Origin of the sequence: Thiorhodovibrio litoralis, from assembly GCF_033954455.1 — a bacterium.
Classification (GTDB): Bacteria; Pseudomonadota; Gammaproteobacteria; order Chromatiales; family Chromatiaceae; genus Thiorhodovibrio; species Thiorhodovibrio litoralis.
In genome coordinates, this window is record NZ_CP121473.1 from 1,208,435 (window position 1) to 1,402,500 (window position 194,066).

Sequence of the window (194,066 nt, forward strand, 5' to 3'; positions counted from 1 at the left end):
CGGCAGTCTGGCCACGCTCGTCTGCGCCTGGCCGACCCGCTGCGCGACCGCGAACTGGTCAGCCGCGCGCGCGAGCTCGCCGCGCTGCTGCACCGGCAACACCCCGAACTGGTGCCGCGGTTGATTGACCGGTGGGTGCCCCAGTCGCCGGATTTTGCCTCTTAGAAAGATGCTGTGTGCGAAAGATAATGTGTGCAAAAATGCACTGCTTCACGCCCAATGCCACTCGTTTATGGCAACCTGGCTGACAGGATTCATTTCAAGGAGTTGCAACCAAGCCAATGCTTCGCGTTTATCATTCCAATCGGCTTGAGCGTCTGCTTGATGCGCTGGCCGCTCGGGGCAGCGCGACGGCGCTGGACCCGTTCGAGCAAGAAGTCATTGTGGTGCCGAACCAGGGCATGGCGCGCTGGGTGTCGCAGCAGCTGGCGCTGCGCAGCGGGATCTCTGCGAACATCGAGTATCCGCTCCCAGCGACCTTCTTCTGGCGGGTGTTGAAGGCCTGGCTGCCGGATGCGCCGGAGCAGGAGGCCTATCAGCACGGAGCCTTGGCCTGGCGTATTTTTCGGCTTCTGCCTGGATTGATCAGCTCCCCGGCCTTTGCGGATTTGCAGCGCTATTTGAACGCTGAGAAGCTTGAGGCAGAAAGGCTGGGAGAGGACAGGCTTGAGGCAGAAAGGCCAAAGCCAGAAAAGCAGGGGCTAGAAAAGCCAAAGTCGGAAAAGCCAGTAGCGGAAACCTCCGACCTGCGCCGCTTTGAGCTGGCTTCGCAACTGGCGAGTCTGTTCGATGAGTATCTGATTTATCGCCATGACCTCTGCCTCAAGTTCGAGGACGGGGCAGGTGAGGACGACTGGCAGGCCATTCTCTGGCGCGCGGTTGCCGAAGGTATTGGCAGTGCCCATCGCGCGCGGCTGATGGCCGAGCTCGCGCAGGCGATCACTGCCGGCGCGCCGGCGGCGGATGCCTTGCCGCGGCAGGTCAGTTTCTTTGGCGTGGGCTCCCTGGCGCCGGTGCAGGTGCAGATGCTGGATGCCCTGGCCAAGCACAGGGAGGTGGCGCTCTACTACCTCAATCCCTGTCGCGAATACTGGGCCGATGTCGAGGACGAAAGCCGACTGGCGCGACGGCGCGCGCGGGCGCGGCGTGCTGGTCTGCCCGATCCGACCGGCATGCTGGATATCGGTAACCCCTTGCTTGCTTCCCTGGGGCATGCCGGGCAGGTGTTTCTCGATCAGCTCCTAGAGCTCGGCGGCGAGGATGCCGAGGACTTCATCGAGCCAGACGCCGCCACCCTGCTTGGCTGCCTGCAGCGGGACATGCTCCATCTTGCTGATCGCCGCGCCTTGGATGCCGCGAATCGCACCGAGCTAGAAGCCGATGATCTGTCCTTTCGCGTGCATGGCGCCCATGGCCCGCTGCGCGAGGTCCAGGTGCTGCATGACCGGCTGCTGGATCTGATCGACACACTGCCGGATCTCGAGCCCCGCGACATCATCGTGATGGCGCCGGATATCGAGCTCTATGCGCCCTATGTCGATGCGGTGTTCAGCACGGCGGAAGTGCCACTGCGCATCCCCTGGACTCTGGCTGATCGCAAGCCCGGTTCCGGGCAGTCGCTGGCCGAGGCAATCAAGTTGCTGCTGGCGCTGCAGTATTCCCGGCTGACCGCGAGCGAAATCCTCACCTTGATGGCGGTGCCAGCGTTGCAACGCCGCTTTGGCATCACCGAGCCGAGCCGCGAGCGCCTGGCGCAGTGGATCAGCGAGGCCGGCATTCGCTGGGGGCTGGACCAAGGCAACCGCTGCGAGCTGGGACTGCCCGCTGAGCGGCTGAATACCTGGGCGTTCGGGCTCGAGCGTCTGTTTCTCGGTTACGCCATGCCCCCCGAGTGGGCGGACACGCCCTACCAAGGGGTGCTGCCCTATGCCGATATCGACCCCGGCGAGGTCGATGTCCTGGGCGCGCTCCAGTCATTGATCGACGCGCTGAGCGAGTGGCGCGCCCGGCTGACCAGGCCGCGCACCGCAGAGCTTTGGGTGGCGGAAATGAACGCGCTGCTCGAGGCGTTTTTCGATCCGGCTGAGGACGATGAATTCGCGCTGCTCGATGCCGTGCGCGCGAGCATGGAGCAGATACTGATCGCGCAGCGCATCGCCGGCGTCGATGAGCGCATCAGCATCGACCTGGTCGGCTCGCTAATCAAGCAATCGCTGGACGAGCCTGCGGGCGCGCAAGGATTCCTGACCGGGCGGGTCACCTTCACCAACATGGTCCCGATGCGCTCGATTCCGCATCGGGTGGTGGCCATTCTGGGCATGGACGCCAACGCCTTTCCGCGTTCTCAGCGCTCCCTGTCGTTCGATCGCATCGCCAGCGAGCCGCGCCGTGGCGACCGCTCGCGCCGGCGCGACGATCGCTATTTGTTTCTCGAATGCCTGCTCGCCGCGCGCGATGCGGTGCACATCAGCTGGACCGCGCGCGGCGCCCGGGACAACAGCCCGCGCGCGCGCAGTGTCGTGGTCGATGAGGTGCTCGACTACATCGACGCCGCTTTTCGCATCGACGGTGCCGACAAGCCGCGCGACCGCATCGTCGTGCATCACCCCTTGCAGCCGTTCAGCCAGACGCATTTCGACGGCTCCCAGCCGCCGGTCGCGAGTCATTCCACCCGTTGGTGCGAGGCAGCGCGTGCCCTGGTCGGCGGCAGTGTCGCGCCCTTCATCGGCGACTCCTTGCCCGCGCCCGACCCATCGCAACGGCAGGTCGCGCTCAGCGCGCTGCTGCGCTTCCTGCGCGATCCCTCCGGCCATTTTCTGCGCGAGCGCCTGGGGCTGCGCCTGCCGCGTCTGGAAGATGCTCAATCCGACGAAGAGCCCTTCAGCGTCGGCACCGGCCTCGCGCGCTATGCCATTCGCGCCGAGCTGCTGGGGGCGCGCGCAACCGGGCACGAGGAGGCGGCGATTGTGCAAAGACTGCGGGCTACCGGTGCTCTCCCGCACGGTGCCTTTGGTGAGCAAGACGCCCTAGAGCAACTGGAGACAGTCGATGCGCTGATCGCGCGCCAACAGGTATTTCGCGGTCAGCCAGTGGAGCCGGTGGAGATCGACCTGTCAATCGGCGACTTCCGCCTGCAAGGGGAATTGCGCGACCTGACCGATGCCGGGCTGCTGCTGTCGCGCCCCGCCAAAATCAAGCCAAAAGACCGGCTCGCGGCCTGGGTGTGGCATCTGGCACTGTGCGCCGCGTCGCCCCAGGGTGTCGCGCTCAAGACCGCCTATGTCGCCGAGGATTTCACCCTGGTGCTGGAGGCCGTCGAAGAGCCGGTCTCGGCGCTCGCCGACCTGCTCGAACTTTATTGGGAAGGCTTGACCCGCCCCGTTCCCTTCTTTCCCGACACCAGCTTTGCTTGGTTCAATAAACAAACTGACGAGGCCGTTGCGGACAGCTGGGACGTTAACCGTTACACCCAGGCCGAGGGCAGTGGCCTGTCGGTGCGCATGGCGTTTCGGGGGCTTGATCCGCTGGCCGATCCCTTCAAGGACTATGCGATGCGGGTTTACGGGCCGATTGATGCCGTGGCGCAGCAAATCAAAGCCGGCCAGGAGAGCTGATGACCATGAATCAAGCAGACCCGCTGACCTTGCCCTTGACCGGGACCGTCCTGGTGGAGGCGAGCGCCGGCACCGGCAAGACCTTCACCATCGCCACCCTATACCTGCGGCTGCTGATTGAATCTCAGCGCAGTGTCGATCAGATCCTGGTGGTCACCTTCACCGAGGCGGCCACTCAGGAGCTGAAAGAACGGGTGCGCGGGCGCATCCTCGAGGCCCTGTCCTGGCTAGAAAAAACCGATCTGGACCCGCTGCAAGACAAGGACCCGGCACTCTATGCACTCCTGAGCAAGGCGAGCGACTGCGCCGAGGTGTCGCGTTTTCTGGTCGATCAACTTGCACGCATGGATGAGGCCGCGATTCACACCATCCACGGCTTCTGCAAACGCACCCTTGAGGCCTTCGCCTTCGAGTCCGGCATTACCTTCTCAACCGAATTCATGAGCGACGACGCCGAGTTGCGCCGCCAGGGCGCGGCGGACTTCTGGCGCGCGCGGGTGGCTACGGCACCGGCAGAGGAGGTCGGCTGGATTCGTGAACACTGGCCGGAAGGCCCTGACAGCCTGCTGCAAGACCTCGGCGGAACACTGGCCAGCGAGGATCTGGAGCTCATCCCCGAGGCGACCGAGGGGGGAGTTACGGAGGCCGAGGACGAATTCGCCCGGCTGCTGGGGGAATTTGAGCAAGCCTGGTCCGCGGGAAAGGACGCGGTAGCCGCCATTCTGGCGGACGGGACTGTGATCAAACACGCTTCCTACAACAAGAACATCCGCCAGGCCGCCATGGACGCTGGCGACCAGGTCGCGCAGCTTGACGCCCTTCCGGATAGCTTGCCCAAGCATTTCGAGCGATTGACACCGGCCATGCTAACCAAGCAGACCAAGTCCGGTGCCAAGACCCCAGGGCATCCGATATTCGAGTTATGCGAGCGGATTCAAACCCTGCATGCCGAAATCACGCGCCTGCCGCGCGCGCTCTTTTTGCGCCAGGCGCGCGAGGCGATTCGCGCGGCCATGGAGCGGGAAAAATCCCGGCTGCGCGCCATGTTCTTCGATGACCTGCTCAGCCGCCTCGATCGCGCTCTCGCCAGTCCCGGCGGCGCGGCCTTCGCCGAGCGCATTCGCGCCCGTCTGCCGGTGGCCCTGGTGGATGAGTTTCAGGACACCGACCCGGCCCAGGCGCGCATCTTTCGGGCCATCTACCAGGGCCAGCCGGAGAACTGCTTGCTGCTCTGCGGCGACCCCAAGCAGGCCATCTACGGGTTTCGCGGTGCCGATATTTTTGCCTACATGCGCGCCAAGCGCGACACGCCGCAGGAGATGCGCTTTACGCTTGGGACCAACTGGCGCTCGAGCAGCCGCATGGTGCGCGCCTTCAATCGGCTGTTTCTGGCGGTGCAGAATCCCTTCCTGTTCGACCCCGAGATCACCTACCAGGAGATTACCGCCAGTCCACGGGCAGACAAGGAACCGTTGCAGATTGAGGGCGTGGAACCGGTGCCGCTTGAGATTCGCCATCTGCGCATCACCGAGGACAATGAGACCAGCCGACCCAAGGGCTTGATTCGCTCCGGTGTGGCCAAAGCGGAGCTGGCCGCCTACTGCGCTGGGCGCGTCGCTGAGCTGCTCATCCTGGCCGATGCCGGCAAAGCCACCCTTGGCGAGCGCGCGCTCACCTCGGCGGACATTGCCGTGCTGGTGCGCTCGCGAGCGGAAGGCGAGCTGGTGCAGGAGGCGCTGCGCGCCTGTGGCGTCGGCAGCGTGAGCTTGAGCGAGGATTCGGTCTACGACTCCGAGGATGCCGAGGATATGGACCTGGTGCTCGGCGCCATGGCCGCGCCAGGCGACGAGCCGCTGCTGCGCGCTGCCCTGGCAACCGGCCTGATCGGCGTCGATGCCCCAACCCTGGCCGCGCTCGCCGAGCAGGAGGCCGAGTGGGAAGCTGTCATGGCGCGTTTCATGCACTATCGCGATCTGTGGGAGACGCGCGGCTTCATGGCCGCTTTCCAGGAGCTGCTGGACCGGGAAGGGGTTCCGCAACGTCTGCTGGCGCGTCCCGATGGCGAGCGGCGCATGACCAACGTGCTGCAGCTGGCCGAATTGCTACAGGTGGCGGCGCGCGAGCATCGCGGCATGGCCGCGCTGCTGACCTGGTTCCGGGCGCAACGCGCCGGCACCGCTGTAACGCGCGGCAGCTCGGAGGAGGATCAGCTCAGGCTCGAAAGCGACCGCGGTCTGGTGACCGTGATGACGTTGCACAAATCCAAGGGCCTGGAATTCCCCGTGGTGCTGATGCCTTTCGCCTGGTCCTATTACCAGGGAAGCAACAAGCGCAAGCCGCCGCCGGTGTTTCATGACCGCGACAGCGGCGACCTGCGCCTGGATCTGGGCTCGGCGGATATTGAGCGCAATCACGCGCTGGCCGAAGTCGAGGCACTGGCTGAGCAGCTGCGCCTGTTCTATGTCGGTGTCACCCGGGCGGCCAAGCTGTGCATCCTTGGCTGGGGCAAGGTCAATGGCGCCGACGGGTCGGGGCTCGCCTATCTGCTCCATCAGGATTCGACTTCGACCGCGACCAAGCCAAAGAACCGCCTAAAGAGTCTGGACGACGACGGCATCCGCGCCGATCTCGACCAACTGGCCAGCGCCGCGCCGAACTGCATCCTGATCGGCGATGTTGCACAAGCCACCGGCCTGCGCTGGCTGGGTGGGGCGACTGAGGCCGTCACGCTGGCCCCATCCGCATTGAAGGTCGCGGTGGAACAACAACCCCGCTGGCGCGTGTCGAGCTACTCCAGGCTGGTCGCTGGGCGTGATGCCGAGAAGCCTGACCACGATGCTGTCGAGACGCCGGCTGGGGAGTTGGTGGGGGAATTGGCGGTATTGGCCGATGCGCGCGCTGATCAGGCGGCAACCCCGGACCCGGTGTTTGCACTGCCTGCCGGTACGCGCTTCGGCGAGTTTGTTCACAAGTTGCTCGAAATCCTGGATTTCACGAGCGCTGATGACAACACCCTTGCGCCGCTCATCGCCAACCTGGCGGCGCGCTATGGGCCCTTGGGCCATCATGACGGCACCCCTGGCAAGGACTGGACAAGAGATCTCGCAACCCTGGTCCAGCGCGTGCTGGATACCCCGCTCGGCGACGCGGGCGCGCCCAAGCTGCGCGCCATCGCTTGCAAAGACCGTCTCGACGAGCTCGAATTCCACCTGCCGGTGTCGCTGCTGAGCCCCGCCGTTTTATCCACGGCTCTGGCCAGGGATGCGGCCTACACGGGGATCGCCGATGGCCTGACCTTTGCCGAAATGCGCGGGCTGCTGCGCGGCTTCATCGATCTGATCTTCCGCCACAAGGATCGCTATTACATCGTCGACTACAAGTCCAATCGTCTTGGATGGACGTTCGATGCCTATCGCCACGCCGGCATGGCGCAGGCCATCCGCGCGCATCGCTACGATCTGCAATACCTGCTCTACACCCTGGCGTTGCATCGCTACCTCAGTCAGCGCCTGCCGGACTATGACTACGACACGCATTTCGGCGGCGTGCGCTACCTGTTCCTGCGCGGCATGCATCCCGACCATGGGGCTACTACCGGCGTCTGGTCCGATCGTCCCGCTCGCGCGACCATCGAGCGCCTTGACCGTCTGTTCGCAACCGGCCAGAAGGAGGCAGCATGAGCCTGCAAACTCTGCGCACAGCCGTCGCGCGCGGTTCGCTGCGCCCCTTCGACCTGCAATTCGCGCAGCAACTAACACGGATATGGGAAAACGACGAGCCCGATTCTGATCCCAATCCCAATCCCGCTTCCAATCCACTGGTGCTGCTTGCCGCAGCGCTGGCCAGTCATCGCGCCGGGCAGGGGGATGTTTGTCTCTCGCTGCCCGATCATGCTGGCCAGCCAATTGGCGGCGGCACCGTTGGGAGCGATGTCGGTGTGAACGGTATTCCTGCTGGCGACCATCATGATGAGCATCATGGTGGGTTGAATAGCGGCGCTGTGGGGCGTGCCAATGGAAGGGGTGGCGATGAAGGTTTGGCAGCACCACCGCTTGAGGAATGGCTCGCCTGCCTGCGCGCGGCGCCCCTGATTGGACGCCCCGGTGAGCGCAAGCCGCTGATTCTCGACGACGCCGGGCGCCTCTACCTGGCGCGCTTCTGGTATCTGGAAGAACAGCTGGCTGACGCCCTGCGCGCTCGCCTCGGGCAATGGCGCGAGGATGTCGACCACGGCCGGCTGCGCGCGGGGCTCGAGCGTTTGTTTCCGCCGCCGGCGGCCGGGCAGATCGACTGGCAGCGTGTGGCGGCGGCGCTGGCCGTGCTAAGGCCAGTGTGCGTGATCTCTGGCGGGCCTGGGACCGGCAAGACTCGCACCGTGGCATCGGTGCTGGCGCTGCTGCAGGAGCAAGCCGGCACGCTGCCGCTGCGCATCGGCCTGGCGGCGCCGACCGGCAAAGCCGCGGCCCGCCTGAGCGAGTCCATCGCTGCCCAGAAAGGCGAGCTGGACATCGCTCCCGAGATCCGCGCCGCCATCCCTGAGGACGCGTTGACGTTGCATCGCCTGCTCGGTTACCGGCCCGGCCGGGCTTCGCCTCAGCGCGGCCCGGACAATCCGCTGCACCTCGATGTGCTGGTGGTCGATGAGGCCTCCATGGTGGATCTGTCGCTGATGAGTCGCACGCTCGCGGCCCTGGCGCCGGACGCACGGCTGATTCTGCTCGGGGATCGCAATCAGCTGTCCTCGGTTGCCGCCGGCATGGTCCTTGGCGATATCTGCGGGCGCGGGGCGAGCCTGAGCTATTCGCCGGCGCAACTGGAGGTGCTCGCAGAACTGGGGTGCGCCATCCCCGAGAGCGATCCAATGCGGCAAGCCCCCGAGCGCCAGGGTGGCCTGGCCGACCACATTGTCGAGTTGCGCAAGAGTTGGCGCTTTGATGACGCCAGCGGCATCGGCGCCCTGGCCACGGCCGTCAATGCCGGCGATGGCGCGCGCGCTGCTGCAGTCTTGCAGGACCCGGCTTTCCCCGACGTGGTGCGTCTCGATCGCGGCAGCGAGCCCCTCAAGCGGATGATGCGTGAGCAGCTCGCGCCCATCTTTCGCGAGGCCATCGCCGCCGCCGACCCGACCAAGGCACTGCAGGAGCTTAACCGTTTCCGCATCCTCACCGCCGTGCGCGAAGGCCCGCATGGCGTTAATCGTCTCAACACCCTGGCCGCCGACGTGCTGGAGTCAGCCGGCGCCATCGCGCGCAGCGGGAGCTTCTACCCCGGTCTGCCGTTGATGATCACCGCCAACGATCACGCCCAGCGCCTCTACAACGGCGACGTCGGCATCATCCTCCCCGACGCGGACGCCGATGGCGCCCTGCGCTTCTGGCTGCAGACCTCCGAGGGCGTGCGCCGTCTACTGCCGGCGCGCCTGCCGGCGCACGAGACCGTCTTCGCCATGACCATCCACAAAAGCCAGGGCAGCGAATTCGACAACGTCCTGCTCGTGCTGCCCGAAACCGACAGCCCCCTGCTCACCCGCGAGCTGCTCTACACCGGAATCACCCGCGCCAAAAAGCAGGCCGCGATCATGGCCGAGCCGAGCGAAATCACCTCCGCCTGCACCCGCCGTGTCGAGCGTGCAACCGGGCTGTTCGATGCGCTGTGGCAGCAGTGAGCCGCACCCGTCCAAGATAAACTTACTTTTTAATACAAGCGCTGCTGAAACCCCACAAACACCTCCCGAATCCCGCCAGGCGGCCCCAGCTCCGCCACCGCATCCGCGACGCTGTGATACTTCAGCTCAATCAACTGCGGCAGGCGTTCGGCGTCGAGCACGTCCACCCCAGTGCTGACATAGTGATCCAGCACGAAGCTCAAGAACTGCTGCTGGGGATACTCATGGCCGGCAAAGATCGCGTCCCGATGGGAGACAACCCGCTCCGCGCGGGTGATCGGGGGCTGGGCGTAGGCAATGTAAGCCAGCACGTCGTATAAGTCGCTGTGTTCCGCCTCGACCAACTTGCCGATCTCGCGCAGTTGCTCCACCCCGTAGCCGCGTTCTTCCAGCCCCTGCAACAGCGCCTTGCGGGTGTCCGGTTGGCCCCAGAGTTGGCGTAATTCGTCCTCGTTCTTGAACAGCTCGGGCAGTTCGCCGTAGAGCCGCTCCACAAACTGCCGCGCCGAGATCGGCTTGCCGTCGGGGCTCCAAAAGCTGGTCGCGCTCATGGACTGGATCAGGCGTTCCTTGCCGTCCGCCAGTTTGATCTTGACCTTGCGGCGGGGTTGGGTCTCGCATTCGCATGGAGACATCCCGCACTTGGGGCAGGGTTCCGGTCCGGCCTTTTCGCAGATGCACGGCGTTTCGCCGCAGACCTCGCAAGGCTGCGGTTGCGGTCGCGCGCAGGTGCAGGGCTGATTGCCGCAGCGCCGGCAGGGCTCGGGCTCCAGCGGCTCGCCGTCCCACTCCGGGTCGTTAAAATGCTCGTAAGCCTTCACGAAGTCGTGAATGGTGAAGTAGTCCTTGCCGTCGAACAGCCGGGTGCCGCGCCCGATGATCTGCTTGAACTCGATGATGGAGTTGACCGGGCGCATCAGCACGATATGGCGGACGTTGCGCGCGTCCACCCCGGTGGAGAGCTTCTGCGAGGTGGTCAGCATGGTGGGGATGGTCTTTTCGTTGTCGCGAAAGGCCTTCAACCAGGCGTCGCCCTGGGCACCGTCATTGGCCGTTACCCGCTCGCAATAGTGCGGGTCCGGGTTGGTCTTGAGCTGATTGATCAGGTTGCGTATCGCCAGCGCATGCGCCTGGGTGGCGCAGAACACCAGGGTCTTCTCGCGCGGGTCGATGGCGTCGAGAAACTGCTTCACCCGGTAGCGCTCGCGCGCTTCGATCTCGATCACCCGGTTGAAGTCGTCCTCGGTATAACGGTGGCCGTCCTCGATCTCGCCCTCGATGATGTCATCATCCGGGGTATAGACATACTCATCCAGGGTGGTGGCGATTTGCCGCACCTTGAAGGGCGTCAGGTAGCCGTCGTTGATGCCCTCCTTCAGCGAGTAGACATAGACCGGCTCGCCAAAATAGACATAAGTATCGGCGTTGTGACGGCGCTTGGGCGTGGCGGTCAGGCCCAGCTGCACCGCCGGGCTGAAGTGCTCCATGATGCCGCGCCAGTTGCTCTCGTTGTTGGCGCCGCCCCGGTGGCACTCATCGATCACCACGAAGTCGAAGAAGTCCGGCGGGTAATCGCCAAAGCTCGGGGCCGGTTTGCCGCTGGCGTCCCGCCCACTCATAAAGGTCTGGAAGATGGTGAAAAACAGGCTGCCATTCTTCGGCACCCGGCCGCGCTTGCGGATAATCTGGGGGTCGATGCGCACCAGGGCATCGTCAGGAAAGGCCGAGAAGTCGTTGAACGCCTGATCGGCCAGGATGTTGCGATCCGCCAGGAACAGAATGCGCGGCAGCCGGCCAGGCTCTCCGGTCTCGCGTGCCAGCAGGCTCCAGCGGGCTTGGAACAGCTTCCAAGAGATTTGAAAGGAGATGGCGGTCTTGCCCGTCCCGGTGGCCAGGGTCAGCAGAATCCGATCCCGGCCAGCCGCGATGGCCTCCAGCGCCCGGTTGATGGCGTTGTGCTGGTAGTAGCGCGGCTGCCAGAAACCGCCCTTGTCCTCGAAAGGCACCTCACCGAAGCGCTCGCGCCAGGCATTGACCTCGGCAAAGGTCAGATCCCATAGGCTTTGCGGGCTTGGCCAAGCCTCCAGCGGGCCTTCCGCGCCGGTCTCCATGTCCACCTGATAGACCCCGAGGCCGTTGGTGGAAAGCGCAAAGCGGGCCTGCAAGCGTTCCGCGTAGCGCTTGGCCTGCGCCAGCCCTTCGGTCAAATCCAGGTCGCGGCGCTTAGCCTCCAGCACCGCGAGCTTTTGGCCCTGGTAGATCAGCACATAGTCGGCAATGTCCTGCCGCGCCCTTCGCCCGCCGCCGAGCAGCCGCCCCGGCGCGATCACCTCGCGGCGCACCCGACTGCCGTCCACCACACCCCAGCCGGCGTCTTTCAGCGCGGGGTCGATGAGCTCGGCGCGGGTTTCGGCTTCGTTCATCAGAGCGCAACCAAATAGATCCAGCCGCCCAGTTGCGGCAAGATTAAGAAGGGGTGAGCGATTGGAAACAACAACCTCAGTGTTCCAGGGAATCAAAACCCGATCAAGAAAGTTCAGATGGTTTTTGGCATCTTAAGTAATTGATTCAATTTACTTTAGTGAATTTCGCCCCGTCGTGGTTTCGCTCAGAATCAAAACCCCATCAAGAAACTCAAGCCCAGCTTGGAATGTACCCGCTGCGCGGATGCTCCGGATCTGCCGCCTTGATGAGCCCGGCGTCGAGAGTCTTGTTGATGACCATTGTCGCCTGCGATGCGTTCTTCGACTCGATTCCAAAGCGCTGACACAGGCTGGCATTTTTCATCCGCTCACCACTGAGGAATTTTAGCACTGTATGCTGATAACAAGCACGGATTCTCTCATCCGGCGTCATGTGCGCGTAGCGCCTTGGCCCATAGAGAATCACCTGCATCGAATGCTCGCCTTCCCGAAACAGCGGCGGCGGTAGCTGATGGCGCTCCACGGTGGCGATGACTTTATCCAGTCCGCTGCCTTGTTCCTCGCAAAACCCCATGCGGCGCATCAGGGCGGCCAATGCCTCGTTGCGGGACCGTGGCGGCAGGTCAATCATGCGATCAGCCTGGATCAAAGGCCGCCCGGGATTGGTGATCTCGATGCGATCATCAAACAGTTCGACCTGCGGTCCCGTGCCGGTCACCGTCATATCTTGATGGATCAGCGCGTTCACCACCAATTCGCGCACCGCCAGCTCTGGAAACAGGGGTTGTGCTTCGCGAATCGCGGCGCCGATCTGCTCTTGCGTTGGAATCATGCCATTGATATACCCAACCAGCCCCTCGAGACCGGCGGCATAGCCTTTTTGCCCGTCCAATCGATGGGTCACGGTCGCCGCGCGGTTCTTGCCAGCGTAAACCACCAGCCGCACCGCCTTGCGCGCCAACGATGGCTCGAACCGGTCGAGCTGGGTGGCGAACAATATCGCCCCAAGATGGGTGATGTTCCAACGCTGGCCAACATCACGCGCGATCAGTCGATCCGCCTCCAGCCGCTCGAAGATACCGGCGCGGTTATCCGGCAACGGATGGCGCGTGAGGCGGAAATACTGGGCATAGTCGAGCAGATCCAGCACCTCGTCGCCGCTCGCGTACGCTAGTGCGATGCCGTGCTCCCAGGCAAAGGGCCGCAGGCATTCGATCAGCTTGGTGTAACGCTCGGGATAATCCGTGAGCTTGGGCGTGGCGCTGCCAATGCGGATATAAGGGATGTTGTTGAAGGCCAACGGCGCCGAGGTCGCGGCCGGAATTTCCAGCAGCACCACCCGACCGTCGGGATGATTGACGGCGCGAAAGCCAAAGGCAGGGCTGGGTTGTAACCGCTGGGCGAGCCAGAGCTGAAACTCCTGATTGCCGGCCCGGAAGCTTGCCGGGTCAAAGCGGGTGCCGATCACGGCATGGGTGGCATCGTCGATACCCCAGAGCAGATAGCCGAAGTCCCGTCCTTCCAATCGCGCGGCATTGGACAGCGCCGAACAACGCTTGCCGATGTTTTCCGGATCGACGTTGTCCCGTTTGAATTCCAGCCAGGGCTGTTCCGCGCCGAGGGCTCGCAACTCGTCGATCAGATCGATGTCGCGCGCCTCGTTCACGCGGCCACCTGTTCGGCCTCACGCTCAAGCTTGTCGGTGGTGAGTTCGCCTGCGAAAGCTTTGTGGAGGAGGGATTGTTTGAGTTCGTTTAGTGCGGACTGCTTTTCAATATAGATGGCCAGCAATCTATCACTTTCAGCTTCCAGTTCATTCAATCGTCCTGCTATCTCCGCTTGTTTTGATTGTGTTGCCGGAAATCTGACAGCGATAGCTCCAAGTTTGGCAGGAGATGTATGCCTAACTTTTACGCCAGAAGCAGTGGATTGCACCGAGGCTCGGAATGCTCGAGTGTTGAACTGATGAAAGAAAAAATCGTTTTCCCACTGAATACCATCTAAAACTTCAACAAGTCCCAATCGCTGATTGTGCAAATACCTATCTGGCTCTGGTACGATCAAAGAGCTTCCGAGCACGCCAACAGCCTGTTCTGTCATAGCAATTAGGAAATCACCTCTGCTTAAGATAAAGCCTGAAGGTATTTCGCCAGAGTAAAACTTTGTCTTCTTGCCTTGGTCTCTAAATCCGCCGCGCTCCCAAAAGGAACCTGGAGTTAAAATAACGTACTTCCCTTTAGTTGCGAAATATTCACTCTTGAAAGCGAAGCCATGCTTGATCGAGCAAAGTTCGTTTAGATTCCTTTTTTCCCATGAATCAGGCGCAAACATAAATGTTGAGTCTCGGGCAGCCTCAAAGACTTCCCGCGCATTCGCCAGGTTCTTTTCGGTATTGGCGATGGCCATCTCAATCCCGGTGAATGCTTCGTCGAGAATGGAGACTATGCGCTTTTGAGTTGATATAGGCGCGAACTGAACTTGAGTGGTCTTTATCTTAATCTGAGAAATATTAGGCTGGGCGTTGCCCGTCGCCCTTGCGACAAGGTCTTTTTGTCTATAAAGCAAAGAGTAGTAGAGATACTCGGGTAGGAATTTCTCGTTTGGATAAATGCCGCAAACTGCCTGATTAGTAGCAGAGTTGAATCGAAGTATTCCTACTTGTCCCGCTGTTGCACCATACATTGCGATTAGTACAGTATTTTTTGGGAAAACTTTTGCTGAGGACCGCTCCAAGCCCAACTCAGTAATGAAATGCTTGGCAGAAGTAATGTCCCGTCTGCAGACTTCACCGCTTAAAAGCCAAGGGATCTCGCCACCTTCATAGAATTCTCGTCTTGATTTGAGCGGAGTACCACCTGCTCCAGTCTTACAAACTTTTCCAATCTCCACTGGAGTCCATTTTTCTTTCACAACATCCCCCGAATCCCTTCCAGAATCTCCTCACTCTCCTTATCCAGCGTCTCAATCTCGTTAATAATCACCTCCGGATCACGCAGCGGTGCTTCCTCCGCCTTGTTGGGGTTGCGCACCGACAGGTCCCAGGTTTCCTGATCGACATCGGAAATATCCACCGACCAGGACTGCTCCGAGTCAGCAAAGCTGGCTTGCAGCTCCGCAAACTCCTTCAGGTCATCATCATTCAGCGGGCTGGTCTTGCCGAGGCTGCGACCCGGATCAAGCTGGTAGTACCAAATCCGCCGCGTCGGGGCACCTTTCTCGAAGAAGAGCACCACGGTTTTGACGCCGGCGCCGAGGAAGGTGCCGCCAGGGCAATCGAGGATGCTGTGCAGGTTGCAGCCGTGCAGCAATTCCCGCCGCAGCGCGCGGGAGAGGCATTGTCCGAGTTCGACAGGAAGGTGTTCTTGATAACGATGGCGGCGCGGCCGCCAGCCTTGAGGTACTTGATGAAGTGCTGCAAGAACAGAAAGGCGGTCTCGCCGGTTTTGATGTCGAAATTCTGCTGAATCTCCTTGCGTTCCTTGCCGCCGAAGGGCGGATTGGCCAGAATGACCTCGAAGCGGTCTTTCTCCTGCACATCGGCCAGGTTCTCCGTCAGGCTGTTGGTGTGCAGGACATTGGGCGCCTCGATGCCGTGCAGGATCATGTTCATGATCCCGATCACATAGAGTAGGCTTTTCTTCTCCTTGGCGAAGAAGGTGCGGGTCTGCAAGATGTCGAGATCGTGCGTGGAGAGCTTGGGCGGATTGGGGCTGTCCGGTCCCTCGGGGCCGTAACGGAGATAATCATGCGCCTCGCACAAGAACCCGGCCGAGCCGGCGGCGGCATCGTAGATGCGCTCGCCGATCTGGGGCTTGACCACCCGGATCATGGCGCGGATCAGCGGGCGCGGGGTGTAGTACTCACCGCCATTGCGCCCGGCGTTGCCCATGTTGCGAATCTTGGCTTCGTACAGGTGCGATAGCTCGTACTTCTCCTTCTGCGAGCGGAAGCTCAGGCCGTCCACTAGCTCCAGGGCATCGCGCAGGCTGTAGCCGCTTTGGAACTTGTTGGGAATCTCGCCAAAGATTTCGCCGATCTTGTACTCGATGGTGTTGGTATCCGCCGCGCGCGTCTTAAAGCCTTTGAGGTAGGGAAACAGCTCGGCGTTGACGAACAGGATCAGGTCGGGGCCGGTCAGGGCGTTGTCATGGTCAAAGCGGCCATCGGCGGTCTTGGGCGCGGCCCAGCTCGACCAGCGGTACTTGGGCTCGATGAGGTGCCGATAGGGCTTGCCCATCAGCTCGGCCTCGATCGCGTGCTCGCGCTCCAGATCGTCGAGGTACTTCAGGAACAGCATCCAGGAGGTTTGCTCGGTGTAGTCGAGCTCGGTCGCGCAACCGGCCTCTTTCCAGAGCACATCGTCGATATTGCGGAAGCTTTGTTCAAACACGGGCAATCTTTCCCTGTACTTCGAAGGGGAATGCAATCCCAAGGTCGGTGCGGCTGGCTCGCTCGCCGTCTCACTCAGCACTCAAGCAACCAAGGCTGTGATAATCGCATCGGCCAGCATGGGCACGGCGCAGACGGCCGAATATACAATAAGCTCGTGTTTCGATGGTGGAGTGCCGTCGACAAAGCCGCCTCCGGTCACCTCCAAGCTCGTGTCGCACCTCGGGCAGAGCCGCGTGGTCAACCACGGTGCTGTGATGCGTTGGAGCACCTGGATCGCGAGCGGCAAGGAACTCAGTGCAACCGCCATGCCTGTCAGAATGGCGAGCCAGGTGATTGGAAGCAGGTGGTCGAAGAAGTCCACCCAAAAGGCGTTGGCGACGACCAGGACAACCAGCATCGGCAGAATCGACGTTGGCATGGAGTGCGAGTAGCTGCTTCCACAGGTCGGGCAGCGGTAGCACTGAGCAAGGCTACTGAACAGCATGACCACCTCCCGTTGAGCCCAGCGTATTAATGCAACCGACCTCTGTTCAAGCACAGACCGCCAAGACGGGGCGGAGACCTAATGAATCCGATCCCCGGTCCAACGGTCGCGACTCTTCCAGAAAGGACAGGTCGGGCAGTCTTCACCCTCAGGGTAGTCGATACCTTCCTCATGCGGGCAGCCGATGATCCGCTCAGGCATCGCCACTGAGCGGGCTCCATGCGTTGCGATAAAGTCCTTGATCTCCGTGAGAATGTCCTCGTCCTGCCGCACGTCCGCCTCGGAATACCATTTCTGCATTTCGCCCGCGCCCGCGTCTTCATTAGGCACGATGCTGGCAACCACCTTGGTCGCCACTTTGTCCGTCGGGCCATAGAAGGCGATGGTGGCGACTGGATAACCCCGAAAGCCCTTCTTGGTATTCTTGCTCAGTGACTTGCGGATCTTCTGCGCTTTGGAGTTCATCGGCATTTTCGGACTGCGTTTTCTTGGTCGGTCTTGTGCAGTAAGCGGGGGCGTGGTGTCAGTCGGTTGTCAGCTTCGCCTTGGCCTCAGTGAGCCGCGCCTTTTCTTTCTCCAAGCTGGTGATTTTGCGCTTGAGGCTGCTGATTTCCCGTGTCACCTTTTGCAGTTCAAAGTCCAGGGCTTGCGCTTCTATGGACTGCGAACCTCGCATCTCCAGGGCCAGCGCCTCGACTTCGGCTCGCAAAAGCTTGTAATACGGGTTGCCATGCGCGTAGTGGAGTTGGCACTGCAGCTTGCCCCCCTTGATCGCTTCAACGAGGTCGTGTTCCCTGAGCCCAAACTCCTTGCAGGCATTCTTGAGGCTCAGAGATTGTCCCTTTTGTGTCCAGCGTGCGTCTGACACACGGCCTCCCTTTCTTGCATACAAGGTTATTGTAGGTTGCGACTGGGTAGCCTTGAGCTAGGGAGTACTCTATGGAGACGGCATGACTAGGTGTTCACCTAGGCTAGCTGGCGCAACCGCGTTTGATGAAGGCAAAGAAGCTCCACCTGGGTGGAGGGATAAATGGCGGAGAGGGTGTCCGCTGGATACCTGTCCGCACCGTCTGCTACCGTCTGCTAAACCGCTGATATAAATGGGAGTCGCTGTCCTTATCGTCTGCTATTGTCTGGTGCGAGCCGATGCATGTTTGTATACTGGCTTGTATACCGACATCAGCGGAGGGTCCAGACATGGCGGCAATTCACAAGCTCACAGACAGGCAGGCGCAGACCGCGCGCAAGACCATCAGCGACGGCGGCAACCTGTATCTGGTTGTCGGCAAGAATGGTAGCAAGAAATGGGTCTTTCGCTACAGCTACAGCGGCAAGTCCCGCGCGAAAGGACTCGGCAGCTACCCGAGCACAACCCTGGCAGATGCGCGCGACCAGGCGGCTAAGGCGCGCGACCAGCTCAAGGCCGGCGTTGACCCGCTCGATGCTCCCGTCGACGATGCTGATGCAGAGCCGTCGGTCCCTTCCTTCACCCAGGTAGCAGCGCGCTTTATCCGTGGTCGCAAGCGGTCATGGTCTAACCCGAAGCATCGGCGTCAGTGGGTCTCGACCATGCGGACTTACGCGCGGCCAGTCATCGGCAGCAAGCCGGTCGACAGCATCACAACAGCGGATGTGCTGGCTATCCTCGAGCCGATATGGCACTCCCGCACAGAGACGGCAAAGCGGGTGCAAGGTCGGGTGGAGAATATCCTCGACTTCGCATCGGCGCATGGGTGGCGCGATCCGCTCAACCCGGCAAGGTGGCGCGGCCATCTGGACAAGCTCTTGCCAGCGGCGGCGAAGGTGAAGCGGCAAAAGACAGGCGGCGTCACCCGGCATCACCCGGCGCTTGACCACCGAGACCTCCCGCGCTTCTATGCAGAGCTTGTGGCCACCGAGGGTCTGTCCGCGCTGGCGCTTCGCTGGCTGATCCTCACGGCCACCAGGACATCAGAGACGCTCAAAGCGACGTGGTCGGAGATAGACCTCGAGTCAGGCGTCTGGTCGATACCTGGCGAGCGGATGAAGACCCGCGTTGACCACCGCGTCCCGCTCACAGATGAGATGCGCGCCATCCTCGACCAGCTCCCGCGCGTCGACGGCGAAGACTGGCTATTTCCAGGCGAGCGCAAAGGCAAGCCGCTGTCGAATATGGCGCTACTGATGCAGATGCGCCGCATGGGCTACGGCGTCAAAGGCACGCGCGGAGATGCGGTTCCGCATGGCATGCGCGCGACATTCAAGACATGGTCTGGCGAAGTCTCGACCGCACCGAGAGAGATAGTCGAAGCAGCTCTTGCGCATGCGCTCGAGAGCAAGGTGGAGCAGGCTTACCAGAGAGGCGACTTGCTCGCAAAGCGGCGGCGCTTGATGGAGCAGTGGAGCGACTGGTGCACCAGGCCATCGGCTGACGTGGTCGACCTGGCAGAGCGGCGCAAGGCCGGCTGAATTTTCAGCTCCCGAGGGTTTGCGACTGCGACTCTTGCGACTCTTGCGACACTTGGCGGCAAGTTTGGCGCGTCTGTCAGGGTATCAAGACATCCTGTGCTGTCAGTCAACACTGACGCGAATTGACGCCAGTCAAAAAGACTAGATGTTGCGCGTTAGCTCTAACGCGCGCACAAGATATAGTGGTTGACAACGGACGAAAGCAAGGTATTGTGGACAGCTTAGGACAAAAAAAGACCGGAGGTGCTGGTAACACCATCCGGTCCGGTTGTCCGATAGGCTCGGACGGGCGCTTGATGCACTTGTGACCGCTCCGAGCATCCTTGCCGGAGTGATAGGCGTCTGGTCTGTTCGTTTGCGAATAACGCAATATAAGCGACTATAACGGACAATAACGGACAATAGCAAGACCCTGTCCCGCCGGTATCTTCAGCTCCCGGAGATACTGAAAAATGCAGTCACAGCAACCCACCATCATTCGGCCGTCTGGCATCAAGGCAGCTACCGGCTACGCTCGCTCGACAGCTTACGAGAAGATGAAGCGCGGCGAATTCCCGCAGACCGTTAAGCTCGGAGCGCGCGCGGTCGGCTGGTTAAAGTCGGACGTTGACCAGTGGCTCGCGGAGCGCGTAGCAGCGTCCCGCACTGACCCGTCATCGGCAGCATGAGGGTCAGACAATGCTTACAGACAACAAAGCCGTGGCGGCTGGCACCGCTCACGGCTCAATAGGTTATTGCGCGCTCAATTCTACCACCACCACCGACCCGGAGCCGTTTTCCCTGGCAGCTCCCGAGGTATTCCAGCCACCCGAGCCGCAGCAGATACAGGCGCGGTTTGATGCACTCACAGCCGGCGGATGGACTCAGGCCGGTATCGTATCGGAGGTACGCAAGCGCGGCATCAAGCTCGACCCTGGCGACTTCTCAAACGCACGGCGCGGCAAGCATGGCAAGAAATTGTCGCGCGAGCAGTGGCATGCGCTCCAGGCGCTCCCGGTTGACCACCAGGATGATGTCGTTGTCGACAACCAGAACGACAGCGCTGTCGACCACCAGGATGATGAGCAAGCCGGCGTCGACCTGACCACCCGGCGCGCGGAGGCGGAGCGGTATCTGGCCATCCTCGACAGCGAGGCGGAGAGCTTCACGTTCCAGACCTTCGACGATACCGAGGCAAAGCGCGGCCATCTGGCGCAGACCATCGTCGGAGACCTCGAGTCCGTCTGGTCACAGCTCGAGCGGCTAAACCAGGCTGGCGCGGGTGTATTCGTCACGGTCAATGAGACCCGAGGCCAGACCCGGCGCGCGGGTGACGTGGTCAGGGTGCGCGCATGCTTCGCGGACTACGATCCACCGAAGACAGCGCCAGCACCCGCGCTTGCTGACTATCCGCTCGCACCGGTCATGCTGGTGGAGTCCAGTCCCGGCAAGACACATACCTACTGGACAGTCGACGGACTCGACCTCCTGCACTTCAAGCCGATGCAGCAGGCCATCAGCGGTCGACTCGGATCTGACCCGGCACCGAACGACCTCCCGCGCGTCATGCGACTCCCTGGCTTCTATCACTGCAAAAACCCTGACCATCGGCATCTGGTGCGCGTGGTCTGGACAGATGAGCGGCAACCCTACCAGGCGGAGCAGGTGCGCGCGGCATTCGGCCAGCAGCGCCAGCAGCAGCAGGTGCAGCACCAGGCCACCGAGCAGACCGACACCGCGCGGCCGGCTGACACCGACCCGGTTGTCCAGGCGCTCACGGACAAGGGTTTGCTCTTACAGCGTCGACGCGACGGCGGGTGGCACATTCGCTGTCCGTGGGAGTCGGAGCACACAACACCGTCGACACCGACCTCGAGCACCTATTTCCCGGCGCATACCGGCGGTTATGCAGGCGCGGCGTACAAGTGCCAGCACTCACACTGCGCAGAGCGCGGCATATTCGACCTGAAAGAGCATCTCGGCATTGACCCGTGGCCAGACCTCGAGTCGCTCCACAACATCACCGAGCCGGAGCCTTACCCGCTCGACGCGCTACCAGAGCGCGTGAGAGCCGCTGTCGCGGAGGTGCAGGGCTTCGTCAAGGCACCGCTCCCGCTGGTCGCCACCAGCGCGCTATCGGTGCTGTCAGTGGCAACACAAGGGCATGTCGATGTCGCGCGCGCGGAGAAGCTCAAGGGTCCGAGCAGCTTGTTCATGCTGGCCATTGCGGACTCAGGCGAGCGCAAGAGCACCGTCGACGGGTTTTTCACAGCGGCCATTCGCGAATATGAGGCGAAACAGCACGAGGCGATGAAGTCGGAGCTTGAAGACTACCGCGCGGCAATGAAGAAATGGCAGGCGGAGTGCGATGGACTCTTGACTGGTATTCGGCAGTCGCGAAAGGCCGGCAAGTCCGAAAAGGTGAAAGAGTATGGACTCGCACTGCAAGACCTCGAGCACAGCAAGCCGGCGGAGCCGCGCGTTCCGCGTCTGCTACGCGGAGACGATACACCCGAGGCGCTGGCGTGGTCGTTGGCGAAGCAATGGCCGTCGGCTGGCGTCCTGTCATCCGAGGCCGGCGTCATCTTCGGCGCGCATGGCATGGGCAAAGACAGCGTCATGCGCAACCTGGCGCTGTTGAATATCTTGTGGGACGGCGGCTGTCTCGACATCGGGCGGCGGACAACGGAGAGCTTCACCGTCAAGGGTGCGCGCTTCACCGTGGGTCTGATGGTACAAGAGCAGACCTTGCGCGAATACTTCGACCGAGCCGGCGCGCTGGCGCGTGGGTCAGGGTTTCTTGCGCGCTTTCTCGTTTGCTGGCCGAAGTCGACGCAAGGCATGCGGCCATTCACCGATCCGCCGGAGCACTGGCCGGCGCTGGCGCGGTTCAACTCCCGGCTGTCAGGCATCCTCGAGAGTCCCGTCGTACCGGATGAAGACGGCAGGCTATCACCGCATCTGCTCACGCTGGCACCCGATGCAAAGGCGTTGTGGGTGCAGTTCCATGATGCCATCGAGGCGGAGCTTGCACCCGCCGGAGAGCTTCACGAGGTGCGCGACGTGGCGGCGAAGGTGGCTGATAACGCGGCCAGACTTGCGGCGCTGTTTCACGTCTTCGAGCATAACCTGGCTGACCCTATCGGCGTCGACATCATGGAGCGCGCGGTCCGCATTGTGACCTGGCATTTGTCCGAGGCGCGGAGGTTTTTCGGAGAGCTTGCGGTTCCACCCGCAACCCTGGCAGCAGCGCAGCTCGAGCAGTGGCTTGTGGGTCACTGTCGTGCGCATGGAGTCGATACGGTCAAGCGCAAGGAAGTGCAGCAGCTTGTGACACCGGCGGCACTGAGACGCGGAGACAAGCTCACAGATGCGATCCTGACCCTGGCAGAGCATGGTCGGGTGCGCGAGCGCGTCGACGGCAAGAAAAAGCTCTTGCAGGTGAGGCCGGAGGTGCTCGCAGCATGAAGTTATCCGCTCTTATGCGACCCGGCGCACTCCGAGGTACAGCGCCAACATCAGCGCCAACGGTCGCAACAGTCGCAACAATAGCAGTCGCAAGACCACCAGAGCCGAAAATTGACCCGCCACCGCTCACGGCAGCAGAGCAGGCGGACATCACCGAGGCCGTGGTGGAACGCGCGGCCATCATGGAATTTGATGTTGGACTCCGGCGACCCGAGGCGGAGCAGCAGGCGCGGTCACTGATGAGGGTCTATCGGGTGCTGGTGGCAATGGATGATGAGCCGGCGCGCTGGTGCACGCTGCTTGCTCCCGGATGTGACATCACCCAGGCACAGCGCGCGGCGGTCGCTCAATTCGGCGCAGCGCGGGTGCTCGAGGTGCGGGAGGCTGACCATGTCTAATATCCGCGCGCTCAATAGCGACAACGACGTTATGCGGGAGGCTGAAAGACATGGCGTAGCGGATGCACTGCGCAAAGCTCGCGCAAGAGCAGATGGTCATGTCTCAGCTATCACCACCACAAGCGCGCTGTTCATTGTCTGTGCGACACCACCCGATGATGGATATATCGCTTTTGTGGGAGACGGTCCCGGCGACCTCCCGGAGATACTCGCGCGGCTGAATGGTGCGCGCATCAGCGGTTTAGATGGGAGGTGAAATGGCAGTCAGGCGCGACACACAAGGCCGGTTCACGGTCGGACATCCCGGCGGACCTGGCAGACCGAAGCGGCAGACCGAGGCCGGCTACCTATCAACCATGATGAGCGTGGTCGACCTCGACCAGTGGCGTCGCATCTGCGAGAAGGCGCGAGACGATGCGCTGGCTGGCGATGAAAAAGCGCGGTCCTGGCTGGCGCGGTATCTGGTCGGAGACCCGAGCGCGAAAGCTCCCGCCACCACCGAGGTAATTATTCAGCAGCTCCTACAGCTCGACCCCGCGCTCGACAAAGCGGCGATGCGACTCGCGGCACCCGAGCTAACCAGTGAAGAGTTTCCAGGACTCGCGGCAAAAGAGCGCCATGAGTCGGTTGTCAGAGCAGAAGCGGCGGCGGCCATCCTCCAGGCGGAGGCGGTCTAGCGGGGCTTACACTAACTGTGGGTCCCTCTGGAGCTTGATGCACCACGGGTTGTTCGAGGCGCGGTGTCTGGCTAGTGACAGGAAAAAAAAACTTGGTTGTTTCTTGAGGATGTTTGACATGGCAAAGAGCGACAGCACCGACCCGGTCGGTATTGAAGACGGACTCACAGACCAGCAACGACGCGGCGCAGAGCTTGCGGCGGCTGGCTGGTCAGGCGTGGATATTGCCGGAGAGCTTAACGTCAGGCCGGAGACGGTCAGCAGATGGAGAAAGCTCCCGGCGTGGCAGGCGGCTGTCGACGGCATCTTGTCCGAGGCGCGAGCGGTTATCGGGAGTCGCGTTCTAGACTTGTCCGAGCGCGCGCTTGACCAGCTCGAGCTACTGGTCGAATACCGGCACAACCCGACTATCCGACTCAGAGCTTGCATTGAGATGGTCAGGCTGGCCGGCGTCGGTCGCGCGGTATCGGGTGGCCAGCGGAGCAGCAACCTCCCGACCAGAGCAGCGAGCGGAGAATGAGCCGAAAACAGCTCGAGCCGATGCGCGCGGCAGCAGCAACCACCGACACCGCTGTCGACTTCGATCTGCCGACTGACTTCGACTTACCGGCTGACTTCGACTTGCCGACTGACTTCGACATGCCAGCACCACCGAAAAAGACCCGGTACTGATGCGCGTTTGTATACCCGTTTGTATACCGGCGGAGATAGTCAAAGAGAAAGGCGAGAAAAAACAGGATATTGAAAACATGAATGGCGGAGAGGGTGGGATTCGAACCCACGGACGGGATTAACCGTCGCCGGTTTTCAAGACCGGTGCATTCAACCGCTCTGCCACCTCTCCGAGGGTGCTGGTTGGCGCGGAACGCTGGGGCGGGGCATTAGGCTGGACTTTGCAGACGGATTGTCTGCTTTCAGACGGTCTGCAAGAGACGGGGTGTCTGGAATGTCCGCGCGGCCCGGATGTGCGTTGTGCTGGCTGTTGAACGGCGTGCAAGGATAACGCATCAGCACTGGTCATGACCATCCCTTTATGCGCTTTGCTCGGGGGATTGAGTGCTTGATCTCGTGGCTGCTTGAGTTATCCTTGGCGGAACCAAGGGCACGGCGGCAGGGTCGGAAGGCGTTGATGTCCGCCGATGTCGGACCCAAATTTCTACAAAGTCACTGTCAACTTTGGCTTTATCAACATTGGAGTGGTGAGACACCATGGCGAATGATTACACGATGACTCAAGGTGCTTCGAGCGCCGTCGCAGCGAACAAGGTACTGAAAAATACTTACTTGCTGCTTTCCGCTACCCTCGGCTTCAGCGCGGTCATGGCCATGATCTCCATGGCGCTGGCGATGCCGCCCTGGGTCTATATGGTGTCGGTGATCGGCGCCATGCTGCTAGGTATGTTTGTGCTGCCGCGCGCGGCGCAGTCTGCCAGCGGTATCGGCGTGATTTTCCTGATTACCGGCATGCTCGGGTTCGGCCTCGGGTCGATATTGAGCATGTACATGGCGCTGCCGAATGGTCCCAGCATCATCGCGACCGCTTTCGGCGGCACAGCGCTGATCTTCCTTGGCCTGTCTGGCTACGCGCTGACCAGCAAGCGGGATTTCAGCTTTCTAGGCGGCTTTGTCTTCGCTGGCATGATGGTGTTGTTGGTCGCCATCGTCGCGAATCTGTTCCTGAACATGCCGGCGCTGTCGCTGGCAATCTCAGGCGCGATCATCCTGCTGATGAGTGCCTTCATTCTGTTTGATACCAGTCGTATCGCGCGGGGTGAGGAGACCAACTACATCATGGCCACCTACGGCATTTACCTGTCGATCTTCAATATCTTTATCAGCCTGTTGCAGATTCTCGGCGTAATGGGCGATGAGTGAGGTTGAACAGGCCTGACAGGACGGGCCGCCGCTGCGCGGCTTCCCCTGTTCATGGTCGCCGTCATCTGGAAGTGATGGCTGGTTTTTGATCTCGAAGGCCAAAACCCCGGACTCGTCCGGGGTTTTTTCTGGAGGCAGGCAGCATGGATCTTTTCCTGAAAATTGTTTTGGCAGTGGTCATGGTGCTGCTGCTGTTTCGGATGTGGCCCGCTTACAAGTCTTGGCAAGAAAATGGCCCCAAGGCGCAGAAGGGCGATTGGGCGGCGGTGGTGCTGCCCTTGGCCGGCGTGGCCGGGCTGGTAGTGGTGCTGGTGTTGATGGTGCGCTGATTGCTTGCGCGCAGCCGATGCAGTGCCGAACGGCTGAGGTCGCCGGCATGCACTTGTCCCATCGCTGATTTTCTTCGCTAAAACTTTTCGCGTATCAGGCGCTGGATTGTGGAACAGCCCTTCGTCCATCTGCATTTGCATTCGGAATTTTCCCTGGTCGATGGTTTGATCCGTCCTAAGGCGCTGGTGGCAGCCGCGGCCGGGGGTGGTATGCCGGCAGTGGCGGTGACGGATGTCACCAATTTGTTTTGCCTGGTGCGCTTTTACAAGGCGGCCATGGCGGCCGGGGTCAAGCCCATTGTCGGTGGCGAGTTTTTGCTCGAAGACCCGGCTGACCCCGCCAATCCGCATCGGCTGGTGTTGCTGGTGCAGGACCTGACCGGCTACCGCAATCTGACCCGACTGATTTCCCGCGCTTATGTCGAGCGTCAGGATGCGAATTTTCCCCGTATCAACAAAGACTGGCTGCGCGAAGGTGCCCAGGGGCTGATCGCGCTTTCCGCGGGGCGCGCAGGCGATATCGGCAAGGCGCTGGTGCGCGGTCATCGTGATGAGGCCGAGCGTCTGCTTGCGCACTGGCTCGAGCTGTTCGACGGGCGTTTCTATCTGGAGCTGATTCGCACCGGTCGCCAGGACGAGGATCTGTATATCGAGGCCGCGGTCGATCTGGCTGCCGCGCATTTGGTGCCCGTGGTGGCAACCAATGACGTGCGCTTTCTGGCGGCCGATGACTTCGATGCCCACGAGGTGCGCGTGTGCATCCATGAGGGCGTGACGCTCGAGGACCCACGCCGGTCGCGGCATTACAGCCCGGAGCAATATCTGCGCACGCCGGCGGAGATGGCTGAGCTGTTCGCCGATTTGCCGGAGGCGCTGGAGAATTCACTCGAGATCGCTAAGCGCTGCAATCTGGAACTGGAGCTGGGCAAGAGCTATTTGCCCGACTCACCGGTGCCCGAGGGGCGCACGGTCGATGAGTTCATCGCCGAGGCCTCCCGAGAAGGGCTCGACTGGCGTCTCGCGCGCACCTTTGATGTGAATGCGCCGGACTTCGCCGAGCGCCGTCGGGTCTATGACGAGCGTTTGCAGACTGAGCTCAAGGTCATCTGCGACATGGGCTTTCCTGGCTACTTCCTCATCGTCGCCGACTTTATCCAGTGGACCAAGGACCAAGGTATTCCGGTTGGGCCTGGGCGAGGCTCGGGCGCGGGCTCGCTGGTGGCCTACGCGCTCAAGATCACTGATCTTGACCCCATCGAGCATGATCTGCTGTTCGAGCGTTTTCTGAACCCGGAGCGCGTGTCCATGCCCGACTTCGATGTCGACTTCTGCATGGAGCGCCGCGACGAAGTCATCGACTATGTCGCCGACAAATATGGCCGTGAGGCGGTCTCGCAGATCATCACCTTTGGCACCATGGCCGCCAAGGCGGTGGTCCGCGATGTCGGGCGGGTGCTGGGGCAATCCTATGGTTTTGTCGACAAGATCGCCAAAATGGTGCCCTTCGAGCTGAAGATGACACTCGACAAGGCCCTGGTCGAGAGCGAGGAGCTAAAAGCGGCCTATGCCGAGGATGAGGCCGTGACCGCCATCATCGACATGGCGCGCAAGCTTGAGGGGCTGGCGCGCAATGCCGGCAAGCATGCCGGCGGGGTGGTCATCGCGCCGACCAAGCTGACCGATTTCGCACCGCTCTACTGCGAGCCGGGTGGTGTGAATCTGGTCACCCAGTTCGACAAGGATGATGTCGAGCAGGCTGGTCTGGTGAAGTTCGACTTCCTCGGCCTGCGCACCCTGACCATCATCGACTGGGCGCTTAAGACAGTGAATACCCAGCGCGCCGAGCAGGGCGAGGCACCACTCGAGATCGAGCGCATCGACCCGCAGGACGCAGATGCCTTCACGCTGCTCAAGCGCTGCGCTACCACCGCCGTGTTTCAGCTCGAGTCGCGCGGCATGAAGGAGCTGATAAAAAAGCTCCAGCCCGACAGCTTCGGCGACATTACCGCCCTGGTGGCCCTGTTCCGTCCCGGTCCGCTGCAGTCCGGCATGGTGGATGACTTCATCGACCGCAAGCACGGCCGCGCTGCGGTGGCCTATCCGCACCCGGACCTCGAGCCCATCCTCAAGCCCACCTATGGCGTCATCCTGTATCAGGAGCAGGTGATGCAGATCGCCCAGGTGCTCGCCGGCTATTCGCTCGGCGGCGCCGACCTGCTGCGCCGGGCCATGGGCAAGAAGAAAGTCGAGGAGATGGACAAGCAGCGCGCCATCTTCGAGCAGGGCGCCGCCGAGCGCGGTGTGGATGCCGGCGTCGCCACGCACATTTTCGACCTGATGGAGAAATTCGCCGGCTATGGCTTCAACAAGAGCCACTCCGCCGCCTATGCGCTGGTGTCCTATCAGACCCTGTGGCTCAAGGCGCATTATCCGGCGGCTTTCATGGCCGCGGTGCTCTCGGCGGACATGGACAACACCGACAAGGTGGTCACGCTCATCGACGAATGCCGCGCGATGAAGCTGGCCGTCGATCCGCCCTGCATCAATGGGTCGGACTGGCGCTTCACCACCGCAGGCGATGCGCGCGTCATCTACGGTCTTGGCGCCATCAAGGGCGTCGGTGAGTCCGCCATCGAGAACATTCTCGCGGTGCGCGGTGGCCGGTCCTTCAGTGATCTGTGGGACTTCTGTCGTCGCATTGACCTGCGTCGCGTCAATCGCCGGGTGATCGAGGCGCTGATTCGCGCTGGTGCGCTCGACCGCATCGGCAAGAACCGCGCGACTCTGTTAAATCAGCTGCCGGTTGCGCTCAAGCTGGCCGAGCAGTCGCACGCCAGCGCCAGCAGCGGCCAGAATGATCTGTTCGGGATGGGCGGAGGCGGCGACGAGGCCGACGCCGGTCCCGACCCGCAGATTGCCGCCGACGAGTGGCCGGAATGGGACGAAGACGAGCGCCTGCTTGGCGAGAAGGAAACCCTGGGCCTGTATCTGACCGGCCACCCGATCGACGCCTATGAGTCCGAGCTCAACGCCATGGTCTCGCGGCGCATTGCCGGCTTGGTCGAAAGCGGGCAGGGGCTTGGCTTTGGCGACGAGGGCGGCGGGCGCGGTGAGCCGCGCACCGTGGTTGGCCTGGTGGTGGCCGTGCGCACCAACAAGACTCAGCGCGGGCGCATGGCCAGTTTTACTCTCGATGACCGCACCGGGCGCATCGAGGCGACAGCGTTCTCGGAGCTCTACGAGCAGGTGCGCGAGTTGTTGGTCCCCGACAGCATCCTGGTGGTGTCAGGGCAGGTGGCGTTCGACCACTTCCGCGACAGCTGGTCGCTGCGGGCCAGTGCCGTGCGCCCACTGGCCGAAGCCCGCGCGGAGCTGGCCGACCACCTGCTGGTCAGTGTCGATCTGGCCGACCCGGAGCGGCATCGCCAGGGCAGCGCCCTGGTCAACAGCATGATCGACATCCTGCAGCAGTTTCGCGGCAGCGGACTCGGCGCGCGCATCCGCTATCACCGCCCTGGCGCCAGCGGCGAGCTGAATCTGGGCGAGGATTGGCGGGTGGCCCCCAGCGACAATCTCATCAAGCGCTTGCGACAGCTGCTTGGCAGCAAGGCAGTCGAGATCGTCTACCAACGCGAGCTGCGCCTCGCGCCGACGCTTAACCTGGTGGAAGCAGGACGGCTCGAGGACGAGCCTGAGCCATACATCGGGGCGGAATTCGCGCCGGAACTTGAACCAGAGCCAGCTAATCTGGCTTGACCTGGCTTGATTAGGCCCAGACCGAATCAGACCAGATCGATTTAGAAGGTCTTGGTGACTTCAAGGCCAATTATATGAGCTTGAGCTTCATACCTGCCAGCAATGGCGGTGGTGCCGTTGACATCGCCGGGGTCGGTGAGTGGATTGTAAGGACGTACCCCGTCGACATCGCGGTTTTCAAACATGACTAGCATGTAACCAGCATCGATACGCCAGCCGTCGCTGAGTTGGTGGCCGACACCAAGGCTAATCAACTGACGATTATTATCGGGCACCCGGGCACTGAAGTAATCGTCAGGCTGAGCATTTTCGTCGTAGGCATAGCCGAAGCGCAGCAGAGTCGCCGGCGTCAGTTGATAGGTCAGGCCAAGACGATAGGCATTCGAGTCTTCCCATTGGTTCTGGTCTTCAAGCAGCGTCTGACCGCTGGTGCGACTTTCAACTGTAATGCGATTGAACTCGCTCCAGCCCATGCGTGTCCAGTCGAATTCGATCGCTAGTTTTGGCGTCAGCTTGTAGCGCGCTCCAAGTTGCAGGCGCCAAGGTAGATTCAAATCGAGCTCGGCACTTTGCGCCGGCGGCAGTCCGCTGAGTCCGCCGGTTTGTGCGTAAAGAGCCGCCAATGTGTCATTCAGTGGGCGATAACTGCCGGTGACCTGCACGGTGGCGGCCGAATGGAAATTCGCCCCCAGGCTCCAGCGTTCCTGCTTATAGAGCGCGCTTAAGTTGAATCCCCAGCCGGTGCCGTCACCGCTGAGATCCGTGAGCGAGGAATTGAGCGTGGCCGACTTGAGCCAGTAAAGATCGGCGCCTGCTGAGAGGCTGAGCTGATCGCTGACTTTATAGGTGAGCGTGGGTGAAAAATCGATTGTCTCGAGTTTGCTTTGGGTGGGCTGGGGGCTGATGGGCACCTCGGCACCTGTTGGCAGGGTGGTCGTTCCGGTCAGGGCCGGAAAAGTGCCAGTGGGCCAGCGGGTCTCGAGACCAAAGGGAGCGGTGATGCCAAGACCAGCCCACCATTGATCATTCAGCTTAATCGCAGCCTGCATCATGGGTGCGGCCAGCCAGTCAGCACCCTGACTGTCGTGACTGCCGGTGGCTGTGCGCACCGAAAAATTCGGCCCGATGAACAGACTGCCGGCGGCAATGGAGCTTTGGTCATGAAAGCCCATGGCAGCCGGATTAAAAGCAAAAGCACCGGGATCTTCCGGATTAGCAACCATGGCGTTAGCGGAACCGAGGCCGGCCACGGAAATCTCCGGCACCGCGAATCCTGATGCCTGGACTGAATCTATCGTGGCCAGACTGAAGCCAACAGCCATAGTCAGACCGCAGGCGAGAACAAGGCGGTGTTTTCGGGTAATGGGTTTCAAGGCGGTGCCCCCTGGTAAAGTGAGAGAAAGGCCCGCGACTCAGTGCATCAAGGCCCGTCATGAACCTGTAAAATATAAGGGAATTTGTTGCGGGTGCCCAGAGGGTTTCACCAAGAGTGCTTAATCTGTTCTCTCCGCTAAAGGCGGGTTCGTGGGCGCTTCCTCATGGGACTCACGTGTCATGCGTTGCAGGAAGGCGGCGATCTGGGCGGGAGATTCTGTCTCTAAGTGAATGGCGGTGTGGTCTTCCTCGCGGCTTAGCGGATCATGTTTTTCCTGCTGGCGTGCGAGAATGACCGTATCGGCATCTGAGGCGTCGTCACCGCGGCTGAGTCGTGAGAGCACTCTTGCTTTAAGGACATCCGGCGGCGCCTTGAGCGCCAGAATGGTGAAGTCGCAGTGCTGCTCGCGAGCCAGTGCATGGAACCACTGGCGGTGCTCGGCGCACAGAAAGGCGGCATCGACCAGCACGCTGCAGCCGGCGAGCAATATCTGCTCGGCGAGCGCGAGCAGGCGCTGATAAGTTTGCCGCGAGGCTTGCTCGCCATAAAGTTGGGGCGCGCGCGCTTCGTTCTGCGTGGCCGCGAACAGGCGTTTGCGCTCGATGTCGGAGCGGATTTGAATCAGTGGCAGACGCTCGCGCAGCGCATGTCCGAGCCAGGTTTTGCCTGATCCCGACAGCCCATGGGTGATCAGAAGCCTGGGCTGATGGACTCTGGTGTAGTCCTCGGCCAGGCAAAGATAGTGGTCAAGCTGCGCGCGCGCCTGGGCTTCGTCTTCCGGGGAGTCGGGATGCCCTTGATGAAGTTGGCTCAGGCGGATGCCGCTGACCTTGGCACGCACCATGGCGCGATAGACCTGATAAAAGGCCAGCAGGCGCAGGCCGGCATAGTCGCCGGTGAGTTCCAGGTAGGTGTTGATCAGGCGTCGCTCGAGTGCGGTCTCGCCGATCTCGCGCAGGTCCATAGCGAGAAAAGCCAGGTCGCTGATGCAATCGATCCAGCGCAACTCGGGATTGAACTCCAGCGCATCGAAGATGGTCGGCTCGCCGTCGAGCAGGGCGATGTTGCCGCGATGCAGATCGCCATGGCATTCGCGAATCCAGCCCTCCATCTTGCGCGCGGCGAGCAGCGACTCGAACTCGCGAAAGCGCTGACGGGTCCAGTGCTCAATTCGGCTGACGCGCTCTGCGCTGTCGGGGCAGAGCGGTCCGTCGCGCAGAACCTGAACGTTGGCCAGCATGGGCTTGAGGATTTTTTCTGGAGTTCCGTAGGGGCTGTCGCTGCCGGCGGCGGGCTGGCTCTGATGAAATGCCGCGATCTGCTCCGCCAGACGATCAATAATGCCGCGGTCGACGGGGGTCTCGGTCAGCACCACCTGGCGCGGAAAGCGGCGCATGCGCACCGCATATTCCAGCGCCTCGCCATGGGTTTGCAGACGGATGCGACCGGCCTGTTCGCCGATCTGCACCACATCCAGATAGAGCCCGGGCGCCAGGCGGCGGTTGATGCGGACTTCCTCATGGCAGAAGTGCCGGCGCTGCTCCAGGGTGGAGAAATCGAGAAACCCAAGATTGACGGGCTTTTTCAGCTTATAGGCGTATGCACCGGCGAGCAGAACGAAGGAGATGTGAGTTTCAATGACCTCGATCGACCCGACGGGATGCGGGTAGGCGTCCGGCTGCTTGAGTGCCTCGATGATGGAAGCGAGTGTCTGACGGGGCGCGTCTGCTGAGTGACCCGGTGAGTGATCCATGGAAAGATCAGGTGAGCGATCCGGTGAGTCGTCCCCAGATTTGTCGGGAGAACGGTTCGGCGATCCGTCTGGGAGCCTGGCTGTCATGACAGCGCGCTGCTGATGCCAGTCAGAGGCCACAAGGCAAGCGACCAGAAGGCAAGCGACCAGAAGAGGGCTTCGGACCATGCTGCCGCTTGATGCAGCGCCGGAGCTTGACTATGATCGCGCGTCACTTGCTGGCCTGCCGAGCAGGTAGCCTGGCAGTGGTGTTTCGACCCAGTCTTATTGTTTTGAGTCTTGTTGTTTTTAAGAGAGTTGCCCATGAATATTGATCGTATCGTCTTTGCCTTTGCCGGATTCATGATTCTGCTGACCTTACTGCTGGGCTGGCAGTTCAGCGAGTACTGGTATCTGTTCACCGCCTTTATCGGGCTGAATTTGCTGCAGTCGGCCTTTACCGGCTTCTGCCCTCTGGCCTTGATTCTCAAGAAAATGAACAAGCCATCGGGCGCGGCGTTCTGAAACCCAGGGTGGGCTGGAGTCCGCCAGGCTACTCCGACCACAGGCGCAGTGCATTGCGAATATCGACGTCGCGCAGGGTGGTCACGGATTGACCGCGCTGGCGCAGCTCTTTGAGCATGCGATCGATTTCACGCTCAGCCAGCATCCAATCGCGCTCGGCTTGGCCCGGGGCAAAGCCGCGACGCTCGGAGAGAAAATAGGCGGCCACCGCGATCATGCGATGGCGGTCGGCTGCGGTGGGGCTGATGACAGAAGACGGTTGTGCGCTCATTTCGTGCTGTTGTGTGGCGGCCTAAGTCAATCTCGCCCCTTATTGGCGCCGGTCGCGGAGTATTTCACGCGATCTCCGAGTATCGGAGTAAAGATAGTGAAGCCAACGGGCGTGCGCGTTACTATAACCTGACATGTCAGCTAGCGTCCGAGACGCGGGCGGCGGGGTGCGCTATCGCGGCCGGTTCAATGGTAGCTCCAACGAGAGTGGTCGCTGCGATGAGGAAGACGGAATGAAAAAACTCAAGTCCTTGTCCGATCAGGAAGGCGCCCGCGCCTTGCTGGCAAAGGTTCAGCCCCTGCTGAGCCAGGTGCAGGCACTGGCGAAAAAATACGGCGCCATCGCCTACAAGTACGGGCGCATCGGCGCTCAGGCGGCCTGGGTCGTGTTGCAGCGACTGCCGATCGCGAGCCTGTCCTTTGCCCACGCGCTGGCGGATGCGGACTACGCAGAGGAGCTGCGTGCGCTCCATGCTGATCGGCTCTCTACGCCCGGTCTTGGGTCAGCCTCGGCATCCCGCTCGGCGGCGCAGGCTGCTTCCCCAACCGCTGCGCAACTGGCAGGTGCGGACCAGGCAAGCGCGCAAGCGGCCGCGGCCAAACCGGCGGAGCGCGCGCCGGTCAAGCTGGAGCCGGTGGAGCTTGAGAAAGCACCGCCTGACTCGGCCCTGCTGCTGCTCAGTCTGCTACAGAAAGAGGGCCGCTTCATTGATTTCATGCAGGAGGATGTCGGCAGCTATAGCGATCAGGAAGTCGGCGCGGCGGCGCGTGTGGTGCACCAGGGTTGCGGCAAGGTGCTGAATGAATATTTGCACATCGCGCCGGTGCGTTCCGAAACGGAAGGGGCGCAAGTCACCCTGGAGCCGGGATTCAATCCGTCCGAAGTCCGCCCGACCGGTCAGGTCGTCGGCGAGCCACCCTTTACCGGCGCGCTGGTGCATCGCGGCTGGAAGGCGACGGAGATTCAGCTGCCCAAAATTGCCAGCAGCCATGATTTGCGCATCCTGGCCGCGGCGGAGGTGGAGCTGTGAGCAAGCCGCGTTTTGCGATCGGCATTGATCTGGGCACGACTCATTGTGCCCTGGCCTATGTCGAGTCGGCGAAGTGCGACGGCGAGCAGGTCGAGCATCATCAGATGCTCATCCCCCAGTTGACGGGGCCGGGCTCGGTGGAGGAGTTGCCCGTTCTGCCGTCTTTCATTTATCTACCGCATCATGACGAGTTCAAGGCGGGGGACCTGAGTCTGCCCTGGCCCAGCGACCCGGCACGCATCGCCGGTGCTCTGGCGCGCAAGCAGGGTACCAACACGCCGCTGCGTCTGGTCTCCAGTGCCAAGAGCTGGCTGTGCCACCCGGATGTGGACCGCAAGGCGGCGATTCTGCCACCGCCGTTGTCGGCGCCCGACCCGGCCGACGATATTTCGCGCATGTCGCCTTTCGATGCCAGCATTCATTATCTGGCGCACCTGCGCGATGCCTGGAACGGCCAGCATCCGGATGACCCGCTGGAGCAACAGGAAGTCACGGTCACAGTGCCTGCTTCCTTCGATCCCGCCGCGCGCGAGCTGACCGCTGAGGCAGCAAGTGCGGTTGGTCTCAGTAACCTGGTGTTGCTGGAAGAGCCGCAAGCCGCGCTCTACAGCTGGGTGAACGACACGCGCGGCGACTGGCGCCAACAGGTTAAGGTCGGCGACATTCTGCTGGTGGTCGATGTCGGCGGTGGCACCACCGACCTGTCTCTAATCGCAGTCACCGAGGATGCTGGCGCGCTGGAGCTGACGCGGGTGGCCGTGGGCGAGCATATTCTGCTCGGCGGCGACAACATGGACCTCACCCTCGCCCATCTGGTCAAGCAGAAGCTTAAGGCTGATGGCATCGAGCTCAACCGCTGGCAGGTGCAGGCGCTGACCCATGGCTGCCGCCACGCCAAGGAGTCCCTGCTGGCTGACGCGGAGCTCGACAAGGTGCCGGTGGTGGTGCCAAGCCGCGGCACCAAGCTCATCGGCGGTAGCATCCGCACGGAGCTCACGCGCGAGGAGGTCGAGCAGACGCTGATTGAGGGTTTTTTTCCTGATTGCGAGATTTCCGCCCGTCCCTCGGTACGCGAGCGCGGCGCCCTGACCAAGGTCGGGCTGCCTTTTGCCCAGGACCCGGGCATCACCCGCCATCTCGCGGCCTTCCTGAGTCGCCAGGCCGGCGCGACCGGCGATCTCGAAGGCTTTGTCGAGCAAGCGCACTGGGCTAGCTTTCTGCATCCTACTGCCGTGTTGTTCAATGGCGGCGTGTTCAATGCGGCGGTGCTGCGCGAAAGGGTCATGTCGGTGGTGAATCAATGGCTCGCGGGCGAGGATGCGCCACCCGCGCGCCTGCTTGAGTCGCACGATCTTGACCTGGCCGTCGCCCGTGGCGCCGCCTTTTTCGCCCATGTGCGCGGCCATGGCGGGGTGCGCATTCGTGGCGGTACCTCGCATTCCTACTATGTGGGTATTGAATGCTCGGGGCCGGCTATTCCAGGCATGGAGCCCGAGTTGCAGGCACTGTGCCTGGTACCCTTCGGCCTGGAGGAAGGATCAGACCCGGTGCAGCCGCCGCAGGAGTTCGGCCTTATCGTTGGCGAGCCGGTGCGCTTCCGCTTCTTCGGCTCCACCGTGCGGCGCGAGGACCAACCCGGCGATTTGCTGGAGGAGTGGAGTCCTGATGAGATTGATGAGCTTGAGGACATTCAGACCAATCTGCCGGCGGATAATCGCGAGCAGGGCGAGGTAGTGCCCGTGCGGCTGCAGGCATCGGTGTCCGATGTCGGCAACCTGGAGTTGATTGCGATTCCGCTGACCGGCAAGGCGGCTGAGTGGAAGGTATCCTTCAATACCCGCGGCGGTGCGGAGCGCTGACCGCCATCCCTGCTTGGTGTTAACGCTCGGCTTTCACCAGAGAAGCGAGCGATTTCGGCAGGGTGTCGATCTCCTTGACCAGACGCGGCAGGGAGCGCTCAAAAATTAGCTTGTTTTCGCTCAGATCGCGCAGACCGATCACTTCAAGATAGTCGCTGACGAAAATTCCCGGTTCGGTGTACGGAGCTCTTTTGAGCACCTGGTACATGCGCCGTGACAGATACAACAACGCCACGCGCAGTCGAACGTCCTCCGGCACGCGCTCTGGCCGCGCGAACTCAGGGTAGTACTGATACTGCAGGGTTTTGCACAAGGTTTCCGGTAGCTTCCAGGTGCGCAACAGTTCGGCGGCCATTTCCGCCGGGTCGACAAGATCGAACAGCGGGCCGAGTTGTGAGTTGTAGTTTTTCAGCAGCTCGACAATGACCATCCCGATTTCGCCAAGCAGGCCGATGGTTGAAATTTCGGCCGGCTTGACCCGCGGCTGGGCTTGAGCCACCACGAATGCGATGCGCGAAATATCCACTGAGCGCTTATGGATCTCGGCGAAAGCCGGGGTGTCGGGCAGGCTGTGGCGCATGCTCTCGGACATCACGATCTGATAAACCTGATCGTGCCCAAGCAGCAGCATGGCGTGATTGAGGTTGGTGATCTTGGTTTCAAAGCCATAGATCGGCGAGTTCACCGCCTTCAGCAGGCTGCTGGTCAGCGAATAGTCCATCGCCACCATATCGACGATCTCCTGGCGCGTGGTGCGATCGTCGAGCATCCTGCCGAGAAGCTCCATCGAGGAGATCGGTAGCTTCGGCACCTTGGCGAACAACTTTTGCGTCATCGGTGACTTGCTAAAGCCCGCACCACGCTCGGTACGCAGGTGATACATGGCTCCGAGCAGTTGCGCGCGTGTGTCGTAGAGCCTTTGCGCGTTCTTTCTCTGCTGCTGCAGTCGGTCCTGCGTGATGCGCTTCATGCGCAACAGCAGATAGGATTGCAGGTCCTCATTGAGGCTGGCAAAGGTCTTTTGGTTAATCACCAAAGCGGTGCCAGAGGTGCGCGCCAGGGCTGCGAAGTGCTCTTCATCCGCGGGGGCGTCAAAATCCCCGTCGCAAATCCAGTCACCGGCCTCGAAAGTCTCCGACGGCAGGCTCTGATCTTCGTTCGCGCGCAGCTCAAGGTGTCCGGAGAGGATAATGATCAAGTCCCTGCCGAGCTGGTCGGCGGTGAAAGGCCAGCCTTCAGCGTCAAACTTAACCAGTTCAGCGGCATTAAAGAGCGCGACGAGCTCGGATTCAGCAAGCTCAGGAAAGGCGCCGGACTTGTCAGCGGCTTTTAGGACCGGCGATAGGCCGTCGTTTTTGGTTGGCGAGCTTTTTTTCCAGAATCCGGGCATCACAGGACCTCAGGCAGGGTAATGGGGTATGAGTATAGAACGCACACCAACAAAATGCGTAGATTCGTTACCGGTTGCCGCAGTGCCAGCTTGCGCACGTATTGCACGGCGCGGGGTTAGGTTAGGCCACGCTGGTCAAGCAAATGGCGAATCGCGCAGCCAGCCAGGGTGAGTCCGAACAATGCGGGCATGTAACTGATGGTGCCGTTGACAGCTCGCGCCCACTTGTCGCCGCTCGGACCGGGTGGCAGCGGTGGGCGCGACGGCTCCAATGACCAGACCGCCTGCACTCCCTCGCCAAAGCCGCGCTTGCGCACCCCTTGGCGCACCGCCCGGGCGAGCGGACATTGCCGAGTGTTCATGAGATCGGAGATCTGCATCGCGCTCGGGTCCATCCGCCCGCCAGCGCCCATGCTGCTGAACACGGGCACCCCGGCTTCCAGACAGGCGGCCAGCAAGGCAATCTTGCTGCTTAGGGTATCAATGGCATCGAGTACGACATCAAACCCATTGATATCAAACTCAGGCAGGTGCTCAGCGTCAAAAAATCTCGCCACCGTCCTGAACCGCCCATTCGGGTTGATGTCCTGCAGTCGGGCGGCAAGCACCTCCACCTTGGGCTGACCGATCGTCGAATGCAGCGCAGCCAATTGGCGATTGAGGTTGGACGCATCCACCCGGTCATGATCCACCAAGGTCAACTGACCAATCCCAGCCCGCGCAAGCGCCTCCGCCGCATGCCCCCCAACGCCGCCAAGACCGACGACTAGCACCCGCGCATCAGCAAGCCGATCGCAGCCTTCGGCGCCGATTAAAATTTCGGTGCGTTGGCGCATTGGCAGTGGCTGATGCTTCTCGAGGCGCAGCACCGCGTTCGCGTTGGCTGTGGTGGCCTCGGCAATTTCCTTGGGGTCTTGATGACGGATGTCGGCCAGGGTGGTGAGGATCTCAGGCAGATACTCGGGGCTGTTGCGCTGATACTGGTGGGAGACGGCGGTCATGTCGGGGGCGTCTGTTTCTAGCACCAGGGCATCAATTGGCAGCTCTTGTGCCAGCGCCCGCAGTTTGCGTGAGCGCTCGAAGGTGAGCATGCCGCCAAAGCCGAGTTTGAAGCCAAGCTCCAGGTAGGCTTGTGCCTGCTGCAGGCTGCCGTTGAATGCGTGGGCGATGCCGCCGGGCACTTCGGCGGCGCGCAGCATTTGGATGACTTCATCATGGGCCTTGCGCACATGCAGCAGCACGGGCAGTCTGAGTTCGGAGGCCAGCGCGAGCTGTTGCTCGAAATACCAGCGTTGTTCAGTCTGGTCGGTGTCGGCGAGCGCGAAGTCCAGGCCGATTTCGCCGATGGCGGTGACATGTGTCTGCTGCAACTGGGCGCGCAGGCAGTCAATGTCCGTGGCCTGGTGGTCTGCGAGAAAACAAGGATGCAGGCCCAGCGCGGGATGCAGGGTGGGGAGCTGGTCGGATGAAGGCGCCGGGCAGCGCTCGCAGGAATTCTTGTGCAGTGGCGGGTGATCGCCGCGGCCGCAGAGCTCGAGCACGCGCGGCCAGCTGGCAGCTGTTACGCCGGGAATGACGATGGCGCTGACGCCGAGGGCCCAGGCGCGTTGCAGGACGTCGGACCGATCTTGGTCGAATTCGGGAAAATCCAGGTGGCAGTGGGTGTCGATTAGCCGCATGAGTGCTTACGGGATCAGGCTGACCAGACCAGGCTTGCCGCATCGGGGCTTACCACATCAGGTCATCCGGTATCTGATACTCGGCGTATTCGTCATCCTCTGTCGTTGCGTCCTTGGTCTTATTCCAGACCAGAATCCGGTCGGGGTCGCGTTCGCTCACGCGCGCGGCGGTGTCGGAGGGGATGAGTTCGTAAAAGTTGTCCTGGCGCACGATGGCAAGCTGCCCGGCGACGATGGCTGCGTGCTGCTGGGCGTTGACGTAGAGCCTTTTCAGCGCAGAGCCGTCGGCAAAATTGTAGGCCAAATCGCCGTCGGCGCGCGCCACGCGTTGCTGGTGAATCATCTCCCGCAGCGCGCTCTGCTCGGCTTTTTGGCGGGCTTCTTCTTCGCGCTGGCGATTGAGTTTGCGGTCGCGCTCGGCTTTCTCGGCCTCGGCACGGGCGACGGCCTCGCGGCGTTCGGCGGTTTCTGTGTCGCCGCCCTGGCGGCGCTGTTTGCGCTTTTTGGATTTGGTCTGCTTGGCCTGCTGGGTGCTGGCCAGACCAGCTCTAACGAGCTGATCCTGCAAGGAATTGCCCATGTTCGCCTCACGGTCAGGGTGCGGGACCCTGCGATCAGGTTTCAGGAAGAGATTTTGTTAAGGATACACGGCAACAGAAAAGTCTGCGCCTGTTTGCGGCACGATGCGCCGTGCTGGCTCATCCAGCGATGGCGGAAAGCAAAAAAATCCTGCTCAAATTGGTATAAACTCGCCATTTTTTGCCCCGGATCGACGCTGCTTCGGTTTCGGTGGCCCATGCCTTATCGGGAGAGAACGAATGACACGACAGAAAGCCGCATTTTACCTTGGATGCCTGCTATGCCTGCCCTTGCTTGGCTTGGGGGCCGCTCAGGCAGCGGATACGGGCTATGTGAACATGCAACGGGTGCTGAAGGAAAGCCAGCTTGGCGTTGATGCAGAGAAGCGGCTGCAGGAGCGTTTTGGTCCGAAGACGGAGCCTTTCGCCGAGGAGGAAATGGCGATCCGTCAACTGCAGCAGGGATTGGAACGCGACAAGGCGCTGATGAGCGAAGCTCAGGTTGAAAAGAAGGAGACCGAGGTGCGCGAGCGTATCCAAGCGTTCGAGAAGGACTTCACGGCCGTCCAGCGTGAACTGATGGAGGCGCAGCAGGAGGAGGCCAAAAAGATTCTTGAGCCCGCCGGGGAAGCCTTGAAGTCCATCGCCGAAAAGAAAAAGCTCTCTGCGGTGTTCGAGGCCAGCCAGCAGGGGATTCTGTATCTGGACCCGAAGACTGACCTCACCGACGAGGTCATCGAGTTGATGGACAAGAAAAAATGACCCATGGTCGCATCGGGCGGGCGCCGCGCTCGATGGCGTTGCGGCCGGATGCATCCAACCCTGACCTGAGACCTGACATGCGCCTGACCGCGCACCGCTGGGCTATACTGCTAGCGGTATTCAAACCTTAAAGAGCGCCGGCGCGAGCCGTCGCCGACCACGTGGAGAAAACACGCTGATGCTTGGAGAAGTGCACGACCTGATCCACGAGTTTCCAGATCTCGTTGGTAAAATCGATGCGATGCGCGCATCCGACACGGACTTTGCCGAGGACATGGACAGATACGACGCGCTGGACGCGCGAGTTCGCAGGCTTGAGGAGCTGGGCACGCCTGTGGCCGATGAAACCATCGAGGATCTGAAAAAAGAACGTTTGCTGCTCAAAGACCGCCTCTATGGGCGGCTGCGGAGCGAGGCCAACGCGGCGGCTCAATCCTGAAGTGCGAAGATGAAATAGATCGAATCCAACAGCGGCGTCGGCTGTGCATCGGCGCCGAACCAGAGCGCAAAAATGCGGTCGATTTCCTCTGACGCGTAGATCTGCGCCAGCCCGCGATTTACCGCTAGGCGAAAATCTGCATCGTCGCGCGCCAAGGCAAAGGCGTAGGGGTCAACGGAGAAGTCGGTGTCGATTACCTGGAAGGCATTGGTTTTGCCACTCGCGGCCACTTGGCCGATGAGTACCAGCCGGTCATCGGCAAAGGCATCGATCGCGCCTGCCTGAAGTTGCTCGCGCCCGTCCTTGGCATCCTTGACCGGTTTGAGCTCGGCGTTGATCAGGCGCTCGGCCAGCACCGGGCGCAGGCGATACTCGGTGGTGGTCTGCGGCACCACACCAATGGCTTTGCCGCCCAGGTCGGCAAGGCTGCTGATGCCCGAGTCCTTCAGCACCAGGATGCCGCCGGACTCGACAAACACCGGATAGGAAAAATCCACTTGGCGCTGGCGCGAGAGGGTCATGGTGGTGGTGCCGCAGTCCAGCTCCGCCTCGCCATTGGCAACGGCGGCGAGGCGCCTCGGGGTGTTCCCTTCGATCCAGGAAATAGCAATGCCGTCGAGCCCGAGGTCGCGCTGAATGCTGGCGACAATGCGCCGGCAAAGGTCGACTGAGTAACCGCGCGGCAGGCCGTCTTCGTCCTTGAAGGCGATGGGGTAAGCGTTTGCCGGATAGGCCACACGGATTTTCTGGCTCAGTGCGATGCGCGCAAGTACGCCGGTTTCGCTTAGCGCCACGGGCGGAGAGAGCAGTGTGCTCAGACCCAGCGCAACCTGACAGATGAGTGCGGCTGCTTGATGGCGCCGACGAGTGAGAAGCATCGCGCGGGCTCAATCCTGCGGTGAGGCGGCGCTTTGGCGGATGTGATCGCGAATCTCGTTGGGGCGCGGCAGCCCGCGCACGGCAAGCTCGGGCTCGTCGCCGGTGGTGAAGATAACCAGATCGCCGGCGCCGAGAAGGCGCTGAAGGAGCGACTGGTTAACCCGCACGGTGCGAATCGAGCCCATGTTGATTTCGGTGTAGTTCTTGGCAAGCAGGCCGTGGGTCCAGAGGATCTCGTTGCGGCGGATTTCCAGCCGGTCAGTCAGGCAGGCAAGCCAGGAGCGCAGCAGGTTGAATGCACCGATCAGGGCGAGACCATAGCCGGTAAAGGTCGCGATGGTTCGGGGCCCGATGTGAATGTTATCCCCAATCTTGATGTCCTTGAGTACCGGCAGGCTTTCGGTTAGCTGTGCCAGGTAAGGCAAGTTGCCGGTGATGGCGACGTAGAGGCCAAACACGACCACGAGCCAGGCGATCAGGGTGCCCAGGGGACGCATCCGCCACACCGACGGATTGGCTTGGTAGAGAATTTCGGACATCGAGACCTCCTGCGGGCGCCGACCCGGCGCGAATCTCCGGCATTATACCCAAACCAGAGGGGAGCCCTGCCTGTTCTGGGCCAGCATTTCCCACAACGAGATTGGGATTTTGGCTCAGCCTGATCAGGGCGATGCTGGTCAGGACGATGCTGATCAGGACGATGCTGATCAGGACGATGTTGGCGCTGGCATTAACCGGTCGCGAGATAACGCGGCACTTCCACGTCGATATCCGTGGGGGTGATGCCGAGCTCCTCCAGCCCGTTCGGTCCTGTGCAGACGCTCGCGATTTGCAGCGAGCGATAATTGTCCATGGTGAAGGGTTTTCCCGGCAGATGCTCGAACAGCCGTGCCTGACGCTGGGCGGCCTTGTCGCTTAACTCGATGACTTTGATCCTGCGCCGGCGCAGTCTGGCGGTGTAGTCCACTAGCTCGCGCAGGCTGAGCACGCGTGGGCCGCAGAGGTCGTAGGCCTTGCCTGCGCTCTCGGGGTGATCGAGTGCGCGTGCCATGGCCTCGGCGACATCGCCCACCCACACGGGCGCGAAGCGGGCGCCGGGACAGGCGAGCGGGAAAAAGCCGGGTGCGAAGTCGATCAGACCGGCGAAGCGGTTGAACAGGCTGTCCTGGCGCCCGAAGATGACCGAGGGCCGAAAGGCGGTGGTTGCGGGTGTCTCGGCGGCCAGCGCCAGGGCCTCGCCGGCGCCCTTGGATTTGAGATACTCGGAGGTCTGCGCCGTCTCCTCGCCGGGCGGGCAGGCATGCAGCGCACTCATGTGCAGCAGTCGCGGCACGCCAGCCTCGCGCGCGGCATTCAGCACCCTCTCAACCAGCGCGACATGCACCTGCTGGAAACTGGAGTTGGAGCTTTCGTTGAGGATGCCGATGAGATTGACGACCAGATCGCAGCCGGCGAATTGCTCGGCCAGGGTGGCCTCATCGAGGGATTTGACCGGCTGCAGGGTGATGCCGGGAAAGAGCTTGAGATCCCGATGGCGATGGGGTCGCCGTGTCGGCAGGTGGCAGTGGTAGCCGCGGGCGACCAGACGCCGGGCCAGTTCGCGACCGACAAAACCGGTCCCGCCGAGAATGCAAGCCTTGGAGTGTTTCTTCATAGGTGTTGCAGTGCCATGTGCCAGAGGGTTGCAGCGGCGCCGCCAGGTCAGGCGCGTGCCGCCGGATGCCCAAGTATGTCCCGATGATGGGGATGTGATGGACGGGCTATTATGCCGCCCTTTGGCGCGCACCGAAACTGACTAGGGCGCACTGATGCTGCGCCGTATTTCCGGCACTGTTGATAATCCTTATCGCGGCGCGTCTTCTGCTCGGCCCTGACTGAACGGCTCGGCCTGCTGCTCGTCCTCCAGCCACAGACGGCGGTACAAGAATAGCTCGCCCGCGGCATCGCGTAGCACCATCCGTCCGCGATCCAGCGCGAATTCATAAGGGCGGGCGGTGTCGTTGGCCGGGTTGTACATCGCGATGCGGTCGCCACGCTGCTGAATCAGCCCGTCGATAAAACCGGCGCTCGGCTGATACAGCCGAAAGCGGTAACCGCGCACGATCAACAGCCCGCCGGTGCGGCCCTCCCAAATGCCATCCAGACGGGTGGGCTGCCAGGGGCCGTCCTTGTCGCCAAACCAGCGACGGGCATCGGGCATGCCGAACTGCCGCACCGGGTCGCCAAAGCGCTCGCTCATTGGATTGTCCTGGCCCATCATGAAGGACCAGCCGGGCGAGTCCGGCGACATGGGGTTGCGCATGCCGTTTGAGAGGGCGTCGCCGGGTGAATCCTCGCCGTTAAATCCCATGGCATCCATCATGCGGGTCATGGCCTCGGCCATTGCCGCGCCGGTCGAGCGCTGCTGCTCCGCAACAGCTGGAAGGCTCAGGGCCAGGCAGACGCCGGCGATGGCGAGGGCGAGGGCAAGGACAGGCCAGCGTTCTGAGAACGCGAGTCTGCATCGATTGCGGTGGTTATAGGCTGTGGTTCGCTGTTGCATGCGTCAATGGGATGTTGGATAGAGCTTCGATTGGACCGAGCGCCCGGGTTTGATGGATTGCTGCGCACTTCGCTGTCGGTCAAGACTTGCGCACTGGCGTTAGCAGTTCGCTCAGCCGGGGCAGCGCGCGGCCAAGGCGATAATCGTAAAGCATCCGATAGGTCAGCACCCGGGCGACGTAATTGCGCGTCTCATAGTACGGGATGGTGGCAATCCATACATCCGCTTGCATCGGGCGTTCCGGCAGCCAGCGGCCGACGGCTGTTGGTCCCGCGTTATAGGCGGCGGTGGCGACCGCGTCCTGGTCGTCGAACCGTTCATTCAGGTAATCCAGGTAGGCGCTGCCTAAGCGCACATTGCTGGCCGGATCGGTCAGATCCCGCTCGTCGGGAATCGGCGCCTGGATGCGCTGGGCCACCTCGCGCGCGGTGCTTGGCAGCACTTGCATGAGTCCGATGGCATTGGCCGGGGAGGCGACATCCGGATTGAAAATGCTCTCCTGGCGGATGATGGCCAGCAGCCAGGACTGTGGTAGCCCGGTGGCTTGGGCGGCCTCTTCGGTGAGGTCGACATAGAGCAGCGGGAAGCGCAACTCGAGGTCGTCCCAGTAGCCGCTGCGGGCCAGTATCAAAATCGCCTGGGTCGGAAAGTCGAGTGCACGCGCCAGTGCTGCCGCCTCCATCAGGGCGCTGCGCTGGGCGTCGCCCTGATGGGCGCGTTCGAGCGCGCGGCCGTATTCGCGCCATTCGCGGCGGATTTCGACATCGCGGCCCAGCGCCTTGAGCTCGCGCAGGCGCGCCGCGCGCGGTGAGTCAAGCAGCTGCCCCATGCGCTCCAGACTGACGTGCGCGGGCTGATGCGCGATTTTGAGCGGCACCCCCAGACGTTCGGCGGCGAGAAATCCCCACAGGCTGCGATCCTTGGCGGCGCGGCGGTAAGCGGCCTGGGCCGGCGTCTCGCCATCGGCCATGTCCTTTTGTGCGATCTGCACCTGTGCGACCTGATCTTGCGCAGTTTGGCTTGGTGCGGATTCCTCCAGCGCGCGGCCGAGCCAGTATTGCCATTCGGCGCTGTTGCGCTCTTGCACTGGCAGGGCCTGAATCCAACGCGCCAGCGCCTCCCAGGCGCCGAGCTTGAGTCCGACGCGCAGGCGCTGTTGCTGCAGGCGCAGGCTGCCGGCGCCGGGCGGGAGCTGGTCGAGCTGCGCGAGCGCGCGCTCGCTGTCACCGCGCCCGGCCAAAGCCAGGCCCGCGGCGGCGTGCACCGGGCCGGCCGCTGCCGGTGGCAGCGCTGAGAAACGGGTCGTGAGCAGCTCCAGGGCTTCATCCGGCCGGCGTCGTGCATAATCGGCCAGCGCGGCGCCAAGGATGCGGTCCCGACGCGGATGCTGCCCCGCCGGTGGCGAAGGGAATTGACTCCCGCCCTCCGCGACCTGGAGCCGAAACGCGAGCCAGGGCTGATCGGCGGCTGGCAGATAATGGCGCTGATAGCGGGCCGTGCCATCATTACCACGCGCCAGCGCCAGCTCGATGCGTTTCCAGACCAGATCGGGGTCCAGCTGCCCGGAGTCCGACCAGGCGGAGAACAGCGGATCGCAGACATCGGGCAGGGAGCCGCCGGTCAGATAGAGGGCGTCGAGCCCAGCAAAGGCGGCATCGGCCTTGCCTGTGTGTCGCAGCGCGCGCCGATACAGGCATTCGCGGGTCTCCGAGCCGTTATCCACATAGTATTTGACGTATTCGCCCCAGCGCTTCTCCTCGGCGAGCCGCCCGAGCCACAGTCGCCGCAGGCGCTCGCCCGGGGCTGTGCCGGCATAGGCCTCGAGCAATGCCTCGACTTCCGCGCTCTGCGCTCGCCCGAGACGCCGTACAAGGGCGGCGACAGCGAGATCGGGCGCCAGCGGATAGTCCTGCAGGGAATCATTCAGGGTGGCAAAGCGGGCGAGATCGCCCTGCTTGAGTGCCCACTCGGCCTGTCCGAATCGCACCCGCGCAGCAGCGAGCGCGGCTTCTTCGTCGGTGCCCGAGCCCGCTGCGCCGTTGGTGACCGTCGGGCTGATTTCCGCGCCGGTCAAAACGCCCGCAGCGCTGGTGTCGCCAACCTTTGCAACGGTTTCGGCGACCGCTGCGGAAACGGGCGCCATTACCAGGTAAAGCGCCAGCAGAGCCCGAACGGGTAAAGCCCGCGCCATTAGAACCCGAATTTGACCTGTCTGTTGTTGCATAACAATCCTTCGAGCCATGCTCGCGCAACCGAGTCGTTCTTGTTCCCGCGTGCCTGATCCGTGAAGAATACCCGTCGAGGTTTGGATCATTGCCTCCGAGTGCCCATGTTGGTGCGAACGAAGAATTTTGGAGCCGGTTTAGGTGATTTCATCCACATCAAGCACAGAAGCCCCATCCTTGCAGCGCCTCTCGGGCCTGGTGCGCGAGGTCGGGCAGACCGAGATTCTGCCGACTTTCGGACGCACCCAAGCGAGCGCCAAAGCCGATGGCAGCCTGATCACCGAGGTCGACCTGGCCGTGCAGCGACGTCTGATCGCGGCACTTGGCAGCCTAGCGCCCGAGATTCCAGTCCTGGGCGAGGAAATGACCCATGCCGACCAGCTTAAGCTCCTGGGCGCTGGCGCCGGAAATGCCGGCTCGGCCGAAGGTTCTGCCGGCGCGGCGTCTGACATGCCGTCAGGCGCAGGGTCCGATCCACCACCTGACGCAGCCACCAGCGCCTTCTGGGCGCTGGACCCTCTCGATGGGACCAGCAATTTCGTCTGTGGTTTCCCGGCGTTCGCGATATCCCTGGCCTTGTTCCGAAACGGCCAGGTCGAGCTTGGCGTCATCTACGATCCGATCCGCGATGAATGCTTCGCCGCGCAGCGGGGGCAGGGCGCTTGGCTCAATGGCGCGCCCCTGGTGTGTCAGTCCTCCTGCGAGCGGCTGGCCGATGCCATGGCGCTGATGGACTTCAAACGGATTCCGCCCGAGCGCATGCCCGCGCTGCTCAGCAAGGGCGCCTTTCGCTCGCAGCGCAATCTCGGCTCAGTCGCGCTCGACTGGTGTTGGCTCGCTGCCGGGCGCGCCCAGGTTTACCTCCATGGCGGGCAGCGTCTGTGGGACTACGCCGCCGGCCAATTGATCGCCGCCGAGGCGGGCGTCAAAGTGCGCCTGCTCGAGCCTGGACTGGACAAGGAGGCCGGAAAACCCTCCCTTGAGCCGCGGCTGGCGATGGCGGCGGCCAATCAGAACCTGTTCGCTCAATGGTGGGCCTTCGTCGGCCTGCCTTGGCATGACTAGGCACGATGTTCGAGATGCGTTCAACACGTCAATACATTCACCCATCCAACCACGCGATTCAGCAACACGGGAGATTCTGATGACCGAAACGATCACCGACCAGGACATGGAACTGAGCAGTGGCATCGCGGCTTTCGAGAGCAAGCAGTTCTCGCGCGCGGTCGGGCTGCTCTCACCGCTGGCCGAGGCCGGCAACCCGGAAGCCCAGTACCGCATGGCGATCATGGCCCAGAACGGCCTCGGCATGATGCCCAACCCGCTGCAGGCGTTCAGCTACATGAAAGCCGCCGCCAAGGCCGGCCTTGGCACCGCGCAGCACGGTCTTGGCTTTATGTACATGGAAGGCGAGTGCGCCGACAAAAACCCGCAGCGCGCGGTGGAGTGGTTCACCAAGGCCGCCGAGCAGGGCCTGGCCGGCTCCCAGACCACGCTCGCGATGATGTACCAAGAAGGCCGCGGCGTTGAGAAAAACCCGGAAGAAGCCCGCAAGTGGTATCGCATGGCAGGCTTCGATGAGAAGGAGCTGACCTGAGCCCTCACAGCGCGCCCCCGACCGCTTAGTCGCCCGCTCAGCACCCGCTGCGTCGCCGCTCGACTGCTTCCGCCAGTTCGTGCAGCATCGGCAGGGTCTGATCCCAGGAGACGCAGCCGTCGGTAATGCTCTGGCCGTAGAGCAGATCCTGGGCTGCGGTGAGGTCCTGACGGCCGCCGACTAGGTGGCTTTCGATCATGGTGCCGATGATACGATGGTCACCACGGCCGATCTGCCGCGCCACGTCGTTGCAGACCAGGACTTGGTTTTCTGGCTTCTTGCGGCTGTTGGCGTGGCTGAAGTCGATCATGATTTTGGGCGTCAGGCCGGACTCAATAATGGTGTCGGTGGCGATCTTCACGCTCTCGGTGTCGTAGTTTGGCCGATTGCCGCCGCGCAGGATGATGTGGGTATCCTCATTGCCGGCGGTGCTGAAGATAGCCGAATGGCCTTCTTTGGTCACCGACATAAACACATGCGGTCGGGCGGCGGCATGGATGGCGTCGATGGCCACTTTCACGCTACCGTCGGTCGCGTTCTTGAAGCCCACCGGGCAGGACAGGCCCGAGGCCAGTTCGCGGTGGCCCTGGCTCTCGGTGGTGCGCGCGCCAATGGCGCCCCAGCTGACCAGGTCGGTGATGTATTGTGGGCTGATCAGGTCGAGGAATTCGGTCCCGCCGGGGATTCCCAGATTGTTGAGGTCCAGCAGCAGTTTGCGCGCCAGGCCCACGCCTTTGTTGATCGCGAAACTGTTGTCCAGGTTGGGGTCGTTGATCAGTCCCTTCCAGCCGACTGTGGTGCGCGGCTTTTCGAAATATACCCGCATGACCACCAGCAGCTGATCGGCCAGCTCGCGGCGCGCGGCTAGCAGATGCTCGCCGTATTCCATGGCCGCGTTGGGGTCGTGCACCGAACAGGGGCCGGCTACCACCAGCAGGCGGTCGTCTTCTGCGTGCAGAATGCGCTGAATCTCGGCACGGGTGCGATAGACGGTGTCCGCCACCTGATCGGTAATCGGGAATTGCTGGTGCAGATCCTTGGGCGCGATCACCTCAGTGATGTTGCGGATGCGCAAATCGTCGGTTGCGTGGCTCATGGTCGGGACATCGGGGGCGGCGGAAATCCGCTAGTATAGCGAAATTTGCACAGATGCTTAGAGAGGGATATGAAGTCTTCCGGGCAATCAAATGACGACTCGCCAAAAAGGCGCCGCGGAGTAAGGCGCGCCGCGCGCGCGGGCGAGCCGGTGCAAGAACGCGACATTTTCGCGGCGCCGAAGCGCCAGCGCGAGGCAGATGGGGCGGAGGTCATCGTCAGCGCCGAGCTGCGCAAGCCCAAGGTGTATCTGACCGCGCCGGCGACCGTGGAGCATGTGGATCTGCGCAGCTTCATGGGGCGTTGGTACGAGATGGCGCGCCTGCCGTATTTTACCGAGCGCCGCTGCACGGCCAATGTGATGGCCGATTACCGCATGAGCGAGGACGGGGTGATTCACGTCGACAACCGCTGCCGCTACAAAGACGGGCGCATTGGCCAGGCCAACGGCGTGGCGCGGGTGCTGGACGCCGGTCGCAACGCGCGTTTGCAGATCAGCTTTCGCATGCTCTACGGCGTTTACGTGTTCTGGGACGATTACTGGGTCATTGGTTTGGGTGCCAACTACGACTATGCGCTGATCGGCCAGCCCACCAAGACCCGCGCCTGGGTGCTGGCCCGCGACCCGCATGCCAGCGATGCGCAGGTCGATGCCTGGCTCAAGGAGTTTGCCGATAAGGGCTTTCCGGCAGGGAATTTTCTGCGTACCCGCCAGGATGATAGCCAGCCGGAGGAGATCGCTCAGCGCCTCGCTAACTGACCGACGCCCGCTAAGGCGGCGTTGATGATCTCCAACTGAACGGAGGGATCAGCATGGGTGCGCTCGGCAGGCATTTCGCAGACCGTTCGGCACAGCCAGTCGGTGGGGGACTCGAAGTCGCAATGGCTGGCTTTGGGAATCGGTGTCAGGCGCAGATTGTCGATTGCCTGGTAGAGCGCAGCAGCGTTGTTGTTCGCGTTGCAGTTGGTCGGTGCACCGGCTAAAGCAACCACCGGCAGCTTGAGTTCCGGAGCCACTCCCAGGCCGAGTTCCTGGCTGTCGACCAGATCGAGCGTCAAGACCCCGATCGCTCTCGGGTCGTCATGCGCGGCCAGCAGCGCTGCGAGCGCTCCGGCGGAGAATCCCGCATAAATCACCCGGTTCGCCTTGAGATGGCGGGCCAGTGCGATCATGTCTTGACTGTTTTGGACATGACCACCGCTGATCGGCGAGTCATGGCGCGAGTCCAGCGTCGCAACCGGGTAGCCAGCATTCGCCAGCGCCGTTGCAAGCCCGCTCATGTTGCGTTGGTTGCGCAGAAATCCATGTGCCAGCACGACCAACGGCATTGTTGTGTTGTGATCATTCCCCTCAGCCCCCGTCGAGAGGGCCTTGCCGGTCTGCCTGGCGGGTTCGTACAGGCGGTAGTCCAGCGCCGGGCCATCGGTCAGAGTGAGCCGATGCTCCGTGATTTCAGTGCCAGCAGCTGGGGAAACCGGCGTTTCTAAAGGCTTGTCCGCGCCCAGCCAAGCACAGCCGGCGGGAATTAGCGCAGCCAGCATGCCCAAGACAATGGAGTACCTGCTCATCTGGCTGAAATAGGCCCGACACTGCGCCAGCTCAAGGTGCCCGCAGCGCGCGCGCATGGTCATGTAGTCATGGCGGGCGATCGTGGTAGGCTTTGCCCATGCCAAGATCGACGACTTCTCGAACTTCCGCCACCTCTGCAACCGGCTTACCGGTGCGCATTCGCCGGCGCACCGCGGGCGATAGCATGCCGCGCGAGCTCAATGCGTTGCTGCACTCGCTGTATCGCAATCGCGGTGCCTGTCGCGAGCAGGGCCGGACGCTTGCCGATCTGCATCCGGCTGAGCAGTTGCGCGGCAGCCAGGCGGCGGCGGACCTGCTGGCGCGTGCTGTGCTCGAGCGCCAGCGCATCCTGATCATCGGTGACTACGACGCCGATGGCGCCACCGGCTCGGCCGTGGCCTTGCTCGGGCTGCGCGCGCTCGGCGCGGCGGAGGTCGATCACCTGACACCGAGCCGCTTCGCCGACGGCTACGGGCTGAGTCCGCCGGTGGTGGATGCCGCCGCGGCGCGCTCCCCGGACCTGATCGTCACCGTCGATAACGGCATCGCCAGCATCGCCGGGGTGGAGCGCGCTAATGCGCTGGGGATACCGGTACTGATCACCGACCATCACCTGCCGGGTGATTCTCTGCCCGAGGCGGCCGCCATTGTGAACCCCAATCAGCCCGACTGTGGGTTTCCGAGCAAATCCCTGGCGGGGGTTGGAGTGATGTTCTATCTGCTGGCCGCGACCCGCGCCTGCCTGCGCACCCGGGGCTGGTTCGGGACCGGGCGCCCGGAGCCCAATCTGGCCGAGCTGCTCGATCTGGTCGCGCTCGGCACCGTGGCCGACGTGGTGCAGCTGGATCACAATAATCGCATTCTGGTCGAGCAGGGGCTCGCGCGGATTCGCCACGGGCGCTGCCGTCCCGGTCTGCGTGCGCTGCTCGAGATCGGCGGGCGGCGCATCGAGGAGGTCACCGCGCGCGATCTGGGCTTTGTCGCCGGGCCGCGGCTGAACGCTGCCGGGCGCCTGGAAGACATGTCCATCGGCGTCGAATGCCTGGCGACCGCCGATCCGGTGCGTGCCATGCAGCTTGCGCGCGAGCTCGACGCGCTCAACCGTCAGCGCCGCGAGCTGGAATTCGACATGCGCGAGCAGGCTGAGATGCTCGTCGCCGACTTGAGCCAGCAGCAGGACGCGCTGCCGCCCGGGCTCTGCCTGTTCGGCGAGGACTGGCATCAAGGTGTCATCGGCATCGTCGCCTCGCGCCTCAAGGAGCATTATCACCGACCGGTTATCGTCTTCGCTCGCGCCGATGCCAACGCTGATACAGGCGCCGGTGCTCACTCCGGCAAAGGCCTGCTGCGTGGCTCGGCGCGTTCCGTAGACGGACTACACCTGCGCGATCTGCTCGCCGCCATCGATCATCACCATCCTGGCCTGATGGAGCGTTTCGGCGGCCATGCCATGGCCGCCGGCCTGACCCTGCCCGAGGCCCATCTGGACGCCTTTCGCGAGGCCTACTTCGAGGCCGTCGCGGCCGAGTTGGGCCATGCCCCGCAAGAGCGCGAAATCCTCTCCGACGGCGAGCTGGCCAGCCCGCTCATGTCGCTTGAAACCGCCGAGGCCCTGCGCGTCGCCGCGCCCTGGGGCAAAGGCTTCCCCGAGCCCGTGTTCGACGGCGAGTTCGCCGTCTCCGAGGTGCGGGTCATCAAGGACCAGCATCTCAAGCTGCGCGCGCGCGCGCCGGACGGCACCGCCATTGACGCCATCGGCTTCAATCTCGCCGCCTGCAAGGCCGGCCTGGGCCAGCAGGCGCATCTCGCCTATCGCCTCGATGTCAACGACTACCGCGGCCTGCGTCGCCCGCAACTGGTGCTGGAACATGCGCAACCTGCTGCTTAGACTCAATCATGGGAGTCCGTCCCGACAACCGGGACGCGTCGTCCTGGGTGAAGTGGCAAGATGAAAGTGAGCGTTGAAGTGATCGGGCAGGACGATTCCGATGACGCCCTCGCGGACAGCACGCAGCCGAAAAGCGCGCACCCGGGGCGCGCGGATGGCGGCGACTCGGACATGGAGCAGGCTGCGGACCTGGGCCCAAGTAAAAGCGCCATCAAGCGCGAGCATCGTGCCTTACAGGACCTGGCCGAGCAGTTGCTGCATCTGCCGCGCGCAGAGCTGGAAACCTTGGAACTGGACGCCAAGACCTGGGAAGCCATCGACGAGACCGCCCGCATCAAGGACAAACGCGCTCTGGCACGTCACTACAAACGCATCGCCAACTGCCTGGCGCGCCTGGACCAAGAACCGCTCAAGGCGTTGCTGGATAAGCGCGAGCAGGCCGAGCGGGCCGCCAAGGCGCGCCACCACCAACTCGAGCGCTGGCGCGAGCGTCTGATTGCGGAGGGCGACGCCGCGCTTGGTGAGTTCCTGACCCAACACCCCCACGCCGAACGCCAGCCCCTGCGCGCCCTGATCCGCTCCGCCCAGCGGGACGCTGAACGCGGTAAGCCCGACGGTCCGCGCAAGCTGTTCCGCTATCTGCGCGATTCAGTTCAGCTGGCGAGCGATCCTTAGATGCAGCTCAGCGGCCGCAGCAGACTTTGTATTTCTTGCCACTGCCGCAGGGGCAGCGTTCGTTTCGCCCCGTTCCGGCTCATCCATCTCCAGCGTCGACTGTAATTTCGCGATCGCTTTTTCTCTCTCGCTGTCTGGCAGGATCGCGAGATTCCAGCACATTTGGCCGATGCTCGCGGCTTTCTGGAGCTGTCGCCAATGACGCCCATACTGGTTTAGCAAGCTGAGGGTAATCAGCTCGTTTTCTCCAGCTTGTATTGTTGATAAAGAAAAATGAATGACATAATCGGCAAAAAAACATCAGTCCAAAAGATAACTCCAGCATTGCCGGGAGCGAAGTTGTGCTCTGTGATCATTTGATATATATGTCCCCCAGCGGCGCCCCAAAGAAAAAATGACGGACCAATTACCGAAGCAGCCCGAAAGCCCAGGTTTTGTTTAAATGCAAGTATCCCGGTAATTCCGAATCCCAAACTTGCGTAACCCACCTCATATTGAAACGGGCTGTTCTTCCATCCAATAAAAGACGCGGCCATATCAGCGAAGAAGACGTGCATGACAAAATTGTATAAAAAGCTGACACCAATACTAAAAATAAGAAAGTAAGAAAAAAGTGCCTCAACTACTTGATGTTTGCTCAAAGGCTTCGGTTTTAGCAAAAGAACTATAATGGAAGACAAAAAGCCGATTACCAAAAAAGTAAGTGTAAAGTTGCTGAAAATAAATTCTATAAAATGCGCTATCATTTTAAACTCCTACCTCGCTTATTTTTGTTGATACGCAGATATTGCGCCTAACGCCAGCCTTAGCCGCCGCGAGCGTAGCGAGCGGTCGGGCTGGAGGCACTTGTTAGCCGATGATCTTTTCGTATTCATCGTGCTGGCCGATCCAGAACCAAACGTAGCCATTTGGTGCCTCAACTGCCAATGCACGGTAATCCAAGGTAACTCTCGCTGACCACAATGCTCCCACCTTCTTGAAGCGCAGAGACGGGTGGCGTGGATTATCTCGCAGGAGAGCGTAAGCGGCATCAGCGCGCCGCCGGATGTCCTGCGGTAGTCTGTGGTCATACCATTACCCATAACTATCCCTGACGCTGCGGTAAGCCTCCAGCGCCATGACAAAATCGGGGATGCGCTGCAACCCAATCCAGAGCGTCTTCGGTCCCGGGAACCCATCGGATTTGCGGTTGAGAAAGCCGCCCAGGGAGGCGACCATGCGCACCATGGTATCGAGCGAGGGCGGCTGCTCGGGTGGCGCTTGTTTCTGGGTGACCAGATAGACCGCCTTCCATTCCTCCTCGGCAAAGACCGCATCGCAAGGCAACTCCGGGCACTCGCGCCCGAGCATGGTCAGGTACAGCACCCGCCACGCGATGATCATGTACAAAGCGAGCGCCGGCTCCAGGCGCTCGCGCGTCTCGAGCTGCAGCTCCTCGATGCGGCAGCCACTTTTTAAGATCCGGAAAAAAATTTCCACTTGCCACCTGCAAAGATACCAGGAGAGCGTCTCGATGGCCTCTTGGGCGCTCTGCACCGCCAGATTGGTCAGCAACAGCCAGTTGAGTGGCTCCTCGCCGGCGGGCGGATTGACCTCGGTGGCCAGCAAAGCCGTGACCGTGACATCGGGCAAGGTGCGATCCGGGCGCCAGGGTGCCTTCAGGGTCACGCGCACCACCTTGATCTCCTGCGTGACCTGGCGTGCTTTGGCCCCCTTGGTGGCGGGACGCTCGAAGGTGATCTCGGTGAGCACCGGGGCGGCGTCCAGGGCCTCATTGAGCTTTCTGCCATCGGCCAAGCAGCGGTCGCGATGCTGCACCCGTACCAGCCAATCGGCGCTGTTCTCGGGGATGGGCGCTTCAACAAACAGGTCGTAGATGTCGCCCTCGCGATCGGCAACATAGGTCAAGCGCGTGTCGCTCAGTTCCTCGGCCAGCGCATTGACGCGCGCGTAGCCATCGACCCAGCGCACGCTTTCTTTCTCCTCCAGTGGGCGGCGCGAGTCTTTGTCCTGGCCCAGGCTACCGGGCTCGCGCACAAAAGTGTGCAAATCCAGCAGCCCCAGCGCGAGGCGCTCGGGCGTGACCGCCAAGGTGGGATGGATGTACATCCCATAGCGGCTCTCAAAGTTCAGTGGCCCAAGACCGACAATGCCTTTTTTGGTTGTATAGTCCAGCTCGCTGGTATCTTGGATACACAGCACCCGCGGATGCTCGCGCAGACGTTCTTCGGTACAAGCAAAATGGGGTGCGAGGATCTGCTCGGCGGTGACCGTGGGATGATCGAAAAAGCGATAGGCGGCCCGGGTCTCATACCAACCGTTGCAAGCCCCGGGAATACTTTGTGTCGGCTTGGCGCCGAGGGTTTCAAGCACCTGTTGGGCGCGATGATTCAGGCGCTTGTCGCCCAGAGAGATGTCCTGCAGTTCAGAGGCCAGCGCGATCATGCCACCACCCCCAGGGCGGCGCGGAAGTCCGCCGCCAGCGGGTAGACATAGATCGCCTTGCGCGGCAGCGCGGCCCGATGGGTGCGGTCGCACTTGCCGCGCCCGGTGGTTTCGCCCAAGTCGTGCCAGTTGGCGGCACGGTAACAGGTCCCGGCAAAGCGTGGGGTCTCGACAAAGGTCTCCAGCAGCACCAGACGCTCGCCATAGCGGGCGGGAAAGTCGACACTGACTTGCCGCGCGGCCAAGGACAGCACCTTGGAGGCGAGGTGTTTGACCTGCACCCAGGGCAGGATGAGGAAGCGGGCGTTGTTGAGCACCCGTCCCAGGTGTGCTTGGCGCTGCGCGGGCGTCCAGCCAATCCAGCGGTCGCGGGCAGCGACTTTCCAGGCCGCCGCGCCAAAGCCGATGGCGCCGAGCAGACCGCCATCCCACTGGATCAGGTAGCGCAGCTGCGCACCAGGCAGGGGACTGTAGCCGAGGTAGTGGTAGCGCTCGATCAGGCCGTTCCATAATTGCGAGGCCCTTCGATCATCAACGCGCGCCAGGCGCAAGCCGCTGAGCGCGCGCAGCGGGACGGACACTGGGATCGGTTCGGGCCGGGACTCGGGGCGCGGGACGAAGCGCCGCCCATTGCCATTGCCGCAGGTCGGTGGCGGCAGCACAATGAGCCCGGCACGATGCAACCGCAGCAGTCCCACCCGGGCACTCATGAGCTTGGGGCGGCCTTGGATATCGGTCCACTCCAGCGCGCGGCACACCCGCCGAGCGATCTCCGCGCGCAGCGGCGGCTGCGCCAGCGCGATCTCCTGGCGAATGCGCGCTAAGTCGGTCTCGTTGAAAGGGCGCCCACATAAACGGCTTGGAATCGCTTGGTCCATGGTCTCCCGTCCCCTTGCTGAAGATGAAAGGGCATCTCAGCAGAACTCGGGAGCTGTGTCCAGCCCCGGACGACGCTGGGGCGGGGAGATATGGGTAATGGTATGAGTCTGTGGTAACACGCCCAAAAGTCGGGATGAGTGAAATGATTCAAATGGGACTCGTCCGCCCGGCAGCATGGTCGGCTAGCACCCTTTCAGTAAGAGCCTGAAATTTTCCGAAGTCGGAATCACGCTCGATCTGACGATCCCATTTATCCCATTCTTGCTCTCGAAACCACTTCCGGAACTTTTCAAAATCGGCCGGACTGAGTTTGAGAACACGGTTTTCGATCTGTTCAAGCTCGGTCATTGGTTTTCCCTGTAGTCAGTGAGTGCCAGGTTGCGGTATGTTTTATCTTGGCTAACGCCCGAGCTAAGCCGACACCCGCCGCCACTTAACCAAAACAAAACCGAAAAAGCCCGGCGGCGGGTGGTCGGCCTTGAGCGACAAGTTAGGCGATTTGATGGATTAGATTCGGTCTTGAAAATTAAACCGAACCTGACCGTTCGCAGTAACAACAGTAAGTCTAGCGGGTTAAAGTTCCGTCCGGGGAGTTGTCCGTACGCCTCCGTAGCATGAGGAAGCGGCGTCTTGGTAACAAGGGGTCTTAAGTTTCCACACAGCAAGAGAGCAGGCCGTAACGCAAGTGAACCCAGATGTAGCCTCGTGAACAAAGGTTGGAGACGCCACGCCGGCCCTGTGGTCAGAAGGGGAAGGCCGTTGGGTGGCCACTGGAAGAACGGAAGTGGTGGTCATCGTCTCTCGGGGTAGCAGGGGCGGCATGTTCTTGAAGATTTACTTGTCCAGTGCTGGAGATCCATGACGGGAGGTAGGCAAGACTACCAACGCCAGCGTATAAGGTAACGAAGTCGCTGTCGCCTATCATGGAAGTCAGAGGGGTGCATAGTACCGTTTGAGACTGAGGGACAACAAACGCCACCAACAACGTAGCAAACTCCCGCGTACAATGGGGCCTACGGGTCGCGCGAGCCTGTCTCTCGTGGGGCTTTCAGGGGACGGTGGATGCCGAGATTCGGCTGGTCATTGACGTCCCCACGACGCGGGAGGCTCAGTGATGAAGCGACCACAGCGGGCGTTGTCGGTGCGCATTGCCTTTGAACCGAACCGGTTTTCAGCCGAACGCTTGAGCGAGATCTACGCCCAGCTCAAGCCGACGGAATCACGCCCAATCGAAACGGCTCCTGCTGCGGCAAAGACCGCTCTACCACAGCGCCAACAGCGCCGAGGTGCGCGATGAGCCAGCCCCTGAACGTCGCCCTCTATGCCCGTGTCTCCTCCGATCGCCAGGTCAAGGCCGGCACCATCGACAGCCAGGTTGCGGCGCTGAAAGCGCGCATTGCCAGTGATGGCGAACAGCTTCCCGAAGAGCAGTGTTTCATCGACGCTGGTGTCAGCGGCGCGACCCTCATTCGCCCGCAACTGGAGCGGTTGCGCGATCGCGCGGCCATGGGCTTGATTGATCGGCTCTATGTGCTGGCCCCGGATCGCCTGGCGCGGAAATACGCCCATCAGGCCCTGCTGTTGGAAGAGTTCCAGCAAACCGGTGTCACCGTTGTCTTTCTCAATCATGCCGGCGGTGTGAGCCCGGAAGAAGACCTGTTATTACAGATGCAAGGCATGATTGCCGAATACGAGCGGGCGAAGATCATGGAGCGCAACCGTCGCGGGAAATTGCATGGCGCGCGTCATGGGCGCGTCAATGTGCTTGGCGGCGCGCCTTACGGCTATCGCTATCAGCGCAAGCAACTCGATGGCGCACCGGCGCAGTATGTGATTGATCTGTCCCAAGCGGCCACCGTGCGGCAAATCTTTCATTGGGTTGGCGTGGATCGCTTCAGTATCGGCGAAGTGACCCGCCGGCTTGATGCCGAGGGCATTCCCACCGCCACCGGCAAAGCGCATTGGGACCGCAGTGTGGTGTGGGGAATGCTGCAGAACCCGGCCTATATGGGTCGTGCCGCCTTCGGCAAGACCCAGTCACAGCCGCACCGCCCGCGCGTGCGCCCCGCCCGCCACAGCGCCGAAACGCCCAAGAAGGCCACCTCCGTCGTGCGTACCCCGCGCGCGGACTGGATTGAGATCCCTGTCCCGCCGCTGGTCAGCGAAGCGCTGTTTCTCGCCGTGGGGGAGCAATTGGAGGAGAATCGCCGCCTGGCACGCCAACGCCGGCGCGGCGCGCGCCATCTCCTGCAAGGGCTCATCGTCTGCGGGCACTGCCGCTATGCGTATTATGGCAAGCCTGTCAGCAAAAGCGCGGCCAAAGGTGGACAATGCTATGCCTATTATCGCTGCGTCGGCACCGATGCCTATCGCTTTGGCGGTGAGCGTATTTGCGACAACAAGCAAGTGCGCACCAGCCGGCTCGATGACCTGGTGTGGGAGCAAGTCCTGGCGTTGTTACAACAGCCTGAGCGCTTGCAGCAGGAATATGAACAGCGCCTCAATCGCCTGCAGCAGGCTCATGCGTCGCACACCGATACAGATGTGCTGGAAAAACAGCACCAGCACCTGAAACAAGGGAAATCGCGGCTGATCGATAGCTATACCGAGGGGTTAATCGATAAAAGCGACTTCGATCCCAAAATGGCGCAGCTCAATAGCAAACTCGAGCAACTTCACATTCAGATTGAGACAGCTCGCCAACAAGATGCTGGCCAGGCCGAACTGTTTCTGGTGATCAATCGGCTGGAGGAATTTGCCGCCGCGATTCAGGAACGTTTAACCGGCCTGGATTTCGAGACCAAGCGCGGCATCATTCGCGCGCTTGTCAAGCGTATCGAGATTTACCATGAGGAAATCCTGGTGGTTTTTCGGGTTGATCCCGATCCAAACATCGGCGACCCGGATGACAACGGCACCCCGGAAAAACCATCGGAGCAATCCAATGGAGCTTCAAGTATGCAAGATTGTAAGCGGCGTTCATAACCCCGGTCGAGGGAAGGGACCCTACTTTGTGCACGCCACCGAAGAGCGGAGGATCGGGAGATTGCGTTCATCGCTAGCCACTCCAAATACGATCAGGACGCTACAGAGGTCGCTCTACTTCCAGGCCAAGCAACGAAAGTTGTGCAGGCCTCGTTGTGAAGCACATCGGAAAGCCGTGTGCGTAATGTGGCGTTGCCATTTATGTGGCGTCCCGTCTTGCGGATGCCGTAGATACTGATCGACTGTCGGCCTGGGCGCCACATAAAAGCGTCTGTGCGCGATGACGGCGCTTCCGTTGTTCGGCCCAGGGCTAGGCAGCGGCATCGACCACTGCGGGCGTGACTAAGTGAGCAGAGGTCTAGTTCCCGAACGACGACAAGGAGATTTCAAGCGATGCGCACGAGCGTCTCCATTACCGCTCCATCCTCTTTGCATTGTCTCAGCTAGAACGGGCGCTCCGATGCCAGAGGCGCTTTGAGCTGACGAGCGATTGTGCTCTGTCATTTGAAAAGCCTGTAGAACAGGTCATCTTCCTTTGCAAAAGTGATTTGACCGACATAATCGTTATGTGGCGCCCAGCCTCACCAAACGCTAAGCCTGGTCAGGCGTTTAGGGTTTCACCGCCACATAACCGGCAACGCCACATTACGCACATTATGTGGCGCGCCACATAATGTGCGGGAAAATCGCATGCACGGTTTGATGAGGGAGGGCTGGTTGTCAGCGCCATGCCTCGGCTATTTAGGCACCGCCAAACGAAAGGGGCGGTCAACGGATAAGCCGCGACTAAAGTGTTGGCAACCTGCTCTCTACTCTATCCATTAATTAATCTATTCAGGGGTAATAACATATTTCCCTACAGCTCGGCAGGACAGTTTGTCCACATAGCGCGAGCCCGACAGATGATACGCACCGCTATCTAACTTGATCGAGTAGTCCGTATCTAATCTATGGTGCGGCGGAATATTTATCTCTGAAAAACTTTTTGACTTGAATATTTCTTTGCATTTTTTTGAAAATGCCGTCTTGTCGAACGATTCACCCCACTTCAAAAAAGCTCTCGCTGTATCAATATGAGTCGAAAACGGAATATGGTAGTGTATACCAAATTCTAGCTCAAACGGAGTGTCTTCATGGGGTGATGAGATGACTGCATCCGAAACATTCCAGTGGCCATCTGAATCTATCGTCGAACAAACTGATGCATCATCAAAAGAAGATTGAAATTCTTTTGCAATTCCAATCGGAACCCGCACAAAAATTGAGCACTTATCAATCTTCGCGTGCTCATCGTTTACAAAAGCTTCGCATTGAGGAATCAACTCACTTTGCGGCAACTGAATACTCAGCAGAAATATTTCCCGATCCGCATCATAATCACCAAGAGAAAAAGGTTCACCTGCCTCATCTTCAAGACAGCAACGCACTGAACGCAATGTGGCATCCACCTGGTCTATCTCATGGAAGACTGCCGCCTGGGCCTGATCAATAATGTCAACAGCGTCGAGTACGATTTCCAATTGTTCACGTTCAAATTCCTTTTCCTTTGCTGCTTTTACTGCCTTTTCTTCTTTTGCAATTGCAAGTCTTTGCTCAAACTCTTCAGACTTTTCAAATTCCCCGCGTTTCATTTGAGCAATGTCGCTTGGGTCTTCCCTTTGCAACGATTTTCGGGCATTCCGGCCGGCGCTCATTATATCATTGGACGTTCGCACTCTTATGTAATCAAACATCAAGTTAAATTTCTTTTTAATAAGCTCAAGCGCATTTACATTATTTATGCAAGAAGTCAATGAACTCTTATTAGCTGAAAGCTGAAACCGAAGATCATGCAACCGTTCAATCAGATCACTCTCATAATTTTCGATCTTAGAGAGATACTCCCAATCTGAACCAACTAGCAACTCTTTTTCTTGCATAAATTGTTCTAATTCCGCCTTAATCTCATTAAATACCAAACTGTCTCCCAAAAAGTCTCTTTCTGAAGAGACAGAATTGTCGGTCTTTTCAATAGCAGATGTTTCATTAGCTGAATCGGAACCAAGAAACAGTTTTAATCGTTGCCACCAAGATGGCCTGTGATCAGAATGCGACAAATTTTGATTGTTGGTACCAGAAAAAGCTAAGAAAAAGTCCCTTATTTGTTCTAACCCCACTAAATAATTATCTAGAAGCGCTTGTATAGCCCTTATTTGGTTTATGCTATCCCTATATATATCGCTTCTTTTATCTGACTCCTGAAGTGCGGTCATAATTTTCGCGAGCTCAGCTTTTGCAAGCCGAACCGATTTATAACTTTCATCCATATCAATTTCTTTAAAGAGTTTATCTATATCAATTCGACCAAATCTCATCGAACTTAAGATGACCCACTTTTGGCATTCAGAAGTTCTTTCTAAATCCAAAAAAAATTGATCACCGCTATCCAATATTCTTCGCCGTTCTAATCCACGAATTGAAACATCCAAATAATCACGCAAGGGGTCGCAAACATCTAGATAAATATAACCAGCAGATATTTCTCTTAAGCATTTCTTTTTCTGCTTATTATTTTCAAAAATTTTGTCAAGTTGGCTCCAAGATTGCGTACTACAACGAACTATGTCACGGGATATATAACTGATCCTCATATCAATCAAACCTTTTAAACTCGCGTACCAATCTTCGTCTGTATGGCTCAGCGTGCCGGGTTGCTTGTTGTCATCAATATCGGAAACAAGTGATTCTGCGGATACCTTGGAAAGCGGACCAAACGAAAACGAATCTGCCAAGACTAACCTTTTCCCAACTTCAAACTTCACGCACTTACCTTCTGCTACTTTATGCTCTAAGGTTTTCAAATAGTCGCTAAAACGGAAAAAGCGTAATTCACTCAACACGTCTAAAGCATCTGCTCTTTCTCGGCAAGCAAAAGTATATTTATCCTCGACCGTAATTGTTGACTCATCAGATTGCACAGATAGTGGTGTGCCAAAAACTATTGACAGAATGGCTAACTTCAGTAAAACACCATTCTTCATTGAGTTTTCGTCCATTAGATGTAATTTCTCCAGAAATTTCGCATTTGTGGGGCTTATGGGGCCAGGGCTTATGGGGCCAGGGTCGGTTTATTTTCTATGCTTCCAAAACAATTCGAGCCAGTCCCCTTTCCTTGCTTTCCCTTTCAGCTAGAGCTGCCATCGCACTCCACAGTTCTTGCACATCGCTTCGCTGACTGATTCCTTCCGAGATAGGCCAGTTACAAGTACAGAGAGTCCAGCGGTCAGAAGAGCGCCAGTTGCTTTTCCTCCGCTAATACCCTTCTTTTGCTTGGATCTCATAGTCGCTACGCAGCCCATCTTCCCACAATGTGGACATACCACCTCGGTACGCAGAGAGAATCCCTCAATAATATCGGTGAAACCCAGTGGAATGTTTACAATATTGCTGGAAGGCTTCTGGCTTGCAGATGGGGTCACTGCTCTAGTGATCGGGAACCCACATCCTTGACAAACTTTAGCTTGATTAGAAATGCTCTTAGAGCATTCGGGGCATGTAATTAGCGCCACTATTGAATACCTCTAGTCAGATTCTAGCGTATTAGGGTGAAATAGGATCTGGGTCGACTTAGCCTCTCGCCTAACGCCACGCTCAACTGGCTCGGCTGAGCGAGAGCGAAACCGGCTTCAAACCGGCTTCGGCTGCAGCACCGTGTTAGGCGATTTACAACGTGCTACCTCCCCGTTTTGCGCGGATTCATCTAACGCGCAGCGTCCAATATTCGATCAGTCTGAGCGTTGCAGTAATCTATACTGATAGAGGAAGATCCGTATTCTTGAAGACATCTATCTCGGACTGCGCGAAATTGATTTTGAATTGCAATTTCTCGCGAACGAATTTCAGCTCTGCTCCTCGCAAGGTCAGCTTCCATCTCAGCACTACGTGTTTCTCTTGCAGCTTTGATCTTAACTGCATAACTCTTAGCTGACTTGATAACTGAATCGACTTCTAACTTTTTTTGGCGAAAAAATTCTTTTTCTATTTGAACTCCAGAATAACCTTGCTGTTTTGCAAACGATGCAATCCGATCTTTCAATAAAATTGCTCCTGTAACATTTTTTGTTTTTTCGCGTAGAAAAATAAATTTCTTAAATTCCAAGAAGCATGGATCTAATGCAGTATTGCCAATCATTTTCATGAGTTCAGCATGTCTACAATTCTTAATACCGTTAGATTCAAAAATTGAGTGTATTTGCGACTTAACATTTTCGTAATCTTGATATAGTTTTTTGCAAGAAGTTTTAAATAATCCAAAAAAACCTTTCTCCGCAGAAATGATTTTTAGCATATATTCAATTTCCCGATTACTAAGCCTGGAGTAATCGCCGAAGCATTGAGCAACAGTGCTCTCGGATAGGATATACTTTGTAGCATATTCCTCGATCTTTCTATCTTCTTCACTTTTGCAAGCTGTTAACAATAGGAGCACAATGACAAAAGTAATCACTAAGTTCTTATTGTTTTCCATCGCTTACTTCCTTTTGTTCGATTTTTCAGCCTAACGCCACGCTCAGCCGAGCCGGTTGAGCGATAGCGAAACCGGTTTCGGCTGGAGCACCGTGTTAGGCGATTGTATATGGGAGTCAGAGAATAAACTGACCCTGGCCCCATTAACTCCATTAACTCCCATTAACTCCTCTTGAGCACCATTTTGAGCCGAAGCCAGCACCGGATTTTCGGGTTGAGCCCTACCGACGCGTCGTTCAGTCGACGCGTATCCGGACTTTCAGTCCGCTATTTTAACCCACCGGCTTTCAGCCGGTGGTTGTTGAGTCGTTTAATTACCCACGCTCAGATTTCTCACGATTCATAGTTTCGCGAGAGTTTCTTTTCGTAATTTATCAAATTCTGATTGCGAAATAAGGTTTTTTGTTTTTAAATATTCTAGATTTTCTAAATGCTCAGCAATTGAATTGTTCGGGGGTGGGGGAGAATTTTTTTCACTCGCCATACGAACAACAGGCGGTTGAGTTAGGTGATTGTTATGTCTGCTCAAAACTTCGTTATGGTTTAGAGTCCATAGTGATAGTATAAGAATAAGGCCAATAACCACACCAACAGCTGTGCCGATAATTAAGCCCATGAAACTAAAAAAACTCCCTACGAAGCCTCCCAAAACAGCAAAAAATACAAGTACAACCAGAATAATTTGGTCACGACTTTTATCCCGCTGACAGTAAGGACATACATCGCCGAGAAACGGTATTTCTTTTCCACAGCCAAGACAAAGCATATTTTTCTCCAAACTTGATCTTCCGATCTTCTAGGTAAAGATTAGAAGAGATCACGGTTTATTAATTAGTCGGCACTAACTATTAAGCATTTATCCATCGGGCGCTAAGTCGTGAGTCCGATCATGCGCCGAACTCTCAGCGCCCGATGGATAAATGTCTGTTGGACTAAACCGCCTTATGCGCGGTGCCAGTTTCCGGAACGGCCTAGCTGGCAGGCGAGAGCGGATCTGGCAGGGAATATGCTAAAGAGGGTATTGTATCGGCCGTCTGGTTCAGGCGGCGCGGTTCTATCTTGTTGTAAACAAGTATTTTCTTGTCTCCTGAGGATGGCAGCCTTCATCATTTTGTAACAATCCAGCCGATCTGCATCGCGCTATCGAATCGGACACGCCCTCTTCCTGTCTCAGTGATTTTCCGAGTATCCATATTTCCCCGTTATCGGCTTGGCGCCAAGCCCCGCCGAAGGCGGTTTAGTTCAACGCCAGCCTCAGCCGCCGCGAGCGTAGCGAGTGGTCGGACTGGAGGCGTTCGTTAGGCGATTGATTGCGCGTTGATTTAGTGCCTGCAAAATAATTTCATCCAGACCCTTTAACTACAGACTCGTTAATTACTTAATTACACTATTTGATCCTAACCCCATTTGATCCATTTGATCTACTTTGACTACCAAAGGCATGTTTCGCGCAGTGGCTTAATAGCGTTAGAGAGACCAGTTGTCTCAAAAATAGCGGTTACAGGACTCTCGTTATAAGGGGTAACTTGCGCAACAAAGCTTGAGCTTCTCATGATTTCTTTAATAATACTAATAGTCCCGCCTGGATAAAAGGTTGCTTCATTATCTGTTGAAATTGACCATCGTCCGATTTTCGCTTTATTTAAACCGATTCGGAAAATTACTTCCGGGGCATCACTGCCAAGATAATCATTCCAATTAATGTAAAGATCAGTTCTATTGCTCTTGCAAGTTAGAACAAGCCATATTGGCTTTCCCCATCTGGATACTCCACTGGATGCAGCAAGATACAACGAAACGGTTTTTGAGTCATCAAGTGGGTTTGTCTTAACAGAAACATCCCATTTACCACGACCCGAATAAGAACCAGAATCCGAATGATTTTTCAGGTCAGATTTATTATATTTTGAACACAGATCGCGCGCATCCTTAATGATCTTGCTTTCATCGTCAAATGCCCAGAAGTGACGCGTTGCAGCATTAGGCAAGTCTTCGAACGATATTTGATTTCCCTTGCACCATTCAGAAATCACAGATTTCTGAGTTTCTGATAAAGGTGCGTCTGGCTTGAAACTGCAATAGCCTAACTTAAACCCTATTCCTGCGCTACTCCCGAAGTCATCACACCAATCAACACCAGGATTTTCCTCCATGCAGATGTTCGTCTGTAACTCGAGGGCCTTAGAAGCGCACTTATCCCAATCTTCCCAATCGTTTAGCTTTCCGCATCTATTTAGTAAATAGTTTGGGTTCTTATCAAGAAAATTTGACATTTTGTATTGACCCGTTTTGATAGTGCCGATTGCTTCTGAAATCGCAATATCTGCACAATTTTCCCAAGCATTATCAGCGTATCCATATGTTGGCAATAGGATGGTTGCAAAAAAATACGTCAAACAGCTGAGTATGGATTGTTTTAACATGATGAAATATCCTATTTGGAACTATTAATTTAACGTCAAAGTCTAAGGAATAGCGGCGAGGGTCGAATTAGTTTACTGCCTAACGTCAAGGCTGGCCCGCCGCCCGTTGCCGCGCTGGGAGCGAAGCGACCGCGCGGCAACGGGCGGTCGGGCCGAGCCTCTTGTTAGGCGTTAATTACTTTGGCATATCGCCTGAACTAGGTGCAGTGGCCATTCTGACCTTAAGGTCATCTTCTTCTTTCCAAAACACAAAGCTAGGAATTTCCGCACCGGATGAGCCTCCCGAATATGGGTCCGAAAGCGTTGATGCTTCTTGAACGCGCTTCACAGTTGATCGGTAAAACAACTTGCGCTTGAACCAATTCATTTCTTCTACGCATTTTTTGGCATGATCTTGCAGATCTGAAACTTTAGGGTATGCATCAATGACTGCTTTGTGTTCCTGCATCCGGCGATCAATATTGTCCAAACGTCGCTCCACATACTCTGTATTCTCCATGAGATCGTAGGATAGATGCGCTTGGTATACTCTAGCTTGCGCGGATAGCAGCCCGTTGAGCAGTTGCATATCGTGGATGATTGATCCGCCTTGTTCCTGGATAAGCGCGGCTGCTTGCTCTGCACCCTGCGCGCCACGTTGATTACGTATCCCGTTGACTCGTTCTGCGAAGTGAGAAATGATTATTTTGTTTCTTTCCAGAATTGAACCAATGACGTGTTCTGAGATGCTGAGACGTTCACGCGCAAGGTCGGAAAAGCGGCCGGTGCAAATATATTCGTCAATAATTTCATCTAAAGCGTTTATTGACTGGTAGACTCGCCCAAGCGCATCGGCTTCTTGTCGAAGAGCAATTGCCTCCATCTGGCGGGTCATGACATCCAATCGACGGGATATTCGTTGGAGCTGAAATGTACCGGCGATTCCGTTGAGCACAGACCAGACAGCGAAGGGCGCGATGATTGGTGCCATTGATGATGGGGCAAAACGGAGTTGGCCCGCTATTTGACCTGTAGATGTACTCACGACTGTGCCAAGGGACCCACCGGTAGTTTGGGCAAGTGCGTGGGTTCCCGCTTTGATTCCTTCGACCAACGCCGGAGTGCCGATAACTTGAAAGGTGCTGCCGTTCGCGAGACCAGAGGCGACCGCAGGGATTGCTTTGCTGAGTTGATCGACAACGTTAGCGGAGATATTTCCTTTGGGGCTCGCCTGCTGGGAACGGGACCAATTCTGATGCAGCGCTTTGCTCGCGGTTGGCGAGTAGCCCACCAGCACAGCACGAGATTGCCGGTTGTCGGCAAGTAGTTCGATATACCTCGCACTCTCGTTCACAAGAATCCCTCTGTAAGTAGATGAGTAGCCTAGTGCAGATGGTTTCTGTTGCGGCGCCTAACGCCACGCTCAGCCGAGCCGGTTGAGCGAGAGCGAAACCGGCTTCGGCTGGAGCACCGTGTTAGGCGATTTGATGGATTAGATTCGGTCTTGAAAATTAAACCGAACTTGATCCGCTTAATTGTTTAATTCTTAATTGCAGGCTACCTTTAATTGAATTTTTCCTGCGCCCTCTTGTACAAATCCTGAAGTGATTGTGCAACTGCGGATTCTGCTTCTTGCATGGAAGCGCATATGGCCAACGTTTTGGCTTTACCGAATGCTTGTCCTCCGCGAGCTGGGTTTGTCCAAATGCTATACTCTGGTGGAGAGCCAGAGTCTGCGACATTCTTAATGTAAGCAATCGCACCGACTGATCGGCCTTTTTCATCCATCAAACCAAATTCAAAATTTAGATACCTTTTATCTCCCTGATCTGGGCCACTATACTCAAACCCGCCGATCTTCTTTGGCATGATTACTTGCCTCCCTAAAAGGTGATGACGGCCATAAAAATAGAAACAGTGAGTCACTGCCTAGGTAGTTCAATTTGACCTGTTTCATGCACTTTCTCTGCCCTAGCAACTACCGCGCGGCACCAGGCTCTTAAGTTATTGCTTTAAATCCCTAACGCCATGCTCAGCCGAGCCGGTTGAGCGAGAGCGAAACCGGCTTCGGCTGGAGCACCGTGTTAGGCCAGTTAGTCATTGATTAAACTATCATATTCATCGTGAGTGCCTATCCAGATCCACACATACCCGTCATCATCTTCCATCGCAAGCGCACGGTGATTACCGCCAACTCGCGCCGACCACAACTTGCCGACTTTCTTGAAACACAAAGATGGATGGCGTGGGTTCTCTTTAAGTAATTCATAATTCTTTCGCGCGAGTTTCTGCACTTGTTCTGGCAAGGCATATAAGCAAGCCCAAAATCGCGTGGTGGTTTTGTGCATTAAATTTGACTAAGCATTCCCTTCGCTTTTTCTTCCAATGCTTCATTTATTAGAAAATCTAATTTTCCGGCAGCAGAATCTTTTTCAATTTCCTCATCCCACATTTCCCAATCATGCTCAGATAACCAGTGCATCAGTTTCATATATTCACGATGCGGAAGGGCTTCGATTTCTATCTTAATTTCTTCAAATGTTCTCATAATAGTACCTTTGTGGCCTAACGCCAGCATCAGCTGGCGCGAGCGTAGTGAGTGGTCGGACTGGAGGCCATCGTTAGGCGATTGATTCTGCGTTAATGACTTGCCTGGAAAATAATTCCATCCTGGTTCCTTTGATTCATTTTCTCCCATCTATATTTCTGCATAACGCCCCAAATTACTGGCGGCAAAAAGCAGAGCGAGGAACGAGCGGCGCTTTTTGCCGTCCATGTGAATTTGCCTTGTTATGTGCGCTTACAGAGAACACTGCTGTCTTACCTGCGCTACCCCACATACATTTTCAACCGAAACATCAAATTCACAACCTTGAGTAAGGTTCCTAAAGGTTTCACCGCCCATGCTATAAAAATCTGGATAAGAAACTACATCTCCGATTTCCGGCTCACATGAATCAAGTAGTTCGAAAACTACAAATTCTCCACTGCCATCAATCTCGGCTGCGTACATGCCACGACCGGGGTTTATGACTTTTACTATAGCTTTCATTTTTGTTTTTAATCTCGCATTGCCTTTGCTACAATTTTCTTTGCGGCAGAAAGCTCTTTTTTTATTCTTGCCGCCTCAGATTCCAACTCTCGCATTTTTTGAATTGCTTCATCGACGTCTGTACCCGGCAACCAAGACTGCACAATTTTTACATCTTCTAGGTTTTCACTGACTATTCCTTTTGTTACACCAGCAAGGATGTTGAATCTATGTTTGCAATATTGCCCATTTTCTCCAGCCGGACATGAACAATACGCAGAAAGATTGGTATCTGATCTTTTAACAAAGACAACTCCGTATGGCTCGGCGGCAGAGCCTTGAACTTCAAATGATATTTCCGGCATTGTTTGCCTCCCTTTTTGCACATAACGAAAAAGCATTTTATCCGGCGTGCGCCACACAGACGTTGCCGTCGAAGCACTGAGTTCGACGCGCACGACGGATAAATGTTTGTTGGGCTAAACCGCCTTATGCGCGGTGCCAGTTTCCGGAACGGCCTAGCTGGCGGGCGCGAGCGGATATGGCAGGGATTATGCTTAAGAGGGTATTGTATCTGCCGTCTGGTTCAGGCGGCGCGGTTCTATCTTGTTGTAAACAAGCATTTTCTTGTCTCCTGAGGATGACAGTCTTCATCATTTTGTAACAATCCTGCCGATCTGGATCGCGCTATCGAATCAGACACACCCACTTCCGGTCTCAGTGGTTTGCCGAGTATCCATATTTCCTCGTTATAGGCTTGGCGCCAAGCCCCGCCGAAGGCGGTTTAGTTCAACGTGACGCATAAGCCGGGCTGTACTGCGCCCAGGATGACCCCGAAACAATACGCCAAGCTCGACGGCGCAGTACAGGCTCGGCTTAATGCGCTCGTTAGGGTTAATCATTGATAAACTCCTCTAAGTATCGATCAAACGCTGGATAGCGACCTCCTGCACCAAATTGCCTTTCCAAGGCAATCAGATAGGCCGCGCCAGCAGGATTATTGCGCGCCGACTTCGCCTTTCGATAGTCAATGTATGCTGCTATCGCGCCGACAAGCATTGATGCTCCGATCTCATAGAGGTTAAATGGGTCCCCTGTAGCTCCCAGTAATGCGCCGTAAACGCCGGCTGAGGTGGGTACCCCCATCGTAAACATGCTTCCAACATCATCCTTATTTAGGAAGCCTTGAGATGCTTTAAGGTTTGCTTTCGCCTTCTCTAAATCGCGTTTGAAATCATTTAGAATATCTTTGCCATGTTTGATCGACTCGCACTTATGTAGCTGGTCAGAGAATCTTTCCAATTCAAGCTTGAATGTATTTCGCTCATCCTTTGAGTGCGCCGAAGCTTTAACAATTCTATCCATGGGAATTGAATCGACATCAAACGGTAGTAGATCGTTGAATACTAGCGCCGAATAAAAGCCATTTGCTTCTGTGTCGGATAGGAAATCGTCAAAATTAGCTGATTCCGAGAAATATGAGCTAACAGCGAAGGAGTATTGATCATCTGTGCATCGAGAAAGTTGCCTTCGTCTGGAAACTTCTGTGGACAGAAAGAACATGTAGCCGCGAACGACCTCCCTTGGAAGAAGCAAGAATCCCTCTTCAGACTCGCCAACGGCATACTTCTCCAACGACGGATAAAGAACAGAGTCGATCTTATCTGGATGTAAGTAAGAATACTCATCGTGCTCGAGACCAGCAGGCTTGTACTGAATGCCTTCCAATAGATCTTGAAAGTCCCGAGTAACGCCGCTTAGATCCTCGGGCTCTAAAGCTATAGGTCTAACAAGTCCATTGTCACATGCTTTAATTATCTCAATGGAGTCCCTAGGAGAATAGCCGGAAGGAACAATTCGAAAGACATTGTCCCAAAGTAGAAGCGCTGCCTTTAGCCATCTCTCGTTGCGGATTTCTATATGAGGATAATAAAGTATGGAGTCGTTCACGTTCTTCTTGAGTACCCTAACGTCAAACCTAAGCCGACCCATACTGCGCTGGGATGAGACTGAATGAATGCAATGAGCTACGCGCGCAGTATGGGGTCGGCTTGAGGTGCGTGTTAGGCATCGAACGCCATCTTTAAGCTCGCTTGCGTTTCGCCAACTACCGTGAACCCATGGCGCTCATAAAAACGCTTTGCCGGCGCGTTGATTTTGAAAACCTGCAACTTGACTCCGAGATGCTGCTTCGATGCTGCCGAGATAACCCGTTTCAAAACGTTTGCCCCAAGCCCCTTCTTTTGATGCTCCGGAGCGAGCAAAAGCATCCGGATGTAGAGTTCATCACTATGTTTCTCTACTTGCACATAACCTATGGCTTGATCTTCGCGTAAGACCACCGTTACCTGTTCTGGATCAAAGTGCTCTGAAAAATCATTTTTTTGCCATTGACTATCCCAACCCCAGATCTGTTCGATGTAGCCTCCCATCACTGATCGGTATAGCTCGAACAATTGCGCTTGATCCTCAGGATTTGCAGACCGGAAGGAATATTCGGCTTCCATTTTTATGCCTAACGTCTAAGGTAACTGGCGCCGCGAAGCGGCGTCCGGTTGACCGCCTTGTTGGGCAGCTACATGAGGATACTCACATATCCTGCCAGCAAGACACGAAAGGATCCAGTCAGTAGCTCTTGTGAATTTAGATTTAGACATCTCTTTCTGACCGACGATCTGAGAATAGACTGGAAATACGAGGAATGGCTTCCCGGTATTGGTAGAGCATTCTCTAGGCAGGATGCAGGGACCATGGGCTGCACGAAACAAGGCGAACGTGCCCTTGCGGAAATGAATTTTGTAGTCGTACCGCTCAGATGAGAACACACCATTTCCATGCCATGTGTAGCCAAAATCCATGCACCACCTTTTCACAGTCGACTTCATCTCGGAATCCAGGTTATGTCTGCGCTGCCCAACGCTGCGCTTCTGGGGCGATGCGAAGCATCGTCCCTAGCAAGCGCTTGTTGGGGATTCTGTGTATTGATCCTGGCAATATGATGCTCAGAGGATTGATCTCAAGGCGTTTGCCCAATTGTGCAAGCAGCCTTGGTTGGCGAGGTGTGTAGGGAGCAGATCTATTGGTTTGGTCTGATGCTTGCAGTGGAAACCCGGTTCAGGGACGTGTGTAAGCAATGATTAAGTGCAGATCCGATCTGCTGTTTTGGCCGAGATGATCGATATTGACAAGTATGCCGACAGTAGTGGTTGATGCCTCTGTGTTTGTAGGCGAGTGTCATATGCTGAAGAGTATGCCAGGACCAGTGTCGCTACAGATCCCCAACGTCAAAGGTAACCGGCGCCGAAGGCGTCCGGTTGACCGACTTGTTGGGCGATCACGGTCATTCTGTTTGGGTTAATCATAATATGCCTCAGAATGCACTTCTTCTTTGGACATAGCAATGGCTGCCTCAATTTCACCTATCGGTATACTTACGGGGCCATTCTCGCCATATATCACGAATCTTCTCTCATCGCCTTTATCTGCCCGAATTGTTACGATTGGATAGGGCTGTGCCGTGGTATCAAGCTCGCCGGTCGGTTTTGCAATGCACAATTCTAAGTGCATTCCATCGCCTGCACACGAAAATCTCTGAAGATAGAGCCTATCAACGTACCGATCGGGTTTGCTAGAATGTATATTCATGTTGCAGCCCAACGACAACGCTCAGCCGCCCAGCGCTGGCACGGAGCCGAGACAACCAAACCAAGCTGACGCGCGGGGTCGGCTGGAGCAACTTGTTAGGCGGTGATTTATGACGAAGCAAGAATTGATCGACGCTCTTTCTCCTTTTGATCCTGATGATGTTGTCATCGTGCAATATGAAAATGATAAATCTTGGGACAACATTCAGTACCTTTACCAAAACGGATCATCTATAGCCATTGTTTTCGGCGGCGGCAATCCGTTTAGTGACAAGTGATTCCGCCTAACGCCACGCTCAGCCGAGCCGGTTGAGCGAGAGCGAAACCGGCTTCGGCTGAAGCACCGTGTTAGGCGGTTGATTGGACTTTGATTTCCAGCCTGGAAAACAATTCCATCCAGACCCCTTTAATTCGATCACCGAGGATTCAATGTAGACCTTCGCACCCATCACGGTTCTGCTGGGTTGCGTGGGCAGCTAACGCCAAACTAACCCGCGGCCCAAAGTGCGCCAGCACTTTTTGCCGTCGGGTTTAGTGCCGTGTTAGGCGACTTCATTGGTGGGGTGAGCCGTCAATTGAGCCTGGCCTCTTTTCTCCCTCTCTGAGGAAATCGCCAATGCTGGCGTAGGAATCGTCCGTGACCCCATGAGCGACGGGATGCTGGCAGACCACATAAAGCGTCCGACCGGAGCGGCGATAGGACCACCCCTGCTCAGTGCCAGTCAGCGGACCTCCCGCGAGGGTTTGCCAATACTTCGGGTAGGGCGGTGTCGTACCGTACATGACAACGGCTTTCGGGTCATTGCTTGCCACGGCCTTTTGGAGTTCGGCTAAACGTCGTGGTGCGACCGCGGACAGGTAGTCGTGGCGGCTCGCAAACAGGCCCTGGTGGTCCCACTCGCCGAGGCCCTTGTGAGGCAGTGGCATCAGTTCGAGCAAGGCCTCGGTTTCCATTGCTAGCCGACTGGCCTGATAGTGGCGAATGCGTTCCTTATCGACCGGCTCGCCAAGATAGCGCAGCGCCACGATGATGAGCCGCCGCCAGGTTCTCTGGATGGTCGGAAACAGCGAGAACCAGCGTGCTTCATGGATGCGTTCATGAAACAGGCGAATATCCAGCGTGGCTGTCCGCCCCAAGTCTTGCCAGGCCTGCAGACGCTCGTCGAGTGACTCCTGCCCCGTTCCCTCCTCCATCCCGATGAACCAGAGCGGCGCGGACAGCGAGCCATAGCCGAAACATCCGTGAATGTAATCCTGCAGCAGCCTGTCTGTAGTTCCTGCTGGCGTAATATCCGCTACCGCCATTGGACGTTCATCCTGATCTGGAATAAGGCTAGATCCCCGGTTCCCGGCCGCTGGCTGTTCCGCACCGGCGCGCGTAACAGACGGCTCCGGGATGTCTGCCTCTAGCCACCCATTGTCAATGCAATAGTCGATAAAACCTCTGCCGCCGCGCGCATGATCATGGTCCTTGGCCCAGCGCACAAGTTGTTCGTAGCTCGCCGACCTGACGGTCGCTAACTGTTGTTCGAGAATGCCCCAGGTTCTAACATTTTGCGCCGCTGTGGTTCTCGGTACCCGCCTGATCCGGTACCTCACCGTCTTCGATGCGACCGGCTCCTGGCGTATCTGATCGAGTTGCGGGCTCACTGCGTCATCTCCTGTTACTAACTGGAGCGCGACATGGTTCAGCGACAGCTTCTTCTCGCCTGCATCAACAAAATGGACGGTGACATTTCCCCCACCGGATGCCGTGACTTCACCGAGCCCCCAATCGAGCTTCTTCGGATGCTTCACGCGATCGCCGACCTTAAATGGCATAGCTAACTCCCGATTTCCCGTAGCGGCACAACTCCCTTGTGAGCCGGATTCCGGCGCCAACCTGTCCCATGAGGTTCATTCTATCGCGGGGGTGAAACCTCATAGATATAGAGATGCTTAAATCGCGGTTGACACAATTGCTGCTGTAACTCAGCGATCAACACCAAACAGCACCTTTTGCCTGAGCCGGTCTTCCTGGCGACAAATGGATCTTCTGCGGGCTTGTTCGTAAGTGCGCGATAGGCCAGTATCAGTGGCTCGAAATGCGAATCGGCATGAACCCGCCAGAGCCTTCCCTGATGGAAAAAGAAGCCCGCCGGCTCGCGATTACCCCCAGATGTTTGGCCATCGAAACGGGTTTGCGCTGGGTCTGCGGCCTGCCGTGGCAGGACTACGTGCTCCATGAATGCAGCAAAGCTCCGGTGGTTCATACGTCCTCGGCAGTTCTCTAATTTTCTGTGGCCTAACGCCAAGCTCAGCCGAGCCGGTTGAGCGAGAGCGAAACAGGGATCGGCTGGAGCACCGTGTTAGGCGTTTTTTTGGTGTATTTAGAATGGAACTTTGCCCAATTACATTACGTGAAGCGAATGATTTTGTTGAATCGTTCCACCGGCACAATAGCCGCACCTCTCGCGATGGCGGAAAGTATGCGATCGGCTTAACCCATGATGGCGAGCTTGTTGGTGTTGCGATTGTAGGCAATCCATTATCGGCAACCCTGATGGACGGGTTCACTGCGGAAGTGTTGCGCGTTTGCACGAACGAAAAAGCACCACTAGGAGCCTGTTCCAAACTGTACGCGGCCTGCTGGCGAGCGTGGCGCGCGATGGGCGGACGCAAGATGATTACCTACACGCGTCAAACCGAATCAGGGGCAAGCTTGCGCGGCGCGGGTTGGCGCGTCGTCGCGGAATGTGCGCCAGTAAAACCTGGTTGGCACAAAAAAGACCATCTCAAGCGGAATTGGCAACCAGTAATGGGGCAACAAAAGTTCCGCTGGGAATTTTCCGCCTAACGCCAAGCATCAGCCGCGAGCTATTGGCGCGTCGGCTGGATGCTCGGGTTAGGCTATTTTGGAGGTAGATAATGCCGCTGTCATGCTCTTGCGATTATGGCGATGACGTAGATTTCTACGTCTATCACCCTATTGACTACTCTGAGATGCCGGCACTCAAGCGCCGAAAGAGATGCGCGAGCTGCGAGGCATTGATCGACGCGGGCGCAATCGTTGCCAAATTCTCCCGCAACCGTTGTCCGAAAAACGATATTGAGGAAGCGATCTATGGTGGTGGGCCGACGATACCCCTGGCCGATCAATTCCTGTGCGAGACGTGCGCAGACTTATTTTTCAGTCTGTTTGAACTTGGCTTTGAGTGCGTAATGCCGAATGAAAATATGCGCGAGCTAGTGCGCGAATATGCTGAGACGTTTTCAGCCTAACGACAAGCTCAGCCGCCCCGCGCGCGGCACGGAGCTGAGATAACCAAATTAGGCCGACGCGCGTGGTCGGCTGGAGCAGCTTGTTATGCACTCTGAGTTTCGCGAACTGATAGCGGCTGCAGCCAATATGAGAGACGCGGCAAACCGCCTTTGGCACGCACATAACCCAGATGAAGGCCAGCACGACGAGGTTCCTATGTCTCTTGATGATGCCCAGGAAAAGCACTCTGCCGCATTCATGCGTTTAGAGCGCGCTGAGTATTACGCAGAGAAAGCGATTTCTCGTCTTTCTGCATAACGACCAAGCTAAGCCGACCAGCGCGGCTACCGAGCTTGAACCAAACCACGACGCCGACGCGCTGGGTCGGCTTGAGCGACTTGTTATGCCTTGGTTATTTGAGGTTTTGATAGAAGACGAGCGCGACCAGAAGGACATCAAGACCGAGCGCCATTACGTAGAAGCTGAATGCATTTACGATGTAGCGGACGATTTCAGGCGAGATGGAGAGTATGGAGATCGGACGGTGGTCTCGATTATTCGCCATGTCCCGGTTTCACGGCATATTCGCCACGCCTCTGCCGAGGCATAACGCCAAGTTCAGCCGCGCGCGGTACGCGGCCAGAGAAAAACCGCCAGTCGGTACCGCGTCGGCTGGAACTTTTTGTTATGCAAGAGAGTTGATATGACACCAGAACAAGCGGACGAAAAGCTGGCACAAATCGAGAGGCTGGCGCAAGAGATCGAAGATGACGCCGAGCTGGCGGAGATAGACGAGCGGTACCGGATCACGGCGAAGTGGATAGACACCGATATCGAATGTGTGAGCGCATAACGCCAGCCGTAACCGGCGCATTTGTAGTGAGCGCAGCGAACGAAAAATGCGTCCGAGTTTACGGCCTTGTTAGGTGATTTGTGGCGGATTAAATACATCGAGATGCTCTAGCAAAGTAACTTTCTTTGCGATGGTCCTACACCCAACAAACAGCTTAAATTCTTTGCACTCTTTGAATATATGCGTTCGATTGTTAAATATCGTTCGCGTAATTGGGTCTTTGTACTTTGGCTTGAACGACAAAAGTTTTTGTAAGTTGTTGCTCACTAGAAAATAGCTAATCCACGAAATTAGATATTTATTTCTTTCTTCTTCGTCAGACAGGGAAGTCAAATATTGCTCTAGGTACTCGACGATTTGAGCTTGATGCAAAATCCCAAATGGACTCGTTAAGACAGACTCCAATACTGCAACTATTTTCGGGAATGCTTTTACTCTGAGAGTACCGAGCATTAACAGCATGCTAATAACTCTTTCCAAGTTGAACTCTGAAACGGTCACCTTTAGCTTGCCGCCTTTGTCGATAATATCAGCTAGAAACCTATCTATTACACCTGTGCCGGGACATTCACGATCTATCCTTACAACTGACAGATATAGCTCCCTTAACTCTTTCCAAGAGTATTTTTTTCGTTTTTTCGGATGGACTGCGTGATATTTAGAAACCCATTCTCGAAAGAGGCCATCAGGTAGTGCCGATATTATTGTCTTCTCATCGCTTAACTCTAAATTGTACTCTTTTAAAGCAGCTTGGATAATTTTAATGATACGTTTCGAATCAGATTCTGTTTTTGCGAGTATTCTATAGTCATCCTTAAACCTTACAGCCTCACAATCAATACCTGATGCTCTAACTTCCTTTGTGAATTCAACATCTACGGCGGACGCCACAATTTCAGCAGCAATGTCTGACACAACCGGGCCAATTGGGATTCCATTGGTACAACCATCATTAGCATTTTGAAATAGCCTGTCTAGGCGGTTTCCAAGAAGCTTGAAGTTGTGGAGATTAGCTGGTTTTCTTATGTGCTTTTTGCCGTGAATAGCCCACGGTATGCTGTGAGTATAAATCGAAGGGTAAAAGCTCTTAATGTCTGCTTTTACAAGATAGCTATACTTGTAGGCTATTGATGTTACGTCCTTGTCAACCATGCCTATGAATTCGTAGATAAGTCGCCCACTTCTTAGATAGCCTATGCGCCCTTGGTTGCGTGAGTCTATGGGCACCGGAAATGCGTAAGATGCTACCTGACTGTTAGCGGGAATCATTACATCGACGATCTTTAGCCAATTTCTGGCGATGTGATAGGCAATGTCGTTGTGAATACAAGGATTGATTAGGCCAAAATTCCTGTCAGTGTATTCTGTTTTTGGAAAGTGAACATTAATGCATTCAGTCCTATCTACTTTATACTTTTTTCCTTTGCCTGTGACTTTGAAATATATTTTTGGCTTGGCAGGTCGTTTTGCCACTTTAAAGCATGGGGGCATTACGTAGCTTTCAGGGAAGTATCCATTTTCGCAGAGCCAGTGATAAACGTCAGTTCTCTTCAACGATCTCGCCAACCGCTTTGTAACGGTTCGGTGTTCTGTTAACGGGTTGCTTGAAAACAAACTCATTGCTCCATGCTCTTCTTTTCACCTAACAGTTAACTAGACAGAAAGTTGGTCAGGTGTGCTAGACAGAATCCGTCTAGCCCCGTTAGCATAGATTCCATCTAGCCCGGAGAACCAAGGCGAACCGTTCGACCGGCGCTAGACGAAATCAACACTCTCTGCCTGTGAGATCGACGTTAGCACATGCCGCAACCTCAAGCAACAGGATCAACGGCCAAGGATCGGTTTTGGGATCAGTTCATCGCCCGAGCCGTTCAAGCCGGCGTCGAGGGGAATGCGCTTCGATGGCTGGTACGCCGGGCGGAAGCTTATCTTGCGGCCTTTCCGGGCAAGCGCCTGAAGCAACATAAGCTTGATGACGTGACCGGCTATCTGCAACAGGCTGGGCGGCTAGACAGAATTTCTGACTGGCAGTTTGTGCAAATCGTCGATGCTATACAGAATTTGCTGGTGACTGCAAAGGCGCCGGTGGCGGCGGAGGTGGATTGGGACTTTTGGCGGGCCTCGGCGCGAACCTTGGAGGCGGATCACCCGACTGTGGCGCGGGAGACGCCAGCGTTTGAGGAATCTCCGGTATCGGGTGCCCGGTTAAAGGAGAAGCGGAATGCGACCTCGGCGCTCGACCAGGTGAGGGAGGCGCATCGGCCGCTGCTGGAGCGCATGGTGGGGGAGATTCGGCGACGGCACTATTCGATTCGCACGGAGCAGGCTTATGAAGCCTGGGTGTGCCGTTTTATTCTGTTCTGCGATCAGCGGGACCCGGCGGATGTTGGCGCTGAGCGGATTCGCGCGTTCCTGGAGGACTTGGCGGTGCGCGGCAATGTCTCGGCGAGTACCCAGAATCAAGCATTGAATGCGCTGGTGTTTCTGTACAAACAGGTGCTCGGGCGGTCGCTGGAGGAGCTTGGGGATTTTGCGCGCGCGAAACGGCCGAAGCGACTGCCGGTGGTGCTGGAGCGCGGGGAGGTCGCACGATTGCTAAGTGGGATCGAGGGCGTCCAGCATCTCATGGCGGCTTTGCTTTACGGTACCGGGATGCGGTTGATGGAGTGCATGCGGTTACGAGTGCAGGATATCGACTTCAGTTATCATCAGATTCTTGTTCGCGATGGCAAGGGGCAGAAGGATCGGTTGGTGCCGCTGCCGGTGCGTTTGGAGGAGCCCTTGCGGGAGCAATTGCGCAAGGTGCGCGCATTGCACGAGCAGGATCTCGCCGCGGGCCATGGGGAGGTGTTTTTGCCGGATGCTCTAGCGCGCAAATGGCCGCATGCACCCAAGGAGTGGATTTGGCAATATGTGTTTCCGAGTGGTCGGCTGTCGGTTGATCCGCGCAGCGGCAAGACGCGCCGGCACCATGTGCATGAGAATAGCTTGCAGAAGGCGGTGAAGGCCGCGGCGCAACGGGCGGGGATTACGAAGAAGGTAAACTGCCATTGTCTGCGCCATTCGTTTGCGACACATTTGCTGGAATCCGGCTATGACATTCGCACCTTGCAGGAGTTATTGGGGCATGCGGATGTGTCAACCACGATGATTTATACCCATGTGTTGAACCGTGGCGGTCAGGGGGTGCGCAGTCCGTTGGATGGGTTGCTCTAGCTGCGGATGCGCGCAGCCAGGTGATTCCCGAGAGCCGGTGGCCGAACGCACTGCGGTTGCGCACGAGCGTCTTCTACCGCGCCAGCACCGCCTTCGAGCGGCGAGCCAGGAGCATTCGCGGCCTCTAGCGGCTGCGCCGCAACCAGCGTGTCGCGCTGCGCTTTGGCATGCGCGAGACCGTGCGTTCGGTCGCGCTGGCCGGTTTGTGCGAGCGTATGGACCGGTAGCTGCTGAGCGTGCTGACGCGCTGAGCGAGTGGCTCAGCGCCAATTGTCCACTGGCAGCCCAACGATCCGGCGAAATTCCACCTCGTTGCTCGTGACCATCGTTAAGCCGCGCGCCAGCGCCGTGGCGCCAATCAGGACATCGTAAGGGCCGATTGGCGTGCCCCGGGCTTTCAGATCGGCCCGAATTGCGGCGGCGGCTTCCGCGTCGGCCAAGGTGAAGGGTAGGGTCGTGATGGAGGCAAAAAACGCCTCCAGCACCGGCGTCAGCTCACGGGCGCGCGCCGGCTTTAGGCGCAACCCGAACGCCACCTCCATGCGCGTCAGCGTCGAGACCGCAATCAGCGTCGGCGCCGTGGCCTTCACGCGGGCCAGCACCGTCGGTTCGCCCTTGACGAAGTCGGACACCGTGCAGGTATCGAGCAAATACCTCATGCAAGCGGATCTTCAGTGGGGGCCGGCATGCCCTCGCGGAACGCCTCGAAACGCGGCGCGTCGGCAACGCCCTCGAAGTTGGCCACGGCCGCTGGCCAGTAGTCCGAGCGCTCGGCCAGCCAGGCTTGCAGTGCCTGAGTAATCAGCGCCGAAGCGCTTTGTCCCTGCTGTTCGGCAACGGCGAACAAGCGCTCGCCGATGGTGGGATCGAGTTCGATATCAAGATGCATGAGAGGGCTCTTGGTAAGGGGGGGATAAGCTTGTCTTCATGGTGCTGCCATTGGGTGGCGCGGCGCGGGCATCTTCGTGGGTGTGACGAAAGTGCTAGCCGTGCCCAATCAGCTCATCGATATGGGTGCCGACTGAGCGGCCAAGGGCGGAGAGGGCGTATCCGCCTTCGAGCACGGAGACGACGCGCTCGCGCGCATGGCGGGCGGCGAGGTCGTGGAGTTCGTGGGTCATCCAGGCGTAGTCGGGCTCGCGCAGCATGAAGTGGGCCATGTCATCCTCGGCATGGCCGTCAAAGCCGGCGGAGATCAGAATCAGCTCGGGCTTAAAGTCGTCGAGGCGCGGCAGCCATTTCTCTTCGACCGCGGCGCGGTAGGCGGTGCCATCAGTGCGGGACGGCAGCGGCAGATTGATCACATTGGGTGCCTGGCTGTCGGCACCGGAGCCGGGATAGAACGGATGCTGAAAGCTGGAGCAGAACAGCACCCGCTCGTCGCCGGCGAAGATATCCTCGGTGCCATTGCCGTGATGGACGTCGAAATCCACAATGGCGATGCGCTCAAGCCCATGATTGGCCAGCGCATGGGCGGCGGCGACGGCGACATTGTTAAAAAAGCAAAAACCCATGGCTTGATGGCGCTCGGCATGGTGGCCTGGCGGGCGTACTGCGCAGAAAGCGGCGTGGTGCTTGTCGGTCATCACCAGATCAATCCCCAGCATGGCTGCCCCGGCTGCGCGTCGGGCCGCATTCAGGGTGCCGGCGCTCATGGCGGTATCGCCATCGACCCAGGTCAGCACATCGCTTGCTTTGGGCGCGTTGGCGAAGATCATTTCGACATAATCGGCATCGTGGACCCGCAACAGGGCTTCGCGCTCCGCGAGAGGCGCGTCATAATGGGTCACCAACATTTCCATGCCGGAGGCGATCAGCCGGTCGGTGATCGCGTGCAGGCGCTCGGGTACCTCGACATGGTGAGCGCCCATGCGGTGCTCCAGGCAGTCGGGATGAGAGATGAAGGCGAGATTCATGGTTGTTGTGCTCGGCCTGTGGGGGCGAGTTGATTCGCTCGCGGTGGAGAGGCGAATGGATTCGCCTGAAGAAGCTTCATGTAATCAGGTTAGTCTATCGGGGCAAATATATCGGCCCCTGCGCCCAGGAGGGCAACCCAAGATGCGTTTATCGGATGTCGACCAACTCTTTGTCCCGAGTGCGGTGGCAGTCTTTGGCGCCAGCGACCGCGAGGGCTCGGTCGCTGGCGTGGTGTTTCGCAACCTGCTCGCCGGCGGCTTCAAGGGGGGATGCTATCCGATCAATCCCAAATATGAAAAGGTGGCGGGCGAGCGCTGCTATCCAAACCTGGCGGCGCTCGAAAAGCATGTTGAGCTAGCGCTGATCGCCACGCCGGCGGACAAGGTCGCAGGTATTCTTGATCAGTGCGGCGAGGCTGGCGTGCGGGCTGCTGTGGTGCATTCGGCGGGTTTTGCTGAGCGTGGTGAGCGCGGCGCGGCCCTGCAGGAGAAATTGGTCGAGGCGGCACGGCGCAATCGGGTGCGGGTGCTGGGGCCGAATTGTCTCGGCGTCATGCGGCCAGCCCATGGGTTGAACGCCACCTTTGGCAATGCGCCGGCGCTGTCCGGGCATGTCGCGCTGGTGTCGCAGTCTGGCGCCGTCTGCACCGCCATGCTCGACTGGGCCGGGCCGCGCCGCATTGGCTACTCGGCAGTGGTGTCCCTGGGGGCGGCGGCGGATGTCGATTTCGGCGACGTGCTCGATTATTTGGCGCTCGACTCGCAAACTCACAGCATTTTGCTCTATGTCGAGGGTATTCGCGACGCGCGGCGCTTCATGAGCGGCCTGCGCGCCGCGGCGCGGCTGAAGCCCGTCGTGGTGGTCAAGACCGGGCGCCATCCGGCCGGCTCGCGCGCGGCCAAGTCGCACACCGGGGCCTGGGTGGGCTCGTCGGAGGTCTTCCGCGCGGTCATGGAGCGCGGTGGCGCGGTGCAGGTCGACACGCTCGATCAGCTCTTCGCGGCGGCGCAGGTGTTCGGTGCCGGGCGGCGCATCGCCGGCAACCGCATTGCCATCGTCACCAATGGCGGCGGGCCGGGCGTGCTGGCGGCGGATCGGGCGGTGGAGCTGGGGCTGAGCCTGGCGACGCTGTCTGACGAGACCCGCGCCGAGCTAGAAAAGCTGCTGCCTGAGCACTGGTCGCATGGCAACCCGATCGATGTGATCGGCGACGCGCCGGCGGCGCGCTATGGTGGGGCGGTACGCGCCTGTCTGGCCGATGCCAATGTCGATGGCGTGCTCGCCATCCTCGCACCCGTGGCTAGCGTGGACCCGACCGAGGTGGCGGGGGCGGTGATCGATGCCGCCGCCAAGACGCGGAAGCCGGTGCTGGCCTGCTGGATGGGCGCGACCCGTGTGGCGGAGGCGCACGCGCTCTTCTCCGAGCACGGTCTGCCGCATTATGACTTGCCGGAAGCTGCCGCCGAGGCGCTGTCCTTCCTCGGCCGCCAACAGCGTAACCAGAAGCTGCTGATGCAGTCCCCCGGGCCGCTGTCGCAACAGCTGATGCCCGATGTCGAGGGGGCGAGGCTGATTATCGAAGGGGTCATGGCCGAGGGGCGCAAGACGCTTGGCACCATCGAGGCCAAGGCGATTCTGGCCGCGTTCCGCATTCCGACCACCCAGACGGTGCTGGCGCGCTCGCCCAACGAGGCGTTGATCGCTGCCGAGGCCCTGTCTTTCCCGGTGGTGATGAAAATCAACTCGCCCGATATCCGCTACAAGTCCGATGTCGACGGCGTGCGGCTGAATTTGACCGACGCCCAGAGCGTGCGTCGTGCCTATATCGAGTTGACCGAACGCGCCCGCATTCTGCGCCCCGAGGCCAAGATCGAAGGGGTCACGGTGGAGCACATGATCCCGACCCGCGCCGCGCGCGAGTTGATGGTGCGGGTGGCGCGCGATCCCATCTTCGGCCCCGTGATCAGCTTCGGCGCCGGCGGGACGGACACCGACGTGCTCGCCGACCGCGCGCTCGGCTTGCCGCCGCTGAATGCCTTCATCATTCAGACTATGGTCGAGCACACCCGGGTCGCGCGGCTGATGGGCGCCTTCGGCAACATGCCGCCGATGAATCGCCAGGCGCTTGCGCGCATCCTGCAAAGGGTTTCCGAGATGGTGTGCGAGCTCGCTGAAGTGATCGAGCTTGAGATCAATCCGCTGATCGGCAATGATCTGGACGTGATTGCCGTGGATGCCCGCATTCAGGTCGCTTATCGCCCACCGCAGATGCCGGTCTATGGTCACATGGCGATCCACCCCTATCCGCAGCACCTGATCGAACGCGTGCCCCTGCCGGACGGCACGGACCTGACCATTCGCCCGATTCGCCCCGAAGATGCCCAGATGGAGCAGGACTTTGTGCGCGGGCTTTCGGAGCAGACCAAGTATTTCCGCTTCATGCAGGCAATCAAGGAGCTGACGCCCGAGATGCTGGTGCGCTTTACCCAGATCGACTACGACCGGGAAATGGCGCTGATCGGCGTGGTGTTGGATCAAGGGCGGGATGTTGAGGTTGGGGTCGCGCGCTACATGTCGCGCCCCGGCGGCGATACCTGCGAGTTCGCCATCGTGGTTTCCGACGAGTGGCGCAACCGCGGCATCGGCGCGCGCCTGATGCGCTCGCTCATGGCCAATGCCCGCGCCAAAGGCCTGCGCATTATGGATGGCGAGGTGCTCTCGGCCAACACCCGCATGCTCGCGCTGGTCAAGTCGCTCGGCTTTCGGATCGAAAGCGATAAGCTCGACCACAGCGTCAAGCAGGTGTCAAAGGTGTTGTAGGAGCATCCATGAGCCATTCAACCATCGAATCCCTGATCGGCAACACCCCGCTCGTGCGGTTGCAGCGGCTGCCAGGTGAGACCAGCAACGCCATCCTCGCCAAGCTTGAGGGCCAAAATCCGGCCGGCTCGGTGAAGGACCGCGCTGCGCTGAGTATGATTCTGCGTGCGGAGCAGCGCGGTAGCATCAAGCCAGGGGATACCTTGATCGAGGCCACAAGCGGTAACACTGGCATTGCGCTTGCCATGGCTGCGGCCATGAAGGGCTATCGGATGCTGTTGATCATGCCCGAGAACATGAGCGTCGAGCGGCGCCAGTCCATGGCCGCTTTTGGCGCCGAGATTCGCCTTACACCCAAGGATGGCAGCATGGAGGCGGCCATTGATCTGGCGCGCGTGCTGGAGGCAAAAGGCGAGGGCGTGCGCTTGGATCAGTTCTCCAATCCGGACAATCCCGAGGCCCATTTCGAGGCCACTGGCCCCGAGATCTGGCGCGATACCCAGGGCACAGTGACGCACTTTGTTAGCGCCATGGGTACCACCGGCACCATCATGGGGGTGAGCCGCTACCTCAAGCAGTGCAACGCAAGTGTGCAAATCGTTGGGGTGCAACCGCAGGAGGGCTCGAGCATCCCCGGCATCCGCCGCTGGCCGCAGGAATACCTGCCGAAAATTTACGATCCGGCGCGGGTGGATCGCATCATCGACATCAGCCAGGCCGAGGCAGAGGACACCACCCGCCGGCTGGCGGCGGAGGAGGGCATTTTCGCCGGTATCTCTTCCGGTGGCGCGGTGGCCGCTGCGCTGCGGCTGTCGCGGGAGCAGGAAGGCGCGGTGATCGTCGTCATCATCTGTGATCGGGGCGATCGCTACCTCTCCACAGGCGTCTTCCCCGCCTGAGCCCAGCGGATTCCGCGCGCATGGGGCCATGCGTGCATGGTCTGGTGAAGTGAGCGATAGCGATTAGAAATTGGTGTTCGGTTTCGATTCTAAACCCATGACGTTTTGGTATTACGTTGAGCAAGAAAAAACCGCTTCCCCAGGAGCCCATTGAGGCCGAGATTGGCGACCTGAGTCACGACGGTCGCGGTGTCGCTCATGTCGACGGCAAGGCCGTGTTTGTGCAAGGCGCCCTGGCCGGCGAACGGGTGCGCTTTCGACTGACCCGCCGACAGCGGCGCCATGACGAGGGCGAGGTGGTCGAGGTGCTCAGCGCATCGCCAGACCGGGTCACCCCGCGCTGCGCGCATTTCGGGCTTTGCGGCGGCTGCGCCCTGCAGCATCTCGACCCGGCTGCGCAAATCCGCATGAAGCAGGAGGTCCTCGCCGAGGCGCTGCGGCGCATCGGCAAGGTCTCGCCCGAAACCTGGCTGCCGCCGCTGGTGGCGGAGCATTGGGGCTACCGGCGCAAGGCGCGACTTGGCGTGCGCTATGTCGCCAAAAAGGGCCGCGTACTGGTCGGTTTTCGCGAACGCCGCTCGTCCTTCGTCGCCGATCTCGAGCGCTGCGAGGTGTTGCACCCGGCGGTCGGTGAGCGCCTGACCGAACTCGCCGAGCTGATCGGGAGCTTAAGCATCCGCGAGCGGGTTGCGCAGATCGAGATGGCCCAGGGCGACGGCCCGGTGGTGCTGATCTTTCGCGTGCTCGAGCCGCCAACGCCGGGTGACATCGAGCTGCTGCACGCCTTCGCCGCCCGAACCGGTCTGCATGTCTATCTCCAGCCGGGCGGCATCGAGACGGTTGCGCCGCTGCCCGGGCAGCAGGTGGAGCTGAGCTATGCCTTGCCGGCGCCGGATGCCACGCCGGTGGTCGAACCTTTGCCGACGCCGGATATCAACCTGGTGTTCGGGCCCAATGATTTCACTCAGGTCAATCTGGAGCTAAACCGCCTGATGGTCGCGCGCGCGCTCGAGCGGCTCGACCCCGGCCCCGATGATCGGGTACTTGACTTGTTTTGTGGTCTGGGCAATTTCACTCTGCCCATCGCGCGCCGCGCCGCCTTCGTGCTCGGGGTCGAGGGCGATGCGGGCCTGGTGGAGCGCGCCCGCGCCAATGCCGAAGGCAGCGGGCTTGATGACAGCCGCGTGCGCTTCGAGCGCGCCGATCTTTACACTGAAGCTGCGGGCGAGGACCCCGCTGCGCATTGGCCCTGGACGCGGCAGGCCTTCGACCTCGCGCTCATCGACCCGCCCCGCAGCGGCGCCCTGCAGGTACTCGACCCGCTGGTCGCGACCGGCATTCGCCGTCTGGTCTATGTTTCCTGCTATCCCGGCACCCTCGCCCGCGATGCCGGCCATCTGGTCGAGCACCACGGCTTTCGCCTGGTTGCCGCCGGCGCCATGGACATGTTCCCGCATACCGCGCATGTTGAGTCTATGGCAGTGTTCGAGCGCTGAAAAGATTTCGTCAGCCGTCCACCAGTTCTCCCTCGACGACAGAGTCGAACCGAAGCTGACCATCGCTCAAGCTGATGTCGATGAGATCGCCGGGCTTGAAGTGACCGGCAAGGATTTCCTGCGCCAGCGGGTTTTCGACCTGAGCGCGGATGGCGCGCTTGAGTGGACGGGCGCCATAGACGGGGTCAAAGCCGGCCTCGCCGAGGTGATCGAGCGCATCCTCGCTGATCTGCAGGCTGATCTCGCGGCTGGTCAGGCGTTTGCGCAGCTCCTCGAGTTGGATGCCAGCGATGGCGCGGATCTGTTCCTGCCCGAGCGGGTGGAAGACGACGATCTCATCGAGCCGGTTGATGAACTCAGGGCGGAAGGAGTGGCGAAGGATTTCCATCACCGCGTCCTTCATCTCGGCATAATTGGCCTCGCCGGCTTTCTGTTGGATGATGTCCGAGCCCAGATTGGAGGTCATCACGATAGCGGAGTTGCGGAAATCCACCGTGCGCCCCTGGCCGTCGGTCAGGCGGCCATCGTCGAGCACCTGGAGCAGCACATTGAAGACATCCGGGTGGGCTTTCTCGATCTCATCGAGCAGAATCAGGCTGTAGGGCCGCCGGCGCACGGCCTCGGTCAGATAGCCGCCTTCCTCATAGCCGACATAGCCCGGCGGGGCGCCGATCAGACGCGCGACCGAGTGCTTCTCCATGAACTCGGACATGTCGATGCGCACCATGGCCTCTTCGGTATCGAACAGGAATTGCGCCAGCGCCTTGCACAGCTCGGTCTTGCCCACGCCAGTGGGGCCTAAGAACAGGAATGAGCCGATGGGGCGATTGGGGTCGGACAAGCCGGCGCGGGAGCGGCGGATGGCATCGCTGACGGTGCTGACCGCTTCTTGCTGGCCGACGACGCGCTGTTGCAGTGCTTCCTCCATGCGCAGCAGCTTGTCGCGCTCGCCCTCAAGCATCTTGGAGACCGGGATTTTGGTCCACTTGGATACGATATCGGCAATTTCCTCATCCGTGACCTTGTTGCGCAGCAGCTGATTGCCGCTGCCCGGTTCGGAGTCGTCGGCGCTAGCCAGGCGCTTTTCCAACTCCGGGATACGGCCGTATTGGAGCTCCGACATGCGGGTCAGATCTCCGGCGCGGCGGGCGGTTTCCATCTCGACCCGAGCGCGGTCCAGCTCTTCTTTGACGTGAGCGGTGCCCTGCACGGCAGCCTTTTCGGACTGCCAGATTTCGTTCAGGTCCGAGAACTCGCGCTCGAGACGGGCGATTTCGGTCTGCAGATCGTCGAGGCGCTTCTTGGATGCTTCGTCGGACTCTTTCTTGAGCGCCTCGCCCTCGATCTTGAGCTGAATCAGTCGTCGATCGAGCTTGTCCATCTCCTCCGGCATGGAGTCGATTTCCATGCGGATATGCGAGGCGGCTTCGTCGATCAGGTCGATGGCCTTATCCGGTAGCTGGCGGTCGGTGATGTAGCGATGCGACAGCATGGCCGCAGCGATAATGGCCGGGTCGGTGATCTCCACCGCGTGGTGGACCTCGTAGCGTTCCTTGAGCCCACGCAGGATGGCGATGGTGTCCTCGACGCTCGGCTCAACGACCAGCACCTTCTGGAAGCGGCGCTCGAGCGCGGCGTCTTTCTCGACATACTTGCGGTATTCGTCCAGAGTAGTGGCGCCGATGCAGTGCAGTTCGCCGCGCGCCAGGGCGGGCTTGAGCATATTGCCGGCGTCCATGGCGCCCTCTGCCTTGCCGGCGCCGACCATGGTGTGCAGCTCGTCGATAAACAGAATGATGTTGCCTTCTTGGCGCGCGACATCATTGAGCACGGCTTTGAGGCGTTCTTCAAACTCACCGCGGAATTTAGCCCCAGCGATGAGCGCGGCCATGTCGAGCGAGAGCAGGCGCTTGGTTTTGAGCCCTTCAGGCACCTCACCGTTGACGATGCGCTGGGCAAGCCCTTCGACAATGGCGGTCTTGCCGACTCCGGGCTCGCCGATCAGCACCGGGTTGTTCTTGGTGCGGCGGGCGAGCACCTGGATGGTGCGACGGATTTCGTCATCGCGCCCGATGACCGGGTCGAGCTTCCCTTGCTCGGCGCGCTCGGTCAGATCAATGCTGTATTTCTCCAGTGCCTGGCGCTGTTCCTCGGCATTCGGGTCCTCGACCTTCTGCCCGCCGCGCATATTGTCGATCGCGCGCTCGACGGCCCCCTTGGACGCGCCCGCCTCGCGCAGCGCATTGCCGAGCTCGCCCTTGTCCTCCAGGGCCGCGAGCACAAACAGCTCTGAGCTGACGTACTGATCGTTGCGCACCTGGGCAAGCTTGTCGGTGATGTTGAGCATCTTGCTCAACTGATTGGAAATGGTCACGTCGCCGCCGGTACCCGAGACCTGCGGCAGGCGCTCGAGCGACTCGCCCAAGGCGGATCGCAGGCGGTTGACATTGACATCGGCCTGGGAGAGTAAATGCCGCACACTGCCGCCGTCCTGGTCGAGCAGGGCAATCATCAGATGCACGGGCTCGATGAACTGATGGTCGCGGCCGACCGCAAGGCTTTGCGCGTCGGCAAGGGCCATCTGGAACTTGCTGGTCAGCTTGTCCATTCGCATGGGGGTTCTCCGGTAAATATTCGGGTTATCCTTAGGGTTATTCCGGATTTAGGGTGGATGTCAGCGATATTCAAGCAGAAGTGGTGCCAGCCACTCAGTTGAGGCGCGTTGCGGGCTTCATCAGAGTGTGGGCGCCGTCGATTTTTGGCAGGACTCAGCAAGTAACCGCCAATCGCGGTCACTGACTCGGCGCCAGTAACCGCTCAATGGTCAGAACTCGAGGCGCACGCCGCCGGTTATGGCGTATTCGCTAACATTCTCGTACCCAAGAATGGTGTTGTAGCTAATGAAGGCGGAGCGGCCATTGGCGAACTGTCCGGAAAGACCGAGGCCGAGATCGAAGTAGTCGTGATCCGGCTTGGTTGTCCAGATGGTCAGAGGTGTCGCGCTAAGATCATTGATAAAACGCGCACTGATTCCTTCCTGGTCGTTCTCGAACTCGTGAATCCAATGGATACTGATTTGAGGTACAAAAATGCCGGATTGCGTGCTGATCGCCTTGGCGGCCATCATACCCAGTCTCGAGGTTAAAGAGGTGTAAGATTGTGAATCGTATGCCAATGCCCAGCTGCTGCCTGGTGCATTGGGGTTGGTAAGGCTTTCACCAAAAGAATTGACATGATTCCTGATGTATTCCACGCTCAGCTGTGGTGTGAAGGTAAAGGATTTGCGATTGATACTGTAACCGCCGCCAAGCGTCGCGTAAAACAGGTTGCCATCGGGGCTCGATTTGGCTGTTTGTCTGACTCGGGTGATACTGCCAGAGTCATCAATATTGTAATCAATATTGCGGTTCACATCGTAGTCATTCCAGTTGTAGCCGATGGTGCCTTCAAGGAAGAGGCCACTGTCGAGGTAGTAAGTGCCGTAGGCACCGAGACCCCATCCGTCCATGGTCATATCGCCTTTGTTCTGGTCGTAATCGGTGGTGCCCTGCAAATAAGAGATCATGGCGCCGGCGATCAGATTTGGCCCTAAGCGATAGTCACCCCCAGCGGTCAGATTCCAGCCATGTGAGTCGTATCCGTAGGTGTAGCGATCCGGGTCTTGCGTGCCATCAAGGTATTTGGCCGTGAGGAATCCACCAGCTTTTCCGTTCAAGGCGTCGGCACTGGCAGCGCCGCCGGTCTGGCCATAAATGAGGCCTGACACAAGTGAACTGCCGAAGCCATTCGATTCGGTTTGCGAGGCGAGGCGCAGAGTCATCATTCGTGAAGCCAGCAAGCTGGTGACACTTTGCACCTGTTGCGCTGCGGCGTTGTTTTGCGCAATTACCTGATCCGGGGTCAGTGTCTCCAGTGCCGATGATGCACCGGATGGGTCTGTTGTTGATCCCCCCACCAAGGTGTTGCAGTCAGTCTGAAATTGGGTTCCTGTATTGGCTCCGCCGGCACAGGCTGTCAGGACAGTATTGGAAAGCCCAACGGTATTGGTATTGCCCGTCGCTTGGCCAGCGCTCTCAAAGCTCGAGGCAGGCGATTGATCAGGATCTTGGGGGGCGGGCGTTGGTGCAGGTGGGGTGGGTTGCGGGCGATCAGTAATGCGCTGGTAGAGATCCTGGGTCGCTGGACCTGAAGGTTCCGTTGAAACGACACCTGTTTGCGCATAAGCATTTATGGAAAAGAATAAAAAGGCAAGGCTGATGATTGCTAGCTGGGCAGCTTTCCAGTTTTTTCTCACTGCGGCGATCCTCCGATGGGGGCTGTTTTGAAAAGTTCTCTAATTGATAAAATTAGAGCATGATTGGAAACATGGCTTGGGGTTATTGACTTGACTCTTGCACCGCTCCAAGTGCCACTGAAGGCAAGGGTGGTGTTATAGTGAGCCGAGTTTTTCGTGCAAATTGTTGTTCCGCGATTAGTATGACGTGGATGCTACTGTCCGACGCAAAATCTCTGTCCAGTAGTTTTTCCAGCAACACCGATGGTCGCTATTAATCCTCATGATGTGAGCATTTTGAATGGCAGGCTGGGTTTCATCGTCGAGCCACTTAGCTGGGACCTGCAGGTCACGGGTGCCGATAATATGCCAATGCTCAATTTCGGCACTTAACGGCTGCCGCTCAGATGGATCGAGCGAAGCCGCGAGAGGGCTGTAGCCATGGTGTTCCGTCCAAGCGCGCACATCAAGGTTTGCTGCAATGGTGACCAAGCGGGTGACCTGCGGCAGTCGTTCGGCGATTAGCCAGGCAATAACGCCGCCGCCGCTGTAGCCGATCAGATTGAGCTTCTGGATTTTTTCTTCGCGGAAAATCTGCTCCAAGGCGGCAGCCATGGTGGCGACGACGGTCTCTGAGTATCTCGCGGAGGTCCATAAGAGGGGTGAGCAACCCGGAGCCTTTTCTTGGCCAAAATAGCACGGGCGGCCCAGGTACAGGCTCGGCTGCGGATCGAGCGCCATTAACTCGAGCATGAGAGGCTGTCTCGGGGTTGGGTTCAGGCTGATGCTGGTTCTGCTGCGCCATGGGCGCCCGTCGCCATCAAGATAAAGGTTAAGGGATTGCTCAGGCGAGTGGGCCTCAGCGTTTCTGTAGGTTCGAAGTACAAAACCTTTAGCTGTAATCTTGCCTGGCGTTAGTCCATAGCCTTCAGCAATGATGTCGTAGCGCGTTGCCAAACTGCTGCATGCCGCTAGCGGCATGACCAGAAACGCGGCCAGAACAATCACGTGGATCGCAGCGGGAAGCGTCCTCATTGGTTTTAGTCGGGTCCAGGCTGTGCCGGCGCTGTGAGCTGAATTATACTTGCTATGTTCGAGAATTCATCCATTGGAGCTGAACCCCATGCTTATCAGTAATCCGTCAGTCATGAGCTTGTCGGTCGTCGCAGCAGTGTTGCTTTTTGCGTTAGGTTGCGAGTCGAATCCCGAGCAAGGAGCAGGCATGGTGCAACCGGGGGTAAGTTCTTTCCAAAGGATAGACGATCTTGTGCTGGTTGATTGTCTATTGCCGGGGCAGATTCGCCAGCTTGGCAGTCGCATGACCTATCTTGCACCCAGGCGGCGGGTGAAGACGACCCAATCGGATTGCGGTATTCGTGGTGGTGAGTTTGTGCTCTTCGATCGCTCTGATTATGGCAACGCGCTTCAGAGTCTGTTGCCAAAAGCTCGGGCGGGAGATGCAGTGGCGCAAACCTATGCGGGGGAAATCTACGAGAAAGGGCTTGGTTTGCCATCGCCTGATTATGCCGAAGCGGCGCGCTGGTACCGACAGGCGGCAGCAAGCGGACATCGCCCGGCGCAGACCAATCTGGGTTCCCTCTATGAACGCGGCTTGGGTGTGCCTCAGGATCAGGCTGCGGCGTTGGACTGGTATCGGCGGGCAACTGGTGTGACAGAGGATCGGTTGATCTTTGAGTCAGAGCTCAAAGCACAACAGGCGGCTTTTCGCCAGGAGATTGCGCTGCGAAATCAGGTAGCTGCTTCTTTGCGTGCGCAACTGTCGCGGACTAAGGCGGCCGGGAATGCGGGGGGCGCAGCGCCGGCAGCAGCGTCAACCAAATCGGCTGCTGCGCCGACCTCAACCCCGGCGCAGACGGCGGCGGCACAGCTGCAGCCGGTCGACCGTCGGCGGCTCGAGTCTGTCGCCCAAAGTCTGCGGCGCGAGGCGGCGAGCGAGCAGGAACAGGTGCGCAAGCAACTTCATGCGGTCGAGAAGGTCAAGCAGGGCGATACGGCGACGGCCGCTTCCAGCAAGAAGGCGGCATTGGTCGGGAAACTCGAGCTGACATTGCGTCAGCGTTCAGATGCGCTGGCGGCGAATCAAGCCCGGCTGGCGATGGCACCGTGACTGGGATTTCGTGTTCAGCCATGCGGGTCTAAGGATTTTGCTGTTGCGCGGCGGTTTGGCTCGACTCGCGCTGAGGGATAACGCGCGCAGCTGCGCTGTCGCCAACCTTGGCGGCAGCATTTCCGTCCCGTGCAACGCGAAAACCGACAAAGCTGTAACGGGATTCCGGAAAGTTACGATTGCGATAGGCTGATCGCAGGTTGGCTGGTGCGCTGTTCCAAGCGCCGCCGCGCATGACCAATGGGGCGCGGCCGCCTTCAGGTGCGCACTCGGTTTCGTTCCCATCATAGAGCTCGCGGTATTCGGAGCAGGTCCATTCGGAGACATTGCCGAGCATATCGTGAAGACCCCAGGGGTTTGGGGGAAAGGATTTGGTGGGCGCAATCCACTCGAAGCCGTCATTGCAGTCGAAACTATTGGTCCAGTCGTGTCCTTTGTCAGCGACATTGGCATAGGTGCAGGCCGCTGAGTCGGCGCGGCCCCAGAAGGTCGGCGTCCGGGTCGCTGCGCGCGCTGCGTATTCCCATTCTGCTTCGGTAGGGAGCCGATAAGGCACGCCGGTGATTTCCGAAAGCCATGTTAAGTAGGCGCGAGCGTCATTGGCGCTGACGCAGGTCACCGGGTGGTCATCCCGCGACTCCTGGTACTTGTTCGGTTTATGCCAGTTTGCCCACGAATGGTAACTCCAAGGCTGCTCGGCGGCCTGCCGGTCCAGTGTCAGGCAACCATCGGCGCCGCCGGCACCGCGCTCGGCATCGGTGCGATAGTCCGCTTTCTCAATAAATAGAGCAAAGTCATGCTGTTTTGTCTCGGTGGAGGCGAGTGCAAAATCATCGATGCAGACCTCTCGCTGGGCCTCGTCGGGTTCTCTGGGCGCGGAGTCGTTCGATGAACCGATCACAAAGCAACCGCCTTCGATGTCGCGCATGTCGGGTATCAAGCCTGCTTGCGCGGCAAGACGCCTGCGCAGCTCATGGAGCTTAGAATCCTGATGACGCACGGTTTCGAGCCGCTCAAGCAGATCAAGGGCTCGCATGGATAATTCGGCGGTCTGTTGTTGATTGGCCCAGGCAGTCAGGTCGTTGCGGATTTGTTCAAGGGGTCCGTTCAGTTGAGCGGGTTTTTCGGTAATATTGGGAATGCTCAGCAGGCAATCGACCGCGGCGGTCATGGCGTTCAGCTTGACCGCCGGTGCGGCGCGGGTGGGATTGAGTTGCATGCACTCGGCCATGGCCCTCTGGCGTTCATTCGCGGTGGAACGCTGCCTGGCGATGCGCTGCTCTAATTCGATCAGGTCGGGGTTTTCAGCGTCGATCGCGCGGCCATGGTCAATCAGGACCTGCGCTTGCTGGGAATCGCCTTCGGCGAGGAGCTGACTCGCCCGCGCGCTCAATGCCCGGGCCGCGTCCTGGTTTTGCGCAAGTTGCTGGTCGCGCAACTGTTGGCGCAGACTCTCGAGAGTGGCATCTTCGGGGAACTGTTGCAGCGTGTTTTCGACTTGCTCTAAGGCGGCACCGATCCTTCCGTTTTCTTGCAGACGCTTCACCTCGGATTTCGTCTTCTCAATGAGCTGTTCGGCGGCGAGATGCACCTGAATACGCTCGCGCAGAGCAAGGCTCCGTGGGTCATCTTGGCGCAGTCCCAGTGCAGAATCGACCAGCTTGAGCGCTCTTTTTGATTCTCCGTCACTCAGGGCCGCGCGGGCTTGGTCAAGCAGGCTTTGGACGCGGCTGTCTTGCTGTGCATCCAGGATGCTCTGGCGCGTCTCCGTGAGTGACTTGTCCTCAGGTTGCAGAATCAAGGCGCGCTCGATGGTGGCAAGTGCTTGATCGAGTGCACCCTCCTGCAGTTCGGATTCCGCTTGTTGGTGTAATTTGTTTGCCTGGCGCCCCTGCTCGCGCTGCATTTGATGCTTCACCGTGGCACGGAGATCGCTAAGTTGTCGATTTTCAGGCGCCAGTTCGAGTCCTTGGTCGATCAGATCCAGGCTGTCCTGCAACAGACCTTCGGCGATCAGATTAGTGGCATTGCTGAGGATTTCGCGCACATTGCGGTCGGTCTTCAATGCGGTTTGCACCTGGCTTTGCAGTGCAGTTAGCTCCGGGTCATCGGCGACGGCAGCCAGGCCTTCGCGGATTAGTCTCAGGGCTTCGGCAAGTTGTCCGGCTTTAAGTGCTTGCTGGGCTTCTTTTCGGCGCGTATCAGCCATTGTGCGATTCGCGTGAGCCTGGGCGGTTAGCGCCTTCGATCGCAGGTCGGTTAGGTCTGGGTGCTGCGGTACCCGCTTAAGCCCGTCTTCGATGACGGAGAGGCTCTCCGCTATCTTGCCCTGTGTGAGAAGCGCATGCGCTTTACTCAGCTGGTTGGAAGCTGCACGGTGATCTTCAATCAGCGTTTCGATTGCCTGCAATCTGGCGTCGTCAGGTTCGGTTGCCAGGGCGAGCTGAATGAGTTCAGTGCTGCGGTCGAATTCGCCGGCACGCAAGTGCTCAAGGGCGAGGTTTTCATAACGTTCGATGGTCGGGGAGCGATCTGGCGCCGGTTGCGGCAGCTGGCGCATGACTTTGAGCAACGGATCAGGAGCCGGACGTTGCAGAACGCCGAAGTAGCTGGCGATCCCAACGACGAGCAAGGCGAGTGCAGCGATAGCGAGGTTTCGCGGGCGCTTCGTTGGTGGCTGTTGCGGATTGGATAGCTCTTGCGGCGGCTGGGGCAGGGGACCGGTGCCGGTCGCGGCCATCTCTGGTGTTGGCGGTGACCTTGGCGTCTGCGTCAGGACCTGAGTGGCGACAGCGGTGGCCTCGTCCTCATCCAATGCCGCGCTCAGATCCTGACCTTGCTCGACCTGCTCAAGTGCTTGCACCAGTGCCTGGGTGCTGCCGAAGCGCTGCTCTGGCTCCTTGGCTAACAGTCGGTCGATAATGGGTTGATAGCGCGCCAGGCGGGTTGGCAGCTCTGGCAGCGGCGCGGAGCAATGCTGCATCGCCAGGCTGATGACGTCCTCAGCCTGATAGGGCAGATCCTGGGTCAGCATCTCAAAGAAGACACAGCCCAGACTGTAGAGGTCGGAGCGGGCGTCGACCGGACGGCTCATGCTCTGTTCCGGGCTCATGTAGCGCGGGCTGCCGACGATCATGCCAACATTGGTCAGAGCGGTGGCTTCGGGCCCGCTGCTGGCGGCCCGGGCGATGCCAAAATCGGTCAGTACGGGCGTGCCATCCGTGCGGAATAAGATGTTTTGCGGTTTGATGTCACGATGGATGACGCCGTTGTCGTGGGCAATCGAGAGAGCCTGAGCAACACGGCGGATAATGTCGATGGTTGACGTTTCTGAGAGCCCGGCAACGATCTTTTCCGCCAGGGTGCCGTTCGGCAGGAACTCCATCGAGAAGTAATGCAGCTCGCCAGCACTGTCGAGATCGAAAATCGTGACGATCTGCGGATGCTGGAGTCGGGCAATGATGCGCCCTTCCTTGATGAAGCGGGCGGTGAAGTCATCGCCGAGACCAGGCACCGGCTCCATGACCTTGAGTGCCACCTGGCGTCCGAGTCGATCCTGGCGCGCCAGATAGACCGTGGCCATGCCGCCACGCCCGAGCTCGCGCAGAATGGTGTAACCAGGGATATCCATCACAGGCACGCTAGACGGGCGTCACACCCAGCGGGAGCTGGGGCTTGCCTGGCGTGAGCATTTTCGCAGCGCCACATGGGCGCTTGAGCAATCAGGCACCAAGGTCGATTTGCGGGCCGGGCCTGCCAAAATAGTAGCCCTGATAGTATTGCACCCCCAGGTCGCGCAGTACGCGGTATTCGGCCTCGGTTTCCACGCCTTCGGCCAGTGTGGCAATGCCCATGTCGAGCAGGAAACGTTGGAACATTTCGAGCATTTGCCGTTTGGCTTCAGGTGCGCTGTCGATGTCTCGGACCAAGGCGATGTCGAACTTGACGAAATCAGGCGGCACTTCGGTCAACTCGATCAGACGCGCCTGTCCGGCGCCGAAGTCATCGTAGGCGAGGCCGACGTTCATCGCCTGCAGATCGTCGCGAATGCGCCGGATCAGTGCCGGGTTGGTGATCGCGCCTTCATGCATTTCGAAAATCAGCCGCAGCTGTGGAAAATTCGTGCGGATGCTCTCGACGCAGCCTAGCAAACGCTCGGGATCGCTGAGCTCGCGCGGATGGATGTTGAAGAAAAAGCGTCCGTTGGGATGCTGGCCGTGGGCAATCTCAAGGCCTTTCTGGCGAAATAGCTCGCTTAAGTGGACCTCCAGCTCAAGGCTTTCGGCGAGTTGAAACAGGGGCCAGGGCGCGTTGGGTAAGCCTTCCAGGGCGCCGCGCCCGAGCATCTCGTGGGCGAAAGGGTTTCCATCCGCATCGACAATTGGTTGAAAGGCAGCGGTTACTGCACCCTGAAGGATTAACATCTGGAATTCGCGCGCGCCTCGCGGCAAATTCTCTGGCAGGGAGCCGACGCGCACGTTGGTGCGATCGAGCAGATGCTCGTCACCCGGCGCTTGCTCGATCAGGCGGTATTCCTGGTCGGCAAAATGCACCACATCGCCAGCCAGTAATGCGTGTTCCTTTTCAATGCGTTGGTGATTGATGAAGCAGCCATTGGTCGAGCCAAGGTCGCGCAGCAACAGCTGGCCATCGGCCATGTCGAGCTCTGCATGGCGGCGCGAGACTTCAGTGCTGTCGAGGGTGAGCGCGCATTCTTTGTGACGCCCAACCTGGAAGGGGAACTGGTAAAGATGCACCCGCCGCAGGCGTTTGGATTCACCAACATACCCCTCAAGGTACCAGCTACTTCCGGACATAAGATGACCTTTTAAGACTGAAGTGGGCGGATTTTTGCTTCGTGGGAGAGCCTAAGCTAAGCCGTTTTCAGGCAAATTGTATAGTGGTCGCAAATGAATTTTTGGTTTGGGCCGGGTAGCGGGCGCAAGAGCAGCCAACGACCTTGTGAAACCATGGCATCTTAGTCAAAAGCCCGCATGTGAAAAAGTCAGGCCGCCGGTTGAGCGGCCCGAAACGACCCAAAATTCCGCGCTGATTGGATATAGTATATTTGATCGGCTGGGGAGACCATATCAAGTGCCGATCAGTCTTTTTTTGCCTTTGCAGAACGATTTCGTGGAGAGCGATCTTGGCCGGAGTCATTGAAGCCCTGCTTACACCATCAGGGCGCGTTAACCTGGCATCCCTGGTGCGTTTCGCCGAGTCTTGCGATAGCGGAGATTTTTGCCGCTTTGTGAAGCGTCCGGTGCTGGCAGGCTCATCGGTACGGGAGGGGATGGTGATGGGCGCGCATGACAAGAAATCGCCCGAACCGAATGCCACTCTGGCGTATCAGATGACAGAGGTATCAGGCGGCGAATCCTTGTCCGATGTGCTCAAGCATGCAATTTACCCGCTGATCAAAGCGCCGGATGCGGCGCGTGCGGAGCATATATTCACCATTGGCCGTGTCAGTGGTAACGATCTGGTGATTCCAGATCTGGCTATCTCCAAGAAACATGCTTTGATCGAAATTCGCGACCAAGAGTACTTTGTCCGCGATTGCGGCTCCAAGAACGGTACTCGGCTCAATGGCGAGCCCCTTGGGGAGCGGTTCAAGCAGCTTCACGACGGCTGGTTGCTGGCATTTGGCCGTTATGAGTTCAGTTTTTTGGAGCCGAGATCCCTCTATCGGCGTTTGTTGGGCGATTGAACGCGCCGCTCCCGGAGCCGGCCAGATAGTCGGGTGCAGGGTGCGATAGACGTGATGACCCTAGCGACAAATGGCACGGTGGCCGATGTCGCGGCGGTAGAAAGCACCGTCGAATTGGACGCGCTCCACCCCGGCGTAGGCGCTGCGCTGGGCGCTGGCAGCATCGGGTCCGAGTGCGGTGACGCACAGCACACGCCCGCCGTTGGTCAGTGTTGCGCCGTCCTGATCCCGGGTACCGGCATGAAAGACTTTGCAGTCGCTGCTGTCCGCGCTTTCAAGGCCATGAATTTCATCGCCCTTGCGCGGCGTGTCGGGATAGCCAGAGGCGGCCATCACCACGCCGAGGGCAACGCGCGGGTCCCAGTCGAGCGGAGTGTCGCTGAGTTGTCCGTCGCAGGCATCCAGGCACAGCTGTGCGAGGTCGCTTTGCAGGCGCATCAGCAGGGGTTGGGCCTCCGGGTCGCCGAGGCGGCAGTTGAATTCCAGCACCCGGGGAACGCCGTCCGCACCAATCATTAGACCGGCGTAAAGGAAGCCGCGGTAATGCAAGCCCTCGGATGCCAACGCGCTGACGGTTGGGCGCATCACCTCATCCATGATGCGCGCATGCATGGCCTCCGTGACCACAGGGGCCGGTGAATAGGCGCCCATGCCACCGGTGTTGGGGCCGCGGTCGCCGTCATCGCGCGCCTTGTGATCCTGCGAGCTGGCCAGCGGGACAATGGTCTCGCCATCGACCACGGCGATGAAGCTGGCCTCCTCGCCGGTCAGAAATTCCTCGATCACCACCCGACGACCGGCCTCGCCAAACTGACCGCCGCCGAGCATGGCGCTGACAGTCGCGCGCGCGCTCGCGAGATCCGCTGCAATCACCACCCCCTTGCCGGCGGCAAGCCCGTCGGCCTTGATGACCAGCGGCTTTGGCGGGTCATCGGTGATGCTGTCCAGGTAGTCCAGAGCGGCGGCCTGACCGCTGAAACTCCGGTAATCCGCGGTGGGTATGCGATGACGGGCGAGGAAGTCCTTGGTGAATTGCTTGGAGCCCTCGAGCTGCGCCGCCGCAGCGTTGGGGCCGAAGCAGCGCAGACCGGCCGCGGCAAAGGCGTCGACTACACCGGCGACCAGTGGCGCCTCTGGGCCGACAATGGTGAGATCGACCGTATGCTGACCGGCGAATTCGACCAGGCGCGGGATGTCGTCGGCGCCGATGGGCACATTCTCAATGCCGGGCTCCCGGGCGGTGCCGCCATTGCCAGGCGCGACCCAGACCTTTTCGGCCAGCGGGGACTGTCGGACTTTCCAGGCGAGAGCGTGCTCGCGCCCGCCGCCGCCGATGATGAGCAGATTCATGATTTGTTGATCACGATTGAGCGAAGAAACAGAAGATTTCGGTCCAAAAACGCAAGCAGCATTTTATACCTGAACGGCATGGGATTTTGGCTTGTTTTGGGTCGGGTACCAGCCCAAACCGATAACTCATTTGCGATGGGTAAATTGGGTCAGCTCGCGCTTAGCCCCGCTCGCTGCCAAAAACCGCGATGCCGCGGCCCGAGTCGCCGGCGCGGATGAAGGCAAGAATCTGCACGGTCTCGGGGCCTGGATAGCGCGTTTCGGCTTGCTCCATGGCATCGCTCAGTCGCAGGCCGGAGCGAAACAGCACGCGATAGACGGCTTTGATGCGGCTGCGCGCCGCTTGATCAAACCCGGCGCGGCGCAGGCCGACGGTGTTGAGGCCGAGGATGCGCGCGCGTTGTCCATTGGCCAGCGCGAAGGGTGGAATATCTTGGGCCACTCCGGTAATGCCGCCGATCATGCAGAGATCGCCGATGCGGCAGAACTGGTGAACCGCCACATGCCCCGCCAGAAAATTGCTGTCGCCCAGGGTGACATGTCCGGCCAGGGTGGCGGTGTTGGCGAGGATATTGTGGCTGCCGACGCAGCAATCATGGCCGACGTGGGAAAAGGCCATGAAGTAGTTGTGATCGCCAATGCAGGTGCCGGCCTCGGTCTTGAGACCGCGGCTGATGTTGACGTTTTCCTTGAAGTGGTTATTTGCGCCAATGGTCAAAGGCTTCGAGAGCTTTGGCTCGAAGCCGATATCCTGCGGCTCGGTGCCCAGGGTGACACCGTGGCAGACGCGATTGCCGGGGCCGAGCTGGGCGGCGCCCTCAATGCGCACATGGCTGTCGAGGACGCAGCCCTCACCGAGGCGCACACCGGTGCCGATGATGCAGAAAGGCCCGATGCTGACGCTGGGATGAATGTCTGCGTCGGGCGCGACGATGGCGGTGGGATGGACGCTCATGCTGCCCTAGGTGATGCCCTGGTGCGGCTTAGGGCTTCGAGGCCGATCAATGGCGAAAATGCCGGGTGCCGGTGAAGATCATCGCAATGCCATGCTCGTCGGCTGCGGCGATGACCTCCTGGTCGCGCATCGAGCCGCCGGGTTGAATCACCGCCGTGATGCCGACTTCTGCGGCCTGATCGAGCCCATCGCGGAACGGAAAGAAGGCGTCCGAGGCCATGACCGCGCCCTTGACGTCCAACCCCGCCTGTTCGGCCTTGATCGCCGCGATGCGCGCCGAGTTGACCCGGCTCATCTGGCCGGCCCCAACGCCAATGGTCATGCGCTCGCGGGCATAGACAATGGCGTTGGATTTGACGAACTTCGCCACCCGCCAGCAGAACAACAGATCGGTCATTTCCTCCTGGCTGGGCGCGCGGGCGCTGACCTGGCGCAGTTCTGCGGCGAGGAGCTGATCGTTGCTTTGCATTAGACAACCGCCGGTGACGCGCTTGAAATCCAGCCCCAGGCGCGCGTCCACCGCCATCCAGTCGCCGCAGCTCAGCAGGCGCAGGTTCTTCTTGGCTTTGGCCGCCTCGAGCGCATCAGGGTGAATGCTCGGGGCGATCATGACTTCGACGAACTGGCGCGCGACCACGGCGTTGACGGTGTCGGCATCGAGTTCGCGATTGAAGGCGATGATGCCGCCAAAGGCGGATTCCGGGTCGGTGCTGAAGGCGCGCTCATAGGCGGCGAGCAGGCTGTCTCCCTCGGCCACACCGCAGGGGTTGGCATGCTTGACGATCACGCAGGTGGGCGCGTCGGTGAACTGCTTGACGCACTCGAGCGCGGCGTCCGTGTCGCCGATGTTGTTGTAGGACAGCTCCTTGCCCTGATGCTGTCTGGCGCTGGCGATGCAGCCGTTCGGCGCATTGCGCTCGACATAGAACGCGGCCTGCTGATGCGGGTTCTCGCCGTAGCGCAGCGACTGCTGGCGGCGCAGGTGCCAGTTGAAGGTGCGTGGAAAGCCGGGGGCTTGTTCAGGCTCGGGGGCGTCACTCAGGCTCAGTTCCAGACGGCGGCCAAGTTCGTTGGCGATGGCGGCGTCATAGCGGGCGGTGTGCTCGAAGGCGCGCACGGCCAGGTCGAAGCGCAGCGCATCGCCGACGCTTCCCGCATTCGCGTCCATCTCATCCATCAGCCTCCCGTAGTCCTCGGGCTCGACCAGCACGGTCACTGCGGCATGGTTCTTGGCGGCGGCACGCACCAGGGTGGGGCCGCCGATGTCGATTTGCTCGATAGCGTCGGCCAGGGGGCAGTTTGGGTCGGCGGTTTGCTGCTCGAAGGGATAGAGGTTGACCACCACCAGGTCGATCGGGGCGATGTCATGGGCCTGCATGACGGCGTCATCCTGGCCGCGGCGACCAAGAATGCCGCCGTGAATCTTGGGATGCAGTGTCTTGACCCGCCCGTCCATCATCTCCGGGAAGCCGGTGTGGTCGGCAACCTCGGTGACCGCGAGGCCCTGCTCGCGCAGCAGCGCTGCGGTGCCGCCGGTGGACAGAATCTCGACCCCATGGCGGGCGAGGGCGGCGGCCAGTTCGGGCAGGCCGGTCTTGTCGGAAACACTGATTAGAGCGCGTCGAACGGATGGCATGGGTAAGCGAACCGAGGTGAGTGGAGGAGTGAGTGGATGAGCCTTAAGGATTGCGTGGGTCGTTGGCCGACATCAGTCCGTACTGGGAGATCTTTTTGCGCAGCGTCCCGCGGCTCATGCCAAGAATGCGCGCCGCCAGCGTCTGATTGCCGTTGCAATGATGCAGCACGGTTTCGACCAGTGGGCGCTCGACCTCATCAAGGACGAACCGATGCAGGTTGTCGATGTGGTGATCGCCCATTCGCGCGAGATAGGATTGCATGGCCGAGCGCACGCAGTCACGCAAGGGAATGCCGTGCTCCTGGTTCTGCCCCGACTGATCCATAGGCAGCGAATGCCGATCGGGAAAAGCGTCCGGGCATGTGTCCGGGTCCGCGATCGGTGCCTGGTTGATCCTCATGCGTCGGTCTCCGGTGTCATCAGGGTGGCAAAGTAGCTCAGTAACAGGCGGCGTTGCTCGGCCGCGGATTGCGCCTTCAAGAGTGCCCCGCGCGCTTTGTCGAAGCGGGGCAGGTCCTGGCAGTGCCAGATGATGTGCTTGCGGGCGACGCGGGGGCCACGTGCTTCGCCATAGAACGCATGCAGTGCCTCGAGATGGGCGATCAGGATGTCCCGGCGCTGCGCAATTTCAGGCGGCCCGACATGTTCGCCGGTGGCCAGAAAGCGCGCGATGCGATCGAAAATCCATGGCTTGCCCAGTGCGCCGCGACCAATCATAACAGCATCTGCTCCGGTCTGTTCCAGCACCTTATGTGCTATTTCGGGCGTGTCGATGTCGCCATTGGCAACCAATGGAATGCGGATGTGCTCGCGCAGCGCGGCGAGACTGTCATGCTCGGCCTGACCGCGGTAGCCGCAGGCGCGGGTGCGCCCATGCACCGTTAGCATGGCGACTCCAGCGTCTTGCGCGATGCGCCCGATCTGCTCCAGATTGCGTTCTTTGGGTGACCAGCCAGTGCGCGTCTTAACGCTGACGGGAACACTCACCGCGCGCACGACCCGGTGCATGATGCGCGCGACGAGCGCCTCGTCGCGCAACAGCGCCGAGCCGGCCGCCTGTCGACAGACCTTCTTGGCCGGGCAGCCAAGATTGATGTCGATCAGGTCCGCGCCCTGATCGACTGCGTAGCGGGCAAAATCGGCCAGGGCGTCGGGATCAGCGCCGGCGATTTGCACCGCGAAAGGGCGTGGCTCGTTTTTATGGTCCAGACGCTCCGCGCTGGTTCGGGTGTGGCGCAGTTCGGGGTTGGCCGAGAGCATTTCCGAGAAGGCGAGTCCGGCACCGAATTCCCGGCATAAATGGCGGAAAGGGCGGTCAGTGATGCCGGCCATGGGCGCGAGCAGAACCCGAGAAGACAATTCCAGCGCGCCGATGCGCAGCGGCGGTGGTATTGGGGGTGACTCGGCGGTGGTGCGCGGTGCTGCGGCGGGTCCCAGCATGGGGTAACTCAGCGGACGAAAGAACGGGAGTGAGAAGGCGTTTGACGCACATACCGGACGCGACTGCCTGATGACTCAGTTTAGGAAAGTCGCTCGCCAAGCAATGCGGGCTTCGTCACAAAGCGGATGAAGGCGAGAATATTGCCAACGTCATGGGCCAAGGCAAAGGCCGCTCAGCAGCGCCCACTGCTCGAGCGTTTTTGGCTCAGCGAAGGCGACGCGGTCGCCATAGGCAGCGACCACGGGCGGGATCTGCGGCTCCAGAATGCCAGAGAGCGCCACCCGCCCATGCTGGGCGCACAACCCGATCAGGGTTGGCGCGAGCTCGATGAGAATGCCGGCGAGAATGTTGGCGATCAGCACATCCGCGCGGCCGTCCGGCAGGTCTCCAGGCGCATGGCAGCTCAGGCGCTCGCCGACGCCATTGGCGGCGGCATTGGCGGCGGTAGCGGTCAGCGCCTGGGGGTCATGGTCGACGGCGATAACGCGCGCGGCGCCCAGCTTGAGTGCGGCGATGGCGAGAATGCCGGAGCCGCAGCCGTAGTCGAGCACCGTCTTGCCGTTCAACTCAATGCCGTCGAGCCATTCCAGGCAGAGCGCGGTGGTGGGGTGAGAGCCGGTGCCAAAGGCCAGGCCAGGGTCGAGTGAGACGATTACCGCATCGCTTGCGGCATCCTGTTTGCTCCCTTGGGTGGGGGCTTGGTCTGGGGCTTGGCTGGAGCCGCGGCCTCCCTGGCTTGTGACCTTGTTGAGAGTGGATGTTGCCGCCGCGATGGATGACTCCTGACCGTGCGGGCAGACCCAGAGGCGGTGGCCGAACTGCCGTGGTTGCCAGTGCGCGAGCCAGGCGCGTTCCCACACCTGGTCCGCCAGCGGCGTGAGCTCGGGAGGCGCGGCCAGTGAATCGCGCAGAAAGGCGGCGGTTTGCTCGGCACGCGCGCGGGATGCCGGGTCATCCTCGAACAGGGCGGTGACTCGCACCAGAGCCCACAGGGGCATGGCGCCGGGGGCCGGCTCGAGCAGGGCCAGATCGGCGGGCGCTGTTGTGTCGCCCTGGTCGGCGGGGTCATCCAGAGTGACTGACAGCGCGCCGGCATTCTCGAGCGCCGCTTCGATCAGCGGCACCTGAGCGCGTTCGCCGATCAGTGCCAGTTGCAGCCAAGCCATGGGGGTGCGTGAAGGGGCGAATGCCAACCCAGATGCCGGGAGGGCGTCACAGGCCGAGCTTCTTCTCGAGGTAATGGATGTTGGCGCCGCCGGCCTGGAAGGCTGCGTCTTTCATGATGTCGCGATGCAGCGGGATATTGGTCTGTATCCCCTCGATGACGGTCTCGCGCAGGGCGTTTTTCATGCGCGCGATGGCGCTGTCGCGATTCTCCCCATGGGCAATCAGCTTGCCGATCATGGAGTCGTAGTAGGGCGGTACCACGTAACCCGAGTAAATGTGTGTGTCCATGCGAATGCCGGGTCCGCCGGGGGCGTGAAAGTCCTCAATGCGCCCAGGGCTTGGCATGAAGGTCTCCGGGTGCTCGGCATTGATGCGGCATTCAATCGCGTGGCCACGCATCTCAATGTCGCCCTGGCGAAAGGGCAGTGGTTCGCCGGAGGCGGCGAGAATCTGCGCCTTGACGATATCGATGCCGGTGACCATCTCGGTGACCGGATGCTCGACCTGCACCCGGGTGTTCATTTCGATGAAGTAGAACTCGCCATCCTGGAAAAGGAACTCAAAAGTACCCAGGCCGCGATAACCGATGCGGGTGCAAGCCTCGGCGCAGCGATCACCAATCCGCTGGCGCTGCTCGGGCGTGATGCCGGGGGCCGGGGCCTCCTCTACCACTTTTTGATGCCGACGCTGCATGGAACAGTCGCGCTCGCCCAGATGAATGGCGTTGCCCTGGCAGTCGGCCAGCACCTGGAACTCCACGTGGCGCGGGTTCTCTAGGTACTTTTCCATGTAAACCACGTCATTGCCGAAGGCGGCGCCGGCCTCGGCCTTGGTCAGGGAAATGGCATTGAGCAGAGCCGCGTCCGAGTGCACCACGCGCATACCGCGACCGCCACCGCCACCAGCTGCTTTGATGATGACCGGGTAGCCGATCTCGTGCGCTAGCCGCATCAGGTGGTTGGGGTCATCGTCCAGCGGACCGTCGGACCCTGGCACGCAGGGCACGCCGGCGGCTTTCATCGCCTTGATCGCCGAGACCTTGTCGCCCATCAGGCGGATGGTCTCGGGCTTGGGGCCGATGAAAACGAAGCCACTGCGCTCCACGCGCTCGGCGAAATCGGCATTCTCGGACAGAAAGCCATAGCCGGGGTGGATGGCGACGGTATCCGTGACCTCGGCCGCGCTGATGATGGACGGAATATGCAGGTAGCTGTCGCGCGACGGGGCTGGCCCGATGCAGACGGATTCATCCGCGAGCAGCACATGTTTGAGGTCGCGGTCGGCATCGGAATGCACTGCCACGGTTTTGATGCCAAGCTCGCGGCAGGCGCGCTGAATGCGGAGCGCGATTTCGCCGCGGTTGGCGATAAGGACCTTCTCGATCATGTGATGATAAAGAGTGGCTGGTTGTATTCCACGGGCTGGCCATTTTCGACCAGGATGCGCTTGACGCGGCCGGCGATATCCGCCTCGATTTGGTTGAGGATTTTCATCGCCTCGATGATGCACAGCGTATCGCCAAGCTTGACCTCGACACCTTCCTCGACAAAAGGCTTGGTTCCAGGCGACGGCGAGCGATAGAAGGTGCCGACCATGGGCGAACGCACGATGGTGCCTTCCTCGGGCTCGCTGGCGGCGGCGCTCGCGGGTTCTGGCGTGGCGGATGGGCCAGAAGCCAGACTCGCTGGCGGTGCTTGCTGGGGCGCGCCTGCCGGCATGAAGTAGCTTGGCGAGGCAGCGCCATGGCGGCTGATGCGCACCGATTCCTCGCCCTCGTGAATCTCGATCTCGGCGACGTTCGACTCTTCGAGTAACTCGATAAGCTTTTTGACCTTTCGGATGTCCATGCGGCTTGGGTCTCTCGATGGGCTGATTCAGTTGGGCCAGTTAAGTTGGACCAGTTCAGGCGGGCCAATTCAGTTGTATCAATGTCAGTCCTGTCACTGCAGGCGGCGTTGGGCTGCGGTGAGCGCCAGTTCATAGCCATCGGCGCCCAGCCCGCTGATCACGCCCTCGGCAATGTCAGAAAAATAAGACTGCGCCCGAAACGACTCGCGCGCGTGGATGTTCGACAAATGCACCTCAATGAAGGGCAGTTTTACGGCCAGAATGGCATCGCGCAGCGCGATGCTGGTGTGGGTAAAGGCCGCAGGATTGAAAATCATGAAGTCCACCCCCGCCTCTGGCGCACGCTGGATCTCGTCGATCAGCACATGCTCGGCATTGCTCTGCACAAAGCGCAGCTCCAACCCGGCTTGCTCGGCGCACGCGCGCAGGCGATCCTCAATCTGGGCAAGGCTGACCTGGCCATAGGTGCCAGGCTCGCGCCGGCCGAGCAAGTTCAGATTGGGACCGTTCAGGCACAGGATGGCCGACATAGGCTGCGCGCAACTCGTTTGGCCGGTAAACCGTTTGGTCGGTAAATCGGGCAAGTGATGAAACTGGATGGCGGGCTGCGATGACTCGGGTGCGTGAACTCGCACCCTATGTGCCGCGATTAGCGTCTATCGGAAGCTAACAGGCATCAAAGCAGCCGTCCAACGGTGACTGCGGCAAGGGTATAGGAAAGTGCGTCGATTTACAAAGATCAGCGCGCATCGCTGAGGCGAGGCATGGCATCTGTCGGGGTGTCGCTGCTGTCCGTGGCTGGTGGGGACGGCTGGGGCGGCAGCAGCGCGTCGACCTGGGCCTTTAGCGCATCTTCTGTAAGCGGCCCCGCATGACTGAATACCACCCGACCATGGCGGTCGAACAGCACCGTATAGGGCAGCGAGCGGGTGCGATTGCCAAAGCGCGTTGCCAGCTCAATCTCGGGCAAGCCGCCCAACAGAACCTGATAGTTCACCGAGCGGGAGGCGAGGAAGGCACTGACGTCCTCGGGGGTGTCGATGGTGATGCCCACCACCGCAAGCGCGCTCAGGGGGTGTTGCGCCTGAAGACGCTCAAGCGGCCCGATCTGCGTCAGACAGGGGGCGCACCAGCTGGCCCAGAAGTGCATGATCAGCATCTTGCCAGCCCAGTTGTGGCTGCCGACTTCCTCGCCGGTGATATCTCTCAGGCGCAAATCCGGCAAAACCATTCCATGGAAACTGTCTCTCTCGGCCGCCAATGCCAGGTCGGGGTGTGCATCCATCCAGCGCTGGCCGAAGAGTGCCACGCTGATGCTCAGGCTGCCGGCCAGCAGGGTGACAAAGAGGACTTTCAACACGCTCATCGGAATTGGCCTTTGCTAAGTATTGGTGGGTCTTGGGCCGGGTGACGGGCGCGGGGGACGCCGTGAATACTTCCCTGTAGGCTTCACGGCGGCGTCCTGCCGCCGAGACCCCCGTGCCCGTCACCCGGCCCAAGACTGACAGCTCGGTAGCCATCACTTCTAGGGCGCGATCTCGCGCAAATGTGCGGCGAACTCATCCGGCGGGACAAAGCCGACCAGGCGGTAGCCGCGCAGCTCGGTGCTGGCGGTGTCGAAGAACAGCATGGCCGGTGGGCCGTGAATGCCGAAGCGCTCCTGCATCAACGCCTTGTCTTCGGCATCGTTAGCGGTGACATCTGACTGCAGCAAGACGAAATTGTCCATTGCGGCCTGCACCTCAGGCTCGGGGAAGGTGTAGCGCTCCATTTCCTTGCAGGACACACACCAGTCGGCGTAGAAGTCCAGCATCACCGGTTTGCCCTGCTGTGCCGCTGCGGCCAGCTCGCGTTCCAGATCGGCCACCGTCTTGATGCGCTTGAAATCGGCATGAGCGGCCGCCTCACCGCCACCGCCGGCAGCAACCAGCCCGCGCAGCGGCTGCAGGGTATCGCGCCCACCCGCAGCGGTGCCGACCAGCATCAGGGTGCCATAGATCAGCAGGGCAACGCCTAGACCCTTCCATAGTTTACGCCAGCCGCTGGCGCCTTCCTGGAGTGGCTCGAGTGCTCCGAGATAGACCGCCGAGCCGATCAGCAGGAGGCCCCACAATAGCAGCGAAATAGCCGCCGGCAGGATGCGCTCGAGCAGTAGCACGGCTACGGCCAGCAGCAGTGCGCCGAAGACCGCCTTGACCGCGTCCATCCACATGCCGGCGCGCGGCAGCAGCTTGCCCGCCGAGGTGCCGATCAGCAGCAGCGGCGCGCCCATGCCGAGCCCGAGCCCGAGTAGGGCGAAGAAACCGAGCACCGCATCGCCGGTCTGGCCAATAAAAATCAGCGCGCCCATCAGCGGCGGTGCGACACAGGGGCCGACAATTAGCGCCGACAGAGAGCCCATGATGGCTGCGCCGATCAGGGTGCCGCCTTCCTGCTTATTGCTGAGCTCGGTCAGCCGGGTTTGCAAGGCGCTTGGCAGCTGCAGGTCGTAGAAGCCGAACATTGATAGCGCCAGGGCGACGAAAACCCCGGCGAAGAGCACCAGCACCCAGGGCGTCTGGAAGGCCGCCTGCAGGTTGGCGCCGAAGAGTCCGGCAAAGACGCCGACAACGGCATAGGTCAGCGCCATGGCCAGCACATAGGCCAGTGACAGCATGAAGGCCTGTCGGGTGGTGATCCCTTTGCCCTGACCGGCGATGATGCCGGAGAGGATTGGAATCATCGGGAAGACGCAGGGCGTGAAGGCCAGCAGCAGCCCGAGGCCGAAGAACAGTGCTACGGCACCGAAGATGCCGACACTGGCCAGTTTCGCGGCGATCTGATCCTGCTCCGAGACCCGCTCTTCACTCGGCGCGCCGCCTTCGGTGGCAGCCGCCTTGGCTTGATCAACCTCAGCGCTCGCGAGCGCTTGCGCATCGGCCAGTTCATCGGTGGCGGGCAGCGCCAGGGTGATGGTCTCGGTTACCGGCGGATAGCAAATCCCGCGCTCGGCGCAGCCCTGGAAGCGAGCGGTCAGCGCGATCTCCGTCGCCTCACCCGAGGTGCGCAACAGCGGCAGCTCGGCGCTCAGCAGGCCATGGTAGATGGCGACATCGCCGATGCTGCCGTCCGGGCGGACAGTATCGGCCTTGATCTCGGCAGCGGGCAGCTCGAAGGCGCCGAGTTGGACGCCGGCGGCGCTTTCCGGGGCGAGCTCGACCGAAATCTCATCGCGATAGAGATAGGTCTCGGGTGCGATGTTCCAGCGCAGCTCGAGTTGATTGGGCGTCTTGATCTCGGCCTCGAAGACGAAGGCTTCTTCCGCCGGCAAAATGTCGTCCTCAAGCCCGAAGCTGCGTTTCGCGCCGCTGCCTTCGCGCAGCGCGGAGATGGGGTCGGAAGCCTGAGCCTCAGCCTGAGCAGGCCCCGTCTCGGCACCCTGAGACGCGGCGGGCAGCGCCACATCGAGCGCGACCTCTTCCGGCGGATAGCAGAAGCCTGCGTCGGCGCAGCCTTGAAAGCGCGCGAGCAGGGTCAGGTTTTGTGCCTGAGTGTCGCCCCGTTCGATCGGGATCTTGATCTCCACCTGGTCGCGATAAATGTTCACCTCGCCGAAGAACTGATCCTGTCTGACCTCCCCCGGCGGCAGTTCCGGTTTCCCGAGAGTGATTCCCGCAGTGTCGCTGCGCAGGCGGAATTTGCTCTGATACAGGTAATAACCGGGTGCGATCTGCCAGCGCACGGCCAACTGATCGGCGCTCAGGGCTTCGGCGGACGGTTGGAAGGCTTCCTCGACCGGCAGGAAGTCCGTCGCTGCCAGAGCCTCTTGACCAACGGGGGCGAGCAGAGCCCCGGTTAGCAATCCGAGCATGACCGCGGCCGCAAGCCACCGGCTGCGCGGGGCTATCGGACTGGACGGGGTTGTTCTACTAGGTAAACCCCCGGTAGGCAACCCCCCGGGTCCTGCGGTTCCTGGTTGGAGAATGTTTCGGCAAAGGGTCACGAGTTGGCGGTACATGAGTCCATCCATTGTAAATATTCTTCTGAGCCTGCGATCACCGGGACGACGATCAGCTCGGGGACATCGTAAGGGTGCTCCTCAAGGAGACGGGCCTCGAGTGCTTTCAGGCGCGCCTGCGTGGTCTTGATCATCATCAGCACCTCGGTATCCTGGCACAGCTTCCCATCCCAGCGATAAACGGACTTGGCATTTGGCAGCAGGGACACGCAGGCCGCCAGTCCTTCATTGACCAGCACCCCGGCGATGCGTTCGGCGCAGTCGGAATCGGGACAGGTGCAATAGGCAATGCAGGGTGGTGATGACATCGAACTGACTCCCGGCAACTTGTTAAATCGGGACAACTGGCCGCGCATTCTAGACCAAAGTGGCGTTTGCGCGTGGCTGCGAGCCCGTTACAGGTTGCAGATTACAGGACAGCTTGAGCCGGCCTGCCCAGTCGCGAGGGATTGCGTTGACCGCTTGCGCGGTCTATGGTCAGTCCTTTGTTGTCGCTGCCATAGGCGGCTGCTTTGTCCTGCCCCGGTTGCCGTGAAGGCGATGCGGTTGGTTCATTTGTTCGCGAGGCTGCTCGCGAGTCGTCTGAGAGAATCCGATGCTTTGGTTTTTGTTGCTTTTTGTCGGTACGCCGCTGATCGAGCTTTACTTTTTGATTCAGGTGGGCTCAGTCATCGGCGCGCTGCCGACGATTTTGTTGTCTTTGTTCACTGCCGCGCTTGGCGGCTATCTGGTCCGAGAGCAGGGACTGTCGGTGTTGATGCGGGTGCGGTCGATGCTCGATCGCGGTGAGATGCCGGCGTTCGAGGTGATGGATGGTGCCATTTTGCTGCTGTGTGGCTTCTCGCTGCTGCTGCCGGGCTTTGTCACCGATGCCGTCGGGTTTCTGCTGCTGATCCCGCCTTTGCGCCATTGGCTGATCCGGCGCTATGTCGCCGTGCTGCCTGCTGCTGGCTCGGTGCAGGTGCGCAGCGCGCGCGAGGAATTCATTGAGGCCGACTACCGGCGCGAGGATGACTAAGTCGCGGGCGAGCGCCCGATTTTGATCTAAAGCGATCTGCTTGCCAGATCTCTGAGCAACTCCAGGTAGCGCTCGGCGCTGCGCTCGGCATGGTAGTCGCTGACAGCTGCGCGCAGGGTCTCTGCGGGCAGGGGCGCGTCCAGGGTGCTGGCCATGGCCGTGGCTAGTTTTTCGGCATTGCCCACCGGTACCAGCGGGCCGAAGCGTCCTTGCTGCAGAATCTCCGCCGGGCCGCTCGGGCAGTCGGTTGCAACCACCGGCGTGCCCAGGGCCATGGCTTCGGTCAGCACATTGGGCGAGCCTTCCCAAGCCGATGACAGCACCAGCAGGCTGGCGCGGGCCATGTACGGGTAAGGGTTGGCGACAAAGCCCGGTAGCCCGACCGCGTCATTCAGTCCAAGCTCGCCAATTAGCTGCTCCAATCCCTCACGGCCCTTGCCCTCGCCGAGAATCAGCAGCCGACAGGGCCGCTGCTGGCGCAGGCGGGCGAAGGCGTGGATCAGTGTCGGAAAATCCTTTTGCCGCTGGAGCCGGCCGACGGCCAGGATGACCGGTAGCGGTTCCGTTCCATTGGGTTTTCTCTTGTTATCTCCTTTGGGGTTATCTCCGTTGGTCTTATCCCCGTTGGTTTTCCCGTTGTTTTCAGGATTAAGCCAGGGATGTTCGCAAGGCGCAGCTGCGCGACCTTCAAGCTCTGGCGTGATCACCGGATTGCGCACCACATGAGCGCGAGCGGCAGGCAGGCCAGAAATGGCTCTGACGTCGTCGGCGACACCCTCCGAGACGGCCACCACTGCATCGATGCCGCGATAGAGCCAGCGGATCAGCCGGTATCTGAGCCAGCGCTCCGGCGTCGAGCGCCCGGCCATCGCGGTCGACAGATGGGTGCCCAGGCGCAGCAGGATGGGGGTGTTGACGCCCGCCAGCGCGCGCGCCAGCACCGCACTGCGCCCGGCGCGGTCTTTGGCCACTAGCAGAGCGGCGGGGCGCGTCCGGCGCAGATGACGCGCCAGTGCAGGGATGGCGAGCAGACTGTGGCGCCCGGTCAACCGGGTCTGGCGGATGCTGGATGGCAAGTTTTGCAGATAGGGCGACTCGGCGCGCAGCAGCAGCAGATCGACTTGCACCCCGCGCGCATCCAGAGCCAGCAGCAGATTGACCAGCATGCGCTCGACCCCGCCGGTGCCGGAGAAAGACGCCAGCACCGACAGTGCCTCCAAGGGTCTGCTCATGGCCTTGGCCCGCTTGGGTGCTTTTTCAATGGCTGCGGCCTCACCCCTGGAAGGGCACCGGCACAAAGCGCTGCTGGCCGTCCTGCTCAACGCGCAGCAGCACCGAGGGGCGTCCCTGGGCGGCGGCGTCGCGGATCATGGCGACGACCTGGCCTGGGTCATTGACCGGCTGCTGGCCGACCATGGAGATGACGGTGCCGGCGCGAATCCCGGCCCGTGCCGCCGGGCTGTTCGGCTCGACCTCGGCCACCAACACGCCCACGGTATCCGGGCGCAGGTTGAATTCGCTGCGCGTCTCGGGTGTTAGTGGCGCCAGATAGATGCCCAGGCGGGCCTGATCGCCGCTGCTGCTTGGGCCGCTTGCGGCGATTTGGCCGTCGCTTGGCATTTGCCCGATGGTGACCGGCAAGGTCAGCTGCTGGCCGCCGCGCATGAGCTCAATCTGCGCTTGGCTGCCAGCGTCCAGGTTAGCGATCAGGCGGGTCAGGTCGCGATAGTCCGCCATGGTCTCGCCGGAGACGCGCAGAATGACATCGCCATCGCGCAGGCCGGCCGCGGCGGCCGGGCCGTCCGGCAGAACCTCGGTCACCAGCACGCCATTGCCATCCGGCAGCCCCAGGCTCGAGGCGACCTCATCGGTGACCGGCTGAATCTGCACGCCCAGCCAGCCGCGGTCGACATGGCCCTTGGCGCGCAACTCGGCGACAATGCTCGACACGGTCTCGGCCGGGATTGCGAAGCCAATGCCGATATTGCCGCCGCTCGGTGAGAAAATGGCGGTATTGACGCCGATGACGCGACCGCTAGCATCGAACAAAGGCCCGCCGGAGTTGCCGCGGTTGATCGGGGCGTCGATCTGGAGATAATCATCGTAGGGGCCGGAGTTGATGTCCCGCCCGCGCGCGGAGATGATGCCGGCGCTGACCGATCCACCCAGTCCAAAGGGGTTGCCGACCGCCAGCACCCAGTCGCCGACTCGAGCACCCTCGGCGCTGCCGAGCTGCACGGCGGTCAGGGGCTTTTGGGGGGCGATTTTGACCAGTGCCAGATCGGTCTTGGGGTCGCGCCCGATCAGGGTGGCTTCATACTCATCGCCGTTGTTCAGCGTTACGCGGATGCGATCGGCATTTTGCACCACATGGTTGTTGGTGACGACATAGCCTGACGGGTCGATAACAAAACCGGAACCTTCGCCCTCGCGTGGCATCGAAAACTCCGGCTCGCCATGGAAGCGGCGGAAAAATTCCGATAGCGGCGAGTCTTCCGGCAGCCCCCGTGGCAGTGCAGAAGTGCCGGAACGCCCAAGAGCGACCGACTGCTCGACATTGATGTTCACCACGGCATCGACCACCTGCTCGACGATGTCGGCGAAGCTCGGCAACGCCATGGGCGCTGCTGCCGGCGGGGTGGTCCGCATCACCACGTCCGTCTGCGGGGCGTTGGGCTGAGGTGCCGCGCTCAGCTGGTTGGAGATGCTGACGGTGATAAGAATCAGGCTGAGCCCGAGCAGCACGGCAAGCGGTTGCCTGGAGCGCGGGTTTGCACGGATAGTCTGGAATTTCTGGTTCATGGTAGTCATGGCGGATGAAGCCTCAGTTTAACGGTGTCTTGCCATAAGTGTGAGGATGCCAGTGTTAACGCGGTTTTTCTCGAGCATTACCGATTGTTCATCTTGCCGCCGGCGGCATCTTGTCGACTCGGGGTTGAGCGGCGCCGCGGTTGTTGCAAACCTGGGAGGTATGGTCAATGGCTGAGCTGGAAGAGATCGAAATGTCGCGCTATCGCGACGAATTGGCGCACGACCTGCGCCACCTGGTCAAAAAGTACTGCCGCATCATGGCATGGGAAGTCCCCGAGTTGGACGAAACACAGGCCAACCGACTGATCGTCGATGCCATGCGCACCGCGCTGGTCGATGTGGCGCGGGATACCTGAGTCGCGCATCGCGCGCAAACACGGGCTCTGTTAGAGTGGGAGAATTGTTTTGATTTCGCGAGATTAACGGGGTAACGTGCAGCTTCGCTGGCATTTGGTTTTGCTTAAAAACGCTGCTTTCGCGGCGATCGGGTTTGCCGAGAACCATGCGGATTCGTGATCCGGGGTTGTCGGGACCATGTATATCGGGATGATCGACGGATGAACAAATTTCCTGCCATGTCTGCCTTGAGCTTGCGCCGCGCCGCATCCGATGGCGAGGCGTGGGACTGCAGTTGGCTTCTTATCAATGTGATTCGCGCCGGACTTCTGGGTGCGCTGCTGAGCGGCTGCGCCCAAAGCCTGCCGGAGCGCGCGGAGCAGGAGACCCCCGAGGCGGCATCCACTGCCCCTGGCGCTGCCGAGAGCGCGGGGGCGACCGCTGATCCGGACGCCGATGAGCCGCTGCCCTGGCCGCCACCCAATGGCGATATCCCAATGCCGCAGGAGGCGGCCGCCGTGGGCAAGATGTTCGAATGGCATGGTGATGGCCGGCGCGTGAGCCGCATCGTCATCGATACCGATACCCAGCAGGCGCGCTTCTTCGATAACGGAGAACTGGTCGGCTGGAGCACGGTAGCGACTGGCGTGTCCAGCCACAGCACGCCGACGGGCGAGTTCTCGGTGCTCGAGAAGGTGGCCGACAAACGCTCTAATCTCTACGGCCGCATCTACAACAGCGAGGGTAAGCTGGTCAAGCGTAACGCGAAGGCGGGGCGCGATGCCGTTCCCCCAGGCGGTCGCTTTGCCGGTGCCCGGATGCCCCACTTCATGCGCATGACGTTCGACGGGGTCGGCATGCATGCAGGGCCCATCCCAAGGCCCGGGAGCCCGGCATCGCATGGCTGTATTCGCATGCCCGCTCAGGTGGCTGACGCACTGTTCGACCATGTCGACTCCGGGACTCGGGTGACCGTGATCGGGTCGACGGGTCCGGATTACGGCAACTACATGGCTCGCGTCCAAAGCCAGCAGAAGGACGCGCGTGCGCGCGCCGCGGCCTCTGAAGCGGAAGGCGGTCCGCTTGAGTCACTTGATGCCGAGATTGCTGCTCTGCGCGGTGAGGATCTCCCGTCCACGTCTGATCGCTCCAGCGCGTCGGAAACCAACAGAGAAGAGATTGCCACCGAAGAGGCAGCAACCGAAAAGCCCGCCCAAGAACGGGACAACAACTCGGGTGCGACGGAGGCTGAGTCGGGCGACGCGCGCGAGTCGGCCCCTTCCCAGGCGGCAGACCCTGTCAGGCCGCCAGCGCCTGTGACTTGAGCGCCTTGAGCTGATCGCGCACCGCCGCCGCCTGCTCGAATTCCAGCTCGCGGGCATGGCGGACCATCTGCTTTTCCAGCGTTTTGATTTTCTTGCTGAGCTGCGCCGGGGTTAAATGCTCCTCGGTGCGTGCATCCGGGGCATCGCGCTTGCTTCGTCGGCCGGTCGCCGGCGCTCCCGGCACCCTCGCTCCTTCCAGCACCTCGGCCACCGCCTTGCGGATGGTCTGTGGGGTGATCCCGTGCTGCCTGTTGTGCTCGATCTGTTTAGTACGGCGGCGCTCGGTCTCCTCAATCGCGCGCGCCATTGATCCTGTCACCCGATCGGCATAGAGAATTGCCTTGCCCTGCGCGTTGCGCGCGGCGCGGCCGATAGTCTGGATGAGCGAGCCGGTCGAGCGCAGAAAGCCCTCTTTGTCGGCATCCAGAATGGCGACCAGCGATACTTCGGGCATGTCGAGGCCCTCGCGCAGCAGGTTGATGCCGACCAGCACGTCGAATTCGCCCAGGCGCAGATCGCGGATAATTTCTACCCGCTCGACGGTGTCGATGTCCGAGTGCAGATAGCGCACCTTCACGTCGTGATCGGACAGATAATCCGTCAGATCCTCGGCCATGCGCTTGGTTAGCGTGGTGGCCAGAACCCGCTCGTTGGCGGCGACGCGCAGATGAATTTCTGAGAGCAGATCATCGACCTGGCTCAGTGCCGGGCGGACTTCGACTTCAGGATCAACCAGCCCGGTCGGGCGCACCACCTGCTCAATCACGGCGCCTGACTGTTCGATCTCATAGTCGCGCGGGGTGGCGGAGACATAAATGGTCTGCGGCTGGCGCGCCTGGAATTCCTCGAACCTTAACGGGCGGTTATCGAGCGCCGAGGGCAGCCGGAAGCCATACTCGACCAGATTTTCCTTGCGCGAGCGATCCCCCCGGTACATGCCACCCAGTTGGGGCACGGTGACATGGCTCTCGTCGACCACCACCATGGCGTTGGTGGGCAGATAGTCGAACAACGTCGGCGGCGGCTCGCCGGGACCGCGCCCGGAGAGATAGCGCGAGTAGTTCTCGATGCCGGAGCAATAGCCGACCTCCTGCATCATTTCCAGATCATGAATGGTGCGCTGCTCCAGGCGCTGGGCCTCAATCAGCTTGTTGTTATCGCGCAGCCAGTTCAGGCGCTCGCGCAGCTCGACCTTGATCTGCTCGATGGCGTTGAGCACTACCTCGCGTGGGGTGGCGTAGTGGGTCTTCGGGAACACGGTGAAGCGCGGGACCTTGCGTTGCACCTCGCCGGTTAGCGGATCAAACAGGGACAACTCTTCGATCTCGTCATCGAAGAGCGCTACCCGCAGTGCTTCGTCTTCGGACTCCGCCGGGTAGATGTCGATGATGTCGCCGCGCACCCGGTAGCTGCCGCGAGAGAGCTCGATCTCGTTGCGGCGGTATTGCAGCGCGGCGAGCTGGCGCAAAATGGCGCGCTGATCGACCAGATCGCCGCGCGAGAGATGCAGCACCATGCGCAAATAGGCTTGCGGATCACCGAGACCGTAGATGGAGGAGACAGTCGCCACGATGATGACATCCGGCCGCTCGAGCAGCGCCTTGGTGGCGGACAGACGCATCTGCTCAATGTGCTCGTTAATCGATGCGTCCTTCTCGATGTAGGTATCGGTGGCCGGCACATAGGCTTCCGGCTGATAGTAGTCGTAGTAAGAGACGAAATATTCCACCGCGTTGTGCGGGAAGAAGTCCTTCATCTCTCCGTACAGTTGAGCGGCGAGCGTCTTGTTGGGCGCCAGAATCAAAGCCGGGCGCTGCAGCTCGGCAATCACATTGGCGATGCTGAAGGTCTTGCCCGAGCCGGTCACGCCAAGCAGTGTCATGCCCGCCTCGCCGTCGGTCAGCCCCTCCACCAGCGCGCGAATCGCAGCTGGTTGATCGCCGGCGGGCTGGAAGGCGCATTCGAGCTGGAAGGGCTTGGACATCGGTGGATTCCGGGCGTGGCGAATGACTGGGTGATCAGGTGCCTCATGATCAGGTTCATGGGCAGGCCTGATCGCGGCGCTGTGATGGTCGCAAAAATTGGCTATTATTCTCGCAATATCTGAAGTCAGTTGCGCGTCGTTCGGCAAGTCTGGCAGCCATTGGGCCCGTTTCGCCGGCCCAGTCTGCTCGTGGGCCGGCCAAAGGCCTTGCTTTCTGCGTCTGATTTCATACTTTTCACTTCCTACCTCAGAGTCGAGACTCCTAGACAGCCATGACAGCCATGACAATGAAGCTCTCTGCCCGGGTCCAGGCGGTCAAGCCGTCGGCCACTCTTGCGATTACTGCCCGTGCCAAGGCGCTGCGCGCTGCCGGCAAAGATGTTATCGGCCTCGGCGCCGGCGAGCCGGATTTCGACACGCCGACGCATATAAAGGAGGCAGCCATCAAGGCGATTCGCGATGGCTTTACTAAATACACTGCCGTCGACGGCACGCCAGAGCTTAAAGCTGCTGTCATCGCCAAGTTCGAGCGCGAGAATGGTCTGCATTACACCCCGGATCAGATTCTGGTTTCTTGCGGCGGCAAGCAAAGCTTCTATAACCTGGCTCAGGCGGTGTTCGATCCGGGCGGCGAGGTGATCATTCCGGTGCCTTACTGGGTGTCCTATCCGGATATGGTGCTGCTTGCTAGTGCATCTCCCGTGTTCGTGAATGCTGGCGCCGAACAGCAATTCAAGATCACGCCGGTGCAACTGCGCGCGGCCATGACCGATCAGACGCGTCTGGTCGTGATCAACAGCCCGTCCAATCCCACCGGCATGGCCTATAGTGCCGAGGAGCTCAAGGCCCTCGGCGAGGTGCTGCGCGAGTTCCCGCGCTCCCTGATTGCCACCGACGACATGTACGAGCACATCCGCTGGGATCGCGATCAGGCGTTTGTCAACATCCTCAATGTCTGCCCGGACCTGGAACCGCGCACCCTGGTGCTGAACGGCGTCTCCAAGGCCTACTCCATGACCGGCTGGCGCATTGGCTATGCCGGCGGCCCGGAGCCCATCATCAAGGCGATGAAAAAAGTCCAGTCGCAGAGCACCTCCAACCCCACGTCCATCTCCCAGGTCGCGGCCCAGGCGGCGCTCGAGGGGTCGCAGGAATGCATCCAGGAGATGGTGGTTGCCTTCAAGGAACGCCACGACCTGGTGGTCGAGGCGCTGAACGCCATGCCGGGCGTGGAATGCCTGGCAACGGATGGAACCTTCTATGTGTTCCCCAAGGTGGAGGGATTGATCGAGGGCCTGCCGCGTGTGAGTAACGACCTGGAGCTGGCCGAGTACCTGATCGAGCAAGCCGGCGTCGCGGTGGTCCCGGGCTCGGCCTTCGGTTTGAACGGATACATGCGCATTTCCATCGCCACCAGTCGCGACAACCTCGAGCAGGCGATGGAACGCCTGACCGCGGTCGCTGCACTGGCGCAGGCAGGCTGACGCCTCATCAGAGGGCGCGATCAGCGCTCGGTCAGTCGCTCCTCAGCGCGGGCACCGATCGCTCCGTCGGCCAGGCGGATAGCGATCTGGTCTCCCGCGCTCACTTGCTGACAGCTGTGCAGAATCTGGCCCTTGCTATCACTGACCAGCGCATAGCCGCGTGCCAGGGTGGCGAGCGGGCTGCGGGCATCCAAGGCCGCGCTGGCCTGTTGCAGACGTTGGCGCTGGCGCTCGATCAAGCGCTGCTCGGCGGCGAGCAGGCGGCTGGCGAGCTGATCGGTGCGCGATCGCGCGCGTTCGATCGACCAGGCTGGTGTCTGGCGCGCCAGGTGTTCGCTGATGCGCGCCAGCCCCTGGCGGCGGCGCTGGAGCTGCTCAAGCGCCGCCCGTCGCAAGCGTTGCTCGAGCTGATCGAGCCGCTGTGCTTGCTGCTGCAGCCGGTTGCGCGGGTGCAACAGGCGCAGATGGCGCTCGGTGGTTTCGAATTGGCGCCGGCGCTGTTGCAATCGGGTCTTGGTGCTGGTGGTCAGGCGGCGCTGCAGGGCCAGCAGCCGCTCGCGCACCGCCTGCTGGGCCGGGGTGGCGCACTCGGCAGCGGCCGAGGGCGTCGCCGCGCGACGGTCGGCGGCGAGGTCCGCCAGGCTGATGTCGATCTCATGCCCAATGCCGCTGAGTATCGGGATGGCGGATGCGCGAATCGCCCGCACCAGCCCCTCGTCGTTGAAGGCCATGAGATCCTCGAACGAGCCGCCACCGCGCGCCAGAATCAGGACGTCACAGTCGGCGCGCGCATTGGCGCATTCCAATGCTGCGATCAGGGTCTCGGCCGCGCCTTCGCCCTGGACCTGTGCTGGGTAGATCAGCAGCGGTGTCAGCGGCCAGCGCCGCCCCAGCACCGTCAGCAGGTCATGCAGCGCGGCGCCACTGGCCGAGGTGATGAGCCCAATCTGACGCGGAAACACCGGCAACGGGCGCTTGCCGGCTTCGTCGAACAGCCCCTCGGCGGCGAGGCGTTGTTTCAGTGCCTCCAATGCCATGCGCAGCGCCCCCTCGCCGGCGGGCTCGGCATGTTCGACGATCAGCTGGCAGTCGCCGCGCGGCTCGTAGAAGCCGAGCCTGGCCCGCACCAGCAGCTGCTGGCCGTTCGCTGGGCTGACAGTTGACAACAGGCGCTTGTTGCGGAACATCACACAGCGCATCTGCGCGGCTTGGTCTTTCAGGCTGAAATACAGATGCCCGGACGCCGGCCGCGCCAGGTTGGAGACCTCGCCCTGCACCCACAGCAGCGGAAAACTGCCCTGCAGCACCGCGGACAGCTCGCGATTGAGTCGCGACACGCTCCAGATGTCGCGGCGAAAGTCAAGGGGGGGCGAGTTTTTGTCGTATGTCATGTCGTGTGGCATCGGACTTGGTTGCGGTGAGGTGCCTGGCATGCTAAACAATGACCGCAAGCAAAACAGGCGTTATCTGGATATGCGCATCCTAACTTGCGGATTCGGGTTTCAGCCATCCCAGGGTTCATATCCCGGGGATACGATCTATTGCCATCAAAAATGAGTTTCCGGTTTTGGGCCGTCACCCGGCCCAAAATGAGCCGAAGCAAGCATCAATGCGCCTCAGACGCGAAGGTGCGCATGATAGCGGAGGTGTGCATGACATTGGAGCAAGTCGATCAGCTGGGAGACTTTGAAGGGGCGGATGCATCCGCCACTGGAGCCCGGACTGACCACTCGGCGCCCGAGTTGGAGGATGACGAGGAAAGCGCGCCAATTCGGGTGCTGCTGGTGGATGATCATCTCATGGTGCGCGATGGCCTGGGGGCGCTGTTGCGTCGCGACCCGGGCATTGACCTCATCGGTTGCGCCGGCGATGGCGACGAGGCCGTGCGCATGAGCGAGGAGCTCGAGCCTGATGTGGTGGTGTTGGATGTCTGCATGCCGGGCATGCATGGCATTGATGCCGCCGAGCGCATTCGTGGGCTGCCGGCTGGCGTTCGGGTGATCGCGCTTTCCGCCTACAGCGATGCGGCCTTCGTGCAGCAGATGGCGAATGCCGGTGCCAGCGGCTTTGTTCACAAGGACCAGTCGGCGGAGGACTTACTCGACGCGATCCGTCAGGTGAATCAGGGCGAGCAGTTTTTTCAGAGCAAGCCAGATGCGTCCGAGGATACTGCGGCCAACCGCTTGTCGACGCGCGAGCGCGCCTTGCTTGAAGCCATGGCGCGCACTGGCGCGCTGCGGAATTTGGCCGAGGACATGGGTATCAGCCCCAAGACGGTGGATAGCTACCGCCGTCGGATCATGAAAAAGCTTGGGTTTTCCACCTCTGAAGAGCTGCTGCGCTATGTCACGGCGCTTGGCGCGCGCTCGGGGAATGCATCAGCAAGGAATGACGCTTGACGGGTTTCAATACGGGCACGCCGGCCCTGCCGCTGGCCCAGGCCTTGCCTGAGTGTGTCCCCGTCCCTTCGTCGGGTGAGGAAACGCCTGCGGCTTGGTGGTCGAGCCATTTGATCAACGGCGAATCATGCACGGGCCATTGCCCCTTGAGCTGATTGGTCGGTGCCGTACCCGCGAACGTCAAATAGCCGTACTTGCCGTAATGAGGCAGCTTGCGCGCCAGCCCGGCAATGGCTGAGGGATTGTCCGCGGCCAGCCATCCGAGCACTTGCGTCTGTCCCGCTGAGGTTTCCATGCGGCGCGTCAGGACCGGGCTTTGGTCTTGATGGACTTCACCGCCAAGGCTGACGGCTGCCCGTTTCGGATCAATGCGGAAATCCAACGCCTCGGCACTGAAAGCCGGCAGGAAACCATTCTCCCAGCCAAGCAGCCACACAGGCCCGGTGGGGAGTTCGCGCAGCTCGCTGTCTTCCACCACAGACCACTGAGTCTGGCCCTGTTGCCAGGCGCCCGCCAGTTGCCGATAGGCTTCGCGCAGCTCAGGCGCGGCGCGCGCGGGCAAAACGATGGTGCCGCGCGGCGCGCCAAAAAGCGTGCTCAGGCTGACCGGAGTCTCGCCGGGCTCTAGCCAGCGAAAGGTGTCGAATAGCGGGTCGATCGCCAGACGCAGCGGGGGCTGGTCGAGGGTGAAGGCGAAATCCCGCTTACGGGTGCCGGCGAAATCAAGCCACTGCTCCTGAGGGTTCCCCTGGGCGTCGTGAACAACGATGGGAACCCGCAGCGGAAAGGGTGCCTCGGGTTGAATCTGGCGCAGGAGCCCGGTCACCTTATAATGCCCGTCTTGCGCCGGGCCAGAGCGGACATCCTCCAGGCTGAGGCGCACCGCGCCGGGGCGTTGCACCCAGGCGGTAAAGAAATCATCCAGGTCCTGATCGCTGACCTGTTCAAAAGCCTGTTGCAGTTCGCTCCAGCGCGCGTGCCGGAAGCGATTGTCGGCATAGAACCGCCGCAGCCCAGCGAGGAACAATTCGTCGCCTAGGCGCTGGCGCAGCATGTGGTAGACCATCAGGGACTTGCCATAGCCAATGGCCTGGGTTGCCTGGCTGTGGCGGGCGCGAAACTCACTCAGCGGGATGTCGCTCTCGCTGCGAACATAATCAGCGTAGGCCTTGAGCTGGTCATGGCGGTAGGCCGCGCCCTCCCCGGCGAGCGCCTTGTTCAGGTGATCAGCCAGATAGGCGGTCAGGCCTTCGCTCCAGTTGCCGCTGTCCCAGTCGACGAAGACGCCATTGCCCCACCAGTTGTGCAGAATCTCGTGCGGGTAGGAGCTGTGGAGAATAAACGGCAAGCGCAAAACCTGCGAGCCGAGCAGGGTGAAGGACGGCATTCCATAGCCGGTCTCCCAGAAGTTCTCGACCAGCGCGAACTTAGCGTAGGGATAGTCGCCGATCAGCGCGCTGTAGCGGGCAAGGTACTCCTGCGTGGCCGCTATGTAGCGGTGGGCGAGGTCGTCATCCGCCTCCCGCAGCCAGGCTTGGATGTCCACGCCAGCGACCTGCTGGCGGTAAAGCCGGAAAGGCGCGGCGATCAGATAGATTTCGTCTTGGGGATGGGACTCTTGCCAGCGGACCTGGATAGGCGCCTTTTGCGCGTCTTGCGGTTTGCTGCGATGCTCGCCTTGAAGCTCAGAGCTCAACGTCTGTTGCAGCGGCTGTTTTGGAGCGATTGGCGTGGCCGCCTGGTCCCTGGTCTGGCCAATTATCGGTGTCGGTGCCGGTGCCGGTGTCGGTGCCAGTGCGGGTTCAGGTCCGGGTCCGGGTCCGGCTCCCTGGGAGACCGCAAGCCAGCCCTCGGGCAGGCTAACATCAAGGGTGAAGGTCTCCATGCTGTCCTCCACACGCGGGTACCAGCCGGTGAAACCCGTGAGAAAAACACCATCCCCGCCGATGGTGCCGATGGATTGCTGGCGCGTGCGCCCCATCCCCTCGGTTCGCTCTTGCAGCGCGAGGAGGATGCGCCCGTGATAGTCCAGAGTGACTTCGGCGGACGGGCTGGGTTGCTCGATACGGTACAAACTCAGATGGCCCTGGGCTCCGATGCGACTTAGTCGCCCGGCACTCACGAGCTTGGGATGCAAGTCGCGATGTAACGCGAACGTCACCGCGCGCGCGGGCTCAGGCAGCGTCAGTCTGTCGTTGGCGATGATCTCGCCGCGGTTGGGAATCAGCTCGACCACCAGTGCATGTGCAACCGCTGGGACAGGCGCGATCTCTGATGCGGAATCTGTCGCGCTGGCAGCGCCCTCGGGAGGCGGTAGTTGGACAAGTGCGGGGGCAGGGGATTCGCCCGCCATCGCCGGGTTTGCTGCGATGGCGCAGGCAGCCAGAGCCAACACGGGGAGCAGCGCCGCCAAAGCGGCAATGCGGGGCCTGCGGGAGGCTGCGGGTATGCGGCGGAGCCTGGAGTCCGGGAAAAGCAAGCCGAGCTGGCACTGGGACATGATTGCGACGAGGAGCGATTGGGTGGGTGATTTGCTTGTCTTCTGCACAGATAAGGGTTGTGCGCGGGACTCTGCAACCTGATGTTGCGAAGATGTCCATTAAAGGTCGAGCAGGCATTGCTTGCGGAGGGGTCGGTCTCGTGCTTAATTGCTCTTGTTTTTTCTGTGCTTGGCGCCAGTCCTTCGCACTCGGCAGCCTTTTGATGTGTCTGCCGCTGGTCGGCTTTGGTGCGCAAGCGCCATTGCCCGCGGAGACTGACGAGGGCATGGCGGATCGGGTGGCCGCCGGTACCCAGGTGCTGGATGTGGCCAGCCTGGTTGACCTTGAAGCGCTGATCGCGCGGATCGCGGCTAAAGACGCGATCTTTGTCGGTGAGACCCACGACAGCTATGCCGATCATCTCACTCAGCTCGCGATCATCCAGCGACTGCAGGCGCGCGGTAAGACGCTGGCGATTGGCATGGAGTTCTTCCAGCAGCCGTTCCAGGCGGTGCTCGATGCCTATGTCGCGGGCGGCATCAGCGAGGAAGAGATGCTCGAGCAGACTGAGTATTTCGAGCGCTGGCGCTTCGACTACCGGCTCTACCGGCCGATTCTGCGCTTCGCGCGCGAGCACCGCATCCCGCTGATTGCCCTCAATGTGCCTCGGGAGCTGACCGAAAAGGTCGGCGACAAGGGCCTTGGGGCGCTGTCGCCGGAAGAGCGCGCGCGTTTGCCGGCGCAGCTCGACGATTCAGACCCTGCTTATCGCGAGCGCGTCAAGGCCGTTTACGATCAGCATCCACACGGACCAGATAGCGATTTTGAGCGGTTTCTTGCTGTCCAGCTGCTGTGGGACGAAGGCATGGCGGAGCAGGCGGCGGATTACCTGGCCGAGCATCCAGGCACCACGCTGGTGGTGCTGGCCGGATCGGGTCATGTCGAATACGGCCAGGGCATTCCGCAACGGCTCGAGCGGCGTCGAGAGGTCGAGACAGTCACCATTCTAAATGGCGCCCATCACGCATTCGCGCCCGGGCGCGCGGATTATCTGTTGTTTCCGCAAAAGGTGGAGCTTCCCGAGCGCGGTTTGCTCGGCGTGATGCTCGATACCGAATCCGAGGGCGAAGGACTGGGCATCCAGGGTTTTTCAGATGAAAGCGGCGCCAAGAAGGTCGGGTTGCAGGAGGGGGACCGTCTGGTGCGCATCGGCGAGCGCGCCATTGAGGACTATGCCGATGTGCGCATCGCCATGATCGACGCAGCGCCTGGTGACCGGCTGGAGGTGGAGGCACTGCGCCCAGGGCTGATCGGCGCGCCCGAGCGCCTGACGGTGCAGGTGGAACTCAATTGAGAACTCAATCGAGCACTGGCCCTGAGCTGCTGGCGCCGGCTGGCACCCTGCGCAATCTCGATTATGCACTCGCCTATGGCGCCGACGCGGTCTACGCCGGCATTCCGCGCTACAGCCTGCGGGTGCGCAATAACGATTTTTCCGGCAAGAATCTGATCATCGGCATCCGCGCCGCCCATGGGCTGGGACGGCGCTTCTATCTGGCCGTGAACCTGATGCCGCATGGCGCCAAATTGCGTACCTTTCTCGATGACTTGCGCCCGATTTTGACCCCAGATGACCCTGCAGACAGGCCCGATGCGCTCATCATGTCCGATCCCGGTTTGATCGATCTAGTGCGCACGCACTGGCCGGATATGCCCATCCATCTGTCGGTGCAAGCCAACACCACCAATGCAGCCGCCGTGCGCTTCTGGCAGCACCAGGGGCTCACGCGCGTGATCCTGTCGCGAGAGCTGTCGCTTGAGGAAATTGCCGAGATTCGCGAGCAGTGCCCGGACATGGAGCTCGAGGTCTTCATCCATGGCGCGCTTTGCATTGCATACTCAGGGCGCTGCCTGTTGTCAGGGTATTTCAATCACCGCGACGCCAACCAGGGCAGCTGCACCAATGCGTGCCGCTGGGAGTACCGACTCGGCGAGCTCGTCCCGGGCGCCGCGAGCGAGAATACAGCGCAGCAGAGCACTGATCCGACTTTCGTGTTGGAAGAAGCCCAACGTCCCGGCGAGTCGTTGCCGATCTTCGAAGATGAGAACGGCACTTACATCCTCAATGCCAAGGATCTGCGCGCGGTCGAGCATGTGGCCGCGCTGGTCGCGATGGGGATCGACAGTCTCAAGATAGAAGGGCGGACCAAATCGCATTACTACAACGCCCGCGCCACCCAGGTGTATCGCCAGGCCATCGACGCGGCCAAGACCGGCGCGCCCTTCGAACGGCGCTGGCTGGAGGAGCTTGAGGGGCTTGCCAACCGTGGTTATACCTCGGGCTTTTATCGGCGCCATGCTCCGGAGGCGTTGCAGAACTATGACCACGGCGTCTCCCGCAACCAGCGCGCCATCTTTGTCGGCGATGTGATGGGCCATGACCCAGCCTCCGACCTGGCGGAGGTGGAGGTGCGCAATCGATTTGCCCGCGGCGACCAGCTGGAGTTGCTGACTCCTGCCGGTAACCGTCGGTTTCGCTGTGAGGGGCTGACTGACCTGCACGGCAAGCCGCTCGATGTTGCCCCCGGCTCCGGTTGGACGGTGCGCCTCGCGCTACCCGAGATCGCTAACGGGAAAAGTCAGTTTGGCTTGCTGACGCGGCTGTTGGATGCCGAACCCGCATGAGTTTCCGCTGCGAACGGGGGGCGGTGTCCTCTGCGCCCGCAGCTCTGGCTGTGGCATAATTCCAGCCCTGTTTTTATCGGTTTCCGCGATTGAAAAGCCCCCGCGCCCGTCACCCGACCCGAAACCCAAAGCGCATTTGTGATGACTATAGATGTCTGTGCCTGACGCCAAGTTTGCTGATCCGCATGATTTCCGCCTGCGCGAGCGGCTGCGTGCCTATTTCGAACTGGTGCGCCTACACCGTCCAATCGGTATCTTTCTGCTCATGTGGCCGGCGCTCTGGGCGCTCTGGATTGCCGGTGACGGGCAGCCGCCTTGGGGCGTGGTGGCGATTTTCGTGCTGGGCGTGGTGCTGATGCGCTCGGCCGGCTGCGCCATCAACGACTATGCCGATCGCGACTTCGACGGCCATGTGATGCGCACCCGGGCGCGGCCGCTGGCGGCCGGCGCCATCGGCCCGAGCGAGGCGCTGGGGGTCTTTCTGGTGCTCTGCCTGCTGGCGTTCGCCCTGGTGCTGATGCTCAACTGGCAGACGGTGGCGCTGTCCTTCGTGGCCCTGGGGCTGGCGGTCATCTACCCCTTTATGAAGCGCTATACGCATCTGCCGCAGGTGTTTCTCGGTGCGGCCTTTGGGTGGGCGGTGCCCATGGCCTTCATGGCCATTAACGGAAGTATCCCCGGCTTTGCCTGGCTGATTTTTGTCGCCGCCGTGGTCTGGGCGCTGATATACGACACCCAGTACGCGATGGTCGATCGCGAAGACGACCTCAAGATCGGCATCAAATCCACAGCGATTCTGTTCGGCCGTTACGATCTCCTAGTGGTCGGGCTGCTGCAGCTGGTGATGCTCGCGATTCTGCTCGCGGTCGGGCTGGCCGCCGGGCTCGGATCCGCGTATTTCGCGGGGCTGGCGGTCGCCGCAGCACTGGCTGTCTACCAGCAATGGCTGATTCGCGGGCGCGAGCCCAAGCGCTGCTTTCAGGCGTTTTTGAACAACAACTACTACGGCATGGCCGTGTTTGCCGGTGTGGCGATCGATTATTTATTGATGTACTGAGCGCAAACAAATTCTTGGGTGTGAGACAACCATCTATCTTGAAGAGGAAACCGCTGATGTCCCTGATCCGTCAACCTCTGCTGCTGTTGATACTGATCTTTGCCGCCTCGGGTGTGGCACTAGCGAGCGACATCAATTCTGACGACATTAATCCTGGCGACATCGACGAGGGCATCGACTACCGCCTGGTCGAGCATCCCCAGCGGGTCGAGTCGGCTGGCGATGATGCCTCACCCGGCAAGCAGGACGAGGTCGAAGTGGTGGAATTTTTCTGGTACGGCTGCCCGCATTGCTACCACCTCGAGCCCGAACTCAAGGAATGGCTGGCACGTCAGCCCGAGCAGGTGCACTTTCGCCGCATGCCGGCGGCCAATTCGGCGCGCTGGGTCAACCATGCCAAGGCCTTTTTTGCCGCCGAGCAGATCGGCGCGCTCGAGCAATTGCACGAGCCGCTGTTCAAAGCGCTGCAAGAGGAACGCCGGCCTCTGTTCAGCGACGAGGAGCTGATCGCCTTTGCCGCCGAGCAGGGCGTCGACGAGGACGCCTTCCGCGCCGCCTATGAGTCCTTTCCGGTCGATATGCAGGTGCGTAAATCGGCCGATCTCGCGACCCGCTACGGCATTACCGGCGTGCCCGCGCTGGTGGTAAATGGCGCCTATGTGACTAGTCCGACCCAGACGGGAAGCCGCGCGCGTACCTTCGAGGTAATTGATGCGCTGATCGCGCGCGAAATGCAAGACTAACCGCTTGAAGCTAATGCCGGGTCGCCACGGCGAACACCTGGCATTGAGCGCTTTTTACACCTCGGGCGGGAATCCGTAAGCGGGTGGCTGCAGCTCAACTGGAGTGCCGGTGTCGGCAAGGGTGAGATCGGCGTGTTCGACCGCGGCGATTTCCGCTACCGCCAGCAGCTCGCAGCGACCGGCGGCGTTTTGCTGGGCAGCAACTACTGTGCCCGCTCCTTGGCTGGACTGGCTGCTGGCGGAATCAAGCCGACTGCCGGGGGCAGGGGGCTGCGCGAGCGCCACCTCGCCGACGTACATGCGTCGCTTCAGCTTCCCCAGATATTGCATGCGCGCGACAACCTCCTGACCGGTGTAGCAGCCCTTGTGGAAGCTGACGCCGTCGATCAGATGCAAATTGATCATTTGCGGCACGAACAGCTCCCTGGTGGCCGGGTCGATGGTCGGGATGCCGGCGCGAATGTCCTGCAGCGCCCAGAGATCATCGGCGGCGCGAGCGGCGCCGGCAGTCTGAGCTTCGCGCCACAGGCTTTCGGCGGCGGATGGCGGGCCGACGAACAGCCAGCGCGGCAGCGGGCCGGCAATGCGGATCAGTGCCGTATCGCTGCGGCGGACGACCCCGTTGTCGCTGTCTGGCAGGCTGCCGAAGCGCTCTGTCAACACTGCAGCCATGCATTCGCCGACCAGACCCAGGCAGACGAGCTCGTCGCTGCGATCGCTAAGGCTGACCTGCGCGCGCAGCACAAACATCTTCAGCCGTGGCAGCAGGGTGGCGATTTGCTCGCGCGGCAGGATCAGCCGATACCCGTCGCCCTCGCGCAGGACGCGAAAGTTGGCCAGCATGCGGCCCTTGGCATTGCAGTGGCTGCTCAGCTGAGCATGCGAATCGGAGAGCTCGCGTAGGTCGTTACTGAGCTGTCCCTGTAGAAAGTCGGTCGCCTCCGCGCCATGGATGTCGATTGCGCCAAGTTCGCCAAGCGCGCAGAGCGCGCACTCGGCCTCAGCCGGCATGTCGGGGAATGTCACTTTGGAAGTGGCGCCGACGGTGCCGCCGAAATCCGCGAGGAAACTTTGCCAGTGGTCGTTCATGGGTGCATGCCTGTTTGTCTGCCTGCTGCGTTTGTCGGGTACGGTTTTTGGTTTTGAGCCGGTTTCTACCTTCGCCATTTGCGCGAAAGATGACTGCGATAGGCTGGCTGGGGTAGGGTGAGCAGCTCAAGCCGGTGGCGGTCGCATATACCTGCGCCTTCCGCCGGGCGGCGCCTCATTTTGCTATTGTCTGGGAGATAGCTTCATCTTGTCCATTCATCAAGGCAGTCCGCGCGTCGATGCGTTGGTGCTCTACAAGTCCCGCCCGGCGCGGGTCAGCGCGCTCGACGACAAAATCGAGATCGAGCTCGAAGGTAGCCAGACCAAGCGCGTGCGCCCCAAAGACGTGGTGATGCTGCATCCGGGCCCGCTGCGCCGGCTTGCTGATCTTACCAACGGGCTTGGCGAGCTGGCCGGTGATGGCGGGAGTGTCGAGGAGACCTGGGAGCTGCTCGATGGCGAGACCACCACCCTGGTCGATCTGGCCGAGCTGATTCATGGCGAGTCCTCCCCTGCGGCTGTCTGGGCGACCTGGCAGTTGGTCATGGAAGGCGTGCTGTTCGAGGGCGAGCCCGATGCCATCCACCCGCGCTCGGCCGAGGCGATTGCCGAGGAGCGCGAGCAGCGCGAGGCAAAGGCGCGCGCCGAGCAGGACTGGGCGGATTTTGTCGCCCGCGTCGAGCAGCGCGCGCTGGCCCCAGAGGATGCCGAGCGCCTGCGCGAGGTCGAGCGCCTGGCCTATCAGCAGAGCGAGCACTCGCGCATTCTCAAACACTTCAATGTGGCCGAGCAGCCAGCGAAGGCGCATGAATTCCTGCTGCGCATCGGCCATTGGCGGCCCGAGCATAACCCGCATCCGCGACGCTTCGGGGTGGCGCTCAGGTCACCCGAGTTGGCGCTGCCCGAGTTGGTCGAGGAGTCCCGTTTGGATCTGACCGGCCTGCCGGCTTTCGCGATTGACGATGCCGGCAATCAGGACCCGGACGATGCCATCAGCCTGGATGGCGAACGCATCTGGGTGCATGTGGCCGATGTGGCCGCTTTAGTGGCCCCGGGCTCGGAACTCGACCTCGAGGCGCGTGCGCGCGGGGCCACGCTGTACTTGCCAGAAGGGGCGGTGACCATGCTGCCAGAGGCGGCGACCGCAGCGCTCGGTGTGGGTCTGCAAGAGGTTTCCCCAGCCTTGTCCTTCGGTTTTCGCTGCGACGAGCAGGGGGAGCTTGCCGATATCGATATTCAGCCAAGCTGGGTGCGGGTTGAGCGCCTGAGCTACGCCGAGGCGGAGCAGCGGCTGGACGAGGAGCCCTTCGCCTCCTTGATGCAAATTACCGAGCGCTTCCGCGCCCGGCGTGCGGCCAATCAGTCCGCCCGTATCGATCTGCCGGAGGTCAGTGTGCGGCTGCGCGACGGCCAAGTGGCGATCGAGCCGATCGAACGCCTGGCCGCGCGCGATCTGGTCACTGACGCCATGCTGATGGCCGGCGAGGCCGCAGCGCGCTTTTGCCAGGAACGCGCGCTTGCCATCCCCTTTGCCGTGCAGCCGCCGCCGGAGCGCATCGAGCAGCCGGAGACGCTGTCTGGCATGTACGCCTATCGGCGCTGTTTTAAGCCCACGCGCATGGCGGTGGAGCCCGGCGCGCATGGCAGCCTGGGCCTGCCGCTCTATGCGCGCGCGACCAGCCCACTGCGCCGCTATGCGGATTTGCTGGTGCATCAGCAGTTGCGCGCGCATCTGCGCGGCGATCCGGTGCTGGATGCGAGCGAGGTCGCCGCGCGCGCCAGTCAGGCCGAGGTGGCCGGGGCGGCGGTGCGCAAGGCCGAGCGGCTGTCTAATCAGCACTGGAAGCTGGTTTATCTGCGCGCCCACCCAGGGTGGCGCGGACGTGCCCAGGTGGTGGCGCAGGAGGAGCGACGCACCATGGTGATGATTCCTGAGCTTGCCTTCGAGACCCGGTTGCGCGCCAAGCAGGAGCTGGCGCTCGATGCCGAGCTGGAGCTGGTGCTGTCCTCGGTGGACCTACCTGAGCTCGAGGGGCGTTTCCGCCTCGCCGGCGGTTGACTTGGCCGCGAGCAGCCTTGCGCGCGCGGCCAGGAAATCGTCCGCGTTCAGGTATTGGATGACCACGGCGCCGTCTGGGTCGCGTGCGATGTCCATGCCGACCTCAGGGTAGAGCCAGTGCAGGATGCCGGTTTCTTCGCTGAGAATTTCCGCTGGCTCGCCGAAGTTTCCCGCGAGATCACGCGCTTCGAGTCGCTTCCATGGCAGATAGGTGAGACGGCGCAGCGGTGCCTGGGCCAGGCGGGTGGAGTCCGCTGGTGCCAGGGTGACCTTGCGCGCGCCATTGCCGAGGCCGCTGATGCGCGTTCCGCGCTGGTAAATAGCCTCCAGCTCGGCTGCGGGCACTTGCAAGGTCACCACCCAATCGGCGCGGATCTGGCTTAGGATGACGTCATCGAAAAAGGCCTCGACGCTCATGCTGCCGCCCGGCTCGACGAACAGGCTGAGCTTGCCGGGTTCGCTGAGCAGCCCCTGCAGCTCAGCCAGCCGGCTCTCGCCCAGGGTGAGGCCAAAGACCTCGACTTGCCCGGCCTCAGAGCGGGTGACATCCCAGGGCAGCCGCGGCGGGCCGGATGGCGCAGTGGGTGGCTTGAGCGACAGCAGGAGCCAGACCCCGATAAAGCCCATCAGCGCAGCGGCCAGGATGCTCAGGATGATTTTTCGGTCCATGGCCCTTAAGGTCATTCGTTGGCGGCGAGTAGCGCTCTTGGCGCGCAGCCGCAGCTTAGATCATGGCCGCTCGAGCAGCAGGCCGGCGGCGACGCGCCGGCCCTCGCTGGCGAGCAGGTTGTAAGTGCGGCAGGCGGCACCGGTGCGCATCCATTCGATCCCGATGCCGTCTTCGGCGCCGGCGGCGAGCAGCGATGGCGGCGGCAGGATGGGGGTCGCGCCAGTGCCGATCAGAATCACCTGCGGGCGGGCGTCGAGCAAAGCTTCGAGATCGGCTCGTTCCAAGTCTCTGATGTCGGCTGGTTCAAAGTCTTCGAGGTCCGCTTTTTCGAGGGTGTTCTGCTTCATCGAGCGAGAGGGCGGCGAACTCGATGGCGACTGCGGCAAGACCCATGGCCGCACCGGGGCGTCCGGTAACAGCAGGACCGCATGGGCGAAGACCTGCCCGCTGATGCAAAAATGCTCGGCGTCATAGGCGTCGATGCGCAAGGTTCCCGGATCAAGGATTTCAGAAAATTTCATGACACGCTCGGTTGCTTGGGGCGGCCATTAACTGTCGGAGTTGTTAACGGCGCAATCTACCGATGCAAGGCCGGTCGGGACAAGGTATCATTTCCGTTGGTTATTCGCCTCCCATGCGCCCTCGGGTCTGCGCGAGCGACGGCTTTGCTCGCGGTGGTCCGTTAGGTTCGTGCGGGGCGATCAAGCATCAGGAATACTCGGCTTGGGGCCGACGGTCTCGGGAATCAACACTGTCATGTCAAAACCCTTCACGATGTCTTCTTCGGGCGGCTCATGCTCGGGGATTGCGCGCGCGCGCCTGTTTGCCGTTGCGCTGCTCGCTCCGCTGTGCATTCTGCCTGGAGCGCAGGCGGCCGATCTACTCGACATCTACGATCTCGCCGCCAACAGCGATCCCACCTTGCGGGAATCGGAGCAGACCTTCTACGCCACGCGCGAGAGCAAGCCGCAGGCGCAAGCGCTGCTGTTGCCGAATTTCTCTCTGAACGGCAATGTGAATTACAACAACGTCAAGAGTCAGGGGGGGCGCACCAGCTTGTTTGGCTCGGCCAATCGCAACGATACCTATCAGACGTCGGGCGTCGGTGCGGTGCTGTCGCAATCGCTCTATAACCGTGCGAGCTGGGTCCAGCTCAGTCAGGCTGACAACTCCATCAATCAGGCCGAGGCCCAGTACAAGGCGGCGCAAATCGACCTGATGGTGCGCACCACCCAGGCCTATTTCGACGTGCTGCGCGCGAATGATGCAGTACGCGTGCAGAAGGCGCTGGAAACCGCCAATGCGCGCCAACTCGAGCAGTCGCAGCAGCGCTTCGAGGTGGGCCTGGTCGCCATTACCGACGTGAACGAAAGCCAGGCTGCTTACGACCGCTCGCGTGCCAATCTGATCAGCGCGAAGAACATCCTCGATAACCGCTGGGAGGCGCTCAGGCGCATTGTTGGTCCGGTCTCGCTGCCTCTGGCGCGACTGGGTGACAAACTACCCTTGGCTCCGCCCGAGCCAAACGATATGGACACCTGGGCCGAGACAGCGTTGTCGAGTAATTTTAATGTCATCGCCGCGCGACAAGCTGTCGAGGTGGCGCGCAAGGAGATCGAAGTTCAGCGCTCAGGCTACTACCCAAGTGTCGATGTGCAGGCGGGTTATGATCTGGCGCGCTCCGGGGCGGAGTACGGTCAGGATACCGACAGCGCCTACGTTGGGTTGAATCTGACGGTGCCTGTTTATCAGGGCGGTGCCGTGGCCTCCCGCACCCGCCAGGCCGGGTACAATTTTCGCGCCGCTCAGGATCGCTTCGATCAGCAGCGCCGCGCGGTGCTCAACGACGTCAAGGACGCCTTTCGCGGCATTCTCTCAAGCATCAGCGATGTCAAAGCGCGGCAGGCCGCCATTGTCTCAGCGCGAAGCGCCCTGGAATCCACCCAGGCAGGTCTTGAAGTCGGCACCCGCACGCAGGTCGATGTGCTGAATGCGCAGCAGAATTTGTTCCAGGCGGAATATGACTACCTCTCGTCGCGTTACGACTACATCATCAATGGCGCCCTGCTGCATCAGGCGACCAGCACGCTCAACCGTGATGTGCTCGCGATGGGCAACGCCTGGCTGAATAAAAAAGATCTGGTCGAGCCACCGTCGTACTGAGGTCGCGCGCGACATGTCTGGTAATAGCCTCGGGCGCAGCTTGGTCTTCACCAGCTTTGGTGAGAGTCATGGCCCGGCGATCGGTGGAATCCTCGACGGCTGCCCGCCGGGCATTCCGCTTGCCGAGGCCGATCTGCAAATCGATCTCGACCGGCGCGCGCCTGGTCAGTCGCGCCACACCACCCAAAGGCGCGAGCCTGACCAGGTGCGCATTCTCTCGGGCGTCTTTGAGGGGCAGACCACGGGTACGCCAATCGCGTTGCTGATCGAAAATGTCGATCAGCGCTCCAAAGACTACTCCGAAATCGCCAGTCGCTTTCGCCCCGGCCACGCCGACTACAGCTACACGATGAAATACGGCCACCGCGATTATCGCGGCGGCGGGCGCTCCTCGGCGCGCGAAACTGCTGCCCGCGTCGCCGCGGGGGCGGTGGCAAAACAGGTCCTCAAGGTCCTGTGTGGCGCGCGGGTGCGGGGGTATCTGTCGCAGCTCGGGCCGCTGCGCCCGCAAGTGCTCGATTGGGAGCAAGTCAACGCCAACCCCTTCTTCTGCGGCGATGTCGGCCTGGTCCCGGAGCTTGAGTCCTACATGGATGCCCTGCGCAAGGATGGTGACTCCATCGGCGCCGAGGTGACCGTGGTGGCCGAGGGGCTGCCTCCGGGGCTCGGCGAGCCGGTATTCGATCGCCTCGATGCCGATATCGCCCATGCGTTGATGAGCATCAATGCGGTCAAGGGCGTCGAGGTCGGCGCCGGCTTTGCAAGCGTGGCCCAGAAAGGTAGCGAGCACCGCGATGAAATGACCCCGGCAGGCTTTTTGAGCAACAATGCCGGCGGCGTGTTGGGGGGCATCTCAACCGGGCAGGACATCATCGCGCGCCTTGCGCTCAAACCAACCTCAAGCATTCGCTTGCCAGGGCGCACGGTCAACCTGAGCGGGGAAGCGGTGGAGATCGTCACCAAAGGCCGCCATGACCCTTGCGTTGGCATTCGCGCCACGCCCATCGCCGAGGCCATGCTGGCGCTGGTGCTGGCCGATCATCTGTTGCGCCAGCGCGGGCAGAACGCCGGGATTCAAACCCCGCTCGACCCATTGCCGGCGCAGGCGCCGCCCTCGGGCGAGTGACGGATGCCGGTTTGTTGCATCCCCTTATTCCCATTCCACTCCAAGCAGCCTTGAACATCCGCTAGCGACCCCTGCCGGCGCGAGCGCGTCTTGCCGGTTATCCGCTGCCCGCATCTCCCTTATGCCCTACTGGCGCCTGTCCGGCTACTACCTCTTCTATTTTGGCGCCCTGGGTGCGCTGGTGCCCTATTGGGGCCTTTATCTGAAGTCACTCGGGTTTTCCTCGGCGGCCATTGGCGCGCTCATGGCCATCCTGATGGGCACCAAGTTGGCGGCACCCATGCTCTGGGGTTGGCTGGCGGACCATCTGGGAAAGCGCATGCTGCTGGTGCGTCTGTCCGCCTTTGCCACTTGCATCGCGTTCGTCGGCATTTTTTGGGCGCAGTCGCTGGGCGCGGTGGCGGCGGTGATGCTGCTGTTCAGCTTCTTTTGGAACGCGGCCTTGCCGCAGATGGAATCGGTCACCTTCAATCACCTGGGGGCAGCCGTCAATCGTTACTCACGGGTGCGTCTGTGGGGTTCGGTCGGCTTTGTTCTCACAGTCGGGCTGCTCGGCTGGTGGATTGGACGCGACGGTACAGGTGCGATTCCAGGGGCCGTGCTGGTGCTTTTCATCGCCGTCTGGATCAGTGCCTTGTTGGTTCCCGATTGCGCGCATCGGCACCATCCGCATCCGGTGCCGCCCGTTCGCTGCCTGCTTGCCCGTCCCGAGATCGCCTTTTTTCTGCTGGCTTGCTTTTTGATGCAGTTCAGTCATGGGATTTACTACGCTTTTTATTCCATTCATCTCGAGGCAATTGGCTATCCTAGTGTGTTGGTCGGCGGTCTTTGGGCGTTTGGCGTGGTGGCCGAGGTGTTGGTATTCCTGCGCATGCACTGGTTGCTCGAGCGCTTCGGCGCGCGCAACATTCTGCTGACGGCCCTGTTGCTGGCGGTGTTGCGTTGGAGTCTGATAGGCTTTCTGGCGCCAATCCTGTGGGTGCAGGTCTTTGCTCAAGCGCTGCACGCCGCAACCTTTGGCGCTTTTCATGCGGCGGCCATTCACCTGGTGCACCATTATTTCCCGGGCTCGATTCAGGGCCGGGGGCAGGCACTTTACAATAGCTTGAGCTTCGGCGCCGGGGGCGGTGCCGGGAGCCTGCTGGCCGGTCAGATATGGGAGCCGCTGGGCGCTGGGCCCACCTTTGCGCTGGCGGCACTGGCAGCTTTGGGCGGCTGGCTATGCACTTGGTTCTTTGTCGACAGGGAAGGGCGCTATTAGGCGTCGTCCCTGTTTTGTGTTAAGGGTTTTGTGTTAAGATCTCACACCGAAGGTTCCGCTGGCCGCCGCGGACCTATTAGGCTCTGCTCTTGCCGCGCCCGGCTTGGGCTTGATCTCTGGAGGCCAGGCGGATTTTTCGACTCTTCCCCCGTTCCGACGATGCTCAGACATCGATTGCGCGCGCCCCGTCAGAGCCTTTTCCGGTTGCCGGCGAGCGTGATTTCTTTGTCTTGTATCCGGCCCGGTCCGACGCGCTCGAGGCACGTTGGCGCCTGACGCAAGCGCAGCTGGATGGCCTGAAGGCCGCTTTTGGCACCAAGGCCGGCGCCTTATCACCAAGCGTCAGGCTGCGACGTTTTGCTGATCAGCATGCCGATGGCGGGGATGACGGCGACATGCTTCCCGTGGCAGGCGTGCATCAGGGCCGCATCGGCTTTATCTCTTTGCAGTCCGATGCCTGGTATCAGGCCGAGCTTGGGCTGGCCAGCGCCGATGGCGGCTGGCTGATGCTGGCGCGCTCCAATCGTCTCGCGCTGCTGCCCCCTATTCGGTGCGACTTCGGCAAAGAGCCAGCGTTGGCCGATCTCTCCGCGCCGGAACAACAATCAGCGCGGGCGCATTGTAACCCCGCCGTTGGGACGGTGCTTTCCGCCGCCGGCGATTTGTTCAGGTCTCAAGGTGGTGTTGCTCCTGCGCCGGTAAACCGCCGCGGTGGCGATGCGCAATCGGCCGTGCGCGCCATCATTGAGGCATCCGCTGCTTATCGCAATGCAGTGGATTGCAACGCAGGGGCTGGCAGTTCTGCCTGGCATGACAACACTTTCACCGATCGTTGTGCTCGTTCCGGTTCTGATCCCGGTTCTTATACGGGTTCTGATCCCGGTTCTGATCAGGCCGTCGATCAAGCGCTGGATAGCGCTCTTGCGCGGCCAATTATTCCTTCTGCGCGTGGGGCCTTTGGTGCGCGGCCGGTTGCGGGTGACGACGATAAGGCGCGTTATCCAACAGCCGGCAGCGGGCCGATTGAGTCGGTCAGGGACGCTTCAGACGCGGACATTTGGGGACAGCTGCGCATTGGTGGGCGCGCCGCGCCTGGCTCCCTGCTCGAGCTTGGTGGCCATTCTTATCGGGTAGGTCCGGGGGGGGCGCTTTGCGTTCGATCTCGACATTGCCGATCCTTCGTTAATCCATGCCCTGTTGCGGTTGCTGCCCGCGCTGCCTGTGACGCAGCGGGAGGAAGAGTGAGCGCAGTGCTCCTTGTGCGACTGGATTCAAGCCATACCAGCGCTGATCGCGCAGACCGCTGATGCGCATTGCGCTTCTCGCCGCTGAATGCGCACCTGTCGCCAAGGCCGGTGGACTGGGCGATTTCGTCCATGGGCTGGGGCGCGCACTGATGGCCGCGGGCGCGGATGTCGAGGTGGTGCTGCCAGATTACGACTGCCTGAGGCTTGAGCTTGTCCACGACAGGCAGTTGATCCGGGACGATCTAAGGTTTGAATTCGGCTGCGAGACAATCCGTTGCAGGGTGTTTGCCGGACAGGTCGACGGGCTGCGCTGCCGCTTTCTGGCGCCCGCAACATCGGAAAACTTTTTTGCGCGCGGGCGCATCTATGGCGAAGCCGATGATGCGCTGCGCTTTGCCTGTTATTGCCGCGCGGCATTGGAGTTTTTCCAGCAGTCTGGCGCCTGGCCGGACATTCTGCATTGCAACGACTGGCAGACCGGACTGGTTCCGGTGCTGCTCTATGAGGACTATGCGCAGCGCGGGGTGGAGCGCACCCGCGTGTGTTACTCGCTGCACAACCTCGGCCACCAGGGCTGGGTCGGGCCGGAGTTGCTGAGCACCCTGGGGCTGAATGCCGAGCGCTTGATGACGCCCGATCGCCTTCAGGGCGACCACCTTCAAGGCGGTGCCGGGGCGCCCAGTGCCAATCTGATGAAGGGCGGCATCGTCTTTGCCAATTTCGTCACCACGGTCTCCCCGCGCTATGCATGGGAGGTTCTGCGCACCGAGCAGGGCGAGGGCCTACAAGCGGTTTTGGCCTGGAAGCAGCAACAGGGGCGGTTCGCGGGCGTGCTGAATGGAATCGATCAAGCGACCTGGAATCCGCGTATTGATCCCCTGATTGCCCACCCGTTCGACCTCGAGCATCCGGAGCGCAAGTCTGCCAACACCCAGGCCCTGCGTGAGCGACTGGGACTGGGACTCGAACTGGGCCAGGCAAACAAGCCGCTCATCGCCGTCGTCAGTCGACTGGATCGGCAGAAGGGCGTCGGTCTCATTGCGCACGCAATGGCTTACACTCTGGCAAGACAAGGCCAGTTCGTCTTGCTGGGCAGCGCCCTGGATGCGGAAATCCAGGCAAAGTTTGAGCGTTTGCGAGCGGAGCATGCAGATCATCCAGACTGTCATCTGGAGCTTGGCTACGATGAAACCCTGGCGCATCAAATCTATGCCGGTGCCGATCTGATCCTGGTGCCCAGCCTGTATGAGCCCTGCGGCCTGACGCAGATGATCGCCATGCGCTATGGCTGCGTGCCCATTGTCCGACGTGTGGGCGGGCTTGCCGATACTGTTTTTGACGCAACCTTTTGCACCCGGCCGGAACACGAACGCAATGGCTTTGTCTTTGACGGAACCGGGCCGGATGATCTCGAATTTGCGCTGGAACGGGCCATTGGGCTGTGGTTCGATTATCCGCAACGCTTTCGAGAGCTGCGTCTGAACGGAATGCGCGCGCAGCATCCCTGGGATGCGCCCGCCGAGGAATATCTGCGGATTTATGCGCGCCTGGTTGAGGATTTTGGCCAGGATCTGATCTAAATCACCCTCCTGCCATTGCGATGCCCAACGTGGTCAGGTTCTGTGGCGAGCGATTAAGCATGCTTGACCGCGAGCGGGCATGAGATTCGCACCGGTTTGCCATGGCCTGCTTCCCGCGATTATGCTGATGGATTATCCAGAGTTGAGGCCCCGATTGTGGCCCTAGTTGAGGTTGGCAGCACATGAGTCCGAGGACGCTCTACGACAAAATTTGGGACGCGCATCTGGTGCGAGTCGATGACTCGGTGGCATCGGCTTCCGAGTCATCAAATGCCACCGCGCTTTTATACATCGACCGGCAGTTGGTGCATGAAGTCACCTCGCCGCAGGCCTTTGAAGGGCTGCGCCTGGCTGGCCGGAAACCGCGTCGGCCCGAGGCCAATCTGGCGGTGCCGGATCACAATGTGCCAACGCTTGATCGGCACCTCGGCATTGCCGATCCGGTCTCGCGCATTCAGGTCGAGACGCTGATCAACAACTGCCACGAGTTCGGCATCCCGCTGTTCGACATGGCGGACAAGCGCCAGGGCGTCGTGCATGTGATCGGCCCCGAGCAGGGCTTCACCCAGCCCGGCATGACCATTGTTTGCGGCGATAGCCACACCTCTACTCATGGCGCTTTCGGTGCGCTGTCCTTTGGCGTCGGCACTTCGGAAGTCGAGCATGTGCTGGCCACCCAGTGCCTGACGCAGAAAAAATCCAAGTCCATGCTGGTTCGCGTCGATGGGGCGCTTGGGGCCGGTGTGACGGCCAAGGACATCGTGCTGGCCGTCATCGGCGAGATTGGTACCGCCGGCGGCACCGGTCATGTGATCGAATACGCCGGCGATGCCATCGAAGCGCTCAGCATGGAAGGGCGGATGACGGTCTGCAACATGGCGATCGAGGCCGGCGCGCGTGCCGGACTCATTGGCATTGATCAGAAAACCGTCGATTACCTGCGCGGACGGCCCATGGCGCCCCAGGGCGCGGCCTTCGAGCAGGCGGCGGCCTACTGGCTAAGCCTGAATTCCGATCCCGGTGCCGAGTATGACCGGGTGGTGCATCTGGACGCTGCCAGCATCCGCCCGCAGGTCACCTGGGGCACCTCGCCCGAAATGGTGGTGCCGGTGGACGCGACAGTGCCTGATCCGGCCGAGATCGCCGATCCGGTCAAGGCTGGCAGCTATCGCCATGCGCTCGCCTACATGGGCCTGGAGCCCGGTGCGGCGATCAGCGACATTGCTTTGGATAAGGTCTTCATCGGCTCATGCACCAATGGCCGCATCGAGGATCTGCGCGCGGCGGCCGAGGTGGCGAAGGGCAAACGGGTGGCTGCTTCCGTCAAGCAAGCGCTGGTGGTGCCAGGTTCCGGGTTGGTTAAGGAGCAGGCGGAGGCCGAGGGGCTGGATCGAATTTTCATCGATGCCGGCTTCGAGTGGCGCGAGCCGGGCTGCTCCATGTGTCTGGCGATGAATGCCGACCGCCTGGAGCCAGGCGAGCGTTGCGCATCCACCAGCAACCGCAACTTCGAGGGCCGGCAAGGGCCGGGCGGCCGTACTCATCTGGTCAGCCCGGCTATGGCGGCAGCGGCGGCCGTTCATGGTCATTTTGTCGACGTGCGGGAGGTCTAAGCCATGCCCATGCAGCCTTTTGAGAATTTCAGCAGCGTCGTGGTGCCGCTCGACCGCGCCAATGTCGATACCGATGCCATCATCCCCAAACAGTTCCTGAAGTCTATTCAGCGCACCGGCTTCGGCCCCTATCTGTTCGATGAGTGGCGCTATCTCGACCATGGTGAGCCAGGAATGGACTGCAGCAACCGGCCTATCAATCCGGACTTCGTGTTGAATGATCCGCGCTATCAGGGTGCGAAGATCCTGCTCGCACGCCGTAACTTCGGCTGCGGCTCCTCGCGTGAGCACGCCCCTTGGGCGCTGGCTGATTATGGCTTTCGGGTGCTGATCGCGCCGAGCTTTGCCGACATCTTTCATCAAAATGCGACCAAAAATGGCATCCTGCCGGTGGTGCTCGACGAGGTGCTGATTGATGAACTCTTCACCCTGGCCAGTGGTGATGAGCCTTTGACCATCGATGTCGATCTGCACAACCTCAAGCTCAGCCCAGATGGTCGCGCGCACATCGAAATCGACATCGACCCCCACCATCACCACTGCCTGATCCACGGCTTGGATGATATCGGCCTGACGCTGGAACATGCCGATGCCATCGCCGCCTACGAGCAACGCCGCGCCGCCGAGGCGCCCTGGCTGTTCGCCTGACTGTGCTTGACCCGAACGGAGAAACCATCCTTTGTCCAAGACCATTTTGATTTTGCCGGGTGATGGCATTGGCCCGGAAATCATCGCCGAAGCGGTGAAAGTGCTCGAATGCCTGCGCGATGACTTCGGTCTCGCCATCGACATGCAGCAGGCCCTGGTTGGCGGCTGTGCCTATGATGCCACCGGCTCGCCACTGCCCGAGGAGACGCTGAACCAGGCCAAGGCCTCAGACGCCGTCCTGCTTGGTGCCGTCGGTGGTGCCAAATGGGAGCCGCTGCCGATTGCCGTGCGCCCGGAAAAGGGCCTGCTGGGACTGCGCGCGGGTCTGGGCCTGTTCGCCAATCTGCGCCCGGCCATTTTGTATCCGCAACTCGCCGCCGCCTCCACGCTCAAGCCCGATGTTGTCGCCGGGCTGGATCTGATGATCATCCGCGAGCTGACCGGTGGCATCTATTTCGGCCAGCCGCGCGGGGTCGAGACCCTGGACTCTGGCGAGCGCCGTGGCTTCAACACCCTGGTCTATAGTGAGTCTGAGATCGAGCGCATCTGCCGCGTGGCCTTCGATATCGCGATGAAGCGCAACAAGCGCGTCTGCTCGGTCGACAAGGCCAATGTGCTGGAAGCCACCGAGCTGTGGCGCGAGATCGCCACCCAGGTCGGCCAGGATTACCCCGAGGTTGAGCTGAGCCACATGTACGTCGACAACGCCGCCATGCAACTGGTGCGCGCGCCCAAGCAGTTCGACGTGATGGTCACCACCAATATGTTCGGCGACATCCTGTCCGACTGCGCCGCCATGCTGACCGGCTCTATCGGCATGCTGCCCTCGGCGGCGCTGAACGAAAGCGGCCAAGGCATGTACGAGCCCATTCACGGCTCGGCCCCTGATATTGCGGGCAAAGGCATCGCCAATCCGCTCGCCACCATCCTGTCGGTGGCCATGATGCTGCGCTATTCGCTCGCCGCACCCGAGCAGGCCGAGCGTATTGAAAAGGCCGTTGAGAAGGTCCTTGATCAAGGCCTGCGCAGTGCGGATCTGGCCTCGCCTGGGACGGCGACAGTGGGCACCGCCGCAATGGGCGATGCCGTCGTGGCCGCGCTGCGCGAAGCGGCTGGTGGCTAAATCAATCCTGGTTTTGGCCCGGATGCCATGCTGTTGCGGTTTGGCTCGCATGCATGCTGTCCGAGCCGTCGGCGGCCAAGCGCCAGCTAAACAGCCAGGATGCTGTCGCGGATGACGCTGCTGCAACGACTTCGAGATGGCTATGCGCGCATTGATGCGCGCTACCATCCCGTCCCGCGCCGCGCTTACGAATATCCCATCAACCGCTACTACGCCCATCGCCTCGACACCCTGCTGACCTGGGTGGCGGACCGCCTGGGCTGCTCACCCAACTTCGCCACCGCGCTCGCGGCCGTCGCCGGCGTGGCCGCGGCCGGGGCACTGGCTGCGCACTGGTTCATCGCGGCCGCGCTGCTCATCCAGCTGCATCACCTGCTTGACGGAGTCGACGGCAACCTGGCGCGCTCCCAGGGGCGCTGCAGCACTGTTGGCAAGCGGCTCGATCAACTCAGCGATCAGTTAGTGCGCTTGGCGCTGTTCGTTTCCCTGGCGTTGGTCTCTCATGTTCCAGGCTGGCTTGCCATTGCCATGCTGGCCACCCTCTACCTGGATATCGCCCTGGTCGCCTGGGTAATCACCCCCTGCGCGCGCCGCAGAACACTCATCCGCGCGCGCTGGAAGCAGTGGTTCATGGATCGCGGCCTGATGCCCGGCTTTGATATCTTCACCCTCTATGCCCTGGTCAGCCTGTGCCTGCTGTTGCAAGCACCCGCGCTCGCGGTGGTGCTGGTCACCCTGCTCAAGACACTCGACTGGAGCTATCGGCTGTGGGAATGCGCGCGCACCAATGTCTCAGCGCTGCTGACCAAGCCGGGGAAAGCCGCTCGCGATCAAGTCCGCTAACCTTTAGCACGGGCCGCCAGCCATAGATTGCGCGCCGCGCAAATCAATGGCCGCCGCTTTGCTCCTGTCGAGTTCCATAACAGTGACCAACTCGACAAAAATCACCACAAACCAGGATAGCCAGTTGTGGAATCTTGACATAGGCTTAAAGCATTTCCTGTCAATGCGCTATGTCAGTTGGCTTGCCGCTGGCAAATTACCTGATGTCATCCAACACCGCTCCAGCCACCAGCGCCCAACCGCGCGGTCGCCCACCGCCCCAGATCTGGCAACCCCAGCGCCATGCCCTCATCGACGCCTCCCAGTCCGCCGATGAACAGGCCTGGGTGGCGGAATTCAATTGTCGTCAGCTCAGCGCGGGGCGCTTTTCCGGTCTGTTGGAGCGGGTCGACCTGGACGGCATTGAGATCGTGCGCGAGCAGCAAAGCCAGGATATTCACAAAGCCGGCGTCATGCCGCCGGGCACTTGCACCGTCTCCTTGATTCAACGCGCCGAGGGCAATGCCCGTTTCTCCCAATTTGCCGAGGATGCGGTCGATCAGTTGTTTTTCATGTCCGGAGAAACCGCGTTCGACGCCATCGTCCCAGGCGGCCTTTCCACCTGTTATGTGCGTCTCAACCAACGGGCATTGCTGAAGGGTCTTGCCGCGCTGAATGAGCCACTCGCCGAGCGCCTGACCAGCGGCGGTCTCCAGGCCCTGGGAAACGCCGGCAAGCGGCCGTTAGAGCTTAGCCTGCGCGCACTCGAGAACATCGTCCGCGATCCACGCACCGGACATCGGGGCGCCAGCCCGCAAGCGCTGCGCCGCAACCTGTTGGAACTGGTGCTGATCACCGTCAGCGCCTCGGACGAGGTCATCCCCGGCACTCACCCGAGCTTGCATGCCCGTCGCCGCAGCCTGCAGATTGTCCGCCGCGCGCAGGCTTACATGGAAGAGCAACTCGCGCAGGGCTGCAACCCCAATATGGTTGATTTGTGCCTGCACACGAGCGTGTCCGAGCGGACCCTGCAATACGCCTTTCGCGACCAACTCGGGCTGACCCCAAATACCTACCTGCGCCTGCTGCGCCTGAACGGCGTGCGCGCCGAGCTAGTCACATCCAGCGCCGAAGTCACCTCCGTCACCCAGGTCGCCACCCGCTGGGGTTTCCTGCACCTTGGCCGCTTCGCACGGGCCTATCGCGAGCTGTTCAAAGAGGCCCCGTCCGCCACCCTCGCGCGCTGAACGCCGGCCCGCCTCGTTGCGGCACAATAGCCGCCGAGACGCCGCTTGTTAAACCGCCACTGCAAGTCTTGCGGGAAATGACCTAGCCAGCACCAAAACAGCCATTTAGGCTCCTCGTAAAGCTCCCAAGCGCTGCAGCAAAGAGGAACGGAAATGGTCATGAGCCGATTTGATCTGATCAACCGCGAACAGTCCCAGCCCCATCGTTCGCGCCGCCCAAAAGACCTTGCCGTCTACCGTCACCCGCGCCAATGCCTCAGCGCTGCGGGCAAGCCCGAGGTCACCGAAGAGCGCGACCATGATGATTTTCGCGTGCGCAACCTGGCAAAAGCGCAACTGCGGCATTCAGCGCAGGCGCAACTGACTGCGTCGGCGCCTTGTGCAGGTGTGACGACTGCTTTCAGCCGCTTCAGGCGAAGGGGCGGCTCTTGCGCAGACTCCGGCAGAAATCGACCGCATGCGGCACCTTTTCCTAACAAGCAATATCTAGAATCTCCAGTGCGCTGTTCACTGGGTTTGCATCAAGGCCAGGTAAGGTCGTCTCAGCCAAAGGTTACGGGGATAAACCAACGGCTGACGGGCGCGCGGGCTCCGACGCTATTCAGTCTTCTGGCGCTGTTGAGTCTGTTTTTCCTGTTCTGGGAGAACGCGGCAGCTTCTCAGTTCAACTGGGGCACGCCACCAACTGACCTCAGCGCCACCGGGCAGAACGCCGTCGATCCCCAGGTCGCGGTCGACAGCAGTGGCAACGCCATCGCCGTTTGGGAACGTTCTGGCATCATCCAGAGCGCGCGTTACCAAGTCGGCACTGGCTGGGTCAAAGCCGACGGCGCCATTGAGGTCAGTAACCTCAGCGATCCCTCGTTGAACGCCTATGTTCCCCAGGTCGCAATCGATAGCAGTGGCAATGCCATCGCCGTGTGGGAGCGTAATTCCATCATCCAGAGCGCGCGTTACCAAGTCGGCACTGGCTGGGTCAAAGCCGACGGCGCCATCGAGGTCAGCGACCTCAGCGCCACCGGGCAGAACGCCGACAATCCCCAGGTTGCGGTCGATAACAGTGGCAATGCCATCGCTGTGTGGGAGGTCTTTAACGGTAATTGGATTATACAGAGCGCGCGTTACGTCGCCGATAGTGAGACTTGGGGCGCCATCAGCGACCTCAGCGCCACCGGGCTGAATGCCTACGATCCCCAGGTCGCGGTCGATAGCAGTGGCAACGCTATCGCCGTATGGAAGCGTAAGTTCATCATCCAGAGCTCGCGTTACGACGCCGACAGAGGCACCTGGGGCGAGGTCAGCGACCTCAGCGACCTCGGCGCCACCGGTTGGGCCGACGTTCCCCAGGTCGCGGTCAACAGCAGTGGCAAGGCCATCGCCGTGTGGCGGGGGTATGATGGCAGCAACCGGATCATCCAGAGCTTGCGTTACGACGCCGACAGTGGCACCTGGGGCGAGGTCAGCAACCTCACCGAGCTGGGCGGCGAAGAGCCCCAAGTTGCCATCGACAACAGTGGCAACGCCATCGCCGTGTGGCGGGGGTCTAATGGCAGCAACCAGATCATCCAGAGTGCGCGTTACGAAGAGGGCACCGGCTGGGTCAAAGACGGCGAGGCCATCGAGGTCAGCGACCTCAGCGCCACCGGGCAGTCCGCCGACGTTCCGCAAATTGCCATGGACAGCAGTGGCAACGCCATCGCCGTGTGGCGGCGGCTCTCCAGTCCCGCCATCATCCAGAGCTCGCGTTACGACGCCGTCAGCGAGGCTTGGAGCGCCGTCAGCGACCTCGGCGCCGCGGCGACCAGCGTACGCCACCAGATTGCCGTCGACAGCAGTGGCAACGCCACCGCCGTGTGGGCGGCCTCTAACGGCAGCAACTTGATCATCCGAAGCGCGCGCGGTATTCCTACCTACAGCATCGGCGGCACCGTCTCCGGGCTGGCCTCGGACCAATCGGTGGCGCTGCAGAACAACGCCGGCGATGACAAGACCGTCTCCGCCAACGGTGCCTTCACCTTCGACACCAATATCGCCTCAGGCGAAAGCTACGCCGTCACCGTGCTGACCCAGCCCACAGGGCAGACCTGCACCGTTAGCAACGACTCCGGCAGCAATGTCATGGCCGATGTCAGCAACGTCAGCGTCACTTGTGCCACCAACACCCACGCCATCAGCACCAATCCGGGCGCCGGCGGCAGCATCAGCTGCACTCCCAATCCGGTCCCTGAAGGCGAAGACAGCGAATGCACCGCCACCCCCAATAGCGGCTACAGCTTCAGTAGCTGGGGCGGAGCTTGCTCCGGCAGCACCAACCCCTGCACCCTGAGCAACGTCACCGAGGCCAAGACCGTCTCCGCCACCTTTGAATCCACCGGCGGCGGAGGCGGAGGTGGTGGCGGGGGCACCCCCAGCCCCATCAACGGCCGCTGCGGCAGCGCCGAGGGCGAAGCTTTCGCGGTCGCGCCCAGTAGCAACCTGTGCAGCGCCGGCACACCGAGCGCGGTCAGCGGCACCGGCCCTTGGTCCTGGACCTGTCAGGGTCAGTACGGCGGAACCGATGCCAACTGTACCGCCACCACCGCTGAAGTCGACGGCCGCTGCGGTTCCGCCAGCGGCGCCACCTTCGCCACCCGCCCCAGCAGCGGCCTGTGCGCCAGCGGCACCGCCGGAGCCATCGCCGGCACCGGCCCCTGGTTCTGGAATTGCAGCGGTCAGCACGGCGGGGCAAGCACCTGGTGCGGTGCCAACGCCGCAGGCTTGCCGCCCTATGATCCCGATCCCGACATCCCCAGTGATGAGATCTGGACCCAGCTGCCCGATGAAGACACCGACGGCATTCCCGACGCCGTCGAAGGCCAAGTGCTCAGCCTTGATGGCGCCACCCAGGGCGACGGCAATGGCGACGGCATCCCCGATGTCGAACAAGCCCATGTCAGCGCCTTCACCGGGGCCGACTGTCCCGAACGCGAGCGCCCGCGCTTCGTCACCCTCGCCGCCCCCGTTGGCACCGAGCTGAGCGATGTCACCCGCCGCGAGCCACCCGATGATCTGCCCGAAGACCTCACCCTCGGCTGTGGCGAAATCGCCTTCCAAGTCCAAGGGCTCGAGCCCGGCGCCACCCTCGACTTCTCCGTCTACGTCGAGAACGACGCCGCCGTCAACGGCTACTACTACCGCAATCGGCAAACTGGCGCCTGGGACAACATCGCCACCGCCATCACCCCTGAAGGCATCAAAATCCGCCTCGACTACCAACTCCAGGACGGTGGCCCCTATGACGCCGACGGCCTCACCAACGGCACCCTCGTCGATCCCGGCGGCCCCGGCTACCGTGGCGAGATGGCCAGCCTCCTGCTCCCGGTGAACAACGGCATCAGCCTCTACGAACGCCTGTACGTCTATGGCCAACAGGGCCAAGAATGGGTGCGTCTGGAAGGCGGACGCGGTAGCTGGATCGACCAAAACATCGACGGCATCGAACTGCCAGGTGCGCTCAGCGACTACCGCTTCAGCCAAGCCGGCAACACCGTCTGGATCGAAGGCCCCAACCGCAGCGCCCGCATCGTCGTCCAAGGCGGCGCGCACGGCACCGCGGTGGCCACCGATGAAGGCGGCACCTGGCTGCACTTCAGCGGCCAGCAGGTGTTACTGGGTCATCAACCGCTGAGCAGCCGAGCCCAACAGTTCGACGCCAGCGAACTCGGCGACAGCTTCGACCCGGCGGCGGCAGCCGGGACGGGTCCCTTCAGTGACAACCTCAGTCCCAACCGGTTCCTGCTCGAGCCCAATGCCGTGGTGCATCTGGCCGAGCTTGCTGACGCCTATGGCACCCCCGCGCGCGATACCCTGCGCTTGGTTGGCACCCCCGGCGTGGAGGTTGACCAAAACATCGACCGCGTGCATCTCGACGGCGCGCTGGGTGATTACCGCTTCCGCCAGCAAGGCAATGGGGCGGAGATCACCCGCAATGACCGCTGGGTCGCGACCATCCGCGCCCAAGGGGATGCCGATGGCACCGAGCTGCTCTTCACCGATGTGAGTGCGCCGCTGTGGTATGACGGCAACCAGATGCGCCTGGGGCGGGCGGCGCTGGCGAGTGAGCGCGCGGGCATCATTGAACAGGATGCGCTTTAGTGGTGATTACTACCCCCAAGCCCCTCAAGAGCTTTTGGGCTGCCCCGGACGCCTTGCCTGTCCGCGTTGCCTGCATCAGGGGCATGTGGGTTTGATTGGATAGCTGTAACACAATGGGATTACATCATGATCAAGTATCTTGACGCGGGTAACGACACCTTCTCCATCACCGGCACCTACGAACAGGTGCTCGACTTTGGCGGCACGGATACCTACATCCTAGACCTCGACCTCAGTGAGTCGGTGACCGTGGTTGACAATCAAATCAGTGAGGTTCGGCTGCCAGCCGGGCTGTTGCTCGATGCTGTGCGATTTGCTGCCGACGGCGTGCAGTTCTCGGTCTTGGGCAAGACCGTCACCTTTCTCGGTCAACCCCAATCGTTCAACTATTATCTCGGCGATAATGCCGAGACTCCGCTGAACTTTAGCGAGTTGGCGGAGGGATTCGGCACCACGGTGCCGGCTGCGGGGGCCGCCCCCAATGAAGTGAGCCAGAGCGTCATGATCCAAGCCGATGGCGGGATTGCGCCGATGACGACAGTCGAGGTGACTGCTGGCAACACAAACCCCAGCGATGCCAGTACAGGAGACTTCTATTTCGACATTCACCCTGGCGATTATCAATACAGCATCGCCGGTTTTGGTGCTGGTGACGTCCTGGCGTTTCCCAGCGGCAATGCCCCGACGCTGGTGAACAATGATTTCGACGACGGTATGGTGGAATTTAACTGGGTAGGGGCAGGCGGCTTGGTGCGGATCGAGCTGACGGGCCTCAGCGCCAGCGACGACGCGCAGTTACTCGACATCGCGGCTTTCCAAGATCTATTCGGGGCAACGTCGATCCTTTAGGCCTGCATCCTATGTGCGCAAATCACCCGGTTTGAAATCCGTGCTCGACGCGGCGATTGCCGAGGTCTACCCCAACGCCGTTGACCTGGCCAGCGATCCGACCCGGGATACGACCCGAGAGCTAACCCCGGAGCTGACCAGATAACGGCTGGACATGGACGCTCTTCTGCGCGGCCTTCGTGACCTTCTACCGCCGCCATTCCGAAGCCTGGCTGGAACGCTATGATTTTTGCGAGGTGGGCCGGCAATTGCTGCGGTTGATGGCCTTCTCGCAGCGCATCGTCAAGGTCGGCGGCCGGGTGGAGCGGGAGATGACCGTCGGTCGCGGGCGCACCTTTTCGCTCATTGACGAGAACATAGGGCGCGGTTGCAGCCTCAACACCCCCAGACGCGGATCGTTCGCGACCCCTGGTGTTCCTCGCGCCGCCACAGTCGCTGCTCCCAGCTGAGCGCGGCATCGCGGTGGAAGATCACCAGATGCGCCTCCTCGGCACCGGTTTTGTCGGCATAGTCGGCGGTTTGCGCCAGACTCTCGGGCAACAGACTCTTAAGCGTGCGCCCGGCGTGCAGGAGTTTCAGCTCAATGACCACGCGCTGCACCGGGCCGAAAAAGCCCTGCGCCTCATTGAGGGGCCACTCCAAAAACAAGTCCGTGCGCCGTCGCCCCAGGGCATATTCCCGGCTCAGGCGCCCACCGCCGTTGAGAATGCGCTGCAAAAACGCCTGGATCAGCAACTGGGGACCGGCCTCGCGGTAGTCGAAGCGCTCCACCCAGCTCTCGCCGTTTTCGCGAAAAAACTGCTGAAAGGCGGCCAGCAGCTTGTCCATGTCGAGGCGATGCTGCGGGTTCAGGTACCAGACGGATTTCTGGATCATGGTGTCTTGCGTCACCGCCGTGAGTTCGCGGGGGATAATCTCCTGATAAATGCGATTGCTCAGGTGAATATCAGGTTTTCGTGTGATCAATCCCAAATCGGCGACATATTGCAGATCATCCTCAGACATTTGTAGCTCGGTCTGCTCGGTGGACAGCAACGCCGCGACCACTTGGCGCACCCGAGGCTCTTTGAGCTTGTCGGTGAGCTGATCGAGATGGGTGGCGCGCGAGAGAATCAGCCGCTCGCGCCCGGCGTGGTAGTCTTCCAGCACGATGGGGCGGCTACGATCACGCGCCGCACGGTTTTCCCAGGTCACTTCATACCCGAGAGCATTGACCAGCCAGGGCTGGCCGTGGGTGTCCAGCCACAGCTGCGAAAAAATCTCCGGTGCAAAGGTCTGGCCGGTGGCTTCGGTGTGCTGCTGCCACAGTGCGCGCGTCTCATCCTCGGTAAAATTTCCCATGCGTAGTGACTTGGCTTTGATATTGAATGCACTGCCGCCGGTAATGATCTCCTGATCCGCCGTGCGCATCCGATAGTCGCGCACATCGCGCACGCCGCAGAGGATGATGCTGTGTGGAAAAGCCGCGGGGCGCTGGTTGTAACCGGCGCGAATCTGGCGCAGCAGCGAGATCAGGGTATCGCCGATCAGCGCATCGACCTCATCAAGCAACAGCACTACCGGCTTGGGCGAGATCTGCGCCCAGTGCTCGAGCATGGCGGTGAGCTGATCCTGGGCAACGACGCCGCGCCCCTCGCCGGCAAGCCAAGTTTTGATGCGGGCATCGGCCAGATGAATCTCAATCGCCCGTGCAATGGCGCTGCACACCGCTGGAATGCCTTGCGTGGCATCCCCGCGCGCGGCCTGGGCGCCCTCGATATTGGCATAGGCACAGGCAAACTGACTCTCGCGGTTCAGGTCCGCCATGATCGCCAGCAGGGTGCTGGTCTTGCCGGTCTGACGCGGCGCGTGGAGGACGAAGTAGCGTTCGGAGCGAATCAGATGTGCGATTTCTTCCCAATCGATCCGGTGCAGAGGCGGGAGGTTGTAGTGGTTCTCGGGCTTGATTGGCCCGGAGGTGTTGAAAAACTTATTCATCGCAACGCCTTGGCTGTTGGGTTTCTGCGACTGATTCTTGAATCATACACCGCAATCGGCATGAAGATCCGCGCCCGCCGTGTCACAAAAATGCGCATTCCCGGACAACCGATCAGGGACGATCCGGCCTGATGTGGAAGCTCAGTTCACGACAGCGCCAATCCGGCGGATCGCCAAGAACATCGGCAGGGGCTTAGGACGGTCGCCGAGGGTACCTTGGAATCGCCTCCAGCGGTCGAAAGCCCAGCTTGCGATAGAAGGAAATCGCGGTCGCTTTAGCGTCCACCACCAAGCCAACACAGCCGAAGCGACCCCGCAACTGAAGCCCCGTCTCAAGGGTCTTGTGTTTATCAGGTCGCCGCTCCATCTCTCGAAGTCTGCGCGCGCTCGCGTGCCGGACGGGTGCCCAATGCGGGGCGCTCGCCACTGAGAAATGGCGGAGAACACTCATGAAACACCTGTTGGTGCTGATGTTGGCGATTGGAGGTGGACTGATGGCAATTGATACCATGGCGACGGAAGCGGATACAGCGGAGCAGGCTTGCGCGCCGGCGCTGGACTTCGAGATGCGACGTCTGGCAAGCGATGAGACGGTGCGCCTGTGCGATGACTATCAGGGCAAGGTGGTGCTGATGGTCAATACGGCCAGCAAATGCGGCTTCACCGGGCAGTACGAGGGCTTGGAAGCGCTTTATGACAAGTACGGCGAGCGCGGCCTGGTGGTGCTCGGCTTTCCGTCGAACGACTTCGCCAACCAGGAACCTGGCAGCGAGGAAAAGATCCAGGAGTTCTGCCGCCTGACCTACTCGGTGGAGTTTCCGATGTTTGAGAAATCCCACGTCAAGAAGGGCAAGGCTAGTCCGCTGTTTCAGTATCTGGCCGAGCAGACGGGGGTGTATCCCAAGTGGAATTTCTACAAGTACCTGATCAACCGCGACGGCCAGGTTGTCGAGGTTTTCTCCAGCATGACAAACCCAAAGAGCGGCAAGATGGTCAAGAAGATTGAGAGCTTGCTGTGAAGCGGTAGCTAGCCATTGCAGCCAGCGCGGCCGTTAAACGGACCTTGTGTTCAAGCGGGTGATGTTGGGATGTCGATCATCATTCATCCGCGCCAAGCACCATGCCTGGCGTATGGCGTTCGACCCGATTGCGACCGTTGCGCTTGGCCGCGTCCATGGCCAGGTCGGCGTGTTTGAGCAGTGCGTCCAGGTCGGGACTGGTATCATCGAGCTCGACCACACCCAGGCTGATGGTCACCTGAAGTTCCTGGCCGTCATCAAGCTCGATCTGGGGGTCCTCTACCGCTGCGCGCAGGCGCTCGGCGACCTGCATCGCTTCCTCTATGCCAGTTTCGGGCAGCCCTGCCTGCTGTCCGCTCCGGTGGACTACACCCCGCGCTTTTGCTGAGGCGGTCTTCGCCATCACCGACTGGTCCCCGAAGCGGACCACGCTTGGCCCATTCCGCGAAGTCTTCAGCCAGCCGGCTTGAGGGAAAAGGGTAGCGACCTGGCTGAGGCGAGCGACGCATCCTGGCACCGGCCGCTGCTGCGACCCGCCGTCCGGCGCTTTCGCTGCCGGTCAGGCTCACACCCCGGATGCGCGGATCGGCAACCAGCGCCTCGGCTTGCTCGCCCGGTATCAGCAGGGTTTGAAGCAGCCCGGCCGGCGCGCCCGCCTCACGGAACAGCCGCTCGATTGCCAGCGCACAGCCGCAGACATTGGATGCGTGCTTCAGCAGCACCGGGTTGCCCGCCGCGATGGCCGGCACGGCGCAACGGAATACCTGCCAAAAGGGGAAGTTCCAGGGCATGATCGCCAGCCAGACCCCGAGCGGCTGAAAGGCTACCAGGCTGAGCGGCGCATCGGTTTTGATTGGCTCATCGGCAAGAAACTGGTGCGCGTGCTCGGCGTAGTAATCGCAGACCCAGGCGCATTTGTCGATCTCCGCAAGGGCTTCGGCGCGGAGCTTGCCCATCTCGGTGGTGATCAGCGTGGCCAGCTCGTCGGCTTGGGCGCGCAGTCGCTCGGCGAGCGAGACGAGCAGCCTGGTGCGCTGCTCAAGCGGTGTCTCAGCCCAAAGGCTGCTTGCGCGCTCCGCAGCCGTCATGGCTTGCTCAATCTGCGGTTCGTCGAAAGCAGCGAAGTGCTCGATGCAGGCCTCTGTATAGGGATTGATTGAGGTGATGGTCATGGATGGAAATACTGACAGACTCTCGTGTTTTTTTAGAAGATACTGATTAACCAGGGTTTCCCTGCGGAATGATATCGATAAACCGGGGTAAGGTATTTATATCGCAGGAAACCTTTGCAGCTTTTGGAATCAGGACTATGCTGAGGCACGGGAAGAACTGCGTGGGCGCTATCCGAAACATCATTGCCCCGAGGACCCCGCTACCGCGCAGCTGGTCCCGCTCGGGCGCAAGCGAACACATCACAAGAATCCACCGGAAGAGGAGTCGATCGAAAGTGTTTAAAAACCTATTACAGAAAACACAGTTACCGGCGTCAAGCGCATCCGCAGTTGCTTTTTCTATCTACTGCGTTCTGGCTCCCGCCGCGACATTAGCCAATGACATACCGCTCGACATCGCAGCTACAAGCAAGATAGCAATTCTCTTTCCGGTGCTTGGGCAAGGTCAGCTCAGCAGCGACATTTATGTGTATGGATGTGGTGACGATGCGACCTGTACGGCGAAAACCCAGCTTGCGGACTACGGCCATGTCACCAATGTGCAGCGCTGGCCAAAGAACCTTGACGGTCCTGGCGGCACACCTCCAGCGGTCTGGATGTTCCCCTCGATCATCGAAAATCTGCCCCAGTACTTCGAGTTTTGGCAACAGAGCGGCAGCACCTGGCAAAGCTGCATCCTTGGCGTTACTCCCGATGGTGGCCTGGACGACACCGTGACGACCTGCGCAGGTGTCGTTCCTACCGCCCCGCAAACGTCAAACGGCATCGCTCAATTCTCCATGGGGGCAGCCATGTTCGCGCAGGCGACCAACCAAGCCGACCCTATGCCCAGCCAGGTCAATACGCTGCCGGCTCGTGGGATCAGCTTTACCAACGCCACCTCGTCGCCAAAGGTCTGTCTGCAAACAGATAGCTCTTTCAATCACCTGAAATGCGCTGGTGGCGAAGCACACGCCATCGCGCAGACATCGAGTTACGCAATCGATTCGGAAACGCTCAAGGATGGTTCAAACTCTGGAGCAGCGCAGGTGATGGCTTATCAGTTTAACCAACAGGGTCGTTTACGTTGGGTATACACCGGCCGAGACGCATCAGCCCGGGTCTATGCCACGAAAATGGAATGGACGGTTTGGCCCGAACACGCGGACTATACGCCCGGACCAACCACCATCGATATCTCGCTGGTTGACGGATTTAATTTCGGCGTTGAACTGGTTCCGAATACCGACACCGTCTGCTCGGTCGCTGATACCGAAGGTGGAGTGCCCTATTTTGTGATGTACCCAGCTGGTACGTCGATAGCGAAATTCCCGTTGAACTCCAACACGACATTGGATCAGGCGTGCCCGGCGCCTCAACAGACCACGGATAGCCTGGGGGGACAGACGGGCTGCTACAGCGCCTGTACTTATGCCAATGTGACCAACCAGCAAATCGATGAAACCTGCTGCATCTCCCCCTTCCACTCGCCGACGTCCTGCACACTTCCACCCACCACAGACTATGTGCAGGACATCGACGCAACTTCGCTCGGGGTTTACTCATGGGCATTCCAGGACTATCGCGGCACCTTTACTTGCGAGGCGACAGCAAACTTGACCTTCCGCTTGCTTGATCCACCCGATGCGGCTGGCACAACTTTCTAGCCAGACTTGTCTCGCGTGTTGCAGTAAGGGGTGGAGTTCCTTATGTCTTGAAATCGGCCGCTCGACCTGTGTCGATTTGGACAAAAGTCGTTCTGTCCTGGCTGTCGCGATTCTCACAAGGCACTTTTCTGCTGCTCAAAAAAATCTTTTCAATCAGAGGATTGTCGCTGATTCGAAAGTGGGCATGATATTTGCTTTCTTGTCATCAAGATTGATAGTCACAGTGGAACGCACCCCTCGATTCTCTGGAGCTTGTGTGATGACGGATCATGATCCAGAACGGAGCGGCAGCAGGGAAGCGCACATCGAATAACTGCAAAAGCAGCGCCGACCGACTGGCCGTTTCACTGAACAAACCCAGAGGGCGTCGCGTGACGAACACAGTCATTTTCTACGAAAAACCAGGCTGCATTTCCAACGGCAAACAAAAGGCGCTGCTCCGCTCGCTCGGCCATGATCTGAGCTGCGGTTTCACATCCGGCCCGCTGCTCGTCGCGTTGGGCGTTCGTCCGCAACCGGAGAAAGATTTCCAATCCTGCTCCCAGACGGGCGATGATCCCAAGTGCGACATACCCACCGGGTCGGACTCGACATGAACGCCACCGTTGCAGACACGGGCGCCCCTGAACGTGCCAGACCGGGCGAGGCGGTAGAGATCGCGCCCGGCGTACACTGGGTCGGTGCGCTCGACCCAGCCCTGCGCACCTTCGATATCATCCTGCGCACGGCCAATGGCACCACCTACAACGCCTATCTGGTGCGAGGCACCAAGGGTGTTGCAATCATCGATACGGTCAAGGCCGAATTCGCCGACGAGTTCTTTGCGCGGCTGGAAGCGGTCGCCCGCTACGACGAGATCCGCGTCATCGTCCTCAATCATCTGGAACCGGACCACAGCGGCGCGCTGCCCGAGCTGATGCGCCGCGCACCTCAGGCGCGGCTGTACATCTCGACCCGCGCGACCTCGATGCTGAAGGCGCTGCTCAAGCCGAACGAGGACGAGCCGTCCTTTGAGTACCAGACGGTCGGCACAGGCGACGAGGTGTCGCTTGGTGATCGTACCCTGCGTTTCCTGCATACGCCCTATCTGCACTGGCCAGATACGCAATGCACCTATGTGGTCGAGGAGGCGGTGCTGTTCTCCGGCGATGTCTTCGGCTGTCACCACTGCGACAGCCGGCTCTTCAACGACCGTTGCGGCGATTTCCGCTTCGCCTTCGATGACTATTACGCCCACATCATGCGCCCCTTCAAGACGCATGTGATGGAGGCGCTCCGTCTGATCGAGCCGCTGCCGCTCAAGATGGTCGCGCCAACGCACGGCCCCATCTTGCGCGACCGTCCGCGCCGCTACCTGACCCGCTACCGCGAACTCTCCAGCCCCCGTTTCACCGAGGGACTGGGCGAGGCACAGGAGGCGCACAAGACCCTGCTCATCTTCTACTTGAGTTCCTACGGCAACACGGCCCGCATGGCCGAGGCGATCCGCGACGGGGCGGAAGAGACCGCCGGGGTGCGGGTGTCGCTCTATGACCTGGCGGGCGGGCCGCTTCAGCCCTTCGTGGATCTGATCGAATCCGCTGATGCGTTGGCATTGGGTTCACCCACCATCAATGGAGACGCCGTCAAGCCCATCTGGGATCTGCTCTCATCGCTGGCGGTGATCGATCTCAAAGGCAAGCTGGGCGCCGCCTTCGGCTCCTACGGCTGGACCGGCGAGGCGGTGCGCATGATTGAGGAACGGATGCGCGGACTCAAACTGCGGGTGCCGGTGGTGGGTCTGCGCATCAAACTCATCCCGACGGGTGCAGAACTCGAGGACTGCCGAGCCTTCGGGCGCGCGCTGGGAGCGGCCATGACCGGCGCGAATGCGGGCCAGACGCTGGAGTTTGAGGATCTGGTCTGATTTGGTCAGTGTTGGTCAGTGCTGGCCTTGAGTCACTAGGGTTGCGAGGCGATGCTGGTAGCGACGCATGACCCACAGGTGCAGCGGGGCTTGGGTGAAGCGGTAGATGGGCCAGGGCAGGGCGGGAGCGTAGTCGTGGATGGCGGCCATGGTGTAACGGCCGTCGAGCAGGGATTGGAATTCGAAGCGCGGCAGGGCCTGCTCGGTTGATGGCGCAGTGGGACGGGCGAGCAGCCCACCGGCGATGCGATAGACGCGCCGCTCGCTGGTGCTCAGGGCAGGTTCCAGCTTGAGGCGCAGCAGGGTGATGCGGGGCCAGCGAGTGGTGACGGTCCAGTCGCCGGACTCCTGGTTGGCGCTATCGCCGGGCGCGAGGTCGAAGGAATGATCGCTTACTGGTTTGGCCGCTGGATTGGTCGGAGGATTGGCCGGGGTAAGCTCGGTCTTGATGAGTCCGAAACAGCAGCGCCCGAGCCAGCGGAAGTAGCTGCCGGCGACCCAGGCGGCGTCCAGGCCGGGCGGGGTGATGATTCGTTGAATGGAACGCACCAGACTCTGCTGGCGCATGCGTGCCCGGTCGGCTGGCAACCAGGCAGCGCGCGGACTGATCGGCCGAGTTGGCTTGTGGGCTGGCTTGTCTACTGGCTTATGAGTTGCCTGGCGTGCTGGCCTGTGGGTTGGCTGGCGCGCCAGTGGGTTTTGCGCTGTCAGCACTTGCTCCAGCGCGGCGCGAAAGCCGAGTGCCTCAGGCGCGATGGCTTGCTGCACCGGGTTGTCGCGCAGGTGATTGTCCTCCGGCAGGCTTTCGACAATGGCGCCGACCAGGGCGGGCGGGGCGCCGGCGACCCAGCGGGCCGTTAGAGCGGCCAGGCGTTTCGGTAGAACGGGGACAGGGATGAATGCCCGCCTGAGACCGAGTGCATCCGCCGTGGCGCGCAGCATCTCGGCGTAGCTCAGGCCGTCGGCGCCGCCGATGTCGAAGGCGCCGGTGAAGTCTTGCGGGCGGCCGAGGCAGTGCAGCAGGGCGCGGATCAGGTCTTGCAGCGCGATCGGGCGGGTCAGGGATTGGGCGCTCGGCGGCAGCAGCATCACGGGGAGCCGGCGCACCAGGTCGATCAGCAGCGAAGGGCCGGAGCCACCGGGGCCGACCACCAGGCTGGCGCGCAGGGCGGTGATCGGGGTGCCGCGCGCGGCCAGCACCATCTCGACCTCGCGGCGGTTCCATAGCAAAGGTGCGAACTCAAAACCGCGTGGCAGCAGACCGCTGACGAACAGTATCTGACGCACCCCGTTGGCGGCTGCCGCTTGAGCAAAGTTATCGGCCAGAATCAGGTCCATATCGCGCGGTTGCGCCTGGGTGAGCCGCGAGGACGGCGCCTGGGAGTGGACCAGATAGATGGCGACATCGACATCGCGCAGGCCATGGCGCACGGCGTCCGCCGAGAACAGATCGCAATGCTCCCAGTGGATATTGGGGTGAGCGCTGGGGCGAGCGGCGCGGACCTGCGAGCGGGTCAGGGCGCGGACCTGATAACGCTTGGCGAGTTCTGGGCAGAGCGCGGTGCCGATGAAGCCGCTAGCGCCGGCGACGGCGATTAGGCGGATGGCACCCGAGCCCGATAACGTGCTGTGGGATAGGTTCTTGTCTGAGCTGGCGTTTGGCGCGATGCCCGAGTGCTTGTTTGAGGTGCTGCCAGAGGTTGCGCCTGCCCCGTCCCCTGCTGCGGCCGCCGAGGTGCTCCCTGATGTCCGTGCGCCCACGACGTCCGTATCAGTCCTGGTGGTCACGGTCGTGGTGATTGGGATCGATTGCGGGTGTCGAGAAAGGCCCGCAGCAGGCCGGCGTGGTGGGCGTCCAGTGCCTCGCGCCGGGCGATCTGGTCGGGCTCGGCCTGCAGCGCGCGGGCGGCGGCGAAGATGTCGGCCAGGTTTTCATCGGCTGGCGAAAAATCGGGGTCTGACGGGACCAGACCGGGGCTGGTCAGCAGCAGCCAGGCCGGGAAGTCTTCGCTGTCGAACTCGGCGTCGCTGTCCTCGAACCGCTGCCAGGCCGAAGTCAGGGCCGGGTCGGGGAAGTCCTTGGCCAGCAGCAAGCGTGCGGTCTCATCCGGGTGCTCCCAACACTGCCACAGCCAGTCACGGCGGGCGGTGTGCGGGTCGCCGTCCTGCCAGCAGGCACGGGCGTGTAGCCGGGCCAGCTCGAAATGGCTGTTCCAGTCCGGGGTGGAATCGATTGCCGTGCGTGCCTGTTGCCAGTGCTCGGCACGGGACCAAGCCATGGCCGGGTGATGCGCGGGATTGGCTAGCAGGTTGTCGCTGCCGCCGGCAGCCATCAGATCCTCGGCCAGCGCTGTCCACAGCGGTGCCAGATAGTCGCGCGCGCCCGTGCCGAGTAGGTGGCGGGCAATCGGGACTATGGCGTCGAGCGCGTGAAAGCGAACGCTGGCATCGGGCATGGCAGCCAGTGTTGCGGGGGCGTCGATGAGCTGTTGCCAGCCCGCGAGCTGGGGATGAGTCGGGCGCTGCTCGCGCAGTTGGGCCAGTGCCTCGTTGGCTGCTTGCGGGCGACGAGCGCGCAGGGCCGCGCGCAGGCGTTCCTCGAGCAGGGTCGCGCCGCTGTCGTGGAATAGATCGAGCTGCTTGCGCGCTGGATCGGGCTCAAGCCGGGTGCCAAGCAGCGCATCGAGCGGCGGCTCGGTGGCGCCCCCGCCGACCTTCAGCAGCGTGGGCTCCGGCCCCCAGCGCTCGAGCGGCTGGGGCAGACCGATCAGACCCTGAGCGCGGGCATAGCTGTGCAATTCCGCGAGCAGTGCGGCCAGCTCGGTGGCTTTGGCCTTGGGTTCGACGCGCAGCAGGCAGAACAGCTCGGGCTGCCGGCCGAGGCGCCAGGCCTCGTAGTCGGCAAAGCGCAACCAGCCGGCGGCGAGCAGGAACTCGAAGGGATCGAAGCCATGGCCCTCTTGCAGCAGTTGGTCGAGGAGATGGTGCGCGGCTGCGCGGTCTTGGGGTTGCAGCATGATGGATCCGGTTAGTTCTCGCCCTCTGCGATGGGCGCGAACAGCATGTCGAGATCGGCCGCGCTCAGGCTGGAGGTGGCGGCGGCACCGCCGGTTAGCATAGCGTCGGCCAGGGCCTGCTTGCGTGCTTGTAGCTCGGCGACTTTTTGCTCCACAGTGCCTTCGGTGAGCAGTTTATAGACGAACACGGGCTTGTCCTGGCCGATGCGATGGGCGCGGTCGGTGGCCTGGCGCTCGGCGGCGGGATTCCACCAGGGGTCGTAGTGGATGACGGTGTCGGCAGCGGTCAGGTTGAGGCCGCTGCCGCCGGCTTTCAGGCTGATCAGAAACACCGGCACCTCGCCGGACTGGAAGCGATCGACCAGTACATCGCGATTCTTGGTGCGGCCGGTGAGCTTCACATAGTCCTGCTCCGGGCGCATTTTTTGGCGGGTTTTGAGTTCGCCTTCGATCAGATCCAGCATGCTGGCGAACTGGGAGAAGAGCAGGATGCGCCGGCCCTCGTCGCGCAGATCGGCCAGGAGTTCTAGCAGCATCTCGAGTTTGGCCGATTCCTTGACCTTTTTTGCGCTCTCAAGCGACAACAGCCGTGGATCGCAGCAGACCTGGCGCAGTTTCAGCAGGGCATCGAGAATCACAATGCCGCTGCGCGACAGACCTTTGCGCTCCACCTCCTTGCGCACCCGCTCGTGCATGGCCAGACGCAGGGTCTCGTAGAGATCGCGCTGGGCACCGCTTAGCGGTACTTCGCGCAGGATCTCGGTCTTGGGCGGCAGCTCGGGGGCGACTTCCTCCTTGGTGCGGCGCAGCATGAAAGGGGCGATGCGTCGGCGCAGTTGTTCCGCGCGCGGCTGGTCGTTGAACTTTTCGATCGGGTTGCGAAACAGCCGCTTGAAGCGACGATCATCGCCGAGCAGGCCGGGCATTAAAAAGTCGATCAGTGCCCAGAGTTCGCCCAGGTGATTCTCCAGTGGCGTGCCGGTCAGGCACAGCCGGTGGCGGGCGTTGATGATGCGCACCGCCTCGGCCGCCTTGCTGCGCGGGTTCTTGACCGCCTGGGCTTCATCGAGGATGAGCATGTGATAGGGGTGAGCGCCGAGCGCCTGATAATCGCGCGGCAGCAGCGGGTAGGTGGTCAGGATCAGGTCGTGCTTGGGAATCTCCGAGAAGCGTGCGTGCCTTTCGGAGCCCTGCAGTGTGAGCACCTTGAGCTCGGGCGTGAAGCGCTCGGCCTCGCGGCGCCAGTTGAACATCAGACTGGTCGGCGCGACCACCAGGCTGGGGCGATCGGCGCGGCCGGCGGCTTTCTCGACCAGCACATGGGCCAGGCACTGGATGGTCTTGCCCAGACCCATGTCGTCGGCCAGCACCCCGCCGAGCTCGAAGTCGCGCAGAAATTGCAGCCAGTCGAGACCCTTGCGCTGATAGGGGCGCAGCTCGGCTTTGAGTCCGGCAGGCGGCTCGACTGGTGCGATGCCATCGAAATCGCGCAGCCGTTCGCCCCAGGCCAGGGTTTTTTCGGCGCCGGACCAGCGCGTGTCGGGCAGGGCGTTGGCAAGCTCGGCCAGTTGCCCGCGTTGACTGTGCGCCAGGCGCAGGCGGCCGTCCTTGTCGAGCGGCTTGTCGTCGTAGAGCTCGATCAGCGTGGTCAGCAGCGGGCGCACACGCTCGAGCGGCATCATCGCGTAGCGGCCGTCGGGGAGCTTGATCGGCAGCCTGGCATCGTCGGGCGTGGCGGCCAGTGCCTCGCTGGTGAAGCTGTCACGGAAGTTGTGCATCAGCTCGACCAGCAACGGCAGCAGATCGACGCGCTGGCCGTCTACCTCCACCCCGAGCGCGAGGCTGAACCAGGCGTCCTGGGCCTCGTCCTCGATCTGGAACTCCCAGTCGTCGATGTCGGCGAGCTGGTAGCGGAAACTCGGGTCGATGATGACGTCCCAGCCCTTCTCGCGCAGTCTGGGCGCGTCGTAAGCAACGAATTGCAGCCAGTCAGCGTCAGGGTCACTCAGAAAGAGACGGCCATGGGTGCCGTACTCGAAACTAAAGCCGAGCCCTTTCAATTCCAGACTTGCTTGCCGCTCGCGCTCCTGGTCGCGCGGGCACTCCACCACCATGCCGTCGCGCACGTCCTCGACCAATGGCTGGGGATTGTCATGCGCAATCAGTCGTTTGCCATAGCGGAAGCTCAGGCTGCCCCCGTCGACCCAGCTCGGATACTGCTGCATACCCCAGTGACGCAACTCACGCGAGATTTCGCGGTTCTCGCTCCAGAGCTTGAGTGTGGGCACGGGCTTGAGATCGCTCACCCGCTGGCGATCTAGCGTCGGTGGCAGTGGCAGCTTGAGCTTGGGTAGACGGTCGTTCAGGCGCTGGCGCAGGGGCTCGGCGGCACTGCTTGGCACGGCGGGAGCCTGCACCAGCAGGGTCGCAGTGGCCGGGTCGAGGTCGGTCTCTAGCAGGCCACAGTGGCCGTTGTTGGGATCGAGCCAGCAGGGCGGCTCGCACGGGAGCAGCAGGGCCTCGGGCGGGCCGCCGTCGAGGCGGATGTTGAGCGTGGCGTCGTCCTGAAGCTCCCAGCGAAAGGTGCCATGCAGTGGTGGTTGCCAGTGCAATGGCTGTTCGCTCGACTCCCAATAGGCGCGGCCGGTGCTGGCAAGGAGTTGCAGCAGGTCTGCGCTGCCGGGACCGGCGATGCGCAGGCGGTCACGATGGACGGGGCCGCCAGGCTGGCGGGTGACGCTCTCGGCCAGCGCCATGATGCGCTGGTCGGTCAGGGTGATGAAGCGCGCCTGGGAGCGACCGAGCAGGGAGAAAGGTTCGCGCTTGCCGAAGCCACCGTCGACCAAGCGACGAACTTTCGTGGTTTTCAGAAAGAGATAGCGACGGTGATGCGCGGTGGCGATGTCAAGTTGAAACAGCAGGCATTGGCTATCGTCCTGAGTCTGGCGATGCTGCAGTTGCTCCGCACCGGCCAGCCAGTTCAGCAGTTCGCGCGGCAGGGGGGCGGTCGCGTTGCTCGGCAGGACGGCTTGTTCGTCCTGGCCATTGGCATCACCTTGGCGCAGGCGTTTTTCGGCCGCCAGCAGCAGGGCGACCATATGCTTGCAGTTGTGGCCAATCGGGCAGGAGCATTGCCCGGAAAGCTCCAGGGTGCCGATTCTGGGTGCGGAGACTTGGACTAGCGTCACGTAGGACTGATTGCCGGAACCTCGCACCCGGCCGTTCAGCGACCCGCGCTCAAGGTCGATGTTCAGGCTCTGGACGCGACCATTGCGAAAATAACGCAAACCGCGCTCGAAGGTTCCGAGATCGAACTGGTGCTGAAACGTGTTGAGGAGGTCGACGGGAATCACGGGTCTTGTGGCGGCTCGGGCTGCGGCAAACCACTAAATATAACGCGTTTGGCGTCGGCGTTGGGTGGGGATGCCAGTTTTGCTGAGAATCGTCTCAGCGATTCGCGGATGGAATCCAGATGTCGCGCACCTGGCCACGAGCACAGGTTAGAATGCCAGGATATAAACCGAGTCCTGATGGGGGAGTGAGGACGTTAATGATTTCGGTAACAAGAGTTTTGCTTGGGGCGCTGCTGCTGTGCGGCGCGGCTGTTGTGCATGCGGCGGACGATCTGCTTGAAGCCATGCCGGAGCTATCGCCGGCGCCGGCCTTCGATCTGCAAACGCCCGATGGTACCCGCGTGGTTCTGTCGGAACTGCGCGGGGAGGTCGTTGTGGTTAACTTCTGGGCAACCTGGTGTCCGCCTTGTCTGGCTGAAATGCCGGCGATGGAGCGGGCCTGGCAGGGCCTGCGCGACAAGGGCGTGCGCTTCATCGGCATCAACGTCGACGAAGACAGCGACACTGTCGCCAAGTTTGCCGAGACCCAGGGCGTGAGCTTTCCGCTGCTCATCGATCCGGGTGGAAAAGTGACGCAAGCCTGGCCATTGCGCGGGCTGCCAACCACCTTCGTCGTTGATGCAGAGGGTAGGTTGCGTTTTCGCGCCCTGGGCGAGCGGAATTGGGACGATCAACCGATCATGCAGCAGATCTTGTCCCTGACCGAGAATCTTGCGGATCTGCCCGCGACTGACCAAGATGCGCCGGGTTGGTAAGGGCAAAGTCCGTCTGCATCTTCAACCTTCATGGTCAGGGCATGATCCCGGCCATGATCCGGGCCATCTCGGAAGATGAATCCACCTGATTCGCGATAACCTCAGTTCTACAACGAGCACTATGTCGAGCCAACATTTGCAAGCACCGAGTATCGATCCGCGCGAAGCGGCGCATTTCGAGAGTCTGGCCCACCGCTGGTGGGATGAGCAGGGTCCCTTCTGGCCCTTGCACCGGCTCAATGCGTTTCGCGCCGACTATGTGCGGGAGAAAGCCAGCGCCGCACTGGGGCGGCATGCGGGTAGCGAACAACCCTTCGCCGGACTCCGTGTGCTGGATGTTGGCTGCGGCGGCGGCATCCTCAGCGAGTCGGTTGCTCGACTAGGCGCACGCGTGCAGGGCATCGATATCTCCGAGAAGAATATCCATGTCTCGCGTCTGCATGCCGAGTGGAGCGGGCTGGACATCGACTACCAGCTGACTACGGTCGAGGACCTGGCCGCCAGTCGCGCCCAGTTCGATCTGGTGCTCAACATGGAAGTGGTCGAGCATGTCGAGCAGTTGCCAGATTTTCTCGGCCAATGCGCGCGCCTGGTGCGCCCCGGCGGCGTCATGGTGGTGGCGACTATCAACCGCACTCTGATCGCTTGGCTAACCGCCATCATCGCCGCCGAGCGGGTGCTGCGCTGGCTGCCAAAAGGGACGCACCACTTTCGCAAACTGGTTAAACCCAAGGAAGTGATTGCCGGGCTCGGACCTCAATTTCGGGTGCTCGAGCGCACCGGCGTGCGGGTTAATCCGTTCAACCGCAGTTTTCACTTCACCCCTTACATGGGCGTGAACTACATGATGGTGTTCGAGCGCGCCTGAGCCCGGTTGATTGCGGGAGGGCTTGCTCTCAGGCGCAGGGATTGATGTTTCGGGTGCGGCAGGGACCGCGACTTTCCGGGTTCGCCGCCGTTTCAGCGGGCGATGTCCGTGACACGCCAGCGGAAGCCCTCGAGCGTCAAGACCAGATGGGTCGGATTGGCGCCGAGTTCGCCGAGTCGAATCACGAAACGGTTCCAGGACTCGAAGAAGGCAAAGTCGACGCCGGCCAAGAAGCTGTTCGGGCTCTCTGGCGCCGCGCGCTGCATGGCCTCGCGCAGGCTGGTGCGGACCCAGTCGAGGGTGATCGTCTTATCGAGTGCGTTGTCGCCGAGATCCTGAAGGCCTTTGGCCAGTATGCCGATGACCTGGTCGCTGTCGTTGCCACTCGGCAGCCAAGTATCGACGGTATTGCCGAAGCGGCCCTTATAATGGGTCTGCACAGCGGCAAGATCGACCAGCGGGGCCAGTGCCTGAGTCGCCGTTGGCCCCTCAGGCTTGGCGAGCGCGCCACTGAGGCGAAACACCGCCACATAGGGCCAGAGTGCATAAAGCAGAACGGCCAGGATCAAGACATTGCGCGCCAGTTTCCACATTAGCCTTAACTCGCGTAGGGTTGGCTTGTAAACGCCGATTCTACCCTCTTTGCCCAGTGCTGCCGAGTCCGAAACGTACGCCGAAATAAACGCCGATGAAGGCCGAATGAACCCCTAATGAGCTCAGGTGAGGATCAGATTCCGGGTGCCCAGACCTATCTGGTCGGTGGTGCGGTGCGCGACGCCCTGCTGGGGTTGCCGGTGCGCGAGCGCGACTTCGTCGTCGTCGGTGGCAGTGTCGAGGCCATGCTGGCGCGCGGCTTTGTTCAGGTTGGCAAGGACTTTCCAGTCTTCCTCCATCCCGAGACCAAGGAGGAATACGCCCTTGCGCGCACCGAGCGCAAGAGCGCCCCGGGCTACCGTGGCTTTGTCGTCCATGCCGACCCGCAGGTGACTCTGGACGAGGACCTGGCGCGCCGCGATCTGACCATCAATGCACTGGCCCAAGATACCGATGGCCAGCTCATCGACCCCTTCGGGGGGCGGGCCGACCTTGATGCCCGTGTGCTGCGTCATGTCTCCCCTGCCTTTGTCGAAGATCCCGTCCGCATCCTGCGGGTGGCGCGTTTTGCCGCGCGTCTCGATCCGCTCGGCTTCCGCGTCGCCCCCGAGACCGCCGCGCTGATGCGCGAGATGGTCGCTGCCGGTGAGGTCGATGCCCTGGTGACCGACCGCGTCTGGGCCGAACTGTGCCGTGCGCTGGGTGAGGAGCGACCCGCGCGGTTTTTCGAGGAACTGCGCGCCTGCGGTGCGTTGAAGGTGCTGCTGCCAGAACTCGACCGCCTCTGGGGCGTGCCTCAGCCCCCGCAATGGCATCCGGAAATCGACACCGGCGTGCATGTCATGATGGTGCTCGACCAGGCCGCGCGCCTGTCGTCCGAGCCCGAGGTGCGTTTCGCCGCGCTCTGTCATGATCTCGGTAAGGGCACCACGCCAACGGATATTCTGCCCAGTCACCATGGGCATGAGGAGCGCAGTGTCGAACTGCTCAAGCAAGTTTGCCAGCGCCTGCCGGTGCCCAACCGCTTTGCCGAACTAGCGCAGCTGGTCGCGCGCTATCACGGCAAGGTGCACAAAATCGACGAGCTGCGCGCGAGCACTATACTTGGTGTTTTCGAAGGCGCCGACCTGTTCCGCCGCCCGCAGCGCTTCGAGCAGTTCCTGCTGGCCTGCGAGGCTGACTCGCGCGGCCGCCTCGGCTTCGAGGATCGCCACTATACCCAAGGCGAAACCTGGTGCCGCCTTGCGCAAGCCTGCCTGGCTGTAGACACCGGCGCCATCGCCCGCGCGAGCGAGCCCGCCCGCATTCGCGAGTCCATCCGCCTCGCGCGGCTCGAGGCGATCAAGACCGCGCTTCGCATCGGCTAAGTGCCAGCGGCTGGAATTTCCACCAGTGCACTGAAAGAACGCATTCGCCAGATCGAGATCCGAGCGTGATCCGAGCGAGGATTTCTCACATGAGCGCGGTTGACGTTTGTTACGACATGGAGATGCCACAATGACGAACTTGGCGACGCTGTATGACACCGATTATTCGCAATGGGCGCAACGCAATGCCGAGCTGTTGCATGCGCGGCGCTTCGAGGAACTGGACATTGCGCATCTGCTGGAGGAACTCAGCGATATGAGCAAAAGCGATCGCCGCGAGCTGCACAGTCGTTTATTGATCTTGATCGCGCATTTGCTGAAATGGGAACATCAATATCAAACGCTGGCGGAACGCTGGCGTGAATTCAAGGGTGATAGCTGGCGTACGACGATCATCGAACAGCGGAAGCAATTGGCGACCTTATTGAGACAGTCGCCCGGCTTGAAAGCGGCGATTGAAGGAACCATCGCGGCTGTTTACCCCGACGCCGTCGATCTGGCCGCCAAGGAAACACGCCTTCCCTTGGAAAGCTTCCCTAGCATCTGCCCGTATTCGCAAGCGCAAATCTTCGATGACGATTTCTACCCTTGAGAAGGCGATGGCTGACGAAGGATTGGCGGATGAGTTGGATGCATGGCCACGATACTGAGAGGTGAATTCGGTGGGCGGATCTGAACCCGACGATCGGCCGAGAGCAATCTGGGGAGCACCCAGTTAAGCGCTCTTGGGTGAAAATCAGTCAGATTCGCACGCTATCAACAGAGCGTATTGGCAAGAAAATTGGAATCCTTGATGCCGACGAGCTTGTGCACGTCATGAAGGTCTGAGTCAGATCATTGGCGGTTGAGACATAAATAGAGGCTCATTAGCCGCCTCCGAGTCAAAGGAGGTGGGGTCGATCACGGGACATCGGAGACCGACATGACTGAATCACCACCCGGCTTGATCTCTGAATCTTGCAACAACCTCGGTCAAGCCGGTCGCACCGATCAGACCGCCGGCCCTGTCGAGCTTGACGCCCGCCAGTTCCTTGCCGATGAGGGCTTTGATATCTGGCGCGAAAGCCTCCACCCGTTGTTCGACCTGGAGCCGGCCGCCGGAAAGCGCCCCCAAAACTTCGCCGCCCAGGTCCGCGCCTTCAGCCTCGGCGATCTGATGCTCAGCGACAGCGCCTCCCGCGGCCACTTCATCTGGCGCGGCGCCGCCAGTAGCGACCTGCTGTTGGTGCAGCTTCATACCCAGGGCGAGGGACAGGCCACCAATGGCGGACGCCCGATGCCGATCATGCCCGGTGCGCTTAGCATCATCGACCTCGCCTATCCCTACCTGGCCGAGGATCATGATTTTCGTTGTCTGACCCTGATCATGCCCCGCGCCCGTCTGGGCGAGCGGGCGGGCGCCGGCAATCCTGGCGGACTGGTGCTACCACCCGAGCGACCGCTCACGCGCATTCTCACCGCCCACCTGTTCAGCGTCTGGGACAGTCTTCCCGACCTGACCGCAAGTGAGACGCCCGCCGTGGTGAACGGGCTGCTGCATACCCTGACCGAAGCCATCGCCTTCCAGACCCAGACAGACCCTCGGCGACCACCGGCGCTGCCGCTCAGCCAGGTCGCCTTACTCGCCTTCATCGACCGTCACCTGCAACAGCCGCTCGACGCGGCCCATCTGTGCCGGGTCTTTGGCTGCTCGCGCAGCGTGCTCTATCGGTTGCTGGCTCCCGAGGGCGGGGTGGGCGCCGTCATCAAGCAGCGTCGTCTCGCCCGCGCCTATCGTCTCTTGGGCAACCCGGCGCTGCGCCATCTGAGCATCGCCGAGATCGCCATGCGCTGCGGCTTCTCCGATCAAAGCCACTTCTGCCGCGCCTTTCGCGCCACCTTTGCACTCAGCCCGAGCGATGCGCGCCAGCGCCTAGCCGCCGAGTCCACCCCCTCCGTGCGCCCCTCCGATCTGCCCCGCTTTCGCGACTGGCTGCTCTCTGTGTGATCTACCGGCGCGCTTTGCGCCGGCGATCGACCACTTCCCGTTTTTGCCGTTCTGACTGGGACGCTGAGTCAAACAACTCTGGGACGCTGGTACAAGAAATCGCCGTCGGGGCGGGTTAGATTTCAGGAGTCACTGTCATGACCGACGCCGTCATGTAGGTGCGGCTTCAGTCGCACAGACTCGATGCGTCTAAAGCCGTCCCTACAATGCGCAATGTCTGCCCCAATGCTGGCCCAGGTGATCAACCATGAATAACACCATCGCACCCCGTAAGGAAGTCGTCTTTCTTGATACCACCCTCGCCGATTGGCCGACCCTGGCGGATGGGGTTCGGGACGGGGTCGAGGTGGTATTGATCGAGGCCAGTCACGGCGGGCTGGCGCGCATGGCCGCCTGGGCCGCGAGACACTCCGGCTACGATGCGATGCATCTGTTGAGTCATGGCACGCCCGGCGCGCTGCATCTTGGGTCGGACAAGCTGGTCGAAGCGACGCTAAACGAGGCCGATGTCCAGACCAAGCTCAAGCAACTCGGTCAGGCCTTGTCGGTCGATGGCGATCTGTTGCTCTATGGCTGCGATCTGGCCGCCGGCCTGGCGGGCCAGCGCTTCATCCAACGTCTCTCGGAGATCACCGACGCGGATGTCGCCGCCTCCATCAACCGCACCGGCCAAGGCGGCGACTGGCGCCTGGAAGCCACCGTGGGGACGATCACCACCCCAGCGCTGCAAGCGGCCGACTATGGCGGCGCCTTAGCGCCGACCGACGGAGGGGGGTCGCCGCCCCCGCCCCTGACATTGGAGGGTTGGACGCCCAGCGCCAACTCCGGCGACATCGCCACCGACGCCAACCTAACTCTAAACTTCAATACGAGCACCAATCTCAATAATTCCAACGTCTTAGTCTGGGGCAGCCTGAGCGGCGACATCGGCGGCTACTTCACCTACAGCTCGATCAACGCGACTCCCTATACAGCCACCTTCCATCAGAGTAAAGACTTCCAGCCCGGCGAGACGGTCAGCGTTTCCGTCACCAGTGCCGTCGGCGGGCCGAAGGTGTTTCAATTCACCGTCGCCACCGACGCCGACTCCCCCGGCGCCTTCTCCGTCGCCGGCGTCACCATAGGGGAGATAAATTCCACCAATAGCGTCGCGCTGGGCGATGTCGATGGCGATGGCGACCTTGATGTCGTGCAGGGGAATGCAGGCCAGACTCAGGTGTGGCTGAACGACGGCAGCGGCGGTTTTGGCACCCCTGCCGGCTCCATCCTGGGGAGTAGTAGTGACGTAACAACAAGCGTCGCGCTGGGCGATGTCGATGGCGATGGCGACCTTGATGTCTTGCGGGGGAATGCAGGCCAGACTCAGGTGTGGCTGAACGATGGCAGCGGCGGTTTTGGCACCGCTGCCGGCTCCATCCTGGGGAGTAGTAGTGACGTAACAACAAGCGTCGCGCTGGGCGATGTCGATGGCGATGGCGACCTTGATGTCGTGCAGGGAAATGATGGCCAAGAGACCCAGGTGTGGCTGAACAACGGCATCGGCGGTTTTGGCACTGCCGCCAGCGCCACCCTGGGGAGTTACAACACCCGCAGCGTCGCGCTGGGCGATGTCGATGGCGATGGCGACCTTGATGTCGTGCAAGGCAATTTCAACGAACCGACCCAGGTGTGGCTGAACGACGGCAGCGGCGGTTTTGGCACCGCCGCCAGCGCCACCCTGGGGAGTCACGCCACCACCAGCGTCGCGCTGGGCGATGTCGATGGCGATGGCGACCTTGATGTCGTGCAGGGGAATAACGGCGAAGAAACCCGGGTGTGGATGAACAACGGCAGCGGCGGTTTTGGCACCGCCGCCGGCGCCACCCTGGGGAGTTACGACACCCGCAACCTCGCGCTGGGCGATGTCGATGGCGATGGCGACCTTGATGTCGTGGAGGGGAATCAAAGCCAAGAAACCCGGGTGTGGCTGAACGACGGCAGCGGCGGTTTTGGCACCGCCGCCGGCGCCACCCTGGGGAGTTACGACACCCGCAACGTCGCGCTGGGCGATGTCGATGGCGATGGCGACCTTGATGTCGTGCAGGGGAATTATGACCAAGAGACCCAGGTGTGGTTGAATCAGCCACCCACGATGGACGCCGACAGCGTCACTCGCAACGACACCGATATCACGGCCAGCGACAACATCGTTCTCACCTTCCCCGAGGCCATCGCCGGTGGCAGCTACGACAGCGACAGCATCAAAGTGTGGGGCTCGCTGACCGGCGAAGTCACGGGCAGCTTCAGCGCCAGCGGCGAGACACTGACCTTCGACCCCACCACCGATTTCAAGCCCGGCGAGACGGTGACTGTGCAGCTGACCACCGGGGTTCAGGCGGCCAGCGGCGCAGCGCTCGACGAAGGGCACAGCCTGCAATTCACCGTCGCCACTGACGCCAACTCCCCCGGCGCCTTCTCCGCCGCCGACGCCACCCTGGGGAGTCACAACACCCGCAGCGTCGCGCTGGGCGATGTCGACGGCGATGGCGACCTTGATGTGGTGCAGGGGAATAACGGCCAAGAGACCCAAGTGTGGCTCAACGACGGCAGCGGCGGTTTTGGCGCCGCCGCCGGCGCCACCCTGGGGAGTTACAACACCCTCAGCGTCGCGCTGGGCGATGTCGATGGCGATGGCGACCTTGATGTCGTGCAGGGGAATTACTTCCAAGAGACCCGGGTGTGGCTGAACAACGGCAGCGGCGGTTTTGGCGCCGCCGCCGGCGCCACCCTGGTGGGGATATCTCGCACCACCAGCGTCGCGCTGGGCGATGTCGATGGCGATGGCGACCTTGATGTCGTGCAGGGAAATGATGGCCAAGAGACCCAGGTGTGGCTGAACAACGGCAGCGGCGGTTTTGGCACTGCCGCCAGCGCCACCCTGGGGAGTTACAACACCCGCAGCGTCGCGCTGGGCGATGTCGATGGCGATGGCGACCTTGATGTCGTGCAGGGCAATTTCAACGAACCGACCCAGGTGTGGCTGAACAACGGCAGCGGCGGTTTTGGCACCGCCGCCAGCGCCACCCTGGGGAGTCACGCCACCACCAGCGTCGCGCTGGGCGATGTCGATGGCGATGGCGACCTTGATGTCGTGCAGGGGAATAACGGCGAAGAAACCCGGGTGTGGATGAACAACGGCAGCGGCGGTTTTGGCACCGCCGCCAGCGCCACCCTGGGGAGTCAAGCCACCAACAGCGTCACGCTGGGTGATGTCGATGGCGATGGCGACCTTGATGTCGTGCAGGGGAATTTCTTCGACCCTACCCGGGTGTGGCTGAACGACGGCAGCGGCGGTTTTGGCACCGCCGCCGGCGTCTCCATAGGGGAGATAAATTCCACCAATAGCGTCGCGCTGGGCGATGTCGATGGCGATGGTGACCTCGATGCCGTGCAGGGCAATGACGCCCGACCGACCCAGGTGTGGCTGAACGTCAGCACCAAGACGATCGATACCGTGGGCAATGTCCCGGCCACCTTTGTTACCGATACGGGCCGTTGGGCCGATCTGACCAACGACGCCGCCCCGAGCGGACTGCCCCGCGGACTGAAGATGCCGCTGGGCCAGTTCGCATTCCAGATTGATGGCCTTCAAGACAATGAAACGGCCAACATCACGATGTTGGTCGACGGTGGCAATGGTGTGGCTGGCTATTTCAAACAGAACGATAGCGGCCAATGGGTCAATCTGGCAACCGACGTCACCACGATCGGAAACCAGACCAAGATCACCTTTGCGATCCAGGACAACGGCCCCTGGGACAGCGATTCAACCTCGGGGCGCATCGTCGATCCCGGCGGGCTCGGACAGGACCTGCTCGCGCCCAAGATAGCCGAAAACACCACCTATGTCGGCGACATGAGCGACGCGCTCGATCTCAGTGGTTTGCAGGGGGCGGTCACTTACAGCATCACCGACGGCGCTGATCAGGCTAAATTCACCATCGACGCATTGACCGGTGTACTTCGCTTCGCGGACGGCCCCGATTACGAAACCCCAACGGATGCTGGCTCCAACAATATCTACGATGTGACCGTGACGGCAACGGACTCGACGAGCGGAACCAGTAGCGAAACCATCCCAGTCACCGTGATCAACGATACTGGCGAAGATGGCAAGATCGCTGATCTGCAAGGCGACAATTCAGTCTTCACGGTGAATAGGCCGCAGTATATTGACGCCGCAAGTCCAGATTTGGTGAGTGTGACGTCGATTCGCAATACCCCAGAGTTCGCGAACGGCTATCTGCTGATCACCCAGATCGAAGGCACAGAGGATGGCAATTTTTCCTTCGATACCAATGATGCAACCTCAGGCAACGATGGCCAGATTGCTGCGGGTGAAACGATCTCGGTGACTGGCTTTACCCCAAACGCCGCGGCAGTCGTCAATGCCACCCAGGACGGTCAAAACGGTCACGCCTTGCGCATCGAATTCAATGATCAGATGACAGAAAGCGATGTTGAAGTCTTGATCTCAAGCCTTCAATACACTGCCTCCACCCAAGGCAACCGCACCTTCTCTCTATTCCTGAACGACGGCGCCAATGCTTACGAAGCCGTCACCTTCAGCCAGGTTCCAGCGCCCACGATCACCAGCGCCACTTACAACAGCCTGACCGGCGCATTGGTGGTTACCGGTACCAACTTCGTCAGCCTGACGGGTGACGCCAACGACATCGACCTCTCCACGCTCACCTTCACCGGTGCCGGCGGCAGCAGCGCCGCCTTCACCCTGACTACCACCAGCGATATCGAGATCACCGACGCCACCACCTTCACCGCCACCTTGTCGGGCAGCGACAAGGATGCGGTGGATGCGTTGCTCGACGCCAATGGCACCCAGTCGTCCGACAGCACCACCTACAATCTAGCCGCCGCCGATGATTGGAACGGCCCGATCACCCGCGGGGACATAAGTGACACCACCGGGAACGGCATCACGGTTTCGGGGAACAACAGCGCCCCGACCATCAACAGCGATGGCGGTGGTGCCACCGGCGCAGTCACTGTTGCCGAGAACAGCACCGCCGTCACCACCGTCGAGGCCACCGACGCCGACAGCGGCGATACCCTGACCTACAGCCTCAGTGGCGGAGCGGATCAAGCCCTGTTCCAGATCGACGCCAACAGCGGCGCACTGAGCTTCATCAACGCCCCCGACTTCGAGAACCCGCAGGATCAGGGCGACACCGTCGGAAACAACACCTACGAGGTCGAAGTCAAGGCCAGCGACGGTGCTGCCAGCGATACTCAGACCATCACTGTGACCGTGACTGACGTCAATGAGAACACTGGCGGCAGCGCGCCTCCTTCGCCCCCTCCATCGACCCCGACGGATAACGACGGCGACGGCATTGATGATGGCGAAGAGAGCAAAGTTCCTGCTTTGCCTGGAACAGACGGCGAGACGGTGACAGGGGACGGCAATGGCGACGGCACCCCTGACAATGAGCAGGAAGATGTCGCGTCCTTGCCCATTCTGGACACAGAAAAGGTCTCCGAGAATCCCGATGCGCCAGCAGTCTACGTGACCCTGGCTGGGGGCGGCGCAAGTTCCGCGGGCGCAGGAGAGGGCGAAGACCCGGGCTCTGAGAGCCCAGCGACACCGAGCGTCAGCGTCACCATTCAATCGGTCACTCAATCCGACGCGCCAGCGCCCGACGAACGCGATGGGATCGACATGCCCTTGGGGCTGATTGGCTTCGAAGCGACGGCCGAAGTACCTGACGGCACGGAGCATGCGGGCGACATTCCCTTCAGCCTGCTAGTCGAAAAAGACCCCGACATCCCTGATGAGGAGCAAATCAACGGGTTCTGGAAACAAGACAGCGCAGGCAGCTGGGTCAACCTCGCCAGCCCCGAGTATGGTGGGCAAGTCACCGAGGTTGGCGGCAAGGTCCGGCTTGACTTTGTCATTGAGGACAACGGCCCCTTCGACAGCAACCCGGCTGCCGGTGCCATCACCGATCCCGGTGCGCCTGGTTATCGTGCCGAGCCTCTTGGTACCACCCGCTACCTGCCAGACAGCAACGACCGCATTTTGGTCGATGGCACCTATCCGCGCATTCTCGATTTCGGCGGGCAGGATACCTACACCCTCGCCGAGGCCTTTATCGGTGATGTGCGGCTTGTCGACAACCAGGCCAGCATCGTTAACCTGCCGGAGGGATTGATTATTACCGGCGCGCGCCTGTTGGCCGACGGACTCGAACTCAGCCTGCCTGGCGGTACTCTCACGCTGCTTGGCGCGCCCGAGGCCCACAGCTATGTCTTCGGCGGCGATCCGGACGATCCCGAGGCGGGCACCCTGCTTACTTACACCGAACTGGCGCACGTCCTCGACACCACCGTCCCAGCACCCGGCAGCACCGAGCCGCATCAAGCCAACGTCAGCGGCGCGGTGCAGGCCGACGGCACCATTGCCGGCGGTCCTGGGCGCATCCGCTATCTTGACGACGGCGACACCAGCCTTGTCATCGACAGCGGCGATAGCCTGATTATCGACTTCGGTGGCGCGGACAGCTACCAATTGCAGTCGGAGCTGTCGCGCGATGTCACCCTTGTCGACAACCAAGTCAGCCAGGTTTATCTACCCGAAGACGCGGCGATCACCAGCGCGCGCTTCCTCACCGATGGACTGGCGCTGACGATTCAGGGCCATACCGTCACCCTGCTCGGCGCACCGGAGACCTTCCACTACATCCTCGGCGAGGAGGAGTTGAACTACACCGAACTGGCCGAGGCGCTCGGCCCCGAGAGGGCTGACACGGACGCGCTAAGCGTTGAGGCCGCGTTCGCGGCCAACATCGACTGGGAGATGCTGCCGTTGTAGAGGCGGCTGCGGCACTTCTGCCCGAGCCATGCTTGGAGGGCAGGAGTGCCGCCGCACCAGCTCAGCCCAGGGGGCGATCATGAACAGCGGGATCCAATCGCCGATTCATCAAGAGCCCTCGTGCCGGAAGGTGCCGACGTCGCTCAGAGCATCGGGGTTTTCTCAAAACAGCGCACAGACGACGCAATCACTAACCCGGTTTGAGCGATAGGATCAGTGTCAAAGGATTCGTCGGCGACGGGACGAATCCATGGTGGGTATAGAAGGCTGCGGCCTTTACGGATAGAGCGTGAACAAGCAGTCCGCGAACACCAAGAATCCGGCTTGCAGCCCGGGTGCGTTCGACGGCAACGCGGCACGGCGAGTCAACCACTCGTCAAGCGCTGGGACACCAGAGGAGAAAGCATCGGTTCGATGCGTCCCGGTGAGCGGCGCGGGGGCTTCGAGGGTCAATCGCTCCATGGGGTTGGCGCTGACATCAGGCGCTGGTAACCCGCTTCAGTTGGGGGTTGGTCAAGAACGGCGAGGAAGCGCTCATAGGTCTCCTGATCGACACGAACCAGGGTTTGGTCAAGCAGTGTTTCCTCAGCGGCCCGCCGAGCAGCATCAATCATAAAATCGGAGCGTGACCGACCCTGAATTCTGGCCGCCTGATCGATCAGCCCGCGAATCTCGTCGCGTACCCGCAGGCTAACCGCGCGGGTGGATTGCTCGGATTTGACAGTGGACGGCGACATGGGTATGGCGCACCTCGGCTTCGGATGAGGAGAATGGTGATATGCATTGTATATCTCCAGACCAAAGAGTCAAAGCTCCCGCCACGCACCCACGGATTGACAACAATCCGACCAAAGCCCCACGGCCATGAATACCCCCCCGTGCATTAAGCAAATTCGGCAATTACGCGGCGCTGCAGTCGAGCCACTCCAGCGCCCTGAGCCAGCCCTCGCCCCGTTTCCTCGACAGCCTGGACGATGACGAGGACTACTGGCTCGACACCATGAGCCAAAGCCAGCGCCGCTATGTGCATGAGCCCTACCGGCGCAAGCTGGTCATCATGGAGCATCGCCTGACGGCGGATCTGGCACGCTTGCGCGCCCGCCTGCATGGCGAGGACGTCGATCTGCCCGAGGGCTACCCCGATGCCCGCGCATTTCTGGCCGACCTCCAGTTGATTCGCGACTCCCTGATCAGCCAGGGGGATTCCAACGCCGCCGAGGGCGGACTCTAAGGATCTGATTCGCCTTGTCGAGACCTTCGGCTTCCATCTGATGCAGCTCGACATCCGCCAGGAATCGACCCGCCATACCCAGGCGGTGGTCGAGCTGTTCGCGCACCAGCTCGGCGCCCCGCTCTACGAAGCCTTCAGCGAGGAGCAGAAGCTGGTGGCCTTGGGCGAGGCCATCGGGCACCCGCACCCCTTTGTGATCGACAAGGGCACCCTGACCGCCGAAACGCGCGAGACCCTGGAGGGATTTGAGGTGGTCGCCCGCCTGCGCGCCGAGATCAGCCCCGAGGCCTTTGGCGCCTACGTCATCTCCGTGACCCACAGCGCCAGTCATGTGGATAGTTTGTACCTGGGACAATTAGACCGTGCGCCCGATGCCGGCGGCTATGAGTGCTGGCAGGGGCACTTGGATCAGGGTTTCACCGCGCAGGGGATGATCGAAGGGTTCATGCAAAGCCCCGAGTACCACAACCGGTTCCTGCCAGCAGAGGCAAGTGCGGAGCTGGGCGCAGGACAGGACATGCCAGGGCTAGCGTTGATCGGTCATCAGGACAGCGCCGATACCGACCTAGCGGGTTTGTTCGCTTAGCCGCGCCCGGCGCCGGAACCTGAACTGGCGCCGCGCCGGCTGCCCAGGCAATTTCCGGGAAAGAGCCAGCGGGACGGGGGGGCACCCCGTCCCGAACCTCGTCTTGGCCATCAACGGCAGGCAAGGGGATGCTACGATTGGCCCATGCAGCGCAAGAAACTCCCCATCGGTATCCAGACCTTCGCCAAGATCCGTGGCGAAGACTACTACTATGTCGACAAGACGCAGCTGGCCCTGCGCCTGATTGACGAAGGCAGCTATTACTTTCTCTCCCGACCCCGGCGCTTTGGTAAATCGCTGTTCATCGACACTCTGGGCGAACTGTTTGAGGGCAACGAAGCGCTCTTTCGCGGTCTCTACTGTCACGACAAATGGGACTGGTCGATCCGCTATCCGGTGATTCGCATCAGCTTTGCCGAAGGGCGGCTGGAGAGTCGTGCACAACTGGATGAGAAGATTTGGGAGCTGCTGGAGACTAACCAGCACAGGCTGGGCATCCCCTGCACCCGTCAGAATATCCCCGGCTGTTTCGGCGAACTGATCGAACAGACGAGGAAACACTTCTGTCAACGCGTTGTGGTGTTGGTGGATGAATACGACAAGCCGATTCTCGACATACGCCAGCATCCCGCACGATTGGTACCGCAATAACCCCATCAGCCACTACGAAGGCTACTGGGCCAGTGTGTTCTACGCCTACTTCGCCTCACTGGGGCTGGACATCATCCCCGAGGATGTGACTAACCACGGTCGCATCGACATGACGGTAAAATTCAACCACCAGGTCTATCTGTTTGAATTCAAGGTGGTGGAACTCATTCCCGAAGGGCGGGCGATTGAGCAACTGCAAGCCAAAGGCTATGCTGACAAGTACCTCGCCCTCAAGCAGCCGATTCACCTCATCGGCGTAGAGTTCAGCAAGGAAGAGCGCAATGTGGTGGGGTTTGAGGTGCTGAGTTGCTCTGAATGAGCCATGAACCCACCCCTGACACTTCTGTGCTGCCGCAACAACCTCATGTCCCATCGGTTGTGCATGAAAATCAACTAAAACCGCCCGGCGATGTAGCCGAGCGCCTTGCTGATCGGCAGTTCGATGTTCGACGGGCCATTGCGGATCAGGAAGGACTCCGCGCCTTTGTTGCGCAGATAGGTGGGCATGTCGGCCGGCTCGCATTCCACCGCTGCGATGGTTTTGTCCTCGATGCGGTAGAGCTCGAGGCGCAGGAAGCGGGTGTATTCGGCGCCCAGATGGCTGTTGATCAGGTTTTTGAAATGGAGCTGGCATTTGTCGTCGTTGGCGAAGCCGTCGGCGTCCAGCCCAAGCATCTCGCCATCATCGGCGACGCCGATCAGCAACACGCCGCCCTCGGTGTTTAAAAATGCTGCAACGCCTTTCAACCAAGCCAGCTCGATCTCTTTGCCGGCCTTGCCGGTGTGCAGGTTCATGCGCATGGTCGATTTGAACTCGACATGGGTGCCTTCGCCACGGCTGATCAGGGCGCGGATGTCGGCTTCCGGGTCTTGGGTGTCGATGCCGCGCTTGGGCAGTTCGCGCAGCTGATGGCTGTATTTGCGCACCAGCAGCGCGGCCATGCCGACCCCGAGAGCGAGGATCGCCAGGGCGGTGATGGCGAGCAGATACCAGCGGCTCTGTAGCATGCCAAGATTGGCTGAGACGGGAATGGCCACGCCGATCCAGGCATCCTCGGCATCGCCGGTCAGCGGCAGAAAGCCACCCCACCAGTCGCGCCCGTCGCTGCTAAAGCGCACCAGCTGCTGCGCCGGACGCCCAGCCGCGCGCCAGGCGGCGATGGCATTGAAGCGCAGTGGCCCGCCATGCTCTGTCTCGGCAGAGAAGAATCTCCCCTTGGTGCTCGAGCGTTCTTTATCATCCCGATCGCTGTAGACGCCGCCCTGGCCATCGAACAGAAAGCCGGCGCCGGAGTCGAGCGGGAGACGGTCAACAGTGTCGAGAATGCGCGCCAGGGTCACATCCAGCGCCAGCACGCGCACTTGGCCGTCGCCAGTCCAGCCGCTGGACACCGTCACCCCGGGCTCATCCAGGGACTCGAAGCGGTAGGGCGGACTCCAGGCGAAGTCGTTCTCGCCGTCGCGGCCCTGCTCAAGCAAGTCGCGCGCCTCCTCATACCAGGGGCGCTCGCGCGGGTCATAGTCGAGCTGGGTTGTCTTGACCTCGCCCGGCTCGTCGAGTTGGCTCCAGTGTTGAAAGCGAAAAGGCCCGTTCTCGCCCGCGCTGCGCAGACGTGTCAGCCAGCTCTCGCCATCGCGGCGCAGGAAGTACTCTTCCCCCCGGTCGTTGGCAAAGGCAATGCCCGCTATCTGCGGGATGTGATTGAGCGATGGCATCAATTGCGCATTCAAGCTCCGCGCGGCGGCTTGCGTCTGCGGGGGCGACGCATCGGCGTTGCGCAGGCGATCGCGAATAATCAGCAGTTGCTGCTCCACCGGCGTCAGCAGGGCGCGCACCTCATCGCGCACCAGCGCCTTGGCATTGTCGATCCGGGCCGCCGCGACATCGTGACGGATATCCTCCATCAGCAGCAGGTTGGCGCTAATCAACACGCCGACGGTGACGGCGAGCAGCAATAGCAGATCGAGGAACAGCCGGTTGCGCACGGGCGTCGGCGAGGTTTTGAGCAGGGAGAAGGTTTTCATCCGAGATGTCGGGGGAGGTTAAGCATCCGCTTCCTCGCCAAGACTGACCGGGTCTTGGTGAATGGTGATGTCGGAGTCTGGGTAGTGTTCGCGGATTTTCGCTTCCGCTTCCAAGGCGATGTGGTGGGCGGCGACCAGGGGCAGCTGATCGTCGAGCTCAAGATGCAGTTGCACGATAAGCGATTGGCCGGACTGCCGGGTGCGCAAACCATGCACGCCGCGCACCATGGGGACGGCGCTGACCAGTTCCACGATTTGCTGCCGCTGCGGCTCGGGCAGTTCGCGATCCATCAGCAGTTGGACGGCATCAAGGGCGATGCGCACCGCGCTATAGAGAATGTAGAGCCCGATGGCCAGTCCGAACAGCGGGTCAAGGCCCGACCAGCCGGCCCCGGCGAGGACGAGCGCGATCAGAGTCGCGGTGTTGGTGGCCAGGTCCGTCGCATAGTGGAGCGCGTCGGCTTTGATTGCGGGCGATCCGGTGCGGCGGATGACGTGATGCTGGATCGCGAGCAGTCCCAGGGTGATGGCAATCGCGAAGCCGATGACCATTATACCGACGCCGATCTCGACGACCGCTCTAGGATGCAGCAGGCGGTCGACGGCCTGGAGACCGAGAAAGACCGCCGAGCCGGCGATGAAGGTCGCCTGTCCCAATGCCGCCAGTGCCTGCGCTTTGCCGTGACCGAAGCGGTGCTCGGCGTCCGGAGGCAGCAGCGACCAGCGCACTGCCAGCAAATTGACCAGGGATGCGCCGGCATCCATGGTCGAGTCCACCAGCGAGGCCAGGACGCTGACCGAACCGGTCAGCAGCCAGGCCACAAGTTTAGCCAGAATCAGCACCGTGGCCGTGGCGACTGATGCATAGGTCGCCAGCCGGAGCAGTCGGCCGGTCTCGGCGAATGTTGCGGACGCGACCGGCGTGGGTGCCGCTGCTGTATTTTTTGAGCTCAAAGCGCGCCCCTCGTGGCGGATTCCCGCTTATTCAGGAGGCTGGTTGGGATTGGCTGGCGCTGGTGAAACTGGCGGCGACTGCATTTGCTGTCGGTTCCGGTTCATGTGATGGGCCTGAGCTGTGGCGAATTCTTGCGGATCGACCAGGCCATCGTTGTTGAGATCCACGTCACCAAAGGCGGGTGCGTTGGCCAGATTGCGCATCTGGTAGCCTTGTTTCGAGCGCTCTGCGATGCGATTGGCCCGCGCCTCGTAGAATTCCTGTTCGCTGAGACTGCCGTCCGCGTTCAGATCGAACTCGTTGAAGGTCGGCATATTTCTCCCCATGCCCATTCCCTGACCTGATCCCATCCCCGCTCCCATTCCAGGCCCCATCCCCGGACGGCCTTGCATGCGCGCCTGCTGGCCAGCGGCGAATTCGTCGGGCATCAATTGACCATCGCCATTGCTGTCGAAGTCGGCAAAGGTCGGCGCATTGGCTGCTCCGTTCATTGGGGCTCCCGCAGCGGCACGGGCGGCCATGCGCTCAGCGCGAATGCTGTTGAATTCTTGCTCGGTCACGATGCCGTCGCTGTCCTGATCGAAGACGGTGAAGGGCATGGGGCCGGGAGGTTGGGCGAGCGCGAACGGCGCGCCGCCGGCGACGATCATGGCGACGCTAAGGACGAGGGTTCGAGTCTTATGTTCCATCAGGGTTCTCCGTTGATTGGTCGATGCTTCGTAGATGCTTTGGGGGGATGACCTTGAACGCTCTACGACTCGATTATGATTCAAAACATTGCAAAGAACGTGAATGAATTGTGCAAATCTTGCGCGATGAATGCGGTTCAGTCGTCATGACCATGGTCATCATCCTCGTAATCCTCGTCATCGTCGCCATGCTGGCCACGGCGCTCTTGGCCGAAATCTTGGTCCCATGATCCCTGCGGGGCGTCGAGGTATCGGCGTCGACGCTCATGGCGATCAGTTTCTTCCCAATGGATGTCGTCTTCGTCGGCGCTGCGGTGGCACTCGACGCAGTTCTCATAATCGTAGATGCCTTCCTCGACATGTTCCTCGCGAATGTTGGAGCGTGAGTGCTCATGGCAACCGTAACAGGTGTAGCGACTGACGTCGTTGTTCAGATGACAGGTCTGGCAGCTGGCCTGATGGTCCCGGTCGAGCACGAAGAAGCGGTCGTGGTCGATGGTGGCGGGTGTCCAATCCTGCTGCGAGTGACACTGTCCGCAGTTGTCAGTGGTCCCGCGATGCAGGCTGTCTCCGGGGTTATTGTGGCACCCGCTGCACGTGTCGCGCAGATTGACCTGCAACAGGTCATGGGAGAACTGGCCGATGGGTCGGAAGGACTGCACACCCTTGTGGTCGCTATGGCAGGCGACGCAGTCCTGCTCGATCAGATCCTGATGAAAGGGGGTAAGTTTGTGTTCGCTCCCGATTGCCAATCCTTTGGTGGTGACCAGACCGATCTCGGCAGGTTTGTGGCATTCAATGCACTTGCCTGGTTGGCTGCCGAGGAAGGGGGTATGGCAGGCAAAGCAGTCTGTCTCAAGATCCGCGTGCGCGTCGATCAGCTTGCCGGGCTGGATCATCGCTTGCGGATAGAGGAAGGCGAGTAGCACCAGGAGCGCGAGATTTGCGGCAACAATGGTGAAGATCAGCTTTTTGTTCATTTCCATTGCCAATACAGGAAGATGCTAAGAATATGCGTGAGCCCTAGAACCCCGAAGGCGAGCGTGATCGGGAAGTGGACGGCGCGCCATTGCTTCATCAGATCCACGGTGACCGAATCCCAGAAAACCTCCTTGTCGACGGCCTTACCCGTCAGGCCGCGCTCTTCGTAAGCGTCGCGTTGCGACTTCAATTGGCGCCGCGAGCGATCCAACAGGTACTTGCCCGTCATGCCACTCGCGAGCGTGACCAGCATCGCCAGTAGCGCCAGCCAGGGCAGGATCGCGTAGACATGGATGCCTGCGTGTACCATGATCATCAGCGCCCCGAGCCAGGTCAGCACCTCATGCAGGCGCAACAGCCCCTTCGGCTTGCCAAATTCAATCAGCTTGCGCTTGCGCATCGAATAGAAGAAGGACAGCAGGATCAGGATGGTTCCGGGAATGCCCAGATAGCGGCCAATCCACATCAGCCCAAAAAGGTGCAGCAAGGCATCGGTGATAGCGGTCGCGACGAGCAGCGAGCCGAACATCACCAATAACGGCAGGATTTCTTTGCTAAGGATCGAGAATTTCATGGTGTTACCAATGGGTGTCCGCCAGAGGGATGTCGCCCTGTCCTCGCCTCTTTCGCCTGAAACCCGCTATCTTGCTGATCCAGCGCACGGTATCTGGCGCGCTGTCGATGAAGGCCCAAAAGCCCAAAGACCGCTACCTGGCCCAGGATGAAAGTGCCGATCAGGATTGCAAGGGTCGTCGTGGTCATGGTTTTTGTCCTTTGCTAAATCAGCCGTGATGGGTCGGTCGCGATGGCCGCGACCTTGCGGAGCACAATAGCGATGTCAGGCTGACAGAAGGCTATACGTCCTTGTCAGCGAATCGTCAGGTACCAAACCGGACCTGAAGGTGCACATCTTTCGGCCTTTTCTTGTGCGACTCACTGGGCGAGAATCACTGGGCGAGAATCGCTGGGAGAGTCGGTCGGAACCGGGCTCCGGTGCATTGGGCGCATTGTTTGCGCCTGCTTGCGTCTGGGCTCGGAGACTGGCTGGAGAGGCCTCTGCTCGATCTTTCGATCTGCCGATCTATAGCAGCAACCCGGCAATGGCGCCCGTCATCAATGTGGCCAGGGTGCCGGCGAGGATGGACTTCATCCCGAGGGCGACGATCTCCGAGCGGCGCTCGGGCGCGATGCTCGCAAGCCCGCCGATCATGATGCCCAGGCTGCCGAAGTTGGCGAAGCCGCACAGGGCGTAGAGCATGATCAAACGGCTGCGCTCGCTCAGTGCGTCGGGTGAGAGCTGGGTGAGCTGGACATAGGCGATCAGCTCGTTCAATACCGTCTTGGTGCCCATGAGGGCGCCGGCGGTTTGGGCCTCCTGCCAGGGGATGCCGATCAGCCAGACGATGGGCGCGAATACCCAGCCGAGCAGGCGCTCGAGGCTCAAGGGCGCGTCGGCGACCTGAGGCAGCAGGCCAAGCAGATCATTGGCCAGGCTGACCAGCGCCAGCATGACGATCAACAGAGCCATCACGTTCAGCATCAGCGGAATGGCGGCGAGCGCGCCGCGGGTAATCGCATCCATGGCGCTTTCGGATTCGATTTCGATGTGCGCGTCGAATGGCTCGCGCTGCGAGGCCTCGGGCAGCATGATGCCGGCAATCACCAGCGCCGCCGGGGCGCTCATCAGTGAGGCGGTCAGGATCTGGCCCATGGCATTGGGAATGATGCCGCTCAGGATGCTTGCATAGAGCAGCATCACAGTCCCCGCGATGGTGGCCATGCCGCTCACCATCAGTGCAAAGAGCGCCGAGCGTGACATGGTTTTGAGGTAGGGGCGGATCAGCAGCGGCGCTTCGGTCATGCCGATAAAGACATTGGCCGCAGTGGCCAGCCCCAGCGCGCCGCTGGTGCCGAGCGTGCGCCGCAGCACCCAGGCAAAGCCTCTCACCACCAGCGGCAGCACGCGCCAGTGGAACAGCAGCGCCGACAGGGCTGAGACCACCAGAATCAAGGGTAGGGCGCGGAAGGCAAAGACAAAGCCATGCTCGGGCGCAGTGACGGCGAACGGCGCCTCGCTGCCGGCAAGGTAGCCAAAGACGAACTGGGCGCCCGCGTCCGTTGCCTTTTGCAGCGCCAGAACCATCTCATTGAGCAGCAGAAAGGCCTCTTTGGCCGCGGGCCACTTGAGCAGCAGGACTCCGAGCAGCAATTGCAGCCCAAGCCCGCCAAGCACCAGACGCAAGGAGACTTCGCGGCGCGACTCGCTCAACAGCCAGGCAATGCCAAGCAGGACGAGGAGCCCGAACAGGGCCTGCAAGGTCGGGGCGAGGGTTTCTGACATCTGCGATAACCAGTGAAAGCGCAAACTTTGGGGCGCACCTTATGCGGCTTTGTGCGGAAAGAAAAGCCTGATCGGGATGTGCGGTCGAAACACCACACGCCATTGCAAGCGCCTTCCTGGTCGCGCACAATTTCCCCGATATCAGCCAGAAGTTTGTTGACGAGAGTAACGGGTAATGATGATGAAGCGCTATGTTTGCTTGCTTTGCGGATTGGTGTATGACGAAGAGAAAGGCTGGCCTGAGGATGGCATCGAGCCGGGGACGAGATGGGAGGATGTCCCCGACAGCTGGGTATGCCCAGAGTGCAATGCGGGAAAGGAAGACTTCGAAATGGTCGAGCTGTGAAGGTGCCAGCTTTGCAAGTGATGAACACGGTCACCGGGGCGGCAGGGCTGTAGGCCGCCGAATTGCATGCCCCGCGTCCGGTTGTGGCGCGTCGATTCTGCTCGAAATGTCCTGGATAAGAGTCCGATCTTCGTGCTATGGTTTTCAAGTAATTGAATCCTTGCTATGGAGTGATGTGAGTTCATGTCTATCGCTTTGACAGAATCCGAAGTCGCCCTGACTGGGCCGGCAGTTGACAAAATGACCGAGCTTTTTGCGCAGGTCGAGGATGGGGTGCAGGGCGTGCGGGTTTATGCCGCCGCCGGAGGCTGCAGCGGGGTGAGTTTTGGTATGACCTTCACCGACAACATCGGTGAGCAGGACGGCGTACGCGACTTTAATGAGTTCAAAGTTGTCGTGGATGACGACACGCTCGGCTATTTGCGTGGCGTTGAGATCGACTTTGTCGACCAGGGCGACGGTAACGCCACATTCGTTTTTAACAATTTGCCGACTCAGGGCGGTGGCTGCAGTAGTTGCGGCTCATCCAGCCAGGGTGGCTGCTCTTCATGACCGCGAGGGTTTTCGGCGCTGAGCAATGCCGAACTCGGGTGTTCCAATCCCCGTGCTTGGCCGGCAAAGTCCTCGGTGGGGGCATCCGTGGGGATCAAGCACGATGATCCGGGCAGGTATTGTTGGCGCGACTGGCTATACCGGCTCCGAGTTGTTGCGCCTGCTATTGCGCCATCCGGATGTTGAGTTGAAGGTGGTGACCTCCCGCGCCGAGGCGGGGCGAGCGGTAAGCGACTACTTCCCAGCACTCAGGGGCAGCTGCCAGCTCGCTTTTGCGCCGGCTGACGCTGCATCGCTGTCAGGATGCGATCTGGTGTTCTTCGCAACGCCTAACGGAACCGCCATGAAGGAGGCGCCGGCATTGCTGCAGGCTGGCGCGCGGGTGATCGACCTGGCCGCGGATTTCCGGCTGCGCGATCCTGACCTGTGGGCGGCCTGGTACGGCATGCCCCATGAATGCCCCGATTTGCTCGCCGAGGCCGTCTACGGGCTGCCGGAGATCAATCGTGAGGCCTTGCGTAAAGCGCACTTGGTCGCGAACCCCGGCTGTTATCCAACTGCGGTATCGCTCGGCTTTCTGCCCTTGATTGAATCCGGCGCTGTGGATGTCGACTTTCTGATTGCGGACGTCAAATCCGGAGTCAGTGGCGCCGGTCGTCAGGCGAAGACCGGGCTGTTGATGGCTGAGGTGGGTGAGAGCTTCAAGGCTTACAGTGTGGCGGGGCATCGCCACCAACCGGAGATCCACCAGACCCTGAGCGCAGCGCAGCGGGCAGGTTCGCCCGAGATCAGGCTGACTTTTGTTCCGCATTTGCTGCCCATGATTCGCGGCATTGAGGCGACCCTTTATTCTCGTCTGGATCAAAACGGATCAAGTCTTACAGCGGATGCTTTGCAAAGGTTGTACGAGGAGCGCTACCGGACTGAGCCCTTTGTCGATGTCATGCCGGCTGGCTCGACGCCTGAAACCCGCTCGGTGCGTGGGACCAATCTTTGTCGATTAGCCGTGACGGTGCCGGACGGCCCCGCAGGCGGAGATGGCGGCAGCATGCCAGGGCGCACAGTGGTGGTGCAGGCGGTCATCGACAATCTCGTCAAGGGGGCAGCTGGTCAGGCGATTCAGAACATGAACCTGATGTTCGGTCTTGCCGAGACGACCGGCCTGACCGATCTGGCTTGGACACCCTAAGGCTGTGCTTTAACAGAAGCCGGCTTCCCCTGATTCGAGTAGCGAATTGATCAGATGGGATGGAATCCGAACATGGGTGGGACGGGTGCGCGTGTTGGCGCACCGGGCGCGGGATTCCGGCTGTTTGTTACGCTGGGCTGGCTGGCTGTAATTTGTAGCGCTTTCGTGCTCGGCTATCAGCTCGCTTACCATGATGCCGACAACGCGCTCGTCGAGCTGCGCGAGCTTGAGAGCGACCGGCGTGAGTTGCGTGAGTCCCTCATGGCGGCGGAGGAGCGCATTGCCGGACTCGAGCGAGCTCAATCGATCGATCGCGAGGCCAAGCGCCTGGCGCAGGCTCAACTCGAGGAATTGCAGCACGAGCGACACGAGTACGCCAAGCAGGTTTCGGCGCTGGAGCGCCTGATCCGGGAAGGCGGCGGTGGTGTGGTGCAGGTGCAGGACTTTGAGCTATGGGAGACCGAAAAGCCACGGGAATTTGGCTACCGATTCACCGTGGCTCAGCTGATTTCGGAATTTGGCCAGACATCCGGGCGGGTTAAACTGCGGATTGAGGGCAAGACGCCTGAGGGCGAATCGGTGTCGCGCAGTGCGGCTCAACTTCAGGGCTCGGAGCCGGCGTCACATCGCATGGACTTCGAGTTCTTTCAGAATTTCAGTGGTCTGCTCATGTTGCCCGAGGGCTTCCAGCCGCTGACACTGACGATCGAGATCGAGCCACTGGTCAAGAATCTCATCTCTTCCGCTCGTACCTACCCTTGGGAAGCGCAGACCTGGGGGCCGGAGCGGATGCAACCGGTCGCATTAGAGCCAGCCGATGATCCATTGGGGGACTGAGGCGAGTTGGTTCCAAAGGGGACTTGATTCCCTAGCGATTTTTCCGCAAGCAACATCGGGCACAGGTCATGCCTTAACTCAACGGCTCCCGCGGTCTTCAGAGCCGACGGGGTGGGGGAGAACTGAGTTGCCTCGCCACGGATAAGACCAGAATGGTCTTGATTCGAGCCCGCGACGGTCACACCCTTAGTAAGCAGAGATGCTCTCGGCTGCTCCGGCCAGGCTCAACCGAGCCCGAGTGCGATCAGGCCTAAATGGAATCACACCCGTATATCAAATCCCGGAATCAAATCCCGGAACAAAATCCAGGCTCAGTGACATCAACAAAGAGACGGCAGTTATGACAATGACGACTGATCTGACCGGAGAGGCTCCTCTGGTCTTCACCAACTCGGCCGCTTCCAAGGTGGCCGACCTGATTAAGGAAGAAGGCAATGAGGAGCTGATGCTGCGGGTCTACATCCAGGGCGGGGGCTGCTCTGGTTTCCAGTATGGCTTCACCTTCGACGAGCAGATCCAGGACGGTGACACCGAGGTTGTGACCGATGGTGTCAAGCTGCTGGTCGATCCGATGAGCATGCAGTATCTGATGGGTGCCGAGATCGACTACAGCGAGGGACTGCAAGGCGCTCAGTTTGTCATCCGCAATCCGAATGCGAGCACCACCTGCGGTTGCGGGTCGTCGTTCGGCGTTTAACATTTTGCTCACCCACACGCGTTTGTGTGGGGCGGCAGCGTTCAGCGGAGTAGGCGAATAAGGGCAATTCCGCTCAGTGGAAGCCGCTCGATTCCGGCGAATCGGGGTCGCGAGCGTCCACTAACAAAGCAGGCTCTCTGGTACGTTGCAGCTCTGCCATTAGCGGCTTAGTTTGACGGCGGAAGCGTGCTTTTTCGCTGTCGTTGAACTCATTGAGGAATGGCAGCTTGGCGGTTAGCGGATTGACGGGAGTCCCGTCGATCCGAATCTCGTAATGCAGGTGTGGACCGGTCGCAAGCCCGGTTTGGCCCACGTAGCCGATGGTGTCCCCACGTGTGACTCGCCCGCCGCTCGATAGACCCTTGGCGAACCGCATCAGGTGGGCGTAACGGGTTTCGTACTTTGAGCCATGGCGCAGGATGACAATGTTGCCATAACCCCCCTTGCGACCTTTGAAGTGGACTCTTCCATCGGCGGCGGCAAGCACGCGGCGCCCGGCAGGGGCAGCGAAATCGACCCCGGTGTGGGGGCGGATGCGGCGCAGAACCGGATGCATTCGGGCGAGGGTGAAACCTGAGCTGACGCGGGTATAGTTCAGCGGGGTGCGCAGGAAGCTGTAGCGACCCTTGTCGACGGGCTGCCCATCGGCTGTAAAGTAATCGGTGACGCCTTTCGATGTGGTGTAGCGCACGGCGGCGTACTGCTTGTTGCCGTTGGTGAACTCCACGGCAAGTACCGGCCCTGTCTTGATCGGCTCGTCCCCGGCGTAGATTTGCTCGAACAACACGGAGAGCTTGTCTCCCTCGCGGGTCTGACGGGCAAAGTTGATCTGGTGACGGAAGATGTTGATGGCGCGCTGGGTGACCTGATCCGGGATGCCAGCACTCTTGGCCGCGCCATAAAGAGAATGCTTTACCACCGCGGTCAAACACTGGCGGCGAGGTTCGATCGCGGCGGAATTCACCGAGGTGGTCACGGTGTCCCCGTCATGGGAGACCATCAGACGCTCGGTGGCGCTGAGCTTGAACTCAAGTCGCTCGAGCTCGAGTGCTTGGTCGAAGTGCAGGCGAATGGTTTCGCCAGGGCGTATTTGCTCAAGGCGGCGGCGATGGGTTTTGGAGACCTGATCGAGGATCTGGTAGACCATGCGGCCAGGCAGCCCCTGTGACTCCAGGATGGTGCCCAGGGTGTCGCCCGGTTGAACTTCATAATCCAGGCGGAAGGGGCCTTGCCGCAAAGCGGGCGGGGTCTTGGTTTGTTCCCCGGTGTGCTGATCGCCGTCTTCCCCCGCAGCATCTCCCAAGGCTAGAGTGTCGATTTGCAGTGCCAGCGTCGGGGTATTGCTAAGCGAGAGCTCGAGCAATTCCTCTTGGCTCATGCCGAACAGATCCGGCAGAGCGGGCGTGAGACCGGCAAGTTCCTGGAGCGGGTCCGCAAGTTGGAACTCGGGATCGCTGTCATTGTAAGGCGAAATGCTTAGCGGAACACTGAGTGCCTGCGCCGTGTTAGGGCTGCTGTTTTCCTGAGACGCGGTGCTGGGTGACTGGCTACGCTGTCCGAGTGTTGGCGGATGCGACTGGCCGTCGTCCTGCAGTGGCCCAGGTGGCAATGGCAGCTCAATGACCTCCGAGCCTTCGGGGGACGGTGCTGTCAGTGTGGCCGGTGCGTTGGAGACTGCCACCTGTACGATCGTATAGCTGACACCGGCCGCCAACGCCAGGAACCCAAGGCGGAGCGCCCGGCGCGAGCGACGGTTCGGCTGACGCCGGAATCCATGGCCGCGTACGCGAAACTTGTAGTCACGCATCATAAATCAATTCCAAGATGCCGTTTTTGAAGGCGAACTACTTAAGCTGCAAGTTTAGACGATGTTGGGAGAAGGTCAACGAATCTTCTTACTTTCGTGAACTAAATCTGCGATCGGAGCGCCAGCAGCCGCGCCCGTTGCTGCCGGCAGGCAGGCTTTCGGGTTAAGCTTGGTCATCGCAAATCCGAGCCCAGCCAGTGCGCCATTCACGTATTGCGCAGCGGTAACATTGGGTT

At 60.8% G+C, this 194,066-nt stretch carries 165 protein-coding genes, 1 tRNA gene and 2 pseudogenes (2 of these 168 running past the window's edge); 81 read left to right on the forward strand and 87 right to left on the reverse strand.

Features of this window, described 5'->3' with window-relative positions:
- The 4 genes from recG to recD all read left to right on the forward strand — a co-directional run.
- A protein-coding gene (gene recG / locus Thiosp_RS05315) for an ATP-dependent DNA helicase RecG (RefSeq protein ID WP_242518469.1) crosses the window boundary here: on the forward strand, positions 1-165 show its 3' end. It extends 1,962 nt beyond the left edge of the window; the window shows 165 of its 2,127 coding nt (coding positions 1,963-2,127); its start codon lies off the left edge, out of view; it ends in the stop codon at positions 163-165.
- A 116-nt stretch (positions 166-281) separates the two neighbouring features.
- The gene (gene recC, locus Thiosp_RS05320) at positions 282-3,614 is read left to right on the forward strand and encodes an exodeoxyribonuclease V subunit gamma (protein ID WP_201065819.1); all 3,333 of its coding nucleotides are present in this window, start codon (positions 282-284) and stop codon (positions 3,612-3,614) included.
- 5 nt (positions 3,615-3,619) lie between these two features.
- Complete coding sequence (gene recB / locus Thiosp_RS05325; RefSeq protein ID WP_201065818.1) at positions 3,620-7,294, forward strand: exodeoxyribonuclease V subunit beta; 3,675 nt, start codon at positions 3,620-3,622, stop codon at positions 7,292-7,294.
- Complete coding sequence (recD, locus tag Thiosp_RS05330; protein WP_201065817.1) at positions 7,291-9,279, forward strand: exodeoxyribonuclease V subunit alpha; 1,989 nt, start codon at positions 7,291-7,293, stop codon at positions 9,277-9,279. The genes recB and recD overlap by 4 nt, the downstream gene beginning before the upstream one ends.
- A gap of 29 nt (positions 9,280-9,308) precedes the next feature.
- On the opposite strand, the gene hsdR is transcribed toward recD, so the two are convergent.
- From hsdR to Thiosp_RS05365, 7 genes and pseudogenes are all read right to left on the reverse strand, one after another.
- The gene (gene hsdR, locus Thiosp_RS05335; protein WP_201065815.1) at positions 9,309-11,702 is read right to left on the reverse strand and encodes an EcoAI/FtnUII family type I restriction enzme subunit R; all 2,394 of its coding nucleotides are present in this window, start codon (positions 11,700-11,702) and stop codon (positions 9,309-9,311) included.
- A gap of 211 nt (positions 11,703-11,913) precedes the next feature.
- Positions 11,914-13,368 (reverse strand): ATP-binding protein, encoded by a 1,455-nt coding sequence (locus Thiosp_RS05340; RefSeq protein ID WP_201065813.1) that lies wholly within the window; start codon positions 13,366-13,368, stop codon positions 11,914-11,916.
- Entirely contained in the window at positions 13,365-14,612 is a 1,248-nt protein-coding gene (locus tag Thiosp_RS05345; protein WP_201065811.1) for a restriction endonuclease subunit S, read from the reverse strand. Before Thiosp_RS05345 ends, Thiosp_RS05340 begins: the two co-directional genes overlap by 4 nt.
- Positions 14,609-16,092: pseudogene (locus Thiosp_RS05350) on the reverse strand (N-6 DNA methylase). Before Thiosp_RS05350 ends, Thiosp_RS05345 begins: the two are co-directional and overlap by 4 nt.
- Positions 16,093-16,173: 81 nt before the next feature.
- Positions 16,174-16,491: a hypothetical protein gene (locus Thiosp_RS05355; protein ID WP_323696848.1), complete on the reverse strand. Its 318-nt coding sequence runs from the start codon at positions 16,489-16,491 to the stop codon at positions 16,174-16,176.
- A gap of 165 nt (positions 16,492-16,656) precedes the next feature.
- Complete coding sequence (locus Thiosp_RS05360) at positions 16,657-17,043, reverse strand: hypothetical protein (protein ID WP_201065809.1); 387 nt, start codon at positions 17,041-17,043, stop codon at positions 16,657-16,659.
- Positions 17,044-17,101: 58 nt separating this feature from the next.
- On the reverse strand, positions 17,102-17,446 hold the full coding sequence (locus Thiosp_RS05365) for a hypothetical protein (RefSeq protein ID WP_201065808.1): 345 nt from the start codon (positions 17,444-17,446) through the stop codon (positions 17,102-17,104).
- Positions 17,447-17,775: 329 nt separating this feature from the next.
- Here Thiosp_RS05365 and Thiosp_RS05370 point away from each other — a divergent pair, with 329 nt between their 5' ends.
- From Thiosp_RS05370 to Thiosp_RS05405, 8 genes are all read left to right on the forward strand, one after another.
- Positions 17,776-19,026 carry a tyrosine-type recombinase/integrase gene (locus Thiosp_RS05370; protein ID WP_323696610.1) on the forward strand — a complete coding sequence of 417 codons (1,251 nt, stop codon included), beginning with the start codon at positions 17,776-17,778 and terminating at the stop codon, positions 19,024-19,026.
- Between the two features lie 452 nt (positions 19,027-19,478).
- The gene (locus Thiosp_RS05375) at positions 19,479-19,694 is read left to right on the forward strand and encodes a helix-turn-helix transcriptional regulator (RefSeq protein ID WP_201068932.1); all 216 of its coding nucleotides are present in this window, start codon (positions 19,479-19,481) and stop codon (positions 19,692-19,694) included.
- Between the two features lie 10 nt (positions 19,695-19,704).
- Entirely contained in the window at positions 19,705-22,473 is a 2,769-nt protein-coding gene (locus Thiosp_RS05380) for a DUF3987 domain-containing protein (protein WP_201068931.1), read from the forward strand.
- Entirely contained in the window at positions 22,470-22,871 is a 402-nt protein-coding gene (locus tag Thiosp_RS05385) for a hypothetical protein (RefSeq protein WP_201068930.1), read from the forward strand. Before Thiosp_RS05380 ends, Thiosp_RS05385 begins: the two co-directional genes overlap by 4 nt.
- Positions 22,864-23,127: a hypothetical protein gene (locus tag Thiosp_RS05390; RefSeq protein WP_201068929.1), complete on the forward strand. Its 264-nt coding sequence runs from the start codon at positions 22,864-22,866 to the stop codon at positions 23,125-23,127. Before Thiosp_RS05385 ends, Thiosp_RS05390 begins: the two co-directional genes overlap by 8 nt.
- A 100-nt stretch (positions 23,128-23,227) precedes the next feature.
- Positions 23,228-23,548: a hypothetical protein gene (locus tag Thiosp_RS05395; RefSeq protein WP_201068928.1), complete on the forward strand. Its 321-nt coding sequence runs from the start codon at positions 23,228-23,230 to the stop codon at positions 23,546-23,548.
- 118 nt (positions 23,549-23,666) lie between these two features.
- The gene (locus Thiosp_RS05400; protein ID WP_201068927.1) at positions 23,667-24,068 is read left to right on the forward strand and encodes a hypothetical protein; all 402 of its coding nucleotides are present in this window, start codon (positions 23,667-23,669) and stop codon (positions 24,066-24,068) included.
- Complete coding sequence (locus tag Thiosp_RS05405) at positions 24,065-24,220, forward strand: hypothetical protein (protein ID WP_201068926.1); 156 nt, start codon at positions 24,065-24,067, stop codon at positions 24,218-24,220. The genes Thiosp_RS05400 and Thiosp_RS05405 overlap by 4 nt, the downstream gene beginning before the upstream one ends.
- Positions 24,221-24,302: 82 nt before the next feature.
- On the opposite strand, the gene Thiosp_RS05410 is transcribed toward Thiosp_RS05405, so the two are convergent.
- Positions 24,303-24,392 (reverse strand) — tRNA-Ser (locus Thiosp_RS05410).
- 365 nt (positions 24,393-24,757) lie between these two features.
- Between Thiosp_RS05410 and Thiosp_RS05415 the strand changes: the two genes are divergently transcribed.
- From Thiosp_RS05415 to dnaE, 3 genes are all read left to right on the forward strand, one after another.
- Positions 24,758-25,423 carry a Bax inhibitor-1/YccA family protein gene (locus Thiosp_RS05415; protein ID WP_201068925.1) on the forward strand — a complete coding sequence of 222 codons (666 nt, stop codon included), beginning with the start codon at positions 24,758-24,760 and terminating at the stop codon, positions 25,421-25,423.
- A gap of 143 nt (positions 25,424-25,566) precedes the next feature.
- Positions 25,567-25,752, forward strand: a complete 186-nt coding sequence (locus tag Thiosp_RS05420) for a hypothetical protein (protein ID WP_201068924.1) — start codon at positions 25,567-25,569, stop codon at positions 25,750-25,752.
- Between the two features lie 108 nt (positions 25,753-25,860).
- A complete protein-coding gene (gene dnaE, locus Thiosp_RS05425; protein WP_201068923.1) occupies positions 25,861-29,508 on the forward strand; it encodes a DNA polymerase III subunit alpha in 3,648 nt (1,215 codons plus the stop codon).
- 41 nt (positions 29,509-29,549) lie between these two features.
- Here dnaE and Thiosp_RS05430 read toward each other — a convergent pair whose 3' ends face one another.
- Both Thiosp_RS05430 and Thiosp_RS05435 read right to left on the reverse strand, forming a co-directional pair.
- The gene (locus tag Thiosp_RS05430; protein WP_323696849.1) at positions 29,550-30,773 is read right to left on the reverse strand and encodes an OmpP1/FadL family transporter; all 1,224 of its coding nucleotides are present in this window, start codon (positions 30,771-30,773) and stop codon (positions 29,550-29,552) included.
- 228 nt (positions 30,774-31,001) lie between these two features.
- The gene (locus Thiosp_RS05435; RefSeq protein ID WP_201068921.1) at positions 31,002-32,636 is read right to left on the reverse strand and encodes a bifunctional aminoglycoside phosphotransferase/ATP-binding protein; all 1,635 of its coding nucleotides are present in this window, start codon (positions 32,634-32,636) and stop codon (positions 31,002-31,004) included.
- Positions 32,637-32,939: 303 nt separating this feature from the next.
- Here Thiosp_RS05435 and Thiosp_RS05440 point away from each other — a divergent pair, with 303 nt between their 5' ends.
- A complete protein-coding gene (locus tag Thiosp_RS05440; protein WP_201068920.1) occupies positions 32,940-33,140 on the forward strand; it encodes a YgaP family membrane protein in 201 nt (66 codons plus the stop codon).
- A 28-nt stretch (positions 33,141-33,168) separates the two neighbouring features.
- Here the strand turns inward: Thiosp_RS05440 and Thiosp_RS05445 are convergent, their stop codons facing one another.
- Complete coding sequence (locus tag Thiosp_RS05445) at positions 33,169-33,411, reverse strand: DUF2934 domain-containing protein (RefSeq protein ID WP_201068919.1); 243 nt, start codon at positions 33,409-33,411, stop codon at positions 33,169-33,171.
- A 232-nt stretch (positions 33,412-33,643) separates the two neighbouring features.
- Here Thiosp_RS05445 and Thiosp_RS05450 point away from each other — a divergent pair, with 232 nt between their 5' ends.
- Positions 33,644-34,441 (forward strand): DUF2760 domain-containing protein, encoded by a 798-nt coding sequence (locus Thiosp_RS05450; protein WP_201068918.1) that lies wholly within the window; start codon positions 33,644-33,646, stop codon positions 34,439-34,441.
- Complete coding sequence (locus tag Thiosp_RS05455) at positions 34,438-36,300, forward strand: Hsp70 family protein (RefSeq protein ID WP_201068917.1); 1,863 nt, start codon at positions 34,438-34,440, stop codon at positions 36,298-36,300. The genes Thiosp_RS05450 and Thiosp_RS05455 overlap by 4 nt, the downstream gene beginning before the upstream one ends.
- 19 nt (positions 36,301-36,319) lie before the next feature.
- On the opposite strand, the gene Thiosp_RS05460 is transcribed toward Thiosp_RS05455, so the two are convergent.
- From Thiosp_RS05460 to Thiosp_RS05470, 3 genes are all read right to left on the reverse strand, one after another.
- Complete coding sequence (locus tag Thiosp_RS05460; protein ID WP_201068916.1) at positions 36,320-37,690, reverse strand: HDOD domain-containing protein; 1,371 nt, start codon at positions 37,688-37,690, stop codon at positions 36,320-36,322.
- Between the two features lie 116 nt (positions 37,691-37,806).
- Positions 37,807-39,369 (reverse strand): TatD family hydrolase, encoded by a 1,563-nt coding sequence (locus tag Thiosp_RS05465; RefSeq protein WP_323696850.1) that lies wholly within the window; start codon positions 39,367-39,369, stop codon positions 37,807-37,809.
- A gap of 49 nt (positions 39,370-39,418) precedes the next feature.
- Positions 39,419-39,949 (reverse strand): DUF2058 domain-containing protein, encoded by a 531-nt coding sequence (locus Thiosp_RS05470; RefSeq protein ID WP_201068915.1) that lies wholly within the window; start codon positions 39,947-39,949, stop codon positions 39,419-39,421.
- A gap of 238 nt (positions 39,950-40,187) precedes the next feature.
- On the opposite strand from Thiosp_RS05470, the gene Thiosp_RS05475 reads away from it, so the two are divergent.
- Both Thiosp_RS05475 and Thiosp_RS05480 read left to right on the forward strand, forming a co-directional pair.
- Positions 40,188-40,709: an OmpH family outer membrane protein gene (locus Thiosp_RS05475; RefSeq protein ID WP_207188146.1), complete on the forward strand. Its 522-nt coding sequence runs from the start codon at positions 40,188-40,190 to the stop codon at positions 40,707-40,709.
- Between the two features lie 178 nt (positions 40,710-40,887).
- Complete coding sequence (locus Thiosp_RS05480) at positions 40,888-41,148, forward strand: YdcH family protein (protein ID WP_201068913.1); 261 nt, start codon at positions 40,888-40,890, stop codon at positions 41,146-41,148.
- On the opposite strand, the gene Thiosp_RS05485 is transcribed toward Thiosp_RS05480, so the two are convergent.
- The 5 genes from Thiosp_RS05485 to Thiosp_RS05505 form a co-directional block, all read right to left on the reverse strand.
- Positions 41,139-42,026 carry an amino acid ABC transporter substrate-binding protein gene (locus Thiosp_RS05485; RefSeq protein WP_201068912.1) on the reverse strand — a complete coding sequence of 296 codons (888 nt, stop codon included), beginning with the start codon at positions 42,024-42,026 and terminating at the stop codon, positions 41,139-41,141. The two genes, Thiosp_RS05480 and Thiosp_RS05485, sit on opposite strands and share 10 nt — an antisense overlap.
- Before the next feature lie 9 nt (positions 42,027-42,035).
- On the reverse strand, positions 42,036-42,566 hold the full coding sequence (locus Thiosp_RS05490; protein WP_201068911.1) for a PH domain-containing protein: 531 nt from the start codon (positions 42,564-42,566) through the stop codon (positions 42,036-42,038).
- A 191-nt stretch (positions 42,567-42,757) separates the two neighbouring features.
- Positions 42,758-43,681 (reverse strand): complex I NDUFA9 subunit family protein, encoded by a 924-nt coding sequence (locus Thiosp_RS05495; RefSeq protein WP_201068910.1) that lies wholly within the window; start codon positions 43,679-43,681, stop codon positions 42,758-42,760.
- A 189-nt stretch (positions 43,682-43,870) separates the two neighbouring features.
- Positions 43,871-44,569, reverse strand: coding sequence for a hypothetical protein (locus Thiosp_RS05500; RefSeq protein WP_201068909.1), 699 nt, complete (start codon positions 44,567-44,569; stop codon positions 43,871-43,873).
- A 79-nt stretch (positions 44,570-44,648) separates the two neighbouring features.
- Complete coding sequence (locus tag Thiosp_RS05505) at positions 44,649-46,793, reverse strand: transglycosylase SLT domain-containing protein (protein WP_201068908.1); 2,145 nt, start codon at positions 46,791-46,793, stop codon at positions 44,649-44,651.
- A gap of 142 nt (positions 46,794-46,935) precedes the next feature.
- On the opposite strand from Thiosp_RS05505, the gene Thiosp_RS05510 reads away from it, so the two are divergent.
- Both Thiosp_RS05510 and Thiosp_RS05515 read left to right on the forward strand, forming a co-directional pair.
- Positions 46,936-47,859 (forward strand): inositol monophosphatase family protein, encoded by a 924-nt coding sequence (locus Thiosp_RS05510; RefSeq protein ID WP_323696851.1) that lies wholly within the window; start codon positions 46,936-46,938, stop codon positions 47,857-47,859.
- A 79-nt stretch (positions 47,860-47,938) separates the two neighbouring features.
- Positions 47,939-48,391, forward strand: coding sequence for a tetratricopeptide repeat protein (locus tag Thiosp_RS05515; RefSeq protein WP_201068907.1), 453 nt, complete (start codon positions 47,939-47,941; stop codon positions 48,389-48,391).
- Positions 48,392-48,428: 37 nt separating this feature from the next.
- Here the strand turns inward: Thiosp_RS05515 and Thiosp_RS05520 are convergent, their stop codons facing one another.
- The gene (locus tag Thiosp_RS05520) at positions 48,429-49,487 is read right to left on the reverse strand and encodes a 3-deoxy-7-phosphoheptulonate synthase (protein ID WP_201068906.1); all 1,059 of its coding nucleotides are present in this window, start codon (positions 49,485-49,487) and stop codon (positions 48,429-48,431) included.
- A 69-nt stretch (positions 49,488-49,556) separates the two neighbouring features.
- Between Thiosp_RS05520 and Thiosp_RS05525 the strand changes: the two genes are divergently transcribed.
- Positions 49,557-50,246: a lipocalin family protein gene (locus Thiosp_RS05525; RefSeq protein ID WP_274607977.1), complete on the forward strand. Its 690-nt coding sequence runs from the start codon at positions 49,557-49,559 to the stop codon at positions 50,244-50,246.
- Here Thiosp_RS05525 and Thiosp_RS05530 read toward each other — a convergent pair.
- The gene (locus Thiosp_RS05530) at positions 50,228-51,160 is read right to left on the reverse strand and encodes an alpha/beta hydrolase (RefSeq protein WP_201068904.1); all 933 of its coding nucleotides are present in this window, start codon (positions 51,158-51,160) and stop codon (positions 50,228-50,230) included. The two genes, Thiosp_RS05525 and Thiosp_RS05530, sit on opposite strands and share 19 nt — an antisense overlap.
- Between Thiosp_RS05530 and recJ the strand changes: the two genes are divergently transcribed.
- Positions 51,154-52,944, forward strand: coding sequence for a single-stranded-DNA-specific exonuclease RecJ (recJ, locus tag Thiosp_RS05535; RefSeq protein WP_242518974.1), 1,791 nt, complete (start codon positions 51,154-51,156; stop codon positions 52,942-52,944). The two genes, Thiosp_RS05530 and recJ, sit on opposite strands and share 7 nt — an antisense overlap.
- 60 nt (positions 52,945-53,004) lie before the next feature.
- The gene (gene yjgA / locus Thiosp_RS05540) at positions 53,005-53,619 is read left to right on the forward strand and encodes a ribosome biogenesis factor YjgA (RefSeq protein ID WP_323696852.1); all 615 of its coding nucleotides are present in this window, start codon (positions 53,005-53,007) and stop codon (positions 53,617-53,619) included.
- A gap of 233 nt (positions 53,620-53,852) precedes the next feature.
- Here the strand turns inward: yjgA and Thiosp_RS05545 are convergent, their stop codons facing one another.
- From Thiosp_RS05545 to Thiosp_RS05560, 5 genes are all read right to left on the reverse strand, one after another.
- Positions 53,853-54,365: a DUF6790 family protein gene (locus Thiosp_RS05545; protein ID WP_201068903.1), complete on the reverse strand. Its 513-nt coding sequence runs from the start codon at positions 54,363-54,365 to the stop codon at positions 53,853-53,855.
- A 103-nt stretch (positions 54,366-54,468) separates the two neighbouring features.
- Positions 54,469-54,666 carry a ParE family toxin-like protein gene (locus Thiosp_RS24930; protein WP_430738960.1) on the reverse strand — a complete coding sequence of 66 codons (198 nt, stop codon included), beginning with the start codon at positions 54,664-54,666 and terminating at the stop codon, positions 54,469-54,471.
- Between the two features lie 27 nt (positions 54,667-54,693).
- Positions 54,694-56,064: an IS4 family transposase gene (locus Thiosp_RS05550; protein WP_323696488.1), complete on the reverse strand. Its 1,371-nt coding sequence runs from the start codon at positions 56,062-56,064 to the stop codon at positions 54,694-54,696.
- The gene (locus Thiosp_RS05555; RefSeq protein WP_323696489.1) at positions 56,061-56,942 is read right to left on the reverse strand and encodes a DUF4338 domain-containing protein; all 882 of its coding nucleotides are present in this window, start codon (positions 56,940-56,942) and stop codon (positions 56,061-56,063) included. Before Thiosp_RS05555 ends, Thiosp_RS05550 begins: the two co-directional genes overlap by 4 nt.
- A gap of 148 nt (positions 56,943-57,090) precedes the next feature.
- Positions 57,091-57,291, reverse strand: coding sequence for a hypothetical protein (locus tag Thiosp_RS05560; protein ID WP_323696853.1), 201 nt, complete (start codon positions 57,289-57,291; stop codon positions 57,091-57,093).
- 945 nt (positions 57,292-58,236) lie between these two features.
- Between Thiosp_RS05560 and Thiosp_RS05565 the strand changes: the two genes are divergently transcribed.
- Positions 58,237-59,928, forward strand: a complete 1,692-nt coding sequence (locus tag Thiosp_RS05565) for a recombinase family protein (RefSeq protein ID WP_323696854.1) — start codon at positions 58,237-58,239, stop codon at positions 59,926-59,928.
- Between the two features lie 830 nt (positions 59,929-60,758).
- On the opposite strand, the gene Thiosp_RS05570 is transcribed toward Thiosp_RS05565, so the two are convergent.
- From Thiosp_RS05570 to Thiosp_RS05630, 13 genes are all read right to left on the reverse strand, one after another.
- Positions 60,759-62,963: a hypothetical protein gene (locus Thiosp_RS05570; protein WP_201068507.1), complete on the reverse strand. Its 2,205-nt coding sequence runs from the start codon at positions 62,961-62,963 to the stop codon at positions 60,759-60,761.
- Between the two features lie 704 nt (positions 62,964-63,667).
- Positions 63,668-64,435, reverse strand: coding sequence for a hypothetical protein (locus Thiosp_RS05575; protein ID WP_201068505.1), 768 nt, complete (start codon positions 64,433-64,435; stop codon positions 63,668-63,670).
- 339 nt (positions 64,436-64,774) lie between these two features.
- On the reverse strand, positions 64,775-65,212 hold the full coding sequence (locus Thiosp_RS05580) for a CvpA family protein (RefSeq protein WP_201068504.1): 438 nt from the start codon (positions 65,210-65,212) through the stop codon (positions 64,775-64,777).
- A gap of 652 nt (positions 65,213-65,864) precedes the next feature.
- Positions 65,865-66,857: a type VI secretion system-associated protein TagO gene (locus Thiosp_RS05585; protein ID WP_201068503.1), complete on the reverse strand. Its 993-nt coding sequence runs from the start codon at positions 66,855-66,857 to the stop codon at positions 65,865-65,867.
- Positions 66,858-67,032: 175 nt separating this feature from the next.
- The gene (locus tag Thiosp_RS05590) at positions 67,033-68,190 is read right to left on the reverse strand and encodes a hypothetical protein (RefSeq protein WP_201068502.1); all 1,158 of its coding nucleotides are present in this window, start codon (positions 68,188-68,190) and stop codon (positions 67,033-67,035) included.
- A 209-nt stretch (positions 68,191-68,399) separates the two neighbouring features.
- Entirely contained in the window at positions 68,400-68,705 is a 306-nt protein-coding gene (locus tag Thiosp_RS05595; RefSeq protein ID WP_201068501.1) for a hypothetical protein, read from the reverse strand.
- Between the two features lie 224 nt (positions 68,706-68,929).
- Positions 68,930-69,184: a ParE family toxin-like protein gene (locus tag Thiosp_RS05600; protein WP_201068500.1), complete on the reverse strand. Its 255-nt coding sequence runs from the start codon at positions 69,182-69,184 to the stop codon at positions 68,930-68,932.
- Complete coding sequence (locus tag Thiosp_RS05605; protein ID WP_242518864.1) at positions 69,184-69,534, reverse strand: hypothetical protein; 351 nt, start codon at positions 69,532-69,534, stop codon at positions 69,184-69,186. Before Thiosp_RS05605 ends, Thiosp_RS05600 begins: the two co-directional genes overlap by 1 nt.
- A 102-nt stretch (positions 69,535-69,636) precedes the next feature.
- Positions 69,637-69,888, reverse strand: coding sequence for a hypothetical protein (locus Thiosp_RS05610; RefSeq protein WP_201068499.1), 252 nt, complete (start codon positions 69,886-69,888; stop codon positions 69,637-69,639).
- Between the two features lie 8 nt (positions 69,889-69,896).
- A complete protein-coding gene (locus tag Thiosp_RS05615) occupies positions 69,897-70,325 on the reverse strand; it encodes an SWIM zinc finger family protein (RefSeq protein WP_201068498.1) in 429 nt (142 codons plus the stop codon).
- A gap of 436 nt (positions 70,326-70,761) precedes the next feature.
- Positions 70,762-71,817, reverse strand: coding sequence for a hypothetical protein (locus tag Thiosp_RS05620; protein WP_201068497.1), 1,056 nt, complete (start codon positions 71,815-71,817; stop codon positions 70,762-70,764).
- Positions 71,818-71,930: 113 nt separating this feature from the next.
- Positions 71,931-72,374, reverse strand: a complete 444-nt coding sequence (locus Thiosp_RS05625; protein ID WP_201068496.1) for a GNAT family N-acetyltransferase — start codon at positions 72,372-72,374, stop codon at positions 71,931-71,933.
- A gap of 847 nt (positions 72,375-73,221) precedes the next feature.
- A complete protein-coding gene (locus tag Thiosp_RS05630) occupies positions 73,222-73,434 on the reverse strand; it encodes a hypothetical protein (protein WP_201068495.1) in 213 nt (70 codons plus the stop codon).
- A gap of 187 nt (positions 73,435-73,621) precedes the next feature.
- On the opposite strand from Thiosp_RS05630, the gene Thiosp_RS05635 reads away from it, so the two are divergent.
- Positions 73,622-73,789: a hypothetical protein gene (locus Thiosp_RS05635; protein WP_201068494.1), complete on the forward strand. Its 168-nt coding sequence runs from the start codon at positions 73,622-73,624 to the stop codon at positions 73,787-73,789.
- A gap of 274 nt (positions 73,790-74,063) precedes the next feature.
- On the opposite strand, the gene Thiosp_RS05640 is transcribed toward Thiosp_RS05635, so the two are convergent.
- On the reverse strand, positions 74,064-75,332 hold the full coding sequence (locus Thiosp_RS05640) for a DUF3553 domain-containing protein (RefSeq protein WP_201068493.1): 1,269 nt from the start codon (positions 75,330-75,332) through the stop codon (positions 74,064-74,066).
- A 553-nt stretch (positions 75,333-75,885) separates the two neighbouring features.
- Here Thiosp_RS05640 and Thiosp_RS05645 point away from each other — a divergent pair.
- From Thiosp_RS05645 to Thiosp_RS05665, 5 genes are all read left to right on the forward strand, one after another.
- Positions 75,886-76,347, forward strand: coding sequence for an XF1762 family protein (locus Thiosp_RS05645; protein ID WP_201068492.1), 462 nt, complete (start codon positions 75,886-75,888; stop codon positions 76,345-76,347).
- A gap of 71 nt (positions 76,348-76,418) precedes the next feature.
- On the forward strand, positions 76,419-76,772 hold the full coding sequence (locus Thiosp_RS05650) for a hypothetical protein (RefSeq protein WP_201068491.1): 354 nt from the start codon (positions 76,419-76,421) through the stop codon (positions 76,770-76,772).
- Between the two features lie 85 nt (positions 76,773-76,857).
- On the forward strand, positions 76,858-77,070 hold the full coding sequence (locus tag Thiosp_RS05655; RefSeq protein WP_201068490.1) for a hypothetical protein: 213 nt from the start codon (positions 76,858-76,860) through the stop codon (positions 77,068-77,070).
- An 85-nt stretch (positions 77,071-77,155) separates the two neighbouring features.
- Positions 77,156-77,362, forward strand: coding sequence for a hypothetical protein (locus Thiosp_RS05660; protein ID WP_201068489.1), 207 nt, complete (start codon positions 77,156-77,158; stop codon positions 77,360-77,362).
- Positions 77,363-77,455: 93 nt separating this feature from the next.
- The gene (locus Thiosp_RS05665; protein ID WP_201068488.1) at positions 77,456-77,605 is read left to right on the forward strand and encodes a hypothetical protein; all 150 of its coding nucleotides are present in this window, start codon (positions 77,456-77,458) and stop codon (positions 77,603-77,605) included.
- A gap of 69 nt (positions 77,606-77,674) precedes the next feature.
- On the opposite strand, the gene Thiosp_RS05670 is transcribed toward Thiosp_RS05665, so the two are convergent.
- The gene (locus Thiosp_RS05670; protein WP_201068487.1) at positions 77,675-79,159 is read right to left on the reverse strand and encodes an RNA-directed DNA polymerase; all 1,485 of its coding nucleotides are present in this window, start codon (positions 79,157-79,159) and stop codon (positions 77,675-77,677) included.
- 246 nt (positions 79,160-79,405) lie between these two features.
- Here Thiosp_RS05670 and Thiosp_RS05675 point away from each other — a divergent pair, with 246 nt between their 5' ends.
- Positions 79,406-80,821 carry an integron integrase gene (locus Thiosp_RS05675; RefSeq protein ID WP_274607963.1) on the forward strand — a complete coding sequence of 472 codons (1,416 nt, stop codon included), beginning with the start codon at positions 79,406-79,408 and terminating at the stop codon, positions 80,819-80,821.
- A gap of 260 nt (positions 80,822-81,081) precedes the next feature.
- On the opposite strand, the gene Thiosp_RS05680 is transcribed toward Thiosp_RS05675, so the two are convergent.
- The 3 genes from Thiosp_RS05680 to Thiosp_RS05690 form a co-directional block, all read right to left on the reverse strand.
- Complete coding sequence (locus Thiosp_RS05680) at positions 81,082-81,453, reverse strand: PIN domain-containing protein (protein ID WP_201068486.1); 372 nt, start codon at positions 81,451-81,453, stop codon at positions 81,082-81,084.
- A gap of 23 nt (positions 81,454-81,476) precedes the next feature.
- Positions 81,477-81,710 carry a ribbon-helix-helix domain-containing protein gene (locus tag Thiosp_RS05685; protein ID WP_201068485.1) on the reverse strand — a complete coding sequence of 78 codons (234 nt, stop codon included), beginning with the start codon at positions 81,708-81,710 and terminating at the stop codon, positions 81,477-81,479.
- A 94-nt stretch (positions 81,711-81,804) separates the two neighbouring features.
- The gene (locus Thiosp_RS05690) at positions 81,805-82,737 is read right to left on the reverse strand and encodes a histone deacetylase family protein (RefSeq protein WP_201068484.1); all 933 of its coding nucleotides are present in this window, start codon (positions 82,735-82,737) and stop codon (positions 81,805-81,807) included.
- Positions 82,738-82,879: 142 nt separating this feature from the next.
- Between Thiosp_RS05690 and Thiosp_RS05695 the strand changes: the two genes are divergently transcribed.
- From Thiosp_RS05695 to rlmD, 3 genes are all read left to right on the forward strand, one after another.
- Positions 82,880-85,558: a bifunctional acetate--CoA ligase family protein/GNAT family N-acetyltransferase gene (locus Thiosp_RS05695; RefSeq protein ID WP_201068483.1), complete on the forward strand. Its 2,679-nt coding sequence runs from the start codon at positions 82,880-82,882 to the stop codon at positions 85,556-85,558.
- 8 nt (positions 85,559-85,566) lie between these two features.
- A complete protein-coding gene (gene cysM, locus Thiosp_RS05700) occupies positions 85,567-86,457 on the forward strand; it encodes a cysteine synthase CysM (protein WP_201068482.1) in 891 nt (296 codons plus the stop codon).
- A 116-nt stretch (positions 86,458-86,573) separates the two neighbouring features.
- On the forward strand, positions 86,574-87,953 hold the full coding sequence (rlmD, locus tag Thiosp_RS05705; protein ID WP_201068481.1) for a 23S rRNA (uracil(1939)-C(5))-methyltransferase RlmD: 1,380 nt from the start codon (positions 86,574-86,576) through the stop codon (positions 87,951-87,953).
- A 10-nt stretch (positions 87,954-87,963) separates the two neighbouring features.
- On the opposite strand, the gene clpB is transcribed toward rlmD, so the two are convergent.
- From clpB to Thiosp_RS05720, 3 genes are all read right to left on the reverse strand, one after another.
- A complete protein-coding gene (gene clpB, locus Thiosp_RS05710) occupies positions 87,964-90,567 on the reverse strand; it encodes an ATP-dependent chaperone ClpB (protein ID WP_201068480.1) in 2,604 nt (867 codons plus the stop codon).
- Between the two features lie 210 nt (positions 90,568-90,777).
- Positions 90,778-92,247, reverse strand: a complete 1,470-nt coding sequence (locus tag Thiosp_RS05715; RefSeq protein ID WP_201068479.1) for an autotransporter outer membrane beta-barrel domain-containing protein — start codon at positions 92,245-92,247, stop codon at positions 90,778-90,780.
- A gap of 177 nt (positions 92,248-92,424) precedes the next feature.
- Positions 92,425-93,234 (reverse strand): alpha/beta fold hydrolase, encoded by an 810-nt coding sequence (locus Thiosp_RS05720; RefSeq protein ID WP_323696855.1) that lies wholly within the window; start codon positions 93,232-93,234, stop codon positions 92,425-92,427.
- A 100-nt stretch (positions 93,235-93,334) separates the two neighbouring features.
- Between Thiosp_RS05720 and Thiosp_RS05725 the strand changes: the two genes are divergently transcribed.
- Positions 93,335-94,354: a tetratricopeptide repeat protein gene (locus Thiosp_RS05725; protein ID WP_242518863.1), complete on the forward strand. Its 1,020-nt coding sequence runs from the start codon at positions 93,335-93,337 to the stop codon at positions 94,352-94,354.
- A gap of 28 nt (positions 94,355-94,382) precedes the next feature.
- Here Thiosp_RS05725 and Thiosp_RS05730 read toward each other — a convergent pair whose 3' ends face one another.
- Together Thiosp_RS05730 and Thiosp_RS05735 are read right to left on the reverse strand one after the other, a co-directional pair.
- Positions 94,383-97,985 (reverse strand): SUMF1/EgtB/PvdO family nonheme iron enzyme, encoded by a 3,603-nt coding sequence (locus Thiosp_RS05730; RefSeq protein ID WP_201068477.1) that lies wholly within the window; start codon positions 97,983-97,985, stop codon positions 94,383-94,385.
- Between the two features lie 91 nt (positions 97,986-98,076).
- Entirely contained in the window at positions 98,077-99,171 is a 1,095-nt protein-coding gene (locus Thiosp_RS05735) for an EAL domain-containing protein (RefSeq protein ID WP_201068476.1), read from the reverse strand.
- A gap of 329 nt (positions 99,172-99,500) precedes the next feature.
- Between Thiosp_RS05735 and Thiosp_RS05740 the strand changes: the two genes are divergently transcribed.
- Positions 99,501-100,064 carry an FHA domain-containing protein gene (locus Thiosp_RS05740; protein WP_201068475.1) on the forward strand — a complete coding sequence of 188 codons (564 nt, stop codon included), beginning with the start codon at positions 99,501-99,503 and terminating at the stop codon, positions 100,062-100,064.
- Positions 100,065-100,124: 60 nt separating this feature from the next.
- On the opposite strand, the gene purD is transcribed toward Thiosp_RS05740, so the two are convergent.
- From purD to cutA, 12 genes are all read right to left on the reverse strand, one after another.
- Positions 100,125-101,414 (reverse strand): phosphoribosylamine--glycine ligase, encoded by a 1,290-nt coding sequence (gene purD, locus Thiosp_RS05745; protein WP_201068474.1) that lies wholly within the window; start codon positions 101,412-101,414, stop codon positions 100,125-100,127.
- Between the two features lie 160 nt (positions 101,415-101,574).
- Complete coding sequence (gene lpxA, locus Thiosp_RS05750; RefSeq protein ID WP_201068473.1) at positions 101,575-102,369, reverse strand: acyl-ACP--UDP-N-acetylglucosamine O-acyltransferase; 795 nt, start codon at positions 102,367-102,369, stop codon at positions 101,575-101,577.
- Positions 102,370-102,415: 46 nt separating this feature from the next.
- A complete protein-coding gene (gene purH / locus Thiosp_RS05755) occupies positions 102,416-104,005 on the reverse strand; it encodes a bifunctional phosphoribosylaminoimidazolecarboxamide formyltransferase/IMP cyclohydrolase (RefSeq protein WP_201068472.1) in 1,590 nt (529 codons plus the stop codon).
- A gap of 43 nt (positions 104,006-104,048) precedes the next feature.
- Positions 104,049-104,405, reverse strand: coding sequence for a helix-turn-helix domain-containing protein (locus Thiosp_RS05760; RefSeq protein WP_242518862.1), 357 nt, complete (start codon positions 104,403-104,405; stop codon positions 104,049-104,051).
- Positions 104,402-105,445, reverse strand: coding sequence for a tRNA dihydrouridine synthase DusB (dusB, locus tag Thiosp_RS05765; RefSeq protein WP_201068471.1), 1,044 nt, complete (start codon positions 105,443-105,445; stop codon positions 104,402-104,404). Before dusB ends, Thiosp_RS05760 begins: the two co-directional genes overlap by 4 nt.
- A gap of 150 nt (positions 105,446-105,595) precedes the next feature.
- On the reverse strand, positions 105,596-106,612 hold the full coding sequence (gene prmA, locus Thiosp_RS05770; RefSeq protein ID WP_201068470.1) for a 50S ribosomal protein L11 methyltransferase: 1,017 nt from the start codon (positions 106,610-106,612) through the stop codon (positions 105,596-105,598).
- A 46-nt stretch (positions 106,613-106,658) separates the two neighbouring features.
- Positions 106,659-107,999 (reverse strand): acetyl-CoA carboxylase biotin carboxylase subunit, encoded by a 1,341-nt coding sequence (gene accC / locus Thiosp_RS05775; RefSeq protein WP_201068469.1) that lies wholly within the window; start codon positions 107,997-107,999, stop codon positions 106,659-106,661.
- Positions 107,996-108,460, reverse strand: a complete 465-nt coding sequence (gene accB, locus Thiosp_RS05780) for an acetyl-CoA carboxylase biotin carboxyl carrier protein (RefSeq protein ID WP_201068468.1) — start codon at positions 108,458-108,460, stop codon at positions 107,996-107,998. Before accB ends, accC begins: the two co-directional genes overlap by 4 nt.
- A 93-nt stretch (positions 108,461-108,553) precedes the next feature.
- Positions 108,554-108,991: a type II 3-dehydroquinate dehydratase gene (gene aroQ, locus Thiosp_RS05785; protein WP_201068467.1), complete on the reverse strand. Its 438-nt coding sequence runs from the start codon at positions 108,989-108,991 to the stop codon at positions 108,554-108,556.
- Positions 108,992-109,200: 209 nt separating this feature from the next.
- Positions 109,201-109,827 carry a TlpA family protein disulfide reductase gene (locus Thiosp_RS05790; RefSeq protein WP_201068466.1) on the reverse strand — a complete coding sequence of 209 codons (627 nt, stop codon included), beginning with the start codon at positions 109,825-109,827 and terminating at the stop codon, positions 109,201-109,203.
- 159 nt (positions 109,828-109,986) lie between these two features.
- Entirely contained in the window at positions 109,987-112,311 is a 2,325-nt protein-coding gene (gene dsbD / locus Thiosp_RS05795; RefSeq protein ID WP_201068465.1) for a protein-disulfide reductase DsbD, read from the reverse strand.
- A 128-nt stretch (positions 112,312-112,439) separates the two neighbouring features.
- Complete coding sequence (gene cutA / locus Thiosp_RS05800; protein ID WP_201068464.1) at positions 112,440-112,766, reverse strand: divalent-cation tolerance protein CutA; 327 nt, start codon at positions 112,764-112,766, stop codon at positions 112,440-112,442.
- Between the two features lie 287 nt (positions 112,767-113,053).
- On the opposite strand from cutA, the gene Thiosp_RS05805 reads away from it, so the two are divergent.
- Complete coding sequence (locus Thiosp_RS05805; protein WP_201068463.1) at positions 113,054-113,476, forward strand: FxsA family protein; 423 nt, start codon at positions 113,054-113,056, stop codon at positions 113,474-113,476.
- 26 nt (positions 113,477-113,502) lie between these two features.
- On the opposite strand, the gene Thiosp_RS05810 is transcribed toward Thiosp_RS05805, so the two are convergent.
- Together Thiosp_RS05810 and Thiosp_RS05815 are read right to left on the reverse strand one after the other, a co-directional pair.
- Positions 113,503-114,708, reverse strand: coding sequence for a glycosyltransferase (locus tag Thiosp_RS05810; RefSeq protein ID WP_242518861.1), 1,206 nt, complete (start codon positions 114,706-114,708; stop codon positions 113,503-113,505).
- A 40-nt stretch (positions 114,709-114,748) separates the two neighbouring features.
- Entirely contained in the window at positions 114,749-116,287 is a 1,539-nt protein-coding gene (locus Thiosp_RS05815) for a Do family serine endopeptidase (protein ID WP_201068462.1), read from the reverse strand.
- 167 nt (positions 116,288-116,454) lie between these two features.
- On the opposite strand from Thiosp_RS05815, the gene Thiosp_RS05820 reads away from it, so the two are divergent.
- Positions 116,455-116,643, forward strand: a complete 189-nt coding sequence (locus Thiosp_RS05820) for a hypothetical protein (RefSeq protein WP_201068461.1) — start codon at positions 116,455-116,457, stop codon at positions 116,641-116,643.
- Between the two features lie 201 nt (positions 116,644-116,844).
- On the forward strand, positions 116,845-117,948 hold the full coding sequence (locus Thiosp_RS05825) for a L,D-transpeptidase (RefSeq protein WP_201068460.1): 1,104 nt from the start codon (positions 116,845-116,847) through the stop codon (positions 117,946-117,948).
- Here the strand turns inward: Thiosp_RS05825 and uvrB are convergent.
- Complete coding sequence (gene uvrB / locus Thiosp_RS05830; protein WP_201068459.1) at positions 117,923-119,932, reverse strand: excinuclease ABC subunit UvrB; 2,010 nt, start codon at positions 119,930-119,932, stop codon at positions 117,923-117,925. The two genes, Thiosp_RS05825 and uvrB, sit on opposite strands and share 26 nt — an antisense overlap.
- A gap of 281 nt (positions 119,933-120,213) precedes the next feature.
- On the opposite strand from uvrB, the gene Thiosp_RS05835 reads away from it, so the two are divergent.
- Positions 120,214-121,416, forward strand: a complete 1,203-nt coding sequence (locus tag Thiosp_RS05835) for a pyridoxal phosphate-dependent aminotransferase (RefSeq protein WP_201068509.1) — start codon at positions 120,214-120,216, stop codon at positions 121,414-121,416.
- 20 nt (positions 121,417-121,436) lie between these two features.
- Here the strand turns inward: Thiosp_RS05835 and xseA are convergent, their stop codons facing one another.
- On the reverse strand, positions 121,437-122,807 hold the full coding sequence (gene xseA / locus Thiosp_RS05840; protein WP_201068458.1) for an exodeoxyribonuclease VII large subunit: 1,371 nt from the start codon (positions 122,805-122,807) through the stop codon (positions 121,437-121,439).
- A 261-nt stretch (positions 122,808-123,068) separates the two neighbouring features.
- On the opposite strand from xseA, the gene Thiosp_RS05845 reads away from it, so the two are divergent.
- On the forward strand, positions 123,069-123,815 hold the full coding sequence (locus Thiosp_RS05845) for a response regulator transcription factor (protein WP_201068457.1): 747 nt from the start codon (positions 123,069-123,071) through the stop codon (positions 123,813-123,815).
- On the opposite strand, the gene Thiosp_RS05850 is transcribed toward Thiosp_RS05845, so the two are convergent.
- Positions 123,763-126,168 (reverse strand): M1 family metallopeptidase, encoded by a 2,406-nt coding sequence (locus Thiosp_RS05850; protein WP_201068456.1) that lies wholly within the window; start codon positions 126,166-126,168, stop codon positions 123,763-123,765. The two genes, Thiosp_RS05845 and Thiosp_RS05850, sit on opposite strands and share 53 nt — an antisense overlap.
- A 350-nt stretch (positions 126,169-126,518) precedes the next feature.
- On the opposite strand from Thiosp_RS05850, the gene Thiosp_RS05855 reads away from it, so the two are divergent.
- From Thiosp_RS05855 to Thiosp_RS05870, 4 genes are all read left to right on the forward strand, one after another.
- Positions 126,519-127,649 (forward strand): ChaN family lipoprotein, encoded by a 1,131-nt coding sequence (locus tag Thiosp_RS05855; RefSeq protein WP_201068455.1) that lies wholly within the window; start codon positions 126,519-126,521, stop codon positions 127,647-127,649.
- The gene (trhP, locus tag Thiosp_RS05860; RefSeq protein WP_201068454.1) at positions 127,646-128,980 is read left to right on the forward strand and encodes a prephenate-dependent tRNA uridine(34) hydroxylase TrhP; all 1,335 of its coding nucleotides are present in this window, start codon (positions 127,646-127,648) and stop codon (positions 128,978-128,980) included. Before Thiosp_RS05855 ends, trhP begins: the two co-directional genes overlap by 4 nt.
- 151 nt (positions 128,981-129,131) lie before the next feature.
- Positions 129,132-130,037, forward strand: a complete 906-nt coding sequence (gene ubiA / locus Thiosp_RS05865) for a 4-hydroxybenzoate octaprenyltransferase (RefSeq protein WP_201068453.1) — start codon at positions 129,132-129,134, stop codon at positions 130,035-130,037.
- 56 nt (positions 130,038-130,093) lie between these two features.
- Positions 130,094-130,780, forward strand: coding sequence for a thiol:disulfide interchange protein DsbA/DsbL (locus Thiosp_RS05870; protein ID WP_201068452.1), 687 nt, complete (start codon positions 130,094-130,096; stop codon positions 130,778-130,780).
- Between the two features lie 54 nt (positions 130,781-130,834).
- On the opposite strand, the gene ygfZ is transcribed toward Thiosp_RS05870, so the two are convergent.
- A complete protein-coding gene (gene ygfZ / locus Thiosp_RS05875; RefSeq protein ID WP_201068451.1) occupies positions 130,835-131,869 on the reverse strand; it encodes a CAF17-like 4Fe-4S cluster assembly/insertion protein YgfZ in 1,035 nt (344 codons plus the stop codon).
- 208 nt (positions 131,870-132,077) lie between these two features.
- Here ygfZ and Thiosp_RS05880 point away from each other — a divergent pair, with 208 nt between their 5' ends.
- On the forward strand, positions 132,078-133,928 hold the full coding sequence (locus Thiosp_RS05880) for an RNB domain-containing ribonuclease (protein ID WP_201068450.1): 1,851 nt from the start codon (positions 132,078-132,080) through the stop codon (positions 133,926-133,928).
- Here Thiosp_RS05880 and Thiosp_RS05885 read toward each other — a convergent pair.
- Positions 133,887-134,597 carry a hypothetical protein gene (locus tag Thiosp_RS05885; protein ID WP_201068449.1) on the reverse strand — a complete coding sequence of 237 codons (711 nt, stop codon included), beginning with the start codon at positions 134,595-134,597 and terminating at the stop codon, positions 133,887-133,889. The two genes, Thiosp_RS05880 and Thiosp_RS05885, sit on opposite strands and share 42 nt — an antisense overlap.
- A 60-nt stretch (positions 134,598-134,657) precedes the next feature.
- Entirely contained in the window at positions 134,658-135,119 is a 462-nt protein-coding gene (locus tag Thiosp_RS05890) for an Mth938-like domain-containing protein (protein ID WP_201068448.1), read from the reverse strand.
- Positions 135,120-135,354: 235 nt separating this feature from the next.
- On the opposite strand from Thiosp_RS05890, the gene Thiosp_RS05895 reads away from it, so the two are divergent.
- The 3 genes from Thiosp_RS05895 (at position 135,355) to Thiosp_RS05905 (ending at position 139,148) form a co-directional block, all read left to right on the forward strand.
- Entirely contained in the window at positions 135,355-136,761 is a 1,407-nt protein-coding gene (locus Thiosp_RS05895; protein ID WP_201068447.1) for a TolC family outer membrane protein, read from the forward strand.
- Positions 136,762-136,774: 13 nt separating this feature from the next.
- Positions 136,775-137,887: a chorismate synthase gene (gene aroC / locus Thiosp_RS05900; RefSeq protein WP_201068446.1), complete on the forward strand. Its 1,113-nt coding sequence runs from the start codon at positions 136,775-136,777 to the stop codon at positions 137,885-137,887.
- A 121-nt stretch (positions 137,888-138,008) separates the two neighbouring features.
- Positions 138,009-139,148 carry an MFS transporter gene (locus tag Thiosp_RS05905; RefSeq protein ID WP_201068445.1) on the forward strand — a complete coding sequence of 380 codons (1,140 nt, stop codon included), beginning with the start codon at positions 138,009-138,011 and terminating at the stop codon, positions 139,146-139,148.
- Between the two features lie 332 nt (positions 139,149-139,480).
- On the opposite strand, the gene Thiosp_RS05910 is transcribed toward Thiosp_RS05905, so the two are convergent.
- Positions 139,481-139,750 carry a hypothetical protein gene (locus tag Thiosp_RS05910; protein ID WP_323696856.1) on the reverse strand — a complete coding sequence of 90 codons (270 nt, stop codon included), beginning with the start codon at positions 139,748-139,750 and terminating at the stop codon, positions 139,481-139,483.
- Positions 139,751-140,454: 704 nt separating this feature from the next.
- Here Thiosp_RS05910 and Thiosp_RS05915 point away from each other — a divergent pair.
- The 6 genes from Thiosp_RS05915 (at position 140,455) to Thiosp_RS05940 (ending at position 147,428) form a co-directional block, all read left to right on the forward strand.
- Positions 140,455-141,975, forward strand: a complete 1,521-nt coding sequence (locus Thiosp_RS05915) for a glycogen synthase (protein ID WP_201068443.1) — start codon at positions 140,455-140,457, stop codon at positions 141,973-141,975.
- Positions 141,976-142,157: 182 nt separating this feature from the next.
- Complete coding sequence (gene leuC / locus Thiosp_RS05920; protein ID WP_201068442.1) at positions 142,158-143,588, forward strand: 3-isopropylmalate dehydratase large subunit; 1,431 nt, start codon at positions 142,158-142,160, stop codon at positions 143,586-143,588.
- Between the two features lie 9 nt (positions 143,589-143,597).
- Positions 143,598-144,236 carry a 3-isopropylmalate dehydratase small subunit gene (gene leuD, locus Thiosp_RS05925; protein WP_201068508.1) on the forward strand — a complete coding sequence of 213 codons (639 nt, stop codon included), beginning with the start codon at positions 143,598-143,600 and terminating at the stop codon, positions 144,234-144,236.
- 31 nt (positions 144,237-144,267) lie between these two features.
- On the forward strand, positions 144,268-145,359 hold the full coding sequence (gene leuB, locus Thiosp_RS05930; protein WP_201068441.1) for a 3-isopropylmalate dehydrogenase: 1,092 nt from the start codon (positions 144,268-144,270) through the stop codon (positions 145,357-145,359).
- Positions 145,360-145,470: 111 nt separating this feature from the next.
- Positions 145,471-146,202, forward strand: a complete 732-nt coding sequence (locus tag Thiosp_RS05935) for a CDP-alcohol phosphatidyltransferase family protein (RefSeq protein WP_201068440.1) — start codon at positions 145,471-145,473, stop codon at positions 146,200-146,202.
- A 203-nt stretch (positions 146,203-146,405) separates the two neighbouring features.
- On the forward strand, positions 146,406-147,428 hold the full coding sequence (locus Thiosp_RS05940) for a helix-turn-helix domain-containing protein (RefSeq protein ID WP_201068439.1): 1,023 nt from the start codon (positions 146,406-146,408) through the stop codon (positions 147,426-147,428).
- A 105-nt stretch (positions 147,429-147,533) separates the two neighbouring features.
- Here the strand turns inward: Thiosp_RS05940 and Thiosp_RS05945 are convergent, their stop codons facing one another.
- Positions 147,534-147,773 (reverse strand): hypothetical protein, encoded by a 240-nt coding sequence (locus Thiosp_RS05945; RefSeq protein WP_201068438.1) that lies wholly within the window; start codon positions 147,771-147,773, stop codon positions 147,534-147,536.
- Between the two features lie 273 nt (positions 147,774-148,046).
- Here Thiosp_RS05945 and Thiosp_RS05950 point away from each other — a divergent pair, with 273 nt between their 5' ends.
- The 3 genes from Thiosp_RS05950 (at position 148,047) to Thiosp_RS05960 (ending at position 152,556) form a co-directional block, all read left to right on the forward strand.
- Positions 148,047-151,562, forward strand: a complete 3,516-nt coding sequence (locus tag Thiosp_RS05950; RefSeq protein ID WP_323696857.1) for an InlB B-repeat-containing protein — start codon at positions 148,047-148,049, stop codon at positions 151,560-151,562.
- 126 nt (positions 151,563-151,688) lie between these two features.
- Positions 151,689-152,411 (forward strand): hypothetical protein, encoded by a 723-nt coding sequence (locus tag Thiosp_RS05955; protein WP_201068515.1) that lies wholly within the window; start codon positions 151,689-151,691, stop codon positions 152,409-152,411.
- A gap of 13 nt (positions 152,412-152,424) precedes the next feature.
- Complete coding sequence (locus tag Thiosp_RS05960; RefSeq protein WP_242518866.1) at positions 152,425-152,556, forward strand: DUF29 domain-containing protein; 132 nt, start codon at positions 152,425-152,427, stop codon at positions 152,554-152,556.
- Between the two features lie 230 nt (positions 152,557-152,786).
- Here the strand turns inward: Thiosp_RS05960 and Thiosp_RS05965 are convergent, their stop codons facing one another.
- Complete coding sequence (locus tag Thiosp_RS05965) at positions 152,787-154,388, reverse strand: ATP-binding protein (RefSeq protein WP_201068516.1); 1,602 nt, start codon at positions 154,386-154,388, stop codon at positions 152,787-152,789.
- A gap of 449 nt (positions 154,389-154,837) precedes the next feature.
- On the opposite strand from Thiosp_RS05965, the gene Thiosp_RS05970 reads away from it, so the two are divergent.
- A complete protein-coding gene (locus tag Thiosp_RS05970) occupies positions 154,838-155,407 on the forward strand; it encodes a glutathione peroxidase (RefSeq protein WP_201068517.1) in 570 nt (189 codons plus the stop codon).
- Between the two features lie 79 nt (positions 155,408-155,486).
- Here Thiosp_RS05970 and Thiosp_RS05975 read toward each other — a convergent pair whose 3' ends face one another.
- Both Thiosp_RS05975 and Thiosp_RS05980 read right to left on the reverse strand, forming a co-directional pair.
- Complete coding sequence (locus tag Thiosp_RS05975; RefSeq protein ID WP_201068518.1) at positions 155,487-155,720, reverse strand: diguanylate cyclase; 234 nt, start codon at positions 155,718-155,720, stop codon at positions 155,487-155,489.
- Positions 155,665-156,579, reverse strand: coding sequence for an aldehyde dehydrogenase family protein (locus Thiosp_RS05980; RefSeq protein ID WP_242518867.1), 915 nt, complete (start codon positions 156,577-156,579; stop codon positions 155,665-155,667). The genes Thiosp_RS05975 and Thiosp_RS05980 overlap by 56 nt, the downstream gene beginning before the upstream one ends.
- Positions 156,580-156,679: 100 nt before the next feature.
- Here Thiosp_RS05980 and Thiosp_RS05985 point away from each other — a divergent pair, with 100 nt between their 5' ends.
- The 4 genes from Thiosp_RS05985 (at position 156,680) to Thiosp_RS06000 (ending at position 160,131) form a co-directional block, all read left to right on the forward strand.
- Positions 156,680-156,862 (forward strand): ATP-dependent helicase C-terminal domain-containing protein, encoded by a 183-nt coding sequence (locus Thiosp_RS05985; RefSeq protein ID WP_323697102.1) that lies wholly within the window; start codon positions 156,680-156,682, stop codon positions 156,860-156,862.
- On the forward strand, positions 156,855-158,225 hold the full coding sequence (locus Thiosp_RS05990; RefSeq protein ID WP_201068519.1) for a thaumatin family protein: 1,371 nt from the start codon (positions 156,855-156,857) through the stop codon (positions 158,223-158,225). The genes Thiosp_RS05985 and Thiosp_RS05990 overlap by 8 nt, the downstream gene beginning before the upstream one ends.
- 269 nt (positions 158,226-158,494) lie before the next feature.
- Complete coding sequence (locus Thiosp_RS05995; protein WP_242518868.1) at positions 158,495-158,821, forward strand: thioredoxin domain-containing protein; 327 nt, start codon at positions 158,495-158,497, stop codon at positions 158,819-158,821.
- The gene (locus tag Thiosp_RS06000; RefSeq protein WP_201068520.1) at positions 158,818-160,131 is read left to right on the forward strand and encodes an FprA family A-type flavoprotein; all 1,314 of its coding nucleotides are present in this window, start codon (positions 158,818-158,820) and stop codon (positions 160,129-160,131) included. The genes Thiosp_RS05995 and Thiosp_RS06000 overlap by 4 nt, the downstream gene beginning before the upstream one ends.
- A gap of 15 nt (positions 160,132-160,146) precedes the next feature.
- On the opposite strand, the gene Thiosp_RS06005 is transcribed toward Thiosp_RS06000, so the two are convergent.
- From Thiosp_RS06005 to Thiosp_RS06015, 3 genes are read right to left on the reverse strand one after another with little or no spacing between them, the layout of a single operon-like run.
- On the reverse strand, positions 160,147-161,892 hold the full coding sequence (locus Thiosp_RS06005) for an NAD(P)H-binding protein (RefSeq protein WP_323696859.1): 1,746 nt from the start codon (positions 161,890-161,892) through the stop codon (positions 160,147-160,149).
- Positions 161,893-161,915: 23 nt separating this feature from the next.
- A complete protein-coding gene (locus tag Thiosp_RS06010) occupies positions 161,916-163,148 on the reverse strand; it encodes a hypothetical protein (protein ID WP_201068522.1) in 1,233 nt (410 codons plus the stop codon).
- 11 nt (positions 163,149-163,159) lie between these two features.
- Positions 163,160-166,501, reverse strand: coding sequence for a DEAD/DEAH box helicase (locus tag Thiosp_RS06015; RefSeq protein WP_201068523.1), 3,342 nt, complete (start codon positions 166,499-166,501; stop codon positions 163,160-163,162).
- Between the two features lie 197 nt (positions 166,502-166,698).
- On the opposite strand from Thiosp_RS06015, the gene Thiosp_RS06020 reads away from it, so the two are divergent.
- Together Thiosp_RS06020 and ubiG are read left to right on the forward strand one after the other, a co-directional pair.
- Positions 166,699-167,256: a peroxiredoxin family protein gene (locus Thiosp_RS06020; protein WP_201068524.1), complete on the forward strand. Its 558-nt coding sequence runs from the start codon at positions 166,699-166,701 to the stop codon at positions 167,254-167,256.
- 121 nt (positions 167,257-167,377) lie between these two features.
- Positions 167,378-168,124 (forward strand): bifunctional 2-polyprenyl-6-hydroxyphenol methylase/3-demethylubiquinol 3-O-methyltransferase UbiG, encoded by a 747-nt coding sequence (ubiG, locus tag Thiosp_RS06025; protein WP_201068525.1) that lies wholly within the window; start codon positions 167,378-167,380, stop codon positions 168,122-168,124.
- 92 nt (positions 168,125-168,216) lie between these two features.
- Here ubiG and Thiosp_RS06030 read toward each other — a convergent pair whose 3' ends face one another.
- Entirely contained in the window at positions 168,217-168,717 is a 501-nt protein-coding gene (locus Thiosp_RS06030) for a DUF2939 domain-containing protein (protein WP_201068526.1), read from the reverse strand.
- Positions 168,718-168,834: 117 nt separating this feature from the next.
- On the opposite strand from Thiosp_RS06030, the gene Thiosp_RS06035 reads away from it, so the two are divergent.
- The 5 genes from Thiosp_RS06035 (at position 168,835) to Thiosp_RS06055 (ending at position 178,943) form a co-directional block, all read left to right on the forward strand.
- Positions 168,835-170,085, forward strand: coding sequence for a multifunctional CCA addition/repair protein (locus tag Thiosp_RS06035; protein ID WP_201068527.1), 1,251 nt, complete (start codon positions 168,835-168,837; stop codon positions 170,083-170,085).
- A gap of 130 nt (positions 170,086-170,215) precedes the next feature.
- Positions 170,216-170,677: a DUF29 domain-containing protein gene (locus Thiosp_RS06040; RefSeq protein WP_201068528.1), complete on the forward strand. Its 462-nt coding sequence runs from the start codon at positions 170,216-170,218 to the stop codon at positions 170,675-170,677.
- A 137-nt stretch (positions 170,678-170,814) separates the two neighbouring features.
- The gene (locus tag Thiosp_RS06045; RefSeq protein WP_323696860.1) at positions 170,815-170,913 is read left to right on the forward strand and encodes a hypothetical protein; all 99 of its coding nucleotides are present in this window, start codon (positions 170,815-170,817) and stop codon (positions 170,911-170,913) included.
- Between the two features lie 94 nt (positions 170,914-171,007).
- The gene (locus Thiosp_RS06050) at positions 171,008-172,072 is read left to right on the forward strand and encodes a helix-turn-helix domain-containing protein (RefSeq protein ID WP_323696861.1); all 1,065 of its coding nucleotides are present in this window, start codon (positions 171,008-171,010) and stop codon (positions 172,070-172,072) included.
- A 247-nt stretch (positions 172,073-172,319) separates the two neighbouring features.
- Positions 172,320-178,943 carry an FG-GAP-like repeat-containing protein gene (locus Thiosp_RS06055; RefSeq protein ID WP_323696862.1) on the forward strand — a complete coding sequence of 2,208 codons (6,624 nt, stop codon included), beginning with the start codon at positions 172,320-172,322 and terminating at the stop codon, positions 178,941-178,943.
- Positions 178,944-179,392: 449 nt separating this feature from the next.
- On the opposite strand, the gene Thiosp_RS06060 is transcribed toward Thiosp_RS06055, so the two are convergent.
- Positions 179,393-179,680, reverse strand: a complete 288-nt coding sequence (locus Thiosp_RS06060; RefSeq protein WP_323696863.1) for a type II toxin-antitoxin system TacA family antitoxin — start codon at positions 179,678-179,680, stop codon at positions 179,393-179,395.
- Between the two features lie 230 nt (positions 179,681-179,910).
- Between Thiosp_RS06060 and Thiosp_RS06065 the strand changes: the two genes are divergently transcribed.
- The 3 genes and pseudogenes from Thiosp_RS06065 to Thiosp_RS06075 all read left to right on the forward strand — a co-directional run bounded on the left by Thiosp_RS06065 (position 179,911) and on the right by Thiosp_RS06075 (position 181,730).
- Positions 179,911-180,174, forward strand: a complete 264-nt coding sequence (locus tag Thiosp_RS06065) for a phosphoenolpyruvate carboxylase (protein ID WP_323697103.1) — start codon at positions 179,911-179,913, stop codon at positions 180,172-180,174.
- A gap of 40 nt (positions 180,175-180,214) precedes the next feature.
- A complete protein-coding gene (locus Thiosp_RS06070) occupies positions 180,215-180,760 on the forward strand; it encodes a phosphoenolpyruvate carboxylase (RefSeq protein ID WP_323696864.1) in 546 nt (181 codons plus the stop codon).
- Between the two features lie 144 nt (positions 180,761-180,904).
- Positions 180,905-181,730: pseudogene (locus tag Thiosp_RS06075) on the forward strand (AAA family ATPase).
- A 74-nt stretch (positions 181,731-181,804) separates the two neighbouring features.
- Here Thiosp_RS06075 and Thiosp_RS06080 read toward each other — a convergent pair.
- The 5 genes from Thiosp_RS06080 to Thiosp_RS06100 form a co-directional block, all read right to left on the reverse strand.
- Entirely contained in the window at positions 181,805-183,436 is a 1,632-nt protein-coding gene (locus tag Thiosp_RS06080) for an RNA-binding domain-containing protein (RefSeq protein WP_323696865.1), read from the reverse strand.
- Positions 183,437-183,454: 18 nt separating this feature from the next.
- On the reverse strand, positions 183,455-184,390 hold the full coding sequence (locus Thiosp_RS06085; RefSeq protein WP_407702770.1) for a cation diffusion facilitator family transporter: 936 nt from the start codon (positions 184,388-184,390) through the stop codon (positions 183,455-183,457).
- 27 nt (positions 184,391-184,417) lie between these two features.
- Positions 184,418-185,080: an EF-hand domain-containing protein gene (locus Thiosp_RS06090; protein WP_323696866.1), complete on the reverse strand. Its 663-nt coding sequence runs from the start codon at positions 185,078-185,080 to the stop codon at positions 184,418-184,420.
- Positions 185,081-185,217: 137 nt separating this feature from the next.
- Positions 185,218-186,060 carry a class III cytochrome C family protein gene (locus Thiosp_RS06095; RefSeq protein ID WP_323696867.1) on the reverse strand — a complete coding sequence of 281 codons (843 nt, stop codon included), beginning with the start codon at positions 186,058-186,060 and terminating at the stop codon, positions 185,218-185,220.
- Positions 186,057-186,635, reverse strand: a complete 579-nt coding sequence (locus tag Thiosp_RS06100; protein ID WP_323696868.1) for a hypothetical protein — start codon at positions 186,633-186,635, stop codon at positions 186,057-186,059. Before Thiosp_RS06100 ends, Thiosp_RS06095 begins: the two co-directional genes overlap by 4 nt.
- A gap of 71 nt (positions 186,636-186,706) precedes the next feature.
- Here Thiosp_RS06100 and Thiosp_RS06105 point away from each other — a divergent pair, with 71 nt between their 5' ends.
- Complete coding sequence (locus Thiosp_RS06105) at positions 186,707-186,853, forward strand: hypothetical protein (RefSeq protein WP_323696869.1); 147 nt, start codon at positions 186,707-186,709, stop codon at positions 186,851-186,853.
- A 289-nt stretch (positions 186,854-187,142) separates the two neighbouring features.
- Here Thiosp_RS06105 and Thiosp_RS06110 read toward each other — a convergent pair whose 3' ends face one another.
- Positions 187,143-188,402 carry a NupC/NupG family nucleoside CNT transporter gene (locus tag Thiosp_RS06110; protein WP_323696870.1) on the reverse strand — a complete coding sequence of 420 codons (1,260 nt, stop codon included), beginning with the start codon at positions 188,400-188,402 and terminating at the stop codon, positions 187,143-187,145.
- Between the two features lie 181 nt (positions 188,403-188,583).
- Here Thiosp_RS06110 and Thiosp_RS06115 point away from each other — a divergent pair, with 181 nt between their 5' ends.
- The 5 genes from Thiosp_RS06115 (at position 188,584) to erpA (ending at position 192,023) form a co-directional block, all read left to right on the forward strand.
- Complete coding sequence (locus tag Thiosp_RS06115; RefSeq protein WP_323697105.1) at positions 188,584-188,748, forward strand: rubredoxin; 165 nt, start codon at positions 188,584-188,586, stop codon at positions 188,746-188,748.
- Between the two features lie 183 nt (positions 188,749-188,931).
- Positions 188,932-189,300: a HesB/IscA family protein gene (locus Thiosp_RS06120; protein ID WP_323696871.1), complete on the forward strand. Its 369-nt coding sequence runs from the start codon at positions 188,932-188,934 to the stop codon at positions 189,298-189,300.
- Positions 189,301-189,403: 103 nt separating this feature from the next.
- Positions 189,404-190,489: an N-acetyl-gamma-glutamyl-phosphate reductase gene (gene argC, locus Thiosp_RS06125; protein WP_323696872.1), complete on the forward strand. Its 1,086-nt coding sequence runs from the start codon at positions 189,404-189,406 to the stop codon at positions 190,487-190,489.
- A 72-nt stretch (positions 190,490-190,561) separates the two neighbouring features.
- A complete protein-coding gene (locus tag Thiosp_RS06130) occupies positions 190,562-191,326 on the forward strand; it encodes a DUF6776 family protein (RefSeq protein WP_323696873.1) in 765 nt (254 codons plus the stop codon).
- A gap of 340 nt (positions 191,327-191,666) precedes the next feature.
- Positions 191,667-192,023, forward strand: a complete 357-nt coding sequence (gene erpA, locus Thiosp_RS06135; RefSeq protein WP_407702771.1) for an iron-sulfur cluster insertion protein ErpA — start codon at positions 191,667-191,669, stop codon at positions 192,021-192,023.
- A 73-nt stretch (positions 192,024-192,096) separates the two neighbouring features.
- On the opposite strand, the gene Thiosp_RS06140 is transcribed toward erpA, so the two are convergent.
- Together Thiosp_RS06140 and Thiosp_RS06145 are read right to left on the reverse strand one after the other, a co-directional pair.
- Complete coding sequence (locus tag Thiosp_RS06140; RefSeq protein WP_323696874.1) at positions 192,097-193,833, reverse strand: peptidoglycan DD-metalloendopeptidase family protein; 1,737 nt, start codon at positions 193,831-193,833, stop codon at positions 192,097-192,099.
- A 72-nt stretch (positions 193,834-193,905) separates the two neighbouring features.
- Positions 193,906-194,066, reverse strand: the 3' portion of a protein-coding gene (locus Thiosp_RS06145) for a hypothetical protein (RefSeq protein WP_323696875.1). It continues 103 nt past the right edge of the window; only the last 161 of its 264 coding nucleotides appear in the window; its start codon lies off the right edge, out of view; its stop codon occupies positions 193,906-193,908.

What these genes read in the sequence shown, in the direction of transcription:
- Thiosp_RS05395 (WP_201068928.1), top strand. Translation starts at nt 23,228, where the DNA reads ATGATGAGCGTGGTCGACCTCGACCAGTGGCGTCGCATCTGCGAGAAG.
- ubiA (WP_201068453.1), top strand. Translation starts at nt 129,132, where the DNA reads ATGTCTGTGCCTGACGCCAAGTTTGCTGATCCGCATGATTTCCGCCTG.
- Thiosp_RS05360 (WP_201065809.1), bottom strand. Translation starts at nt 17,043, where the DNA reads ATGAACTCCAAAGCGCAGAAGATCCGCAAGTCACTGAGCAAGAATACC.
- Thiosp_RS05460 (WP_201068916.1), bottom strand. Translation starts at nt 37,690, where the DNA reads ATGCCCGGATTCTGGAAAAAAAGCTCGCCAACCAAAAACGACGGCCTA.
- Thiosp_RS05435 (WP_201068921.1), bottom strand. Translation starts at nt 32,636, where the DNA reads ATGGATCACTCACCGGGTCACTCAGCAGACGCGCCCCGTCAGACACTC.
- prmA (WP_201068470.1), bottom strand. Translation starts at nt 106,612, where the DNA reads ATGGCTTGGCTGCAACTGGCACTGATCGGCGAACGCGCTCAGGTGCCG.
- Thiosp_RS05660 (WP_201068489.1), top strand. Translation starts at nt 77,156, where the DNA reads ATGCCTTGGTTATTTGAGGTTTTGATAGAAGACGAGCGCGACCAGAAG.
- leuC (WP_201068442.1), top strand. Translation starts at nt 142,158, where the DNA reads ATGAGTCCGAGGACGCTCTACGACAAAATTTGGGACGCGCATCTGGTG.
- Thiosp_RS05570 (WP_201068507.1), bottom strand. Translation starts at nt 62,963, where the DNA reads ATGGACGAAAACTCAATGAAGAATGGTGTTTTACTGAAGTTAGCCATT.
- aroQ (WP_201068467.1), bottom strand. Translation starts at nt 108,991, where the DNA reads ATGTCGGCCATCCTGTGCCTGAACGGTCCCAATCTGAACTTGCTCGGC.
- purD (WP_201068474.1), bottom strand. Translation starts at nt 101,414, where the DNA reads ATGAATCTGCTCATCATCGGCGGCGGCGGGCGCGAGCACGCTCTCGCC.
- Thiosp_RS05980 (WP_242518867.1), bottom strand. Translation starts at nt 156,579, where the DNA reads ATGACCATCACCTCAATCAATCCCTATACAGAGGCCTGCATCGAGCAC.
- Thiosp_RS05525 (WP_274607977.1), top strand. Translation starts at nt 49,557, where the DNA reads ATGAAGTCTTCCGGGCAATCAAATGACGACTCGCCAAAAAGGCGCCGC.
- Thiosp_RS05565 (WP_323696854.1), top strand. Translation starts at nt 58,237, where the DNA reads ATGAGCCAGCCCCTGAACGTCGCCCTCTATGCCCGTGTCTCCTCCGAT.
- Thiosp_RS05385 (WP_201068930.1), top strand. Translation starts at nt 22,470, where the DNA reads ATGAAGTTATCCGCTCTTATGCGACCCGGCGCACTCCGAGGTACAGCG.
- Thiosp_RS05850 (WP_201068456.1), bottom strand. Translation starts at nt 126,168, where the DNA reads ATGGCGGGCGAATCCCCTGCCCCCGCACTTGTCCAACTACCGCCTCCC.
- Thiosp_RS06080 (WP_323696865.1), bottom strand. Translation starts at nt 183,436, where the DNA reads ATGAAAACCTTCTCCCTGCTCAAAACCTCGCCGACGCCCGTGCGCAAC.
- Thiosp_RS05735 (WP_201068476.1), bottom strand. Translation starts at nt 99,171, where the DNA reads ATGTCCGGAAGTAGCTGGTACCTTGAGGGGTATGTTGGTGAATCCAAA.
- Thiosp_RS05895 (WP_201068447.1), top strand. Translation starts at nt 135,355, where the DNA reads ATGTCAAAACCCTTCACGATGTCTTCTTCGGGCGGCTCATGCTCGGGG.
- Thiosp_RS05690 (WP_201068484.1), bottom strand. Translation starts at nt 82,737, where the DNA reads ATGAATCTCGCCTTCATCTCTCATCCCGACTGCCTGGAGCACCGCATG.
- Thiosp_RS05595 (WP_201068501.1), bottom strand. Translation starts at nt 68,705, where the DNA reads ATGCCAAAGAAGATCGGCGGGTTTGAGTATAGTGGCCCAGATCAGGGA.
- Thiosp_RS05810 (WP_242518861.1), bottom strand. Translation starts at nt 114,708, where the DNA reads ATGAGCAGACCCTTGGAGGCACTGTCGGTGCTGGCGTCTTTCTCCGGC.
- Thiosp_RS05545 (WP_201068903.1), bottom strand. Translation starts at nt 54,365, where the DNA reads ATGATAGCGCATTTTATAGAATTTATTTTCAGCAACTTTACACTTACT.
- Thiosp_RS05450 (WP_201068918.1), top strand. Translation starts at nt 33,644, where the DNA reads ATGAAAAAACTCAAGTCCTTGTCCGATCAGGAAGGCGCCCGCGCCTTG.
- Thiosp_RS05575 (WP_201068505.1), bottom strand. Translation starts at nt 64,435, where the DNA reads ATGGAAAACAATAAGAACTTAGTGATTACTTTTGTCATTGTGCTCCTA.
- Thiosp_RS05805 (WP_201068463.1), top strand. Translation starts at nt 113,054, where the DNA reads ATGCTTTGGTTTTTGTTGCTTTTTGTCGGTACGCCGCTGATCGAGCTT.
- Thiosp_RS05975 (WP_201068518.1), bottom strand. Translation starts at nt 155,720, where the DNA reads ATGCAGGTCGCCGAGCGCCTGCGCGCAGCGGTAGAGGACCCCCAGATC.
- Thiosp_RS05440 (WP_201068920.1), top strand. Translation starts at nt 32,940, where the DNA reads ATGAATATTGATCGTATCGTCTTTGCCTTTGCCGGATTCATGATTCTG.
- Thiosp_RS05550 (WP_323696488.1), bottom strand. Translation starts at nt 56,064, where the DNA reads ATGATCGCGCTGGCCTCTGAACTGCAGGACATCTCTCTGGGCGACAAG.
- Thiosp_RS05480 (WP_201068913.1), top strand. Translation starts at nt 40,888, where the DNA reads ATGCTTGGAGAAGTGCACGACCTGATCCACGAGTTTCCAGATCTCGTT.
- lpxA (WP_201068473.1), bottom strand. Translation starts at nt 102,369, where the DNA reads ATGAGCGTCCATCCCACCGCCATCGTCGCGCCCGACGCAGACATTCAT.
- dsbD (WP_201068465.1), bottom strand. Translation starts at nt 112,311, where the DNA reads ATGCTCGGATTGCTAACCGGGGCTCTGCTCGCCCCCGTTGGTCAAGAG.
- Thiosp_RS06035 (WP_201068527.1), top strand. Translation starts at nt 168,835, where the DNA reads ATGAGCTCAGGTGAGGATCAGATTCCGGGTGCCCAGACCTATCTGGTC.
- Thiosp_RS05390 (WP_201068929.1), top strand. Translation starts at nt 22,864, where the DNA reads ATGTCTAATATCCGCGCGCTCAATAGCGACAACGACGTTATGCGGGAG.
- clpB (WP_201068480.1), bottom strand. Translation starts at nt 90,567, where the DNA reads ATGCGAATGGACAAGCTGACCAGCAAGTTCCAGATGGCCCTTGCCGAC.
- Thiosp_RS05835 (WP_201068509.1), top strand. Translation starts at nt 120,214, where the DNA reads ATGACAATGAAGCTCTCTGCCCGGGTCCAGGCGGTCAAGCCGTCGGCC.
- Thiosp_RS05695 (WP_201068483.1), top strand. Translation starts at nt 82,880, where the DNA reads ATGCGTTTATCGGATGTCGACCAACTCTTTGTCCCGAGTGCGGTGGCA.
- Thiosp_RS05905 (WP_201068445.1), top strand. Translation starts at nt 138,009, where the DNA reads ATGCCCTACTGGCGCCTGTCCGGCTACTACCTCTTCTATTTTGGCGCC.
- Thiosp_RS06000 (WP_201068520.1), top strand. Translation starts at nt 158,818, where the DNA reads ATGAACGCCACCGTTGCAGACACGGGCGCCCCTGAACGTGCCAGACCG.
- Thiosp_RS05490 (WP_201068911.1), bottom strand. Translation starts at nt 42,566, where the DNA reads ATGTCCGAAATTCTCTACCAAGCCAATCCGTCGGTGTGGCGGATGCGT.
- Thiosp_RS06095 (WP_323696867.1), bottom strand. Translation starts at nt 186,060, where the DNA reads ATGAACAAAAAGCTGATCTTCACCATTGTTGCCGCAAATCTCGCGCTC.
- Thiosp_RS05560 (WP_323696853.1), bottom strand. Translation starts at nt 57,291, where the DNA reads ATGACCGAGCTTGAACAGATCGAAAACCGTGTTCTCAAACTCAGTCCG.
- Thiosp_RS05470 (WP_201068915.1), bottom strand. Translation starts at nt 39,949, where the DNA reads ATGGGCAATTCCTTGCAGGATCAGCTCGTTAGAGCTGGTCTGGCCAGC.
- Thiosp_RS05685 (WP_201068485.1), bottom strand. Translation starts at nt 81,710, where the DNA reads ATGCATCTTGATATCGAACTCGATCCCACCATCGGCGAGCGCTTGTTC.
- Thiosp_RS06050 (WP_323696861.1), top strand. Translation starts at nt 171,008, where the DNA reads ATGACTGAATCACCACCCGGCTTGATCTCTGAATCTTGCAACAACCTC.
- Thiosp_RS05380 (WP_201068931.1), top strand. Translation starts at nt 19,705, where the DNA reads ATGCTTACAGACAACAAAGCCGTGGCGGCTGGCACCGCTCACGGCTCA.
- cysM (WP_201068482.1), top strand. Translation starts at nt 85,567, where the DNA reads ATGAGCCATTCAACCATCGAATCCCTGATCGGCAACACCCCGCTCGTG.
- Thiosp_RS06010 (WP_201068522.1), bottom strand. Translation starts at nt 163,148, where the DNA reads ATGCTGCAACCCCAAGACCGCGCAGCCGCGCACCATCTCCTCGACCAA.
- Thiosp_RS05845 (WP_201068457.1), top strand. Translation starts at nt 123,069, where the DNA reads ATGACATTGGAGCAAGTCGATCAGCTGGGAGACTTTGAAGGGGCGGAT.
- cutA (WP_201068464.1), bottom strand. Translation starts at nt 112,766, where the DNA reads ATGTCATCACCACCCTGCATTGCCTATTGCACCTGTCCCGATTCCGAC.
- Thiosp_RS05955 (WP_201068515.1), top strand. Translation starts at nt 151,689, where the DNA reads ATGATCAAGTATCTTGACGCGGGTAACGACACCTTCTCCATCACCGGC.
- recB (WP_201065818.1), top strand. Translation starts at nt 3,620, where the DNA reads ATGAATCAAGCAGACCCGCTGACCTTGCCCTTGACCGGGACCGTCCTG.
- Thiosp_RS05625 (WP_201068496.1), bottom strand. Translation starts at nt 72,374, where the DNA reads ATGGAAGCCGAATATTCCTTCCGGTCTGCAAATCCTGAGGATCAAGCG.
- Thiosp_RS05915 (WP_201068443.1), top strand. Translation starts at nt 140,455, where the DNA reads ATGCGCATTGCGCTTCTCGCCGCTGAATGCGCACCTGTCGCCAAGGCC.
- Thiosp_RS05610 (WP_201068499.1), bottom strand. Translation starts at nt 69,888, where the DNA reads ATGAAAGCTATAGTAAAAGTCATAAACCCCGGTCGTGGCATGTACGCA.
- Thiosp_RS05445 (WP_201068919.1), bottom strand. Translation starts at nt 33,411, where the DNA reads ATGAGCGCACAACCGTCTTCTGTCATCAGCCCCACCGCAGCCGACCGC.
- Thiosp_RS05675 (WP_274607963.1), top strand. Translation starts at nt 79,406, where the DNA reads ATGCCGCAACCTCAAGCAACAGGATCAACGGCCAAGGATCGGTTTTGG.
- Thiosp_RS05415 (WP_201068925.1), top strand. Translation starts at nt 24,758, where the DNA reads ATGGCGAATGATTACACGATGACTCAAGGTGCTTCGAGCGCCGTCGCA.
- ubiG (WP_201068525.1), top strand. Translation starts at nt 167,378, where the DNA reads ATGTCGAGCCAACATTTGCAAGCACCGAGTATCGATCCGCGCGAAGCG.
- Thiosp_RS05605 (WP_242518864.1), bottom strand. Translation starts at nt 69,534, where the DNA reads ATGGGAGAAAATGAATCAAAGGAACCAGGATGGAATTATTTTCCAGGC.
- Thiosp_RS05555 (WP_323696489.1), bottom strand. Translation starts at nt 56,942, where the DNA reads ATGGACCAAGCGATTCCAAGCCGTTTATGTGGGCGCCCTTTCAACGAG.
- Thiosp_RS05760 (WP_242518862.1), bottom strand. Translation starts at nt 104,405, where the DNA reads ATGAGGATCAACCAGGCACCGATCGCGGACCCGGACACATGCCCGGAC.
- Thiosp_RS06090 (WP_323696866.1), bottom strand. Translation starts at nt 185,080, where the DNA reads ATGGAACATAAGACTCGAACCCTCGTCCTTAGCGTCGCCATGATCGTC.
- Thiosp_RS05515 (WP_201068907.1), top strand. Translation starts at nt 47,939, where the DNA reads ATGACCGAAACGATCACCGACCAGGACATGGAACTGAGCAGTGGCATC.
- Thiosp_RS05500 (WP_201068909.1), bottom strand. Translation starts at nt 44,569, where the DNA reads ATGCAACAGCGAACCACAGCCTATAACCACCGCAATCGATGCAGACTC.
- Thiosp_RS05375 (WP_201068932.1), top strand. Translation starts at nt 19,479, where the DNA reads ATGCAGTCACAGCAACCCACCATCATTCGGCCGTCTGGCATCAAGGCA.
- Thiosp_RS05635 (WP_201068494.1), top strand. Translation starts at nt 73,622, where the DNA reads ATGACGAAGCAAGAATTGATCGACGCTCTTTCTCCTTTTGATCCTGAT.
- Thiosp_RS05640 (WP_201068493.1), bottom strand. Translation starts at nt 75,332, where the DNA reads ATGCCATTTAAGGTCGGCGATCGCGTGAAGCATCCGAAGAAGCTCGAT.
- Thiosp_RS05585 (WP_201068503.1), bottom strand. Translation starts at nt 66,857, where the DNA reads ATGTTAAAACAATCCATACTCAGCTGTTTGACGTATTTTTTTGCAACC.
- aroC (WP_201068446.1), top strand. Translation starts at nt 136,775, where the DNA reads ATGTCTGGTAATAGCCTCGGGCGCAGCTTGGTCTTCACCAGCTTTGGT.
- Thiosp_RS05475 (WP_207188146.1), top strand. Translation starts at nt 40,188, where the DNA reads ATGACACGACAGAAAGCCGCATTTTACCTTGGATGCCTGCTATGCCTG.
- Thiosp_RS05485 (WP_201068912.1), bottom strand. Translation starts at nt 42,026, where the DNA reads ATGCTTCTCACTCGTCGGCGCCATCAAGCAGCCGCACTCATCTGTCAG.
- Thiosp_RS06110 (WP_323696870.1), bottom strand. Translation starts at nt 188,402, where the DNA reads ATGTCAGAAACCCTCGCCCCGACCTTGCAGGCCCTGTTCGGGCTCCTC.
- Thiosp_RS05520 (WP_201068906.1), bottom strand. Translation starts at nt 49,487, where the DNA reads ATGAGCCACGCAACCGACGATTTGCGCATCCGCAACATCACTGAGGTG.
- dusB (WP_201068471.1), bottom strand. Translation starts at nt 105,445, where the DNA reads ATGCTGGGACCCGCCGCAGCACCGCGCACCACCGCCGAGTCACCCCCA.
- Thiosp_RS06140 (WP_323696874.1), bottom strand. Translation starts at nt 193,833, where the DNA reads ATGATGCGTGACTACAAGTTTCGCGTACGCGGCCATGGATTCCGGCGT.
- Thiosp_RS05400 (WP_201068927.1), top strand. Translation starts at nt 23,667, where the DNA reads ATGGCAAAGAGCGACAGCACCGACCCGGTCGGTATTGAAGACGGACTC.
- Thiosp_RS05870 (WP_201068452.1), top strand. Translation starts at nt 130,094, where the DNA reads ATGTCCCTGATCCGTCAACCTCTGCTGCTGTTGATACTGATCTTTGCC.
- Thiosp_RS05790 (WP_201068466.1), bottom strand. Translation starts at nt 109,827, where the DNA reads ATGAGCGTGTTGAAAGTCCTCTTTGTCACCCTGCTGGCCGGCAGCCTG.
- Thiosp_RS05495 (WP_201068910.1), bottom strand. Translation starts at nt 43,681, where the DNA reads ATGAAGAAACACTCCAAGGCTTGCATTCTCGGCGGGACCGGTTTTGTC.
- Thiosp_RS05820 (WP_201068461.1), top strand. Translation starts at nt 116,455, where the DNA reads ATGGCTGAGCTGGAAGAGATCGAAATGTCGCGCTATCGCGACGAATTG.
- yjgA (WP_323696852.1), top strand. Translation starts at nt 53,005, where the DNA reads ATGAAAGTGAGCGTTGAAGTGATCGGGCAGGACGATTCCGATGACGCC.
- Thiosp_RS06030 (WP_201068526.1), bottom strand. Translation starts at nt 168,717, where the DNA reads ATGTGGAAACTGGCGCGCAATGTCTTGATCCTGGCCGTTCTGCTTTAT.
- Thiosp_RS05600 (WP_201068500.1), bottom strand. Translation starts at nt 69,184, where the DNA reads ATGCACAAAACCACCACGCGATTTTGGGCTTGCTTATATGCCTTGCCA.
- Thiosp_RS05355 (WP_323696848.1), bottom strand. Translation starts at nt 16,491, where the DNA reads ATGCTGGTTGTCCTGGTCGTCGCCAACGCCTTTTGGGTGGACTTCTTC.
- Thiosp_RS05650 (WP_201068491.1), top strand. Translation starts at nt 76,419, where the DNA reads ATGCCGCTGTCATGCTCTTGCGATTATGGCGATGACGTAGATTTCTAC.
- Thiosp_RS06130 (WP_323696873.1), top strand. Translation starts at nt 190,562, where the DNA reads ATGGGTGGGACGGGTGCGCGTGTTGGCGCACCGGGCGCGGGATTCCGG.
- recJ (WP_242518974.1), top strand. Translation starts at nt 51,154, where the DNA reads ATGCCAAGATCGACGACTTCTCGAACTTCCGCCACCTCTGCAACCGGC.
- Thiosp_RS05655 (WP_201068490.1), top strand. Translation starts at nt 76,858, where the DNA reads ATGCACTCTGAGTTTCGCGAACTGATAGCGGCTGCAGCCAATATGAGA.
- Thiosp_RS06100 (WP_323696868.1), bottom strand. Translation starts at nt 186,635, where the DNA reads ATGAAATTCTCGATCCTTAGCAAAGAAATCCTGCCGTTATTGGTGATG.
- Thiosp_RS06070 (WP_323696864.1), top strand. Translation starts at nt 180,215, where the DNA reads ATGCAGCTCGACATCCGCCAGGAATCGACCCGCCATACCCAGGCGGTG.
- Thiosp_RS05815 (WP_201068462.1), bottom strand. Translation starts at nt 116,287, where the DNA reads ATGACTACCATGAACCAGAAATTCCAGACTATCCGTGCAAACCCGCGC.
- Thiosp_RS05730 (WP_201068477.1), bottom strand. Translation starts at nt 97,985, where the DNA reads ATGGATATCCCTGGTTACACCATTCTGCGCGAGCTCGGGCGTGGCGGC.
- Thiosp_RS06115 (WP_323697105.1), top strand. Translation starts at nt 188,584, where the DNA reads ATGAAGCGCTATGTTTGCTTGCTTTGCGGATTGGTGTATGACGAAGAG.
- Thiosp_RS05940 (WP_201068439.1), top strand. Translation starts at nt 146,406, where the DNA reads ATGTCATCCAACACCGCTCCAGCCACCAGCGCCCAACCGCGCGGTCGC.
- recD (WP_201065817.1), top strand. Translation starts at nt 7,291, where the DNA reads ATGAGCCTGCAAACTCTGCGCACAGCCGTCGCGCGCGGTTCGCTGCGC.
- erpA (WP_407702771.1), top strand. Translation starts at nt 191,667, where the DNA reads ATGACAATGACGACTGATCTGACCGGAGAGGCTCCTCTGGTCTTCACC.
- accC (WP_201068469.1), bottom strand. Translation starts at nt 107,999, where the DNA reads ATGATCGAGAAGGTCCTTATCGCCAACCGCGGCGAAATCGCGCTCCGC.
- Thiosp_RS05855 (WP_201068455.1), top strand. Translation starts at nt 126,519, where the DNA reads ATGTGTCTGCCGCTGGTCGGCTTTGGTGCGCAAGCGCCATTGCCCGCG.
- Thiosp_RS05665 (WP_201068488.1), top strand. Translation starts at nt 77,456, where the DNA reads ATGACACCAGAACAAGCGGACGAAAAGCTGGCACAAATCGAGAGGCTG.
- Thiosp_RS05890 (WP_201068448.1), bottom strand. Translation starts at nt 135,119, where the DNA reads ATGAAATTTTCTGAAATCCTTGATCCGGGAACCTTGCGCATCGACGCC.
- Thiosp_RS05505 (WP_201068908.1), bottom strand. Translation starts at nt 46,793, where the DNA reads ATGCAACAACAGACAGGTCAAATTCGGGTTCTAATGGCGCGGGCTTTA.
- Thiosp_RS05935 (WP_201068440.1), top strand. Translation starts at nt 145,471, where the DNA reads ATGACGCTGCTGCAACGACTTCGAGATGGCTATGCGCGCATTGATGCG.
- leuD (WP_201068508.1), top strand. Translation starts at nt 143,598, where the DNA reads ATGCAGCCTTTTGAGAATTTCAGCAGCGTCGTGGTGCCGCTCGACCGC.
- recC (WP_201065819.1), top strand. Translation starts at nt 282, where the DNA reads ATGCTTCGCGTTTATCATTCCAATCGGCTTGAGCGTCTGCTTGATGCG.
- Thiosp_RS05465 (WP_323696850.1), bottom strand. Translation starts at nt 39,369, where the DNA reads ATGCGGCTAATCGACACCCACTGCCACCTGGATTTTCCCGAATTCGAC.
- Thiosp_RS05645 (WP_201068492.1), top strand. Translation starts at nt 75,886, where the DNA reads ATGGAACTTTGCCCAATTACATTACGTGAAGCGAATGATTTTGTTGAA.
- Thiosp_RS05995 (WP_242518868.1), top strand. Translation starts at nt 158,495, where the DNA reads ATGATCCAGAACGGAGCGGCAGCAGGGAAGCGCACATCGAATAACTGC.
- argC (WP_323696872.1), top strand. Translation starts at nt 189,404, where the DNA reads ATGATCCGGGCAGGTATTGTTGGCGCGACTGGCTATACCGGCTCCGAG.
- Thiosp_RS05885 (WP_201068449.1), bottom strand. Translation starts at nt 134,597, where the DNA reads ATGGACCGAAAAATCATCCTGAGCATCCTGGCCGCTGCGCTGATGGGC.
- Thiosp_RS06040 (WP_201068528.1), top strand. Translation starts at nt 170,216, where the DNA reads ATGACGAACTTGGCGACGCTGTATGACACCGATTATTCGCAATGGGCG.
- hsdR (WP_201065815.1), bottom strand. Translation starts at nt 11,702, where the DNA reads ATGAACGAAGCCGAAACCCGCGCCGAGCTCATCGACCCCGCGCTGAAA.
- accB (WP_201068468.1), bottom strand. Translation starts at nt 108,460, where the DNA reads ATGGACATCCGAAAGGTCAAAAAGCTTATCGAGTTACTCGAAGAGTCG.
- Thiosp_RS05420 (WP_201068924.1), top strand. Translation starts at nt 25,567, where the DNA reads ATGGATCTTTTCCTGAAAATTGTTTTGGCAGTGGTCATGGTGCTGCTG.
- Thiosp_RS05970 (WP_201068517.1), top strand. Translation starts at nt 154,838, where the DNA reads ATGAAACACCTGTTGGTGCTGATGTTGGCGATTGGAGGTGGACTGATG.
- Thiosp_RS06060 (WP_323696863.1), bottom strand. Translation starts at nt 179,680, where the DNA reads ATGTCGCCGTCCACTGTCAAATCCGAGCAATCCACCCGCGCGGTTAGC.
- Thiosp_RS05370 (WP_323696610.1), top strand. Translation starts at nt 17,776, where the DNA reads ATGGCGGCAATTCACAAGCTCACAGACAGGCAGGCGCAGACCGCGCGC.
- Thiosp_RS06020 (WP_201068524.1), top strand. Translation starts at nt 166,699, where the DNA reads ATGATTTCGGTAACAAGAGTTTTGCTTGGGGCGCTGCTGCTGTGCGGC.
- Thiosp_RS05630 (WP_201068495.1), bottom strand. Translation starts at nt 73,434, where the DNA reads ATGCACTTAGAATTGTGCATTGCAAAACCGACCGGCGAGCTTGATACC.
- ygfZ (WP_201068451.1), bottom strand. Translation starts at nt 131,869, where the DNA reads ATGAACGACCACTGGCAAAGTTTCCTCGCGGATTTCGGCGGCACCGTC.
- uvrB (WP_201068459.1), bottom strand. Translation starts at nt 119,932, where the DNA reads ATGTCCAAGCCCTTCCAGCTCGAATGCGCCTTCCAGCCCGCCGGCGAT.
- xseA (WP_201068458.1), bottom strand. Translation starts at nt 122,807, where the DNA reads ATGACATACGACAAAAACTCGCCCCCCCTTGACTTTCGCCGCGACATC.
- purH (WP_201068472.1), bottom strand. Translation starts at nt 104,005, where the DNA reads ATGCCATCCGTTCGACGCGCTCTAATCAGTGTTTCCGACAAGACCGGC.
- Thiosp_RS06055 (WP_323696862.1), top strand. Translation starts at nt 172,320, where the DNA reads ATGAATAACACCATCGCACCCCGTAAGGAAGTCGTCTTTCTTGATACC.
- Thiosp_RS05825 (WP_201068460.1), top strand. Translation starts at nt 116,845, where the DNA reads ATGAACAAATTTCCTGCCATGTCTGCCTTGAGCTTGCGCCGCGCCGCA.
- Thiosp_RS05405 (WP_201068926.1), top strand. Translation starts at nt 24,065, where the DNA reads ATGAGCCGAAAACAGCTCGAGCCGATGCGCGCGGCAGCAGCAACCACC.
- Thiosp_RS06120 (WP_323696871.1), top strand. Translation starts at nt 188,932, where the DNA reads ATGTCTATCGCTTTGACAGAATCCGAAGTCGCCCTGACTGGGCCGGCA.
- Thiosp_RS05945 (WP_201068438.1), bottom strand. Translation starts at nt 147,773, where the DNA reads ATGCCGCAGTTGCGCTTTTGCCAGGTTGCGCACGCGAAAATCATCATG.
- Thiosp_RS05965 (WP_201068516.1), bottom strand. Translation starts at nt 154,388, where the DNA reads ATGAATAAGTTTTTCAACACCTCCGGGCCAATCAAGCCCGAGAACCAC.